This is a genomic window from Cesiribacter sp. SM1 (assembly GCF_020178975.1).
Taxonomy (GTDB): domain Bacteria; phylum Bacteroidota; class Bacteroidia; order Cytophagales; family Cyclobacteriaceae; genus Cesiribacter.
The window spans coordinates 1-197,682 of record NZ_JAHXBU010000042.1 but is presented as its reverse complement, the minus strand read 5'-3'; the positions used below and the strand labels follow the sequence as shown (position 1 = coordinate 197,682).

Annotated in this window: 148 protein-coding genes, 1 tRNA gene and 1 rRNA gene; 73 read left to right on the top strand and 77 right to left on the bottom strand. The window is 48.8% G+C overall.

The genetic code is table 11. The annotated features are described in order from the left end of the window. From KWJ01_RS07170 to KWJ01_RS07150, 5 genes are all read left to right on the top strand, one after another. On the top strand, positions 1-460 hold a 460-nt coding region (locus KWJ01_RS07170; RefSeq protein WP_304502767.1), incomplete at its 5' end, for a transketolase family protein. 438 nt (positions 461-898) lie between these two features. After that, entirely contained in the window at positions 899-3,793 is a 2,895-nt protein-coding gene (locus KWJ01_RS07165; protein ID WP_224995745.1) for a glycosyl hydrolase 115 family protein, read from the top strand. Between the two features lie 217 nt (positions 3,794-4,010). After that, complete coding sequence (locus KWJ01_RS07160; RefSeq protein ID WP_224995744.1) at positions 4,011-5,756, top strand: glycoside hydrolase family 43 protein; 1,746 nt, start codon at positions 4,011-4,013, stop codon at positions 5,754-5,756. A 160-nt stretch (positions 5,757-5,916) separates the two neighbouring features. Beyond that, entirely contained in the window at positions 5,917-7,845 is a 1,929-nt protein-coding gene (locus KWJ01_RS07155) for a sialate O-acetylesterase (protein ID WP_224995743.1), read from the top strand. Between the two features lie 347 nt (positions 7,846-8,192). Next, positions 8,193-10,514: a glycoside hydrolase N-terminal domain-containing protein gene (locus KWJ01_RS07150; protein ID WP_224995742.1), complete on the top strand. Its 2,322-nt coding sequence runs from the start codon at positions 8,193-8,195 to the stop codon at positions 10,512-10,514. A 247-nt stretch (positions 10,515-10,761) separates the two neighbouring features. Here KWJ01_RS07150 and xylE read toward each other — a convergent pair whose 3' ends face one another. The 5 genes from xylE to KWJ01_RS07125 form a co-directional block, all read right to left on the bottom strand. Next, positions 10,762-12,219: a D-xylose transporter XylE gene (xylE, locus tag KWJ01_RS07145; RefSeq protein ID WP_224995741.1), complete on the bottom strand. Its 1,458-nt coding sequence runs from the start codon at positions 12,217-12,219 to the stop codon at positions 10,762-10,764. Between the two features lie 34 nt (positions 12,220-12,253). Then, positions 12,254-13,585: a xylose isomerase gene (gene xylA, locus KWJ01_RS07140; RefSeq protein ID WP_224995740.1), complete on the bottom strand. Its 1,332-nt coding sequence runs from the start codon at positions 13,583-13,585 to the stop codon at positions 12,254-12,256. A 39-nt stretch (positions 13,586-13,624) separates the two neighbouring features. After that, the gene (locus KWJ01_RS07135) at positions 13,625-15,103 is read right to left on the bottom strand and encodes a xylulokinase (protein WP_224995739.1); all 1,479 of its coding nucleotides are present in this window, start codon (positions 15,101-15,103) and stop codon (positions 13,625-13,627) included. Positions 15,104-15,779: 676 nt separating this feature from the next. Next, a complete protein-coding gene (locus KWJ01_RS07130; RefSeq protein ID WP_224995738.1) occupies positions 15,780-16,358 on the bottom strand; it encodes a fasciclin domain-containing protein in 579 nt (192 codons plus the stop codon). Positions 16,359-16,444: 86 nt separating this feature from the next. Further along, positions 16,445-16,645, bottom strand: a complete 201-nt coding sequence (locus tag KWJ01_RS07125; protein ID WP_224995737.1) for a hypothetical protein — start codon at positions 16,643-16,645, stop codon at positions 16,445-16,447. Positions 16,646-17,000: 355 nt separating this feature from the next. Between KWJ01_RS07125 and KWJ01_RS07120 the strand changes: the two genes are divergently transcribed. From KWJ01_RS07120 to KWJ01_RS07080, 9 genes are all read left to right on the top strand, one after another. Continuing rightward, the gene (locus KWJ01_RS07120) at positions 17,001-17,831 is read left to right on the top strand and encodes an N-acetylmuramoyl-L-alanine amidase (protein ID WP_224995736.1); all 831 of its coding nucleotides are present in this window, start codon (positions 17,001-17,003) and stop codon (positions 17,829-17,831) included. A gap of 132 nt (positions 17,832-17,963) precedes the next feature. Further along, the gene (locus KWJ01_RS07115; protein ID WP_224995735.1) at positions 17,964-19,553 is read left to right on the top strand and encodes a D-arabinono-1,4-lactone oxidase; all 1,590 of its coding nucleotides are present in this window, start codon (positions 17,964-17,966) and stop codon (positions 19,551-19,553) included. Positions 19,554-19,896: 343 nt separating this feature from the next. Then, positions 19,897-20,322: a hypothetical protein gene (locus KWJ01_RS07110; protein ID WP_224995734.1), complete on the top strand. Its 426-nt coding sequence runs from the start codon at positions 19,897-19,899 to the stop codon at positions 20,320-20,322. A gap of 163 nt (positions 20,323-20,485) precedes the next feature. Next, positions 20,486-22,375: a tetratricopeptide repeat protein gene (locus KWJ01_RS07105; RefSeq protein WP_224995733.1), complete on the top strand. Its 1,890-nt coding sequence runs from the start codon at positions 20,486-20,488 to the stop codon at positions 22,373-22,375. Next, positions 22,372-23,001 carry a response regulator transcription factor gene (locus KWJ01_RS07100; protein ID WP_224995732.1) on the top strand — a complete coding sequence of 210 codons (630 nt, stop codon included), beginning with the start codon at positions 22,372-22,374 and terminating at the stop codon, positions 22,999-23,001. Before KWJ01_RS07105 ends, KWJ01_RS07100 begins: the two co-directional genes overlap by 4 nt. A gap of 900 nt (positions 23,002-23,901) precedes the next feature. Next, entirely contained in the window at positions 23,902-24,987 is a 1,086-nt protein-coding gene (locus KWJ01_RS07095) for a M12 family metallopeptidase (protein ID WP_224995731.1), read from the top strand. 34 nt (positions 24,988-25,021) lie between these two features. Further along, complete coding sequence (locus tag KWJ01_RS07090; RefSeq protein WP_224995730.1) at positions 25,022-25,582, top strand: hypothetical protein; 561 nt, start codon at positions 25,022-25,024, stop codon at positions 25,580-25,582. Between the two features lie 33 nt (positions 25,583-25,615). Beyond that, a complete protein-coding gene (locus KWJ01_RS07085; RefSeq protein ID WP_224995729.1) occupies positions 25,616-27,016 on the top strand; it encodes a P-loop NTPase fold protein in 1,401 nt (466 codons plus the stop codon). A gap of 4 nt (positions 27,017-27,020) precedes the next feature. Then, the gene (locus KWJ01_RS07080) at positions 27,021-27,818 is read left to right on the top strand and encodes a hypothetical protein (protein WP_224995728.1); all 798 of its coding nucleotides are present in this window, start codon (positions 27,021-27,023) and stop codon (positions 27,816-27,818) included. 207 nt (positions 27,819-28,025) lie between these two features. Here the strand turns inward: KWJ01_RS07080 and KWJ01_RS07075 are convergent, their stop codons facing one another. After that, positions 28,026-28,778, bottom strand: a complete 753-nt coding sequence (locus KWJ01_RS07075; RefSeq protein WP_224995727.1) for a hypothetical protein — start codon at positions 28,776-28,778, stop codon at positions 28,026-28,028. Between the two features lie 276 nt (positions 28,779-29,054). Between KWJ01_RS07075 and KWJ01_RS07070 the strand changes: the two genes are divergently transcribed. Beyond that, the gene (locus KWJ01_RS07070) at positions 29,055-30,347 is read left to right on the top strand and encodes a serine hydrolase (RefSeq protein ID WP_224995726.1); all 1,293 of its coding nucleotides are present in this window, start codon (positions 29,055-29,057) and stop codon (positions 30,345-30,347) included. A gap of 71 nt (positions 30,348-30,418) precedes the next feature. Here KWJ01_RS07070 and KWJ01_RS07065 read toward each other — a convergent pair whose 3' ends face one another. The 9 genes from KWJ01_RS07065 to KWJ01_RS07025 form a co-directional block, all read right to left on the bottom strand. Further along, on the bottom strand, positions 30,419-30,805 hold the full coding sequence (locus tag KWJ01_RS07065) for a rhodanese-like domain-containing protein (protein WP_224995725.1): 387 nt from the start codon (positions 30,803-30,805) through the stop codon (positions 30,419-30,421). 142 nt (positions 30,806-30,947) lie between these two features. After that, the gene (locus KWJ01_RS07060) at positions 30,948-33,302 is read right to left on the bottom strand and encodes a GMC family oxidoreductase N-terminal domain-containing protein (protein WP_224995724.1); all 2,355 of its coding nucleotides are present in this window, start codon (positions 33,300-33,302) and stop codon (positions 30,948-30,950) included. Next, complete coding sequence (locus tag KWJ01_RS07055) at positions 33,259-35,049, bottom strand: metallophosphoesterase (protein ID WP_224995723.1); 1,791 nt, start codon at positions 35,047-35,049, stop codon at positions 33,259-33,261. The genes KWJ01_RS07060 and KWJ01_RS07055 overlap by 44 nt, the downstream gene beginning before the upstream one ends. A 33-nt stretch (positions 35,050-35,082) precedes the next feature. After that, complete coding sequence (locus KWJ01_RS07050; protein ID WP_224995722.1) at positions 35,083-36,531, bottom strand: patatin-like phospholipase family protein; 1,449 nt, start codon at positions 36,529-36,531, stop codon at positions 35,083-35,085. Beyond that, positions 36,473-36,937: a DUF4345 family protein gene (locus KWJ01_RS07045; protein ID WP_224995721.1), complete on the bottom strand. Its 465-nt coding sequence runs from the start codon at positions 36,935-36,937 to the stop codon at positions 36,473-36,475. Before KWJ01_RS07045 ends, KWJ01_RS07050 begins: the two co-directional genes overlap by 59 nt. Further along, positions 36,934-37,308 (bottom strand): patatin, encoded by a 375-nt coding sequence (locus KWJ01_RS07040; RefSeq protein WP_224995720.1) that lies wholly within the window; start codon positions 37,306-37,308, stop codon positions 36,934-36,936. The genes KWJ01_RS07045 and KWJ01_RS07040 overlap by 4 nt, the downstream gene beginning before the upstream one ends. Then, positions 37,298-37,834 carry a DUF1772 domain-containing protein gene (locus tag KWJ01_RS07035; protein ID WP_224995719.1) on the bottom strand — a complete coding sequence of 179 codons (537 nt, stop codon included), beginning with the start codon at positions 37,832-37,834 and terminating at the stop codon, positions 37,298-37,300. The genes KWJ01_RS07040 and KWJ01_RS07035 overlap by 11 nt, the downstream gene beginning before the upstream one ends. Positions 37,835-37,850: 16 nt before the next feature. After that, positions 37,851-38,768, bottom strand: a complete 918-nt coding sequence (locus KWJ01_RS07030) for an acetoacetate decarboxylase family protein (protein ID WP_224995718.1) — start codon at positions 38,766-38,768, stop codon at positions 37,851-37,853. A gap of 11 nt (positions 38,769-38,779) precedes the next feature. Next, positions 38,780-39,835: a triacylglycerol lipase gene (locus tag KWJ01_RS07025; RefSeq protein WP_224995717.1), complete on the bottom strand. Its 1,056-nt coding sequence runs from the start codon at positions 39,833-39,835 to the stop codon at positions 38,780-38,782. 674 nt (positions 39,836-40,509) lie between these two features. Between KWJ01_RS07025 and KWJ01_RS07020 the strand changes: the two genes are divergently transcribed. Further along, on the top strand, positions 40,510-41,973 hold the full coding sequence (locus tag KWJ01_RS07020; protein ID WP_224995716.1) for a hypothetical protein: 1,464 nt from the start codon (positions 40,510-40,512) through the stop codon (positions 41,971-41,973). 129 nt (positions 41,974-42,102) lie between these two features. On the opposite strand, the gene KWJ01_RS07015 is transcribed toward KWJ01_RS07020, so the two are convergent. Beyond that, positions 42,103-42,399, bottom strand: a complete 297-nt coding sequence (locus tag KWJ01_RS07015; protein WP_224995715.1) for a hypothetical protein — start codon at positions 42,397-42,399, stop codon at positions 42,103-42,105. A 218-nt stretch (positions 42,400-42,617) separates the two neighbouring features. Here KWJ01_RS07015 and KWJ01_RS07010 point away from each other — a divergent pair, with 218 nt between their 5' ends. Beyond that, positions 42,618-43,760, top strand: a complete 1,143-nt coding sequence (locus KWJ01_RS07010) for a putative sensor domain DACNV-containing protein (protein ID WP_224995714.1) — start codon at positions 42,618-42,620, stop codon at positions 43,758-43,760. 42 nt (positions 43,761-43,802) lie between these two features. On the opposite strand, the gene KWJ01_RS07005 is transcribed toward KWJ01_RS07010, so the two are convergent. After that, positions 43,803-44,666: a sugar phosphate isomerase/epimerase gene (locus tag KWJ01_RS07005; RefSeq protein ID WP_224995713.1), complete on the bottom strand. Its 864-nt coding sequence runs from the start codon at positions 44,664-44,666 to the stop codon at positions 43,803-43,805. Positions 44,667-44,895: 229 nt separating this feature from the next. Then, entirely contained in the window at positions 44,896-45,291 is a 396-nt protein-coding gene (locus KWJ01_RS07000) for a hypothetical protein (RefSeq protein WP_224995712.1), read from the bottom strand. Positions 45,292-45,539: 248 nt separating this feature from the next. Between KWJ01_RS07000 and KWJ01_RS06995 the strand changes: the two genes are divergently transcribed. Together KWJ01_RS06995 and KWJ01_RS06990 are read left to right on the top strand one after the other, a co-directional pair. Further along, the gene (locus tag KWJ01_RS06995; RefSeq protein WP_224995711.1) at positions 45,540-46,172 is read left to right on the top strand and encodes a putative Ig domain-containing protein; all 633 of its coding nucleotides are present in this window, start codon (positions 45,540-45,542) and stop codon (positions 46,170-46,172) included. A 291-nt stretch (positions 46,173-46,463) separates the two neighbouring features. Next, positions 46,464-46,802 carry a cyclic-phosphate processing receiver domain-containing protein gene (locus KWJ01_RS06990; protein WP_224995710.1) on the top strand — a complete coding sequence of 113 codons (339 nt, stop codon included), beginning with the start codon at positions 46,464-46,466 and terminating at the stop codon, positions 46,800-46,802. 158 nt (positions 46,803-46,960) lie between these two features. On the opposite strand, the gene KWJ01_RS06985 is transcribed toward KWJ01_RS06990, so the two are convergent. From KWJ01_RS06985 to KWJ01_RS06975, 3 genes are all read right to left on the bottom strand, one after another. After that, the gene (locus tag KWJ01_RS06985; RefSeq protein WP_224995709.1) at positions 46,961-47,188 is read right to left on the bottom strand and encodes an ADP-ribosylglycohydrolase family protein; all 228 of its coding nucleotides are present in this window, start codon (positions 47,186-47,188) and stop codon (positions 46,961-46,963) included. A 32-nt stretch (positions 47,189-47,220) separates the two neighbouring features. Beyond that, a complete protein-coding gene (locus KWJ01_RS06980; protein WP_224995708.1) occupies positions 47,221-48,201 on the bottom strand; it encodes an HNH endonuclease in 981 nt (326 codons plus the stop codon). Between the two features lie 331 nt (positions 48,202-48,532). Beyond that, positions 48,533-48,606: transfer RNA gene (locus KWJ01_RS06975), tRNA-Ile, on the bottom strand. Positions 48,607-48,777: 171 nt separating this feature from the next. Between KWJ01_RS06975 and KWJ01_RS06970 the strand changes: the two genes are divergently transcribed. After that, positions 48,778-49,419 carry an HAD family phosphatase gene (locus tag KWJ01_RS06970; protein WP_224995707.1) on the top strand — a complete coding sequence of 214 codons (642 nt, stop codon included), beginning with the start codon at positions 48,778-48,780 and terminating at the stop codon, positions 49,417-49,419. After that, entirely contained in the window at positions 49,403-50,581 is a 1,179-nt protein-coding gene (locus tag KWJ01_RS06965) for a site-2 protease family protein (RefSeq protein WP_224995706.1), read from the top strand. The genes KWJ01_RS06970 and KWJ01_RS06965 overlap by 17 nt, the downstream gene beginning before the upstream one ends. A gap of 229 nt (positions 50,582-50,810) precedes the next feature. On the opposite strand, the gene KWJ01_RS06960 is transcribed toward KWJ01_RS06965, so the two are convergent. The 7 genes from KWJ01_RS06960 to KWJ01_RS06930 form a co-directional block, all read right to left on the bottom strand. After that, positions 50,811-51,113: a rhodanese-like domain-containing protein gene (locus tag KWJ01_RS06960; RefSeq protein WP_224995705.1), complete on the bottom strand. Its 303-nt coding sequence runs from the start codon at positions 51,111-51,113 to the stop codon at positions 50,811-50,813. A 245-nt stretch (positions 51,114-51,358) separates the two neighbouring features. Then, on the bottom strand, positions 51,359-53,260 hold the full coding sequence (locus KWJ01_RS06955; RefSeq protein WP_224995704.1) for a T9SS type A sorting domain-containing protein: 1,902 nt from the start codon (positions 53,258-53,260) through the stop codon (positions 51,359-51,361). 283 nt (positions 53,261-53,543) lie between these two features. Then, positions 53,544-54,347 (bottom strand): PASTA domain-containing protein, encoded by an 804-nt coding sequence (locus KWJ01_RS06950; protein WP_224995703.1) that lies wholly within the window; start codon positions 54,345-54,347, stop codon positions 53,544-53,546. Beyond that, a complete protein-coding gene (locus KWJ01_RS06945) occupies positions 54,344-57,040 on the bottom strand; it encodes a D-alanine--D-alanine ligase (protein WP_224995702.1) in 2,697 nt (898 codons plus the stop codon). Before KWJ01_RS06945 ends, KWJ01_RS06950 begins: the two co-directional genes overlap by 4 nt. A 135-nt stretch (positions 57,041-57,175) precedes the next feature. Then, positions 57,176-60,211, bottom strand: coding sequence for a T9SS-dependent choice-of-anchor J family protein (locus tag KWJ01_RS06940; RefSeq protein WP_224995701.1), 3,036 nt, complete (start codon positions 60,209-60,211; stop codon positions 57,176-57,178). Between the two features lie 187 nt (positions 60,212-60,398). Further along, positions 60,399-60,659 (bottom strand): NifU family protein, encoded by a 261-nt coding sequence (locus KWJ01_RS06935; protein WP_224995700.1) that lies wholly within the window; start codon positions 60,657-60,659, stop codon positions 60,399-60,401. A gap of 4 nt (positions 60,660-60,663) precedes the next feature. Continuing rightward, positions 60,664-61,755, bottom strand: coding sequence for an Mrp/NBP35 family ATP-binding protein (locus KWJ01_RS06930; RefSeq protein ID WP_224995699.1), 1,092 nt, complete (start codon positions 61,753-61,755; stop codon positions 60,664-60,666). 316 nt (positions 61,756-62,071) lie between these two features. Here KWJ01_RS06930 and priA point away from each other — a divergent pair, with 316 nt between their 5' ends. Both priA and KWJ01_RS06920 read left to right on the top strand, forming a co-directional pair. Continuing rightward, a complete protein-coding gene (gene priA / locus KWJ01_RS06925; protein ID WP_224995698.1) occupies positions 62,072-64,594 on the top strand; it encodes a primosomal protein N' in 2,523 nt (840 codons plus the stop codon). 221 nt (positions 64,595-64,815) lie between these two features. Then, positions 64,816-65,883, top strand: a complete 1,068-nt coding sequence (locus tag KWJ01_RS06920; protein WP_224995697.1) for an acyltransferase — start codon at positions 64,816-64,818, stop codon at positions 65,881-65,883. Between the two features lie 459 nt (positions 65,884-66,342). Here the strand turns inward: KWJ01_RS06920 and KWJ01_RS06915 are convergent, their stop codons facing one another. Further along, positions 66,343-66,909 (bottom strand): superoxide dismutase family protein, encoded by a 567-nt coding sequence (locus KWJ01_RS06915; protein WP_224995696.1) that lies wholly within the window; start codon positions 66,907-66,909, stop codon positions 66,343-66,345. Between the two features lie 213 nt (positions 66,910-67,122). On the opposite strand from KWJ01_RS06915, the gene KWJ01_RS06910 reads away from it, so the two are divergent. Continuing rightward, positions 67,123-67,896: a YgaP-like transmembrane domain gene (locus KWJ01_RS06910; protein ID WP_224995695.1), complete on the top strand. Its 774-nt coding sequence runs from the start codon at positions 67,123-67,125 to the stop codon at positions 67,894-67,896. 43 nt (positions 67,897-67,939) lie between these two features. Beyond that, a complete protein-coding gene (locus KWJ01_RS06905; protein WP_224995694.1) occupies positions 67,940-69,115 on the top strand; it encodes a zinc-dependent alcohol dehydrogenase in 1,176 nt (391 codons plus the stop codon). 33 nt (positions 69,116-69,148) lie between these two features. Here KWJ01_RS06905 and KWJ01_RS06900 read toward each other — a convergent pair whose 3' ends face one another. The 3 genes from KWJ01_RS06900 to KWJ01_RS06890 all read right to left on the bottom strand — a co-directional run bounded on the left by KWJ01_RS06900 (position 69,149) and on the right by KWJ01_RS06890 (position 72,392). Continuing rightward, on the bottom strand, positions 69,149-70,693 hold the full coding sequence (locus KWJ01_RS06900; RefSeq protein WP_224995693.1) for an ATP-binding protein: 1,545 nt from the start codon (positions 70,691-70,693) through the stop codon (positions 69,149-69,151). Positions 70,694-70,705: 12 nt separating this feature from the next. Beyond that, a complete protein-coding gene (locus KWJ01_RS06895; protein ID WP_224995692.1) occupies positions 70,706-71,860 on the bottom strand; it encodes an acyl-CoA dehydrogenase family protein in 1,155 nt (384 codons plus the stop codon). A gap of 160 nt (positions 71,861-72,020) precedes the next feature. Next, entirely contained in the window at positions 72,021-72,392 is a 372-nt protein-coding gene (locus tag KWJ01_RS06890; RefSeq protein ID WP_370634663.1) for a cupin domain-containing protein, read from the bottom strand. Positions 72,393-72,520: 128 nt separating this feature from the next. Here KWJ01_RS06890 and KWJ01_RS06885 point away from each other — a divergent pair, with 128 nt between their 5' ends. Further along, positions 72,521-73,006, top strand: coding sequence for a DinB family protein (locus tag KWJ01_RS06885; RefSeq protein ID WP_224995691.1), 486 nt, complete (start codon positions 72,521-72,523; stop codon positions 73,004-73,006). Here the strand turns inward: KWJ01_RS06885 and KWJ01_RS06880 are convergent. The 3 genes from KWJ01_RS06880 to KWJ01_RS06870 are packed head-to-tail and all read right to left on the bottom strand — an operon-like array spanning position 73,003 to position 76,852. Next, on the bottom strand, positions 73,003-73,197 hold the full coding sequence (locus tag KWJ01_RS06880; protein ID WP_224995690.1) for a YwbE family protein: 195 nt from the start codon (positions 73,195-73,197) through the stop codon (positions 73,003-73,005). The genes KWJ01_RS06885 and KWJ01_RS06880 overlap by 4 nt on opposite strands. A gap of 9 nt (positions 73,198-73,206) precedes the next feature. Continuing rightward, positions 73,207-74,487, bottom strand: a complete 1,281-nt coding sequence (locus KWJ01_RS06875; protein ID WP_224995689.1) for a DUF3999 family protein — start codon at positions 74,485-74,487, stop codon at positions 73,207-73,209. After that, a complete protein-coding gene (locus KWJ01_RS06870; protein WP_224995688.1) occupies positions 74,480-76,852 on the bottom strand; it encodes a DUF2339 domain-containing protein in 2,373 nt (790 codons plus the stop codon). Before KWJ01_RS06870 ends, KWJ01_RS06875 begins: the two co-directional genes overlap by 8 nt. 366 nt (positions 76,853-77,218) lie before the next feature. Between KWJ01_RS06870 and KWJ01_RS06865 the strand changes: the two genes are divergently transcribed. Then, complete coding sequence (locus KWJ01_RS06865; RefSeq protein WP_224995687.1) at positions 77,219-78,523, top strand: DEAD/DEAH box helicase; 1,305 nt, start codon at positions 77,219-77,221, stop codon at positions 78,521-78,523. Between the two features lie 142 nt (positions 78,524-78,665). Here the strand turns inward: KWJ01_RS06865 and KWJ01_RS06860 are convergent, their stop codons facing one another. The 3 genes from KWJ01_RS06860 to KWJ01_RS06850 form a co-directional block, all read right to left on the bottom strand. Next, positions 78,666-79,880 carry a lactonase family protein gene (locus tag KWJ01_RS06860; protein ID WP_224995686.1) on the bottom strand — a complete coding sequence of 405 codons (1,215 nt, stop codon included), beginning with the start codon at positions 79,878-79,880 and terminating at the stop codon, positions 78,666-78,668. Positions 79,881-80,024: 144 nt separating this feature from the next. Next, positions 80,025-80,948, bottom strand: a complete 924-nt coding sequence (locus tag KWJ01_RS06855) for a hypothetical protein (protein WP_224995685.1) — start codon at positions 80,946-80,948, stop codon at positions 80,025-80,027. 98 nt (positions 80,949-81,046) lie between these two features. After that, positions 81,047-81,526, bottom strand: coding sequence for a CYTH domain-containing protein (locus KWJ01_RS06850; protein WP_224995684.1), 480 nt, complete (start codon positions 81,524-81,526; stop codon positions 81,047-81,049). Between the two features lie 394 nt (positions 81,527-81,920). On the opposite strand from KWJ01_RS06850, the gene KWJ01_RS06845 reads away from it, so the two are divergent. Both KWJ01_RS06845 and KWJ01_RS06840 read left to right on the top strand, forming a co-directional pair. Further along, positions 81,921-88,271 carry a HAMP domain-containing protein gene (locus tag KWJ01_RS06845; RefSeq protein ID WP_224995683.1) on the top strand — a complete coding sequence of 2,117 codons (6,351 nt, stop codon included), beginning with the start codon at positions 81,921-81,923 and terminating at the stop codon, positions 88,269-88,271. A 12-nt stretch (positions 88,272-88,283) separates the two neighbouring features. Beyond that, the gene (locus KWJ01_RS06840) at positions 88,284-89,519 is read left to right on the top strand and encodes an ATP-binding protein (protein ID WP_224995682.1); all 1,236 of its coding nucleotides are present in this window, start codon (positions 88,284-88,286) and stop codon (positions 89,517-89,519) included. A gap of 122 nt (positions 89,520-89,641) precedes the next feature. Here the strand turns inward: KWJ01_RS06840 and surE are convergent, their stop codons facing one another. The 4 genes from surE to dnaG form a co-directional block, all read right to left on the bottom strand. After that, positions 89,642-90,415, bottom strand: a complete 774-nt coding sequence (gene surE / locus KWJ01_RS06835) for a 5'/3'-nucleotidase SurE (protein ID WP_224995681.1) — start codon at positions 90,413-90,415, stop codon at positions 89,642-89,644. A gap of 248 nt (positions 90,416-90,663) precedes the next feature. Next, positions 90,664-91,320 (bottom strand): hypothetical protein, encoded by a 657-nt coding sequence (locus KWJ01_RS06830; protein ID WP_224995680.1) that lies wholly within the window; start codon positions 91,318-91,320, stop codon positions 90,664-90,666. Between the two features lie 22 nt (positions 91,321-91,342). Continuing rightward, the gene (locus KWJ01_RS06825) at positions 91,343-92,563 is read right to left on the bottom strand and encodes a bifunctional 3,4-dihydroxy-2-butanone-4-phosphate synthase/GTP cyclohydrolase II (protein ID WP_304502766.1); all 1,221 of its coding nucleotides are present in this window, start codon (positions 92,561-92,563) and stop codon (positions 91,343-91,345) included. 300 nt (positions 92,564-92,863) lie between these two features. Beyond that, positions 92,864-94,777: a DNA primase gene (gene dnaG, locus KWJ01_RS06820; protein ID WP_224995679.1), complete on the bottom strand. Its 1,914-nt coding sequence runs from the start codon at positions 94,775-94,777 to the stop codon at positions 92,864-92,866. A 646-nt stretch (positions 94,778-95,423) separates the two neighbouring features. On the opposite strand from dnaG, the gene gltB reads away from it, so the two are divergent. From gltB to KWJ01_RS06805, 3 genes are all read left to right on the top strand, one after another. Further along, positions 95,424-99,917, top strand: a complete 4,494-nt coding sequence (gene gltB / locus KWJ01_RS06815) for a glutamate synthase large subunit (RefSeq protein WP_224995747.1) — start codon at positions 95,424-95,426, stop codon at positions 99,915-99,917. Next, a complete protein-coding gene (locus KWJ01_RS06810; RefSeq protein ID WP_224995678.1) occupies positions 99,917-101,332 on the top strand; it encodes a glutamate synthase subunit beta in 1,416 nt (471 codons plus the stop codon). Before gltB ends, KWJ01_RS06810 begins: the two co-directional genes overlap by 1 nt. 394 nt (positions 101,333-101,726) lie before the next feature. Beyond that, entirely contained in the window at positions 101,727-102,713 is a 987-nt protein-coding gene (locus tag KWJ01_RS06805; protein WP_224995677.1) for an acyl-ACP desaturase, read from the top strand. Between the two features lie 372 nt (positions 102,714-103,085). On the opposite strand, the gene KWJ01_RS06800 is transcribed toward KWJ01_RS06805, so the two are convergent. Together KWJ01_RS06800 and KWJ01_RS06795 are read right to left on the bottom strand one after the other, a co-directional pair. Then, the gene (locus KWJ01_RS06800; protein ID WP_224995676.1) at positions 103,086-103,808 is read right to left on the bottom strand and encodes a LytTR family DNA-binding domain-containing protein; all 723 of its coding nucleotides are present in this window, start codon (positions 103,806-103,808) and stop codon (positions 103,086-103,088) included. Further along, complete coding sequence (locus tag KWJ01_RS06795) at positions 103,798-104,925, bottom strand: sensor histidine kinase (RefSeq protein WP_224995675.1); 1,128 nt, start codon at positions 104,923-104,925, stop codon at positions 103,798-103,800. The genes KWJ01_RS06800 and KWJ01_RS06795 overlap by 11 nt, the downstream gene beginning before the upstream one ends. A 312-nt stretch (positions 104,926-105,237) precedes the next feature. On the opposite strand from KWJ01_RS06795, the gene KWJ01_RS06790 reads away from it, so the two are divergent. From KWJ01_RS06790 to KWJ01_RS06770, 5 genes are all read left to right on the top strand, one after another. Beyond that, positions 105,238-108,318: a SusC/RagA family TonB-linked outer membrane protein gene (locus KWJ01_RS06790; protein ID WP_224995674.1), complete on the top strand. Its 3,081-nt coding sequence runs from the start codon at positions 105,238-105,240 to the stop codon at positions 108,316-108,318. A gap of 19 nt (positions 108,319-108,337) precedes the next feature. After that, the gene (locus KWJ01_RS06785) at positions 108,338-109,966 is read left to right on the top strand and encodes a RagB/SusD family nutrient uptake outer membrane protein (protein ID WP_224995673.1); all 1,629 of its coding nucleotides are present in this window, start codon (positions 108,338-108,340) and stop codon (positions 109,964-109,966) included. A gap of 324 nt (positions 109,967-110,290) precedes the next feature. After that, positions 110,291-110,521 (top strand): hypothetical protein, encoded by a 231-nt coding sequence (locus tag KWJ01_RS06780; RefSeq protein WP_224995672.1) that lies wholly within the window; start codon positions 110,291-110,293, stop codon positions 110,519-110,521. Between the two features lie 51 nt (positions 110,522-110,572). Next, positions 110,573-112,645, top strand: coding sequence for a beta-N-acetylhexosaminidase (locus KWJ01_RS06775; RefSeq protein ID WP_224995671.1), 2,073 nt, complete (start codon positions 110,573-110,575; stop codon positions 112,643-112,645). A gap of 160 nt (positions 112,646-112,805) precedes the next feature. Next, a complete protein-coding gene (locus KWJ01_RS06770; protein WP_224995670.1) occupies positions 112,806-114,695 on the top strand; it encodes a sodium:solute symporter family protein in 1,890 nt (629 codons plus the stop codon). 144 nt (positions 114,696-114,839) lie between these two features. Here KWJ01_RS06770 and KWJ01_RS06765 read toward each other — a convergent pair whose 3' ends face one another. From KWJ01_RS06765 to KWJ01_RS06725, 9 genes are all read right to left on the bottom strand, one after another. Beyond that, entirely contained in the window at positions 114,840-115,643 is an 804-nt protein-coding gene (locus tag KWJ01_RS06765; protein ID WP_224995669.1) for a TerB family tellurite resistance protein, read from the bottom strand. Between the two features lie 536 nt (positions 115,644-116,179). After that, the gene (locus KWJ01_RS06760; protein ID WP_224995668.1) at positions 116,180-117,607 is read right to left on the bottom strand and encodes a sugar MFS transporter; all 1,428 of its coding nucleotides are present in this window, start codon (positions 117,605-117,607) and stop codon (positions 116,180-116,182) included. Positions 117,608-118,116: 509 nt separating this feature from the next. Further along, positions 118,117-118,566: a hypothetical protein gene (locus KWJ01_RS06755; RefSeq protein WP_224995667.1), complete on the bottom strand. Its 450-nt coding sequence runs from the start codon at positions 118,564-118,566 to the stop codon at positions 118,117-118,119. Between the two features lie 181 nt (positions 118,567-118,747). Beyond that, a complete protein-coding gene (locus tag KWJ01_RS06750) occupies positions 118,748-120,790 on the bottom strand; it encodes a thioredoxin domain-containing protein (protein WP_224995666.1) in 2,043 nt (680 codons plus the stop codon). Continuing rightward, on the bottom strand, positions 120,787-121,767 hold the full coding sequence (locus KWJ01_RS06745) for a GSCFA domain-containing protein (RefSeq protein ID WP_224995665.1): 981 nt from the start codon (positions 121,765-121,767) through the stop codon (positions 120,787-120,789). The genes KWJ01_RS06750 and KWJ01_RS06745 overlap by 4 nt, the downstream gene beginning before the upstream one ends. A gap of 235 nt (positions 121,768-122,002) precedes the next feature. Then, positions 122,003-122,446 carry a 50S ribosomal protein L9 gene (gene rplI / locus KWJ01_RS06740; protein WP_224995664.1) on the bottom strand — a complete coding sequence of 148 codons (444 nt, stop codon included), beginning with the start codon at positions 122,444-122,446 and terminating at the stop codon, positions 122,003-122,005. Between the two features lie 46 nt (positions 122,447-122,492). Continuing rightward, positions 122,493-122,744: a 30S ribosomal protein S18 gene (gene rpsR / locus KWJ01_RS06735; RefSeq protein WP_061991621.1), complete on the bottom strand. Its 252-nt coding sequence runs from the start codon at positions 122,742-122,744 to the stop codon at positions 122,493-122,495. Beyond that, positions 122,744-123,109: a 30S ribosomal protein S6 gene (gene rpsF / locus KWJ01_RS06730; RefSeq protein ID WP_224995746.1), complete on the bottom strand. Its 366-nt coding sequence runs from the start codon at positions 123,107-123,109 to the stop codon at positions 122,744-122,746. The genes rpsR and rpsF overlap by 1 nt, the downstream gene beginning before the upstream one ends. A gap of 115 nt (positions 123,110-123,224) precedes the next feature. Further along, positions 123,225-124,145: a chromosome segregation protein SMC gene (locus KWJ01_RS06725; protein ID WP_224995663.1), complete on the bottom strand. Its 921-nt coding sequence runs from the start codon at positions 124,143-124,145 to the stop codon at positions 123,225-123,227. A gap of 106 nt (positions 124,146-124,251) precedes the next feature. On the opposite strand from KWJ01_RS06725, the gene KWJ01_RS06720 reads away from it, so the two are divergent. After that, positions 124,252-124,836, top strand: coding sequence for a methyltransferase domain-containing protein (locus KWJ01_RS06720; RefSeq protein WP_224995662.1), 585 nt, complete (start codon positions 124,252-124,254; stop codon positions 124,834-124,836). 108 nt (positions 124,837-124,944) lie between these two features. Here the strand turns inward: KWJ01_RS06720 and KWJ01_RS06715 are convergent, their stop codons facing one another. Both KWJ01_RS06715 and apaG read right to left on the bottom strand, forming a co-directional pair. Continuing rightward, the gene (locus KWJ01_RS06715; protein ID WP_224995661.1) at positions 124,945-125,745 is read right to left on the bottom strand and encodes an O-methyltransferase; all 801 of its coding nucleotides are present in this window, start codon (positions 125,743-125,745) and stop codon (positions 124,945-124,947) included. Then, on the bottom strand, positions 125,745-126,131 hold the full coding sequence (gene apaG, locus KWJ01_RS06710; protein ID WP_061991625.1) for a Co2+/Mg2+ efflux protein ApaG: 387 nt from the start codon (positions 126,129-126,131) through the stop codon (positions 125,745-125,747). Before apaG ends, KWJ01_RS06715 begins: the two co-directional genes overlap by 1 nt. Positions 126,132-126,238: 107 nt before the next feature. On the opposite strand from apaG, the gene ung reads away from it, so the two are divergent. After that, positions 126,239-126,901, top strand: a complete 663-nt coding sequence (gene ung / locus KWJ01_RS06705) for a uracil-DNA glycosylase (protein ID WP_224995660.1) — start codon at positions 126,239-126,241, stop codon at positions 126,899-126,901. Positions 126,902-127,039: 138 nt separating this feature from the next. Here ung and lepB (KWJ01_RS06700) read toward each other — a convergent pair whose 3' ends face one another. The 7 genes from lepB (KWJ01_RS06700) to KWJ01_RS06670 all read right to left on the bottom strand — a co-directional run bounded on the left by lepB (KWJ01_RS06700) (position 127,040) and on the right by KWJ01_RS06670 (position 133,380). Continuing rightward, complete coding sequence (gene lepB / locus KWJ01_RS06700; RefSeq protein ID WP_224995659.1) at positions 127,040-128,152, bottom strand: signal peptidase I; 1,113 nt, start codon at positions 128,150-128,152, stop codon at positions 127,040-127,042. Between the two features lie 312 nt (positions 128,153-128,464). Next, complete coding sequence (lepB, locus tag KWJ01_RS06695) at positions 128,465-129,568, bottom strand: signal peptidase I (protein WP_224995658.1); 1,104 nt, start codon at positions 129,566-129,568, stop codon at positions 128,465-128,467. Between the two features lie 30 nt (positions 129,569-129,598). Then, positions 129,599-130,315, bottom strand: coding sequence for a 4-hydroxy-tetrahydrodipicolinate reductase (gene dapB / locus KWJ01_RS06690; RefSeq protein WP_224995657.1), 717 nt, complete (start codon positions 130,313-130,315; stop codon positions 129,599-129,601). Next, the gene (locus KWJ01_RS06685) at positions 130,312-130,941 is read right to left on the bottom strand and encodes a DUF5683 domain-containing protein (RefSeq protein WP_224995656.1); all 630 of its coding nucleotides are present in this window, start codon (positions 130,939-130,941) and stop codon (positions 130,312-130,314) included. Before KWJ01_RS06685 ends, dapB begins: the two co-directional genes overlap by 4 nt. Further along, positions 130,941-131,882, bottom strand: coding sequence for a ParB/RepB/Spo0J family partition protein (locus KWJ01_RS06680; RefSeq protein ID WP_224995655.1), 942 nt, complete (start codon positions 131,880-131,882; stop codon positions 130,941-130,943). The genes KWJ01_RS06685 and KWJ01_RS06680 overlap by 1 nt, the downstream gene beginning before the upstream one ends. A gap of 4 nt (positions 131,883-131,886) precedes the next feature. Continuing rightward, a complete protein-coding gene (locus KWJ01_RS06675; protein ID WP_224995654.1) occupies positions 131,887-132,684 on the bottom strand; it encodes a ParA family protein in 798 nt (265 codons plus the stop codon). Positions 132,685-132,699: 15 nt separating this feature from the next. After that, complete coding sequence (locus tag KWJ01_RS06670; RefSeq protein ID WP_224995653.1) at positions 132,700-133,380, bottom strand: metal-dependent hydrolase; 681 nt, start codon at positions 133,378-133,380, stop codon at positions 132,700-132,702. A 93-nt stretch (positions 133,381-133,473) separates the two neighbouring features. Here KWJ01_RS06670 and KWJ01_RS06665 point away from each other — a divergent pair, with 93 nt between their 5' ends. Continuing rightward, positions 133,474-135,159, top strand: a complete 1,686-nt coding sequence (locus KWJ01_RS06665; protein ID WP_224995652.1) for an ABC transporter substrate-binding protein — start codon at positions 133,474-133,476, stop codon at positions 135,157-135,159. A 176-nt stretch (positions 135,160-135,335) separates the two neighbouring features. Here the strand turns inward: KWJ01_RS06665 and KWJ01_RS27960 are convergent, their stop codons facing one another. Further along, complete coding sequence (locus KWJ01_RS27960) at positions 135,336-135,470, bottom strand: hypothetical protein (protein ID WP_255651038.1); 135 nt, start codon at positions 135,468-135,470, stop codon at positions 135,336-135,338. A gap of 23 nt (positions 135,471-135,493) precedes the next feature. Here KWJ01_RS27960 and KWJ01_RS06660 point away from each other — a divergent pair, with 23 nt between their 5' ends. Both KWJ01_RS06660 and KWJ01_RS06655 read left to right on the top strand, forming a co-directional pair. Further along, positions 135,494-137,287: an SLC13 family permease gene (locus KWJ01_RS06660; RefSeq protein WP_224995651.1), complete on the top strand. Its 1,794-nt coding sequence runs from the start codon at positions 135,494-135,496 to the stop codon at positions 137,285-137,287. Between the two features lie 98 nt (positions 137,288-137,385). Continuing rightward, the gene (locus tag KWJ01_RS06655) at positions 137,386-138,108 is read left to right on the top strand and encodes a trans-aconitate 2-methyltransferase (RefSeq protein WP_224995650.1); all 723 of its coding nucleotides are present in this window, start codon (positions 137,386-137,388) and stop codon (positions 138,106-138,108) included. A gap of 69 nt (positions 138,109-138,177) precedes the next feature. On the opposite strand, the gene KWJ01_RS06650 is transcribed toward KWJ01_RS06655, so the two are convergent. Next, positions 138,178-138,633 (bottom strand): 3-oxoacyl-ACP synthase, encoded by a 456-nt coding sequence (locus KWJ01_RS06650; RefSeq protein WP_224995649.1) that lies wholly within the window; start codon positions 138,631-138,633, stop codon positions 138,178-138,180. A gap of 128 nt (positions 138,634-138,761) precedes the next feature. Next, positions 138,762-139,439, bottom strand: coding sequence for a hypothetical protein (locus tag KWJ01_RS06645; protein ID WP_224995648.1), 678 nt, complete (start codon positions 139,437-139,439; stop codon positions 138,762-138,764). A 690-nt stretch (positions 139,440-140,129) separates the two neighbouring features. Here KWJ01_RS06645 and KWJ01_RS06640 point away from each other — a divergent pair. The 4 genes from KWJ01_RS06640 (at position 140,130) to KWJ01_RS06625 (ending at position 146,794) form a co-directional block, all read left to right on the top strand. After that, complete coding sequence (locus KWJ01_RS06640) at positions 140,130-141,764, top strand: amidase (protein WP_224995647.1); 1,635 nt, start codon at positions 140,130-140,132, stop codon at positions 141,762-141,764. 211 nt (positions 141,765-141,975) lie between these two features. After that, positions 141,976-143,442 carry an SDR family oxidoreductase gene (locus KWJ01_RS06635; RefSeq protein WP_224995646.1) on the top strand — a complete coding sequence of 489 codons (1,467 nt, stop codon included), beginning with the start codon at positions 141,976-141,978 and terminating at the stop codon, positions 143,440-143,442. Between the two features lie 446 nt (positions 143,443-143,888). Then, a complete protein-coding gene (locus KWJ01_RS06630; RefSeq protein ID WP_224995645.1) occupies positions 143,889-144,992 on the top strand; it encodes a hypothetical protein in 1,104 nt (367 codons plus the stop codon). Beyond that, a complete protein-coding gene (locus KWJ01_RS06625; protein WP_224995644.1) occupies positions 144,989-146,794 on the top strand; it encodes an IPT/TIG domain-containing protein in 1,806 nt (601 codons plus the stop codon). Before KWJ01_RS06630 ends, KWJ01_RS06625 begins: the two co-directional genes overlap by 4 nt. A gap of 27 nt (positions 146,795-146,821) precedes the next feature. On the opposite strand, the gene KWJ01_RS06620 is transcribed toward KWJ01_RS06625, so the two are convergent. Next, the gene (locus KWJ01_RS06620; protein WP_224995643.1) at positions 146,822-148,000 is read right to left on the bottom strand and encodes a serine hydrolase; all 1,179 of its coding nucleotides are present in this window, start codon (positions 147,998-148,000) and stop codon (positions 146,822-146,824) included. Between the two features lie 19 nt (positions 148,001-148,019). Further along, positions 148,020-148,631, bottom strand: coding sequence for a hypothetical protein (locus KWJ01_RS06615; protein ID WP_224995642.1), 612 nt, complete (start codon positions 148,629-148,631; stop codon positions 148,020-148,022). Positions 148,632-148,774: 143 nt separating this feature from the next. On the opposite strand from KWJ01_RS06615, the gene KWJ01_RS06610 reads away from it, so the two are divergent. The 11 genes from KWJ01_RS06610 to KWJ01_RS06560 all read left to right on the top strand — a co-directional run bounded on the left by KWJ01_RS06610 (position 148,775) and on the right by KWJ01_RS06560 (position 169,398). Further along, positions 148,775-149,704: a LytTR family DNA-binding domain-containing protein gene (locus tag KWJ01_RS06610; RefSeq protein WP_224995641.1), complete on the top strand. Its 930-nt coding sequence runs from the start codon at positions 148,775-148,777 to the stop codon at positions 149,702-149,704. A 21-nt stretch (positions 149,705-149,725) separates the two neighbouring features. Beyond that, positions 149,726-150,595, top strand: coding sequence for a LytTR family DNA-binding domain-containing protein (locus KWJ01_RS06605; protein ID WP_224995640.1), 870 nt, complete (start codon positions 149,726-149,728; stop codon positions 150,593-150,595). A 140-nt stretch (positions 150,596-150,735) separates the two neighbouring features. Next, entirely contained in the window at positions 150,736-153,756 is a 3,021-nt protein-coding gene (locus KWJ01_RS06600) for a triple tyrosine motif-containing protein (RefSeq protein ID WP_224995639.1), read from the top strand. A gap of 456 nt (positions 153,757-154,212) precedes the next feature. Then, positions 154,213-157,254, top strand: coding sequence for a TonB-dependent receptor (locus tag KWJ01_RS06595; RefSeq protein WP_224995638.1), 3,042 nt, complete (start codon positions 154,213-154,215; stop codon positions 157,252-157,254). A gap of 12 nt (positions 157,255-157,266) precedes the next feature. After that, entirely contained in the window at positions 157,267-158,658 is a 1,392-nt protein-coding gene (locus tag KWJ01_RS06590) for a RagB/SusD family nutrient uptake outer membrane protein (RefSeq protein ID WP_224995637.1), read from the top strand. Between the two features lie 10 nt (positions 158,659-158,668). Continuing rightward, the gene (locus KWJ01_RS06585; protein WP_224995636.1) at positions 158,669-159,187 is read left to right on the top strand and encodes a DUF5004 domain-containing protein; all 519 of its coding nucleotides are present in this window, start codon (positions 158,669-158,671) and stop codon (positions 159,185-159,187) included. A gap of 12 nt (positions 159,188-159,199) precedes the next feature. Further along, entirely contained in the window at positions 159,200-160,003 is an 804-nt protein-coding gene (locus KWJ01_RS06580; protein WP_224995635.1) for a hypothetical protein, read from the top strand. A gap of 3 nt (positions 160,004-160,006) precedes the next feature. After that, positions 160,007-161,608: a SusE domain-containing protein gene (locus KWJ01_RS06575; protein ID WP_224995634.1), complete on the top strand. Its 1,602-nt coding sequence runs from the start codon at positions 160,007-160,009 to the stop codon at positions 161,606-161,608. Between the two features lie 214 nt (positions 161,609-161,822). After that, on the top strand, positions 161,823-164,291 hold the full coding sequence (locus tag KWJ01_RS06570; RefSeq protein ID WP_224995633.1) for a TIM-barrel domain-containing protein: 2,469 nt from the start codon (positions 161,823-161,825) through the stop codon (positions 164,289-164,291). 225 nt (positions 164,292-164,516) lie between these two features. After that, the gene (locus KWJ01_RS06565) at positions 164,517-166,403 is read left to right on the top strand and encodes a glycoside hydrolase family 13 protein (protein ID WP_224995632.1); all 1,887 of its coding nucleotides are present in this window, start codon (positions 164,517-164,519) and stop codon (positions 166,401-166,403) included. 91 nt (positions 166,404-166,494) lie between these two features. Beyond that, positions 166,495-169,398: an alpha-amylase family glycosyl hydrolase gene (locus KWJ01_RS06560; RefSeq protein WP_224995631.1), complete on the top strand. Its 2,904-nt coding sequence runs from the start codon at positions 166,495-166,497 to the stop codon at positions 169,396-169,398. 188 nt (positions 169,399-169,586) lie between these two features. Here KWJ01_RS06560 and KWJ01_RS06555 read toward each other — a convergent pair whose 3' ends face one another. Then, complete coding sequence (locus tag KWJ01_RS06555; RefSeq protein ID WP_224995630.1) at positions 169,587-170,489, bottom strand: aldo/keto reductase family oxidoreductase; 903 nt, start codon at positions 170,487-170,489, stop codon at positions 169,587-169,589. Between the two features lie 141 nt (positions 170,490-170,630). Continuing rightward, the gene (gene nagA, locus KWJ01_RS06550; RefSeq protein WP_224995629.1) at positions 170,631-171,743 is read right to left on the bottom strand and encodes an N-acetylglucosamine-6-phosphate deacetylase; all 1,113 of its coding nucleotides are present in this window, start codon (positions 171,741-171,743) and stop codon (positions 170,631-170,633) included. 229 nt (positions 171,744-171,972) lie between these two features. On the opposite strand from nagA, the gene KWJ01_RS06545 reads away from it, so the two are divergent. Together KWJ01_RS06545 and KWJ01_RS06540 are read left to right on the top strand one after the other, a co-directional pair. After that, positions 171,973-172,725: an MBL fold metallo-hydrolase gene (locus tag KWJ01_RS06545; RefSeq protein WP_224995628.1), complete on the top strand. Its 753-nt coding sequence runs from the start codon at positions 171,973-171,975 to the stop codon at positions 172,723-172,725. 71 nt (positions 172,726-172,796) lie between these two features. Further along, entirely contained in the window at positions 172,797-173,606 is an 810-nt protein-coding gene (locus KWJ01_RS06540) for a polysaccharide deacetylase family protein (protein ID WP_224995627.1), read from the top strand. An 83-nt stretch (positions 173,607-173,689) separates the two neighbouring features. Here the strand turns inward: KWJ01_RS06540 and KWJ01_RS06535 are convergent, their stop codons facing one another. From KWJ01_RS06535 to tilS, 5 genes are all read right to left on the bottom strand, one after another. Then, on the bottom strand, positions 173,690-173,968 hold the full coding sequence (locus KWJ01_RS06535; RefSeq protein WP_224995626.1) for a YciI-like protein: 279 nt from the start codon (positions 173,966-173,968) through the stop codon (positions 173,690-173,692). Between the two features lie 42 nt (positions 173,969-174,010). Continuing rightward, positions 174,011-174,661, bottom strand: a complete 651-nt coding sequence (locus KWJ01_RS06530) for an outer membrane beta-barrel protein (protein WP_224995625.1) — start codon at positions 174,659-174,661, stop codon at positions 174,011-174,013. Positions 174,662-174,858: 197 nt separating this feature from the next. Next, positions 174,859-175,794: a malate dehydrogenase gene (gene mdh / locus KWJ01_RS06525; RefSeq protein ID WP_224995624.1), complete on the bottom strand. Its 936-nt coding sequence runs from the start codon at positions 175,792-175,794 to the stop codon at positions 174,859-174,861. Between the two features lie 285 nt (positions 175,795-176,079). After that, the gene (locus KWJ01_RS06520) at positions 176,080-176,607 is read right to left on the bottom strand and encodes a cyclic nucleotide-binding domain-containing protein (RefSeq protein WP_224995623.1); all 528 of its coding nucleotides are present in this window, start codon (positions 176,605-176,607) and stop codon (positions 176,080-176,082) included. Next, positions 176,604-177,947 carry a tRNA lysidine(34) synthetase TilS gene (tilS, locus tag KWJ01_RS06515; RefSeq protein ID WP_224995622.1) on the bottom strand — a complete coding sequence of 448 codons (1,344 nt, stop codon included), beginning with the start codon at positions 177,945-177,947 and terminating at the stop codon, positions 176,604-176,606. Before tilS ends, KWJ01_RS06520 begins: the two co-directional genes overlap by 4 nt. Before the next feature lie 159 nt (positions 177,948-178,106). On the opposite strand from tilS, the gene KWJ01_RS06510 reads away from it, so the two are divergent. The 10 genes from KWJ01_RS06510 to KWJ01_RS06465 all read left to right on the top strand — a co-directional run bounded on the left by KWJ01_RS06510 (position 178,107) and on the right by KWJ01_RS06465 (position 187,734). Further along, a complete protein-coding gene (locus tag KWJ01_RS06510) occupies positions 178,107-179,801 on the top strand; it encodes an OstA-like protein (RefSeq protein ID WP_224995621.1) in 1,695 nt (564 codons plus the stop codon). 46 nt (positions 179,802-179,847) lie between these two features. Then, positions 179,848-180,687: an outer membrane protein assembly factor BamD gene (locus KWJ01_RS06505; RefSeq protein ID WP_224995620.1), complete on the top strand. Its 840-nt coding sequence runs from the start codon at positions 179,848-179,850 to the stop codon at positions 180,685-180,687. Positions 180,688-180,691: 4 nt separating this feature from the next. Beyond that, positions 180,692-181,018: a DNA-directed RNA polymerase subunit omega gene (locus KWJ01_RS06500; protein WP_224995619.1), complete on the top strand. Its 327-nt coding sequence runs from the start codon at positions 180,692-180,694 to the stop codon at positions 181,016-181,018. A 9-nt stretch (positions 181,019-181,027) separates the two neighbouring features. Continuing rightward, the gene (gene coaBC, locus KWJ01_RS06495) at positions 181,028-182,242 is read left to right on the top strand and encodes a bifunctional phosphopantothenoylcysteine decarboxylase/phosphopantothenate--cysteine ligase CoaBC (protein WP_224995618.1); all 1,215 of its coding nucleotides are present in this window, start codon (positions 181,028-181,030) and stop codon (positions 182,240-182,242) included. Continuing rightward, positions 182,232-183,230: a DUF4835 family protein gene (locus KWJ01_RS06490; protein WP_224995617.1), complete on the top strand. Its 999-nt coding sequence runs from the start codon at positions 182,232-182,234 to the stop codon at positions 183,228-183,230. The genes coaBC and KWJ01_RS06490 overlap by 11 nt, the downstream gene beginning before the upstream one ends. A gap of 136 nt (positions 183,231-183,366) precedes the next feature. Beyond that, positions 183,367-183,615 carry a hypothetical protein gene (locus tag KWJ01_RS06485; protein ID WP_224995616.1) on the top strand — a complete coding sequence of 83 codons (249 nt, stop codon included), beginning with the start codon at positions 183,367-183,369 and terminating at the stop codon, positions 183,613-183,615. After that, positions 183,593-185,251 carry a DNA repair protein RecN gene (gene recN / locus KWJ01_RS06480; protein WP_224995615.1) on the top strand — a complete coding sequence of 553 codons (1,659 nt, stop codon included), beginning with the start codon at positions 183,593-183,595 and terminating at the stop codon, positions 185,249-185,251. Before KWJ01_RS06485 ends, recN begins: the two co-directional genes overlap by 23 nt. A 20-nt stretch (positions 185,252-185,271) precedes the next feature. Beyond that, entirely contained in the window at positions 185,272-186,114 is an 843-nt protein-coding gene (locus tag KWJ01_RS06475) for a polysaccharide lyase (protein ID WP_224995614.1), read from the top strand. 86 nt (positions 186,115-186,200) lie between these two features. Then, positions 186,201-186,791, top strand: a complete 591-nt coding sequence (locus KWJ01_RS06470) for a TetR/AcrR family transcriptional regulator (protein WP_224995613.1) — start codon at positions 186,201-186,203, stop codon at positions 186,789-186,791. A 49-nt stretch (positions 186,792-186,840) separates the two neighbouring features. After that, the gene (locus tag KWJ01_RS06465; RefSeq protein ID WP_224995612.1) at positions 186,841-187,734 is read left to right on the top strand and encodes an alpha/beta fold hydrolase; all 894 of its coding nucleotides are present in this window, start codon (positions 186,841-186,843) and stop codon (positions 187,732-187,734) included. Positions 187,735-187,818: 84 nt separating this feature from the next. Here the strand turns inward: KWJ01_RS06465 and KWJ01_RS06460 are convergent, their stop codons facing one another. Further along, positions 187,819-190,785 carry a DUF2723 domain-containing protein gene (locus KWJ01_RS06460; RefSeq protein ID WP_224995611.1) on the bottom strand — a complete coding sequence of 989 codons (2,967 nt, stop codon included), beginning with the start codon at positions 190,783-190,785 and terminating at the stop codon, positions 187,819-187,821. A gap of 166 nt (positions 190,786-190,951) precedes the next feature. Then, positions 190,952-191,452 carry a hypothetical protein gene (locus tag KWJ01_RS06455; protein WP_224995610.1) on the bottom strand — a complete coding sequence of 167 codons (501 nt, stop codon included), beginning with the start codon at positions 191,450-191,452 and terminating at the stop codon, positions 190,952-190,954. A gap of 282 nt (positions 191,453-191,734) precedes the next feature. On the opposite strand from KWJ01_RS06455, the gene KWJ01_RS06450 reads away from it, so the two are divergent. The 3 genes from KWJ01_RS06450 (at position 191,735) to KWJ01_RS06440 (ending at position 193,847) form a co-directional block, all read left to right on the top strand. Next, positions 191,735-192,322, top strand: coding sequence for a PepSY-associated TM helix domain-containing protein (locus tag KWJ01_RS06450; protein ID WP_224995609.1), 588 nt, complete (start codon positions 191,735-191,737; stop codon positions 192,320-192,322). A gap of 58 nt (positions 192,323-192,380) precedes the next feature. Then, positions 192,381-192,854, top strand: coding sequence for a hypothetical protein (locus tag KWJ01_RS06445; protein WP_224995608.1), 474 nt, complete (start codon positions 192,381-192,383; stop codon positions 192,852-192,854). A 126-nt stretch (positions 192,855-192,980) separates the two neighbouring features. Next, positions 192,981-193,847, top strand: a complete 867-nt coding sequence (locus KWJ01_RS06440; protein ID WP_224995607.1) for a RimK family alpha-L-glutamate ligase — start codon at positions 192,981-192,983, stop codon at positions 193,845-193,847. A gap of 98 nt (positions 193,848-193,945) precedes the next feature. On the opposite strand, the gene KWJ01_RS06435 is transcribed toward KWJ01_RS06440, so the two are convergent. Further along, a complete protein-coding gene (locus KWJ01_RS06435) occupies positions 193,946-195,991 on the bottom strand; it encodes a hypothetical protein (RefSeq protein ID WP_224995606.1) in 2,046 nt (681 codons plus the stop codon). A 1,486-nt stretch (positions 195,992-197,477) separates the two neighbouring features. Between KWJ01_RS06435 and KWJ01_RS06430 the strand changes: the two genes are divergently transcribed. After that, a 16S ribosomal RNA gene (locus KWJ01_RS06430) occupies positions 197,478-197,682 on the top strand; the annotation flags it as partial.

Genomic DNA, 197,682 nt, shown 5'->3' with positions numbered 1-197,682 from the left:
GCCCATCTTCACAGCCCCCGACCAGGAGTTTATCATCGGCAAAGCCTGGATGGTGAACGAAGGAGCAGACGTATCTATCTTTGCCACCGGTCACCTGGTGTGGGAGGCCATACAGGCAGGGGAGCAGCTGGCAGAGATGGGCATAGATGCAGAGATCATCAACATCCACACCATCAAGCCCCTGGATGTGGAGGCGGTGCTGAAATCAGCCCGTAAGACAGGCTGTGTGGTAACGGCAGAGGAGCACAACAGGCTGGGTGGCCTGGGCGACAGCATCGCACAGGTGCTGGTGGGGCATCACCCGGTGCCACAGGAGTATGTGGCGGTAAACGACAGCTTTGGCGAAAGCGGTACCCCAGAACAGCTCATGAAAAAGTATGGCCTGGATGCAGAGCACATCATCAAAGCCGTGAAAAAAGTAATGGAGCGGAAGAAAAAGCTTGAAGCGCAAACAGCCTGAAGAGCTGGGACAACTCCCTGAATTGACAGGCTCAGCGTTCTGAAGTTTACAGGAATGCTGTGAACACTATAATTTATGTGTTCACTGTCGGCAGAACCTGATCACAGGCTGGATTATGTCTGCAAGGGCACTAGCTGTAAACCGAGGAAAGAAACAAAAACTGACTATTATCTCAACTTAAACTTGTACTGTTTTAAAGAGCTATCTTATGATTCTTCAGCCAAGTCTGCCTGCATAGGAGTAACAGCTTGGAGAAAGTGTTGTAGGATAGCTTTTTATTAAAACAGCTGCATAATAAAGGGAAAAACTCCCCGCTGTTATGTATACACAAATACCGGCTGCCTTGCTCATGGCTGGCTGTTTACATCTAAAGTTATAGTGAACATACCCCCAAAAAAATCTTATCAGGCGTTACTGGATCAAATCAGCAGTGCATTTATGCTGTTCCCAGCAGCACGTTCAGCAGCTGCAATATGCCTGTTCTTTTTGTTGCTGATGGCGCAATCGGTTTCGGCCGTAGAAGATACACTATATGTATCCAGCCAGGAGCAGGCAGGAAGCTTTACCCTTGCTGCAGCAGGTAAAACGGCAGCCCTTTACATCAGTCCCGAAGACCACGCAGGCGTGATCCGTGCCCTTAGAGACCTGCAGTCAGATATCAACAGGGTTACAGGGGCACAGCCACAGCTTTATACCAACAATAAGCCTGGCAAAGCAAAGGAATTAGTGCTGGTAGGCACACTGGGCAAGAGTCCCCTGATCGATGGGCTGGTAAAAAACAAGAAACTGAATGTTGATGGCATAGCCGGTAAGTGGGAAACCTTTGTGGTGCAGGTAGTAGAAAAACCAATGAAGGGCGTTGACAGGGCCCTGGTGATTGCCGGTAGTGATAAGCGTGGTACTATTTTTGGCATCTACGATCTTTCTGCACAGATCGGTGTATCCCCCTGGCATTATTTTGCCGATGTGCCGGTAAAGCAACAGCAGAACTTATATGTATTGCCCGGCCGCCACACCGATGGCGAACCTAAGATTAAGTACCGTGGCATATTTATTAACGACGAAGCACCGGCACTGGCAGGCTGGGCACAGGAGCAGTTCGGGGGTTTTAACCATAAGTTTTATGTGCATGTGTTTGAGCTGATCCTGCGCATGAAGGGCAATTTTCTGTGGCCGGCCATGTGGGGCCGTGCCTTTTATGATGATGACCCTAAAAACCCTGTGCTGGCAGACGAATATGGCGTAGTGATCAGCACCTCACACCACGAGCCCATGATGCGCGCCCACGATGAATGGCGCCGCTATGGCTCCGGCCCCTGGAACTACAAAAACAACCCTGAAAAGCTACAGGAATTCTGGCGGGAGGGCATCAAACGCATGGGCACCAACGAAAGTATTGTAACCTTAGGCATGCGTGGCGATGGCGATGAAGCCATGTCGGAAGGTACCGAAATATCGTTGCTCGAGAAAATTGTAGATGATCAGCGTAAGATTATTTCCGAAGTGACCGGCAAAAAAGCCGAAGAAACGCCACAGGTATGGGCGCTTTACAAAGAGGTGCAGGACTACTACGACAAAGGCATGCGTGTACCCGATGATGTTACACTGCTGCTGGCCGACGACAACTGGGGCAACATCCGCAAACTGCCCAAAGCAGGCGAAAAGCAGCACAGCGGTGGCTATGGCATCTACTACCACTACGATTATGTAGGCGGACCGCGAAACTACAAGTGGATCAATACCAATCCCATTGCCCGGGTGTGGGAGCAGATGCACCTGGCCTATGAATATGGCGCCGACAGGCTCTGGCTGGTAAATGTGGGCGATATCAAACCTATGGAATTCCCAACAGAGTTTTTCCTGGACTATGCCTGGAACCCGGAAAAGTGGCCGGCAGAGCGCCTTCAGGAGTATACACAGCTGTGGGCAAAAGAGCAGTTTGGAGAAAAATATGCCACAGAAATAGCCGAACTCCTTACCCAGTATGCCAGGTTCAATGGCCGTCGCAAGCCGGAATTGCTTTCGGCAGATACGTACAGCCTTACCAGTTATCGCGAAGCAGAAAGGGTAGTTGAGGAATACAATGCCCTTGCAGCAAAAGCAGAAGCAATTAATGAAGCTTTGCCTGCAAAGTATAAAGATGCCTATTATCAACTGGTGTTATACCCGGTGGCTGCCAGTGCAAACATTAATGAGCTGTGGGTAACAGTGGGCAAAAACCGCCTCTATGCCAGGCAGGGCAGAGTGGCTGCCAATGATCTGGCTAAAAAAGCACAGGCCCTTTTTGATAAGGACAAAGCCCTGGCAGAGCATTACCACAAAGGCATTGCCGGGGGTAAATGGAACCATATGATGTCGCAGACGCACATCAGCTATACCTATTGGCAGCAGCCCGAAAAGGATGTACTGCCGGAGGTTAAAGAGGTAACACCTGCTGCAGGAGCAGAAATGGGGGTAATGGTAGAAGGTTCTGATGAGTGGTGGCCTGCAGCACAAACAGAGGCCGTACTGCCCGAAATTACACCTTTCAGCCAGCAGGCTCCTTACCTGGAAATCTTTAACCGTGGTCAAGAGCCCTTCCAGTACCAGGTACAGTCTGCTGCTCCCTGGCTAAAAGTAAGCGAGCCAGCAGGCACTGTCGATAAAGAGCAACGCCTCACATTGGATGTTGACTGGAACCAGGCGCCCAATGGCATACAGCGCGTGCCACTTACCATTACCGGGCCCAATGGCAGTAAAGTAGTGGTGCAGGCAGTGGTTCATAAACCAAACCTTACCGCCGATCAGGTGCAGGGTTTTGTGGAAAGCAATGGTTACGTATCGATGGAAGCCGAACACTTTAGCAGGGCTGTAGAGGCTGGTCCGGTTAAATGGAAGGTAATTCCAGACCTGGGTAAAACGCTTTCGGGTGTAACACCGGTACCCGTAACCGCACCAGACCAGACACCGGGCGGCAACAGTCCGCACCTTCAGTACAAGATGCACCTTTTCAATAGCGGTGAAATAAATGTGCGTGTATTAGTATCGCCAACCCTTAATTTCCACAATGACCAGGGGCTGCGCTTTGCCATCTCTATCGATGATGAAAGGCCACAGATCTTGAACCTCCACGCTGATCAGTCGGAGGGAGCCTGGAACAGGGATGTAGCCAATAACATCAAGGAGCTGGTCTCTAAGCATAACATCAAACAGGCTGGCGAGCACGTGCTGAAGTTTTGGATGGTAGACCCTGGTGTGGTACTTCAAAAGATTGTGGTTGAAACAAGGGAAGGAAAACCATCTTACCTGGGGCCGCCAGAAAGCTACAATAAGTCTGCAAAGATAGTTGAGTGATCTATCGAAAGGTAATTGCGCTTTGCAGGCTTCAGGACACTGAGCCTCTATTGAATAAGCTACAGCATATTTCGCCATCAGGCTCATACTTTGCCACAACCTTCAGCAAAAATGCAGGTGGTGGCCGCGTATGCTTTTCCAGTGAGTATCATTGTTACATCAATTTTGTAATTGTAATTTTTCATGTTTTCAGCATCTGCATCATTCAGATACATATATGGTTCTAAAGAATATTGTACTTAAAAAATCCATTCTATTGTTAACAGGTTTCCTGATCAGCCTGGGTGGGTTTGCACAAGAGTCCCGGACATTTCTAAATCCCATATTAGCGGGTTATTACCCCGACCCCAGCATTACAAGGGTAGGAGAGGATTATTACCTGATCCATTCTACCTTTGCTTATTTTCCGGGCGTACCTATTTTTCATAGCAAAGATCTGGTAAACTGGCGGCAGATTGGTCATGTGCTGGACAGAGCCGAGCAGCTGGATGTGGATGGTTTGGGCATCACCAGGGGAATTTTTGCCCCGGCCATATCGCACCATAAGGGTACCTTTTACATGATCACCACCCTGGTGGACAAGGGTGGTAATTTTGTAGTAACGGCAACAGATCCTGCAGGCCCCTGGAGTAATCCGGTGTGGCTATCCGATGTAAATGGCATCGATCCCTCTATTTTCTTTGATGATGATGACAGGGCATACATTGTGTACAACAGTGAGGCACCCGACAACAAGCCCTTATACGACGGGCACCGCACAATTCGCATGCTGGAGTTCGACTATAAGAATCTTAAAACTACAGGCCCGCAAACAATCCTGGTGAACGGTGGGGTAGATATCTCCAAAAAGCCGGTTTGGATAGAAGGACCGCATGTTTATAAAAAGGGGGATTACTATTACCTGATGGCTGCCGAAGGTGGCACCAGTGTAAACCATTCAGAGGTGATATTAAGAAGCAAAAATATACGGGGTGAATATGTTCCCTATGCAGAGAATCCAATCTTAACGCAGCGCCATTTATCTCCCGACCGCCCCTTTCCTGTTTCAGCTACCGGCCATGCCGACCTGGTGGAAACACAGAATGGTGAATGGTGGGCAGTTTTTCTGGCTACCCGGCCATACGACAAAGAAGATCACTACAACATTGGCCGCGAAACATTTCTGGCCCCGGTGCGCTGGGTAGGGGGCTGGCCAATCATTAATCCCGATTATGAGGAAGTCCAGTATGCTTATCCAATCCCTAAGCTGCCGGCAAGTGCTGCATCTGCAGTTCCCTTGAACGGCAACTTTACCTATCGTGATAATTTTGACACTGAGAGCTTACCACTCCACTGGTCATTTGCAAGAACCCCACGCACCCAATGGTATAGCCTGGCAGAACCTGCAGGTAGCCTAACAGTAGCCTTACGACCAGAAACGCTTTCCGGCACAAGAAATCCTTCTTTTGTGGCTCGCAGGCAGCAGCACTGGACAGGCAGCGCCAGCACTAAAATGCAGTTTAATCCTGCCGCGGCCAATGAGTTTGCAGGCATGGCGCTGTTCCAGGGCGAACAGAACTACTATGCCTTTGGTAAAACCCTGAATGCTGCCGGCGAGCCCGTAGTGCAGTTGTTAAAATCTATCAAAGCACCAGCAGCAGGCGGGGATGGTGCAACCGAAGTGGTTGCCGAGCAAAAGCTAAGCCCGCGTGAGCGTAACAAGCCCCTATTCCTGAAGTATGTTTTTGATAAAGGTACTCTCAGCTTTCACTATGCCACCAAAGAAGGCGACTGGAAACTCCTGCAGGAAGGTGTAGACGGTACATTCCTCAGTACACGCGTTGCCGGAGGTTTTGTAGGTACAACGGTAGGGCCTTATGCTACTTCACAGGCTAAGCCATCCAATGCAAAAGCCAGCTACGACTGGTTTGAGTACCAGGGGAATGATGCTGTGTATGAATCAAAGGAAATTTTATTTAAGTAGTCAAACCACCAGGAAACATCAAGGAGCCACCAGAGAAGGTGAAAGCTTGAAGGAGTGATCCTAACAAAGAAGCTTTCCTGCCATACAACAACAACAGACTCCGGGAGTGCTTTCTTTTAAGAAGCGGCTCCTCTTAAACATCAAAAACAGAAGGTGTAAAATGAAGTGTTTTACGAGTTATCTGATAGCAACTATTTTAACAGTAGTTGCTTTTATATCCATTCCCGCAAATGCAGCAGTAAAGCTACCCCGACTCATAGCTGATGGTATGGTACTACAGCGCGACGAGCCGCTTAACATCTGGGGTTGGGCAGATCCGGGAGAAAAGGTGAAGGTTGAATTTCTGGGAAAAACTGTTCGTACCAAAGCCGATAAAAAGGGCAACTGGAAAATAGCGTTGCCGGCAACTGCTGCCGGTGGTCCTTATACCATGAAAGTCAATGAAAAAGAAATCAGGGATATTCTCATTGGCGATGTATGGCTTAGTTCAGGACAATCCAACATGGAGTTCCCGGTGCGGCGGGCGCTGGATTTGTACAGGGCAGAAATTGAACAGGTTAACAATCCGAACATCCGTCAGTTCAGGTCCTCTTCGCGAAATGATTTTGAGAACCCGCAGACAGACTACAAAGACGGCTCCTGGCTTCCGGCTACTCCTGAAAACATCATGGACTTCTCGGCAGTAGCCTATTTCTTTGCCGCTGAGTTGTACCAGCAATATGGTGTTCCTATCGGAATCATCAGTACCGCCATAGGTGGTTCTCCTGCAGAATCCTGGCTAAGTGGAGCAAGTAACAGGAAATACCTCGATAGTTGGTTGGCCGCTCAGGCCAAAGTAGATTCCACTAGTGCGGCCAGAAAGGCGGCGGGTGTCGAGGAAAAACCCTACAACTGGACGCAAGAACTGAATAAGAAAGATCCGGGCGTTTCACGCTGGTCGAAAGCCGGGGTAGATGTTTCCGGCTGGCCGCAGATATCATTGCCAGGTTACTGGACAGAGCAGGGCGTGGATCTGAAAACTGGGTCGATATGGTTTTACAAAGAATTTAATATTGAAGATTCTTTGGCGGCTAAGAGTGCCATTCTTCGATTGGGCAGAATCATTGACAGCGATTCCGCTTTTGTGAACGGAACCTTTGTAGGAACAACCTCTTATCAGTATCCGCCCCGAATTTATACAATACCTGCTGGCCTGCTGAAACCCGGGAAGAATAAACTGATGGTACGGGTGATCAGCCAGGGTGGCAAGGGTGGCTTCGTGGTAGAAAAACCCTATGAAGTGCGTATAGGATCTCAAACTGTAGATTTAACCGGAGACTGGAATTATCATATAGGTGCTGATGTAGCGCCAGTTTATGGCAGTGGCGGCACCTTACCATGGAGACCCGGCGGTTTGTACAATGGTTTGATAAGCCCTGCTGCTAAGTATCCTGTCAAAGGGGTAATCTGGTACCAGGGAGAATCCAACACAGGGAGAGCTGGGGAATACAGGGAGCTTTTTCAGAGCCTGATCACCGACTGGCGCACCCAATTTGAGGATCCCGACATGCCTTTCTTGTATGTACAGCTGGCCAACCTGGGTACACCAAATAAGCAGCCGGTTGAAAGTGGCTGGGCTGCTTTGCGTGATGCACAGCGCAGGGTGCTTGCGTTACCCAATACCGGCATGGCAGTGGCCTATGACATCGGGGAGTGGAATGATATTCACCCCTTGAATAAGAAAGAAGTTGGACACCGCTTAGCCCTCGAGGCCAGGCGCGTTGCCCACGGTGATAGTGCTGTGGTAAGCGCCGGACCTTTGTATAATTCGATGGAGGTTAAAGACAACAGCATTGTCCTGACTTTTTCATCCGTCGGTTCTGGTTTGTTCACAAACGCGCTGCTGGAAGGGTTCCAGATCGCCGGCCCTGATGGTCGCTTTGTGTGGGCTGATGCAGTGGTGCTGTCAAAAAACAAAGTGAAAGTATGGAGCAAGGAGGTAACCAACCCAACAGTTGTGCGCTATGCCTGGGAAGATAATCCGGCCGGGGCAAACCTCAGAAACAAAGAGGGTTTACCCGCTACCCCTTTCACCACTAAGGAAGAGTAAGGTAGTGTATCTGATCTTATGCCCGAGGGGTACTACTAACATGGCTATTCATACAAGCCAGGATACAACCTTACTGCCGCCATTATTCATCCCTCAGATTTATCCATTTTATTTGTGTTAGCTGTAGGAGCACGAAAAGCAGTCTGATGAGCGGCCAATAGGGCCTGGGGAGGCCTCATTTACTTATGATACCCTAATTGAAACTGAATTGTACCCCTGAAAGCAGGTAAGGACCAGTATCTTTAAGGATACAAAACTGGAGCAATTGCTATGCCGGGCTCGAATGGGAAAGAGTGCCAGGGCCAGCTGTTTTACTCCTCATCCTTACAAACAAATTATCAGACAATATGATAAAGAAGGTTTACGAACCCTTGGCGGTACTCCTCATTATTCTATCAACATTGAGTCCCTCTCAGGCACAGCAGCCAAATCAAAAGCCAGGGGAACTCAGCTTATGGTATAACCAGCCTGCCTCAGAATGGAACGAAGCGCTGCCGGTGGGGAATGGTCGGCTGGGTGCCATGGTGTTTGGCAATGTAGCATCCGAGCGCCTGCAGCTGAATGAAGAATCTGTGTGGGTAGGCAAACCGGCAGATTTTGTAAATCCGAAAGCAAAAGCTTCATTGCCAGAGGTGAGGGCCTTGCTATTTGCAGGTAAATACGCCGAAGCGGTAAAACTTGCCCAGGACAATATGATGGGCGATAAGCAGGTGTGGAGCACCTACCAGACCCTGGGTGACCTCTACCTCCACTTTGACTCTCTGCACCAGCAGGCTAAAGACTACCGCAGGGCGCTGGATCTGGAAACAGCTGTGGCAACGGTACAATACCGGGCAGGAGGAGTAAATTTTAAGAGAGAAATATTTTCCAGTGCACCCGACCAGGTGCTGGTGGTGCGGCTTACCGCTGATAAAGCCGGGGCCATTTCTTTTGATGCTTCCCTGGATCGTCCGGGCGGCAAAGCACAGTTTACCTCTGTTGGTAATGAGCTGACAATGGGGGAACATGTAGGGAATGGCGTTGGTGTTATCATGAATGCACGCCTGCGTGTGCTCAACCAGGGCGGGAGTGTGCAGGTAGATGGATCAAAACTGAAGGTAAGCGGTGCTGATGCTGTAACGCTGCTGCTATCTGCCGCAACCAATTATGGAGGGGGGGAACCTGCCAAAATTTCCGGTACCCACATGGATGCTGCCGTATATAAAGCCTATGACTCTTTGAAAGACTCGCACCTGGCTGATTACCAGCAGTATTTTAAGCGTGTAGCCCTTGAACTTGGTAATACAGATGCTTCATATTTCCCCACAGACACCTGCCTGAAGGCCCTGCAAATGGGCAATACCGATCCGGATCTGGTGGAGCTTTACTACCAGTATGGCCGTTACCTGCTCATTAGCAGCTCGCGTCCCGGCAGCCTCCCCGCCAACCTGCAGGGCATCTGGGCCGATGGTCTTACCCCACCCTGGAGTGCCGACTACCACATCAACATCAACATACAGATGAACTACTGGCCGGCAGAGGTAACCAACCTTTCAGAAATGCACATGCCTTTTTTGCAGTTCCTGGATAAAATGAGACCCGATGCCCGCAAAACTGCCAGGGATATGTATGGCGTGAAGGGTACCGTAGCGCACTTCACCACCGACCCCTGGTTTTTTACAGAAACTTATGGCGAACCACGCTGGGCCATGTGGCCTATGGGCATGGCCTGGAGCGCGCAACACCTCTGGGAGCATTACCTGTTTACAGAAGACCGGCAGTACCTGAAGGAGCTGGGGTATCCGGTTATGAAAGAAGCTGCAGAATTTGCCGTTAACTGGCTGGTAGAGCATCCGGAAACAAAGCAGCTGGTATCCGGTCCCTCTATTTCTCCGGAAAACACCTTCAAGACCAAAGATGGCGAAGTAGCAACCATGGTCATGGGCCCTACCATGGACCATATGATCATCCGCGACCTCTTAAGCAATACCATCGAAGCCAGTAAACTGCTAAAGCAGGATGCCGGCTTCCGGCGGCAAATGGAAAAAGTACTCACCCGGCTGGCTCCTACACAGGTAGGCAGCGATGGCCGCATTATGGAGTGGACCGAGGAGTTTGAAGAGAATGAGCCGGGACACCGCCATATTTCACACCTTTTTGCCCTGCACCCCGGCAGGCAAATTACCAAGCAGCAAAATCCTGAACTGCTGGCTGCAGCCCGTAAAACCATTGACCACCGCCTGGCGCATGGCGGCGGACATACCGGTTGGAGCAGGGCCTGGATCATTAATTTCTTTGCCCGCCTGCAGGATGCAGAGGCCGCCTATGAAAACCTGCAGGAGCTCCTGCGCAAATCTACGCTGCCCAACCTCTTCGATACCCACCCGCCCTTCCAGATCGATGGCAACTTTGGCGCAACAGCCGGTATTACCGAAATGCTGCTGCAAAGCCATGCCGGCGAAGTAGAGCTGCTGCCGGCACTGCCTGCTGCCTGGCCTGTGGGGAGTGTTGAAGGCCTGGTAGCACGCGGTGGTTTCGAAGTAGACATTGAGTGGGAGGAAGGTAAGCTGAAACAGGTGAATATTTTATCCAGGTTGGGTAATCCGCTGCAGCTGCGTTACAAGGATAAAGTAATTAATCTGAATACCCAGAAAGGCCAAACCTATATGCTGAATGGAGCGTTGGAGTAAACATTTAAAATAAAGGCGGCATGCAGCATACCCAGGGTTAAAACCCTGGACTAATTGATCTTATTTATAGCTTCACTCTCTACAGGCAGAAATGAGGCAGTTCATTTACTTAGCCCCGGACTGGAGTCCGGGGTAAACCTGCAAAAGGAAAAACCCCGGGACCATAAGGCCCGGGGTTTTTAACCAATCATCAATCATCAAAAAATATTTATGCATATCAGCACGGCTTGGCGCTGCGCTGAAAAGTTTATGCTTTCACCCTTACCTTTGGACCTGTATTCGCATTAAGGGTTGTTTGGTCTGATTTGCTTCTCCAGAATTGCTCCAGTTCTTCCAGCGTTTTGCCTTTGGTTTCTGGTACCATTCTCCATACAAAAAGCAGGGACAGCACACTCATGGTGCCATAGAACCCATAGGTAAAGGCCGTGCTGTATTCCATCATAACCAGTGAGGTAGAGGAGATGAAATAGTTAGCAGCCCATTGAGCTGCCACTGCCACGGCTACTGCCTTGCCTCTGATCTTGTTGGGGAAGATTTCCGAAATCAATACCCAGCAAATAGGCCCCCACGACATCATGAAAGAAGCGGTGTAAACGATGATAAACACCAGGGTGCTGATACCAATGATTCCCATATAGGAAATGGCCGAAAGGGCAAACATACCAACAGCCATCCCCACAGAACCTACCATCAGCAGCGGTTTTCTACCCCATTTATCAACCGTCATAATAGCCACCACCGTGAAAATTACGTTAACCACGCCCATTACTACAGTTTGTAGCATGGAGGCATCTTTTCCGGCACCCATGCTTTCAAAAATCCGGGGGGCGTAGTAAAGGGCCACGTTGATTCCTACAAACTGCTGGAATACTGAAAGCAGAATACCAATGGTCACCACCACTTTACCATAAGAAAATAGCCTGGCAGAGTGCTGATCCAGAGTGCTTTTAATTTCAGACAGAATGGATCTGGCACGATCGGGGCCGTTAATTTTAGTAAGTACGTTGAGCGCTTCCACATCTTTGTTGATGAGCGTGAGGTAACGCGGTGTTTCAGGAACAAAGAAGAGGAGTACACCAAAGAGTCCGGCAGGAATGGCTTCAGACAGGAACATCCATCTCCAGCCGGTTTCATTGATCCACTCAACGGGTTTGCCGCTGGCAATACCCCAGTTAACGAAATACACCACCAGCATACCGAATATAATGGCAAACTGGTTCAAAGAAACCAGTCTGCCACGTATGTTGGCCGGAGCCAGCTCACCAATGTAAACAGGAACAACCGCTGAGGCCAGGCCTACACCAATACCACCAATAATGCGGTAAAAGTTGAACATATACAGCAGCCCCATGCTAGGGTTGCCCCTTTCGAAGAACAAAAACTCCGGAAAGCCCGACCCTAAAGCAGAAACAAAGAACAGAAAAGCAGCAAGGATCAGGGAGTTTTTACGGCCTATGCCCGATGCCAGAACGCCGGAGAGTACACCGCCAATAATACAGCCAATCAGGGCGCTGGAAATGGTTACGCCATGCACCCATGTACTGAGCCCGAGGCCCTCTATCAGATAGATTTGTACAGATCGCTCTGCACCGGAAATAACCGCCGTATCGTACCCGAAGAGTAAACCTCCCAGGGTGGCAATCAGGGTGATGCCAGCGATATAGGCAAGATTATAGCCCCCGCTTCCTTGTTGATTTTTTGTCATTGTTACATTTATAAGAGTTGGAAATCTTAAGCAGCTATATGTAGCGGTTGATCAGGTTCTCCAGGTATTCCTGGCGGCCGCTGATGGTTGCAGGCTCACCATTTTCAATGGCATAAGCACGCAGGTCTTCCAGCGAAAGCTTACCTTCTTCAAAAGCTTTGCCTTTGCCGCTGTCGAAAGAAGCATAGCGCTCCTTGCGGATCTTCTTGTATTCCGACTTCTGCAGGATGGCATCGGCAGTCAGCAGCGCCCTAGCAAAGATATCGGCACCACCTACGTGGGCGTAGAAGAGGTCTTTCGGATCGGTAGAGTTTCTTCTGATCTTGGCATCGAAGTTAATACCGCCGCCCTGCAGGCCACCGGCCTCAAGCATCACCAGCATGGCTTCTGTTAATTCATAAATGTCGTTGGGGAACTGGTCGGTATCCCAGCCGTTCTGGTAATCACCACGGTTGGCGTCTACAGAACCAAGTAAGCCATGATCGGCAGCTACCTGCAGCTCGTGCTGGAAGGTGTGGCCGGCAAGGGTGGCATGGTTAACCTCTATGTTCAGCTTGAAATCGTTCATCAGGTCGTACTGACGGAGGAAGCCAGCCACAGTTGCAGCATCGTAATCGTACTGGTGCTTGGTTGGCTCCATTGGCTTAGGCTCAATAAAGAAAGTGCCTTTAAAGCCCTGCTTACGCGCATAATCTTTTGCAGCATGCAGGAAACGGGCAAAATGCTCCTGCTCACGCTTCATGTCTGTGTTCAGCAGGGTCATGTAGCCTTCGCGGCCTCCCCAGAACACATAGTTCTCGCCACCAAGTGCAATGGTAGCATCCAGGGCAGCTTTTACCTGTGCAGCACCATGTGCCAGTACATGAAAGTCAGGGTTTGTAGAAGCACCGTTCATGTAGCGGGGGTGCGAGAACAGGTTGGCAGTACCCCACAGCAGTTTTACGCCGCTTTCGGCCTGCTTTTGTTTGGCATACTCTACCATGGTTTGCAGCCTTCTGTCATTCTCCTTAATGTCGTTGCCGTAGTCCACCACATCCACATCGTGGAAGCAGTAGTAGGGCATGTTCATTTTGGTGATGAATTCAAAAGCAGCATCCATTTTGTCTTTGGCGCGCTCTATCGGATCTTTCTTCTCATTCCAGGGGTGAACGTGCGTTGGCGCACCAAAGGGATCGCCGCCATCGCCAACAAATGAATGCCAGTAGGCAATTGCAAAGCGCAGGTGGTCTTTCATGCTTTTGCCTGCCACCATTTTATTTTCGTCGTACCAGCGGTAGGCAAGCGGGTTGTCTGACTGCGGGCCTTCGTATTGGATCTGTCCTACTCCTTTAAAGTATTCTTTATCTCCTAAAACTACTTTTGCCATAAAATTGAGATTGTATAGGTTGTTGTATTAGAAATTGGTTTAACTAAGATGCTTCTGTAAAAGGGCCTTCCATTCCTGGTAGGCCGGTTCGTAGGCTTCTGTGTTATCAGGCTCCACCAGCTGCAGGGGTTTGCTGTTGCTGAAGGCTTCCTGTTCAGAAGAAAATGCTTTAACGCCTATGCCAGCGCCCAGGGCAGCACCAACGCTGCCATCGTTCATGTAGAGCTCTACCGGCACATGGGTAGCATTTACAAATGCCTCCAGAAAGAGGTCACTTAAGAAAAGATTTGCCCTGCCTGCCCTGATAAGGGTGGGGTTCATGCCGTTTTCGCGCATAATATCCAGCCCGTAGCGGAAGGCAAAGGCAATGCCCTCCTGTACTCCCCGGAACATATGGCGCTGGGTATGCAGGTTCAGGTCGATGTTGTGGAAATGTGTGCCTACAATTTTGTTGTTGAGCATGCGCTCTGCGCCGTTGCCAAAAGGCAGTACGCGCAGGCCATCGCTGCCAATGTTCACCTGCCTGGCCTGCTGGTTCATTTCTGCATAGCTTATTTCAGAGGCAAAGAGGTTTTTAACCCAGCGGTTAAGAATACCGGTGCCGTTGATGCACAACAGCACGCCCACCCGCTTTTCTTCACCGGCATAGTTCACGTGGGCAAAGGTGTTTACACGCGACTGCGGATCATAAATAAGCTGATCGCTAACGCCATAGATCACGCCGGAGGTACCAGCAGTGGCCGCTACCTCTCCGGGCTTCAGTACATTCAGGGAGAGTGCATTGTTGGGCTGGTCGCCGGATTTGTAGGTTACAGGTATTCCTTCTTTCAGCCCCAGCAGATCAGCGATTGATTTTTGCAGCCTGCCATGATCTGAAAATACGGGTCTCACCTGGGGTATCAGTGATTTATCGAATCCATAGTAGCCCAGTACATCTTCAGAGAGTGCATCTTTCCTGAAATCCCAGAACACCCCTTCGGATAGGGCGGAAACGCTGGTGGTAACTTCCCCGGTAAGCTTCATGGCCACAAAATCGCCGGGGAGCATCACTTTATCGATTCGGCTGTAGAGCTCCGGCTCATTTTCCTTTACCCATGCCAGTTTCGAGGCAGTAAAATTGCCGGGAGAGTTCAGGAGGTGGGAGAGGCTTTTGTCTTCGCCAATAGATTTAAAGGCTTTATTGCCAATTTCTACCGCGCGGCTGTCGCACCAGATAATTGAGTTGCGCAGTACCTGCTGTTCTTTATCAACCACCACCAGGCCGTGCATCTGGTAAGCAATGCCAATGGCACCAATGTCTTTGGGGTTATACTTACCAGAGGCATGTGCCTTACGCACAGCTTCCTGCACATGCTGCCACCACATATCCGGCGATTGCTCTGCCCAGCCTGGCTTTGGTGAAAGAATGTCTGATTCTTTGTCGGGATACTGGGCAGATACCACTGCTTTCTGGGTCTGCTCGTCTACCACCGAAACTTTGATGGAAGAAGTACCTAAATCTATTCCTAGTAAGAGCATGAGCGTATATTATTGCAAACGTTTGCGATTTCCCGGATAAAAAGATCTACCACTGTGAATATCAACTAAATTAATGGCTTTTCTTACTGATGATGGCTGGCATAAGCTGAACTCCTGTTCATTGAACGCAGATAAATAAATGCTATCCGATGTATTAACCGGAACAGCTGAATATTTTCCGGAAAAGGAGTAAACATGAAAGCTCATAGCGTAAGGGCTATCTTTAAAATAGTTTCAGTTTACAAGTTAAGTCTTCTGTAAGCGTGTATCTACCACTTTTTCACAAAAAACATAAACTATTTTAATCTGCTCATATTGCGGTTATAGTATGGGTTCCGGAAAAGGAGGGGATAATATTTATAGTATAATATTCCCTACAATGTGGCGCAAATTAACACTCCAAATACAGGCCTTTTACCTCCGGAAGTTTAACGGGAGGCTTTGTTTTTATTACACCGCAGCGGGTTAAGCTTTTTCTTTGCGGGTGAGCCATTTTTTGGAGACCAGTTTGCTCTTTAATTGGCAGACCTGTTTTGTACCTGTAAAGATTCTTTGTGGGGTAGCAGGGAAGGAGATGCGAAAAAAGAAAGCCCGCCGGGAGGGCGGGCCAGTTATTTAATAGTTAAAGTACACTAACACTGTTTGTATAAAACTAAAGCAACATCAGGAAGATTGTTTACTGCGGAACGTCAACATTTTCAGGGATCAGCACCTGGTCTATGATATGGATTACGCCATTTCTGGCTGGTATGCTTTGCGTTACCACTCTTGCATTACCAATCATAATGTTGCCATTTTCAGTTCTTAGGTGCAGGTTGGGTCCACCCAACATATCTACTGTTCCGGCATCTTCAACTTCATCCGGGGTTAGCCTTCTGCTCATCATGTGGTGCCCGATTATTGTTTTCAATTCCTGGCTGTCGCCCATGTTTTGAAGTGCAGCAAGCCTTCCCTGGGGCAGGTTATTGAAAGCATCATTGGAGGGAGCAAAAACAGTAAAAGGGCCTACACCGTCAATTGTCTCTACCATGCCGGCACTTTCAATAAGGCTACCGAAGGTAGATAGCTCTTCTCTGCTGACAATCACATCTCTAAGGCTTCGTGTTTCATTATCCAACTCTTCTGTACCTATCTGCACCTGCTCAGTGTTAGTTGTTTCTGTTTCTGCCTCTGTGCGGTTCTCGGAGCCGCAGGCACCCAGGCCAAGGCAAATAGTGACTGCTAAAGCGGTGTTAAAAAAATAAGATTTTTTCATGGGCTATAATGCATGGTTAAAGCTACACAACTGATGATCAGTGAGATTTGTTGGCTTTTTTGTTTGGTACAGCTTGTATGTAGAGATCAAAAGAAGCTTTTTCCGTGGCGCTGATAGCATACACCCCATGTGTTGTAGCGGCCACTGCCAATGCTGATGTATTTGTATGTTTGCTCTGTGTTTATGCTGGCGTAGAGCGCCTGCCTGATGTTAGTACCCATGCATAGCTCGCAGAGCATTGTGTTATCGCGGGTGAGCATCAATTGCCTGCGGGGCTGCAGGGTCAATGGCTTTTAGCTGTGCCTTCAGGGGTGTTTGAGCTCCATTATACCTTACGGTTAGAAGGAGCAGCTGCACACTATTTTCATGCCATCGGGGCTTAAGTGCTTGTTTGGTATATGGCAGACAGATCAAGAATATGGAAATATATTTTATGTCAAATGCATGAATATCAGTCATTTGTTTTGTAGTATGCTGAAAAATTATATAAATTAAATTCAAAATATTATTGCTTGTATCTTACTTCTGCTGCCAAAATACTTCATCAGGGGTTAAGATAGTTTTCTGCCTGCACTCCTCCGGATAAACAGTAACTGTACTGAACATCAGCTGCGTTTTTTGTTAACCACATCCAGAGGGCCTATGCACTTTTCAGTTGATCAGCGTCATTTTTTACAGGGGCAGCCCGAGCCACTCCGTGACTACCTGGCTGTTAAAAATAATATCCCCTTTGCACAGGGTTTTCCGGATAGTATCGTGATCCACTACACCGCCGGCAGGAGTGCACAGTCGGCGGCGGAGTACCTGGCAAGGCCCGATATTCAGGCTTCAGCTCACCTTGTCATTGGCCGTGATGGTACAGTTTACCAGCTGGCACCCTTTAACATCATTACCTGGCATGCCGGCGAGAGCAATTATGGCGGCAGAAAAACATGGAATCAGTATGCCATTGGCATTGAACTGGATAATGCCGGGCCGCTGGAAAAGATTGGTTATGCTACCTATATGGCATGGTTTGGCGGCAAGTACCCCGATGATGAAGTACTGCATGCGGTTCACAGAAATGAAAGCAGACCACGCTACTGGCATGTGTTTACAGAAAAGCAAATAGAGGTTTGCCAGCAGGTATGCGAAACCCTCATTGCTGCTTATTCCATCAATAAGATCCTGGGGCATGAGGAAATTTCCTTTGGCCGTAAAATAGATCCGGGGCCTGCTTTCCCGCTCGATATGTTCAGGGAACGCCTGCTTACCCATAACCGGAAAGATGCCGAGCTTAATAAAGTGATTCCGCACAAGGGTACTGTAACTATTGACAAGCTTAACATCAGGCGGGGCGCAGGGATAAATTTCCCTCTGGTGGCAGATCCTCTGCAGGCCGGGCAGCAGGTACATATTGTAGATGAGGAAGGGGGCTGGTACAAAGTGCAGACAACCATAGAAGGCTGGGTAAACAGAGCTTTTATTAGCTAAGCTGCACTGTAACTGTGCCATACAGGCTGCTCGAAGATCCGCCAGGGTTTTAAGGCTGCGGATATCCTTTTGTTTTTAGACCGGCTCCTGCTGGTCTGGTATTTACCCTTATTTACTACCTATTGTGTTATCATGAAAGTTAAACACCGCAAAACCTGGAGCAACACCATTAACCGGTACCAGTGTCAGCCCTTCAAATACTTTGAGCCGGAAGATATTTACGACCTGCAGCAGATCGTAAGGGAAGCAGAACTGGAAGGGGTGCGGGTGCGGGCTGTGGGCTCCGGACATTCATTTTCAGATGTTGCCATGAGCAGTGGCTACCTAGTAAGTTTTAAACATCTCGATAAGTTGCTGGATATGGATGTAAATCTGTTGCGGGTAAAGGATCACTACCACAAGCTGGTGCATGTGGAAGGAGGACTTACCATAGAGAAGTTTAACAAACTAATGTGCAAAAAGAACCTTTGTGTGGTAAACATGGGGGGGATCGATAACCAGACGCTGGCAGGGGCTATTTCTACGGGAACACATGGCACAGGTATCGATTTGCCGGCTTTTCATGCTATGGTAAGGTCTGTTGTACTGGTAGCTGCCGGAGGGCATGTTTACCGGATTGAACCCGCCGATGGAATTACCAACCCCCATACCTATGCCGAGAAAGGCATAAAGCTGGTGCAGGATGATCATGTGTTTAACAGCGTACTGGTGAGCCTGGGCTGTATGGGAATTATCTATTCCTTTATACTGGAGCTGGATGAGCTTTATTACCTGCGTGAAGCTAAGTCGCTGATGTTATGGCGGGATCTGAAACCAATGCTGGCCGACAGGAGCCTGTTTGAAAAAGACGGAGGAGGTATGCAGCGCTACAGGGGAATTATGGTGCAGCTCAATCCTTACCCAAACAGGCATGGTGAGCACACATGTGTGGTGGTAAGGCATCAGTTGCTGAAGGGCCGCCCCCGCCGCAGCTTTAACGACCTAACCCGCAACCTTACCAGCAGCACCCTTGGCAATATGCCCTTCGTGTACCGTTTAACCGCCTTTGCTGCACGGCGCCTGCCTAAGCTTATGCCCTGGATCCTGGAGCGCTCCCTGCACTCACTTAAGGATAAAAGCTATGAAAATATTGGCTATAAGGTGCTTTACCAGGGGGTGGAGTACATTAAAATAAGAGCCTACGACTGCGAGTTTGCTTTTGACCTGGCAGACAACAGCTTTATAGAGGCGCTGGAAGAGGTAATGGAAAAGGCGCAGTACCTGGCCAGGAATAACAAGTTATACCAGACATCTCCGCTTGGGCTTAGATTTGTTAGAGCCTCCAGTGCCTATATGTCGCCCTGCCACAACAGAAATGTTTGCTATATAGACACTCCTTTTCTGGTAGGAACCATAGGTGGAGACCTGATCCTGGATACTTACCAGGACATTATGCTCCGGCATGAGGGCGTGCCGCACTGGGGCAAGATCAATAACCGCTTAAACGGGCGTCCCGACCTGATCGAAAAGCACTACCAAATGTTCCCGGAATGGCTTAAGGTGCAGGCAAGGTTTAACCCCGACGGCACTTTTGATAACAACTTTTCAGAGCGCCTGCGGCTGTCGGCCAGGGTGCAGCAGCTAACCCGTGAAAGCGAGAAAGAATTAGGCCGCAAACTGCAAGGCCACCCTGGCTTTAGTACGGGAGTTGGTGATGGAGAAAGAGAAACTGTACCTGTTTAAAAAAAATGCCTGTTAAATGCCTGTCTGGAAAAAAAAATATAGGTAAAAGCATTTGTGTCTAGTCTGTAATATATTGATAATGAATTTATAAGCAGTTGATTCGCGCTTGCATCCCTGAAAACCGGTAGTTGAAAATAGCTGTTAGCGGTGTTACGCATCCGCAGATCATTTCTGACCTTTGAATAAATCATGTGGGAAAACAGGATGATCGGAAAGCACAGTGATTACAGTGATGTTGGCAACAGCGCGATGTGAAATGCTTTGTATATTTAATACAACTATTATATATGCGTTTGTTGCTCGTCTTCAATCGCCTGTTTTAACACCCTAACCTAACAGTATCATGATTTCAGTATCAGAAAAAACCTCATTTGCCCGTAACCGGCAGCAGCTGAACAACCTGCCTCACGACAAGGCCAGAATCTTACTTACAGTAGATAAGGAAGAAAAAAAGCTATACTGCCTTATCCTGTCGAAAGAAAAGCTTGAGTTTAAATCATACACCGAATCTCTGACAGATAACGATGTTCACAAACTGGTGCTTACCTACACCAGCAAAGGCGCTGAAGGTAAAAGCAGCGACAGGAACCTCTGCACCTTTGACCTGGACCTGCAGGGAGATACCAGCAAACGAAAGCTGCTGGAGGTAGAACTGATCGTGGAGGACAGCAAGGCGGCACTGATGGAGCTGGCTGTTGCAAGCAACAGCCTGAATACAAATCCGCCACCGCCAAAAAGCAGTGTGTATTATGGTGATGCAGATGCTTGATAATAGCAGTAAAGACTGCTGTAAGGTAAAAATACTAAAAAGGGTATTTTCTCTATAAGGATAATTTCTCACTAAAGATGTAATATCCTCATTAATCTTAGGTAGTGGCATTGATATTGTTTAAAACAATATTTAATTTGTTATAAATTTCACCATGTTTATAATGAAAACTTTTTTAGCTGCCGCTACCTTCTTTCTTTTCCTTCAGCTTGCCGGCATGCAAGCTGCTGAAGGGCAGGCTGCTGAGCAAATATTGGAAGCACCGGCAGATAGTCTGAAGAGGCTTCTGGAGGAGGAAACGAACGACAGCATCCGGGCTGCCCTGCACAGAGAACTGGGGCTGGAATACAAACGGGCTTCAGAACCAGACTTGGCCATTGAACAGTACAAAAAATCGCTTGCCATATCTACCAGGCTCAAGGACTCTGAAAGTATGGCAAAGTGTTATAACAACCTGGGTTCGGTATACAACATCAAGGGTGAGTTTGACCTGGCATTGAACAGCTACCTGAACAGTTTGCGCCTCAATGAGGAGTTGGGTGATAAGGGCGGGCAAATGAAAAACCACATTAACCTGGGTAATTTTTTTGCAGGGCAGCGAAATTTTGAAAAAGCAGAAGGGCATTACAGCAGGGCCCTTGAGCTGGTAGATCCTGGCAGGGATCTGAATTATGAAGCGCTCCTGAACCTGAACCTGGGTGGCATCAATACAGATCCGCACAACAATAAGGCCGATCAGGACAAGGCCATCCTCTACTTTGAGAAGGCCAGAGTTGCATTTACAAAACTGGAGGATCCTGTGCGGCTGGCTGGCGTAGCCAATAACATTGGTGTGGTAAAAGAACAGCAGGGAAAATTCCGGGAAGCCTACGACAGTTATTACCAGGCACTGGAAATTCGCCGGCAAATACAGGATTTACCGGGTGTTGCCCAGTCTTATTTCAACCTGGGAAACATTAAGTACCTCCTTAGTGATTTTAACAAAGCGCTTGATTTTTATAAGCTTAGCCTGGCGGAGGCCAGAAAAATAAAAGCCAGAAACCAGGTGCAGGATGCCCTGCATGGAATATCGGCTACCTACGCCAGCATGAAGGAGCACCAGAAGGCATTTGAGTACAGGCTTGAGTATGAGCTGCTGAAAGACAGCCTGTACAACGAAGAAAAGAGCAGGCAGCTGGCAGAGCTGGAAACACAGTACGAAACAGAAAAAAAAGACAAGGAGCTGATTGTAAAGGAAGCTTCTATAAAACAGAAAACGGCGGAACGCAATACCTATATGATAACGCTTGCCATAACAGTAATACTTAGTATTGTAGTAATCGTGGTATACCACCAGCGGCAGCGCGCCATATCGCAGCTGGCACTTAAAAACGAAGAGCTGCATAAGCGCCGTATCTCCGAAATGCTAAAGGAGCAGGAGATCAAATCCATCAATGCCATGCTGGAGGGGCAGGACAGGGAGCGCAAGCGCATTGCAGAAGATCTGCACGATCGCCTGGGTAGTACACTATCTGCCGTAAAGCTGCACCTACATGCACTCGATGGCGGTATCAAGCAGGATGCACCGCTGCTGCTTTACCAAAGGGTAAATGGCCTGCTGGATAAAGCTGTAACCGAAGTGCGCGACATTGCCCACAACATGGTATCCGGTGTGCTTACCAAGTTTGGTCTGGTGGCAGCCCTGCAGGACCTGAAAGAAACCATTGAAGCCACTAACCAGGTAAGGGTAGAGATTATGGTCCATAATTTGGATGAAAGGCTGGAGGGCCATGTGGAAATACACCTGTACCGCATCATACAGGAGCTTGTTAGTAACATTCTAAAGCATGCTAAGGCCACCGAAATCATCATTCAGCTTAACAAGCACAACCACGAGCTGTTGCTGATGGTGGAAGATAATGGCGTAGGCTTTAATCCCGGTGCTGCCAGCCTTAAAAAGGGCATGGGATTAAGAAATATAGAATCCCGTGTATCCAGCCTGGGGGGCAGTTTAAGTATTGACTCGGGCAGGGGAGGGGGCACTACCACCACCATAGAAATTCCTGTAGCATGATCAACATCATGATAGCAGATGATCATAGAATGATCATAGACGGCCTAACCTCTATGCTGGCTACAGAAGCCGGAGTAAAGGTAACAGGTGAGGCCTCCAGCGGAAAAGAACTGCTGGAAAAAATGGAGCAAACGCCTGTAGATATTGTGCTTATGGATATTAACATGCCGGAGCTCGATGGCATTGAAGCAACCCGTAAGGTAAAAGCTAAGTACCCGGCGGTGAGAATCCTGGTGCTTAGCATGTACAACAACCCGGAGTTTATCCGTAGCCTGCTGGAAGCAGGAGCATCGGGCTATATCCTGAAGAATACAGGCAAGGATGAGCTTATGGAAGCCATCCGGCAGGTATATGCGGGCCAAAACTACTATGGTAAGGAAGTTACAAAGGTAATGATGGAGAGCCTGCGCGGGTCCTCCTCCAACAATAACTTCAGTCTTACCAACCGAGAAAAAGAAGTTCTGAAACTAATTGTGGAGGAGTGTACTACTTCCGAGATTGCGGAGCGGCTGTTTATCAGCACCCATACCGTAGAAACACACCGCAAAAACCTGCTTAGTAAACTTAACCTTAAGAATACGGCAGGCCTGGTAAAGTATGCCATTGAAAAAGGTTACTACCTGTAATTAAACTTTTAAGTTCTAAGACTATACTGCTGCTGCAGCTTTAAACTATACATTTCTTGGCACTATTGCCCCGCTACTGCATTTTTTACAAGCAGCGGGTGCATGCTAAAGCTATGTTTCATTTGCTGATTTTTTTGTTACAGCTCCGGCTTAAGCGCTGAAATACTTTGTGCTTTCCCTCTGTTCAGGGAGGAGCAGGCCTATTTTACAGCAGGCACGGATATTTTTTTATGCTAATGCTTTTGATCTCTGATAGCTCAACATGATAAAAGCCTCCTAAACACGGCAGAATCAGCACAATCTATTCTCCTGCTCTGGCATTGGCTGTAGGGCTATCAGAATAAAAAATAAATGATGTGTCCAAAAAGGGTGGAGAGTTTCTCTCCTCCTTTTTTTCTCGCAGCAGCTTAGCCATAAAGCAAAAAAACAGAATTCCTTTGCCGGTTTTCTTGATGATTAGTGAAGGTGACTGCAGAAACACTCCACCAGTGTAACAGTAGTATGCCTGTGCATAAGCAGGTAGTTGTAAGCTGCTGTTATTCAGTATTGTGTGGTAATAAATTGTTGCTTTCCCTCCACAAATTATAAGCGCTTTTACTTTTTTATCTTCCAGCTATTTTCTAAATTAAGCTTATAAAATGATATTTTTCCTGTGAAAAAATCAAATACCACAGACTTGCTTATTAATAGACTTACCGGTATTTCCATTTTTTTCCAGTAGCAGGTATTCCGTATTTATGCCATAGCGCATAAGTTTTTTACAAGCCTTCGTTTTAGCTTTTCCTCTCCGGCTTTCGCCAGGATCTCCAGCCTCCTCATCTGCCCCCTAAACCATTCTGGCAGGATGGGGAAACGCTATTCTGCCAGCTAGCTACAATCACCTCAAACATCCCTGTATTTATGGAAACCGACTTTATCACAACGGAAACTCCTACCATCAAGACCGCAGGCAGGTCATTTTGCTCCATGCCTGCTACAAAAGAGCGTGAACTCGATCCTGCCATCCCATTCGAAAGGGCCAGTCTTATCCGCTTAAACAACGATAAATGGGTTAACGGAACGGTAATACACTACTTCTTTTTTAAAACCCCGCCCCTTGCCGGTAGTGAAAGGGAGATGGAAGTGGTGCGGGAGGCATTCCGGATCTGGAAAGGACTCGGCATCGGACTTCAGTTTGAGGAAGTATTCGATATGTCGGAGGCAGAGGTACGCATAGGGTTTATGAAAGGAAATGGTTCCTGGTCTTACGTAGGTACACAGGTGTTGAACATAGGCCAGGGCGACCGAACCATGAACTTTGGCTGGGATATTACCCGTGAGGGTGAAATAAGTACAGCATTGCATGAAATAGGCCACACCCTGGGTTTTCCACATGAGCATCAGAATCCTAATGCAGGCATTGAGTGGGATGAAGAAAAAGTATATAGTTTACTGGCAGGCCCACCCAATAACTGGGACAGGCAAAAGACCTATCACAACATCATCAGGAAGCTTAACCCGAGTGATGTACAAGGTTCAGCCTGGGATCCGGATTCGGTAATGCATTACCCCTTTGGTCCTGGTCTTATACTTAAACCGGCTGCTTATCATCAAACAGGCGTAAATCCCTCCGGACAAATATCAGAAAAGGACAAGGATACGGTACTTAAATTTTATCCGCCCCTGATCAGGGAAGATGGTTATAAGCTTTTGGAGCCATTCAAGAGCATCCCGCTTTCGCTTAAGCCAACAGAACAGGCAAACCTGCGCATCAGGCCAACTGAAACCCGCACCTACAACATCAGAACTTTTGGCGAATCTGATGTGGTGGCTGTACTCTTTGAAAAAAGAGCCAAGCGCCTACGGTACCTCACTGCAGACGACGACAGTGGCGAAGACCGTAACGCAGCCATCCAGGTAAAACTATTTAAAGGCGTAACCTATGTGTTGCGCATCAGAGTGTACTATGCCAGCAAAGTGGGCAATACCGCGGTAATGCTGTGGTAAGTGTACAAAGACCAATCACCAACAAGGCCTGAATATGGCGGATAAAGCATCGATACCGGGTATAAAAAAAGGGGCGGGTTTTTTTGAAGCCTATAGCCCCGATGTTAAGACTGAAAGGGAATCACCCGCTGCCAGCTTGCAAAAACGCTATGCCTTACTGGGCAGAAGCCTGCAGCTAACCATGGGGGTGGGTGTTTTCCTCTTCAGCTGGTCTCTGGCTGTTCTGCTATTCTCTCCATATCCCAAACCTGACACTCCTCCTGATGATGAACTAACTGTTTTTACAGATAGCCTTAAGGTTGATACGACTGCTGTAACGGCCACAATGGAACAGTCTGCCGAAAAAGAACAGAAGGGGAGCCAAGCTACTGATCCGGGCGCAGGGGCACAGAACAACATTAAGCTGGAACAGCCTGGGAATCAGGGTGGAGCTGGAGAAAAAATACCCAGTAGCACTGCTGATCCTGCGAAAAGCCAGGAGCAACAGTACGAGCAGATATATCGGCCGGAAGATCCTTACCAAAACAAGGACATTGACAATCAGCAACAGCAACAGCAGCAACAAGCTGATAGATATAAAGGCAAAAAGGGCTGATTATTTATACCATCGAAACAATCAGAGAGAACCATGGAATTGCTCGAACTGCTTTTGAATACCAGCCCCGTATACCTGCTTTCGGGAATATTTTTGTGGACGCTGCTGGTGATCGGGCTGATTATAGCACGTAAAGCCATCAAGCAACAATACCTGCAAACACTGGGGGAGCCAACCCCCGACACTGCCAACCCGCCAGACCTGCTGGGCGTTTTTGATCAGCCCAGTGAGCACGATCTTTTAGGTTTTAGTGCTGTATCGAAGGCCATTGCCGGCCTGTTGCGCAACAAAGCCACCCAGGCTCCTTACAGCATTGTTTTATCCGGTGGTTGGGGCGTAGGCAAAAGCTCTGTGATGGCCCAGGTGCGCCGTGAAATTATGCAAAATGGAAAGCGGATGCACTGGCTCTGGTTTAATGTCTGGCACTTTCAAAATGGCCAGCACCTGCTCTCCTGTTTTCTTGGTTCCATCCTGGCACGTTGCGAAGAAAAGTCCAACGCACTTTTTCATTTCAAACTATTGTGGCGGAGGTTTTTAAAGCAAGGCTTTTGGAGTGGACTCAAAACTACTTTTAGTATTTTTCTCCTCCTGCCCCTGGGTCTTTACCTGATCTATTCGCTCCTGCACATCCAGCCCCTGAAGCCTCTGGCTCGTTCTATAGATTCAGGTATCACTTTCATCTCCGAAAAAGTAGATCTCAACAGCGGTATCGTATCGCTCTTCACGGCTCCTTTTCGTTTGCTGAATAAATCTCCGGAGCTGATCAAAACAGCCTATCTAGGACAACCTAAAGGTATAAGTACACCATCTGAAACTGTAGAAACCGTGGGAAAACCAGAGGCTGCCCTCTGGACTACCTTGCTTGCCTGGGGAGGTACGCTGCTAGCCTTCCGTAAAGAGCTTTTCTCGAAGGAAAGCATACTTACCAATCTTGTGCCAATGGAGCAGTTTAAGCTGGAGGCAGCAAGCTCCGATCCTGGTTTTCGCAGCAAGTATCAGCAGGAGTTCAGGGAGGTGATGCGTGCCGCCCCGGCAGGTAGCAGCTTTGTCGTTTTTATAGATGATGTTGACCGCATTGCCGGCGAGCGGGTACTGGAGCTACTGGAAAGCATCAATTTTATATCCGATACCGCAGGGCAGGTAGATGCCGGTAGTCCAAATGCCGTTAAGTTCTTTTTTATTATAGGGATGAATGTGCCGGAAGTAGTACGTACACTGTCCCAAGTGCTAAATCCGGAAGGAAAGCTTAACGACATTGAAGCACATAAGAAAGCAGCCGATTACCTGGCGAAGCTGGTCGATATGGTTGTACCCATGCCCGATTTGCAGCACTGCTCAAAAGAGCAGCTCTCTAACCTACTGTTTGGTGCTGCTCCAGGTGGGGCACCTGAAAGCCAGATTTTTGGTCTTGATCTAAGCCGTTTTAAACCCTGACAAGATGAGTCTGCGAACAATTGCCGGTGCACTGATTGGGTTATTTCTGGTTTTGTTGCTTTATGCAAAACTGGCAGATTTGGCTGGCGGCGTAGAGGCGCCTGGCAAAGGCACTGGTAGTGAAAAAACCTCCACCGAACTGGCGGATAGTGCAGGAAAAGCTGCTGAGGCCGGTGCCGACCTGCCGGGTAAAGAAGTGGCAGAAGCGGGTGCAGGCTTACCCCCTGAATCACCTTCTGTATGGGATATGATACCGGCATGGCTCCTGGTAAGCCTGGGTATGTTGCTGGTAGGTGGGGGCGGCTACTACGGCATGCAGGAGGTAAACCAAAAAATAGAGGAACGTGGTAGTATCGATAAAGATCCAAAGTTCCTGGAAGACATGCTGCGGGGCTATGCAGATATTATTTCGGAGATGCTGGTTACGCCACGCCAGATCAAGCGTTTCTCCAGTAAAATAAGGCTGCAGCACAACCTTATGCAAAATATTGCCCTGGAGCAAAAGACCCGGCCGGGAGGGGGAGGTTTCCAGTTCAATCAGCAGGAGCAGCTACTTTCGTTTATGTACCTCCTGATAATTGAACAGGACCGGGAAACAGTCCAGCAATTGGTTTATTGTACCAAAGAAGAGTTTGCCGGCAGGCTAAAAGACATTGCCCTTCATAAATTCGACTATAAAAGATTTTTGAACCAGGACAGAAGTACTGAAGCCAATGGGGCATTGTCCCTGTTTTTAGCTGCCCAACAGGATGAAGCACTTATAAAACAGCTCTGCCGCCTTAACCTGGGCTCCCTGGTTTAGCATCCAAGACCTCAAAAATGGTGCTGCCTAATCAGCAAAGGCAGAGATACAGCTTAGCGCTGTAGTAACTTCTTGCACTGTAATATATGCTTATATTATTGATCCAGGATTCCTGCCTTCACAATACAGCCCCCTACCAGAGCAGGACTGTATTGTGATGCAATACTTATATTTTGAAAAGACTGGCTAACAGGCATGAAGGAGCAATCAGGCAGGTAAGTTGTTGTTGCTGGGGGTGGACTGGTCGCTATTGGTAAAGAGCGATATTTTTTCCGGCACGCCAGCCAGGGCTTCCAGCGCCAGGGCATTGCTGCCCTCATCACCGGTAGCAAGTGCAGTCATTTTTCTGAAACTCATTGGCGCTTCTGAAGACTGCACCAGCGGAATCACATTCAGCGATGACTCTATAAAATCGTTTGTTCTTTTGAATGAATCACCGATGTGGTAAGGAGGCTTGATGTCTCTAAGAAATATACCTTCCTGGGTGTAGAGAATATCATCTTTGCTACCCTCCAGCACCTTACCTACAATGGCGGCAACAGGCGATAGCAGCGATAGAATAACGGATGCGGTAGGATTTACCAGGGCACTCACGGCAGTGACAATGCTTTTGATTTCAGCACCCGCGGCCACCTCCCTAAGTAATTTTCCCAGGTTACGGTTATCGTTGTCACTCTCAATGAACAATACAGCACAGTACACAAAAGCGCCTGGTTGTGCCGGACCATACACGAGCCTGCCGGAGCCTGCAAAATCTACCCGCTCCCAGGATTTTACCGGGTGTTCCATTTTGAGCATGTTCACATACACAGCAGGACTTTTATTATCCTGGCCTTTTTCATCTATGGCAATGGTGGCAATGTTTATTTCATTCCAGCGGTCCAGCCCGTCTGCAGACTTTCGCATCCTGAAATAAGGGATGGTGATGGCGATCTGATCTTTCTTATTGTTGAAATCCATGGTAAAAAATTAGGGTTTTTGTGGGAAAGTGATGTTAGCAGGCCCCTTGAAGAATATAATTGTATGCACTACAACAAGCAGTATGAGCAACAAACGGAGGGAGAAACATTGGTTTGCCTGCAAGAGTGCAATAGAAATAAAGGATGCTGCTTATCACTGGAGTTCAACTTAAGGTAGTATCTTTTAGGGTGCAGATCAAGCAAAAAACCTGAAATAAGTGTTGCAGGTGCCCTTTGTTTTTACATATTTGGCGTGTTATTCATTATTCTTTCAAACATGCGAAATCTGCTTTCCATTCTATTCCTGTCGCTTGCCCTTATGGCAGGTGCACAGACCAAATCCAGCAAAAAATCACCACCACTGGCAGAGGCTGCCCCGGCTAAAGCAGGTATGTCGGCCGAGCGGCTGGCCCGGATAGACGAGATGTTGCAAAGTGCCGTAGCAGAAGAAAAAATACCGGGTGCGGTGGCCCTGGTTGCCCGCAATGGTAAAATAGTGTACTACAAAGCGTTTGGAACTGCCGATCAGCAAAGCAACAGGCCCCTGAAGCGGGATGATATTTTCAGAATTGCCTCTCAGACCAAAGCCATTACCTCTACCGCCGTGATGATGCTTTGGGAGGAAGGAAAGTTTCAGCTGGATGATCCCATCTCCAAATACATACCTGAATTCAAGAACCCCCAGGTGCTGAAATCTTTTCGCTACAGCGATACCACCTATACCACCAAACCAGCCGATAAGGAAATTACCATACGCCACCTGCTTACCCATACCTCCGGCCTGGGCTATGGCATGATTGATAGCGATGAGCGCTTCAAAATGATGTATCAGAAAGCAGGCGTTACCGACCTGTTTACCACTGAACCCATTAGCATCGGGGAGAGTGTGAAAAAACTGGCTGCATTGCCACTGCACCACAATCCTGGCGAAAAATTTACCTACAGCGAGGGCCTGGATGTATTGGGCTATTTTGTGGAAGTGGTATCCGGAATGCCTTATGACCAGTTTCTTAGAACCCGCCTGTTTGAGCCGCTGGGTATGCAGGATACCTGGTTTTACCTGCCCCAGGATAAAGCGAACCGCCTGGTGGCTGTTCAGCATCAGCAGGATGGCGAGTGGCAGCCCTATACTGCCTCATTCTACGACACGAATTATCCAGTTGCAGGAGCCAGAAAGTTCTTTTCAGGCGGAGCTGGTTTATCCAGTACGGCCAAAGACTATGCTACTTTTCTGCAAATGTACCTTAATGGAGGGGAGCTTAATGGCGTACGTATCTTAAGCCGGCCAACGGTGCAGGTAATTATGGGCAACCAGATTGGCGACATCTGGGGCGAGGACGGAGACTCCTACCATGGCCTTGCCTTTAGTGTGCTCACGAGCAATGGCCAGGATAAGGGCGGAAGTGGCAGCACCGGCACCTTTAGCTGGGGTGGCTATTTTAATACTCAGTATTTTGCCGATCCACAGGAGAACATGATTGGCATCATCCTGAAGCAAACACAGGGACCTGTTTCAGACGATACCGGCTGGAAATTTAAACAACTGGTTGGCCAGTCAATTGATGATTAACTGTCAGGCTAAACCAGCAAACCTGTTTTAAGTCAATACAAAAGAAAAGCCCGGGCAGCCGGGCTTTTCTTTTAGCTTTGTTGCACTACCGGTCCCGATTTTTCTTTCCAGGCATTGAAGCCTCCCATGAGGTGGGCCACATTCTGCAGGCCCATCTGCTGTGCCCGCTGTGCCGCCAGTGCTGAGCGTCCGCCACTTTTGCAGTAAAAAACAAACTCCTTGTCTGCTGTAAATTCCTGTTTGTGATAGGGACTTTGCGGATCGAGGTAAAACTCCAGCATGCCTCTGGAGGCATGAAGCGACCCGGGTATTTTGCCATCATTTTTAAGCTCGGGTTCGTCCCGTACATCTACAAACTGTACATTTGGCTTACCTACCATGGCTTTGGCGGCTTCTACATCATAGCCTCTAACCTCCTGATTGGCGTTGGCTACTAATTCTTTAAGCGTAACATTCATGTTCCTGTAATAGCATGTATTGATTTTTGGTGTAATTAAGATCAATGGGCAATCAACCTATAGCAGTTGACATTAGCTGTTGCTATCATGCAAAGGCTGTGCTGAAATGAACAGCACCGGAGGCGGCTATACTGCTGCGTGGTTACCATTCCAGTACAAACTTTTCAAATACATTTTTCCCGAAAAACGTCCCGAAGTTTTTCAGTGCTTTTGCGGCTTCCAGCTTATTGGCAGCATGCAGGGCTTTCATGGTGGTGATCTGTTTGGCAAAGTCTTCTGGTAAAATGTTGAGTACGCCTTTGCCAACAACCTGTCCGCTATTGTCTTCTCCTTCGTAAACAGTAATGTAGAGGGTAGAGGTATCTGACCACACATCGAAGCCCTTATTATCAATGATTTCTTTATACCCCTCAAAGAAGTACTGCCTGCTATCTATGGTGTGCAGGCGCATGCTGTAGTTCATGTTGAGTGTATTAGCCTGTAGCTTACTGGGTACAAAAAGGTTGAACCGGCCCCTGCTGATGGTAAGTGCACTATCGGAGAGCGCCGGCGCGTTAACAGTTCCAGCCATTTTAGCAGGGTGCTGCTCCGACTCCAGCAAACCTTCCAGGTTATCAGAAATGATGGTAAGGGTAAATTCAAAAGGTGAATTATTTAGCTTGCCTATCCTGGCGGCCTCTGCATAATCTCCTGTTGCTCCGGCAGCAAAGTAACCCCTCATGGTTTCGGTAAACTGTATGCCGATTGGTTTAACTACCTCCGGCCTGGGTGCCACTGCAGGGAAATCATACGAAATGTGCAGGCCCCGTTCTTTGGCAATCAGCTCGCAGGAGCGTTCTGCCAGGGCAGAGATGGTGAGCAGGGGGTTAACGCCCACCGAACGCGGTATGATGGCCCCATCTATTACATACAGCCCTTTGTGCAGGCTTTTTCCCTTATCCGATGCCCAGACCTGCCCTACATGGTTTACCACTCCGTTTTCTGCAGAATCAGACATAATGCAGCCACCCAATGGATGCACCGTTACCAGGTCAAAGTTCATGGCCTTGTTCCAGGAGGGGTTGGTTACAAAGGTTCCGCCAAGGGCTTTGGTTGCCTCTTTCAGCTTAATGTTCACCCTTTTGAACACCTCCTGCCTGCCCACGCTGGGCCAGTCAACCCTTATGCGGTCCTGCTCCAGGCGCATGCTGCCGTTGCCATCGTCGTGCGACATCACCAGGTAGGTGAGCGTGTTGTTTAAGGCACCCTGGTAGGCACCCTGGATCAGGGACCTGATTTTCCTGAATTTTTCAGTGATGAAATCTTTCAGTCCTTTATCGGTATCCCTGCCCAGCAGCCTGGCAACCGATACAAACATACCAGGCAGCACGCCCGACAGGGCACCGGGAATTACCCCTTCTTCTATCACAAAACCATCTGCCAGCGCTTCTTTGTCGCGGGCATCGATAATACTGCCAATGCAGGGCCCCACTGCTTTTACGCTGCCATTGGGCTTGTGCTTGCCCCAACCTATGCCGTTTACAGGCTGATCGTTATTAAAAGCAAAACCCAGCACATCGCCATTGCCCGTAAACCTTTTGCCCAGCATGGGGGAGAGGGAGAGTCCTTTTTCGCGCGATTTCAGTAAAATTTCCGTACTGCCCAGGCTGCCGGCTGCCAGGATAACCATGCCTGCTTTAACAAACAGAAAAGGAGCACTAAACTTTTCCCGGCCGGCATCCTGCAGCTGGTAATGCACCGTCCACTGATCTCCAGCTTTCTGCAGGTACTGAACGGCCACCTTTGTATAGATCTCTGCCCCATGATTTTTGGCATCGGGCAGGTAGTTCATAAGGGTAGTGTTTTTTGCTGCATAGTTGCAGCCCGTTACGCAGTCGCCGCAGAGATCACACTTATGCTGCTGCACACCTACATGGTTAATGCCACCCTCAAAATTTACATTGATGGGTACATAAGAAAACCTTTCCTTCAGGGCCTTGGCGGCCAGCTTCATCGACTCTGTTTTGGCCAAAATCGGATAACCGTTTTTGCCCTCCGGATAGCACTCCGGCCTTAGCATTTCGCGGGCCCGCTGCACGCCCCGTGCTACAGAGGCCATATCTTCGCGAATTTCTGTGGGCCAGCTCGTATCCATGAATACCCTTTCGTCTGCTTCTATGCACACATTGGCATTTACCAGTGAGGTGCCCCCCAAACCGCAACCTACAAATACATTGATATCTTTATTTACATGAAACTCATATAAGCCTGTTTTTGAGCCTATATGCTTTCCCGGCATGTTGAACTGCATTTCACGGGCGGCCTCTTTCTGGCTGTAAGGGTATTCGCCCGGCTGAATTTCTCTGCCCCTCTCCAGCAGGCATACTGTAAGGCCGGCACGGGCCATGCGTGAGGCTGCAATGCTGCCACCATAGCCAGAGCCGATCACGACTACATCGTAAAAAGGCTTTATGTCAGCGATCGGTGATGACAGGTAAGCCTGGGCTTTCTTTTTCATGTTTGTTGGCTTTTATGGTGATTACCTTATCTACTAGCTTTGTTGTGAGTAGCCTATCGGGTACGTAGTGCTTGCCCTCTTTCTTCCAGCGGGCTGTTTTTTTCAGGCCAATCGGGTAAATCGAAAGCGCCTCACGGCTGATGTGCATGCGCAGGAAATTTTTATAGCCCCTCCACTTAATGGCAGAAAAAGCTTCGTTGTCGTGGATGCGGAAAAGTAGATTTGTGATAAGCAGGTACAGCCCCATTACCAGGCAGCCAAGCAAACCACCGCTCACAAAAATGAGTACCGTGAGCAGAGATATAGTGCCCAAATGGTTAATATCCATTGCCCCGATAGGGCCTAACCAGTAGGATAGGAGCCAGAACAGCCCAAAACCTACCAGGATGTGCACAAGCCCGTGCAGGGTACCCAGCAGCCAGAGGTAGTTCTTTTTGCTGGCGTTGGTATCCGTAAACTTTGTAACCCCAAAAATGACGGCAGCAATCACAAAAACCAGCAGGGGGTTCATCAGCAGGATATTGAGGATATCAGTAGTAAACTGTTTTAGATTATCCAGCTGTGGCTCATAAAGGCTGATTTTCTGAAAAAAGGTTAGCCCACTTTTGGTGGCTTCCTGTAATTCCCAGGCAAAGAGCACATAGAAGGCCCCCATAAAAAACGCAAACTGCGGGTTAAACAGCGGGAAGGCCAGGTTCCAGAAAGCCAGCTTCCTGGACCTATCTTTCTCCGGAAATGTTTTCTGGAGAAAGTAGTTGCCTTCCCGCAGGTTTAGTTCATCCTTAAGGTTGTGGGTAGGGTGCATAAATGCACCACCGCCACCTGATGTGATCTTGTGCGATGCCTGGCCGTGCGAGATCAGCTCGTAACGTGCATAATGATGAAGATCACCAGCAATGGTAACGGCAAGCTCCATCTCTTTATCGATGATATAGCGCTGTTCAAAAAACTTCAGGTTTTCGTAGCTCTTGTCTTTTTTGCGGGTGGTAAAAGTCCAGCTGGGCTCGGCCGTGCACAGGATCACTTTATCACCCTTTTTCATCTTTTTGGCGATGCTGTCGAAATACTGCAGCTGCGGGTAATCTATGTCGGCAGAGAGCTGTATATCGATACCCCACAACCACCAGTTATGGGGCAGTTTGATGGCAAAATAGCTGCGGCACTGCCTGCTTAGCCAGTTGCCAATGGTTCGGCCCTGGCAGAAGATCTTGATGAAATTGGACAGGCCATCGTACCAGTCGTGGTTGCCCGGTACAGCATAGAGGTGGTGTTCTTTCTCCTCCTTTCCATTTCCACTGGCCGGCGGGCATGTCTGATTCCGGCAGGCGGCATCAAAGGGGCCTCTTAGGCGATTTTCATAATCCTCTCGGGTGGCAACAGGATACACCTGGTCTCCACCCAGCACCAGTATATCACCCTTGAAAGTCTCTATGCCGTCAACAGTTAGCTGCTCTGCCGATAGCAGGTTAGCCATGGTAAAGGTGGAATGAAACCCATCGCCGGTATCAGACATATAATCAATCCAGATTTCCTCCTTATCGCTATAATCGTAATCGTTACATTCGGAAAGGGCGGCTTGTATTTCCCTTTTATCAGAATAAGCACCAAACACCGACGATACCACTGTTTTTACAGCCGTACCCAGCAGCTGGCGGGCATCGTACCAGCCCACCATGGGTCTAGGTTCAAATTTTAACGCCTCGCTTTCTTTCCTTTTCCTGGCTTTATATTCATGCTGCTCTTCCATAGTGCAGGGGGTTAGGGTGATAAAAGTTTGTTTCTATACAAAAAAATAGCTCTTAAGCTTTTGCTTTGCCTTTCGTTTTTCTATCCAGCTGCGGGTATTGTAAAAGCTGAAACTCTTTTGCAGATAGCGCCAGTCGGTTGCCGTAGTCGTAAAACAGGAGCTGGCAACAAGCTCGCCGGCTGCACTGCTTCCCTTATGCAGTGCAATCTCTACTGCTCTGGAAGCAGTAGAGGTGGTATGTAGCGGCCAGCTGCCCTGCATAAAATAATCTTCTCCTGAAATGCCAATCCTGAAGCTGAACCTGCCACTTTTGGTACCCTCTGCAGCGCCAGGCCCCACCACAAGCCTGCCCTGGTAGCCGTAATAGGTAAGATCTGCTGTAGTAAAGCTTAAGCTGGCTACCAGGCGGTAAGGATGGTGCGCTTCAACAAAGTGCTCTACATCATGAATGCTGAAGGAGAGGTGCAGGAGCGCTTCTCTATCCTGCAATTGCCCCATGAGTCTGGCCCGGCAGGAGAAGGCCACGCCTGGTTCCTGCATTTTTGTTGATTGTGGAGAAGGTGGAGCAGGATATTGGCTGGCATTGATGCAATATTCTTTTGCATCGGCATAGCCCATTTCTATGAGGGTGGTGGTGTTGATGCGGTTAAAATACAGGTCATTATCCAGGGGTAGGGGATATTCAGGCTTGATGATGTGCACCTTTACTTCCTGCTTCTGTCCATATGGTGAGTCGCCCTTTTCAATTCTGCTGTTGAGCTCGTTGATGTAATCAAATTCAGCAAAAAGAGCGCCGTTTGCACTCATTTCAATCATGTGCACGTACTGCCTGAAGGAGCCGCCCTGGTACTGGTGCTGGTTGCCAATGGCCCACACCAGCCATATTTCTTCCGCTCCTCTTTTAACCGCCTCCAACAGGTTGGCATCTTTTATCCACACTGCATCTATGTACCAGTCGGCCCCGATCTTTAGAGCAGGCATCAGCATGGGGAGCGAAACACCGGCAATAAGGTGCTGCAACTGTACGTGGGGATGGGGTATGGCCTCGTTTGTTTTCCAGGAGTAATTGCAAACATTAAAAGTGCCGGCCAGCCTTTCTTCCTGTCTGATCCTGTTAACACTAATGCCTAAATGCGGAAATACTTTCCTGGCAATACCATCTGCATCGCCAAAGGCCGGCAGTTGCAGGGGGCTTAGGTACTTCCGGAGGGGGAGGTAGGAAATAAAGTCTTTTATGCGCACAGTGCTCCAGTTATTGCACATTTCTGCAGTGGAGAGTCCGGAGAGCAGCATGGCCAGGTTAAAAATTCCACCTGAGGTAGCATCGGCATGGGTAAACTGCAGGCCTTCTTCTTCCAGTGCTTTCAGCACCCCGGCCTGGTAAGCCAGCCGCATACCGCCGCCAGCCAGTACCAGCGATCTTTTAATACCGCTGTAGCCTGCCGGTACTCTGAATGGTAAGGGGCTGTTGCTTTGCTCCATTGTGCTTGATTTCCTTCTGTGTATAGATAAAAATAAGGATCACACCCACCAGTTCCCAGCCGGCAAACAGGTAAAAAATGCCATGGGGGGAGCCATCGGCAAAAAGCGATACAGTTCTGGCAAGTACCCCCAGAAACATCACGGATAGAAAGAGCCTGTTGTATTTTGGCTCGGAGAAAATTTCCCGGGTAAAGGCGATGGCAAACCAGCCAAAACCAAACTCAATCAGCCTTAAAAACCGGTACTGACTTAACATACTGGCAGTAGTTTTGGAATTTAGCTGTGTTGTGTCAAGCTCAAAGAGCATTTGCTGATCCAGCTGCGCACCAACAAAGGCACCCCAGATGCCGGCTACCAGCATAAGCCCCACATAGGTGTAGAAGAAGAAGTAAGCCAGAAATTTCACTGTTTCTCCTTTTGTAATTTCTTCCAGTAGACCAGAATGATGATCCCTGACAGCAGATCGAATGCGGCAACACTTAGGGCAAGTGCGGAAAAAATGTTGCCATATACCCCCAGGCCAATGGCAGCGGCAGCGCCAAACTTTTGCATGCCACACCAGAACATCGCGAAGGCAGCATGTTGCCCGCTCTTTAGTGCCTGCAGCAACAGGGCACTAAACAGGCACATGAACATGCCAATGATGGCAAAGAAATGTGCACTGGTGCTGCTCACCTTTGCTCCAACGAGTGCTAAAATTTCCGGGGCAGCCACTACTTGCCCCAGCCCTGTGGCAAGGGTTATAATGGCAATGGCTATGATGCCTCTATAGAGCAAGCTTTGGGTTTCTGTGCCTTGCAGAAACTGCCCTGTGAGTTGTGGTACTTTGTACATATTTAATAAAGAAGAAAGCCATCATGCAGAGCCACTGAAAGGTCCAGAGGCAAACCCTTACTACGTTCAGATTCATCCACTTATCCAGCACCTCTCGGAGCACCACTGCATCTCTAATGCCGGCACTCATTTGTTCGTTATAAGGAATGATGAAGATTAACGTTAGCGCTGTTGCCAACACCACCCCCAGCAGCACCCCGATAGGAAACCACCTGAGATAACTCCTCCATTCTGCTACAATCATCACCAGGGCGCAGGCAATCATTAGCCCGGTCATGTAGGTGAAGAAATTGGTGGCAGCCGTTACCTGCGGTACAAACTGCATGTAGTAGTTATCAGGCGTTAACTCCGGGGCAATCGGGAAAGAAAACAGGACTAACGACCAGCCTGTGCCAAGGTATACCGAGGTACACAGGAACAGCAGCGAATGGTTAATCCCCAGTATGAATTTTTTTCTGTCTATGGACATACCTGAAAGGTTTTAGTTACACACCAGCGGGTGCAGGTTTTTTCTCCGGATCTCTGTTTGGCTCATCCCTTTCTCTGTTTGGGTTTTCCAGCCATTCTTCGCCATAGCCCAGGTGAAATACACTTTCCAGTCCCTCGGGATTTTCCTTCGGCAGGCTGGGGTAGCTAAGGAACCAGCTTTCGAAGTAGTCATCCAGAACACCGGTGGTTTTGGGCAGATAGGCTGTAAAAATGGGCTGTTCCCCTATTTCCAGACTTTTGAGTGGGGCAGCCCGGGGGTGATCGCCAAAAGTGAGTCGGGCAGCTCCTTTCCTGTACAGGCTAAAGCCTGCTTTTCCTTTAAAATAGATGTAGGATTTCATCAGCATGCCCCTGAACTGGCAGTAGTTAGCGGCACCCAAATTTATGGGCAGGAATACTTTTGATGGGCGGCTAACATCCAGCCGCATTACCATCTGCCCATCCTTATCGTACTGGGCGCTGAGCAGCTCGGGCCCTTCCAGAAAATCTAGATTTGCCTGGTGCTTTGGCATGCCCCAGATGCCTTTACCGCCCTTTACAGAAATTTCGGTGCTTACCGGCAGGTCAAGGATATACTGGCCGGTTTTATAGGTGTTCATGAGCATGGCCGGAACAAGCCTTGGTGCAGGCTTTGGACCATGGGTACAGGCAAGGGCAATGCTGTATTCAATGTATTTGCCGATATCAGTAATTCGGTAATCAACTACCGTTACAACAAAAACTGCTTTGCCATCCAGCAAACGCATGGGGTGCAGCTCATTGCCCGGAAACAAGGCTTTTGCCCTTTCGTAGCTGGCAGGAAAAGCGGCCATGATTACGGCAGCATCGTCAGAATTGATGGGTAGCCTGTAGGGGATGCCATCTACCCGGGCGTACCTGCCTGCCTGTCGCTTTAGTCTTTTAGGAATTGCCATAGTTTTAAAAATTAGTTGAGGCTCAGTGCCTGAGCCATGAGGGGGAATACATCCCTGAATGCATTTCTTCCAATAAAAATATCCAGGTGACTATAGCCGGGTACCAGCTGTAATCCATGGTAGTTTGGCCTGATCCTGTCGAAATACTCAAAGCTCTTCTGCTGGCTCAGGGGCAGAAAGCACAGGTTCTTTTCACCGGCAAAAAAGGTGATCCTGGCATCGGTCTGTGGTTGGTGCTCGAGCAGCGATGCCGGGAAAAAATCATTATCTCCTGCCGATCTTAAATGCCCCTCTTTTACCGATAGGGCAATCTGCCTGTAAAAGCTCATGGGCACGTGGGCAAACTCATGGCTGATCCATTCGTGTGTTTCTTCATTTAAATTCTCATGCCGCCAGAGTGCCGGAAATCCGCTGCCATAGGTAAAGCTCACCTGTTTACACACCCCGTTACTGCATTCGTGGTGGGTAAGCCTTACCAGCGTATTGATCATGATGGCAGCAAAGCCTCTGGGTTGCACGCCCCATTGCGGGTTTAGGTAGGGTGTCATCATTTTCACCACCGGTACCAGGTAGCCCAGCTTAAACCTGGAAAAATCCGGTACCACCGGATGCAGGGAAACAGCATTGGAAATAATGTTGTAAACCTGCGGCACCAGCCCCATTACCACCGACATCATAAAGCTGGTAGATCCCTGGCAATGAATAATGGCTTTGATCCGGGGCTGCCCGGTTTCTTCTACTACCTTTTTTACAGCAAAGGGATGATCATAAAGGGCAGCCTGGTCTAGCGTCCACTGGTTTGGAGGTAAATCGATGCTGGACCGCCAGTTCTCCAGCCATACATCATAACCCTCTTCCAGCAGGTAGTCAACAATATTCTTTTTTACAGGCGCTAAAAATATGCTTGCACTAACCCCTGCACCATGTACCAGCAAAACAGGCCCTTTTTTTGGTGCTGTGCTCCCCTTTACATGAATCAGGTTACAGCCAAAACCATCGCCCGCAACAAAAGGAACTGTTGTAAATACCAGGCCTTCGCCCGTATATTTTTTAAGGGTTTGCACCATGGCAGGGGCAGTTGAGAGTAAAAAATCACGCCTGAAGATTCAACCATATCTTGGGCAGCGAAGAGGGTACTAAGCCCAATCGTGCTCCAGATCCTGCTGTATCCCTTTGAATTAAATTATTCTTTCCGGGCTGAATGGTAGCAGGGATGTGCTGGAATTTGCCGTTAACTATGCGTGAGATACATCGGGCATGCGCCGGGAGGCGGTGCCGGATATTCCGGAATCGGTACCACTGCCGCTTAACAGAAAAAATTGCGCGGAGGGGTGGTAAGTGGGTGATATTTAGCTTGTTGGAAATTAAGGTATAATATTTTAAAATTCCAATATTATTTAAAATATTTTGAATATAAGCCTTTTGCTTACATTCCCGGAGGGGCTCCTGATGCCGGCATTCAATGCATTATCAGCCAGATGGGAATACCGCTGGTTATCTGGCAGCCCAGGGCACCGCCTTAAGTATGGTCACCCCCATGAATTTTAACTGCAAAGGGCAGTCCGGTACATCTGCATGTACTGATTATATCCAGTGCTTATGTGGTACTAGCTGCATCTTTCCTAAAAGGGGGCAAGTGCAACAAAACCATGCAGGTGCTACGCTGTTATACAAATACTTTAGTAACAGGCAGTAGTACTGCCAATTTTTGAAACAGATTTTTTAACCAAACTCTAATCCTATGCAAAACGATAGAGATTATCAGAACAGAAACAGGGGAGATTATAACCGGAACAGGAACAACGACTACCTTGGCTACAACCAGAGACCTGGTTATGACTCCGGCCGCTTCGACAGCGACAGGAACAATCGCTTTGGCGGTGACAGGGACCGTGACAGAGACTATGGTCGCAGCAGCGGTTATGACCGCAACCGTGATTACGGCCGCAGCAGCTATGACCGTAGTAGCAGCTATGACCGCAACAGCGGATATGGTAGTAACCGCGGAGGTAGTGAATCCGGCCGCTATGCCGACTACAGCATGGACAGAGCGGGTGGAGGAATGAACCTTGGGGGCGGCTCAACCTATAACCGCGACAGAAACTATGGAGGGTACTCCAGTGAAAGTAAGTTTGGCTCTGACCGTAACCGTAACCAGGATCGTGATCGTGACAGTGGCGGAAGCGGCATCAATTATGGCATGAGGGGCATGGGTGGCTACGGCGGTAGCAATGATTTTAGCAGTGGCAGCTATGGCGGCAGCAGCCTGGGTGGTTCCAGGGATATAGGCGGCGGCTATGACAGATCCGGAGGTTATAGTGGCAGTGGCATAAGCAGCAGCTATGGCAGCTCTGATGATTCCCGCAGCTTTGGCGGCGGCTACGACCGCGACAGAGACTTTGGCAGTGGCGGGGGTATCACCAACATGGGTGGCGACTATGACCGCGACAGAAGCCGCAGCAGGGGAGGATCCAGCTATGGCGAAGGAAACTCCGACCGTAACCGCGATTACCTGGGCAGCTACAACAACCAGGGCGGTAGCAGGTACGACAGGGGCAGCACCTACGGCAGTGGTGAGTCTTCTTATGGAGGAAGCACTAACAGAGGCAGTAGTAATTATGGCGGCGGCTCCAGCTACGGCGGCGGCTCCAGCTACGGTGGTGGTTCCGGCTATGGAAGTGGCAGTAACGACTCCGGCTCTTCATATAGAGGAGGTACGAATGTAGGGAGCGGCTCCTCCATGGGAGGCGGCTCCTCTTACGGAAGCGGCGCTGGCGCTGGGGGTGGCTCTACTTATGGCGGCGCCACACCAAACTATGGTAATTTTAACCGGGGGGATGGTCATGGCAGCCGGGAGGAAGGCCATTACGGCTTCAATACCAACTCCAGCCAGTGGGGTGGCCGCTACGGCAGCAGTCAGGATAACGACCGTAACCGCGGCAGCCACTATGGTTCCTCTGGTTACCAGAGAGACTGGAACCGCGACAGAGATCAGAATTATAGCAGTAGCTATGGACAGCACCGTGGCCATCATGATACCAATACCGGCAACCGTGAGTACGACCGCGGCAATTATGGTGCTACCGATTATGTGCGCAACAGGGGCCAGCATCAGGATCATGATGATGATAACTCGCGCGGTTTACTGGATAAAGTAACCGAACGGGTAAGCTCCTGGTTTGGCGGAAATGACAACGACCGATAAAGGTCCAAAACTTCCAGATCGCCTGAACGATAGCAGGCTTTATACAAAACAGCCCCGGAAATATTTTCGGGGCTGTTTTCATTCCCAGCATAGGGAATCATGAGCGCTTAAACTGCTAAGCGCAGCGGACTAGGAGTTTTCCTTTTGCTTATTGCTGCGCTCCTGGTTTTGCTGTTCGCGGCTGCCAAAACGGTCTGCAATTTCCTTTGCAGAGCTTTGCGGCGTGGTTTGCTGACTGCGGCCGCTCATCTCATTTTTCTGGTTTTCCAGGTCTATGTCGATGTTCCGCCCTTTTCTGTCCTTATCAGAATCAGGATTGCCGGCGGCTTCTTTCGTGCGGCTGGCAGGGTTTATATCAGGCCTGTTGCGGTCTGCCGGATACGTATTATTGTCTTTATCCCTGCTATAATTATTATCGTTGTTCATAATCTTCTTTGTTTAAATTGTACATACTGTTTCCGGTATAGTTTACGCACCTTTCATTAAGGGGTTGTATGGATCAGGTTCGTCAAGCTATTCAGCTCCGGCTTGTTTTCTTTCAGCTAAAGTATTTATATTGAACAGGGTAATGAAAACGGTCCATTATACATTTTTTGTCCGGTAGCAATGTTATTCAGCCAGCTGTTTGAAAAATATCTAAAGCAATGCAAGTGAGATCGACCTATCAGGCAGCACAGCTGGTCGCTGAAAATGTAGAAGCACATTTTGTTCGTCAGCATGCTGCGGCCCGGGAGCTGGGCGAACAGATCAGTGTCCCGCTGCCGTCTGCAGCAGTTATCCAGCAGCTGCTAGACGTATGCTTCTGGGCCAGCCTGCGCCGGGAAGAAGGCCATGCGCCAAAAATTTCACTTGCATACCTCTCGCCGGAGCAGGCTGTACAGCCCCTCTTGCTCAGGCACCGCCTGCCCTTTACACCCAACGTGCTCATCAAAGCATCGCCAGGTGTGGAGCGTGCCGGCATACACCTGGGTGTGTGGCAGGAGAAGGGGCAGCTCTATATCTGGGGCACCACCCGCAATGTTCCAAGCCTTTGCCTTGTGCTCGATGTTTCGGCGCCTGGTTTGCTGGTGATCAAGCACCGCCGGATCGACGGCTTCGGTAAATTTAAAAATGTAGCCATTTTACAGGGCGACCAGATTAAGATCGTGGATGAAGAGGTGCGCAGCACACCCGACTGTCCTTCCTTGCTTAACAGGCTGCTGGGTGGACCAAACGCCCTGCACTGGTACGATTCGCTGCATGTGCTGGTGCAGCTGGCGGTTTCCATGCGCGCACATGGCCGAGGGGGTATCCTGCTCATTGTTCCGCATGGTACAGAGCAGTGGCGTGAATCTATCGTACACCCGCTTACTTATTCACTTGATCCACCCTTTTCGGCGCTTTCCGACCTTGTAAAGCAACCTGCCTATGCCAAGGAAGAGGCCCGCTGGCAGATAGACTTCCGGCGGGAGGTGGATGCCATCGGAGGGCTTACCGCAATAGACGGAGCCACCCTTATGAGCGATCAGTACCACCTGCTTGCCTTTGGTGCTAAAATAATGCGGGCACATGGCAGGGAGAGCATAGAGAAGCTATATAGCACAGAACCTATTGTTGGCGTGCAGGCCTCCATCGATCATCCCTCCAAAAGCGGAGGCACCAGGCACCTTTCGGCAGCCCAGTTTGTACACGACCAGCGCGACTGCCTGGCCCTGGTTGCCTCGCAGGACGGCCGCTTCACCATCTTCTCCTGGTCTCCCTGCGAGCAATGCGTGCAGGCTCACCGCATCGATAGCTTACTGCTGTAGTTATATATAGATCACTTAGGGAACAAAATAGGCTGTTACCTGCTATTCTTTCAGACTTTTCAGATAGGCAATAGTCTGGGGTACCTGGGTACGGATGCTGCTGCTTTCATCTTCAATGAAATAATGCTTGATGCCGGCCTTTTTAGCAGCTTTCAAAACAGCAGGAATGTCAATCTGTCCCGTGCCAACTGCCACATCATTTTCAGTAGAGGTGGAGCCAGTATGGTCACCTTTAACACCTTTCTTCAGGTCTTTTATATGCATCAGCTTCCATCGGTCTCCATACTTGTTAAGCAAAGCCACCGGATCAGCCCCTCCATGAAATGCCCACAGCACATCCAGTTCAAAGGATACCCATTCAGGATTCGTATTTTGAACGATATAGTCGAACAGGGTGCCATTATTATAGGGCCTGAACTCATAACCATGAATATGGTAGCAAAAAGTAAGGCCATTTTCCTTTAGCTTTTTACCGATGGTGTTAAAATCTTCAGCTGCTTTTTTAGCATTTTCAAATTTAAAGTCGTGCCTGTCATGCGGAATCCAGGCTACCATAACATAAGAAGCTCCCAGTATTTTAGCTGTTCTGATAATCTCATCCGGGTTTTCCAGCAACTCTTTGTAGCCTGCTCCTATGGAGGGAATGGTCAGCTTGCGTGCATCGGCCATCTTCCTGAATTCTTCTGGCGTGGTGCCTTTTGGGTTGCTGCCTTCGAGCTCTGTAATACCTAATGCCTGAATGGTATCCAGCGTGGCGGCAACACCATTGGGAAAGCTGTTCCGGTATGTATAAGTCTGCACGCCAAAAGGAAAGGTGTATAGGGGCTTTTCTGATTGGGCAAAAAGACTGGCCTTATGTGCCAGGGCTAGGGTGATGAATAACAAAAGGCACAGTACTTTTTTCATTTCATAAGAGTTTTAGCTTATGCTTTTACTACCTGAGTCTTCAGGAAATGAAATGTACCAATTTATGATCTTATTTTAACGTATTTTAGGCATTAACTTAGGATGGGCCTGTTAATCATTGCAAAGTTAATTTTCTCACATTTAGCTTAAGTGGCATGTCTATTTAGGTACAGCCTTCCATCCGTATCTTAAGATACTTTTGTAGCCATGAGCAGCCTGATACATTAGACTAATCTGTTAGCAACCACTTTTTTGCAGCTTCCAGGCTGGTAAAATTTTTTGTTTCAACCTGCTGGTCTGGAACGGCAGAAAGTATGCTTCTGGCAGAGGCACCTGCAAATATATCCATAGCCATGATCACTGCCTGCTTTTTATAGAAACCAGTCGATACAGCTTTGGGTACCCATACACTTTTAGCCCACTCCCGGTCTTTCGAATCAAGTATATTCATGAGCCTGATATCAGATATCCAGTTTGAGATGTTATGCTGTACGGCTATTTCCAATGCTTTTTCCAGACCCTCTCGATAGACAGGGCTGGGAATATACCCCTTCCAGGTTAAAGTTATTGCTGTAGCATTGTTTACCAATTCAATAACTAAAAAATCATTCTGAAACTGGAGCATACACATACAGCAGGAGGTAAATTCAGCTGGTTAAATGGCGAATTAAATCAGAATACACTAAAAGTGCAATTAGAATCCTGAAGAGCCTTTCTTTGTTCGTGTTACTGTGGGGTTTCAGTAAAGAAAGATGCTCCCTAATTTTTTTAGAACGTTTTCAGTTTCTGGTTCTCTTGCTTTGTACTGGGGCTCCTGGCTGCAGTTTACAGATTGGAGGATAAACCCCTTGGGGCTATTAGCGAAACCATGCTGTGCAGCCTGCTAATCTGGTTTTTGTACAAATTCAGCCTAACAAATGCTACAACCAGAGTGATAAGCAATCGGGTTGTTCCATTGACCTGGTACGCAACCCCTTACCACCGGCCCGGGCAGGTTCGGTATATACTTACCAGCCAAGCGCTACGGATGAGGACCTGCCCGCCAATACGCTTACGTTTACAGCCGAGCGTTTGCCTGTCTGGCTCAGTTTTGATCCGGTAACACATACCCTTAGCGGAACACCTTCAGCAGAAGAAACAGGCGTTTTTGAAGTACGGCTGAAGCTAAGTGATGGACAGGCTGAGGCAGAACAAGCCTTTGAACTACTGGTAGAGGGCCCTACCGGCTTACACCCGGAGGGGAGGCTTACAGAAGAAACTGTAAGGCTTGCGCCCAATCCAACAAAAGGAGTGATTGCCATACAATATCCTCAGCAGGTCAAGGGCAGTATCTTCCAGGCAGTCCTGCTATCTCTGGAGGGCCAAAAGCTTGTGAGCCTTCGCGGTACCCTTCCGGAGGTAAACGAGGCAGTCAGCAGCTATCTGCTGCAGGCCGGGGAGCGGATGTATGTGCTTCAGCTTTCATTAGGAAAGGAAACGCTTCACCTTAAAATTGTAAAGCAGTAGGCCTGCCGGGGTAGTAAAGCAACATCCAAATACAGGCAGCACCGATGCAAGTCTACATGTGCTGTCGCTGCTCATTCATGCAAGACTTCCTGGTTGATGTACTGGTCAATGCGAATGTTAAAGCTCAATGTAGTGCCAGAACGCTTGAGGCTTGCCCATAAAGAGGATTATTTGCCAGGCAAAGATGCGCTCATTGGCGAATCAGGAAATTAAAAAGTAAAGTATTTAATTTACAACAGCCCAGGTAATGAGCTGCAGGCTTGGGTGCCTGTTTTATCCTTGAGGAACGATATGAAGAAGCTGTTTTTAGACGATATCAGAACCGTAGACATGGTTTATGATCCGAGCATGGTTGCTGAATTTGATGTGGTGAGGTCCTATGCGGAGTTTATTAACTATCTCCAGGAAAATGGCCTACCTGATTTTGTCAGTTTTGACAATGACCTGGGATTAGATGAACGGGGAGAAGTAGCCCCTGATGGTTATGCGGCTGCTAAATGGCTGGTATACGAATCCGGACTGGATATGACAAACTTTACCTTCAAGGTTCATTCAGCTAACCCTGTTGCTGCTGAGCAGATAAGAGGTCTTTTAACGAATTACATCCGCCATCTAAGAGAAAATCAGTAGTCTGTTGCCTACTTCAACAGTAAAAAGCCTAAAGAAGAATATTCATGAGCCGATTAATTTATTTATTCGGCTCATTTTATGTTTGTATGTGAGCCGAATAGCGCTAATATTCGGCTCATGCGTTACAATTGGCGACAACCGGATTGGCCAGTATCCGCCTATACAGTGGAAGGGGTAGAGGATCGGCTCTTTACCTTTGCCACCAGCGCCACCAGCGTAGTGCGTATCAGCGAACCGTTGCCATTGCTCCAATCATCAAAGCCTCCGGCAAGATCAGGTTGTATTCCATGTGTGAGTCTATGAATGGCTTGGAAGGTAGCAATACCAATGAAGAACACCCTGCCATGAGGAGTCCAATACCCTTCTCCCCAGTGTAATAGACTCATGGCAACAGCCTCCAGTTTCAGGAGATATAGTGTTAATTTATGAATGTATTAATTCTATGGTGCTCTAAATTCTCCTGTGATGGATGCCAGGCTGTATTATTAGGTAATAGCACCTGTTTTCCCTCAAACTGTCTTATATTATATGGAGAAGAAAAGGGTTCAATAAAATGTTTTGATAGCACGAGCTGGTAATCCTCATCAAGTGTAATCAGCCCCCGGTCAAAGGCCCGGTGCAGGTTAGGGCAGAGGGCAATGCCATTGGTTGCTGTATCGTCATGGCTGATGCTCCAGGGCTTGATATGGCAGCCATCAATCATAGAGATATTTTGGGTGGCTTCCACACGTAGACCAGATATTGCACAAGTGTGGCTGTAAATGTTGGCAATGACCTTTTTGAAAGTCCCGTCCCGGACAAATGTTTCTTCCTCCAGTTCTTCCTTACTTAGCTGCTTTTGTAGAGATATGAGTCTTGCCTGGTAGGCTGTGGCAGGTTCATGTAAAATTTCCTCTTCAAGCTGGTGTAAGTAAGTCTTTATGGGCATGAGCAGTTTATCCGATGCAGCGGGAAAATAAGTGTGCAGTAGGATCATGCGCAGCAGTTCCCTGCTTTCATCTTCCTGCAGAAGCTGGTACAGGTCCTGATCAAATTCTGCCCAGGCAATGGCAGCCTGTAAGCTGCTAAAGCTCCTGATGGAGTGGGATTTTGTGATTGCTAGGTGATGCCCTGGCTTTACGATCAGGTGCCAGAAACCTTCTGACTGCATATGATAGAAGGGGAGCGCAAAGTTGGGTGTATGGGGTGTCGTGACCAGTAGACTCCAGAAGTCTTTGAAGGTGCTAATCAATTCAGGGGTTATATAAATCTTATTATTGGCTATTTGCCCGCTGCTGATTTGATGGAGAATGCTTAATAATAAAATAGGTTTATGAGGTGCCCCACCAAACTTATGGTCCCTTTTAAGCTTAGAAAATCGCTTGTTATAGTGGGAGAGGAGCTTGAGTTGCTGGGACATATAAATTCATTTGCGTCCGCTTGAATATATAAAGATGTGGGTCACTTAATAAGAGGGAGTATTCTCTATAACAGATAGATGTTGCCTTGTTATTGAACAACTGTAGTTAAACTCACTCAACTATCTTCATAAACTCCTACTTCTGTAGTGTTGAAAAGAAAATAATAGCCTAGAATTCAACAGATATTAGAAGCGAAATATTCCCCCTGCACAGAATTACAGATAGATGGCTAATAAGCTGTTGCAGCAATCCTAAAGGGGAATAGTATACATGTAAAAAGGACTTACAAGTTTTTACACTCGTAAGTCCTTGATAACTTGATAATGAGGGTGGGCCCAGCAGGGCACGATCCTGCGACCCCCTGATTATGAGTCAGGTGCTCTAACCAGCTGAGCTATAGGCCCAATATGTTGCTGCTTTGCTTCTGAATTTACAGTGCTTCCACAGCTTTCCCAAACATTTTGCTAACCTTCGGTGTCCCTCTTGTAGCAACTCAAGAACCTGGTCCGTCCTTGAAATTGGGAGTGCAATTTTACATATTTGCAGACAATTTTACAACACTATTCGATTAAGTTTTGATTTCTTCCAGCATACAAAATATTATTTTCGACCTGGGCGGCGTGGTGATCCACCTCGACATGCCCCGGACTTTTGCCGCTTTTGCCCAATTAGGCGCAATTACCCCCGAGCAGGCCAACCAGCTGGTGCATAAAGATCCGCTGTTTCTCTCCTACGAAAGGGGTGCCGTTACCCCACAGGAATTTCTAAACGGGCTGCGCCACCTCCTGGGAAAACCCCTGTCTGATGAGGTGCTGACGGAAGCATGGAACGCCATGCTGCTCGATTTCCCACCCGAAAACATTGAGCTGCTCCGCAGCCTCAAAAAGAGTGGAAAGTACAGGCTGTTTATGCTGTCGAACACCAATATCATCCATATCGAGGAGGTACACCGCCGCCTGGAAGCAGCCTGCGGCGAAAAAGACTTCTCCCGCTTTTTCGATAAGGTGTACTACTCACAAAATATTGGCGCCCGCAAACCCGATCCCGAGGCTTACCAGGTGATCCTGGATGAATGGAACCTGAAGCCCGAGGAAACACTGTTCATCGACGATAACCAGGGGAACCTTCTGGGGGCAGAGCAGTTGGGTATAAAAACCCTGCATTTTCAGCAGAACAGTTCGTTACCAGCAATATTCAACAATGGATCAGGAAAATAAGCGAAAGCGATTATTTCTTCATATTAGCCTCTTTGTAATTACCCTTATCACCACCACCCTGGCCGGTGCCGAGTGGCGCTATATGTTTCGTGTTTTTGGTGTAGGTGAGGAGGGAGGAGAGGCTTACCTGTTCTGGAGGGGGATCAGCTGGTCTGAATTCAGGACCGGTTTTGCTTTTAGCCTGCCTTTCCTGGCTTTTTTAACCGTACATGAATTTGGCCATTATTTTACTGCGAAAGCCCATAAGGTCCGGGTGTCGCTGCCTTATTTTATTCCCTTCTGGTTTGGGAGCATCCTGCCGGCGATTGGTACCATGGGGGCGGTGATCCGTATTAAACAGTATATCCAGAGCCGGAAGGTTCACTTCGATATTGGTATTGCCGGTCCGCTGGCTGGCTTTGTGATTGCCCTGGGCGTGCTGGCCTGGGGATTTACCCACCTGCCGCCGCAGGAATATATTCTGCAGGTGCACCCGGAGTACAAGGAGCTGGGACCCAACTGGCAGGAGGAGGCCAATAAGCTAAGCCTGGAAACAGAAGGTTCTTTCTACCTGGGTAAAAGTTTAATCTACAGGATCTTTGAGGAGTATATGGCCACCGATCCGGAACGCCTGCCAAGCGCTTTTGAGATCATCCACTATCCCTGGCTCTTTGCCGGTTTCCTTGGCTTGTTCTTCACTGCCCTGAACCTGCTGCCTATCGGACAGCTGGATGGCGGCCACATCCTCTACGGACTGCTGGGCTATACCTGGCACCGACGCATTGCCACAGCCCTCTTTGTGGCGCTGGTCTTCTGGGCAGGCCTGGGTATTCCAACACCTGATCCTGATGAAGGGGCAGGAGGGCTTATACTGCGGCTGGGTGTTTACGGACTTTTCCTGTACTACCTCTTTGGCCGGCTGGATATGCCTGCCAGCCATCGCCTGACCCTGGCACTAAGCATACTGCTCGCACAGCTGATGGTGGGCTACCTGGTGCCCGGTGCCCATGGCTATTTGGGCTGGATGCTGTATGCCTTCCTGATCGGACGTTTCATTGGTGTTTACCACCCTATCACCCCCGAAGACAGGCCCCTGAGCACCGGCCGCAAAGTGCTGGGCTGGCTGGTCCTGCTGATCTTTGTGCTGTGCTTCAGCCCCGAGCCGTTTGTGTTTGTGGAGTGAAGGATGTGGGAGTGATTTGGTGATTTGACGGTCCGCCGCTGCGGTGAGGGAGTGAGTTACTTCAGGAATCTGGCATTGCTACTAAAGAAAGGACTGATTCCCAGCTCAAGGAAGCAACTGAAATACTACCTATTACAGCTAAAGCCAGAAAAAACATCAGGAAGTAGCCTGGTTACATCGGCAATGGATTACCCCATACTCACTCACTCATACTTCACTCCCTCACAAACTAATCAAGCGCTCCCCAGGCCAGTATGCCGCCTTCAAGGTTGCGTACATTGGTATAGCCCTGCTGTTTTAGAAACTTCTGGGCGGTTGCGCTGCGTTTGCCCGAGCGGCAGTGTACAATGATCTCATCGTCTTTGCCGGCCTTCAATTCATTAAGACGGTGAGGTAAAGTGCCCAGGGGGATAAGCTGGCCGTTGATGTTGCCCTCGGTCTGGTATTCTGCTTCTTCGCGTACATCCAGGATGTAAGGCTTTTCACCATTATCCATACGCTCTTTCAATTCTTCTGCGGTAATGTCTGCCATTGGTATTATCAAGTTAAAAAGTCAGTTTAGATGCAAAGTATCAAGTAATCTGCTTAAAAGACAAAAGTTTAAAAAAGAAAAGCCGCTCCCAGCCCATAATATACCACCCCAACAGCTCCACATCTCAAAAGAACCACCCCTTACCGCAGCGGCGAATTGTTAAAATACTGCAGCATCGGATACAGGCAAATCACTCCCTCACCGCAGCAGCGGACCGTCAAATTACCAAATCACTCCCTCCCTAACTACCTCACCACCACAACACGCTTCGACTGTACACCGTTTTTATACACCAGCTGCAGCAGGTAGAGCCCGGGCTCCAGCTGGCCCAGGCGTAGTTCTGTGCCTGGCGTAGCGGCTTGCTGCAGGATCAGGCGGCCCTGGTAATCGTACAGGCGCAGGCGCTGGGCCTGCGATTCGATCCGGAGCCTGTCCTGAGTAGGGTTGGGGTAAATACTCACTGGTGGAAATATTTTTTCCTTTACCCCCAGGGTAAGCGGATCTACCTTTCCAAAGTGGGGGCGCAGCATCAGGCTGCCCTGTAGTGAAGTGGTTGCACCCCATTCGATGCCATCAATACTCTGGTACAGCTGTGAGGTGCTTTCGGTATTGAGATCAAAGCCAACGGCTACCGGATTGGTAGTTACCTGCTCAAAGCCTATGAAGAACTGACCTGCCCTTAATACCTGCGGGTTTGCAAGGGGGTAGGTTACAAACCCATTTACGCCCGCATCGCGTTGTACGCTTACATTCTGGGTGTAGCGTAAGGTGTCGGCCTCTCCATTGATACCAGCCAGGTAGGTCCAGATTTTCAGATCCAGGTTGCTGCCGTTGGCAGAGGTGTTGAAAGAAGGAGCATAGAAGGAAACGCTGCTGAGGGTATCTCCTTCTTCGAGTGTAAATCCATAGGCCAGGCGTTGCCCGCGGCCGTTGAGGCTCACGCTGATTTCAGCAGAGCCGTCGTCGTAAGCAAAGTAATCTTTAACAGGGTTGCTGATCTCCAGGTAATCGTTGCGGTGAAAGAATTCCAGCGGCTCTTCGGAGCGAAGCAGCAGGCGGGTCACCAGGGTGAAGGAATCTCTTTCAGCCAGGGGGGCCAGGTCTGCAGGCGTTAGTCCGCTGGCATCTTCGGTAAAATAGGTCTGCCCTCTCAGCAGGGAGCCCTGGTTAGAGATGAGCAGCCTGTCGCTTTCCAGGACCTTTACAGTTTCGTTATCAGCGGTATGTACACTAAGGTCGTAGGTGAGTACTTCGTCGACACCAGGTTGCCAGAGGCTGTGGACCACAAACAGGTTTTCGGCCTTCAAATAAGCGGCAGGGTTAGCGAACAGCTGTTCTTTGGGTATGGCAGTATAGGGGCTGAAAAGGGAGGTAAAGGCCGAGCTGATGGCACGGTCTTCGTAGTAGCCTGCACCATTGCGACCGCTGTTGAGGTACACCCAGTCGATGTGCCACTGGTCGAACTGTCCATTCTGGCGGCTAAACGACTGGAACTTAAAGGTAAAGCCCGGGTGAAAAAAGTTTACCCCGCGCTGAGTACCTATTTGCTGCAGGTTAATGAGTTCCTGCTGAAACACTGTCGGATCTGTATCGGGATTGCCGCCCTGGCTCCACACCTGATGCCAGACAGTATCGCTGTCGAGAAAGTAGAGGCGCAGGGAATCGAGCTGATCGGGCCGCTCGCCCAGGCCCTGCAGCTGCCAGTAAAAACTAAATAGAACGCTGCTTTTTTCAGCATCCGTAAGGGCATCCAGTCTGATAGGGGCTGACTGAAGGCTGTCGGTACGGCCCACGGTATTGGTGGTGGCATAAGGAGTACCATTGGCATCAACACCATCAAAAGTAACTACTCCCCAGCTGGGCGGGTTAATGGCCTCGCCATAGCTGATGGTGCTGGTGGTGTTGAAGGGCCACAGTACCGAATCAGGACGTTGCCCTCTGTAGCTAAAGTCATCCCAGAAGGGCAGGAGGAGGCTATCGCCGGGAGCAGCAAGTGTACTGATCGGGCCAGGCTGTGTAGTCCGGCTATAAGCATGGTTCTCTACCTTCGTAGTGCCCCTGGTAGCGGCAGGATGTGGTAAGACCTGCAACTGTGCATAGCTGCTGCCAGCAAGGAGTAAGAGGAGGAAGGTAAGATATGTTTTCATCTGTTTTTTGAGCCCTGCAAAATTAACGATTCCACAATAACTGTGGACGGGAATTTGAGCATTAGTTATATCCCTGGCTGCTACACAAGATTGGAAAACCTCCATAGCAGCATCCCATTGTTCAATAACGTTTAGATACAGCCGGAAATTGAGCAAACATTGATGGAAAAGCAAAAGATGAATGTAATATTCTCCTTTAAACAAAAATCCCCCGCCCATCCGGAGAAAGGCGAGGGATCATAAATCTACAATCAAGATTTCAATACACTCGAATCATTTTACATTATAACCCACTGTCTTCGCTGCCGGGGGTGGGGAGACCGGGATCTACCTGTCCCGGGCCGAATTTAACGATCCAGAGGTCTACCGTTTCGCCAATTTGTACTTTGGCACCAGCGGGTGGTATTTGCCTTAGCACCGTATTGGGGGCTTTATCCGGGGCTGCTTCGTAGGTAATTTCACCTACCTGCAGGCCGGAACCAATAATGTTGAACTGTGCTGTTTCCAGGTCCATGCCCATCAGGTTATCAATGGTAAAGGAGCTGTTGCCCTTGCCATCGCCAACTACCAGGTCTATTTTGGAGCCTTTGGCTATATAGGAGCCTTCTTCAATTGGGCGCCCCCTGTGCAGCTGCTTCAGCACAGCATTGGCAGCCAGGTTGGGCTCATAGGTAATCTCTCCCAGCTCCAGGCCAAAGCTTTGCAGCACCAGCTGGGCATTTTTTACCGATCCATCCACCAGGTTAGGCATGCGTACCTTGGGCGGATTTTTGGCATTAAGGGAGATAAACACCTTGCGGTTTTCCTTTACCTGGGCGCCGGGCAGGGGGTACTGCTTCATCACCGTCAGGGGCGGAAACTCGGTGCTGAAGGTAGAGTCATTTACCTCGTAGCGCAGCCGGTGCTGATTCATAAAATCATTCAGCTCGGCATAGGAGCGGCCCTGGATGTTGGGCACAGTGATGCTATCGCCGTGCTGGGTCTGGTTGGGCAGGTAAATGTTGAAAAAGAGGAATAGCAGAATAAACCCTACCACCAGAATGATGGCCAGGTGAATCAATACATGTTTAAAAGAAGTCACTTTCATACTGTAGCCTTGTAGCGCTGTCGCTCGATCCCGTAGGTTAATATTGCGTCAATAAATTCATATGGCTTATAGCCGTTCAGGGCACTCTGGTGGAAGATACAGGTGGCCGGTGTCATGCCGGGCAGGGAGTTGATCTCGATGATCACAGTTTCCACCCGTCCGTCTTCGAACACCCGCACAAAAGCATCGATGCGCGCATAACCTTCTATGTTGGCAATACGGGCTACCTTTTCCAGCTGTTTGCGCACCTCGGCAGAAATACGCTTGTTTTCTTCCGGTGTACGTGCATAGCGGGCCGGGGTGATGTTCTGGCCTTCACCTGCCAAAAACTTCTCCTCCAGCGAAAGTACCTCGCCACCCGCCAAAGATTCAGAAGGTTCGAAGACCTCATACTCGGTTTCTCCCTTTTCGTTGCGGATGGTGAGCATGCCCCCGGTTACCTCCAGGAAGTGCTTTGCACCGGCTTTGCCAATGAATTCTTCCACCAAAAATACCTCTTTCTGCGGAAATTCCTCGTTGGCTTTAAGCTTAAGGGTTTTCATGGGCAGGGCCAGCAGCTCTGGTACATCCCGGAAAATCATTTCGCCAAAGGCTTCCAGCTCTTCACGGGTCTTGATCTTTTTCACCGCAGAGCTGCAGCCATCGTCAGAGGGCTTGGCAATCAGTGGAAGGCCTAACTCCTGAATCACTGCATCCAGCACCGCTGCACGCTGGGTATTCCACTCCTGGCGGCTTACCAGGCGGTGTTTGGCTACCAGGATGCCATGCTCGCGCAGGCGCTTGTTGGTGTCGAATTTGTTGATGGTGAGCTGTGAGCTTTCGATGCCGCTGCCGTTGTAGGGCAGGCCAACACGCTCCAGCTGCGCCTGCAGGGCTCCATCTTCGCCTGGGCGGCCGTGCAGGGCAATGAATACCGCATCTACTGTTTTTGCCAGCTCCTCGTAGTTCAGGGGCTGAAAGCGCATCAGGTTCTGGTCTACGTATTGCGATACCAGCGGCCTGGCCTCCTCAATGATCTGTTTCAGGAGCGGGTGGTGCTCGCCACGCAGGTAGGCCTCAATCTTTTCTTTGATATCGTCGGCATTGTCTTTGAGCATGATGTTCACCGGCAGCTGGTACAGCTTGTGCTCTTCGTTGCTGCCTGTCAGGAACACGGGCACAGGCTGGTATTTCACTGATGACGCTAACTTTTCAAAAATATTGCGTCCGCTTTCTACCGATATGTGCCGTTCGGAAGAATAGCCACCCATGATCACCGCCACGCGTACCTTCTCTGATTTTTGCTGCTGCAGCTGCCGGAGCTCGGCATCAAAGGCATTGAGCATATCGCGCAGCTCTTTGTTGCGCTTGCCGGTTTTAATGCGTTCTACCAGCGAGGTGCGGATAATGTACGTTAGGAACTGCGAGGGGTTCAGGCCGATTTCTGCAGCCTGGTGGAAGAAGAACGACGACGGCAACATGCCTGAGGTAGTGTTGGGGTCGTTTAGGAAAATGGTGCCTTCTTCGGTAATAAAGCCGTCGATACGGGCATATACATTAGCGTGCAGCACCTCAAACAGGTGGCAGCACTCCTGGCGTATCTGTTGAATCTGCTCCAGCGGCAGGTCTATCGGGGTAATCTTGCGGCTTACGCCCGGCAGGTACTTGGCCCGGTAATCGAATACATCGGTGCCTTTGATGATTTGCGTGGGAGGCAGGGCCATGGGCTGTCCCTTTTCGTTCTGCACCACAATGCAGCTAAACTCCTTGCCCTTGATGAATGACTCCAGCAGCACGGTTTCTTCGCTGTTAAGCGGTGTAAGCACAGTGCAGGAGGCTTGTTTTGCCTGCTCATCGAGGTACTGCAGCAGCTCGCTGGGGTGGTGAATGAGTTCCTGCGCCTCGCCGGCATACACCGGCATGCCTATGCCCTCGCGGATATCGGTGAGTACGGCCAGGAACATGATTTTTTCGTCGAGCGATTTTTGCTGCCAGGCCTGCAGGTCTACCTCCTGTAAAAAGAGACTTTTATTTACGGCAGCGGTAAAGCCCTCAAGGCTGTTGTCGCGCAAAATAGATACGCCAATGCTCGAGCCCTGGTTAGGAGCTTTGAATACGATTGGCAGCCCAACGGCTTCTTTGGCGGCCCGGAAGAAAGAGGATTTGTCGGCTGTCTGCAGCCACTCCTGCCGGTTAATCTCCCAGCGCTTGGGGCAGGGGAAACCGGCATCTTCCATCAGTTTTTTCTGAATGATTTTGTTGATGCCTATGGCAGAGGGCAGAATGCCGCAGCCGGAGTAGGGAATGTCGTACCACTCCAGCAGACCCTGCAGGTTGCCATCTTCGCCATAAGGGCCATGGAGGGCCAGGAAGGCAAAATCGAACAGCTCGCGAAACTGGTGCGGCTCTACTTTGCGGCCTACCTCGGAGATCAGCTCCTGCAGTGCCTCCGGAGAAAGCTTGCCCAGCGACTCAATGTATACCTGGAAAGGCAGCTCTGAGTGCGGCAGGTGCTTGGCCGGCGGGTAAAAATCGCGGATGGTACCTTTGTACACATACTGCCAGTCGAGCAGAATAAAATGCCCGAGGCTGTCTACAAAGATGGGTACGGGTTCAAAGAGCGCTTTATTAAGATTATCGTATACGGTACGGCCGCCGGCGAAGGAAATTTCACGTTCGCGCGACTGGCCTCCAAAGAAAATACCAATTTTCATGCTTTGCTATATCGTTGCCTGTCTGTCTAACATTTGCTTGTGGGAGGGGAGTTCTCTGGCGCACCAATCAATTTTCAGCTGCAGCAAGCGGGCATTCACTGCCTGACACTGCAAAAGGTACAATTCAATATGCGCTTAGCGGGTCAGTACCAGCTTGCGGCTGGTATTGAGGCTGGCACTCCGGATACGAAGATAATAAATGCCAGCGGGTAAGTCGGGTACCTGTAAGGTATAAATTTGATTTAACGTATTTGGAAAGTTCTTTCTGCTGATAAATGATCCGTTGGTGTTGAATAATTCCACTACCACTGCTTCGCCCTGGGGGTTTTCCATGTTGAAGAACAGGTTAAACTCTCCGCGGGCGGGGTTGGGGTAAAGCGATACACTGTTGCGCTCGGGCAGGGGGGCAGGTGTAGGCTGATCAGATAAAAAGAATTCAATTTCATCAACAAAAACGGCCGCTCCGTTTTGGCCTGTTGCAACAAATGCAACTCGCACATCCGATTGTCCCACCAGCTCCTGCAGGCTAATGAAGTCTTTGCGCCAGCTGGAAGCCTCCCCGGGTACTTCAGGGGCCTGCTGCATTTCAGGATTCAGTTCGCTGTAATCTTTTTCCCACAGGCTGATGGGCCAGGTAAGGCCGTTATCCATGGAAGCAAGGATCTGCAGCGATACGTTTCCATTGCCTCCTGCATAATACCAGAACTGCATACCCGCAGCACTGGTGTTGCTGATGTCCAGCCGGGGGCTTGCCAGCCATTTTTCGCGTAAGCGCGGGTTGCCGGCATAATCGGCAATGGCGGCATAATTCAGGCTTTCTTCCGGTGCATAAGGCCCTGTAACATCTATATTTTCCCAGCCGGTGAAATCGGGCTGCGGACTCACGGAGGTCCAGCTAAAGTCTGTGAAGGTGGCGGTACTAAAGCTTTCCCTTACCGGCAGCAGGCTGGAGGAGGGATTAATGGCAAACTGCCTCTTGAGTAGGTTGTCGCTCATTGCCCCGTCGGTCTGCTCATTGGGAGAATGAACCAGCAGCTCCAGCAGGTGAGTACCCTGCTCCAGGAGGGGCAAAACACCCAGCTGAACTGTGGTTTTTTGTTGTGGCTCCAGTACTATGTCTTTTATCAGTACCTCTCTTAGGGGCGTACCATCGAGGGTTAGCTGCAGCACATAGGAGGTAATGGTTTCTATGCCCTGGTTTTTGATTTCAGCCCTGATGGGGCTTGAGCTGTTGCCAAATACAGGAGTGGGTTGTATAACGCCGGTAAGGGCAATATTCAGGGGTGCAGCTATAACATTGGTTATGCTGAGGTTGTCCAGATAAATGTTATTCCCATAGTCATTGGTGCCGGCAAACAGCACCTGCACGTTTTCAATGCCAGCATAGGCAGAAAGATCCAGGTCTATGGTCCGCCAGTCGGCTTCACTGGCGGGAGCAAAGGGGGTGTTTGTGGCAGTTGCGGTTGCCAGCTCTTCGCCGGAGGCCTCAAAGATAAGCTCGGCCGTTTGCAGGTTGGTGCGGCAATCGGTGGTAACATACACCCTTAAGCCATCGTTGCTGCTGTTCTGGTAACGGGCATGCGAAACATCAAAGCTCAGGTAGGCCCTTTCCTCCTGGCTTAGGTCCAGGATTGGGGAGGCTAATATATCCTGCTGGCCAATGGCCTCATATTCGTAGAAGTTCAGGTGCGCAGCTGTATTGCCTGAGGTACTACCATCGGGTGCATCGGCCAGCTGCCAGGTAAAGCCAAAGTCAGGGTTAACAACGGTAAAAGGGCTAAGGCCACTCTCAAACTGCTGCAACAGGGGAAGGCTTGTTTTTAAGGGCACCACTATTTCGGCCAGGGCCGTATTGTTGGTGGTTTTATTATCCTGTCCGGCGTTTGTTTGTGTAATGGTGGCTGATATTTGCTGTTGCCCGGCTGCGGGAATCTGCAGTTCATCAAGCTCCATGTCTATGCTTTCCAGGTAAGCTAGGTCTGTTTTAAGGGTGTAAGTTTTTACCACCTCCTGCCCTATTTTCAGTTCTATCTTTACCTCTGTAACCTGGGTGTTGCCGTAGTTGCGTACCTGCAGCGAAGGTTTGTAGCTGCCGTTGCAATACTGAATAGGGGTAAGCTGCAGCTCCCTGATGCCGGCATCATTGGCAACAGTGGTAGGCTCCAGCTTTCCGGGAGAGCTGTTAAGATCTTTGCGGCGCGGGCTGTTTTGCAGTACCACATGCAGGCGCTCTTTCTGGCCATGGGTAAAGAGCGACATACAGCCGTCGTCGGTATAATCCATGTAATTCTGGAACATGGCAAGACCGCCGGTGCAGGTACTTAAAACAGATTCGGAGGGGCAGCCCTGATGGTCTTTATCTACCAGCGGGGTGTCTGTTACAAAATCATCCTTGCTGCAGTTGCCATCTCCCCAAATGTGGCGCAGGCCAAAATAATGGCCTATTTCGTGGGTGGCCGTGCGGCCTTTGCTGGAGCTGATTGCCCTGTAGCCGGTGCCCAGGTAGCGGTAATCGATAACCACTCCGTCGGTTTCGTCGGCAACATCACTGAAGTTAAGCCCTGATAAACGATCGGACTGCGGAAACTGTGCCCAGCCGATTACAGGACTGGAGAGCTCTGCCGAATACAGGTTCAGGTATTTATGAGAGGGCCAGTGGCTTAGGCTTTTGAGGTTTATGTCACGGGCCTGTGTCCAGTTGGTTTCAGTTGAGGCAACCCTGATGATCCCAGTGGTAGGCAGGCCTTCAGGATCCTGCTTTGCCAGCACAAATTCTATTTCTGTATCTGCTGCAAGGGCTTTAAATTCGTCCGGCAGCTGATTGATGGCGGTGGTGTTCTTTGCCCTGAAATCATCGTTGAGGATTTTGAGCTGCGAGAGCACCTGTTCGTCGGGAATGTTAGTGCCTGTGCCCACCGCTTCGCCCCGGTGTATTATGTGCACTACCACCGGAATCACAAACCTGGCTTCGGCATCGAGGCCTGCAGGCTGTATTCGCTGATCACTTAGCTTCTTTTTATGCTGAATCCACTTTTCAAATTCAGCCTCATCGTCAAACAGGACAGGCTCCTGCTCCAGTAGCTGCTTTTGGTAAGGCACGGTGGCACACTTCTCCTGTGCCTGCAGCAGGAGTGGAAACAATAAGAGTCCGATACCTAGCAAAACTTTCATTCTGGAATGAGGCAGAAGCTGATGTACCTCCGCAGTATTAACCAAATACTGTTTTTTTGGTTACAGGTCTTTTTTTTGTTATACAACGGCATGCCAGCGGGAATACATACCTGTAGCATGCTGATTTTTAAATATAAAAAAAAATCCCCCGGAATTTTCTCCGGGGGCAAAATTTTCCGTGAACGCTTTAGTTGGCGCTGGCTGAGGTAAGGTTAACAGCTTCCACGCCTTTCACCTGTGGTACTTCACGGCGTATGGCTTCTTCAATACCGGCTCTGAAGGTCATGGCCGACATGGGGCATGATCCGCATGCGCCCAGCAGTTCCAGGCGAACCACATGTTCGGGTGTGATTTCGAGCACTTTTACATTGCCGCCGTCGGCCTCCAGGTAGGGCCTGATCCCCCCTAAAGCGAGCTCTACTGCATCGTATAATTGATCTAGCTCCATAATGCTATTGTAGTTGTACTACCTTGGTTTGTTCTGTGTTTGCGTTGCGTATGGCCACCTGGCGTGCAAGTGTTTCGGCTATTACCTGGAATGCTTCTGCGGAGGCATCGTGCTTGAGCACAGATGGATAACCGCTGTCGCCACTTTCGCGGATGCTCTGCACCAGGGGTACCTGTCCCAGCAGGGGTACACCATACTTATCGGCCAGCTGCTGCCCGCCTTCCTTACCAAAAATATAGTATTTATGGTCGGGCAGTTCGGCAGGAGTAAAATACGCCATATTCTCCACGATACCCAATACCGGCACATTTATTTGTGGCTGCCTGAACATGGCCACCGCTTTGCGGGCATCGGCAACGGCAACTTTCTGTGGGGTGGTTACCACCACAGCACCGGTTACAGGCACAGTTTGTACCAGGCTAAGGTGTATGTCGGAGGTGCCTGGGGGTAAATCGATAAGCAGGTAATCCAGCTCACCCCAGCGTGCATCGGCCAGGAACTGGCGCAACGCCTGGCTGGCCATAGGCCCGCGCCACACCACGGCATGATCTGCCGGGGTTAGTAAGCCAATGGAGATCAGCTTTACCCCATACTGTTCAATGGGTATGATATAGGTTTTGCCTTGTTCCTGCTCCATGCCGGGCTGCTCATGCTCGCAATTGAACATGATGTGCTGCGAGGGGCCGAAGATGTCTGCATCTACCAGGCCTACCTTGGCACCGCTTTTTGCCAGCGCCACGGCCAGGTTAGCTGTTACGGTAGATTTGCCAACGCCACCTTTACCGGAGGCAACGGCAATAATGTTTTTCACCTGCGGCAGCAGGGGAGCATTGGAACGGGTACTGGTAACCCGTGAGCTCATGTGTATATCCAGGTCGAGGTCAGTGCCAAATGCACCTTCCAGTGCCTTTACGCACTCCATGCGTATAAATTCTTTCAGCGGACAAGCCGGTGTGGTCAGAACCACTACAAAGCTGATGGTTTTCTGGTGTACCTGCAGCTTTTCAATCATACCCAGGGTAACCAGGTCCTGCTTAAGGTCGGGGTCCTGAACGGTACTTAAGGCGGCTAATACTTGTTCTTTGGTAATGCTCATGCTTGCTTTAGTCTTGTTGCGGCTTACTCAGGGTAACTGCAACACTACTGCAACAAACTTTACTGCAAAATAGTGCTGGCCGCGGGGCAAAGATAGGCGTTAATGTGCGAATTGAATAATGTACAAATGAAAGGTCTTACACTATTTGCCCAAATTTACTGTTCTGGTACTTTTCTGATTTGCAGCCCCTGTAGCATTCATTCAGACATCGCGCTGCTAGAGAACTGCAGCCCCAATTAGTATATTAGGGCATCAACACATTTAAGAATTAGCACATTAACCTCTATCTTTACCCATTGTAGAAAGAGCCATCAACGTGCAGCAACTGGAATTTAATATCTCTGAAGGTGGGGGTGAGCGGCAAACGCTTTTTTGCGATGTACTGCTGCCGGTGCCCGTACCAAAACTCTTTACTTACCGAGTGCCCTTTGACCTGAACGATACCCTGCAGCCGGGTTGCCGGGTGGTGGTGCAGTTTGGCAAAAAGAAAATATTAACGGGCATAGTGGCCGAATTGCACGACCGCATTCCTGAAGCTTATGATGCCCGCCTGCTGCTGGAGCAGCTCGATGAGCAGCCGGTGGTGCAGCCGCTGCAGCTGAAGCTTTTTCAGTGGATGGCCGATTACTATATGTGCACCCCCGGCGAGGTGCTGAATGTAGCACTGCCCAGCGGCCTGAAGCTCAGCAGCCAGTCGCAGGTGCAGCTGCACCCCGATTTTAGCTACCTTACCTCTGAACATACTTTTAACGAAAAGGAAAAGCTGCTGCTGGATACCCTGCAGCAAAAGCAAAGTCTTTCTTATGCCGATGTAGAGGCCCTGCTGGGGCAGAAATCGCTCTACCAGCTGTTTAAAAACCTGCTTTCGAAAGAAGCCATTCTGCTCTTTGAGCAGGTGCAGGAAAAATATAAGCCAAAAACAGTACGTAAAGTGCGGCTGCAGGAGGGGCTGGTGCAGGACCATGCCAGCCTGGAGGCCTTGTTCAAGGCGCTGGAGAGCCACCCAAAGCAGTCGGATGTGCTCTTAAAGTACCTGCGCGAGGTGCCGGTGCTGCAAAATCCCGGGCGAAATGCGGCAGGACTCATGAAATCTGAGCTGGTAGATGCTCAGATCTCGCCCTCATCGGTACGTACCCTGGTTAAAAACGGGGTGCTGGAGGAGTTTGAGGAAACCGTGCCCCGCTTCTGGATACCGGAGGGAGACAGCAGCATCGATATACGCCTGACGGAAGATCAGCAAAAGGCACGCCAGCAGATCCTGGAGCATTTTGAAACAAAGGACACCGTACTGCTGCACGGCATTACCGGTTCGGGAAAAACAGAGCTCTACATTTCGCTGATCCGTGAGGCACTTGATAATGGCGTGCAGGTGCTCTACCTGCTGCCCGAGATTGCCCTGACCACCCAGATAGTAGGCCGCCTGAAGAAAATTTTTGGCGGACAGATGGGGGTGTACCACAGCCGCTTTTCTGATAATGAAAGGGTAGAGGTATGGCAGGGGGTACTGAACGGCAGCTTTCCGCTGGTGGTAGGTGTGCGGTCTTCTATCTTTTTGCCCTTCCACAACCTGGGCCTGATCATTGTAGATGAGGAGCACGAAACCTCCTATAAGCAGTACGATCCTGCACCACGTTACCATGCCCGCGACACAGCCCTGGTGCTGGCAAAGATGCACGGCGGCAAAACACTGCTGGGATCTGCCACACCTTCTGTAGAAAGCTACTACCAGGCAGAAAATGATAAGTACGGGCTGGTGGAGCTCACCAAACGCTTTGCCGATGCGCAGCTGCCGGCCATAGAGCTGGCCGATACACGCGTGGCGCAAAAGCACAAAACCATGAAGGCCATGTTTACCCAGCAACTGGTTGAGGCCCTGAAGGCTGTGGTGGAGCGCAGAGAGCAGGCCATCGTTTTCCAGAACAGGCGGGGTTATGCGCCTTACATTAACTGCGAAGAGTGCAGCTGGATACCCAAATGTGTAAACTGCGCCGTGAGCCTTACCTACCATATGCAGGCAAACGAGCTTCGCTGCCACTACTGCGGGCTAAAGGAATATGTACCTACCGCCTGCCCGGCCTGTGGTTCGCACAAGATCAAAACGGTAGGCTACGGTACCGAAAAGCTGGAGGAAAGCCTGCGACTGCTGGTGCCCGAGGCTACCGTAGAGCGCATGGACCTGGATACCACCCGCCGCAAAAACAGCTTCCAGACCCTCTTCGACAGCTTTGGCGAAGGTAAGATAGATATACTGGTGGGTACCCAGATGGTGAGCAAGGGGCTTGATTTTGAGGGGGTAACGCTGGTGGGTATTTTTGATGCCGACCGCATGCTGCATTATCCTGATTTCCGCTCCCATGAACGTACCTACCAGCTGGTAACCCAGGTAGCAGGCAGGGCTGGGCGCAGCAGCAAGCCGGGTAAAGTGATCATCCAGACCTCCAACCTGGAGCAGCCCATCCTGGAGCGCATCATCCAATCCGACTATGGAGGGGTGTACCGCAACGAGATCAGGGAGCGGCGGGAGTATTTTTACCCGCCCTTCAGCCGCCTGATCAGGCTGGTGGTGCGCCACAGCGAAAAAGAGATTGCCGAAGCTGCTGCCAAAGACCTTACTGAACGCCTGCAGCACCAGCTGACAAAGCAGCGGGTGCTGGGGCCGGAAGAGCCGCTGGTGGGCCGCATACGGGGCTTATACCTCATGCACATTACCATTAAGCTGGAGCGGCAGGGCATCGATGTGCAGGGGGTAAAGCAGTTTATCCTGGAGCAAAGCCAGCAGCTGATGAGTGAAAAGGAATATAAAAAAGTAGAGGTTGTACCGGATGTTGATCCCTATTAGCCAGTTTTCATTTGTGCGTTACTGTTACGCCAATTCTAACAGCGGGGTGTTGATGTTGTCTGCTTCTGCCCTAAATTTTAAACGGATGTGCCAGCACAGGCGTGACCTGTGCTTTAACGCTTGATATTAAGATACCTGGCAGGGCGCATTTACCGCTGGAGGGAATTTTTGCGTTAGTCTATAGGAGCCCCTACATCATTAGAAAAATTTTTTCTGGCAGCATGAAAGAAAACAAGCGGCTGTATGCCCTGGATTACCTGCGCGGACTTGCGGCCCTGGGTATTATGATCTATCACTACCTTAGCTGGGAGTATGGTACTTTCGAGGCTGATACCTTCCTGGGCAGAATAGGTATTTATGGCGTTGCTGTTTTCTATGTTCTTAGCGGACTCACGCTTTACCATGTGTACTTCCATAAAATGAAGCTCAACTTTGGCAGCTTCAGCGATTTCTACATAAAGCGTATTTTCAGGATTTTTCCGCTGCTCTGGCTGGTGATGCTCATTACCATTTACCTAGCAGAGCATAAACCCGATGGCTACCGGATCTTTCTCAATTTTACAGGCCTCTTTGGTGTACTGGGCTGGGAAAAGTACATAGGTGTAGGCGTGTGGTCAATAGGCAATGAGCTGGTGTTCTACCTGTTTTTTGCAGTTTTTATTGTGCTAAGCAAAAAGCAGAAGGGCTTGTTTTATATCCTAAGTGCTGCTATCCTGCTGCTCCACTTCTATTTTGCCTTCTACATGCTTCAGGAAGAGGCAACGCTAAGCAGGCAATGGGCCACATATGTAAACCCGCTGAACCAGGTATTTCTTTTTCTTGCCGGCTACCTGATCGGCTGGTGGTGGGAGGGGCGGGAAGTATCGCTTTACCTTTCCTTTACACTCCTGGTGCTGGCGGTTACAGCTTTTATTTTTTATCCTGTTGAGGGTGACCAGATCATGCTGGTGACCAATGCCAACAGACTGGTATTTACAGGTATCTGCCTGCTGTTGTGCTTCGCCATTTATAAGACTAATTTCACGCTGCCGCAATTCCTGCACAGGAAGCTGCGGATGCTGGGCGAAGCCAGCTATTCTGTTTACCTGCTGCATCCTATTGTGCTGCATTATGTAAAGCTTGGTTATGCAGCATTGGGAGCACAGTATATGGCTTTCTCTTTGCCCGCCCAGCTGTATACCTCAGCCTTGCTCACCCTGTTAATCAGTTACCAGGTGTACATCAGGTTCGAGAAACTGTTTATGCGCGCAGGTAAATCTGCCGCCGATATTTACCGCCCGGCTGTTTAAGGTATTGATAGATGCTATCTGATCGTAAGGTGGGCTAAGGATGAAAGCTGCTGATATTCTACCTCTTATCATCTTCTACAGCTAAATACAAGCCCTCATTCCCCTGAAGAGGGAGATCTGTTTGCTTTTAAGGTGAAATCACCATTCTTGTTTTTAGCTGACAGATCCCCGCATGCGCGGGGATGACGATCAAGGAGCAACTGACGCTGATGCTAATCTTTAACCCACGTTAATAGTAACAGTGCATCCAGCTCCGGATGATGTAAGCTGTTAGCAGCAAGATAGCGGTAGCATTTAACCCTGAATTTGATGTTAGCTGCAGGTATTCAGATAGTGTGGAATCCGGAAGGGATGAAATGATCACTGCAATCAAAACCAACAAAGCGTCGGAATCCCGAAGGGTTGATATATTTATTTTCCAGGCTTACTCAATTGCTACAATCATCCACTGCCGAGTACCTAATGACTGCTGCCAATGGCGCCACAGGCAATTTTCGGGTTGTTGTGGGGGTGGTTCTGATGGTTGGGATCGCACTCCAGATCAAAATCTTCGGGCTGTTCGTGCAGCATAATCATTTTACCTGTGATGTCGAGGGGAGATCCGTCACCAATAGCCCATAAATTGGTGCGAAGGGTGAGGGTACCGGTGCCATCTTCTTCAATTTCTATATTGCCTACATCGCCCAGGTAGGGCCTGCCCCAGTTGCCATCCAGGTTTGGTACCTGGCAATAGGAGTCGCTGCTGCCACCATTCCAGTGCATGCCGGGGTTTTCGCAGCTGCCTTCGTGCAGGTGAATGGCATGGGAGCCTCCTGCAGCTAAGCCTGCAACCTCCAGCTCCAGGGTAACTACACCATCCTGCTGTGTAAAATAAGCATCGCCCAGCTTTGCGGGAGTTGTGCTGCTGCCACTAAGGCTGTAAATAGGAGCATGGGCTTCTATTGCTTTTGGCGCTGGTTGCTCTTCCTTTTTACAGCCAACCAGCAGGAGAATTCCCGCAAATAGAACAGAAAAAGCAGTTTTCATAGTTGAAAAGAGTAAAAATTGATGACTTTAGCCTGCAGGCTTCTAAGTTAGAGGGCTTTGATCTGCTGAACAAAGAAATGAACGGCAATTCTGTGCGCACTCTACTTATAAACTAACGGTTCATGTTTATTAACAGATAGTGTTGTAACTGCCGGTATCCCATAACAAGCCGGGACGATCTCTGTTGAAATTATTGAACTAAACAGTAAATACATGACTGAAATAAAGGCAAACAAACTATCAGATTTTACAAAAGACGATCTGCACCTGGAGCCTGAAATTACAGGCAGTAGCCATATTAACGTAGGTACCACCGAGCGTATTGTTTCTGTGGCAGCCGGTGCCGCACTGCTCTACCTGGGCTTCAAAAAATTCAGCATCACCAATGTTTTATTAGGTATAACTGGCGCCTCTTTTGTGCATAGGGGCCTTACAGGGCATTGCGGTGTTAATGATATGATTGGCCGTAACACCGCCAGCAGGGAGGGCGTACCAGTGGTTGTTAAAAAATCGGTAACCATTGGCAAGCCCAGAGAAGAAGTATACAGCTACTGGCGTAAGCTCGAGAACCTCCCCAACTTTATGAAGCATATAACGCATGTAGAACCGCTGGATGCCGGGGGCAAGCGCTACCACTGGCAAATGGAAGTGCCCAAGCTGGGCAACAAGTTCGACTGGGAGGCGGAGATTGTAGAGGAAACAGCCAATGAGCGTATTCTTTACCGTACCTACAATGGCTCTGATGTGAGCCAGTCGGGTGAAATTACCTTTAGGGATGCGCCTGGGGGAAGAGGCACCGAGCTGCATGCGACCATCAAGTACTATGCGCCAGAGGGTTATGTTGGCGGCGGTGTGGCAAAAATGCTGAACCCGGCCATTGAAAGTGTGGTGCACGAAGATATGCGCCGCTTCAAGCACCTGATGGAAACCGGTGAAATACCCACCATTGAAGGGCAACCTTCCGGCAGGGAAAACAAAAACTATTGATTTTTTCAGAGTTCTATTTTTATAACATTTTAATTTTTTTCTGATGAAGGCACTGTGTTACGTTGGTACTAATAAATTGAACACTGAGCGGGTAAAAGACCCGGAAATACTAAATCCCGGAGATGCCATCATAAAGGTAAGTTTATCGTCGGTTTGCGGCTCTGATCTGCACCTGCTGGATGGCTACGTACCTTCCATGAGGGAAGGCGATATCATCGGCCATGAGTTTATGGGCGAAGTGGTAGAGGTTGGACCAGGTGTGAAAAAGCTGAAAAAAGGCGACCGGGTAGTGGTTTGCTCCATATTAGGCTGTGGTGACTGCTGGTTTTGCCAGCACGATGAATACTCCCTCTGCGATAATTCAAACCCACATGAGGAGATACTGGAGAAGGCCTATGGCCATGCCACAGCCGGTATCTTTGGCTATTCCCATGCCTTTGGCGGCTATGCCGGCAGCCATGCCGAATACATCAGGGTACCCTATGCCGATAAAGGCTGCTTTAAGGTGCCCGAAGGGCTGACGGATGATCAGGCCCTGTTTTGTTCCGATGCATTTCCCACCGGTTATATGGCCGCCGATATGGCCAATATCAAGCCTGGCGATGTAGTGGCGGTTTGGGGTTGTGGCGGTGTAGGCCTGATGGCCATCCAGAGTGCCTATTTATTAGGTGCAGAGCGTGTAATAGCCATAGACCGACTGCCGGAGCGCCTGAACATGGCTAAAAATATGGCCAAAGCCGAGGTGCTGAATTATGCTGAGGTTGATGTTCAGGTGGCCCTGAAAGAAATGACCGGGGGCCGCGGACCCGACAGTTGCATCGATGCTGTAGGCATGGAAGCACACAGCTACGGCGCCGACTATTATTACGACAGAGCCAAACAGGCCGTACGATTACAGACCGATCGTCCAACCGTATTGCGGGAAACCATTATGGCCTGCCGCAAAGGGGGTAATGTTTCTATTGTAGGGGTATATGGCGGGCTTATTGATAAGTTCCCGATGGGGGCGGCCATGAACAAAGCCCTGACCATGCGAATGGGACAGATGCACGGGCAGCGCTATATTCCCAAGCTGCTGGAGCATGTGCAGAAGGGAGATGTGGATCCTACTTATATGCTTACCCATAAATGGTCGCTCGAAGACGGGCACGAAGGTTACCAGATGTTCAAGAAGAAAAAGGATAATTGTGTACGGGTGGTATTTGCACCCTCGATCTAGCAGGAGCGGAGCAGATGCTCCGCTTTTTCTTTTCTAACGCTGCTCTTTCAGGTATACCCTGAAGGTGCTGCCAAAGCCTTCTTCGCTTTCTACCTCTATTCGGCTGTCGGTGCTCTCTACTATTCTCTTGATGATGAATAAGCCTATTCCGCTGCCTTCTACGTGTGTGTGCAGTCGCTTGAACATCGAGAAGATATTATCTTTTTTATCGGCAGGAATGCCCAGTCCATTATCCTCAACACTTAACATTGTGTAATCACCACTCCGCTCTACCTTTATTTTTATGAGTGGCTTACGGTTGGGAGCACCGTATTTAAGGGCGTTTGTAAGCAGGTTGTAAATAATGCTGCGAAACTTGCTTTTAGGAAAACTAAGGCTAAGTTTGGGCGGGCAGTCGAGCTGAATGGTGGCGCCGGCGCTTTCTATCATCTTGTGGATGAGGGTTTGAACTTCACCAATTACCTCAAACGCATTGGTCTGGATATCCTCATCCGTATGTTTTTTATGAATCTGGGCTACTTCAGCAAGATCTTTGATTGTTGCCAGGAATCGGTCAATGGAAACATCAACCATGGCAAACAGGTGCTGGAGTGCAGGGTCTGTAGTGTCTGACTTTTTTCTGATGAGCGTAATCAGGCCTTCGATGTTTGCAATGGGGGCCTTCAAATCATGCGAAGCCGTATAGACAAAAGCATCCAGGTCATTTACTGCCCTACTTAGCTGATGGTTTATTTTCTGAAGTTCCACTAGCTGGTGTTCTACCTTCTGCTGAGCCAGCACCTTATCTGTAATGTCGGTGATGAGCCCCAGGCGGTAGGGAACCCTGTTCTTGATGGTGATCTGTGCAAAGCTGATTTCCAGCACCTGTGTCTGGTGGCTGTTACGTTCTATGGTAAGCTGCTCGGTACTACTCTGGTCCTGCCCGAATAGCTTCGCCAGTTGTTTCTGCTGCGCTGCACCAAAAAGGCTGCTGAAGGGGGCGCCAATCAGTTGTTTCTCCGTATTATCCAACACCCTGGTGGCATAGCGGTTAACAGCAAGGATCAGTCCTTTTTCTGTCATAAGTACGGCCCCAATGGGTGCCTCCTGCAGAAATTTATCAAGGTACTCCGATTTTATATCTTCGTAAATATGAGCATTTGGCTGCTGCAGGGCCGGGGCTGTTTTGAGGCGCACGTAATTACGCCTTTGCTGTGTTTTTAGAATTGCATTTTGAGTAGCACTTGCAAGCCCAGTGCCAATCTCGCTTGCCAGGCTCTGTACATTATTGCCAATAAATGGAGTAAAGAGCAGGGCCTGCTTGATCTTAGAAAAGCTTTTGCTGTCGTTTACAATAATCACAGACAGGTAGCTGTCTATGGCATGGGCCATCTGGGCCAGTTTAATTGGGTTGTCAACCTCTTCGCCTATCAGGTACACATCTGCAGCCCTTGCCTGCTGTGCCAGCTCCTCGCGTGCTGTGTTTTCGCATATTTCTATGAATTCACCTGTTTCAGCCTCTTGCGTGGTATCTGCCAGTCCATGACGTAGTGCTTCGATACTCGATGCAGTTAAACCAGTATATGCTATTCTCGCCATTCTTTATAAAGATCAATCAGATAGTATGGGCTGGTCGAGCAGGGCTCTGCCCAGCCAGGTGTAGAGCAGGTCAGTAGTGGGAGACATGATGTGGGCTGCCCTTGCATCGCGCAGCAGCACATTAAAGCGGCTGTTTTCTCGGTAGGCAATACCTCCCGAAAGGGTCATGGCTTCGTTTACAGCCTCTACGGCACAATGGGCCACTTCGGCCTTCGCAGAAAGGATGGCAGGAAGTGCATTGAAGTTTTCAGTGTCGCCTTCCTGTGCGGCATAGTAGATCAGCCTGCGTGTTCGTTCAATCTTAGCCCATAAAGATCCCAGCTTGTGCTGTAGCACGTGTACCTGGCTTAAACCGGCACCGCTGTGGGCATAACTTCTGCGTTGCAGATGTTCGCGGGCCTCGTTAAAGGCAGCCTGCGCAATACCAAGGTAGGTGCCGGCCATGGCTGTTAAAAAGTACGGCGCCACCACGTTAAAGATATACCAAAGCTGATCTCCCTGTTTGCCAAGCAGATGCCTGGCAGAGACTTTGGCTGACTGAATATCCAGTCCCCGGGAGGAATTCCCGCGCATGCCCATGCCCTGCCAGTCTGGGCCCCATACCAAGCCCTCTGTTTCCCTGTCTACCACAATGCAGGAGAACAGATTCGGGTCAGCATCCGGGTCTACAGCTACTGTGGATATAACGTAAGAATCGGCCTGGTTGCCATTGGTGATAAAGGATTTCTTTCCCTTAATACTGAATTCATTTTCAGAAAGGGGCAGAAGCTGCGTTTGGGGGTAGTAAAAATGAGCGCCGGTGCCTGGTTCACTTAGCGCCAGGGTAGTGAGGTGCTCTCCACGCGAAATTGGCACCAGGTAATTTTCTTTCTGCCAGTGGGTTGCTTTGGCAGCTATAACAGCAGTGCCAACGCAGTGCATACCAAAGCATAGGCTGGTAGAAGCACAGGCTTCGCCGAGTGTTTCGGCTACACGTGCCAGCGCATAAAGCCCATGCCCCTGGCCCCCTGTTTCTTTAGGAGCAACGAGTCCTCCCAAACCGGCATTCAACAGTGCCTGAATACTTTTTTTCGGCCATACGGCTTCCTTATCTACCAAAGCCGATTCTACAGAAAGTACTTCAGTAGCCAGGTGCCTGGCCTTTTTCAGTATTTCATCTAATTGCATGAGGATTGATTACGTAAACAGGAGCTGATAATAGCTGTATATATAATATGAAAAATTGTGCAGACCAAGGAATGTTTAAAATAGGGGGTCCTAGTGCCTGAAAATATTCAACAAGCAGGCCTGATGCACAGCAGGCTTGGTTGTTGATCAATGATAAGGTCTAAAGCCTTTCCAGCGTTGTTCTGGTAAGCTCTGATGCATCTAATGTTCCTGTATTGATGGTGGTAGCAGGCTCAAACAGAAGTACATGCGCTTCCTGATCTGCTACCGGACGGTGCTCGGTGCCCCTGGGTACAATCATGAAATCACCTTTGTTCAGGACCACTGTTTTATCCCGGAGCTCCATGCGGAAGGATCCCTCCACCACAAGAAAAAATTCATCTTCGTGCTCATGCTGATGCCATACAAAGGCTCCTTTAAACTTAGCCAGCTTTACCTGCTGCCCATTGAGTTCACCCGCAATACGGGGATTCCAGTAGTCTGAAAATTGAGCAAACTTTTCCGTTAGGGTAACTTTATCCAGGTTCATCATATTTTTGAATGGGGTGTGAGTTCACTAAATTAGTATTAATCTGTATTGATAGCTACGGAAATCGGATAAGAGGATTTTTACTTTCGGGCATGGAGTAGCTGATTTTTTCTTAAGCTTATCTTGAAGGTATGTGCACAAACCTGATTAACGAATTAAAGGAAGTTTTTGAGGGCGAACCCTGGTATGGGGTTTCTGTACTCGGTAGTCTGCAGGCTGTGCCTGTTGAGGTGCTGAATTATAAACCCTATGCGGCCGGACATTCCATTGCTGTGCTGCTGAAGCATATGCTGGCCTGGCGGGTATTTGTGCTGGAAAAGCTGAAGGAGAATAGTGCGTACAGTATAGAAATTAACTCTTCTGCAGATTGGGATAATGATTTTATCATCAGGAATGAGAATGAATGGCAGCAGTTGGTAAAAGCTTTGAAAGCTTCGCAGCGGGAGCTTATTGCCCTCTTGCAGGAAAGGGAGGAGGCGTGGCTAGCACAGCAGGTGCCGGGAAAGAACTACAACTACCGGCATTTACTGAATGGCATGCTGTACCACGATATTTACCACCTGGGGCAGATCAGGCTAAGCTGGAAAATGGCTGAAGCAGAGGTCCGCAGGGGCTAACCCAGGATCTCCTTCACACGGCCAACCTGACCATCCATCAGCCTTACTTTAATGCCATGATGGTGGGTGGGAGAGTTGGTGAGCAGATCTTTTACAACGCCTTCGGTAAGTTTGCCGCTGCGCTGATCCTGCTTCAGTACTATTTTTACCCGTAGCCCGGGTTTTACATCAGCTCTTCGGGTGCCGTCCATGGTGGGTATTTAAGCGTTTTGGGATTGATTTTCGGTTCTTAGCATTTTAATGGCAAACCAGCCCATAATGCCGATCAGTAACAGCATAATGCTCCAGAGCCACAGTTTGTTAACAAAAAGGCTGCTGGTGGCCGGTAAATTTTTAGCCAGCGCATCTTCAGGGCCAAGTGCCACAGGCTCCGGCAATAGAGGTATCCTGTCAGGGAAAAGAGCTATATCATAGCGGGGCGCAGAGGCCTCCGGGTTTCCATACACCAGGTAATACTGGTCAGAAACGGCTGCAGTGCTGCTATCAGCGCTGATATTGCCTGTATCCAGGCGGGTGATCAGTAGGTAGCGAGGCCCCTGCAGCTGTACGCTTCTTATGTTGAGGGGCAGGTTGCTGCCATTGTGGATAAGCAGCCGCAGCTTTCTGGCAATGGTGTTATTGAAGGTAAACAGCGAATCTTCCAGCGAGCTAAGCGTGCCGGTAAAGAGGGTGCGATAGTGGTAGCGCCATCCATTCTCGATCTTACTGCTGTCAATGGCATATTGCAGGCTGATGGGCCTGTAATAATCAAAAGTATCTGCTACCTGTATGAGCATTTGCGAGAGAGGCAGGGGCTGAGGCAGCTCCAGCAGGATCTCCGTTTGCTTTTCTTTCCTGTTTTCCTGGGCTTTGTATAAGCTCAAAGTGTAGTTCCGGTACTCGCCGCTGCCTGCTTCCTTTAGCAGCAGGGTAAGAGGCATTAGCTCAGGTTTTTTATCGCTGCTGATCTGCAGGCGCAGGTATTTATAGCGGATGGTGGGGAAGCGCAGGGTGGTAAAACTGTAGTCTGTGTAGGCATTTTCTACTGACAGGATGCGGTAGTTATCCAAAACGGTAAACCACTCGCCCTGGCTGTGGCTGCCCTCCAGCTTTACCCGCCAGTCGAAATTGGGGTTGCCAAACTGGAGCTGTATTTCGTTCAGGGCCTTTTCTTCGGGCAGCTCCATTGTATAAAAGTAATTTCCGGCTTTGCTGGTCTGGTTAAGCAACTGAAAAGGTAGCTGGCGTACCACTGTTTTGGAAGCCGTATTTTGCAGCAGGTAGGGCATCTCAAGTGTATCTCCGCCGGCTGCAATGCCCCGTACCCTTAGGTCGGAGAGATCGGGGTTTAGCTTACTGAAGATATCGTCAGGCAGGGGAACACTGTGCCAGCTGCTGCTAACCCCTTCCAGCTTACGCTGATACTGGTATCCCTGCCATTGCGCAAAGCAAAAGGTACTGCACATAAGCAGGAGCAGGAGCAGGGGGGTGGACTTATTCATGGCTGGCATCGGCAATTAGGTGCTTGTACTTATTATAAAGGAACGAAATAATCAGCAGTAAAATACCCAGCGAAACCAGAACGATGGTTTTGGCAATGGTATCCAGGTGCGCAATATCGTAGAAAAACAGCTTGAGCAGGGTAATACCAAACAGGAGAAAGGCACCGATCCGCAGGTGTTTCTTCTTTTTACCAATTCCAATGCCAATAATAATCAGTGAATAAATGCCCCACAGAATGCTTAGCCCCAGTTCATGTGCATTGCTGTAGCCACCCAAGCTTATCCAGTGCACCAGCTCGTTGCTGGCAAGCCATAAAATAGAGCCGTACAAGAGAAAATCGTAGGCTATTTTAATGTTTAGCTGCAAAAAGTCCTGCTTTTTAAGCTTATAGCAGGCCCACAGCAGCAGGGCTAGCAACGAAAAGCATAGGTAGCGGACCAGGAGGTTACCCAGGCCCTGGCTGTAATATTCTGCTGCGGAAGCATCCTGCCATTGTAGGCGCAGGGTACTGAGGGCATTGAGCCCCTGTGTCAGAAAACCAATTACTACAAGTCCTGCCAGGGCCAGTGTGAGCCAGCCCAACTCCCTGTTGCGCAATTTCAGGATATTGAAAAAGGCCAGACCACACACAAACAGGATGGAGTAGTTGAGCACCCAAACATCCTTAAACTGCAGCAGGCTGATGTTGTATAGCCAGATAGGGGGCTCTGTTTCTGTCTCGGGAATGCTGATGTGTGAGGCCTCGTACAGCTGGGTCCAGTAAGCAGCAATTTCCAGCTCAAAGGCATAGTAGGCACCAATCAGCAGTAGCAAGCCAAGGGTGTAGCTAAACATGCGCTGCATTAAACTTCTGTCTGCTGTTGTGCCGATGGTTTTATAGTCAAACCAGGCCATAAAGGCAAAAGCAGCAACAAACAGCAGGGAGGTCAGAAAATATGGATTCAGCAGGGGCGTATAGCCATCAGCGATACCTGTGGCATAGCCCATGGGGTAGTAAAGGGACCAGTCGTGCAGCAAGCTGGCAAAGGCCAGTAGTATGAGCGGATAGGAGAGGCGTTCGTATATTTTCACGCCCCTGCCACGGCCAATCCAGAACAGCAGGGCAGCCTCGCCGGTCCAGAGCAGTGTAACCCAGTTGCCCTCCAGCTGCACCGGCACCGCAATGGTAATAAACACCAGCACCAGCCCTGCCAGCAGATAAAATAAGTTTCTGTCGGCCAGTGCCCTGCGGTAAACAATGGCGCAGACCATAAAATGTACCAGGGCATTCAGTAGGGTAAACAAGCCCAGGTACTGATCGGCAACAGGATGTCCATCCAGGATGGCGTAACCAACACCAAAGAATATAAAGGAGTTAAAAAGCAGCAGCACCACATCGGCCTGTCCGTAAATCTCTTTCCGGGTAAGCTTGTATAGCAGGAAGGTGAGATAGAAAATTGAGAAAAAGAGGGCGGCAAAGCCAAGCCCTATGGCAAAATGCTTTTCTACACGATAATCCAGGCTGAACCAGGCCAGGAAAATAAGCCAGCTGATGCCAAAGGCAAGGTAGTACAGGGGTTTCCAGTAGCGTTTATAAGCAATAATAAGAATACCTGTGTTGATGATGGCCATATAGCTGAAGAGTATATGTACCCTGCCGGAGCCATCGCTGAGGAGAAAAGGAACGGCATAAGCACCTACCAGGCCAATGTGCGCAATTACCTGCATATTATAATGCAGGGCTGCTACAACCGTAAATGCGGTAAACAGCAGCATAAGTCCAAATGTCAGCGCCTGTGGAAATAGGCCGTAGAAGCTGAAGGCAGCAAGGGTAATAAAGTACAGAATGGCCATGGACCCGCTAAGAAGCACAGCGCTGAAGTTCGGGTAGTTTTTCTTCAGGTATATGGCAAAGCTAATAAGGGCGAGGCCAGCGCCATAGCCCATGATGATGCGCGTAAGCGGACTGATCAGCTCATTGTCGATGGCATATTTAGCGCCAACTGCCACACCAAAAATAATGATGATGATGCCTATTTTATTGATCAGGTTTTCGCCGATAAACTTCTCCAGGTCTGATTTGGCCTTGGGTGCTGCTCCGGAGGGTGCCCCTTGATCCAGCGTGGAAGTATCTGCCGGGGCATGGGCTGCTTTACTGCTGTAGATGGGCTGGGCAGGTGGCAATTTTTCGCCATGCTCACCTCTGGTTACAGGGCTTTGCTGCGGCGCTGGAGCCCTTCCGGGCAGTTGCAGGTCACTGGCTGCTGAGGTGGCGGAGAGCACCTGCAGGCGGAGCTTTTCTACCTCCTGCTGAAGCTGTTCCTGCTTCAGGAGCAGTGCTTCCAATTGTTGCAGTAGTTTCTTATTATCTTCAGGATGTTGCATAGGACCTAAATTTTAACCAACCCTCACCATCAACGCTCAACAGGGCTATTTCTGCTGTACAGCCTTTCTCCCGGCTAGCTTATGGCTGGTATTTTAGTGCAATGGTTAGAGCAAGATAAGCATATTTTAGCGCTGTTCCCTAATGTTATGTTCTCCGGGTGCAGTATAAGCCGGAGAGATGTGTAAGAATGGAACAGCTTATACCAAAACATTGCCAGGATGCATCTCTTAATCTATTGAAGACAGCTGTGGAAAAAGGAGTATCTTAAAAGCACCGCCTCATATAATTTACAGCAAGCGTATGAGGTGCCAGAACAATTGTGCACATTAGCAGATTAGCACATCAAAGCATTAACACATTAACCAATGATCTCACAAGCGCTGCAGAACCTTAACATAAAAAAACTGAACGAAATGCAGCAGGCTTCACTGGAGGCTGCGGGGCAGGCGGAGTCGCTGATCCTGCTGTCGCCGACAGGTTCAGGTAAAACACTGGGATTTTTACTGCCCCTTCTGCAGCAGCTGGACCCGCAGCAGGAAGGGGTGCAGGCGCTGGTGCTGGCGCCCTCGCGCGAGCTTGCCCTGCAGATAGAAGGGGTGTTCAGGCAAATGGGTACACCCTATAAGGTTAACTGCTGCTATGGCGGACACTCCATCAGAATTGAGCAAAATAACCTGCAGCAGCCGCCGGCAGTGCTGGTAGGTACTCCCGGCAGAATTGCCGACCACCTCCGGCGCGAAAGCTTTAAGCCTGCCACCATCCGCAGCCTGGTACTCGATGAGTTTGACAAAGCCCTGGAATTAGGTTTTGAGCAGGAGATGGCTTTTATCCTGGGTCAGCTGACGGGGCTGAAAAAGCGCATCTTAACCTCTGCCACCAACATGGAGGAGGTGCCCCATTTTACCGGCATCAGGGCACCAAAGATCCTTAATTACCTAAGTGATGCTCCTTCTGAAAGGCTTAGCCTGAAAGCAGTAAGGGCGACAAGTACAGATAAGCTGGAGGCTCTTTTTGTACTTATCTGCACCCTGGAAGCCAAACCTGCCCTGGTTTTCTGTAATCACCGTGATGCCGTTGAGCGCATCAGCAAGCTGCTGGGGCTAAAGGGCATTGCCCATGGCACCTTTCATGGAGGTATGGAGCAGGAGGAGCGGGAGCGCGAGCTGATCAAATTCAGGAATGGCAGCCACCGCCTGCTGATCTGCACCGACCTGGGCTCCCGGGGACTGGATATACCCGACATTGAATATGTAGTTCACTACCAGCTGCCACCAGATGATAAGGCCTTTGTGCACCGCAACGGCCGCACCGCCCGCATGACGGCCACTGGTACTGCCTACCTGGTTCTGGCAGAAGAAGAGTCCCTGCCCGATTACCTGGAAGAGGAGCCCGAATATGAATCTTTACCAGAGGCTGCTTCACTGCCCCGCAAATCAGAATGGTCAACCCTTTACATTGGCGCCGGTAAAAAGGATAAGGTGAACAAGATTGATGTGGTAGGCCTCCTGCTCCAGAAAGGCGGACTCCAGAAAGAAGAACTGGGCAGGATAGAAGTACTGGACCATGCAGCCTATGCTGCTGTTAAGCGCAGCAAGATGGACTCGGTACTGAAAAAGCTGCGCAATGAAAAGATCAAGAATAAGAGGGTGAAGTTTGATCTTTCGAAGTAGGAGTGGTGCCCCGCCTCACCTAACCCTCACCTTGGAGGAGAGGGCCAAGCGGCCGGTAGAAATGAGAAAATTGCTACTATATAATATAATGGCGTTCAATTCCCTTCTCCTAAAAAGGAGAAGGGTTAGGGATGAGGTGTTATCAATCTACAAACTTGAGGCAAACAGGTGTAGGTATTTCGGTGTTGATGCCGGTTTCCTGCAGCAGGCCTGTATTCTCATCGATGCGGAAGGTTACCACATTGCCGCTGTCCTGGTTAGCCACCAGCAGGAATTCGCCGTTGGGGTGTATCACAAAGTTGCGGGGGGTAAGACCAAAAGTAGGCTGATGCCCCATCAGTTTCAGTACGCCGCTTGTTTGGTTAATTTCGAACATGGCAATGTTGTTCATATCGCCACGGTTAGAGGCATAGAGATACTGGCCGGAGGGGTGGATGTGAATATCAGCACTGCCAGCCTGCCCGCTAATGCCCCCCGGGATGGTAGATATAGTCTGGAAACTTTCCAGGGCCCCCGATACAGAATCGACCTTGAAGGCAGTGATGGTGCCGCTCAGCTCATTTACCACGTAAGCAAAATCATTGATGGGATGAAACGTTAGGTGGCGTGGGCCGGAGCCTGGCTCAAGGGTAGCCGCTTCACCGGCAGGGATCAACTTTTCACCAAGGGCATCCAGGGTGTAGGTGTATATTTTATCAGTCCCCAGGTCTACGGCATAGATGAACTTTTCATTTGGGCCGGGTACAATCATGTGGGCATGTGGTGCTTCCTGGCGAGGTGTTGGGCCTTTGCCGCTGTGTTGAATAACAGTAGTAGCCTCCTGCAGCTCACCATTGGCTTCAATGGGTAAAAGGGCAATACCGCCGCCATAGTTTGCAACCATGGCAAAGCCGCCGGTTTGGTCAATGCTAACGTAGCAGGGGTAATCACCTTCTGATGAAACTGCGTTGATGGCACCCAGCCGTCCGGAGCTTCTGTCGAGACGAAAGGCCTGTACCGTACCAGCTTCATTTTCACTCTCGCCTCCGGTTTCGCTTACGGCATAAACCCAGTCGCTGGAGGGGTGTATCGTTAGGTAAGAGGGATTTACAATGGGAGGAGAGGTGCTCACCTGGGTGAGATTACCTGTTTCCAGATCAAATTCATAAACATAAATGCCATCGGCCTTGCCATCTACGTGGCCCTCTTTTCTGGTGTAGGTACCTACCACCAGGAGTTGTTTTGTTTCTTGCTGATCCACTGCTTGCGGGGCTTGTGTTTCTACGGTTTCGGTATTGGATGCACTGCTGCACGCTGATACTACTACCGATAAAGCCAGTAAAAGTTGTAGCGGCCTGGCCATCGAAAATGTATTCATGATTTCTGTTCTGGGTTGGTTTTATAAAAACTAAGGTAAAGGATTGGTTCTGCTTGAAAGCAAGGGGTTTGTTCTAATGACGAATGTAAAGGATAAAGAAAGAATGCGAAAGTTTTTTTCCAGCCTTTGTCGCTTTTTAGACTTTCAGAGTTTGGTGTGGATGCTCGTGTTTAGCCTTAACTCAAGCATCAGCGAACTTCCTTTATCATTATCTGCCACTGCCAGGATCTCCAGATAATCGTCTCCGCTTTCAAGCACATCAATGGATTCAAGTTTTTCCAGCAGTGGGTTTCCGCTGCTGTCGGTGATGATCCAGAAGTCTGTTACGGGACTTCCCGCTTGTTCCATGCTTAATACGCCTACCAGGCTGCCCAGCACTTCGCCATCATCGATCCAGTTTTCAGTATCTTCCACGCTGGCCGTAAAGAGTATGAGGCTGGTGCCCGGAATGGAGCAGGCTCCTGAAAAGCGTGCCTGTTTGCCGCCAATTTCCGGTAGCTGGTGTTGGTGTACCTCTATATTCAGGGGGGTAGGTGGAGCCGGATTGTTGATATAAGCAAACAGGCTGTTCCAGTCTATGATAATGATGCTGTTGGTGCCCCTGTTAAACAGCCAAAGGTCCTTGCCTGCCATTACGGCACCTTCCAGATTAAGATTGTCCCTGCTGATGCCTTCCTTCCGGTAAATAGCATCGTAGAGGCGGGTGAGCGAGTACCTCTTGGGATTGTGGAGATTGTTGAGGGGCAGCACCAGCAACGAATCCCGCTCCGGAGATTTAGAGCCGGAGCCAAAAACCAGCAGCGACGGCTCCTGCCCCCAGGTGGCATGGGTCATACTTTCAAAATCTGGTTTGCCGCTTTTGGGGATTCGAGCATTGCCAGCCCACTCCTGCAGCATCAGGTACTGGTTGGTTACCTGGTATTGCTGGTTAAGCACAAAGAGGTGGGGCGAGTCATCACCCACCAGGTAAATCTTGTCGCCGGAAACGGCCAGTCCGGAGCCAGAAGGTACGCTATCCAGCAAAATGGTTCTTTCAACTATTAAGGTACTCGTTTTCTGCTTTTGCATACACTGAACGTTCATCAACAGTAAAGCTGTAAAAAGTAGAGTCTGTTGAATGGTGTAAATCAGTTTAGAACTAGCTTTGTACTGCATCGATTTTTGCTTCAGTCCTCATTTTTCCAGTTGCAATAGGGGTTGTTTACCAGCTGGCTGTTAAGGTAGCGTTTATCCAGGGTTACTTCCTCGCCAATCCAGGCAGGTTTCTCAAAAGCTTCCGCTTCTGTTAAGAGCTCCAGCTCTGCCACCAGCAAGCCGGCATTGTTGCCCATGAATTCATCTACCTCCCACAGTTTGCCCTGGTGGCGTACAAAATGCCTCGTTTTCTCAATAATATCGGAGCAGAAATTATCGATCAGGGCATGTGCCTCTTCCTGGGGAATCTCCCACTCAAACTCAGATCGAGTGATCCCTTTGGGCCTCCCTTTAATGGTAAGGTAGCCTTTATTGCCTGCTGTACGTACCCTGATGGTTTTATCCGGATCGGTAGAGAGGTAAGCCTGACGCATCGGGCTGCTGCTATCAGGTGTTACCTGCAGCCACAGATCCTTTATTACCAAAAATTTCCTTTCTATTTCTACACCCATTTTCAAAAATTAAGTAACCCTGTATCTATAAATGCGTATAAAATGTTTTCCAAATAAGTACTCTTGTGTCATTACATTAAAAAAATGTGCTGATCTGGTCCGGTTTAGCAGGCAGCCAACCTACGCAATATCTTTGGTAGCTGCAAAAACGGAACTTCAGAAAAAGTAAAGCCAATGCAATGTAACTGATACCAGATTATTGCCTCAAAACAACGCATTACGGTAACACATGTTTGTGAAAAAAAACGCTACTGCTTATATTGCTTCTGCCCGGCATCAGGCGCACTGGCTACTTTTTATAAATGTAAATGCTGTTTTTTTTGAAGTGTTTTACCTGTTGCAGTACCATTCACTTTTTGATTATCCACGCTATCCTATACAGTAAACCTGCCCCATGAAATTTGAATCTGCAAAATCAGAAATTCAGGACAGTGTAATAAGCGATTCTCAGCTTTACAACACATTATTAAAAGTCCGCAATGGCGATTTCTCTGTGCGTTTTCCTTCGGACCAGGTAGGCCTGCCTGGTAAGTTCTGGGATACCCTTAACGAGATTATAGAACTTAACGAAATGCTGGTGAATGAAATTACCGACACCGGCAAAGTAATTGGTAAGGAAGGCAGGATATCTAAAAGAATGGAGCTGCAGGGGGCTAAGGGCTCCTGGAATACCTGTGTAAAATCGGTAAACGAAATGATTACCGACCTTACCCAGCCTACTGTGCAGATAGCAGAGGTGATTTCTGCTATAGGTAAGGGTAATCTATCGCGCGAAATGCCGCTGCAGGTAGATGGCCATAAGCTGAAAGGTGAGTTTTTACGCATTGCCAAAGAGGTGAATGACATGGTGAAACAGCTCAACCTCTTTACCATGGAAGTAACCCGTGTGGCACTGGAGGTAGGCAAGGAGGGTAAACTTGGCGGGCAGGCAAAAGTAAAAGGAGTAGGCGGTACCTGGAAAGACCTTACCGATTCGGTAAACCAGATGGCCTCCAACCTCACCAACCAGGTGCGGAGTATTGCCGATGTAACCACAGCGGTAGCGAAAGGCGACCTTTCCAAGAAAATTACGGTAGACGTGAAAGGAGAGATCCTGGAGCTGAAAAACACCATCAATACCATGGTGGACCAGCTCAACTCCTTTGGTAGTGAAGTAACCCGCGTGGCACGTGAGGTAGGTACGGAGGGTAAGCTGGGCGGACAGGCCAATGTACCCGGCGTTGACGGTACCTGGAAAGACTTAACAGACTCGGTAAACCAGATGGCCTCCAACCTTACCGGCCAGATGCGTAACATTGCCGAGGTAACCACCGCGGTAGCACAGGGTGACCTGAGTAAAAAGATTACGGTAGAAGCCCAGGGCGAGATCCGCGAGCTGAAGGAAACCATCAACACCATGGTGGACCAGCTGAATGCCTTCGGTAGTGAGGTAACCCGTGTGGCCCTTGAGGTAGGTTCTGAAGGTAAACTCGGAGGCCAGGCCAACGTGCCGGGCGTAGGTGGTACCTGGAAAGACCTTACCGATTCTGTGAACCAGATGGCCTCCAACCTTACCGGCCAGGTGCGGAATATAGCCGAAGTAACCACGGCTGTGGCACGAGGCGACCTTTCCAAGAAAATTACAGTAGATGTAAAAGGCGAGCTCCGGGAGCTGAAGATTACCATCAATACCATGGTGGACCAGCTCAATGCCTTCGGTAGCGAGGTAACCAGGGTGGCCCGGGAGGTAGGTACCGAAGGTAAGCTGGGTGGACAGGCAAACGTACCCGGCGTAGGCGGTACCTGGAAAGACCTTACAGATTCAGTAAATAAAATGGCCTCGAACTTAACAGGCCAGATGCGTAACATCGCTAACGTAACCACAGCGGTAGCGAAAGGCGACCTCTCCAAGAAGATTACGGTTGAAGCCCAGGGTGAGATCCGTGAACTGAAAGATACCATCAACACCATGGTGGACCAGCTCAACGCTTTCGGTGGCGAGGTAACCAGGGTAGCGCGCGAGGTAGGAACTGAAGGAAAGCTGGGTGTGCAGGCCCACGTACCAGGGGTAGGCGGTACCTGGAAAGACTTAACAGACTCGGTAAACCAGATGGCAAGTAACCTGACCGAGCAGATGCGTAACATTGCCGAGGTAACCACGGCGGTGGCGCAGGGCGACCTCTCCAAGAAAATTACCGTAGAGGTGCAGGGCGAGATTATGGAGCTGAAGGAAACCATCAACACCATGGTGGACCAGCTGAATGCCTTTGGTAGCGAGGTTACCCGTGTGGCCCGGGAGGTAGGTTCCGAAGGTAAGCTGGGTGGCCAGGCGAACGTGCCCGGTGTAGATGGTTCCTGGAAAGACCTTACCGACTCGGTGAATAAAATGGCTAACAACCTTACCGGACAGGTACGGAATATTGCCGAGGTAACAACAGCGGTGGCCCAGGGAGACTTAAGTAAAAAGATTACGGTAGAAGCCCAGGGCGAGATCCGCGAGCTGAAGGAAACCATCAACACCATGGTGGACCAGCTCAATGCCTTCGCATCAGAAGTAACCAGGGTGGCACTAGAGGTAGGTTCTGAAGGTAAGCTGGGCGGCCAGGCCAACGTGCCGGGCGTTGGTGGTACCTGGAAAGACCTTACCTATTCAGTAAACAAAATGGCCTCGAACTTAACAGGCCAGGTGCGTAACATTGCCGAGGTAACCACGGCGGTAGCAAACGGTGACCTTTCCCGCAAAATTACGGTAGATGTTAAAGGCGAGCTGCAGGAGCTGAAGATCACCATCAACACCATGGTGGACCAGCTGCGCTCCTTTGCATCGGAAGTAACCCGTGTGGCACGCGAGGTAGGTACAGAAGGTAAGCTGGGTGGCCAGGCCAACGTACCGGGTGTAGGCGGTACCTGGAAAGACTTAACAGACTCGGTAAACCAGATGGCCTCCAACCTTACCGGCCAGGTGCGGGATATTGCCGAGGTAGCGGTAGCGGTGGCAAATGGGGACATGAGCCGGAAGATCACCACCGACGTACGCGGAGAAATGCTTCAGCTGAAAGAAACGCTGAATACCATGGTGGACCAGCTGCGGGCCTTTGCCTCAGAGGTAACCAGGGTAGCAAGGGAAGTAGGTACCGATGGTAAGCTGGGCGGACAGGCCTTTGTGCCAGGTGTGGCTGGTATATGGAAAGACCTGACAGACTCCGTAAACCAGATGACGGGTAACCTTACCTCGCAGGTACGTAACATTGCCGAGGTAACAAAAGCGGTGGCGAGTGGTGACCTTTCCAAAACTGTGACCATCGACGTGAAAGGGGAGATCCTCGACCTGAAAAACACCATCAATACCATGGTGGAGCAGCTTAACTCCTTTGCTTACGAGGTAACCAGGGTGGCACGCGAGGTAGGTACCGAGGGTATTCTGGGTGGCCAGGCACAGGTAAAAGGTGTGGCCGGTACCTGGAAGGACCTAACCGACTCGGTAAACCAGATGGCGAACAACCTTACCGATCAGGTACGAGGTATTGCACGCATTGTAACTGCAGTTGCCAATGGAGACCTTAAACGAAAACTAACACTCGATGCCAAAGGCGAAATTGCTTCGCTGGCCGATACCATAAACGAGCTAACCGATACCCTTGCCACCTTTGCCGACCAGGTTACTACTGTGGCGCGCGAGGTAGGTGCCGAAGGTAAACTGGGTGGACAGGCCTCTGTGCCGGGTGCCCTGGGTATCTGGAAAAACCTGACTGATAACGTAAACCAGCTGGCAGATAACCTCACCACACAGGTACGTTCCATTGCTGATGTGGCCTCTGCCGTGGCAAAAGGTGACCTTACCCGAACCATTAATGTGGAGGCAAAAGGTGAGCTGGAAGCGCTGAAGGATACCATCAACCAGATGACCTACATCCTTCGGGAAACCACCCTCCGTAACCAGGAGCAGGACTGGCTGAAATCGAACCTTGCCAAATTCAACCAGATGCTGCAGGGCCAGAAAGACCTCTCGGCCCTCTCGCAGGTAATCCTGTCCGAGCTGGCCAGGGTAGTATCTGCCCAGCATGGTGTGTTCTATATCCTGGAAAATGCTAATGAAATGCATAAGCCAAGGCTCAAGCTCATCAGTGGTTATGGTGTACGCAGCAGCAGTTCTATCGAATACTGCAACCTGGGCGAAAGCCTGGTAGGGCAGTGTGCGGCCGAGCGCGAGCGCATCCTGCTTACCAATGTGCCTGTTGATTATATCAAAATCAACTCTGGTCTGGGTGAGGCCAACCCGCTAAGTGTTATTGTGCTGCCCATCCTGTTCGAAGACCAGGTTAAAGGCGTGCTGGAGCTGGCATCCTTCCAGACCTTCAGCCAAACGCACTTGTACTTCCTGGAGCAGCTTACCGAATCTATTGGTATTGTACTGAACAACATTACCTCCAATACCCGTACAGAAATACTGCTGGAGCAGTCGCAGACCCTGGCGGCCGAGCTAAAAATTCAGCAGGAAGAGCTTCGCAGAACCAACGAAGAGCTGGAGGAAAAAGCTCACCTGCTAGCCAAGCAGAAGGAGGAGCTGGAGCAGAAGAACAACGAGGTGGAGATTGCCCGTAAGTCGCTCGAGGAGCAGGCAGCCCAGCTCATGATCACCTCCAAGTACAAATCTGAATTCCTGGCCAATATGTCGCACGAGCTGCGAACACCGCTTAACAGCTTGCTCATTCTTTCGCAGCAGCTCTCCGAGAACGTAGATGGCAACCTTTCCGACAAGCAGGTACAGTATTCCAAAACCATCAACTCCTGTGGTAACGACCTGGTAAACCTTATTAACGACATCCTGGATCTTTCCAAAATCGAGTCCGGGGTGGTTACGGTTGATAACGCACCGGTTAGCTTTACTGAAATAGTAGATTTCGTGGAGCTTACCTTCCGGCACATGGCCGATTATAAGAAGATCAGGTTTAACATCAAGCAGGACCTGAACCTGCCGGAATATATTGAAACAGACTCCCAGCGTCTGAAACAGATTCTGAAAAACCTGCTCTCCAATTCCTTTAAGTTTACGGAGAAGGGCAGTGTTTCTTTAAGTGTATTTGTGGCAGAGAAGAACAAGCGATTCAACAGTCCTGTACTGAACAAGGCTTCTATGGTCATTGGCTTTGAAATCAAGGATACCGGCATTGGGATTTCCAAAGAAAAGCAGATGATCATTTTTGAGGCCTTTCAGCAGGCCGAAGGATCTACAAGCCGTAAGTTTGGAGGCACAGGTCTGGGACTTTCCATTAGCAAAGGTTTAACTACGCTGCTGGGCGGTACCATGGAGCTGGATAGCGACCTGGGTGAGGGCAGTACCTTTACCCTGTACCTGCCGCTCAATTACGATGCTATTGATACCGTGCACGAAGAGGTAACTGCTGAGCCTAACAAAGCTGCAGTCAATATGCTGGAAAAGAGCTACCCGCAGGAAAAGCTTCCTGTGCAGGAGAAAACTGCACTGAAAGAGCTAGAAATGCACCCCCTCCAGGCCATTAGCAAAGTGGAAATTGCAAAACCCTATGAGTGGGAAGACGACAGGGCCATTATCAAAACCAGGGATAAGGTAATTCTGGTTGTGATGGAAAATGCCCCACTGGTGGAGCTGGTGCGGGAAAAAGCCAAAGCGAATGGCTATAAATTTATCATCACTAATAAAGGAGGGCTGGTCTTTGAAATGATTAACCAGTATAAGCCGGTAGCCATTATACTGGATATTAACCTTGCCGACATTGATGGCTGGAAGGTGCTGGACCGTCTGAAAAATGACCTTATCACCCGCAGTATACCTGTGAGTGTTACTTCTGTAAATGCCAACGACAGATCACTGGCCTACAAACTTGGTGCTTATAATGTGGTGGGCAAAGGCATAACGGCATCGGGTGTTAATGCGCTGATGGAGAAGATCAACGACTTTAACCGCAAAAAGGTGCGTGAGGTACTGGTGATAGAAGATGTGCATGATGAGTATACCAGGATTGCAGATATTCTGGAGGGCGATGACCTGCAGATCACCCAGGCTGCCACCGGCGATGAGGCCATCAGGCTGATCAAGCAAAAAAGTTTTGATGCCATTGTGCTTGATTTACTGCTGCCAGATACCACAGGACTCGAGCTGGTGGGCAGGCTGGAAACAGAAGTAAAACTTGTAGATACGCCGCTGATTGTATATTCTGCAAAAGATTTATCAAAAGAGGAAATTGCCAAGTTCAAGCAGGTATCCAGGGGAACCATCCTGAAAACGGCAACCTCCATTGGCAAGCTGCTTGACCTGGTAAGCTTTTTCCTGCACCGCAACTTTATGACCATCCCTGTTGAAAAGCAGAAGATCATTAAAGATGCGCACCCTTCTTCAAGCATCATGAAGGGCAAAAAAGCACTGATTGTAGATGATGATGTACGTAATATCTTTGCCCTGGTAAGTGCGCTGGAAGAATATGGCCTGGAAATGATTACTGCCGACAGTGGTCGTAAAGCCATTGATATTCTGCAGCAGCCCAACGATGTTGATATTGTGCTGATGGACATCATGATGCCGGAAATGGATGGTTTTGAAACCATACAGATTATCCGGAATGATATAAAGAATACATCGATACCGATCATCGCTGTTACGGCCAAGGCAATGAAGGGCGATCGGGAGAAATGTCTGGAAGCGGGTGCTTCTGATTATATTACCAAACCATTGGACATGACACAGCTGGTTTCGCTGATGCGCATCTGGCTGCATGAATGTGCTTACTAATTTTAACCTTTAGTGACCCCACTGATGGAAAATGCTTCCGATATAAAAATTCTGCTGGTTGACGACCGGGATGAAAACCTGCTGGCGCTGGAGACTATTCTCATCAATGAGAGCTACCAGATTGTAAAGGCCAATTCCGGTCGGCAGGCCCTGCAGTGCCTGCTGGATGATCATGATTTTTACCTCATCATTATGGATGTGGTAATGCCCGGCATGGATGGCTTTGAAACAGCAGAGCTCATCTATGGCAGGGAAAAGCTCAAAAACATCCCCATCATCTTTTTAACGGCTATGGATATTGAAGAAAATATCTATAAGGGCTATAAATCGGGTGCCGTTGATTACATCAGGAAACCGGTGGTGCCTGAGCTGTTAAGGGCAAAAGTTGGAGCGTTTATAGACCTTAGCCTTAAGAACAAGCGCCTGATTGCCCAGGAAGAAACCCTGCGTGCCATTAACCAGGAGCTTGAGCGGGAGGTAATGGAACGGAAGCTATCAGAGAAAAAGGTAAAAGCCCTCAACAAGGACCTGCAGGATAAACTGGCCGAACTGCAGTCACTGGATGCCTTTGCTTATTCGGTATCGCACGACCTGATGTCGCCCCTGAACAACATCAATGGCTTAACGAACCTGCTCATCAGGCAGCATGGCCAAAATCTGAATGAAAGCGGGCAGAAGATGCTCCACATGGTGCTGGAGAGTACTCAGAAAATGTCGAAGCTGGTGAAAAACCTGCTGCTGTTTTCACGCCAGGCCAATGCAGAGCTGAAGAAAGCAGAGCTGGACATGAATGCCATGGTGCAGGCGGTGCTGCAGGAGATCTCTGCTTACAAACCGCTGGAAAAGTTTCAGATAGTTGTACAGGATCTGCCAAAGGCTAATTGTGATGAGAACATGATCCGGCAGGTGTGGATCAATTTTATCTCCAATGCCATTAAATATTCACAAAAGAGTGCATCGCCCAGAATAGATGTTGGCGCACTGCGCAACAACGGCTCTGCCATTTATTATGTAAAAGACAACGGCGCCGGTTTCGATATGAAAGATTACGATAAACTGTTTGGTGCCTTTCAGCGACTGCATACCGAGAAAGAATTTGAGGGCACCGGCATTGGCCTAAATATTGTTAAGCGTATTGTGGAACGGCATGGCGGCAAAGTATGGGCAGAATCCAGCCAGGGCATGGGCGCCACCTTTTTCTTTACCCTCGATAAAACCTATCCCGAAACGGTGCTGAAAGTGGTATAGCATTGCAAAACAGTATGTTATGTAATGCATAGTATTGAATATTAAAGCTACAGCCTGTGAGTAGTAATGAGAAAATTCCTCTGCTGTCTACAGGCTGTAACTTTTTCAAAATTGTCGTAAGCTCATAAATTCCAGCCTTCGTTTATCTCGCTGATGGCGTGGTGGGCAGTCATATCGAATTGAACGGGCACCAGGGAGGCCCAGTTATTGGCAATGGCCCACTCATCATTATCTTCGCCCTTATCAAAATTCACAAAGTTGCCCGCCAGCCAGAAGTATCGCCTGCCGTTGGGGTCGAAGCGTTCATCGAATTGCTCCTGCCACTTTGCTCGGGCCTGCCGGCACACTTTAACACCTTTGATAGGCTCGTTTTGCTTGGCTGGCAGGTTTACATTCAGGGCTACTCCTTTGGGAATACCATGCTCAAGGGCTTGCTTAGCCACCTTCAACACAATTTCATGGGTGTGGCTGAAATCTGCTTCGGGATCATAATCACAAAGCGAAAAGCCTATGGCCGGCATGCCTTCTATGGCTGCCTCTATGGCTGCCGACATAGTACCACTATACAGCACGCTGATAGAAGTGTTGCTGCCATGGTTAATGCCACTCACCACCAGGTCAGGCCATTTATCTTTCAGTACATGGTACTTGGCAATTTTAATGCAGTCTGCAGGAGTGCCCGAGCATTTATAGGCATCTACGCCTTCAAACACATCGGTTTTGTAAAGTCTTAAGGTATTGCCAATGGTAATGGCATGGCCCATGCCCGATTGGGGTCCGTCAGGGGCAACTACTACCACATCGCCCAGCTCTTTCATAAGCATTACCAGGTTACGGATACCAGGCGCTGTAATGCCATCGTCGTTAGATATAAGTATTAGCGGTCTTTTTTCCATTTATGTTTCTTTTGCAAAGGCCCAAATATCGGCCTGGCAAAGGAGCATTACAAGAGGCTGGTAGGAGTAAAAGCTGGCAGAGGCAGAAAAGGCCTCTTAACTGAAAAATAATTGGAGCAACCCTACTGGTGAAGGTAAATCTGCAGTGGAACGATACCGAATATCAGAACCACATGCAGAAATAATATTAATTAATGATAAGTGCACACAGGTGCATTGCTCATAGAACTGATTAAAAGCCTGGGCGATTATTCGGGCTGCAGCGATTGTTCTTTGGAGCTAGCAGGTAATGCGTTGTAGTAAGCAGTGATTCTCACCAGGTCGCGCATCTGGTCGTAGCGCAGGTGATGCTGTTTCATATAATTACGCACCTCTCTGTGCTTGGCACTCATAAAGGAGAGCAGTCGGCCCAGCCGTGGTCTGTAGAGGTGTACAATGCCGTCATCACCCAGGAAGTAATATTCGTAGTATGGATCGTTTTTCTTTTTACCCGAAGCTTCATCTTCCCTGGTGGGATTGGTAACGATATGCTCCATATAGGGGCGGCATAGCAGGGTAAGCTTTCCTTCATAAAGTACCTCAAAAAGGCGGGAGGTAAAGAAAGAGTTTCTCTGCTCGTAGGGCAGGGCGTAGAAGCGCCTTTTGCTACGCCGCGGATGCTCCTGGAATTCGAAGGCTAAAACTTTTTTTCCGCTGTAAGTATGTACCCTCTCGTCGGGCAGCTTTATCTGTACGGCGTCGTTTTCAATGTCATAGCGTATATCACCTTTCAGGGTGTCGCCAGAGATTCCTACAAGCTGCCCCGGATACCAGGTGCGGGACCATTGTTGTGCAGATACGCTAAAAGAGTAAGTAGTAAGAAAAAGTATAGTTAAAAAAGTGCTTGTTTTTAAAAAATTGTTCATGGAACGTTCTTGAATATCAGGTTTATTTTTCCTTCAAAATCGTGTGTCCCATTTTATCACGTTTGGTGCGCAGGTAATGCTCATTATGTTCATTAGGCGCAATTTCAATGGGTACACTATCTACTATTTCCAGTCCGTAACCTATCAATCCAGCTCGTTTCTTCGGGTTATTGGAGATCAGCCTTATTTTGCCGATACCAAGTTCCCTTAAGATTTGTGCGCCCACGCCGTAGTCGCGGTGATCCATCTGAAAACCAAGCTGTAGGTTGGCCTGTACCGTGTCGTAACCTTCCTCCTGTAGTTTATATGCTTTAAGTTTGTTGAGTAATCCAATTCCGCGTCCTTCCTGGTTCATGTACAGCACTACGCCCTTACCTGCCTTATCCACCATTTGCATGGCTGCATGTAACTGCGGTCCACAATCGCAACGGCAAGATCCGAAGATATCGCCCGTTACGCACGAACTATGCACCCGCACCAGCACTGGTTCCTCTGCGTTCCATTCTCCCTTAATCAGGGCCAGATGCATTTCGTTTGTGTTTGTCTGGCGAAAGGCTACCATCCTGAAATCGCCCCAGTTGGTGGGCATGTTCACTTCTATTTCACGGCTTACCAGGCTTTCGTTTTTAAGCCTGTAAGCAATCAGATCTTTGATAGATACCAGCTTTAAGCCAAAGTGGTCTGCAACCTTGCGCAGGTCCAGCAAACGGGCCATGCTGCCATCTTCGTTCATGATCTCCACCAGCACACCTGCAGGCTTAAAACCAGCCAGACGCGCCAGGTCAATGGCTGCTTCGGTATGGCCTGCCCTGCGAAGTACACCACCCCGCTTCGCTTTCAGGGGAAAAATATGACCTGGTTTTCCCAGTTCTTCGGGTTTGGTCTCCGGATTAACCAGGGCCCGAATTGTTTTTGCCCTGTCACTGGCCGAAATTCCCGTACTTGTACCGTGGCCGATCAGGTCTACCGATACTGTAAAAGGAGTTTCGAAGGTGGCTGTATTCTTACCAACCATCAGCTCAAGGCCCAGTTCTTCGCATCGGTCTTCGATGAGCGATGCACAGATCAGGCCCCGGCCATGCTTTGCCATGAAATTAATGATCTCCGGCGTCACACACTCCGCCGCGCAGATAAAATCCCCTTCATTTTCGCGATCTTCATCGTCTACCACTATGATAACTTCACCTTTGCGAATAGCTTCAATGGCTTCTTCTATGGTGTCTAGCAGTCGTTCCTCGTTCATGGGCGGCATTGTTCTTAGTTGATTGAAAAGCAAAGGTGCCCCTATTGCTAAATAAGGCACAAAGGTAGCAGTAAATACCTAATCTAAGAACAAGAACATAAATTATCGTGTTGCCGTTCGCTAACGTCCCTGCCGGGGACATACCCTGCACATTTTATAATGGTGCTCCTCTGAAGCATGGTGGTAGATTGATTTTGCCTCAACATCCCTTAGCATGTAAACTACAGCCGGATGTACAATTTGGTACGGTTTTAATCTGCAGAGGTTGAAGCTTTTAAATTTTTTTTTCAACAAATGCTTCTATCCTGCAATAACATTCCCTAAAAGGCCAGCAAGCTCCATTTCAGCTTTTTTCAATTCCTGGTGCACCAGCAGTATCTGGTCTACTTCTTCGGGGGTACCGGCCGTATGCAGCTGTTGCTGATTTTCGCGGATAAGGGTGCGCACCAGCCGGAATTTAAGCCGCAGTATATTTTGCAGGGCTGCCTTCTCCAGGTGGTCGGTTTCCTGGGTGGTGTAAATGTTGTGGCGCTCCTGCCAGGCTTCGCTGAGTTCATAGCGGCTGATGCTAAGATCGGCAACCACCTCTTTTACAGCCGTGCTGCCGTGCTGCAGCAGGTACTGCTCATTAATTACCTGGCCCGACTCCAGCTGCCGCCGGTAGAGGTCCAGTATTTCGCGGTACACGGGCGTCTGGAAGTCAATTTCAGCCACCTCCTGCAGCAGGTACCGGTGCAGTGGCAGATTTTCACCAACCTGGTGAAAACCATAGCGCAATAGGAGGCGCACACTTTCTTTCTCCTGCAACGAGAGGCTTTCTTCGCTGGTGGTGGCTTTTTGCGGTTCTGCCGGGGCTGCCTGGGGCAGGGGAGGCGCATAGTCCGGGGCTTCGGGAGCATCCTGTCCTTTCTTGCGGCGCAGCAGCTTTTGCAGCTCTGCCATCAGCACGGCCTCATCAATATTCAGCAAGTTGCTGCACTCCCGCAGGTAAACCGATTGTGCCACCGGGTCGGAGAGCAGGGCAATGCTGCCCATGATGTCGCGGGCTACTTCGGTACGTCGCAGGGGGTCGGTACCAGCCTCTTTGAGTAGTAATTTAGTTTTGAAGACCACAAAATCGGTGGCCTCTTCTTTCAGGTAACTGGCAAAAGCTGTTGCGCCTACCTTACGGCTGTAGCTGTCGGGATCTTCACCTTCAGGAAAAACCACTACTTTGGCCAAAAGCCCTCCCTCCAGGATCATATCGATACCGCGCAGAGAGGCTTTCATACCGGCAGGGTCGCCATCATAAAGTACGGTAATGTGCTTGCTGTAACGACTGATGAGGCGTATCTGCTCTGTGGTTAGAGAGGTGCCGCTGGAGGCAACTACGTTTTCAATGCCACAGAGGTGGAGCGAAATAACATCGGTGTAGCCCTCTACCAGGTAGCAGTTGTCGTGCTGGCGTATTAATTTTTTAGCCAGGTGCATGCCGTACAGCACATTGCTCTTGTGGTAAACGGGTGTTTCCGGGGAGTTAATGTACTTGGGCTGCTTTTTATCTGTTATGAGTTGCCGGGCACCAAAGGCAATGGGTTTACCGGAGGGGTGGTGGATGGGAAAGATCACCCTGCCCCTGAAGCGGTCGTAAGTTTTGTCATCCTTGCGGATAATGAGCCCTGCCTTCTCCAGCAAATCTGTGCTGTAGCCTTTATTTGTGGCAGCCTTCAGCAGGCCATCCCAGGCATCAATGCTGTAGCCCAGTTCAAATTTCTTGATAATAGCATCGGGAAAGCCCCTTTCCTTCAGGTAGCTGTAACCAATGCTTTTGCCTTCGGGGTGCTCCTTTAACAGTTGCTGAAAGTAGTCGGCTGCAAACTTTAATATAATGTAGAGGCTCTCTTTTTCCTGGTGCTCCTGCAGTTCTTCCGGCTCAGGCTCTTCTTCAGGCAATTCTATACCATACTTCTGGGCCAGCTGCTTTACGGCATCTGTAAAGCTGAGGCTGTCTACCTCCATTACAAAGTTGATGGCATCGCCGGCTTTGCCACAGCCGAAGCACTTATAAATACCTTTATCGGGCGCAACAGAAAAGGAAGGCGACTTTTCATCATGAAATGGACAGCAGGCCCATAAGTTCCGGCCTTTCCGCTTCAGCGTAACATAATCTCCAACCACTTCTTCAATATCGAGCCGCTGCTGTAACTCTGCTATTATATCCTGCCCAATGCGCATATCCGGGTAAATGTATTAGGTACAAGGTACAAAGATATTGATATACTTGGCGTGGGCGCAAAGGAGAAATTAGTTGCCTGATAATGTGATCTTGCCGGAATCGGGGAAAATTTTGCCGGCAGATGAACCAGAAGTACAAAATATTGCTTGTTTAACCGGAAAGGCAATATTTCTTTTGTACCTGCGCTATCTAAGCATACAGTCTTGTGAGGTATTATAAATTACTGAGCGCATTCGCTGCAATCGGTAACTTATTCAATAATCTATACTGTTTATTGATAGATTGTTAATGACTGTTGATGAACTTTGAGAAATAAGGATAGAAATCTTGTTTTAGTAAATTATTTCTCAAGAAATGGTGTTGCACAGCATGAAACAACCATAGATTTAAAGCGTTGAACAGCCCCTTACCCAGGCAAAAGCAGCTGATGCTGGAAATTCTCCTGCTAAATAACAGGAAATTATTAAAATCAGTAAGTTACCAGTGCAAACGTTTTAATTCGTAAATAAAGCCATTTTTCGGTATAAAAATCTGTTACATCTGATTTGTTCAAAATAATATTTCTTTATTTTTTGAAAAATTGGTTGTAAGTTAATGAATCTATTGCCGCCTGATATTATATTTAAAGCTCATTTTGGAACAATGATGCAAGAACTGAAAGGACTCTACACACCTGAACTGGAACACGATTCCTGTGGGGTGGGTTGTGTTGTAAACTTAAACAGCGATAAAACCCATGCCGTGGTGCGTGATGCGCTAACCATGCTTAAAAACATGGAGCATCGTGGTGCTACAGGCAGTGACCCCAATACGGGTGATGGTGCAGGCATTTTGGTGCAGCTGCCACACAATTTTTTTATTGAAGCGTTACAGAAAGCTTCTGTTACCCTGCCCGAAGCAGGTAGCTATGGCGTTGGCATGGTTTTCTTCCCGAAAAATGCCGAGCTGCGTGAAAGGTGCCGTCGAATTTTAAATATGTGCATTGGTAAGCTTGGTTTTGAACTGCTTGCTTACCGCCTTGTACCGGTTGATGACCAGGTGCCCGGACATGAGGCAAGGGCCGTAGAACCACATATTGAACAGGTTTTTGTAAGACCTGCTGATAAAAAGCTGGTGGGTGACGAACTAGAGCGTAAGCTCTATGTATTACGCAAGCTTTCCACTCAGGAGGTTTCCAGATCACTCTACGCAGAGGCAGATTCTTATTATATAGCAAGCTTCTCAAGCAGAACCATCATATACAAAGGTCAGCTGAAAACCGATCAGCTGGAGGCCTATTACGACGACCTCCGCAACCCGGCTTTTACATCTGCCCTGGCTGTTGTGCACTCCCGCTTTTCTACCAACACTTTCCCTAAGTGGCGGCTTGCACAGCCATTCCGTTTTATTGCCCACAATGGCGAGATCAATACCATCAGGGGTAACCTGAATAAAATGAAATCCAAGGAAGCCAGCCTGAAATCGCCGCTCTTCAGCGACGAGGAGCTGCAGTGGCTGCTTCCGATTACCCTGCCCGATAACTCCGACTCTGCCAACCTCGACTCGATGGTAGAGTTGCTGACCCTTGCCGGCAGGCCACTTACGCACGTAATGATGATGATGGTGCCGGAGGCCTGGCAGGATAACCGCCAGATGGACCCGGTGCGTAAAGCATTCTATAAATACCATGCAGCCCTGATGGAGCCCTGGGATGGACCTGCAGCCCTGTTCTTTACCGATGGTAAGCAGGTAGGTGCCACCCTCGACCGCAATGGCCTGCGCCCGGTGCGTTACTGCATTACCGATCAGGGACAGCTCATTATGGCTTCTGAAACAGGTGCCCTTACCGTAGATCCGGCCACCGTGGTGAAGCGGGGCCGCCTGCAGCCGGGTAAAATGCTGCTGGCCGACCTTACCGAAGGCCGCATTATTGAAGATGAGGAAATAAAAGAGCGTGTATGCAGCGATAAGCCTTACTTCGAGTGGATCAAGCAGCAGCGTCTGAAGCTGCGCCTGCGGCCCGATCCGCAGGTACCCCTGGAGCCCGTGCAGCCTGCAGCCCTGCGGCAGAAGCAGAAAGCATTTGGCTATACCGAAGAAGACCTGAAGATGATCATAAAGCCTATGGCTGCAACAGGCAAAGAGCCAGTGGGCAGTATGGGCGCCGATGCTCCGCTTGCCGTGCTCTCGAAGCAAAGCCAGCATGTATCTAACTATTTCAAGCAGTACTTTGCCCAGGTAAGTAACCCGCCGATCGACTCTATCCGCGAGCGCCTGGTAATGTCCCTGTTCACCCGCCTTGGCGGATCACTGAACATCCTGGACGAAACACCTGAGCATACCCGCCAGATACACCTTTCGCAGCCTGTACTAAGCCACGAAGACTTTTACAAGCTGCTGCACCTGGAAAAAGAAGGCTATCCGCACCACTACCTGGATGCAACCTTTGAAGCTGGCGTGGAAGGTGGTTTGCTGAAGGCCCTGAACCGTATCTGTGCCGAAGCAGTAGCAGCCGTCAACAAGGGTGCCAAGATCATGATCATCTCTAACCGCCAGGTTGGCGAAGACAGGGTAGCCATACCCTCGCTGCTGGCTATTGGAGCCGTACACCATCACCTGATCGAAAAGCGCATCAGAACCAATACAGGTCTGGTGGTTGAGGCAGGCGATGCCTGGGAAACCCATCATTTTGCTACCATCATTGGCTATGGCGCCAGTGCTGTATATCCTTACCTGGTGTACGATACCATTACTTTGCTCCATGAACAGGGTAAACTGGGCAGCGAACTGCCGGTATCGCGCCACCTGACAAAATACATAGAGGCTATTGGCAATGGTTTGCTGAAGATCATGTCAAAAATGGGTATCAGCACCCTGCAGTCTTACCAGAGCGCCCAGATCTTTGAGTGCGTTGGTTTTGGCGAAGAGGTAATGGAGAAATGTTTCCGGGGCACCATCAGCCGCCTTGGCGGTCTTGGTTTCGAGGAGCTGGAGAAAGAGTGTCTGATCAGGCATGCAGCAGCTTTCAAATCTGAAGATGATCTGCTGGCGATGGGTGGTTTTTATGCCTGGCGCAGAAACAGTGAAGCGCACCTGCTGCAACCGCAGGTTATTCACTACCTGCAGAAATCTACCAGCCTTAACGACTACAATCTTTATAGAGAATATTCTAAAACAGTAAGGGCACAGCAACTGGATGCAGCAGTTACCCTGCGCAGCCTGCTGGAGTTCCGTGAGCAGCAGCCGGTGCCGCTGGATGAGGTGGAGCCTGTAGAGAATATCCTGAAGCGCTTTGCAACAGGAGCCATGTCTTTCGGGTCTATCTCGCATGAGGCGCACAGTACCCTGGCCATAGCCATGAACCGCATTGGCGGAAAGAGCAACAGCGGTGAGGGTGGGGAAGACGAGAACCGTTACCTGCCACGCCCTAACGGCGATTCAGAGCGCTCTGCCATTAAGCAGGTAGCCTCCGGCCGTTTTGGTGTAACCAGCCATTACCTGGCCAATGCCGATGAGCTGCAGATTAAAGTAGCACAGGGTGCCAAGCCTGGCGAAGGCGGACAGCTGCCCGGCCATAAAGTGGATGGATGGATTGCCCGCGTGCGTCACTCCACCCCGGGTGTTGGCCTTATTTCGCCGCCACCGCACCACGATATTTACTCGATCGAAGACCTGAAACAGCTGATCTTTGACCTGAAGAATGCTAACCCAACAGCCCGCATCAATGTGAAGCTGGTGGCAGAAGCTGGCGTAGGTACCATTGCAGCTGGTGTGGCAAAGGCCAAGGCAGATGCCATTCTGATATCAGGTGCCGATGGTGGTACCGGGGCAAGCCCGCTTAGCTCTATTCGCCATGCAGGTTTACCCTGGGAAATGGGCCTTGCAGAAGCGCACCAGACCCTGCTGAAAAATAAACTGCGCAGCCGCGTGGTGCTGCAAACAGATGGTAAGCTCATGACGGGCTACGACATTGCGGTTGCTACCCTGCTGGGTGCCGAAGAGTGGGGGGTAAGTACAGCTGCACTCATTGTAGAAGGCTGTATTATGATGCGCAAGTGCCACCTGAATACCTGTCCGGTTGGTATTGCCACCCAAAACCCTGAGCTGCGCAAGCTCTTTACGGGTAATCCCGATCACCTGGTGAACTTCTTCACCTTTATGGCACAGGAGCTGCGCGAAATTATGGCACAGCTGGGCTTCCGTACCATCAACGAAATGGTAGGCCAGTCGCACGTGCTCAAGGCACGCCAGCTGGACCACTGGAAGCTTCAGAAGCTAAACCTGTTCCCGATGCTGTTCCAGGAGCCTGTTCGCGATGGTCTGGGTGCTTACCAGCAGCTTGTACAGGATCATGAGATCGAAGCGGTATTGGACCGCCAGCTGATCCGTGACTTCCGCCGGGGTAAAACCGATATGCTGGAGTACCCGATCATTAACATTGACCGTTCCGTAGGCGCCATGCTTTCTTTTGAGATTTCCAAAACCTACGGTAAGGAAGGATTGAAAGAAGAGAGCTTCAATGCTACTTTCAATGGTTCTGCCGGTCAGAGCTTTGGTGCCTTCCTGGCGCCGGGTATCAGCTTCCGCCTGGTGGGTGAAACCAACGACTATATGGGCAAAGGCCTTTCCGGCGGCAGGCTTATCCTGCAGCCTTTCCGCGAAAGCCGCTATGCTGCCCATGAGCACATTATTTGCGGTAACGTGGCCCTCTACGGTGCTACCTCCGGCAGTGTGTACATCAATGGCATGGCCGGCGAGCGCTTCTGCGTGCGTAACTCGGGTGCAGAGGCAGTGGTAGAAGGTATTGGCGACCACGGCTGCGAATACATGACCGGCGGTAAAGTGCTGGTACTGGGCAGTGTGGGCAAAAACTTTGCTGCAGGTATGAGTGGTGGCATGGCCTATGTGTACGATCCGGAGAACCGCTTTAACGAGCTGTGTAACCTGGATATGGTAGGCATAGAGCAGCCGGAGTGTGATGACCTGGCCTGGATTGAACAGAAGCTGCAGGAGCACTTCAATTATACAGGAAGTTTTGTAGCAAAAGAATTGCTGCAGGCCTGGGCAGAGCATCAGCGCCATTTCCGTAAGGTAATGCCACACGACCTGAAGCAGGTGCTTCAAACAAAAGATTCTCAAGCGTTAAAAATTGTTGCCTGATGGGAAAAGCAGATGGTTTCCTACTATATGACCGGGAGCTGCCACTGGTACGCGACCCGAAGGAAAGAATAAAAGATTCAAAAGAGATATACCAGGATTTTCCTGAAGATAAAACACAGGAGCAGGCAGCCCGCTGTATGGACTGCGGCGTTCCTTTCTGTCACCAGGGTTGCCCGCTGGGCAACCTGATTCCGGACTTTAACGATGCCGTGTATGAGGGTGAGTGGGAGCGTGCGGCCAAGGTGCTTTTCAGTACGAACAATTTCCCGGAATTTACCGGTCGTATCTGCCCGGCTCCCTGCGAGTCGAGCTGTGTGTTGTCTATTAACAAGCCTGCGGTTACGATTGAGCATATTGAAAAATCAATTGCCGAGAAAGCCTTTGAACTGGGTCTTGTAAAACCACAGCCACCAAAAAGCAGATCTGGTTTTGCCGTGGCAGTAGTAGGTTCAGGCCCTGCAGGTCTGGCTGCTGCAGCACAGCTTAACCAGGCTGGCCACAGGGTAGTGGTGTTCGAACGCGATGATAAGGCCGGTGGCCTGCTGCGGTACGGCATCCCTGATTTCAAGCTTGAAAAATACACCATAGACCGCCGCCTTGCCATTATGGAAGAGGAGGGCGTGGAGTTTCGCTATGGCATTGAAATAGGCAAAGATGTTAGCCTGGAGCAGCTCAATGCAGATTACGATGCTGTGTTGCTCTGCATTGGTTCTACAAAGCCAAGGGCCCTTTCAATTCCCGGTACCGAGTTTAAGGGGGTTCATTTTGCCATGGAGTACCTTGCGCTTCAAAATCGTAAGGTTGCCGGCGAAAGTATTCCTGCAGACGTTGATATCGATGCCCGCGACAAGCATGTGCTGGTGATTGGCGGCGGCGATACCGGCTCCGACTGTGTGGGCACTGCCAACCGGCAGTTTGCTAAATCTATCACACAGCTGCAGTACCGCCCAATGCCATCGCTGGAGCGCAGCCTGGATAACCCATGGCCTGAGTGGCCCATGACGTACTCCTCGTCAAGCTCGCATGAGGAGGGCTGTGAACGCAGCTGGGGCTGGCTAACGAAAGAGTTTATTGCCGACGAAAGTGGCAAGGTTACCGGCCTGAAGGTGGTGGAACTGGAGTGGAAAAGCCCTAAGGAATACAGCATTAAGGCTGAAAGCGAAAAAATACTGCCCTGCGATCTTGCCTTTATTGCCATTGGTTATGAGCGCCCTGCGCATGATGCTTTCATGTCGGATTATACATTTGAACTTGACAAGCGCGGCAACTTTGCCCTGAATGACTGGCAGACTAACATTGATGGTATATTCTCTGCGGGCGATGCCTTCAGGGGACAGTCACTGGTGGTATGGGCCATTGCCGATGGACGTAATGCCGCTGCTGCTATAGATAAATACCTGCTTAGCCAGGAATAGAGACTCTCAATTACAACCTAAACCAACCAACAAAAAGCCTGTAGCTAATAGTTACGGGCTTTTTTATTGCTTTGCACTATAGGCCGGATATTTCAGCTGTTCAAGCTTTCGTTCCTCCAGACTGGCCAGGTCTTTTGTAGTAAAAATGGCAGCCAAACGTGTATGTTGGAGTACCTTCAGCAGCAAACGGCAGGCAGTGATCTCCCTATAGCAAGAAAGTTAGCCTGTTGATAGCGCTTGTTGTTTTTAATTTCGTACATTCATAAGTTAAGGCTAAGCAGGTGAGCGATTACCGGAGTACTTTGCTTGCGTTTGGAACAGAAAAAACAGCTGTCAAAACCTTATTCTGAGTCTTAAGTTTCTTAAGCAGGATCTAATTGTATTTTTAACACGAATGATAAAACTAGCCTATAGCAGATTAGAGGTGATGCGACACCTGGAGGGTTTTGTGGAGGAGGGAATTGAAAAGTTTCTTAAGTCAGTTGAAAAGAGCTGGCAACCAGCAGATTTATTGCCTGATTCTACCCAGCATGATTTCTTCGACAAAGTAAAGCAGCTGCAGGAGAGTGCCAGGGAGCTGCCTTATGATTTTTGGGCAGTACTCATTGGTGACACTGTTACTGAGGAGGCTCTGCCTACTTACGAAGCCTGGCTGATGTCCATTGAAGGTATTCAGCAGGAAAAAGAAAGCTCCTGGAAGGAGTGGGTGAGAAAGTGGTCGGCAGAAGAGAACCGGCATGGAGACTTGCTGAACCGTTATCTTTATCTATCGGGCAGGGTAAACATGCGGGAGGTGGAGGTTTCTACCCAGTACCTGATTGCCGATGGTTTTGATCTGCAGACAGCAGGCGATCCTTACCGCAGTTTTATTTACACCAGCTTTCAGGAGCTGGCCACCAATATGTCGCATGGCAGGGTAGCAGCCCTGGCCAAGCAAGCAGATAATGCCGAACTGGCAAGAATCTGCGCCATCATTGCCGGGGATGAGATGCGCCACGCCCGTGCTTATCAGTCTTTTGTAAAGAAGATTTTTGAGGTAGACCCTAATGAAATGATGCTGGCCTTTGCAGATATGATGAAGAAGAAAATTGTGATGCCGGCTCATTTACTGCGGGAAACAGGCGGACAGATAGGCAGTACGTTTGAGCATTTCTCGAATGCTGCCCAGCGGCTGGGGGTATACACCACCCATGATTACATTCAGATTCTCTCAAAGCTGATAAAAGGATGGGAGATAGAGCACCTGGGGGATTTGAACGACAAAGGAGAGAAGGCAAGGGATTACCTGATGGCCCTGCCCGATCGCCTGAAACGCATTGCCGACAGAATGAAACTACCCGAACTTGACTACGAGTTCAGCTGGATAGGAAAGCGTTATTAAAATTTCAATTTGATAAAAAAAGAGGGACATCTGCAGGCTTAAAACCCAGGGATGTCCCTTTTTATTTCTATTCAGGGATAGTGCGCTTCTCGCTACCTTATAACCTCTGCTTTTCTTCCCGCAGCAGCATATTTTCACGCCTTAGCGCTTCTAAGAGCCAAAAATTGCCTCTGAAAGTAAGCTTCTTTTCATGTTTTATTACTTTTTTGGTGCTATGTAGCCTCTCTTTTACAGGTAAGTGTTGATGACTGCTGGGTTAAATTACAGCAGCTGGCACAGGGTTTCCCCTTAGGCTGCGGCCTATATTCAGGCCCTTACACAGGCTTTGGATTAGCCTGCTTTTTTATAGCCTTTAGTCTGCACCTGTGGGTATCAACCTACACTTTCTTTTTTCAGTATTGTATTTTTTACCTCTTTCTGAAAAATTCTGCCAATGGGCAGTGCCTTGGGTCCTACATATAGCTTAGTGCCGGAAACAGAGCTGATCTTCTCAAATGAAACGGTAAAGGAGCGATGGATCCGCAAAAACTTATCGGCAGGTAGTTGGCTGGTAAACTGGCTTAAGTTCTGGTGCACGATCAGGTCTTCATAGATGGTTTTGATCCTGATGTAGTCCTTCAGGCTTTCGATGTACAGAATGTCGGCATGCTGCACCTTTACGTTCTTTTTATCGGCCCTCACAAAAATAAAGTTATCAGCTTCGGCCTGTAGCGCTGCTGTAAGTGGCTTGTCGTGCTGTTGCAGCAGGTTGGTTGCTTTGTCAATAGCTTTCATAAAGCGGGGAAAGGCAATGGGTTTTACCAGGTAATCCATCACATCAAGCTCAAAGCTTTCTACTGCATACTCCCTATAGGCGGTGGTAACAATTACTGCAGGAGGGTGGTCGAGGTTCCTGATAAAATCAATGCCGCTAAGTCCGGGCAGGTTAATATCCAGAAACAGCAGCTGCGCCGGGTTCGACTTCAGGTAGTTGAAGGCATCAATGGCACTCTCGAAGGTGCCGGCCACCTCAAAGGCGTCAAACTTGCTAAGATGTGTTTTGATAACATTGATGGCCAGGGGCTCATCATCAATGATCAGACAACTAAACTTCATCGAGCTTTACTTTTAGTGAAACAGTGAAGGATTCTGCGGATTCCTGGATCTCCAGATCAAAGTTGTGATCGTAGATCAGCTCTAACCTGCGACGGGTATTCTGTATGCCAATGCCGGAGCCTTTGTGAAAAATTCCGGTTTTACTTCCTGCACCGGGCTCACGGTTGCGCAGGTTCCAGATGGTAAAAAACAGGTGTTCCTCCTTAACCGCCAGCCTGATGCGCAGGGGAATGCAGCCATTGCGCAATTGGATGCCATGCTTAAAGCTGTTTTCGATGAAGGGAATAAGAATAAGCGGAGGTACATATTTGTCCTCGAGCACGCCCTCTACCTCAAAAGCCACATCAAGTTTATCGCCGTAACGCAGGGTTTCCAGGTCTATGTAATTCTGAATATGCTTTACTTCCTCCAGGAGTTCGATGCGGGACTTGTTACCATTGTAAATTACATGACTCATCAGCTCCGATAGCTTCAGTACGGTATCTGGTGCCCGGTCAGATTTATCGAGCGTGAGCGAGTACAAATTGTTAAGGGTGTTGAAGAAAAAGTGGGGCTGTACCTGCGAGCGCAGAAACGAAAGCTCGGTTTCATGGTTTTGCCGCTCCAACTCTCGGTTTATCTTTTGGGTTTCTACCCAATCGAAACCAAGCTTAATGGCCGTAGTGAGGCCTACCACATATATTTCACCAATAAACACCGCCAGCACGTAATTAAGATTAAATAGCGACTCCTGCTTCACAGTAGATTCCCGCCAGATATCGGTGGTAACAAACTCATAGGTAAGCACAATGCGCAGGAGCGAAAGGGCCAGCACCGCCGTAAACAGGATGAGGATGTACATGGACAGGTTGGTTCGCAGAAAGCGGGGCAGCAAAAAGTAGAGGTTAAAATACACCAGCAGGATGTGGATGGGAAACTCTACCAGGTTCGATTTAAGGGAGTACACATAATCATCAAAGTAGCTTCCCCAGCGCATAATGTTCAGCAGAAAATATAAGGCCCAGAAAGTGATGTGGTAGAAGAGGGGCTTCTTCAGGAGCGTTCCCGGCTGCCATTTGCCAGCCCCTGTTCCAATGGTGGCTTCTGGACTGAGTGATATGTTAGCTGGCTTAACCATAGGCGATTTCCATGAATATAATAAATAAAATCAAGATGTAAGAATACAGTTAGTACTTAAGATTTTAAAAGCACCTCCTGTAGCCGATTGCCTGCATAAAACCACCGAGCCAGAATAGGATAGGTAACCAAACCATTGCTTTATTAGCATTTCAGTGTAATTCAACCGTTTGCATGAAGTGAGATGGGCTCTTGGTAACGTCTCGCTTCGCCGTTTAGCTACAAAATTTTGCTGTTCAGCTAAAATGCAGTATTAAATTTTATTGATGTAAGAATTTAAAGCAATTTGATTTAGTAAATCAATCACCAACCTATGGAAAAGTTTTTACATACCTTCTTGCTGGCCTTGCTGATTGGGCTGGTGGCCCTGCCAGAAGCCACCGCTCAGATTGCAGTACGGGGTAAAGTGTTAGACAACAAAACCGGGCAGCCGCTGCCTGGTGTTACCGTTCTGGTAAAAGGTACCAACAATGGAACCATTACTGATGTAGATGGCAATTTTTCCCTGGCTGTGCCCGATGCTGCTTCGGTACTCGTTTTTTCCTTTGTAGGGTATAATGTAGAGGAGGTGCCGGTAGGCAGCAACACCAGTCTGAGTATTAGCCTGGTAGAAAGTGTAGACCAGCTGGAAGAGCTGGTGGTTACAGCCCTGGGTATAGAGAAAGACACCCGCGGGCTTACCTATACCACCCAAAGGGTAGGAGGAGAGGAGCTGAGCAGGGCTAAAGACCCAAACCTGATGAACGCTCTCTCCGGTAAAATTGCCGGCGTAACCATAAACAGAAGTGCTGCCGGTGTAGGAGGCTCTGTAAAAGTGAACATACGCGGCAACAGGTCAGCGCTTGGCAGTAACCAGCCGCTCTACGTGATCGATGGTGTTCCCCTGCTCAACAGCAGCCCCTCGCAACCTCTGAATGCCTTTGGTGGCGACCGTAACACGGCTGGTCGCGATGGTGGTGATGGTATTGCCAACCTTAATCCCGATGATATTGAGAGTATCAATGTGCTGAAGGGAGCTTCGGCCTCAGCACTCTACGGCAGCCAGGCAGCCAATGGTGTAATTGTGATCACGACCAAACGTGGCAAAATGGGGGCATCAAGAATAGACTTTTCCTCCAACCTTACCATGGAGCAGCCCATCCTGCTGCAGGAGTTTCAGAACCAGTACGGGCAGCCGCTCAATGACAATGGCACCCGTAATACCACCTCGCCCTACAGCTGGGGACCAGCCCTAAGCGGCAATGAACCTACGGTAGATGTACAGGATTTTTTCAGAACCGGCAGCTCCTTCATCAACTCACTTGCATTTACGGGGGGTACGGAAAATGCCCAGACTTACTTTTCCTATGCCAATACCTATTCAGAAGGCATTGTGCCCACCAGTGATTTTAAACGACATAACTTTACCCTGCGCCAGTCTACCCAGCTGTTCGACAGTAGACTAAAGATTGATGCTAACATTAACTACCTTACCCAAAAAGCCCATAACCGGCCTACCAGCGGATTTTATTTTAACCCGCTAACGGGCCTCTACCTTTTTCCGCGTGGTGTAGATTTTCAGCAGTACGAAGATAATTTTGAGGTAGAAAACCCGGAAAGAAGACTGATGGGCCAGAACTGGGCTTTTCTGGAACCAACACAGCAAAATCCTTACTGGATCCTGAACAGGAATGCCAACGACGACAACCGCAGCAGGATAATTGGTTCTGCCACGCTCAAGTATACCATATTGCCCTGGATGAATGTGCAGGGAAGGATAAGCGTTGACCGCATTTCAGATCTCTACACCCATAAAATCTACGCCACCTCAGTCATTACCCCTGAAAACGGGCGCTACATCCGCGAGGAGCAGGTGCAGCAACAGTTTTACAGCGACCTGCTCCTGAATGTAAACCAGCAGTTTAGGGACCTGTCACTTGCTGCCACCCTGGGCGGTAGTATTAACGACAGCCGTAGCCAGGGCGAAACTTTCGACTCCTACAACGCAGACCTGCATTTTGCAAATGTATTTACCTTAGCCAACCTGAAGCCAGGCAGCACTATTACAGAAATAAACAACAGAAGGCAGCTACAGGCCCTTTTTGCATCGGTACAATTGGGTTATAAGGATATGGTATACCTCGACCTGACCGGCCGTAACGACTGGGCATCAACACTTGCCTTTACACCAAACGGTTCTTATTTCTATCCATCCATAGGCACCACCTTTATTGTAGATGAAATGCTTACCCTGCCAGCCGCTGTTTCTCTGGCCAAACTAAGAGCTTCTTATGCCAGTGTAGGCAACGATGCTCCCCTCTATTTTACCAACCCGCTGCATTATATCAGCCCTGGCGGAAACATAGATTTCAACACAGAAGCACCCTTTACTGACCTAAAACCAGAAATCTCCTCCTCTCTTGAATTTGGCGGAGACCTGGGGTTGTTCAACAACAGGCTGGAGCTTAACCTTACCTACTACAAAACTAACACCCGCGACCAGGTTCTGCGAATAAGGGCCAGTGCCGGCACCCTGTACTCCTACCGTTATATCAATGCCGGCGATATTCAAAATAAAGGAATAGAGGCTATGCTCAACTATGCTGTAATCAAGGGCGATGGATTAAACTGGTCAGCCGGCCTTAACTTCTGGAGAAATAAAAACGAAGTGCTGGAGCTGAGCGATGAGCTTGAGGATAATATGGTTATCCTTACCGAACAGGGTAGTACCAGCTACTCCAATGCACTGAATGTAGGAGGTGCATTTGGAGATATCTATGGTTTTGTACTCGACAGGGCCGACAACGGCAGCCTCTTTGTTGCCGAAGATGGCACACCTTTGAAGAAGACAAATGAAGACGGAGAACTGGTGCTGGAGCGCCTGGGTAATCCTAACCCAAAATGGCAGCTGGGCTTTACCAATAATCTCTCGTATAAGGGCCTGAATCTTAGTTTTTTGATTGATGCGCGTGTTGGCGGCGAGGTTGTGTCTCTTACCCAGGCAGTAATGGATGAGTACGGTGTATCGCAGGCTACGGCAGAAGCCCGTAACGCCGGTGGGGTAGCGGTACCAGCCATTGTAAAAGAAACCGGTGAGCCCTTTGCCGGCAACATACCAGCCGAAAGGTACTACGGAGGCATTGCCGGCCGTGATGGCGTGAGCGCAGAATATGTGTACAGCGCTACCAATGTGCGGCTGCGCGAGTTATCCCTAGGCTACCAGTTCCCTGCCACGCTGGGCTTCGTGAAAAACCTGCAGCTGTCATTTGTAGCCAGAAACCTGTTCTTCCTTTACAACGAAGCACCCTATGATCCGGAAATTTCCATGTCGACTGGCAATAACCTGCAGGGGGTAGATATTTTTAGCCTGCCTACTACCAGGAGCTACGGACTTAACCTGAAAGTTAGTTTCTAATCTTTTTCCTTATACTGATATGAAGAGCTACAACCATATAAGAAGGGGCATAAGCCAAAGTCTTAGCTGTACAAGCCTGCTGGCTGCCCTGCTGCTGTACTCCTGTACCGATCGTTTTGAGGAGTTTAATACCGATCCTACCGGGCTTACTGACGAAGATCTGAAGATAGATTATCAGAACGTGGGAGGCTTTTTCCCGCAAATGCAGCACTCTATTTACTACAACTTCAATAACACCACCTGGGAGTACCAGGTGTACCAAAACCTGAATGCCGATGTGTTTTCAGGCTATATGTCGCCCCCCACACCCTTTGCCAATAATACCAACAACACCACCTATGCACTGGTAGATGGCTGGAATGGCTTTACCTACAACCTGCCTTATACAGGCGTACTGGCACCGTTCATGAATGTAAAGAGAAGGGCAGATGAAGACCCCGGGGCCTCGCACTTTTATGCAGTGGGCGTAATTCATAAAGTTGCTTCCATGCACCGGCTCACCGATACCTTTGGACCCATTGTATACACCCAGGCCGGGCAGGGAGGTGCAAGCGCACGCTACGACAGCCAGCAGCAGGTATACGAAGCTATGTTTGATGAGCTGGAAGAGGCAGTTACCATCCTTACTGATTATGTAGCTGAAAACCCCGGACTAAAGCCCTTTGCGCGCTTTGATAACATCTATGCCGGAGACTACAGCAAGTGGATCAAATATGCCAACTCGCTGCGCTTGCGCCTGGCCATGCGCATCTCCAAAGTAGCTCCCGATAAAGCACAGGCAGAAGCCGAAGCAGCCGTGAATAACCAGTTTGGGGTATTTACTGCCAGTGATGATGCAGCCTTTGTACAGGATCCGGGCGTTCAGCACCCTCTCTACACCATAGCCAATGGCTGGGGCGATATTCGCATGAGCGCAGAAATGGAGTCTATCCTCAAAGGTTATAACGACCCCCGGCTAAAAATTTACTTTGCACCTGCAACAAAAAGCGGTGTTGCAGGAGAGTATAAGGGCATCAGAAGTGGAATCGTAATCAACGCTAAAGATGATTATGTAGGCTTTTCCAGCATCAATGCCGATTACATTGGCCTGAACTCACCGCTGCAGCTTATGACAACGGCAGAGGTTTACTTTCTAAGAGCAGAAGGTGCCTTGCGCGGCTGGCAGATGGGTGGCAGCGCACAGGAGCTGTATGAAAAAGGCATCAGTGCCTCTTTTGAACAGGTAGGAGCAAGCGGTTATGATGGTTACATCGCAGACGCAACCTCTGTTGCAGTTCCCTATACAGACCCTGTGAATGCAGCTAATAACGTTCCTGCCGGTTCTCCCTGGTTATCTGATATCACCATCCAGTGGGTTGAAGCTGCACCATTTGAAGAAAAGCTGGAGCGTATCATTACCCAAAAATGGATAGCCATGTTTCCGGAAGGGCAGGAGGCCTGGTCGGAATTTCGCAGAACAGGCTATCCCACACAGTTTCCGGTGGTGGAGAACAGGAGCGGGGGTACCATCAATACCAATGAATTCATCAAGCGCCTGGCTTTTCCTTCTTCAGAATCGCAAAACAACGCTGCTGCTTACCAGGAGGCCGTTCAGCTCCTGGGAGGGCCAGATACCGGCGGTACTCCGCTCTGGTGGGATGTTGATTAAAGTGCAGGGGTATGGATGCTGCACCACTTAAAATTGGTTCAGCAGCATCCATGCTTCTGTAAAACAGATAGCATAGCAGAAGTGCCAGGTTAAACCATATTACCCACAAAGCAGTGGTAGCCAGTGAAGAAACCAAACGCATAAAAATATATACTGATAGCTTTCAAAAATCAGGAAATGGCCCCAGGGGGAGGAAGATATGCAGATAATCGTAAATTTACTGGAAGACTTAAAGCCGCTCCAGGTCTATGCTGCAGGCGATTTATCAGATCCGTATGGCAAACACCGGGTGTGCCTGCAGCCGATAGTAGAATTAGGCCGGGTTTGGCTATACAGGGGGCATGGCAGGAGTTGGAGGTAAATGATATTGATATGGCAGTGCCACTTAGCCAGGAGGAGTTGCTGCGCGAGCGCAAGGCAATCTTCCAACATCAGCCACAGAAAGATAAGGCACTTTTTCGGGCTGCCGATCCGCGTGAGTTCTGGTTACGTGCGGATGACATTAACAAAGCCACAGCAAAGTGGTACGACTGGCTGGGCCTGGCAGAATACTAAGCCATTGAAGAATTTAAACGCTATTATTTATAGAATTACAGCAGTGTATATATGAAATTGAAAGGGATAGCACTAACAGCAGGAATATTAATTAGCCTGAACCTGGGCATTGCGGCACAACAGCAGCCCCAGACATTATCATTGATGCCGTACCCGGCACAAGTGGACCAGCAGCAGGGTGGTTTCAGGCTTGCTCCTGATTTCACAGTAGCCACAAGTGGAGCTGCAGACGAGCGTTTGTATGGCGGGGCCACCCGCTTTTTAAGAAGGCTTGATGGGCGCACTGGTTTATTTTTTACACAGGAGCATGTAACAGCCAGCTCAAAACAGGGGCAGCAGGGTTTGCTGATCAAAACCAGCAGGCCTGGCGAGGTTAAGCTTGATGAAGATGAATCCTACCGACTGAAGGTAGATAACAAAGGTATATTGCTGGAAGCAGAAACAGATATTGGGGCCCTGCGGGGGCTGGAAACCCTGCTGCAGCTGGTGTTGGCCGATGAACAGGGGTATTACATTCCTGCCATTGAAATCCAGGATAGCCCGCGCTTTCCCTGGCGTGGTTTAATGATTGATGTAGCGCGGCACTTTCAGCCCATGGAGGTAATCAAAAGGAACCTGGATGGCATGGCGGCCGTGAAAATGAATGTACTGCACCTGCACCTTACCGATGACCAGGGCTTTCGGGTAGAGAGCAAAGTTTACCCGCAGTTTCATGAAAAAGCCTCCGAGGGGGAATACTTTACTCAGGAGCAAATAAAGGAAATTATACGCTATGCCGATGCCCGTGGCATACGGGTGGTACCTGAGTTTGATGTTCCCGGCCATGCTACCAGCTGGGTAGTGGCTTTCCCGGAGCTGGCCAGTGCACCAGGGCCTTACACCCTGGAGAACAATTCCGGGGTTTTTGATCCTACGCTTGACCCTACCAACGAAAAGACCTATGAAGTGCTGCAGGGGTTCTTTGCAGAAATGGCTGCTTTGTTTCCAGACCCTTACTTTCACATTGGGGGCGATGAAAATGAGGGCAAGCAGTGGGATGCCAATGCAAAAATTCAGGCCTTTATGAAAAAGAATAAGCTGGCCGATAACCATGAACTGCAGACCTATTTCAACAACAGGATCATCAGTTTTCTGGAGAAGAAGGGAAAAAAAGTAATTGGCTGGGATGAGATCCTGCAGCCTAACCTGTCCAAAAGTTCAGTGATCCAGTCCTGGAGAGGGGCAGAGGGACTTGCACAAGCTGCCAAACAGGGTTACACCACCATTCTCTCCAACGGCTACTATATCGACCTCTTGCACAGGGCTTCAGACCATTACCTGAACGATCCGCTGCCTGCAGGAAATACCCTTACGGCAGAAGAAAGAAAGCGGGTGCTGGGAGGCGAGGCACCTATCTGGAGCGAACTAGTAACACCTACCACCATCGATTCACGCATCTGGCCCCGTACAGCAGCCATTGCAGAGCGCCTCTGGTCACCGCGGGAGGTAAATGATGTGGAAGACATGTACCGCAGGCTGGACTACATCAGCTTCAGGCTGGAAGAGCTGGGGCTGCAGCACAAGCGTAATCAGCAGGTGCTCCTGCGCAACCTTAGCAACGGTAAGCCAATAGAGCCACTCCAGACGCTTGTTGATGTAGTAGAGCCCATGAAAGGCTATACCCGTAATCCGGGAGGAAATACTTATAAAACCTACTCTCCCTACACCCTCTTTGCCGATGCGGCCACTGCAGATGCGCCGGCAGCCCGGAGGTTTAACACACTTGTTGAAGATTACATCCAAACAAAAGACGGTGCTGCCAGAAAAGAGATTATCCAGTGGCTTGAAAAATGGCAGGAGAATCATGCCCTGATGGAGCCGCTTATTGTACAATCACCTGTGCTAAAATCAATTGAGGGACTTTCTGCAAACCTTAGCAACATAGCAATCCTGGGCCTGCAGGCAATGAATAGCAGTAAGGGTACGATGGCTGGTAAAAAAGCAGCTGATCATGCTTCTGATACCAAACAGGCCATGGAACAACTGGAAAAAGCCAGGGAGCAGGGTGGCCGGACAGAGCTGCAGATTGTAGATGCCATTGAAAAACTGGTGATGCAGGACAGCTCCAGCCCGGTAGGCGGTTAAATCTGTAGCATCAGCGCCTGTGAGTTTGTTGTAGAACTAAAATTATCCCCATTAGGGGCTGGGCGTGCTTTGCACATTCCCAGCCCTGTAGTGGCGGTGTAGTCGCTTATGTTCTACAGGTTTTACATTCCGGAAAAACTCTACTTAAAATCAGTACCACATGATACTGCACAGCATAGATTGGATAATCATTGGCCTGTTTTTATTCGGCTCTCTGGTTATTGGAATTGTTGTAGCCAAAAAAGCTAGCGGCAGTGTATCAGAGTTTTTTCTGTCGGGCAGGGATCAGCCCTGGTGGTTGCTTGGAGTTTCGATGGTGGCTACTACTTTTTCAGCAGATACGCCTAACCTCATTACCGATATTGTACGGCAAAACGGAGTATCCGGTAACTGGGAGTGGTGGGCATTTTTGCTCACGGGCATGCTTACAGTTTTTGTATACTCCAAGCTGTGGCGGAGATCGGAGGTATTGACTGATCTTGAGTTTTATGAGCTGCGCTACAGTGGCCGAACAGCTGCTTTCCTGAGAGGCTTCAGGGCAGTTTACCTGGGTGTATTCTTTAACACTATGATCATGGCTGCCGTATGTCTGGCAGCTATAAAAATAGGAGGTATACTGCTGAACCTTAGTCCTGTTGAGGTGCTCCTGATTGCCTCTGTGGTAACAGTGATATATAGCTCTCTGGGTGGTTTAACGGGAGTACTGATCACCGATTTTTTCCAGTTCATTATGGCCATGGCTGGTTCTGTATGGGCTGCTTATATCATTGTAAACCTGCCCCAGGTAGGTGGTCTGCAGCAATTGGTAGCACATCCCCAGGTAGTACCTAAGCTGGACCTGCTGCCTGACTTTACAAACCTGGAGACGCTGGTGCCTCTTTTTATCATACCCCTGGCCGTGCAATGGTGGAGTGTGTGGTATCCCGGAGCAGAGCCGGGTGGGGGAGGTTATATTGCCCAGCGCATGCTTTCTGCCAAAAATGAACAGCATGCCATAGGCGCCACTCTTTTTTTTAACATTGCCCACTATGCCTTGCGGCCCTGGCCCTGGATACTTATTGCCCTGGCTTCTGTTATTGTTTTCCCCACCATGGAGTCTATTCAGCAGGCTTTTCCACACATGAATCCTTCCATTGTGCGGCACGACCTTGCCTACCCGGCTATGCTCACCTACCTGCCGCATGGCCTGCTGGGGCTGGTGGTTGCTTCCCTTATTGCGGCTTTTATGAGCACCATCTCCACCCACCTTAACTGGGGTTCTTCTTACGTGGTGAACGATTTTTACAGGCGCTTCCTGAATCCGGAAGCCAGTGAAAAGCAGCTGGTGCGGGTAGGGCAACTGACAACCGCAGTACTGATGATGGTTTCTGCCAGCATAGCCCTATACCTCGAAAATGCCATGCAGGCGTTTCGAATTTTGCTTACCATAGGTGCTGGCACGGGTCTTATTTTCATCCTGCGCTGGTTCTGGTGGCGCATCAATGCTTATACAGAGCTCTCTGGCATGGCTGCTTCTTTTGTGCTGGCCATTTACTTTGAGCTGATTCACAGTCGCCTGGGCTTTGCGACGATCTCCAGCCCCTACCGGATTTTACTTAGCGTGGGCATTACCACCTGCATCTGGCTGCTGGTTACCTATCTGACCCGCCCCACAGACATGCAGGTGCTGCGCAATTTTTACAGCAAAGTAAGGCCTGGAGGCCGGGGCTGGCAGTATGTAATCAAAAAAGCAACAGAAGAGCATCAGCCTATTTATACCCAAATGCCGCGTACGAACCTTAGTATGGAAATTTTAAGTATGTTTGTTGGTACCCTTACGGTGTACAGCTTGCTGTTTGCTACCGGCTACTGGATCTATGGGTATTATGTAACTGCTACCTGTCTGGCTGCCGGAGCACTGGTAGGAACAGTTATATTATTGAGCATCTGGAGCTCTCGCATCAGCAAACCCATCACCAGAAAGCAGCAGGTGCAGCTACCAGAAGATAGACCCGGAGGGCTCAAGGATAGGAGAGCACCTGCCCATATAGAAGAAGGAAAACTGAAATAATCAGGGGGCAGTACTTCAATGTTAACAAAGATCGATTAGTCACTCACAAGGCATTTCATGAATCCCTAGGAGTACTGACTCAATCCAGCTATCATCTCTTAAACAGGGTGGATTTTCCCATCTGCGCAAAGTGGAAACAGCTGTTTACCAGCCACGCCTGCGGCTACCAAACAGGCCGCCCAGTATTGATCCGAGCCCACCTGTTCCCATGCTTCTGTAGCCTCGCCTGCCGTTGAGGCCCCCCAGGATTGATAACATAGAGCCAAGGCCACCACTGCGGTACATGCCGCCCCCCATCATACCACCACCCATCAAGCCGCCCCCCAGTAAACCTCCTAATAAACCACCACCCATGCCCATGCCGCCCATCATGCCTCTTCTACGGTAGCCGCCTCTTAACATGCTGGCGATGGCCAGTGGCGCCACAACCCCCAGAATGCCCTGTACCATTTGTGGAGAGATCCCTGCGTTCTTGAACATATCTGTAAATCCGTTCTTGTTCAGGAAAGATTGTGAGGTGGGGTCTTCTCCTTTTTGCTGGGCATCACTGGCTTTGTTGACAAACTTATCCAGGATGCTGTATTGGTCCTGTCGTATATCCAGGTATTTAGCAATATCCTCAATTTTCCTTTGTTCATCGGGCGTGTACTGACCATCAGCCTTGGCAAAGCTGATGATATCGGTAACAAAGGAAAAGCGCAGGGGACTTCTTTTGATCTCATCAAGGCATTTCTGCAGGTTAATTACCGATGGATTTTTGGCTATATAAGTAATCTCCTGCTGAATGTTTTCAGGGAGTTCTGCAGCTTCGGCCAGTAATTGAAGATACTCTATCTCTTCGGCAGAAGCATCACCATCGGCAGATGCCAGGGTTGCCAGGGCGCCAAAATAGGCTGCTTTTTCGTCGTTGCTGTATTCTTTCAGTAAAGGGGCTTGTGCTTGTTCCATGGGTTTATTTTCTCTTAGAGAAGATTTAACCATAAACCTGCCAGTATGTTATGCAGTGATGTTGAAAAGAGGAGCTATCTGTTGTGTGGTGCCCCGGGGGCGTAACCCGGAGCAGAACAGGAGAAGCAGCTGTCTAAAACAGGATCTCTTCAGAAGATCTGTCAACTTCCTCTGTTTGATCTTCCCGGGTGGTCAACTCAATATCGTGCAGAATACGTTCATCATCTTTGCACACATTGTGCCAGGCAACCATAATAAACCAGGCACAGGGCCCAGAAAACCTGTTCTAGAAACCTTCCGATCTACTGCATTGCCTGCATAGTTGTGTTATTAATGCAATTCCATACTACGCCTGCAAACAAAACTCCACCGGTTAGTGCATGCCACAGCTGCCGTTGCTGAGGCTAAAAGCTTGAAAATATAGGCATTGTTCTGTCGGAATGGCATAAAGGTGCCTCGGCAGCAAGCTTAATTTAACAGGCAGGCAAAAAAATAGCCCCTGATGGGGCTATTCATTATCTGGTTAAAAGGCATGCTTACCTGGCTGCTGCAGGGGCTACCTGCTTAGGCTTGTAACCAACAAAACCATAGTAGGCAATGTAGAGGTAGCAAACCAGTGGAATCAGGAATGAGTACTGAAGGCTTCCGGTGCTATCAGCTACAATACCTTGCAGGGGAGGAATAAGTGCACCACCCACAATGGCCATTACCAGCAAAGAAGAACCCTGGCTGGTGAATTTACCTAAACCTGCAATAGCAAGGGTAAAGATGGTTGGGAACATAATGGAGTTAAACAGACCAATGGCAATAATTGACCACATGGCCACTGCACCTTCGGTGAAAATTACCACCAGCAGGAGCGCCATTACGGCTGTAGCAAACAAACCTAAAGTGCGGCTTGGTATGTAGCTGCCCAACAGCAGTACCACTATGTTCAGTACAATCAGGCCTAATACAATCAGGGCGATGTCCATGCCATAGGTTGCGTAAACAGCACCAAAGGCTATGGCAGTGATCAGGGCGATGATGGCAAACCTGTTGGCTGCATTTTTAAACTGTGCCAGGGCTACGGCACCAAAGAAACGGCCTACCATGGCACCACCCCAGTAAAGGGCCAGAAAGCCGCTGGCTTCTTTTTCTTCCAGACCTGCAATGTGTGGCAGGTTTAAGAAGTTAATGAAAGCACTGCCTACTGCAACTTCACCACCTACATAGGCAAAAATACAAACCATACCCAATACCAGGTGACTGTATTTCAGGGCGCCGCTGCCCGCTACAATTTCGTCGCTGTGGATTTTGGGCAGGCGGAATAATTTAAACAGCAGGGCGATCAGCAAAAGCGTACCAGCCAGGGCCAGGTAAGGCATTTTAACTGAATCTGCACCATCTGTTGTAGCAGTGTTTACACCTTCAAAGATTAACCATCCGCCAATGATAGGGGCAATGGTGGTGCCCAGAGAATTGAGCGCCTGGGTCATGTTCAGGCGGCTGGAGGCACTTTCTGCAGGACCCAGAATGGCTACATAAGGGTTGGCAGCAATTTGCAGGATGGTAATGCCTGAGGCCAGGATAAAGAGCGCACCCAGGAAGAAGCCATAGCTGTGAAGGCTGGCAGCCGGATAAAACAGCGAGCAGCCAACTGCAGCCACCACCAGGCCTATGATGATACCGTTTTTGTAACCGATCTTCATGATAGGGTCGCCCTGGTTCATGGAAACGATGAAGTAGGCGAGCGACACAAAGAAGTATGCGCCAAAGAAAGCAAACTGCACAAGCATGGCCTGTGCAAAGGTCAGGTCAAATATTCCTTTCAGATAAGGAATAAGAATATCATTCATGCAGGTAATAAAGCCCCACATGAAGAACAGGATGGTTACTACAATTAGCGGACCTGTGTAGTTTTTACCAGACTGCTGACCGGCAGCAGCTGGTGCCGTTTTGGTACTTGTTGTAATGCCTGCCATAGGGAAGGTATTGTTTTAGGTTTGATTGGTTGGTAAAAATTTGATAAAAATCAGTAGTATCTACAGACAAAATTCTGTTTAAGGAATTAGCGCTCACATGCCCTATAAGCCTTTTTTGGCTGTAAATACTAATCAACAAGGTAGTAAATTTATTTATTTTGCGCGTCTTGAGAGCCTAAACTTTCACTTATTTATTGTATGTGCGGCTGCCGTAAATGATTGGTTAGCGGAAGGGCCACCCGGGGCTTTTTTGCCCGTGGTACCGGGCGGTGAGCGATGTTAGGAGGGATAGGTATGTTCGTCGGAAAAATCAGGCCCCACCGCTTAGGCTAATTGCCTGTGGCAGTGGGGCCAGCTAGTGCAATGCTGTTAAATTGTGCAGGAGATTTATTTGCACGAATCAAAGGATCACTTCTATTGCTGGTATTGAGCGCAGGTTAAATGAAAATTATTGCAGCTCTGGCTCATGGCTGCCAAGCCGCAGGAGTTGTAGTATTATAAGCTTTCTGCTAGTGCTTCCTGCCTTTTCCATTGCCCTTGTTGCCCTTTCCCGAATTGTGGCCGGATGCCTTCGCCTTGGGTGGCGCGCCATTGCCGCCCTTATTTTTTACCTTGTACTTTACCTTATGATCGGAGTTGTGATTATGGGGATTATCCGCTGTGAAATCCAGCTCAACCTGGATAGCACTTGCCAGGTTGATACGCCCAAAGAGGCTTGGCAGGCTAATGGCTGTGAGCCAGTTACCTCCTTTTAAATAAATGTATACCCCTTTTTGCATATCAAAATAGAAGTTGTGCTGGGGAAAGTAAATATGGCGGGTCTTGGCCCGGTAACCATGTGCAGGTGCCCAGGGCGGAGGTCCGTTCTTTCCTTTTCCCTGTGCAAGACTATCTGCCGGTAAACTAAAGCAAAGGAGCAGCATGGCAACTATCCCGAATAGAAAAGTTCTTATGTTCATGTAAGGCGGCTATATGTTAGGTTGCTGTTGTGGTGCCAGGGCAGATCCGTGTATTCTCAGCCAGCACATGCACCAAAGCACCAATGTAAGAGTAGATTGTTCCGGTAAAAAAACGAAACAGGCTTTAGCCTTTCTCCTGTAAGGTTTCAAAACAATTGCGGCCGGTAATTTGTAGCAGCCTTTATGCCAGAATTACAGCTTCACGGATCTGCTGAACGGCTTCTGCAACCTCTTCTACCGGCTTTTGGCAGGCACGGTTGTAGCAGACATACAGTTGTGTTTCATCTTCTTTTGGCTGGCGGTACTGGAGCAAGGGCAGCTTGCTTTCGCGGGCAGTAGCCGCTACCACTTTGTTGGGCAGGTAGTGCTGGTGTAGCTCCAGGGCTTTTTCGCGGTAAGAGGGTCCTACAATGGCAACCTCGGCAGTAGGGTAGGCAATCTGCAGGTAGAGGCCCAGCCAATGTGTTAGGTACTGGGGCTCTGTAAGCAGCAGGCGCTCCATGGCTGAGACCATCCCTGCAGCTTTTTCGGTATATTCCTCTTTTTCCAGCAGCAGGCCCAGCTGGTACAGGTTGTGAGCCATCTGGCTGTTGGAGGAGGGAATTACATTATCGAACAGCTCTTTTTTACGGGCTATCAGGGCTTCACTGCTTTTACCGGTATAGAAGAACAGGCCTTCTTCGGTATCCCAGAAATCCTGCAGGCAGTATGCAGTAAGATTATCGGCCAGCCGGAGCCAGTGTTCTTCAAAGCTTACGCCATAAAGGTGCAGAAAACCACCTATCACAAAGGCATAGTCATCTAAAAATGCAGGCGATGGTGCTGTGCCAGCTTTATGGTTACGCCTAAGCCTGTTGCCCTGCAGCAGGTTTTTTTCTATGAAGGCTGCATTTTGCTGTGCCAGTTCCAGGAAATTGGGTTCACCAAAAGCAGCATAGGCATCGCAGAGGCCTGTGAGCATCAGTCCGTTCCAGGCAGCCAAAATTTTATCATCGAGGCCCGGCCTTATGCGTCTGCTGCGGGCCTCCAGCAGTTGCTGGCGAGCATCCTCTAACAGCTGCTTCAGGTCGTCGGGGTCCAGCTCATACTTTCTGGCAAATTCCTGGGAGGATTCGCGACGGAAAAGGATGTTAGCCCCTTCCCAGTTTCCTTCTTCAGAGGCATTGTAATAATCTGCCAGCAACTCTGCTTCTTCCTTTCCAAGCACTTCTTCCAGCTCTTCTATGGTCCATAGGTAAAATTTGCCTTCCTCGCCTTCGCTGTCGGCATCGAGGGCTGAATAGAAGCCGCCCTGCGGGCTAAGCATTTCACGCCCGGCCCAGGCAATGGTCTGGTAAACCACCTCTTTGAATAACTCATCTTTGGTGGCCGTGTAGGCGCTGGCATACAGGCTGATAAGCTGACCATTATCATATAGCATTTTTTCGAAGTGGGGTACAAACCACTCGGCATCTACCGAATAACGGGCAAAGCCACCACCAACCTGGTCGTATATGCCTCCCCAGGCCATTTCACGCAGGGTTAAAAGGGCCTGTTCTAGTGCCGGTTCGTCTCCTGCAGCCGCCCAGTACCTAAGCAGAAACTGCCAGTGGCTGGGCATGGGAAACTTCGGTGCAGGATTTAGACCGCCCCTGCCTTTATCGAACTTCTTGGCAAAGCTGTTAAACAGGTGCTCCAGCTTTAGCCTGGTAATGTGCAACTCATGCTGCTCCAGGCCAAAACGTTCCACATCGGAGTAGGAGAGGGTGTCGGTAAATTTCTCCGACGATTCCTCCAGTGCCTTCCGGTTCTCTTTCCAGGCTTTTTCTATGTTTTGAAGCAGCTGTACCCAGTGCTCCCTGGGAAAGTAGGTGCCGCCATAGAATGGTTTTTGATCTGGCGTAAGAAAAACGTTCAGGGGCCAGCCTCCCTGTATGCCCATGGCCTGCACCGCATCCATGTAGATCTGGTCAATATCGGGGCGCTCCTCCCTGTCGAGCTTGATACATACAAAGCCCCTGTTCATTACCTCGGCCACGGCTTCTTCTTCAAAGCTTTCGTGTTCCATTACATGGCACCAGTGGCAGGCAGAGTAGCCAATGGAGAGAAGGATAGGCTTTTCTTCCTCCTTTGCCTTTTGCAGGGCTTCCTCTCCCCAGGGATACCAGTCAACCGGGTTGTGCTGATGCTGCAGGAGATAGGGGCTGCTGCTCTGGCTTAAACGATTGGTATGTGTTGGGGTCATGGCTGGAGTTGCTCCTGGAGCTTTTTGATTTCGTTACCTACATCTACCCGGCCGGATAGTGCCTGCAGCTTTTGCAGTGTTTTTTGTAAGAACTGCCGGTGGGCTAAAGATGTTGGGTTAAACGGCCTGTGCCGGAGCGACTGCTTCAGGGGCTCCCATTCTTTCAGAAATGCCCGGGCCTCCTCATCCAGCAGGGTAGCTGTAAACTTTTCCCAGACATACTGCTCTGCAGCGGGGGTAGGGTGCAGCAGGTCTGGGTTATAAAAACGGTAGTCCCGCAGGTCGTCCATCAGCAGTTCATAGCTGGGGAAGTAATATACCTCCTGTGGGTATTTTTCCTGCAGCTGATGGCATACCACCCGCAACATGGCCTTACTCACAGAGTTTAGTTCAAGGGTGTCTTTCAGGTGTCGTACAGGGCTTACCGTAAGCACTAGTCTGAGCGAAGGGTTAAACTCTTTCAGCTGCTGCCAGAGCTGCTCCAAGGCCTGCAGGCTTTCTTCTGCAGGAACCAGCCGCTTGTTGAAGAGCCTCTGGGGCTGCTTATGGCAGTTGGCTACAGTCAGGTCTGCCTCTGCCAGCTCATACACAAAAGAGGTGCCTAGTGTAAGCACTAGCGCCTGCCCCTGCTGCAGGTAGTGCTTTACTTCCCTGAACAGGCTTTTCAGCTGTTGCTGTAGCACTTCCCGGCTGGGCGCATTGAGGGAGGAGTGCAGCAGGTAGTTGAGCCAGCGCTCCTGGTATAGCAGGTAAGTGGTTTCGGAGGGCTGCCGGTCTTCTACTGCCATCTGCAGCAGCTGCACCAGTGGAAGCGGATGAAAGAGGGTACCAAAAGGGTTTACCAGTACCCTGAACTTAGATTCCTGCAGGCGCTCCCCGATTACTGCAGCAAAGCAGGAGCCTACACTTAGGATAGGCTTTTGAAGCCCGAGCTTGAAGGGTGAGGCGCCAGGCTGAAGTTCGGTTCTGAATTCCATGGTTCTAAATACGAAGATATGGGGTCAATTGAAAATTTAGAGGTTTTTGTTGATTGATTTTTGATGCTGTTGAGCGTGTGTGCAGCCTGGAAAATCAGCAGGATTCCTGTTTTTTGGGAGCCTGGAGGCCCTGCAGAGCACTCACCTGCCAGGAGACGGGCGGGAAGGGGAGCTGGAAAGGCACAAAAAAAGGCGCCCCAGAGGAGCGCCTTTACGTATATGATAACAGATTAACTTATTCGGCAATAACCTCGAAGTTAATTGTTTTCTTCACTTCTTTGTGCAGGTCAATTTCTGCAGTGTACTCACCAAGGCTTTTTACTTCGCCATTGATAGAGATTTGCTTGCGGTCTACATCGTGACCTTTTGCTTTCAGGGCTTCGGCAATTTGGGTAGTAGTTACTGCACCAAAGATTTTGCCGCTTTCGCCAGCTTTAGCAGGGATGGTAAGCTTAGCATCACCAATAGCGTTAGCCAGGGTTTCAGCATCAGTCTTGATTTTTTCAGCTTTGTGAGCTACCTGCTTGATGGTTTCGTCGCGCTGCTTTACTGCACTGGTGGTTGCCATTACAGCATAACCTTCAGGAATCAGGTAATTGCGCGCATAGCCAGGCTTAACGTTCACAAGATCATTGCGATAGCCCAGGCCTTTGATATCTTTTTTAAGAATGATTTCCATTGCTTTACTGATTGTTAGTTTAAGGCGTTAGCCACAAACAACTTTTTTATTTAAGCGAATCTGTTACGTAAGGCATCAGCGCCAGGTGACGGGCACGCTTAACAGCTGTAGCAACTTTTTTCTGGAACTTCTCGCTGGTACCAGTGATACGGCTTGGCAGCAGTTTGCCTTGCTCGTTAACAAACTTGGTCAGGAAGTTAGCATCTTTGTAGTCGATGTATTTGATGCCATGGCGCTTAAAACGGCAATATTTCTTGCGGTTTTCGTTACGCTGTATTGGTTCGTTTTGAAGTGTCATTACGCTTGTGCCTCCTTAGGTTCTTTTTTGTTGAAATCGCCTTTTCTTCTTCTTTCGTTGAATTCAACGCCGTGCTTATCAAGAGCAACGGTCAGGAAACGCAGGATAGCCTCGTCGCGGCGATACTCTGTTTCCAGGGTGCTAACTACTGTAGTAGGAGCATTGAATTGGAAAAGAACATAAAAACCAGTGTTTTTGTGCTGGATCGGATACGCCAGCTTGCGTAGTCCCCACTGCTCTTCGTTCACAATTTCGGCACCATTATCAGTAAGTACCGCTCTGAACTTGTCGACAGCATCCTTTACCTGAGTCTCAGATAAAACGGGATTTAAGATGAATACCGTCTCGTACTGTTTGTACATGATAGATGAAAATTTAATGAGGTGCAAAATTAAAGAATATTTTGCATACTTCAATGGATGTCAATAAAAAAGCTCCGCATGGCGCGGAGCTTTCCATTAATTTCTTATGTGTTCCTGGTTACTTTACGCGGAATTTCTCCTGTCCGATCATAAAGCCATCTGCATAAAGCTCTACATTGTACACACCTTCTTCAAACTCGCTGCCTTTGTCGTACATATAGGTCAGCTGCTGGCGGGTGTTGTCGAACAGTATGTTCTGCTGTGCAGTGTAGAACTCCTCGCGGCCATCGATCATCATGGTACCAGAGCCTGTGGCTACATCGAACAGCACGTTTCCGTTCGGGTCGATCACTCTAAGCAGAATATCCTTGCTTTCAATAGGAGCAACAGGGTTGTCGGCCAGGTTGAAAGTAACCTTCAGCTTGTCGATCTGTCCGTCGCGGAACTCACCTTCACGCTCTTTGCCACGTTTGTTCACAGCAGCCACTTTAATGTTTTCTGCTTTCAGGCGGGAGGCAATGGCAACTTTTTTGCTAAGCTCCTGGCGGTTCTGGTTAATGGTTCGAACTGAGTCAGAAAGCTGGTTTTGTGTAGTCTTAAGGTTAGTATTTTCTGCGTAAAGCGAATCACTAAGTGTTCTAAGGCGGGTAATTTCCACATCCTTTTCACGTAGCAGGGTTTCGTAACCCTTCACTTTTGCATTTACCTCGTTAAGGCGGCGACGGGCAATTTCGCCAGAGCGCTGCAGTTGCTGCTTTTCAGCTTCCAGTTCAGCTTTGGCTTTTTCGAGCTCCTCTACATTACCGCCAAGTTTCTCAATTTCAGCGATACGTGCATCAAGCTCGGTTGTCATGTCGTTGAGCCTTCTGTAAGTGTCAGCCAGCTCAGTATCTTTGCTTGCTATTTCTGCCCGCATTTCTTCTTTTTCGCGGTAGTCCATGTAATAAACTACTCCATTTATAATAAGGAGCAGCGCGATAATGGCAATAATAAGCGTTTTGGTGTTTTTACCTGAGCTTTTACCTGTGTTCTCGGCCATACGTATTTAGGTATTAATTTGCTTAAGAATGAGAAATCGAAAGATTTATTGTTTTGTTCCTCAATAAATATTCCTAATCACAAATATCTTAAAAAAATTCGCTTCCATGTCAGATTTTAATGAAAAATACTGGACTGACCGTTACCTTACTGGACAAACCCAGTGGGATGCCGGAAACATCACCACTCCATTAAAAGAATATTTTGATAAACTGCAGGAGCGTGACCTGAAAATACTGATTCCCGGTGGAGGAAATGGCTATGAAGCTGAGTACCTGCACAAAGCTGGTTTTTCAGAAGTCTACCTGCTGGATATATCACCACTACCGCTGCAGCAGTTTAAAATACGCAATCCACATTTCCCGGAGGCTCATTTATTGCTGCAGGATTTTTTTAAGCTCGATGATCAGTTTGACCTGCTGGTGGAGCAAACTTTTTTCTGCGCCCTGCACCCATCGCAGCGCACTGCCTATGCAAAAAAGGCGCATGAGTTATTGAAACCAGGCGGTCACCTGCTGGGCTTGCTCTTTGATGCTCCCTTAAATGAAGATTTTCCTCCATTTGGCGGCAGCAGGGAAGAATACCTGGAGTATTTTGAGCCCCTCTTCACCATCCAGAAGTTTGAGCCCAGCTACAACTCTATAAAACCCCGCGCCGGTCGTGAGTTATGGATTGACCTGGTAAAGCCTTAAGGAGTAAAACAGTTGGTAAAAGCTTGAAGATAGAAGTTAGTAGAAGCTGGAGGCTACTACAGGGGCTTGAGTGCAGCGGCAGATGGTTCATGCATTTTATTATAAAAGCTAGTACTCCACCACATAATGCTGGCGTTGCAGGCCTGGTCTGAAAAAGAGAAGGCCAGCTTCGTAGAGGTCTATGCTAAGGCTTACCCGCGGGTGCTGACAAAGGGTTAACCAGGCCTGCTGCATATCTGCAGACCAGTGGATGTCATCAACCACCACTACAGAATCATCATGCAGGTGGGGGAGTATCCACTCAAAGTACCGCAGGGTGGCACTGTAGGTATGGTTTGCATCAAGGTAAGCCAGGTCAACGCTGCTTAGCTGTTGTTCCAGCAGCAGGGGCAGCTGCTCATCTATGTTGCCGGTGTGCAGGGATATGTTGCGGAGGTTTAGTTCCTGAAAATGAGAAGCAGCAAGGGCAGCGGTATTGGGGCAGCCCTCCAGGGTATGGATCCTGCCACTGGGGGAGGCTATGGCCAGGTAAAGGGTGTTGATGCCCAGGGAGGTGCCCAGCTCCAGGATGTTTCTGGCTTTGATGTGCCGAACCAGCCGGTAAAGCAGGCTGCTGAAGCGGACAGGCGTAAGGCTGTGCCGGGCAATGCTGGACACAGGCCGTATGTTGCTCCTGCTGATGCTGGAACCTGCACCCAGTTCATGCATTTCCAGGCGTTCAGGTGAAGCCAGCAGGCGTTGCCGCAGGTTTTCAATTTCCGGAACTCTTTTTACAGGCGGTTTTACTACCTGCTGGTAGAGCTGGTAAACAAAGGGAGCCTGCAACGAGTGTTCGTTTACCGCATGGAGCCAGTATTGCAGCCATGCCCGTGCCTGAAACCACTTTTGCTGCCACTGTGTCTGTAGCATTAATTTAATTTGAAGGGTGCCACCATGGTAAATTCGGGTATTTTAACCCTGAACTTTTTACCATCTATGATACGCTCCATCAGGTAGGTGCCGTACATTTTGCCCATACCAGATTTAAGATTGCAGCCGGAGACATACTGGTGGCTCTGACCTGCTTCTAAAACAGGCTGCTGACCAACCACACCTTCACCTTCTACCTCGCGTACTATGTTGTTGGCATCGTGTATATACCAATGTCTGCGAAGAAGCTGAACTGTATGCTGACTATTATTTTCTATAACAATACGGTAGGTAAAAACATAGTGCATTTGCCCGGGGCTTGAATATTCAGGCTGATAGGCGGTTTCTACACATACCTTTACACCTTGGGTAACTTCCGAAACCATTCTTGCGCTTTTTGCTTAATCTGATTAAATATACGAAGAAATTAACTATATAGACGAGCTAAATTCTAAATAGAAACGCTTCAACTTAAAATACAATTAACTGCCGCATGGATGTTAAAATTGCCCCCTCCTGGAAAGAAAAATTATATAATGAGTTTGAGAAGCCTTATTTTCAGTCCCTTACGGAGTTTGTGAGAGACGAATATCGGGAGCATAAGGTTTTTCCGCCACCGAGCCTCATCTTTAATGCCTTTGCGCACTGTGCTTTCGATGAGGTAAAGGTAGTTATCCTGGGGCAGGATCCGTATCATAATCCCGGACAGGCAAACGGGCTGGCTTTTTCGGTAGCTGATGGTGTTACCCCACCACCTTCGCTGCAAAATATCTATAAGGAGATCAGTGATGAATTAGGCATCCCTGTGCCATCCAGTGGTAACCTGGAGCGATGGGCAGATCAGGGTGTACTGCTCCTGAATGCTACCCTCACGGTGAGGGCTCATAAGCCGGGCAGTCATCAGAAAAAGGGCTGGGAAGAATTTACAGATGCCGTAATAAAGCTCTTATCAGACGAAAAGAAAGAACTGGTATTTATGCTCTGGGGTGCTTATGCCCAGAAGAAAGGATCGGTAATTGATGAAACCAAGCACCTGGTGCTGAAATCTGCACACCCCTCACCATTTGCTGCTAACCGGGGTTTCTTTGGCAACAACCACTTTAAAAAGGCAAACGAATACCTGCAGCAGCACGGCAAAGAGCCAATTGCATGGTAGCACAGGGCTATGCGTATATGGCAGAAGGTATTTGCTGCGCGTACAGGGTTACAATGAATATGATGGTATATGGAAGGGGAGCTTCTGCTTCAGGAGATCCCCTGCCATATACCATTTACAAGCTATCCGGCAGTAGTCTTAATCCACTCCTTTAAAAATTCTTTCCCAGCGGATTTTGCTGAAGAAGCTTTCGTTCGGGTCAATCGACATCCAGGTAAAGAGGGCTTTGCCTACAATGTGATCATGCGGAACAAATCCCCAGTAACGGGAGTCCAGGGAGTTGTGGCGGTTATCACCCATCATAAAGTAATAGTCCTGCTGAAAGGTGTAACTGTCTACCGGCTGACCTTCTATAACTACCTTACCATCTGCCAGCACTACATCATCGGGATCATGTCCGTCGTAGTATTTGATGGTGTTGAAGTATTTGGCGATATTTTCTTCTGTTAGAGGAATGGTCATTCCCTCGGCAGGAATCACCAGTGGGCCAAAATTGTCCAGATTCCAGGCAAATTTGTCGTAACCAGCGGGCATTATCTCCTGGCCTTTTTCACCTTCAGGAAAAACCACCTTTTCTACTGATTCTACGAAAGGAAGTGCCTTAATTTCATTGGCAGTATGTTCAGGCAGGCTTACCATCAGGGCATTGCCATACATTTGTGCATCGTACAGTTCGTACTGCCGGATAAAACGCTCACTTGGCTGGCCCTTTAGCTGTATGGTGTGCATAAACTGCATCTGCTCGGGGTTTTCCATGGGCTTGCCATTTACAATTACCTGCTGATCTACAATGCGCAGGGTATCGCCGGCAACTGCCACCGCACGTTTTACATAGTTGCTGCGCATATCTACGGGATGCTCAAGCTCACCGGGAAAATTGAAGACCACCACATCGCCCTGCTCTACATCACTGATGGCAGGCAGCCTGAACTGCGGCAGCTGTATGAGCGTGGAATAGGCAGGTATATTAGTACCCCAGATGGTTTGATGAGACAGCGGAACCTGCAAAGGTGTTATGGGCGTAGCTGCACCATAATGCGATTTGCTTACAAAAAGAAAGTCACCAATCAGCAGGCTTCTTTCCATGGAGCCTGTAGGGATGGTAAAAGGAGTAAAAACGAGCCACCGGATAAGTGTGGCTGCAACCACTGCAAAAACAATGGCATCTAGCCATTCCCGGGTGGGAGACTTTGCTTTCTTAGGAGCAGCTTTTTTATTTTTACCTTTCTCTTCTTCAGCCTTTGTGATCATAAGTTCTGTGAGGTTATTCCAATAAGGTGCATCCACAAAGATAACAACAGCTTGTTCATCAGCCTTACCATTCAAATAATAGTATCAGGGGTGTGCATAAGAACTAAACCATTAACGGAGAAAAGGTTTGCATGGGAGAGGCTCATTTGTTTTTGATTAAAGGGCAATGAGATTGCTAAATGCTTTTTTGCTCCACACCTGGCAGGTTTCAAAAAACCTGCCAGGTGTGCAATCAATTTTATTACTTGTGTCTTAAAAAAAGAGCAGCTACCAGAAGGGAGCTGCTCTTGAATACACATTGTTTCTTCAATTTTAGTTAATGCCCTGGAACAGGCGTTCCCAGCGTATTTTGCTTAGGAAGCTTTCATTGGCATCTAGCGACATCCAGATGAAGAGCGCTTTTCCCACTACGTGGTCTTGCGGTACAAAGCCCCAGTAGCGCGAATCGAGGGAGTCGTGGCGATTATCGCCCATCATAAAGTAATAGTCCTGCTTAAAGGTATAGCTATCAACAGCCTGTCCTTCTATGATTAGTTTACCATCTGCCAGCTGAACGTCTTCGTCATCATAGCCTTCGTAGTACTTGATGGTGTTGTAGTATTTGGCAATGTTTTCTTCTGTTAGTGAGATGGTCATGTCTTCGGCAGGTACTACCAGCGGGCCAAAATTATCGATGTTCCAGGCAAATTTGTCATAACCTACAGGCATTACCTCCGGTCCTTTTTCACCTTCGGGAAAGCGCACAGGCTCAACACTTTTCACAAATGGCAGCTGGCGGATTTCTGCTGCAGTAGCCTCGGTCAGGCTGGTGAGCAGCCCTTCTCCGTAATACTGCATGTCATAAAGCTTATATTTTCTGACAAAGCGTTCGTTCGGCTGTCCCTCCAGCTGCAGGATGTATTTATGCTGCATCTGGCCCGGATTTTCGCTTGCCTGACCATTTACGATTACCTGTTGATTCTGGATACGCAGCGTATCGCCATGAATGGCTACACAGCGCTTGATGTAATTGCTGCGCAGATCGAGGGGATGCTGCAGCTCTCCCGGGTAATTGAATACCACTACATCGCCACGTTCTACATCGCTGAAGCCAGGCAGTCGGAACTGTGGCAGCTGAATCCAGTCAACATAGGAGGCCATGTCGGTGCCCCAGATCTTCTGGTGGGTGAGGGGTACCTGCAGCGGTGTTTTAGGTGTGCGAGCCCCGTAATGCATTTTGCTTACAAACAGGAAGTCGCCTACCAGTAAGCTGCGTTCCATAGAGCCTGTAGGAATGGTGTAGGCCTCCAGAAACAACCAGCGGATTAAGGTGGCTGCAATTACGGCAAAGGCGATGGCATCCAGCCACTCCCTGGTTTTGGATTTAGGCTTTTTAGGAGCCTTTTTTTTTGGAGCTTCTTTAACTTTAGTTGTCATGTCAGGCGTAATGCAACGGCTTAAGGCCGTTTACAAAGATAGAAAATCATCCATGCCAAATACACCCTTACGGCCGGGCAGCCACTCGGCTACCTGCAGGGCGCCTGCGGCAAAACCCTGGCGGCTGTGGGCTACATGGCTCAGTTCCAGCAAATCGTTGCCCGATTGCCAGCGTATGGTGTGGGTACCAGGCACTTCATCTTCCCGTATGGATATGATGGGTAACGTTTCAGGATCGTTCTTTAATTCATTTTCCCACCTTTTTTTTCGCTTCAGCTCCTTCAGAATGCCTTCTGCCAGTGTAATGGCGGTGCCACTGGGTGCATCTTTTTTGTGCACATGGTGTATTTCTTCCATCTGCACATCGTACTGGGGGGCAGCATCCATGAGCTTTGCCAGGTAGTTACTGGCTTTCAGGAACAGGTTAACCCCAATGCTGAAATTAGAGGCCCAGAAAAAGGCGCCGCCCAGCTGGTTACAATAGTTTTCGGCTCTCAGCTTCTGGCTCATCCAGCCGGTGGTACCGCAAACCACAGGCACTCCTGCACGCAGGCAATGCATAACATTGGTATAGGCAGCATCGGGATGAGTAAACTCAATGGCTACATCGGTGCTCTCTGGTGTTATGGTTTCCAGTTCGTGGGGGTTGGCATCGCTAATGCGGTGGCTGATGGTATGGCCACGGTCCATGGCCAGTGCCTCAATGGCCTGACCCATTTTTCCGTAACCAATAAGGGCTATTCTCATGGAAATGTATAGGTTATTCTTAGTCCGGGTGCCAGTGTGCCGGCAGGGCTGGGAACCAGGGTAGGGCGTACCCGCATGCTTAGTTCCTCATCCAGGCTAAAAGTCTGTAGCTGGGCATCAACGTAGGCTTCAACGATCTGTAAGCCGTAGTAAGCACCACTTAGTATAATCAGGTAATCGCGCTGGCGCCTGTAAAAGTCTACGGCACGTTCGTAGCGTTCCCTGTCTGCGGTAGCTTGTGCAGAGCCATCTGCCTCATAAATAAGCTGTCGCAGCATTTTGCGGCTTTCGCTGTAGCGCAGATTGTAAAAGTTAACCCCATAAATAAACCCGGCAGCACCGGCATATACCAGCGGTACCTTCCAGAGGGCACCATTGTAGGTCTGGCCAAGGCCGGGCAGTATGGCAGACAGAAAAGCCGACTTCCTGGGGTCGGGCAGGCTTGCAGCTTCTTCTGCTGTTACATCAATCTGCTCAAACTGCTGTTCTTCTACCTCTACAGGTGGAGGAACGGGCCTAAGAGTATCCTGTGGGGTTGCAGGTGTTTGCTGAGCAAATGCCACGGGCACCCCCCCGAGGAAGAGTGCTACAACAAAGGTTGCTATGGCGATAAACCTTGCCTGCATCAGAGGTTCAGAATTTCCAGTATGCGGTTAAGGTCCTCGAGCGAAACAAACGGAATTTTGATTTCTCCTTTATCGCCGGTATCGGTTTTTACATTTACACGTGTACCAAAGTGTGTAGACAGCTTACTTTGCAGCTGGCGGTACTCGCGCTCTTTTTCAGGACTTACAGCAGCTTTTTTATCTTCTTTTTCTGGTGCGGTGCCGGTAAGGTCGCGTACCATCTTCTCTACCTGACGTACAGAAAGGCCTTCTTTTACCGTGCGGTTGTATATCCAGAGTTGCTTGGCCGGGTCTTCTACATTGATGATAGCGCGGGCATGGCCCATGCTGATGAGGTTGTCGCGCAGGCCGGCCTGGATATCGGGCGGCAGGCGCAGCAGGCGCAGGTAGTTATTTACGGTAGTGCGCTTTTTACCAACGCGGTCGCCCAGCTCTTCCTGCTTAAGGCTGCACTCGCTGATGAGGCGCTGGTAGCTTAGGGCAATCTCAAGTGCATTCAGGTTTTCACGCTGAATGTTCTCGATCAGGGCCATTTCCAGCATCTGCTGGTCGTCGGCAGTGCGGATGTAGGCAGGCACACGATCAAGCCCGGCCAGTTTGGAGGCCTGAAAGCGCCGCTCACCTGAAATAAGCTGGTACTGGTTTTCGCTTAGCTTGCGTACGGTAATAGGCTGAATGATGCCCTGTACCCGTATGCTTTCGGCCAGCTCCTCCAGCGCCTCCTGATCGAACCTGGTTCGGGGCTGGAAGGGGTTGGTCTCGATCTGGCTAAGCGGAATATCATTAATATTGCCGGTGCTGCTGCCGGAGGTATTACCGGTAGCCCTGCGTAGTGCATTTTCTGCAGAACGCGGTGAATCTGCCAGTAAAGCTCCCAGGCCGCGGCCCAATGCCTTTTTCTGCGGGACTTTGCCCCCTTTTTTATCGTCTTCTTGGTTCATTCTATTATCCTTCGGCAGCTACCGGGTTAGGGGTAAGCAATCCGTTGTTCTCCAGTATTTCGCGTGCCAGGTTCAGGTAACTAACGGCTCCCTTGCTTTCCGCATCGTGGATCAGGGCCGGAACGCCAAAGGAGGGAGCTTCGCTAAGCTTGATGTTGCGTGGTATGAGTGTTTTGAAAACCATTTTCTGGAAGTGCTGCTGCACATCTTCCACCACCATATTGCTTAGGCGCAGGCGTACATCATACATTGTTAAAAGGATGCCCTCAATCTCCAGCTCCGGGTTTAGGCGCTCCTGAATAATTTTAATAGTGTTGAGCAATTTGCCCAGACCCTCAAGGGCAAAGTATTCGCACTGCACCGGTATAATTACCGAGTTGGCCGCTGTTAGGGCATTCACTGTAATAAGACCCAGCGATGGTGAACAGTCTATGATAATGAAATCATAAACCGGCGAGAGCTGCTCCAATACTTTGCGCATTTTCTCTTCGCGGTTGTCAAGGTTCACCATTTCAACTTCGGCACCTACCAGGTCAATGTGGGAGGGGATCAGGTGCAGGTACTGGATATCAGTTTCCAGGATAACTTCCTGGTAGTTGATGTCTTCTACCATGCATTCGTAAATGCTGTTTTCTACCTCCTTTGGATCAATGCCCAGGCCAGAAGTAGAGTTTGCCTGGGGGTCTGCATCCACCACCAGCGTTTTAAATTCCAGGGCTGCCAGTGAAGCTGCCAGGTTTATGGCTGTGGTGGTCTTTCCAACGCCGCCTTTTTGGTTGGCTATGGCAATTATTTTGCTCATGCTATTGGTATAGGATCAAATGGTTATAGTTTCGCCAATTTCGAACAATTTTAGCTCTTTTCCTGCCTTGGCTGCAACCTCATGTACGTCGTTCTGCTCAATCTTAATGTAAGGAAAGGTATCGTAATGCATACCGAAGATCTTTTTAGTGCCAACAAAGTCGGCAGCTTTCAGTGCATCCTTAATACCCATTGTAAAGTTATCGCCAATAGGCATAAAGGCAAAGTCTATTTTAAATTCCTCAGCAATCAGTTTCATATCCAGCGTAAGGGCCGTATCGCCGGCATAGTAAAAAGTTTTACCCTCGCTCTGAACCACAAACCCTGAAGGATTGCCTGCATAACTACCGTCGGGGAAGCTGCTGCTGTGGATGGCGCTAACCATTTTAACGCTGCCCCAGCTCCATTCCATACTTCCGCCCATGTTCATGGGGTGATAATTCTCCACGCCCTTTTTATTGAACCAGGTACAGATCTCAAAATTGGACACAAGAAAGGCCTTGCTGTTTTGGTAAATACGTTCCACATCAGCTATGTGATCCTGGTGCCCGTGGCTTAGGAGTATGAAATCGGGTTTTAATGTATCAACATCAACGCTTTTGGCTAAAACGTTTGGTGTAATAAAGGGGTCGAAAAGTACTTTTTTGCCACCGGTTTCTACTAAAAAGCATGAGTGACCGTAGTAAGTTATTTGCATTTTTTGGGCTTGTTTAGGTTTAAAAATAGGCCAAACTTTACCGCCGGATTATTTACAAAGATAGAAGTTTCCACTAATATATCCTTAACCCTTATGCTAAGACAATTTGGTAAGTATTTGTTGGCTGCAGCAGTGCTGTTGGGTGGTTGTACGGCGGCAGATACGTCCCTGGAGCAGGAGAACATGAAGGTGTTCCGCTACAACCAAGCCGAAGGCCTCAGCTCACTTGATCCTGCATTTGCCCGAAACCAGGCAAACGTATGGGCAGCCACTAACCTGTACAACGGCCTTTTCAGACTAAATGAAGATATGTATCCCGAGAAAGACCTGGCCGAAGCCTGGGATGTATCGGAAGATGGTACCGTATATACATTTACGATTCGAAGAGGTGTTTATTTTCACGACAGCGAAGTATTTGAAGGAGGCAAAGGCCGTGAGGTAAAAGCCCAGGACTTTGTTTACTCTTTTAAACGTATTCTTGATCCTGCCACTGCCAGCACCGGTGCCTGGATTTTCTCCGATAAGGTTAAGCGTAATGCTGCCGGTACCGGTTACGACGAAAACTGGATAGAAGCAGTAGAGGATTACAAGCTGGTGCTGCGCCTGGAGAAACCTTTTGCGCCCCTCATGGAAATCTTTACCATGCCTTATACTTATGTTGTACCGAAAGAAGCGGTAGACAAGTGGGGTAAAGATTTCAGAAAGCATGCCGTGGGTACAGGTCCTTTTAAGCTGAAGACCTGGGACGAAGGCAACAGCCTGGTGATGTTGAAAAACACCAACTATTTCAAGAAGGATGATGTAGGCAAGCAACTGCCCTACCTGGATGCCGTTATGGTTTCCTTTATTCAGGACCGTAACCAGGAGCTGCTAAGCTTTCAGCAGGGCAAGCTTGATTTTATGTCGGGACTGCAGGCAAACAGTGTAGACCTGGTGCTGGATAAGAACGGTGAAGTGCGCAACGAGCTGAAAGGCCGCTTTGTGGTACAGAAAGTACCTTACCTGAATACCGAGTATATTGGTTTCCAGCTGGATAAAGCTGCTTATAAAGAAGCCAACCACCCGGTGCTTGACAAGCGTTTCCGCCAGGCCATGAGCTATGCCATTAACCGCGAAGAGCTTATCAAGTATGTATACAACAACCTGGGCACGCCGGGTACTGCCGGTATTATTCCGCCAGCCATCAAGTATTTCAAGGAAAACAGCACAAAAGGATATGACTATCAGCCTGCAAAAGCCGAGGCCCTGCTGAAAGAAGCTGGTTACCCCGGAGGTAAAGGTCTTCCTGCCATCAAGCTGTACACCACTGTACAGTCTAAGGCAATGGTAGAGTACCTGCAGAAGCAGTGGGCAGCGGTTGGTATACCTGTTGAAATTGAAATTAACATGACGCCAACGCACCAGGAACTGATCGATAATTCAAAAGTTAACTTCTTCCGCGGTTCGTGGCTTGCAGATTACCCTGATGCAGAGAACTACCTGGCCCTGTTCCACAGCCAGCACTTCTCACCATCTGGCCCTAACAAGACTCACTTTGTAAACCCGACCTACGACAGCCTTTATATTAAGTCACGTTTTGAGTCTGAAGGCTTTATGCGCCTGGACCTGTACCACAAAATGGACGAGATTATTATGCAGGAAGCACCTGTGATTGTTCTCTTCTACGATGAGGTACTGCGCCTGACGCAGAATAATGTGACTGGTCTGGAGCCAAATGCCATGAACATCCTGGACCTGGAAAGGGCAGATTTCATGCAGGGTGGCGTACTGGCCAACTAATCTTAATCTTCATCATATACGCGAAAAGCTGATCTCCCTGTGAGGTCAGCTTTTTTTTGTTCAATCTGGCCAGGTAACTTAAGGGGGCGCTGGTGCTAAAAAATATTTCCTCTTGAATACTCTACTAAATATATAGAGTTTATATAATTTTCGGAAAATTAAAGCCTATGCGCTTCTTACTGCTGATTTTTACTGCTATCGTTATTTCTGCCCTTGCCTTTGGGCAGCAGGGTGCTGTTGAGCAGCTGGTACTGTGGAGAGGTTATTGTCAGAAGGTACAGCTTACTGCCATACGTTTCAGCATCGCTCATCACTTTTCTCTTCTTTCAAGATCATGAATCCGGAAGCTTACATTACACTGGGAATTACGCTGATAGCCGTTATTCTTTTTGCTACAGAAAAGCTGTCCATCGACCTGGTGGCACTCCTGATCATCGTGGCACTGGTATTCAGTGGCGTCATCAGCCCGGAAGAAGGGGTGGCGGGCTTTAGCAACCCTGCCACCATTACCGTTGCCTTTATGTTTGTGCTTAGTGCCGCACTTATGAAAACCGGTGCCCTGCAGGTGCTGGCTTACCATTTGTCAGCCACCTTCAAAAAGAATTATATCCTGGGCATTTCCATGATGATGCTGATGGTGGCGGCTATCTCTGCCTTTATCAACAATACACCGGTTGTGGCTGTGTTCATCCCGGTTATGATCCAGATTGGCCATGCTTCCGGCATAAGCCCCTCTAAGCTACTGATACCCGTATCGTTTGCTTCTATCTTTGGCGGTACCTGTACACTCATAGGCACCTCAACAAACATAGTGGTGAGTGGTGTGGCCGAAAAGGCTGGGTTGCCGGGTTTTTCTATGTTTTTACTGGCACCTGCAGGCCTGGTATTTCTGGCAGTGGGCATTGTTTACATGGTGTTTTTTGGCATAAAACTGTTGCCCGCCCGCAACCAGGAGGCCGACCTGAACAAGAAGTTCGAAATGCACGATTACCTCACCGAAATAGAGTTGCTCCCGGGTGGGGTATCGGTAGGTAAGCAAATTATGCATTCCGACCTGGTGCAGGAACTGGAGATGGATATTATTGAGGTGCGCCGTAACGGACACCGCTTTACGCTGCCCCCCGGTGATTTTGTCCTGGAGGCAGCCGACACCCTAAAAGTGCGCTGCAATGTAGAAAAAATCAAGTCCCTGAAAGACCGGGTAAACATTATGGTAGCTTCCCCGCTCAAGATTGGCGATGATGATCTGCGGGGCAAGCAGTCGAGCCTGGTGGAGCTGGTGATCACGGCCAACTCCGAGTTTGAGGGGAAAACACTGCGGCAGCTCGATTTCAGGCGCCGGTTCCGGGCCATACCTCTTGCCATCAGACATAGGGAGGAGGTGGTGCATGAACATTTATATGATGCGCCCCTGCGCTCGGGAGATGTGGTGCTGGCAGAGGTAAAAAACCACTATGTAAAAGAGCTGAAACGGCAGGAAAAAGGGCAGGATAGTCCGTTTATACTACTTAGTGAAGATGCTGTACTGGATTTTAACAGCAGAACCTTTTTTACCGTGCTGGCAGTTATTTTTGGTATTGTTGCCCTGGCTACAGCAGAGCTGGTACCCATTATGATGGGGGCTCTTGCGGGTACAGTGCTGCTGGTGCTGCTGCGCTGCCTGAACATGAAGGAGCTCTACGAGGCCATTAACTGGAACGTGATTTTTCTGCTGGCAGGCGCGTTAAGCCTGGGGACTGCAATGAAAAACAGCGGGCTTGATCAGCATATAGCTGCAGGACTTGTAGGTGTGCTTGGCGGCTGGGGGCCCATTGCCATCATATCAGGCCTTTACCTGTTTACGTCATTGCTCACCGAAGTAATGTCTAACAATGCCACGGCTGCCTTGCTGGCACCTATTGCCATTGCCACAGCGGCGAGCCTGGGTGTTAGCCCATTACCCTTCCTGATGGCTGTTACCTTTGCTGCTTCTGCATCGTTTATGACCCCGATTGGCTACCAGACCAATGCCATGGTGTACAGTGCCGGGCAGTACAGGTTTAAGGATTTTCTGAAGGTAGGCTTTCCGCTCAACATCCTGTTCTGGCTTATTGCTTCTGTTATTATTCCTTTAATATATAAGCTCTAATGCTTTTAGAGGAAGGTAATTTATAAATTGTAGCGGGTAAATACTTTGTTACTTTTGGGGATAAATCCTGCATAAAAACCATTTAAAACACTACCTCCATGAAAGCCAGCAACCAGTTAAAATCTACAACCGAAGAAATAAGGGAGCGTTTCGATGCAGATGTTGAGCGCTTTTCCAATCTGGAAACAGGTCAGCAGTCTACTGTGGATGCACCTTTGAGCCTGGAGCTGATTGCTGCTGCAGCCAGAGCTGCAAACCCGCATGCCACCAAACTGCTGGATGTTGGCTGTGGTGCTGGTAACTATACTATAAAAATGCTGGGGAAAATTCCGGGGCTATCCTGCACCCTGGTAGATTTAAGCATGCCCATGCTGCAGAAGGCAGAGGAGCGGGTTATCCCTGCCACCAGCGGTAATGTTAAAATCATACAGGCAGATGTCAGGGAGCTGGAGCTGCCGGAAAATGAGTATGATATTATAGTAGCTGGCGCCGTATTGCATCATTTGCGTGATGATGCAGAGTGGGAAGAGGTATTCGGTAAGCTGTACATAAGTTTACGGCAGGGAGGGAGCCTATGGATATCAGATCTGATCGAGCATGGGTCAGGCCCTGTGAGCCTACTGTTCTGGCAGAAATATGGAGAGTACCTGGAGCAGTCCGGAGGGGCGGAATACCGCGAAAAAGTGCTGGCCTACATAGAAAAAGAAGATAGCCCAAGGCCCCTGATGTACCAGCTGGAATTATTGAAAAAAGCAGGCTTTCGGCAGATAGAAGTACTGCACAAGCACCTCTGCTTTGCTGCATTCGGAGGTATAAAATAGCATGTACGTGATCAGGTGTTAAAGGCGTTTGTAGGATGCGCTGTGTTAGGAAGTGTGGAGCAAAAAGCGTTAGCAGAGCTCCAGAATCCGGATTTTTTTGTTGTTGAAAACTGCTGTTTCGTTCTGTTGCAGTCCTATAAGGCTGGTAGCGAGCGGTGTAAGCGGGGAAATGGCCATGTATTCCTGCCCTTCCCACACCAGTTTACCCAGGCTTACAGCAATAAAAAAATAGCCGGTGTCGGTCCGTAAAAGGCTTCCAGGCTGTACCTGCTCATGCTGGCGGCTTACATCAAGCTTATCGAGGGCCTGCTTAAGCTTCAGTGCTTCTGCCAGCAGGCGGGCATGCTGATCCCGCTCCAGCTGCATCATGGCGCGGCCTGTTTCATATTTATCGCCAGCACTGCTTTTGCCTTCGTTGTTAGCGGCTGCCTGGGCGGCATCCATTGCTTCTTTGGCCGTGGCAATCCTTTGGTTTACCTGTTGCAGGCATAGATCGTGTAATGCTGTTTTTAGGGTAGGCTGCATAAATGTTTGCTTACTGCTCAAAAATTCGATTGCTTAAATGCATAGTAGTATAAACATAAAAAAAGAGCCGGCAATAAATGCCGGCTCCTGTTTATTTTAATCTGCCAGGAAAAACCTGCTTTACAGAATTATAAATTATTGGTTGTTCCAGTGGTAGCCGTAGCATTATTTCCTGCCATAGCCTGAATTGCTTCGCTGGATTCATTGAAAAACTCCTTCACTGCATCTTTCTGATTCAGCGTCTGGGTATTAACATCAATCGATTCAGCAGCACTTTTTACTTCCTCTACTTCATCACTTGCATCCGGGAAGCTGTTCTGCTGTATTGAAGCCATCAGGTTACTTGCTTTTGTAAAGGTATCCTTAATGGTGTTGGCATGCTGGAGCGAGGTTGGATCCTGCTGGATTTTGTCAGCAGCCTGTTCCATATCTTGTTTTTTCTGCTGAATGTCGGCATTGCCGGCGCCATGCTCATCTGCAAGTGCTACCAGTGCAGCCTTAAGTTTTTGAATACCCTGGCTTGTGTACTCATGATCGAGACCCATATCAGGGCTTTGTTCATCTTGTTCTGCGAAAGTAATGTATTCGCTTACAGGTGCAGCCATCTGGTTGTTGGCCACACGCTCTTCTTCAATAACAGTTCTGTCTTCAACAACAGGTTGTTCTACAGCAGCCACTTCTCTTTCGGGCTCCTCACTGTCAAATAATTCTGCTACTGCCCAGATAAGGCCAATCAAAAGAAGGGCACCTATGATCCAGGGCCATATCGGTTTGTTATCTTTTTTTTCTACTCTAATCTCTGCCATGGTTTAAAAAATTTTTGGTTATAAAATCTAGTTAGTCAATAGTAGCTAGTACGAAAGCGAGGCAGATAGGTTTAATTAGCAGAATGATAGCACATTGCATATAGAAGAGAAAAGAACAAGCCATTGCCTGTATCTCCGTGCAGGTTCTGCTGCAGAAAAGAGCCCTTAGCAATGTGTTTTGCAGGAGATCTTTGCGGGGTAGCGTCAGCCCGATCCTGTTGCTGGTATTAAATAAGTATCAACTGTCTGGTGTTCCGGCAGGCCTTCTTAAAAAAATACAGTAGCGGCTTATCCTGGTAGAGGTAGAAGGAACAGAATGGAATCTGCTACACACGCTGCTGCTAGGATTTTATTTAACCATAGTGTATGTTAGGGCCACATAAAGCTATCTTAAAAGGATAGCTTCATTCCTCCCATGACGATAAGAAAAGAAAATCAGTGTTTTAACATTCAAAGCCGTTAAAACTATAAATAGAAGGGCACCAGGTAAAAGAAAAGTCGGGGCTTAGATCCCTTAGCAGGAGGCATAGCTGTGCAGGTTCAGGATGACGAAGCTAATGGAACTGTATAGTACTGAAGTAAATTTTAGTACTGAAGTGAATAAAATATCCTGCATTTACCACCCTCTTTTCCGAAAAAATTGAATACATAAATTTATAATAGATAGACCATCGCTGCGCACAAGCATTTATGAAATCAGAAATCAGCACAATTTTGAAACTCGTTACCTACAGGCAAATAGTGGGTAAATTATTATTGCTCCTGCTCATGCAAGCCGCTTTACTCACATCCTGCCAGCCACAGCCAGGTGAATCACAGGCCACGGCGGTAGAAAATTTCAGCCTGCTGGAGCTAAGCATTCCTGAAATTCAGCAGGGTTATAAAGACGGACGCTTTACAGCTAAAGAACTGGTGCAGGCTTACCTGGATAGAATTGAGGCGATTGATGACAGCGGACCTACGCTTAACTCTATTATCCAGGTAAATCCGGATGCCATACAAATTGCAGAGGAGCTGGACAGGGAAAGACAAGAAGGAAAAAGCAGGGGGCCGCTGCACGGTATTCCGGTGGTGCTTAAAGACAACATCGATACCCACGATAAGATGGCCACCACGGCGGGCTCCAGGGCATTGCAGAATTCTTACCCTTTACAGGATAGCTATGTTGCTGCTAAATTAAGGGAAGCAGGGGCCATTATTTTAGGTAAAGCCAATTTAAGTGAATGGGCAAACTTTAGAGGTGAGTTATCCAGCAGTGGCTGGAGTGGGGTAGAGGGTCAGACCAAAAATCCTTATGTACTTAGCCGCAACCCCTGCGGATCAAGTTCTGGTTCGGCAGTGGCGGTATCCGCTAATCTGACAGTACTGGCCATTGGTACCGAAACGAATGGTTCCATAGTTTGCCCTTCTCATGCCAATGGCATTGTAGGAATAAAACCAACCGTTGGGCTGGTAAGCCGCTCAGGTGTTATTCCCATCTCCTTTACCCAGGATACCCCGGGGCCAATGGCACGCAGCGTACGCGATGCAGCAATTGGTTTGGGAGCCCTCGTAGGGGTGGATGCTGCAGATGAAAAGACCATTGGCAGCGAGGGTAAATTCCATACGGATTATACCCAGTTTCTGAAGGAAGATGGCCTGAAAGGCAAGCGGATTGGTTTTTTCAAGGCCCCGCTGGAGAATAACTACAAGGTAGATTCGCTCATGTACAAGGCAGTTGCCCTGCTAAAGAGCAAGGGAGCAGAAATCATCGAGATAGATCAAATATCTGCAGCAGGTGTGGGGAGTGCATCTTTCGAGATCATGCTCTATGAGTATAAAGACGGACTAAATAAGTATTTTCAATCCCTGGGACCCGATGCTCCAATCAAAAGTGTGGAAGACCTGATTGCTTTTAACCGGGCTGATACCCTGGAGCTAAAATACTACAACCAGCGCTACCTGGAGATGGCTCAGGAAAAAGGCGACCTCAATTCAAAAGAATATACAGAGGCACTGGCGAAGCTAATGAAGGGCAGCCGGGAAGAGGGAATAGATAAAGTTATGAACGAGCACCAGCTGGATGCCATCATTGCTCCTACAGGAAGCCCAGCCTGGCATTCCGACCTGGTGAACGGCGATAGTTTTCAGCTGGGCAGTTCGTCTCCGGCTGCGCAGGCAGGTTACCCAAATATTACGGTACCCATGGGCTATGTAGATGCCTTACCTGTTGGTATATCTTTCTTTGGCAGGGCCTGGAGTGAGCCAGTACTTTTAGAAATTGCCTATGCCTATGAAATGGCAACAAAGCATCGCAAAGTGCCCCAATTTATCCCCCATCAGTAGTCCTGCAGCAGAGAACAGAGCATAGTTGCAGGCATAAAAACTGTATTGAAAGCCCCAGGTCGGGGCTTTTTTATTGTCTTGCCAACAAAGCGGACATACTGCAAAACCACAGCAGGGCATCCTTATGCAGCCCTGTAGTATTATAAAAATTACTGTTTTTCAAAAGCTAAACCCGCACAATGCTGTTATAGCTCTTGACCGGGAGTAACAAATGAAGATACTATTAACGGGTGCAAGTGGGTATATAGGCAAAAGGCTGCTGCCAGTGCTGATAGGGCAGGGGCACGAAGTGGTTTGCTGTATAAGAGACAAGGAGCGTTTTCCTACTGACGGTGTTTACAGGCATCCCAACATCTCTGTTTTTGAGGCAGACTTTCTGGAAGATGTCCCTTTTTCAGATGCTATCAGAGATATAGTTGCTGCCTATTACCTCATCCATTCAATGAGTGCAAATATCAGCGACTTTGAAGCTCTGGAGGCTGTTGCTGCAGGGAACTTCATTAGGCTGGTGGAGCAAACAGAAGTAAAGCAGATCATATACCTTAGTGGAATTACCAACGAAGAAAAGCTCTCCAGGCACCTGGCCTCCAGGAAAAAAGTAGAGCTTATCCTGAACAGGAGCGGCATTCCCTTTACCTGTATCAAAGCAGGCATTATCGTAGGCTCGGGCAGTGCCTCTTTTGAAATTATCCGCGATCTGGTGGAGAAGCTACCGATCATGATCACCCCAAAATGGCTAAACACCAGGAGCCAGCCCATAGCCATCAGAAATGTGCTGGAGTACCTCACAGGGGTATTGCTGCGGGAGGAGACATTTAACAACTCCTATGACATTGGCGGACCCGATGTTTTGTCTTACAAAGAAATGCTGCTGCAGTTTGCAGAGGTGCGCGGGCTTAAAAGAGTAATTATTACGGTACCCGTTATGACACCACGGCTGTCTTCATACTGGCTCTATTTTGTTACTTCTACCTCCTATAAATTGGCCATCAACCTGGTGAACAGCATGAAGGTAGAGGTGGTGGCAAAAGAAAACAGACTGGAGAAGATGCTGAATGTCCGGCCAATCCACTATAAAGAAGCCGTGCGGCTGGCGTTTCAAAAAATGGAACAGAACAATGTAGTTTCGAGCTGGAAAGACTCCCTGGTTTCAAGTTCTTTCGATAATGATTTGCTGGAGCATATCCACGTGCCCTGTGATGGCTGTTTTACCGACAAAAGGGAGAAGAAGATCGATAGGGACCTGGATGGAGTGCTTGATAACATCTGGTCAATTGGCGGAAAGCGGGGCTGGTATTATGGAGACTGGCTGTGGAACATCAGAGGTTTTATGGATAAAATGGTGGGTGGCGTTGGCCTGCGGCGGGGCAGAACCAATGAGCATATCATCAATACAGGAGATACCCTTGATTTCTGGCGGGTGCTGGCGGCCGATAAACAAAACAGGCGTTTGCTCCTCTATGCGGAAATGAAGTTACCAGGTGAAGCATGGCTTGAGTTTAAGGTGGTGGAAAAAGGAGAGGAACAATACCTGCAGCAAACGGCCACATTCCGCCCCAAAGGATTACTGGGCCGTTTGTACTGGTATTCTGTGCTTCCTTTTCATTTCTTCATCTTCGAAGGAATGGCAGAGAACCTGGTGCACTACAGAGCGGGCGTTGGTGGTGCTGGGCTGTAGCATCCGAAAAGCTTCTGCCAGATTTTTACCTGCTAATTCTCAAACTGTAAACACCTTGTCTCTGGTTTGTTTTTAGCCTATGCTATAGCTTAAAGGTTAGCGATATGCACATCAGAGCAGTAATCGCTGCTTAAGTCGAGGAAGTACTGTACTCCAGGACTCATTTCTTACAGTCCTACACCTGACCGAAACAATACTGATGGCTGCCTGCTGTTGCCTTTCCAGCATAAAATATATACCTTAAGCCTCCATAAATTGCGCCCCAGGTGCAGGCTCATGCGGTGTGCTTCTGAGAGGTTCTTATGAATCGGCTAACTAATGATAAACCAGCCTTTACTGCTTTCTCTGGTGAAGAACAGCAGATTTTCAAGCGCTATATCCATTTGCTATCTATTGAGAAAATTGTGCCTGTTTCGAGCCAGGCAAAGCCCTGATCTATTGGTCTGATGAAACAAATTTTATTACTATCCGGCATTTTATGCCTGCTGCTTTGTAACAGTTATGCCCAGACCAATGGGTACATTGTGAAGGGAGATACTGCATATATACAGGGCAGGGTATCTGTTAACTACAGTGATCCTGCAGAGATAATTTTTTCTCTTAACAAAGAACATACAGAAACCTACACAGCCGATCAGCTCTCCGAATTTGGTTTCATGGATGGCAGAAAATTTCTGTCCAGAAAAGTTACCATTGATGGTGAGCAAAAATATGTTTTCCTTGAGCTGATAGAAGAGGGAGAAGCAGATCTTCTTTTGCTAACAGGCGGAGGTAACAGGTTTTATATAGAAGATAAGGATAGTGTGTTGCATAGCCTGGAAAAGGATGCTTACCATGCAGTGTTACAGCGGTACACAGCTGAATGCAGCAAATGGGCGCAACAGCATAAGTTAGTAAAGTACCGCAGGCAAGCCCTTTATGATTTTGTGCACCGCTACAATTCAAAAAAATGCCGGCAGCTGCCTTTCTCCAGTTTTGGTCCTGTTGCCAGGTATTCAAAATCCGGTATGTCGGTTAATGATGATGCCTTTGCGCCGAAACGATTCGGGAAGTACAAGATGATGTCTGAAGACCTGCAGTTCGGCTTTTTTATGGAAACTCCTGTGTGGTCGGTAAATAACACGGGTTTTATGACTGAAATCCTGTATGGCAGATCAGCTTATATGAAAGAACTAATGTCGGCCAGCGTAAACCAGGATATTAGCATAGAGATGGCGTACCTGAGCCTGCATGCAGCTCCCAAGTATACTTTTCATATTAATAAACACAGGCTCTATGGTTTTTTGGGCGGCAACCTCACCTATATGCTTGAGTCAAGCAGTGCTGTGTTCCAGGCAGACATTGCAGGTGATGTGATCAGACTGGAAAGTTATCCCTCACATATAAAATTGCCTGAATATAATGTTGCAGTAAATTATGGCGCCGGCTTCCAGTTCTTTATCAGGTATGATCACTACATAGCGCTGGAGATTGGTAGCGCCAGGTTCCTGAACAATGAAAAAGGAGTAAGCTTAACCAACAACCTGCTAAGCATTAAAGCCAACCTATGACCTCTGCGAACCCCATCCATATATTCAGCCTCCTGATTATCCTCTGTTTGTTCAGTGGCTGCGCTAAAGACAAAGACTTTCCGATCAAGAAAAGCTACCCGCTTATCAGAACAGAAGCACCTGTTAGTACCGATGGTAAGGCAGTAATGCTGTCTGCCAAACTGCTGTCAGAAGGAAATCAGCAGATTACCGATTATGGCTTTATCTGGGAGGGGAACGGAATAACTTTTCAGTATAGCCTCTTTAACAGCAAATCACTGCAGGAATTTGAACTGCTGGTAGATAGTGACCTTGAGAAAGGTGTGGAATACAGCTGCAGAGCCTTTGTTAAAACCACTGAAGTGTTGGTTTTGGGCAATAGTCTAAACTTTAGTAGCGAGGGAACTGAAAAGCCTGTAATCCTTGACTTTTTTCCCAAATCCGGCGGTACCGGCGACACCATTACAGTTATCGGTAAGCATTTTTCAATCAACAGAAACCGAAACAAAGCACTGTTGGGCAACGATTCTGCCTATATCATAAGTGCTGATTTTGATACGGTTAAGGTAATGGTGCCTGTTTCTATCACTAAGTCCGGTGGTGTTAAGATCACCATCGGAAGTGGCAGTACAATGGTTGTGAGCAGAGATGAGTTTATAATAGACGGACACCGGGTAACCAGCATCAGTCCCCGCAGAGGCATTATAGGCGAAACAGAACTTACCATATACGGAACAGGTTTCGATCCACGAATCACCCATAATAAAGTAATGATAGGCGGGCAACATGCATTTGTACTGGAAGCTGAGCCAACGCAACTGCGCATCAGGTTGCCTTACGATCTTCAGGTTGGTAATTTGCCGGTATCTGTAACTGTCAGAAACCAGGAATACACCCATGCAGAGACTGTTGAAATTATATCCAGGTGGCGTAAGTTAAATCCCTTTCCCGGGCAGGTACGGGTAGCAGGTTATTTTACTATCATAAATGGTATGGGCTACCACATTGGGGGTGCTGACCTGTATTGCTGTAATAACACTTTTGCCGATGTGTGGCAGTATAATTTTGATACTGACAGCTGGAAACAGCTGAATGATTTCCCGGGCCGGGGCAGGGACGATGCCATGGGCTTCTACCTGGGAGGAAAGCTTTACTACGGCACAGGTTCGCAACAAAGGTATGTAGACATCTGGGAGTATACGCCCGAGCTGGATCAGTGGAAGCAGCTGTCAGATTTTCCGGGTGCTCCAAGAAAAGGCTCCGCTGCTTTTACTTCCGGTAACTACGGCTATCTGATTTCCGGAAGTACCTCGGTCTCGCACAGCAACGAAATATGGCGGTACATGCCTTTAACAGATACATGGGAAATCGTAGGACGTACAACAATTTTCCGCATGTTCGATAGTCGTGATACTCATTTTACATATAATGGTGAAGGTTATATTATACCATTTAATTTTTCTGCAACTGCACCTGTTAAGCTGTATAAGTTTAACCCATGGGTAAAAGACTACTTTGAAGCGGTAACAACCGTGCCTTTTGACATATCCAGCAATTCGCAGCCAGCAATAAGTTTTGTACTGAATGATGTGTTGTACATTGGAGGAGCCACTTACGGCAGCGCTGCGGAGCCTAAAGTGTGGACCTACCACTTTAAAACAGGGGAATGGAAAAGGATTGAAAATTTCAGGGGAGGCATTACTACTATGAAGAAATCCTTCTCTTACAAGAATAAGGGGTATGTTGGATTTATGGTGAATGAAACAGAAGGTTTCAGGGAATTCAGCCCGGATATATGGGTGTATGATCCGGAAATACAATAAGGGTTTATATGAGATAAAATAAGTGGTTTATCGCTTAGCCTGTAGCGCCAGGTAATCACCTATCTCATTTTTCATTTCGTGGTACAGCATAAGGGTTTTTCCGCCAATTAAGGTACCATCTGTATTGCTGGCAATGAATATTGTGGCATCCTGTTCTTCGAAATACAGCAGCAGGGAAGCTCCCCCGAATACTGCCCCGGAATGGCCATACTGGGGTAATTCCTGGTATCTGTAAATATCAATGCCAAGCCCATAGTCATTGAAGGTGGCAGTTTTCATCTCATTGAAAGAATCCGTGGATATAAGCTGCTCCTTTACCAGTGCATCCATAAAGTAAACGAAATCAAGCGCTGAGGCTACCAGGCCACCGTCACCCAGTTCGCTGTAGATCTCCATTTTTGTGGGGAGGGTAACATTTTGCAATCTGCCATCGCCGTAGCGGTCAAGGTAATAGTTGGGCATGGGGAGGCCCTCCAGGTATTCGGGCTGAATTTTGTAATAAGTCCGTTCCAGGTTTAGGGGCAGAAAAATATGATCCCGCATCCAGGCTGCTTCTTCCTGCCCGCTTACATGCGCGATCATGAGCGACAGGAGCATGTAATTGTTATTGGAATAAGAAAAAGCAGTGCCTGGCTCAAATAGTAAAGGCTTATTGCAGGCATAGGAGAGGGCATCGCTGGCCGTCCAGCCCCGGGAAAGATTGTTGAACCACTGTAGCCTGAAGTGGGGGTTATCGATATAATCCGGAATACCCGAGCTGTGGTTCAGTAGCATACGCACTGTAATTCTGTCTGCGTTGCTGATGCCGGCAGTAACAGAAGGGGGGAGGTACTGGGTAATTGGATCGTCAAGCCGGAGCCTGCCCTGTTCCTGAAGCATCATAATGGCTGTTGCGGTATAAATTTTAGTAATGCTACCGCCGGCATGTACAAAACCAGGGCTGAGTTTAGTGCCGTTTTCTATTTTGGCAAAACCGCTGCTGCCTTCCCACACTCCTTCATCATCTTTAATGGCAACCACTGCAGCAGGTAAACCTTTGGCAGTATATTTATCCAGGATGGCCTGCAGATCACCGGCCCTGCTGTGATCTGCTTTGAAAGGCTGTGGAGTGGGTGGGGATAACAGCGCTTCTTCAAAAGTTTTATTGGTGCAGCTGGCCATGCAGCAAATCATCAGCAGCAGTATGAATGTATGTTGGGTTTTCATGTTCTGAATTTTTGTGTTGTTAAAATCTGATGCGTGTGCCGGTAGAAAGCTGTGAGTAGGGCAGTAGGGGAAATGCACTGTTGTATTGAATAAAAGCGGCAGCCTCGTAGCTGATGTAAGGTGTAAACACCCTGCCATTGGCTTGCCTGATGCGGTAGCCCATACTTAACGACACCGGGAGCAGCCAGTGTCCCTGGCGCTGATGGCTGCTTTTATTCCAGGAACCGTTCTCCAGCGCATAGTAGGGGTTAGCAGGGTTCGATATTGCCAGCGCACGCCCAATGCCTATGGCAATACCCGGCTCCAGTACATTGAAGAGCAGCGGCCGGTAAGCCAGCTGTGTATGGATGTAGAAGAACTGCTCATGCTCCCGATGATGCTGAAAGCCCAGGCTAAAGCTTTGCAGCAGACTTTGTGACTTGTTGTAGGCACAGTCGATTCCAATTGCACCACCCACATTTTTAAAGCTGCTGCCAAAGTTTTTAAAGGGCAGCCCATAAGACTGAAAGGTGATTTTGGCAGAATAAATAAAGCGTGAAGATGTGCCCTCCTGGGCGCTGGCAGCATGAGCTACCAAGCAATGCAGGCATATCATAGCCAGTAAGGTAGGGGTTTGAATGAGCTGTTTCATGTAAAATTCTTTTCTGCAATATTATGGCTTTGAGCAAGGCAAAATGCGGCTGTTAAGGCCTGTGGCAGCCTGTGGCCCTGAACGGACAGAAAATTAGGTTGAGCGGACAGCTGGTATTTGCCAGCGGTTAGTTAAATTTATCTATGAATAAGCATATTCGGCTGATGTTGCAACCTGCGCTTCTGATAGAACACCCCTCTGAGGCCACACAACAGGCTGGGCCTTATCCCGACAGGTGGATTAAGCTGCTGTGCATACCCCTGTGGGCTGTATTTTTCAGGCATATTGCTGAACCTGCCCGGCTGGCAGATCTGCTGATGAGCCCGCAGTACTATATAGATATTCTGTTCATACTCCTAGCTGCTGTTTTTTTGTGGCAGCTTAACCTCTCTATTGTCCGGTGGGCAGACCAGCGGTATTCCTGGGCAGCAAACACCACCCGCAGGCTGCTTGTGCAGGGTGGGCTGGCTTACGGCATTACTGCAGCCCTTATTGTGCTGCTTTCACTGTTGTACCATGGTTTTATGCAGCTGGAGCCACATGGGTTTAACGCCAGCTATCTGTTTCTGTCAGAGCTGCCGGTGAACCTCCTTTTTGTAACGATCATCCACATGATTTACACCGGTTTGTGGATGATCCGATACCATAAGCAAAGCGTGGCAACCCTAAACCGTGAAATAGAAAGGCTGGAGATGCAGGCTTTGGATACAAAGGAGGCAGAGTCAGAAGATGCATTTAAGCAGACGCTGCTGGTGAACCAGGGTAGGGGGCTGGTGCCCCTGGCTACAGCACAGATTGCATGTATTTTTACTGCAAATGAAGCAAGTTTTGCAAGAACCCTGGAGGGAAAGGCTTTTACGGTAGATGGCACGCTGGAGCAACTGGAAGAGCAGCTTTCGCCCCGGGAGTTTTTCCGCATCAGCCGCCAGTTTATTGTTCAAAGAGGGGCCATCAGGCGGGTGGAGGGAGAAAGTTCCGGCAGGTTGCTGCTGCACCTGCCCCCGGGAAACCCGGCAACAGTAACCGTAAGCCGCCGCAGGGCACAGCTCTTCCGGCAGTGGATGGAAGCCTGATACCTAGTTTAGTTTTGTACAATGCAGGCAATTATATACCCCGACCGGAAGCTCATGTTAGCAGGCATACCCCTCTGGGGTTTCCTGTTGCGCCATATCGGGGAGCCTGTTGGGCTTTGTACGCTTTTGTATGATGCACAGTACTACCTTGACCTTGGCTATGCAATAGTGGTGGCAGGGGTGGTGTGGCAGCTAAACCGGCTGCTGATTTTGCAGATAGACCGGCAGTACTCCTGGGCCAGCCATCCCCTGCAGCGATTTTTTGTGCAGGGCCCGCTGGCATATGCCCTTGGCTTTCTGTTTATGCTGCTAAGCAGTATTGTTTACAACCAGCTGGTTATTAAGCGCCCGGCAGGCTTTGATATCAACAATGTACTTTCTGCCGATTTACCGGGCATACTGCTCTTTGTTACTATACTCAATCTTATTTATACAGGTATGTGGATGGTGCAGTACCATAAGCATACCATTACCTTTCTGCAGCAAAAACTGGCGTATATAAAACAGGCGCAGGCAATACAGGCAGTGGAGGAGAAGCACAAGCCCGAAGCGCATAAGAAACTACTGCTGGTACAGCAGGGCAGTGCCTTTGTGCCGCTCGCGGCAACGCAACTTGCTTACTTGTTTAAAACTGGCGAAGGTATTATTGTACGATCCCATGATGGTGATACGTTTACCATAGATGGAACACTTGAACAGCTGGCAGGGCAACTTCCTGTGCAGGATTTCTTTCGCATCAGCCGCCAGTTTATTGTACAGAAGGGGGCTGTAAAGCGGGTGGAGGGAGAGAGCTCCGGTAGGTTACTGCTCTACCTGCAACCCCGGCACAGCAGCCAGGTAACCGTAAGTCGCCGCAGGGCGGGCGATTTCAGGCAATGGATGGAGGCTTAGGGTTGGCTGCTCCCCGTGGCAGCATGTATAAAACCGAAAAAACTATTAAATTTGAGATGGAGGAAAGACCTGCCTGCATTGCTAAAGCGATATTTAATAAATTCTGATTACTCCTTTCTGTAAAGTCCTCTGGTGTTAATATGAAGAGTCTAAGGCCTGTTAATGCACTGAAAGTAGGTTTGCCTGCGGTGGACAAGATTTGGACAGAGCGCTTCTGCAAATATACCGGCAGCTATTTTTTGCTGTGGGTAGCGATTTTTGTTCTGCTTGTATCTACACCCCTTGCTGTTCGTGCGCAGGAATCAACACTATCTTCTGATCAGTACAGGTACTACGACATCAATAAAATTCACTCCAACGAGGTAATCAAGGGCATTACCAAAGACGAAAAAGGCTTTGTATGGCTGGCAACCGACCAGGGGGTTTTACGCTTCGATGGCAACGAAACAGTACTGTTCTTCAAGGAGCTTCCCAGTCCCTACACCAAAAAATTTCTGAAAAGGAAAAACGGGCAGCTGCTGGTGCTTACTGATTATGGCATCAGGGAAATTATACACAACCAGGATACTACCTACTTCAGGCCATTGGAGGTTAAGGGAACGCCCCTGGCCGAGTCTCTTAACTATCCCAAATCAGTTTATGAAGATAAGGAAGGCAACATATGGATTGGAGAAGCAAATGCGGTTGTTAAAATCTCTGATGCCGGGTTCAAAAGATATTTTCTGGGGGCAAAATACCAGTCTATTAACTACCACCGATCCTTTTCGTTTGCAGAAGATGCTTTTGGCCACATTTGGGTAGCCCCCTACAACGGCAGGTTGCTGGCTTATAACAAAGCCGAAGATAAGCTGGAAGATGCAGGTGTTGAAGATTACCCTCTTACCGAAGTAACATCCATCGTTAGCCTGCGCGGCGATCATTTACTGATCAGTGGTAAAGAGGGCATTCTGCAGCTTAAGATCGACAGTGGAAAGAATATCCTGGAAAATGAGGGGATTGGAGGGCCTACTAACATTTCTACGTCCATACTTGTAGGTAATGTGCTCTATGCAGGCACCTGGGGAAATGGCCTTTATGTTACCAATACCGCTGAACCTGCTTACGAATTCAGGAAGCTAAACGCTCTTTCCTTCAGGGATGTGCTCGATTTTCATCACGATCCGGAGCATGACGAAATCTGGATTACCGGCAGTGAAAACATTGGTTTGCTAAAACCCACCGTGGTTAAGCCTCTGCAGGCTGTGGGAGATTCGCGTGTAGAATCTTTTACCTTCGACAGCACGGGCACCCTGTACTACTCAACCGGCGAACAGCTCCTGAAACTGGCCCCCGCACCAGGAGCAGAGGTAAGTGCGCTGCGTGCTGCAAATTCTACCTACTTCGATCGTATTGTGGCAGATGGTGATAAGCTGTGGATTGGTGATGCATTAGGCAGAATATCCTATTACGAGCTTAATGCTAATTATCTGCAGCTGGTGCGTGATAGTATATCGGGGCCAACCGTAACTTATATACTCAAAGACCGGGAGGACAATAAGTGGTTTACCGGGTTAAATGAGCTGGTAAAGGTTGATGCCCGTGGAGAGGTAGCTGTTTATGAGGAAGTGACAAATTCTGTGGTCATGGGCCAGTCTGCCAAGGGGCAGCTGCTTTGCGGCGGACAGGGGAGGGAAGGGTTCCTGTACCGCTACGAGCCCCGGGTAGATGTATTTGTGCCGCTGGAGGTGAAGTTCGATTTTGCTGCTACAGATAGAATCATAGTGAACGATATGGCCTTCGATAGCCTGGGAAATGCCTGGTTGGCTACAAGTGAAGGCTTGGTGCGTACAACAGAAAAAGAAGGAGCTGTTACTGCCGAACGAATTTCCCTGAAAGGTTTCGACATAAACGAGCCGCTTACTTCTATTGCTATTGTTGGTGAGCAGGTGTGGCTGGCATATCCTAATGCACTGGCTTTTTATCAAAACGGGCAGGTTGTGCTCTACACCCGTGAAAACGGGCTGCCCTCCAGGGTGTTAAAGGAAAGGTGTTTCAGGCTGCACAATAACAAGCTTTACGTAGCCACTGCAAAAGGACTTGCCCAGATTGATATTATGCATCCGATTTACCGCACAACGCCGCAGCCCCAGATAAAGGGAGTGCTGGTGAATGGGGATAAGGTTGCGTTATCGGCCAGCAGCCGGTTTACGTTTCCGCATGAGGCCAGAATGCAGTTTGACTTTGTAAGCCTTACTTACCCCGGTAATAATGTATTGTACCAGACCAGGCTAAAGGGAGCAGAAAAAAACTGGTCGGAGCCTACCCCCAACAGTTCCATATCAATCTTTGGTTTTTCAGAAGGTACCTATACGCTGCAGGTAAGGGCACGCGATATGGGCTATCTGTGGAGCGAACCTATGGAATTTACTTTTGTGGTAGCAGCACCCTGGTATAAATCGTGGTGGGCCCTGTTGCTTTTTATACTGGCAGGGGTGGTGCTGATCATGGCAGCCGTTAAGGTGTATCATTTCCACCTGATCAACCAGAAACGAAAGCTGCAAAAGATCATAGAGGAGCGTACACGCGAGATTAACCTGCAGAAGAACGAGATCATTGAGCAGAAAAATAAGCTGATCAGGCAGAAGGAAGAGCTTATTGAAAAGAATGACGCCGTTTATAAATCCCAGAAAGCCTTATCGGAAGCCGATCTTAAGTTCATGCACCTGAAAGAAAAGCAGCTGCAGGACCAGATTGAGTATCGAAACAAACAGATCACCACGCACACCCTCAACATCATTCAGAAAAATGAAATGATGCAGGAGCTCAGGAATCAGCTGGAGAAAAGTATCAAAGCCTCTAACGGCACGCCCCAAAACGAGCTCAGGAAAATGCTCAAGCTTATCGATGAGAGCTACCGCCTGGACAAAGACTGGGAAGATTTCAAGCTGTATTTTGAGCAGATCCATACCGGCTTTTACGCCAAGCTTAAGATCAACTATCCCGACCTCACCAACCAGGAGCTCCGTCATTGTGCCCTCATCAGGTTAAACCTGAGCAATGCCGAATGTGCCTCTCTGTTGGGTATTTCGCCCGCCAGCATTAAGGTTACCCGCACTCGGCTGCGTAAAAAGCTTGGCCTTGAAAATCACCAGAGCCTTACCGACCTGGTAATGGGTATCTAAACCGGTACTTAACAAACCACCCCCTAAATTTTAACAGGTTAACAAAGAGTTAACCTTGCTTTATAGCCCCAGAATCGAGGGATATCGGCTGTAAGAAAAACAGGCTTTTTTACCCCTTTAGATTTTTCTTTGTTAACCATTTGTTAACCTTTTGAATGCCCCTGATTCTTGTGAAATGGCTGTTTTGAGCTGTTTCAAGGGATTGTGTTAACCGGTAATCCATACACTTTTTCACTTCTCCTGTATACTTCTTGTACCCCCTTTTTTCTTGGAGGAGTCTTGCAGAGCTCATACATTTCATTCGATTGCACTAGCAGCTCAACCGATTGCAAGAACATGAATAAATTCCCTGATATATGACAGTTGACTTAAAACCAATCACGCTCAACTAGCACTTACAACCCTTCAGCTTTGGGAAGAGTGCAAAACTTTTACTTACACTAACCAATTCATCACATGAACAAAATTTTTACAAGAAAAGCCTTGCTCCTATGGCTGTTCGTCATGTTTGGTGCCCTCTCTGCCTGGGCCCAGGGGCGCACCATATCGGGTACAGTATCCTCTTTTACGGAAAACGACCCCTTACCCGGTGTAGCCATTCGCGTAAAGGGCACCTCTACAGGTACTGTTACAGATCTGGATGGTCGTTACCAGCTGGAGGTACCTTCTAACAATGCAGTGCTGGTGTTTTCTTTCGTAGGTTACAACACACAGGAAGAAACCGTAGGCAACCGTTCTACCATTGATGTGAAGCTGGCAGAAGATATTGAAACTTTAGGCGAAGTGGTGGTAGTGGGTTATGGTGTACAGGAAAAAAGAGAGGTTACCGGTTCAATTGCCAGAGTAGATGGAGGCAAAATTGCCGAAATGCCTACCCCCAGTTTCGAAGCAGCCCTGCAGGGCAGAGCGGCTGGTGTGCAGGTAATCCAGGGCAGTGGTCTGGCTGGCAGTGGCTCGGTTATTAAAGTTAGGGGCACCAGTGCCATCAGTGCCAGCGGCGATCCGCTGTATGTGGTAGATGGTGTACCGATTATTCAGGATAACTTTTTAGGCAGTAACAGGGGTGGAATGAACCAGAACCCCCTGGCAACGATCAATCCTGAAGATATCGAGTCGGTAGAGATTCTGAAAGATGCCGGTGCTGCCGCCATTTATGGATCCAGGGGTGCAAATGGAGTTATTCTGGTAACTACCAAAAGAGGCAAGTCTAAGAACGGTACTTTCAATTTCAGTACTGATCATGGTTTCTCTGCTCCGGCAATCAAACAGGATTTCCTGAACACGGCAGAGCTGATTCAGCTTCGGCAGGAAGCATGGGAGAATGATGGCAATATCGGCCCGGTGTGGCTGCCTAATCTTACAGGTCCCGAGTCTACCAGCGAGGAAAGAGCAGCGGCAATTGAAAAAGCGCTGCAAACCAATACCGACTGGTGGGATGAAACAACCAGAACTGGTTACCTGCAGGAGTACAACCTTTCCTATTCTAAGGCAAATGATTACTTAAGCTCATTTATTTCCGGTTCCTACAGCGATAATCAAAGCTTTTTGAAAGGCAACAGCTATGAGCGCCTTAGCGGACGTGTAAACCTGGATGCAAAGCTGGCCAAAAACTTCAAAGCAACACTCTCATCTTCAATCAGCAGGGGTATTAACAACAGGGTAGATGCTGCCTGGAGTGGGGGGCTGGGACAGGCCATGTCCACATCGCTACCTTATTACCCTGTTTACAATGATGATGGTACTTTCTATACCGTCAATAATCCTGTTAGAACCAGGGAACTGCTTGACTGGAGAGTAAGAGATTTACGAACCATCAACAACCTGACCTTTACCTATACGCCTGTTAAAAACCTGAACATCAGGGCTGTGGGTGGTTATGATTACCTGGATAGCAATGATGATACCTTTAGCCCCTCGGAGTTAAATGGCACAGAAAACAATACGGCTAACAGGTACAAAGTATGGACGGAGAACTATACTGTATCACTACAGGCCGATTATCTGCTGGAACTTGAAAACAGCAAGCTTACTTTATTAGCCGGTACAGAATACCAGGATAAGACCAACAACTTCAGGGATTACGCAATTGTAGGAATTGAAAATCCAATCTATGACGATGAGGGAGTAAACCTGAACCTGAACAGGCAGGATGTGGATATCACCAGGTTCTTCAGCTATTTTGGCCGTGCTACCTACACCATCAAAGATCGCTATGTATTACAGGGAATTGGCCGGGTAGATGCCTCCTCTACCTTTGGACCCGAAAATCAGTACGGCTTCTTCCCATCGCTGTCGGCTGCCTGGATCTTGTCAGAAGAGGGCTTTATGCAAAATGTTGAGCAGATCAGCATGTTAAAGCTGAGAGGCAGCTATGGACTTATTGGTACACCTCCGGGTGCCACCAACCAATACCGGGGTACTTATATTGTAGAGGGTAACAATCCTTATTATGGCAATGATGTAATCTACCCTGAAAGACTGCCTAACCCGGGCTTAAAGTGGCAAACCACTTATAACACCGACCTGGGCCTTGAGTTTGGCTTGTTTGGTAACCGCGTTACAGGTGAACTTGCCTACTACAACCGCTTAACCCAGGATGTGCTGATAAACCGTGCCAACCCGCCTTCTACAGGCTTTGGTTCATACTGGGATAACGTGGGAGAAATTAGGAATACAGGTATAGAGTTTGATTTCTCTTCTAAAAACCTGGTAGGTGATTTCACCTGGACAACCAACTTCAACATTGCACATAACAACAACGAAGTGCTTGACCTAGGCGACCTTACCCCGGATGCTGCAGGTGGCGGAACCAACGATACCCGTGTGGCAGTAGGCTATCCGGTAGGTGCTAACTACCTGGTACGCTTTGCAGGTGTTGATCCTGCAGATGGTTTGCCCATCTGGCTTGATGCGGAAGGCTATCAGACCAAGGAGTTTTCTCTTGATCACAGGGTAATTGTAGGCGATGTGCTGCCAGATTTTACCGGCGGTATCACCAACTCCTTTACTTATGCCGGGTTTGACCTGAGCTTCCTGTTCACCTTTACCAAAGGTGGTAATATTTACGATGGCTCTGCCAAACGTCAGCTGGGTAAAGTAACAGACTGGAACATGCGCAGCGAGATAGCTGACCGCTGGACCGGACCAGGCGACACGGATGCAAAATTTCCACGCCTGACCCTGGAAAACTATCCGGGCTTACCCGATGAGTGGCAGTATAACTCTACCCTCTTTCTGCACGATGCTTCCTATCTGCGTTTGCGCAACCTTAGTGTAGGGTACAACCTGCCAGCTTCAGTGGCTTCTAAAATTCGCGCCTCCACAGCCCGGATATCGCTTAGTGCCATGAACCTGCTCACCTTCACCAAATACCCTGGTGATCCTGAGATTGCCCGTGACTTTGAAAACCTGCAGGATAGGAACATGAGCCCCAACGTTACCTACCTGACAACTCCGCAGCAGCGCTCCATTACCCTGGGTGTTAATGTATCATTCTAAATAAGCATATCCATGAATAATAAAGTATATAAACTCCTTCTTGGAATGGCTTTACTGGTAGCCACTTCAGCATGTGAGCCAGACCTGACCGTACCACTGGTGGGTGAAATAACTGATGAGGAAGCACTTTCAGATCCTGCAGCCCTGCGCAAAACGGTAAACAGCATTTACCAGTTGCTGGGCAACGACAGAACCTATGGTGGCAGATTCCAGATAGCGAATGACCTTTTAGGCGAAGATATTGATGGCTCAACGCTCACTGGTGACTATGGTTCAATTTATACCAGAACTACCACCATCTTTGGTGATGTAAAAAATCAGCTCTACAGTGAACCCTATATTGCTATTTACAGGGCCAATGCAGTGCTGGAGAACCTCGAGATTGTAGAAAATCAGCAGGACAGAGCTGTATTGGAAGGTGAAGCTAAGTTTCTTAGAGCCATTGCTCACTTTGCCTTAGTTCGCTTGTTTGCGCAGCCCTATGTGTTTGGCGAAGAAAATTCACAGCCTGGCATCCCAATCCGCACCTCTACAGAATCATCTGCAGCGGTACGGGCAACCGTGGGCGAAGTGTACGAGCAAATTACCAGTGATCTGGAAGATGCAGCTGAATTGTTGCCATCAGCAAACGGACCTTTTGCTACAGAATGGGCTGCCAAGGGCTTCCTGGCTAAAGTTTATTTTCAAATGAACGACTTTGAAAAAGCTTATGCCAACGCCAATGATGTAATCGAGAACAGCCCTTTTACATTCAATTCCAGCAGTGATGAGTATAGCATAAGATTTTCTGATGAAGAAGAATCTTCAGAAATCGTGATGGCAATTTATTCTGATGATCGCAACACAGGCATCGGTGCTGAATTCCGGAACCAGTATAGGTCTGATGTTAGAATATCAAACCTAAGGGTGTCGCCCAGCCTGTACACACTGGCTACTATCAATGATTCAGATGCAAGAAGTGCCTGGTACGATAATGAGACTTACCCTGGCAATATTGTACTGACCAAGTATAATAAAGATTTCTTCAATGTACCCCTGGTGCACATTACTGAGCTGAAGCTGATCCGGGCAGAAGCTGCTGCGGAGCTGAACCAGAACCTGGATGTGGCCATTGCTGATGTGAATGATATCATCAACAGGGCTTATGGAGAGAACAGCAGTCGCCTGTTGCCAGCTAACGCTGCTGCCGCAGTAATCAAACAACGCGTGCGTGAAGAAAGAAGGCTGGAACTGGTAGGCGAAGGCGACAGGGGGCAGGAACTGAAACGCAGAGGTGCACTGGGGGAGAACATAATTGTACGTGGTGCTCCATACGATTGTCCGGGTGCAATTCTCCAGTTCCCGCAGGGTGAAATTGCCAATAGCCCTGGTTTTGTGAAAAATGTTGAAAGTGGCTGTAATTAAATTTAATCACATGAAATTAACGATAAATACCTTCCTGGGCATGGGCCTGATGCTGTTGGCCTTTGCCTGTTCTCCAGACGAGCCGGGACCGATTGGCGAGCCTGCGAATAAAGTAGAGCAAATCAATGGAACCTGGGAAATTACCAGGGTAATTCAGGTAGACATACCTGCTGAGCAAAAAGGATTTCCTTCAATAGCCAGAACCAAAGACATTACCGATGCCCTGCCTGGTATGTCTTACTCAGGCGCCACTTTTACTTTCGATGCAAACGGCACAACACCCGCTTCATTTGAAATTGATAAGAAAAACTCGCCCCTGCAGTTGCCTGCCTCAGGTACCTGGGCTTTCAACGATCCGGAGTATCCATCGGCCGTTGTGCTTACCTCCAATGGTACTGAGCAGGTGCTGGAGATTGCTTCTTTTGCGGAGGTTGAAGCCGGCGGAATTGTTTTCGAACTGGTACGATCTGCCCCAGAACGAGGACCCTATGTGCGCTATGAGTACTATTTAAACCGGGTGTCGGAGTAAACAGAAACTAAAATGAAAAAACTATTATATATCCTGCTTCCCCTAACGTTCCTGGGAACTTCAGCTTTTGCTCAAGCTGAAGCTACGGCAACTGTTTCGCCTGCTAATTTTACTGCTGTGGATGAAATCACCATAACAGTTGATGTAAGCACAGATGAAGACCTGAAAAATTACACCGGGGATGCATATTTGTGGCTTTGGATTCCCGAAGGTCCGGACGCACCTTCAAATATAAGTCCGGCAAACACTAATCCTGAGGCCACTGCCCAGGCAAAATTTACCAGGGTGGAAGGTCAGGAAGATGTGTATACCATTACACTTGTGCCTGCTACTTTTTTTGGTCTGCCGCCTGCACAGATTACTAAAATTGGGATAATTCTCAAGGGCAATGACTGGAGCCAGGGGCAAACTAAAAACTTTATTTATGATGTGGATCCCCTGGAATTTGTAGACCAGGTTAACCGCACTTTCCCCGACAGATTTGTTTCCGAAGATGTTGTTACCATTTTCTTCAACCAGACACTGGCTCAGGCAGGTCCTATCCAGGACATTGAGGCAGTATACATGAGTATAGTAGCCAGCGGTGTTGATGCTAACGGCACAGAAGTGACTGACATTCCGTTGAAGGCGCAGTTTGCAGGTCCGCTGCAGATGAAGCACGAAGTGGCGCAGATTTATTCTGTGTCGGTGCTGCCTGCTGCTTATTTTGAGGTACCGGCAGGTGTAACCCTTACCACGCTTAGCTATAGCTTCCACAACCAGGATGCCAGCATCTCTACCCCAACTTTCACCAGTGAATTCATAACCCAGGAGTAACCCATGAAAGCAATAACACTACATAAAACACTGGCTTTGTTTTTTGCGGCAACCCTAATGGTTGCCTGCGAAGATGACGCTTATGAATTTGAGCCTAAGGGTGAAGCATTAACTACAGCCGGCCTGGTATCTCCAGCAAATGGTTCTTCGCTGGTGCTTAATTCAGGTACACCAGAAGAAACAGTAACAATTAGCTGGAATGCGGCAAGGAGTGGCCTTGGCTCTACTCCAACCTATACCTTTATTGCTGCAGAAAGAACAGCTGGTTCATTGGAAAACCCGGAAATAGAGATTCAGGCCAATAATGAGGGGAAAGCAACCAGCCTTACCTTAACCCAGCAACAGCTTGATGCAGCGCTGGCCGAAGCTGGCTATGCAGCAGGGGAGATGGCCGAGCTGATGTGGAGTATTCGTTCCAGCATTCCCACTAACACTTCTATTGCTAATCCATACGAGATCGATATTCAGCGCTTTGGTGTAGGTATTGGGAGCATTAACCTGCTTTCTCCCCAAAGCTGGTCAGAGCTGACACTGTCATCTGCACGCGCAAACGAAACAATTACCATCAATTGGGAAGCCGCAGAGGTGGTGAATGGCGATGAAGTCACCTATGAATGGCAGGCAGTAACGCGTGGCGAAAGCTTTGATGAGCCTTTGATTGTATTGCCCTCAGATGACTACGGAACGGCTAACCAGCTTACCGTAACCCAGCAGCAGCTGGATGATCTGCTGGCAGAAAAAGGCTATGACGATAGTGAGAAAGCCGATCTTGAGTGGCGTATTAAAGCAACTGCCGATGGGTTTGTCAGCTATTCTGCAAAATCATTCAAGCTGTCGGTTACCCGTATGGGCGGGATTCTCTACAGGGTCTATCTTTCACAGCCTGTTCCTGAAGGCTACAATGTGTATGTTGCTGGAGCGCTTGGTTATTTTACCGGCACCGACTGGCAGGAGCCAGGTTCTAACCCTGCCCTGATGCTTGAGAAAGAAAGCGACCTGGTTTACACCATCACATTGCCTTTCCCGGCAGAAGACAGAACCATAGCCCACAAATTTGCCATTGCCCCTGTAGGAGGAAGCAGCTGGAGCCATGGTGAACAGCATGTAGACCCGGCAACAGGCAATTGTAACAATGCTGATAACCGTTCATTACAGTATACTGAGGGATTGGAGGCTGCCTACGCACTGATTGGGAAGTGGGAGAATATGAATGCACTTGAATGCCCCGAGTACATCACCTTTACGGTTACGGTGCCTGAAACAACACCTGCAGACAAGGATGTGTACCTTGCCGGTAACTTCGATCAGGTAAGGCCCGAGCTTGGCCCCTGGAACCAGCCTGGTACTGATCCTGTGCTTAAAATGAATAAAGTAGGTGATTTTACTTACTCACTTACCATTCCTGTTGCAACAGTAAGTGGTAACACTTTTCCTTATAAGTACTTCCTGGCAACTGCCGCTGCACCAAACTGGGGAAATGGCGAGCAGAAGTTCAATGCAGCCAATGATGGATGCGAAGGCAGGGACAACAGGTCCGCAACATTCGATCAGAGCAAAGTAATCAATGATGTAGTAACAGTTTGGGAAGGTTACTGTCCTTACTAAACCATTGGTATTGGCATGTTCATGCCTGCCAGTATATTAAAAGATGATTCAGCAGCAGGGGGAGCATTCATTCAGGCTCCTCCTGTAAATGCTGAAATGAACATGAACCTGTCTGTCAATCCTCACTTAGTACAGCAAATGCCTCTGTGGCAGTTGTGGCTAAGGTGAGCTGTTGAGCCTAAAACAAAAAAAGCTTATTAGATAATCATCTAAAATGATAAGATCATTAAAATATTATAGTGTGTTAGCCCTTAGCGTCTGTCTTAGCCTGCCGGCATGGGCGCAGCAGGAGAATCCTGTAAAAAAGGTGGGAAACATCAGTGATGTACAGATCAGTGATCAGAAAGTACTCCTCTCCACAGATAATGGCATCAATGCAGAAATAACTGCCTACAGTCCGTCCGTCATCAGGGTTCGGATGTCGGAGCAACCCCTAGCCGAAGATTTCTCCTATGCAGTGGTGGCTGCACCACAACAAATAAAGGTAAACATAACCCAAAACGACCAGCAGCTTAGCATCCAGACAGATTCACTCCAGGCCAGGGTGCAGAAAAATCCCTTCTCCATAGCTTTTTACACCCCAGATGGCAGGCTAATCAACCAGGATGAGCAGGGACTCACCACCTCCTGGATTGGTGAAGAAGTTACCACCTACAAAAAAATGCAGGAAGGAGAGCGGTTTATTGGCCTGGGTGAAAAAACCGGTGGTCTCGACAGAAGAGGCAATGCCTACACCAACTGGAATACCGATGCCTTTGGGTACAGCACCGGCCAGGATCCGCTCTACACCACCATTCCATTCTTCATTGGCATCCACAGCGGCCTGAACTATGGTATCTTCCTGGACAATACCTACAGGAGCAACTTTAACTTTGGTGCCAGCAATAACCGCTTTTCTTCTTTTGGGGCAGAAGGTGGCGAAATGGACTACTACTTTATTTACCATACCAAATTAGCTGATATCATCACCTCCTACACAGCCTTAACAGGCCGTATGCCAATGCCTCCGCTCTGGAGCCTGGGCTATCAGCAAAACCGCTATTCTTACTATCCCGAAACTGAGGTAATGCGCATTGCACAAACCCTGCGGGAAAAAAAGATACCGGCCGATGGCATTACCCTCGACATCCACTATATGGATGCTTATAAGCTGTTCACCTGGAACACTGAACGGTTCCCTGACCCGCTGCAGATGAACAAAAAGCTGGAGGATATGGGCTTTAAAACTACCATTATCGTAGACCCCGGCATAAAAGTAGAAGAGGGGTATGCTGCCTATGAAAGTGGCCTGAAGGAAGACATCTTCCTGAAATACCCTGACGGGCAAAACTACGCCGGCCAGGTATGGCCGGGCTGGACGCATTTCCCTGATTTTACCAGCGAAAAAGGCCGTGCCTGGTGGCGGGAACAGGTAAAACTGTTTGCTGACCAGGGCATAGACGGTATCTGGAACGACATGAATGAAATAGCCACCTGGGGACAAACCATGCCCGGCAATGTGCTGTTCGATTACGACGGTCACCTTACTACCCACAAGGAAGGCCGTAATGTTTATGGCCTGCAGATGACCCGCGCAAGCTACAATGGCGCCCGCGAGGCCATGAACAAGCGCCCCTTCCTGCTCACCCGTGCCGGTTATGCAGGTATGCAGCGCTATACTGCCAAATGGACGGGTGATAACCGCTCCGAAGACAGCCATATGCTCCTGGGCATACGTCTGCTCAATAGCCTTGGTGTGAGCGGTGTTTCCTTCACGGGTATGGACATAGGCGGCTTTACCGGTAACCCTTCTGTTGGCCTCTACGCCCGCTGGATTCAGTTAGGTGCCTTTACGCCTTATTTCCGCAATCACACGGGCGTAAATACTAAATCATCTGAGCCATGGGCCTACGGCGAAGAGGTAACCGAAATTGCCCGCAACTTTATCAACCTGCGCTACAGGCTGCTGCCTTACCTGTATTCTTCATTTTATGAGTCTACGCAAACCGGTCAGCCCGTAATGCGTACCCTGGCCATTGATTATACCCACGAGCCCCTGGTTTACAGCTCCGATTACCAGAACCAGTACTTCTTTGGCGAAGCCTTTATGGTGGCACCATTCGAGAGCACTACCAGCTTTGGTAAGATCTACTTTCCTAAAGGCAAATGGTACGAATTATTTACAGGTACAGTTGAGCAGGGCGGACAGGAAAAAATACTCCAGCTGTCTTACAACCGCCTGCCTGTGTATGTAAAGGAAAGCAGCATCATACCCATGCAGTCGCTGATACAGTCAACTGCTGAAATGCCAACAGATACCCTTATCATTCATGTGTACCAGGGCAGTGTGGCAAACCAGTTTGTATACTACGAAGACGACGGCGAGTCATTCGACCATGAAAAGGGCGAATTCTATAAAAGGGTAATCAGCTACGATCCGCGCAAAAAAGCGATCAGTTTTGGCGAGGCAGAGGGTTCCTTCAAGTCGAAATTTAACCACATTAAACTGGTGCTGCATGGCTTTGGAGATGGCGGCAGGTGGCGGCTGAACGGCAAATCAGCAAGCCCCAAAAGTAGTTTTGTATCTTTCATAGATCCGATATCGCGCTTCGATCCACAGGGTGTGTCAAATCCGATAGAAGGATATAATGTTAAAAGTATCGTGATCAGGAATGAGAACGGCAGGTTCTCCCTGACCTATTGATCTTTGAGTTGGTGAGGTTTAGAGCATCCGGTGTTTTGTGGTTGGTTTTACATAGTCCGGATGCTCTTCCTTTTCAATTTATGTTGCACTGGCAGAGGCAGTCTGCTACAATTCTTTCTGTCTCAAACTCAATAAAAAAAGCATTTGCTGTTTTGCGCTTCTGGATTACCAGGCAAATACAGCATTCGGGTAATCAAAGAACTCGGGAGCGAAATATTAATGAACATGAAACACGGTATTATACTTTTTTGCCTGGTCCTGAAGGGGATCATCCTGAGTGGATTGTCAGGCGCAGGACAGCTTTACGCACAGGTGCCGCAGCTGGAGAGGGTTGAGCCCGGCTTCTGGTGGGTGGGCATGAAAAACCCGAAACTGCAGCTTATTGTACATGGCGACAAAATCGCCTCCAGGGAAGTAAGCTTAAATTATCCGGGTGTTAAGCTGGCACAGGTACATAAGGTTGAAAACCCAAACTACCTCTTCCTGGACCTGGAGATAGCCCCTGATGCAGCGGCAGGCACTTTTCCTATCACTTTTACGCAAAAGGGCAAAAAGAAGCTTAGCTACCAGTACGAGCTGAAATCCCGTAATAACTCCCGGGAGCGCATCACTGGAGTAACCAACGAAGATTTTGTTTACCTGATCATGCCAGACCGCTTTGCCAATGGTGATAAAACCAACGATGTAGTGAAGGGGATGCAGGAAACCACACTCAGCCGCGATTCTATGTACTACCGCCATGGCGGCGACATACAGGGCATCATCAATAAGCTTGATTATTTAGAAGAACTGGGTGTTACCGCCCTCTGGCTAAACCCGGTGCTGGAAAATGATCAGCCTAGAACATCCTACCATGGCTATGCAAACACAGAGAACTATAAAATAGACCGGCGCTTTGGCTCAAATGAATTGTACCGCCAGCTTGGCAATGAGCTTCAGAAGCGCGATATGAAGCTGATCAAAGACCTGGTGCACAACCACATTGGCAGCCAGCACTGGATCATAAAGGACCTACCCTCCAAAGACTGGGTGCACCAGTGGCCCGAGTATACTAAAACCAGTTACAAAGACCAGGTGCTGTTTGATCCTTATGCTTCTGAGGCAGACAAAAAACAAATGATGGATGGCTGGTTCGACAGCCACATGCCTGATGTAGACCAGGATAACCCCTTCGTTCGGAATTACATTACCCAAAGCCATATCTGGTGGATAGAATATGCCGGTCTGGATGGTTTCAGGCTTGATACTTATGCTTATAACAATCCCGAATATATGGCAGAATGGGGCAGGGCCATTAAAGAGGAGTATCCGCAGTTTACCTTCTTTGGCGAAACCTGGGTGCATGGTGTTCCCAACCAGGTATACTTTACCCAGGGAAAAACGGTAAACCAGCCGCTGGATACAGAGCTTCAGGGTGTAACTGATTTTCAGGCTTTGTGGGGCATTAATGAGGCGCTCAATGGAGAGTGGGGCTGGACCAATGGAGTGAACAAGCTGTACAATACCCTTGCAGGCGACTACCAGTACCAGGATGCAACCCGCAATGTGGTATTTCTGGATAATCACGACATAAGCCGCTTTTATTCTGTAGTTGGCGAAGACTTTAACAAATTCAAATCAGGCATTGCCTGGCTCCTCACCACCCGCGGTATTCCACAGTTGTACTACGGAACAGAAATACTGATGAAGAACCATGCCGACCCCGATGGTAAAGTGCGTGAAGATTTTAAAGGCGGTTGGGAAGGCGACAAGGAAAATAAGTTTACGGCAGCAGGGCGAACCGAACAGGAAAACGAGGCTTTCAACTATGTGAAAAAACTTGCCAATTATCGCAAGCAAAACCAGGTACTGCAAACAGGCAAGCTTATGCAGTATGTACCCGAGGATGCTGTTTACGTTTACTTCCGCTACAACGAAGAGCAAACGGTAATGGTGGTAATGAACACAGCAGCCGAAGCGCGTAAAGTAAACACCAGCCGCTTTAGCGAAAGAATGGCAGGCTTTGGCAAAGCACATAACATTGTAACCGACGAAGTACTGAATACCAGCGATACCCTTACAGTACCTGCAAAAACCACCCTGGTGCTGGAGCTTAAAAAGCAGGCGGATTGAGGGTGTTATGCGCCGCTCGCTTGGGCCCTGGTTCTGCAAGATAAAAGTTGATCACTGCCAGCAATTTCTATTACCCTCACCAACTACTCATATGATAAAACCTATACACAATTTTTTAAGCCTGCTGATCCTTATCATCACTGCTACTGCAGGTTTTGCACAGCAGATAGTAAGCATCGAACCTGCCGGTGCAGGCGCTGATGATGAAATCAAAATCATCTTCAATGCTTGGGCTGGAGGAGGGGAGTTAGCAGGTGCAGCAAAAGTATACATGCACTCCGGGGTAGTTACTGATGGTCCTACAGGCACTGCCTGGACTAATGTAAAGGGCAACTGGGGAGCCGATGACGGCATTGGAGAAATGACCAGGGTTGAAGGAGCCCAGGATCTATGGGAAATTACCCTTTCGCCCACAGCCAGAAGTTACTATGGGGTAGCCGAAGGCACTAATATCTACCGTCTTGCCATGGTATTCCGCAATGCCGCCGGCGACAAAAAAGCTACTATCGCAGCAGGTGACTACCCGTGGGGAGCTGTTGCCGGCAATGGCGACTTTTTCGTCAACATTGCAAGCGGACCTTATGTACTCATAAGCCAGCCACAAACTGCAGAAATTTACCTGCAGGAGGGAGAGTCCTTGCAGATACAGGCAGAGGCTTCTGCTGCTGTTTCTTCTATTACCTTATACATCAGGGAGGAGGGCGCTTTTGTACAGAAGCAGCAGCTAAGCAGCGGTAAAACCATCACCTACAGTTATGTTCCCACACAAGCTGGGGCGCTCACCATTAAAGTAGTGGCGGTGATCAATGGGGTAGAAGTGGAAAACAGCAAAACAATCCAGGTATACCTGTACCCACAGCCAGTTACTGCAGCACTGCCCGCTGGGGTAATCAAGGGGATTAACTATCACGAAGATGATCCTTCCAAAGTAACCCTTGTGCTGGAGGCTCCGGGAAAAGATTTTGCCTATGTGGTAGGCGACTTTACCAACTGGCTACCAGTTTCAGAATACCTGATGAAGCAAACGCCGGGTGGAGAAATGTTCTGGCTGGAAGTAACAGGACTAAACCCGGGAGAGGAGTATGTTTTTCAGTACTGGGTAGAAGGCAACACTAAAATAGGAGATCCCTATGCCGATAAAGTGGCCGACCCCTGGAACGACCAGTACATCAGTGCCTCCACCTATCCAAACCTGCCCCGGTACAACAAAACAGATTATGGGGTAGCCTCTGTGCTGCAAACTGCACAGGAAGCGCATGAATGGGCAGCATCTGAAGCTAACTGGACAAAGCCCGAGCCTAAGGATCTGGTGGTGTATGAAGTACTACTGCGCGATTTTCTGGAAACGCACAATTACAGGGATTTAACAGACACCCTTTCTTACCTGAAGCGCCTGGGGGTGAATGCCATTCAGCTGATGCCCGTTATGGAGTTTGAGGGCAACATCAGCTGGGGATACAACCCTATGTACCACTTTGCTCCAGATAAGTACTACGGCACTAAAAAAGAGCTGAAACAATTTATAGAAGCAGCGCATCAGCAGGGTATGGCTGTTATTCTGGATATGGTGCTCAACCATGCCTTTGGCCAGAGCCCCCTGGTGAAAATGTACTGGGACGAATCCAACAGCACTGTGTCGGCAGCTTCGCCCTGGTTTAACCCACAGGCCACACACCCATTCAACGTAGGCTTCGATTTTAACCACGAAAGCCCCTACACCCAAAGCTTTGTAGACAGTGTAAATCTTTACTGGCTGGAGGAGTACCATTTTGATGGTTTCCGTTTCGACCTATCCAAAGGCTTTACCCAAACCAATAATCCCGACAATGTTGGTGCATGGTCGGCCTATGACGCCTCCAGGATAGCCATACTAAAACGTATGGCCGATGAGATCTGGGAGCATACCGGAGATGCCTACATCATACTGGAACATTTTGCCGATAACCAGGAGGAAAAAGAGCTGGCCGAATACCGGGCTGCAGAAGGCAAAGGCATGATGGTCTGGGGAAACCTAAACCACGCCTACAACCAGAACACCATGGGTTATGCCGCTGAATCAGACATCAGGTGGGTGTACCACGGCACCCGTAACTGGTCTGTGCCGCATGTGGTAGGGTATATGGAGAGCCATGATGAGGAGCGCCTGATGTATAAGAACCTGGCGTATGGCAATGCTGCAGGGAACTACAGCGTAAAGGATGAAGCAACAGCCCTGAACAGGCAAAAGGCGGTCGGTTTAATGTTTTACACCATACCCGGACCCAAAATGATCTGGCAGTTTGGAGAACTGGGCTATGACATCAGCATTAACCGCTGCGAAGATGGCACCATTAGCGATAACTGCAGGCTATCGCCAAAACCGGCCTATTGGGAGTACCTGGATAGCCCGGAGCACAAAAGCCTCTTCGACCATACTGCAGACCTGCTGCGCTTACGCAACGAGTATTCAGTATTCACCAATGGCACGGCCAGTTTTCAGGATGAAGGCCTGATCAAAAAGTTAAGCCTTAAAAATGCTGCTAACACTAACGCACCGGCCAGTGCCGATGAAATGAATGTGTTCATCGTGACTAACTTCGATGTTACTTCCCGTAACGTAACAGCTGTATTCCCACATGCCGGCACCTGGTACGATTATTATGCCGGGGGCAAAGCAGTAGAGGCAGGTACAGCGGGTTTGCCCCTGCAAATAGATGCCGGGATGTATAAAATGTATACCGATTACCCGATAGGGTCGGGAGCAGTAACCGGGCTGCCCAATGGGTTAGCCATAGGACTTCGGCTTTATCCCAACCCGGCCACAGAACTTATTACGCTGGAAACGGGCGGTAAACAGCTGCAGCAGTTTAGCATCAGCAACATGCAGGGGATAAGCATCAGCCCACGGAAGGCATCAGGCAATCAATGGAATATCAGCAGCCTGCCCACAGGGTTTTATGTAGCCAGGGTGGTGGTTGCCGGGAGATCATACTACCTGAAATTTGTAAAGCAATAGTTCAAAGAATGATTCATCCCTGATTTTTTAAGTAGGGTTAAAAAGTAAAAGCGGCCTTTGGAGAACTCCTATGGCCGCTTTTATTTATAAACTTAGCTTCTCAACATCCGGGATGAATGATGTGCTTCAGTTCTTGATCTTTAGAGTAATCTGTCACATCATGTACGTTAGGCCACTTCGGGACTTATCTAAGCTACCTCATGGCCCATGGCAGCTTCCAGTATCTGGAACCACTGTTCCCGGCTTAGCTCAACCGATAGTGCATCTACAGCCCTTTTAAGGTGTTCTTTTTTACCGGTTCCTACAATTGGAATAGGTTTGCTGGGGTGCTTGAGGATCCAAGCAATGGCCAGCTTATCAATGCCGTCAACTCCGGTTTCCCTGGCTATGGCTTCCAGCTTAAGCTTCAGGCGTACGCCCCGCTCATCCTGTGGTTGCAGCAGGTTACCCCCAGCCAGTGGCGACCAGGCCATTGGCCGGATCCGCTCTTTCAGGAAAAAATCCATATTCCCATTATCGAAATGCTCTAGTCGATAAGGAGAAAGCTCTATCTGGTTGGTGGTTAGTTTGCCGCCAACATAGGAGTTCAGCATCTGGTACTGCATGGGTGTAAAATTTGATACACCAAAATGGCGCACCTTTCCCGCACTTTCCAGCTCCTCAAAGGCACGGGCTGTTTCGGAAGGGTCCATCAGGGGGTCAGGCCGGTGTATCAGCAGCAGGTCAACATACTCGGTCTGCAGGTTCCGCAACGATTGCTCTACACTCTGCATAATATGTGTGTAGCTGGTATCGTAGTGCTTTACTTTTCGCTCCGGAAACTTTTGCGAGCGCAGCATAATGCCGCATTTGGTTACCAGCTGCATTTGCTCCCGCAGCCGGGGCTGGTTTTTCAGAACATTACCAAATTCAGCCTCACAGCCATAGTCGCCATAAATGTCTGCATGGTCAAAGGTGGTAATACCCATAGAAAGGGCCTCTTCTATATAAGCCTGCACTTCACTGGCCGGTACACACCAGTCAATGAGCCGCCATAGGCCCAGTACCAGGGGAGACATTTGCAGGTTTTGTGATAGCTTGGTTGATTGCATGGTATAATAATATGTACTTTGAAAAATTGACTCCGCCGACTGATCTGGAACAAAAAGCTCAATTTACTGCAGCCGTAGGGTAAATGGCAACAAAATGGGCTGTAGAAGTAAAATTTCTAAAAAGAAGGGGTTTTATTCGGGCTAAATCTTCTGCACCAGGTTTAGGGCATCGTCCAATACATTAAGTTTTGAAGAATTGCCCACCGCAATTCTGCCGATACGCTGCTCTAACCCCAGGAGCCTGGCCGGTATTTCGGTAGCCATTCTGATGGCCACAGGAAGGGAAATACCTACAGATTTAACAAGGTTCTGCAGGGCATCGTGCAGGGTAATGGATGAGCCCGCCAGATTGCCCCCGGCAGTGTAAAACTGGCCCCTCTTTTTGTGTATGCTGGTGCCCTCAAAGCTAATCTCATCCTGCTCCAGGCCTATAAAGGAAGCATCAGAGATCAGAAACAGCTTTTCTTTTTTCAGCTCATAAGCCATTTTTACAGCGCTATAATGGGAGTGAACCCCATCTACGATAATGCCTGCATACACAGGTGAACTTAGGGCCGCTCCGGTAAGCCCGGGCTCCCGGTGCTGAAATGAAGACATGGCATTGTAAAGATGCGTAACACAGCTTCCTCCCATTGCAAAAAAAGCCTGGGCCTGTTCATAGGTGGCGTTGCTGTGGCCTGCAGAAACCACAAAATCCTGTTCCAGCAGTTTTAGTAGCTGCTCCCTGCTAAATATTTCCGGGGCAATGGTCACTATCTTCAGTACCCCGGCGCCCCGGCTAATAATAGCATCCAGCTCTGTATTAACAGGTTTTCGAATGTTTTTGGGATTGTGGCCACCGTGCTTGCCGGGGTTCAGGAAAGGACCTTCCAGGTGAAGCCCCAGGATTCCCGGATGTTGATGCATGGCCTCTGCTACTACCTCAAGTGCCTTTAAAATATTGGCACTCTCGCTGCTGATGAGGGTTGGCAACAGGTAGCGGGTGCCCTTTTCTTCATGGGCCTGCAAAATTTGCGCCAATGCCTCCACACTGATGTTGTTGTTGAAGAATACCTGCTTTCCTCCATTTACCTGCAGGTCAACAAAGCCTGGTGTAATTAAGTGGTGCTCCAGGTCCAGTGCCTTTATGTTTTCATTTACCGGTATTGCTTTGCCCACAGCAAGAATTGTTTTTTCATCAATAAGTATTTCCTGATCTTCAAGAAGTATATCAGTTTGGTAAAATTTGCAGTTCTTAAGGAGGGTAAGATTCATTGTTTCGGGATAGCTTAATGAATTAAGGCTTTATTTAAGTATCTGAAATGATCTCTTAGGATAAAATGCTCCCTGTTATCAAAAAAGCTCCAGTACAGGGTAAAGGCTGGAACTGCTTTATATTGTTTACTTTGCTGCTGGGCTTCCACTAAATTGAAGGTACAAGGATGGGGATACCACAACCATAACCTATTGCTCCAGATCTGGTTTATCTACATTATTTAAATATATGAAAAGGCTACTGATATTTATTTTACTGTTATTCAGTGTACCCGTTTTAGCGCAGCAGGATGTAATACCTGCAAAAAAGTCTGCCGTAACGGTTAGTCCGGTAATGCATGGCAGCCTGGTGCTGCAGTGGAACGGCCGAACCATTTACGTAGATCCTTACAACGGTGCAGATAAGTTTGCTGATTTTCCCGCTCCCGACCTGGTGCTGATCACCGATATCCATGGCGACCACCTCCATAAGGAAACCCTCAAGGCGCTGGATCTATCCAATGCAGAGCTCGTTGCCCCGCAGGCGGTAATGGATGAGCTGGGAAATGAGATTAACTTCAAAAAGAAGCACACTCTGGCCAATGATGAGGAAATGAAATGGAGGTCCATCAGCATCAAGGCAATGCCCATGTACAACCTGCCAGAGAATGAAGAGGCACGGCATGTAAAAGGCCGGGGCAATGGTTATATTCTTACTATGGGCAAGCAGCGCTTTTACCTGGCAGGTGATACTGAAGCAATTCCGGAAATGCGGCAACTGGAAAATATAGATGTGGCCTTTATACCTATGAACCTACCCTTTACCATGGATGTGCAGCAGGCAGCAGATGGTGTACTCGATTTTAAGCCACGGATTGTGTACCCTTACCATTTTCGTGGCGCAGAGGGCAAGTTAAGTGATGTAGAGCAGTTCAAGGCGCTTGTAAACATGAAAGACCCCTCCATTGATGTACGCCTGCGCGACTGGTATCCTGAAAAATAGTGCAGCACTATTGAAGTCTTATCGCATTAGCTTATATTCATAGCGTACATAATGCTTAGCGCTGTTTCTGCATGAATAAAATACTTACAAAAAGCAGCTTACTACTGTTGCTGTGCCTGTTCTGTGCCGCTGCTTATGCCCAGGACTGGAATAAGAAAAAATGTGCCGTGGTGCTTACCTACGATGATGCCCTGAATGTGCACCTGGATAATGTAGTACCAGCTTTAGATTCTCTGCAGTTAAAAGGAACCTTTTATCTGACTGCCGCAGCGGCACCCTTTGCAAAAAGACTGGAGGAATGGAAAAAAGTGGCAGCGAACAAGCATGAACTGGCCAACCACACCCTGTTCCATCCCTGCAACGGTAGCCTGCCCGGCAGGGGTTTTGTCACGGCAGATTATGATCTGTCAACCTATTCCCTGCGCCGTATCAGGGATGAAATACGCATGACCAATACAGCACTGGAGGCCCTTGACGGTAAAAAAGAGCGCACCTTTGCATATCCCTGCGGTGATATGACTGTTGGCGATACTTCTTATGTTGATGCCATCAGGGTCGATTTTGTTGCCGCCCGAGGCGTGCAGAGCGTACTGGTACCAAAAGGCAATGCCGATCTCTACAATGTTGGCAGTTATATGATCAACGGGCAGACAGGTGATGAACTGATTGCACTGGTAAAAAAAGCTATGCAAAGCAGGAGCATGGTGGTGTTTCTTTTTCATGGTGTAGGAGGGGAGCACGGACTGAATGTTTCCCTGGAGGCGCACAGCAAACTACTGCATTTCCTGAAGGAGCATGAAAAAGAAATCTGGACCACCACTTTCCTGGATGCTGTCCAGCACATCAAAGCATCAAACAAGGCTGATAAAGCTAACCAGTGATAAACTACTACTAAAAAAAGTGGCCTTTGGAGTTTTTAAGCTCCAAAGGCCACTTTTTTTACTCTCCTGATGAAACCAGCAGTCTATTCTCCACCCACCACAACGCTCCAGGGGCGAATAGACCATTCCTTGATCAGCCCGTTTTTTACATAAGGATCATTGAGGGCAAATTGCTCCGCTACAGCTGGACTATCTCCCCTGAATACCAGTACTGCACCATCTGCAGGCTCTGCCAGTGCGCCTGCCATTACCATGTCGCCGTTTTCATAAGCACTTTTTGCAAGGGCTAAATGCTCGTTACGGTAAGGTGCACGTTTTTCAACATAATTCTCAACGGTTTTGTAGAAAAGGATGAAGTACATAAGCTTGTAAATATTTAATCATTCATACGACACAGTGCCTTACTAGATACGCTTTACCAGCGTAAGGGAAAGGTCTACACCGGTAGCGTTCAGCCTGTTCATGTTTGCCGGTGCTGGCCAGGCAGAATTAGCCGTAGGCTCATACTCAAAGTAAATGTTCCTGTACCTGAAGCCGGGATCCATGCTGAAAGTATCTGTAAATTTGAGCCTTAATTTTGCCTCTACCTGGTAGCCTAAAGCATTGGTATAGGTCCACTCACCCATATCATGGCTGTTCTCGGTGAGCTTTAGCTTTCCAGGGAAGTTGTAGTTTAGCCCTGCCCCCAGTATGATACCATTTAAAACACCATCTGAAGTTTTGAAAAGCTTGTTAAGGCCGGCAGTAAAATAGCCGCGTCCAAAGGAGGCAGAGGTTTTGTTCGATGTGCCGTTTACACTTTCGTATTGCAGCGCAAGGTTTTTTTGAAAACCGAGTGTGGCATACGCATCTAAGCGCTTGATCAGTTCGTAGCCAAGGCCAGCTTCCAATCCCATGCCGCCGCCGGGGCTGTAAACTACCTGGTCTCCACTGTAATCAAGACTTTCGTACTGGGCGCCAAAGCCCACATTAACCCGGCCAATAAACTTAAGATTTTGTGCCATGGCCGGCATTGCAAGTGCTGCCAGCAGGCATAGCGTGAGGAGGTGTTTCATGAACATGCTTTATTAACTGTTAAAATTGAAATAGTAAAATCTGGCAGAAGGGTAATGTTACATGGCAAATCTACTACAGCTACCAGAAAGATATCCTGATGGAGGGTAATAATTTTCAGCCAGGAGTCTTGTAAAAGCAGCTCATAAAAAAGCCACTACCCATAGGAGTAGTGGCTTCAGTTAAATTTATTTTAAGCCTATTTGTTGTTCATACGGTCGAGAACATCCATTACTTCGCGTACGTGTTTGTTGCTGGTTTGCATGAGCTCCATTTCCTGGTCGTTCAGTTTAAGCTCAATTACTTTCTCTACACCGTTTTTACCAAGCACCACCGGTACACCCAGGTAGGTGCCGTCGATGCCGTACTCACCCTCAAGCTTGATGCAAACAGGGTAAATGTGGCGCTGGTCGCGTACGATAGACTCAACCATCTGGGCTGCAGCTGAGCCTGGAGCATACCAGGCAGAAGTACCCATAAGCTTCACCAGCTCACCACCACCAAACTTGGTGCGTTCAATGATGGCATCCAGACGATCCTGGGCAATCAGCTCCGTAACCGGTATACCCGATACGGTGGTATAGCGGGGTAGTGGCACCATGGTATCGCCGTGTCCGCCAAGCAGCATGGCCTGAATATCTTTAGGAGAAACATTAAGTTCTTCGGCAAGGAATGCACGATAGCGGGCAGTATCCAGAATACCGGCCATACCCATTACCTTGGTACGAGGCAGTTTTGCCGTAATGTGGGCCTGGTAGGTCATTACATCAAGTGGGTTTGATACCACAATGATAATGGCTTCAGGAGAGTGTTTCACCACGTTTTCGGTAACCGAGCGTACAATGCCAGCATTGGTTTCGATAAGGTCATCACGCGTCATGCCAGGTTTGCGTGGCAGACCCGATGTGATCACCACTACATCAGAACCAGCAGTTTTGCTGTAGTCGTTTGAGGAGCCGGTGGTACGGGTGTCGTACAGATTAATGGGGGCTTTTTGCCAGATATCGAGTGCTTTGCCTTCACTCAATCCTTCTTTGATGTCAATAAGAACAACTTCATTGACAACTTCGCGATAGGCCAGTACATCAGCACAGGTTGCGCCAACATTACCGGCACCTACTACGGTTACTTTCATGATAAAAAATTTTTCGTCTAGAATCGGGTTAAAAGAACTTTCGCCCCCAAGATACGGCAAAAATCAACGCATTGCCAATTTAATGTGCTAATCCGATCATGTGCTAATGTGCTAATTTTGGGTCTTCAGGCGTACACAAGCTTTCTGGTAGTAAGAAGTCTGTAGCTATTTAAGAATGCCTTTAAAGATTCATTTTAAGGTGTTAGCATCTCAGTTTTAGCTTCTGCGGATGTTATTTTAATCCAACCTTCAGGCAGCACATCAAATGATTAGCAATCAACAAATCTATCTATCCGGATGCAGGTAGGCCTGGCCCAGATCGAAGAAGCCAAAGGTGGAGCGGTAGGCGTTGAAAAGATTCATGGTGTAGCCGTTGTAGAGCTCTGCCAGGGAGTTAAGCATTTCAGCTTTGATGTTGGGGTGGTTCTCGAAAATATCCAGGATGTTCACCTGAGGGATCACAAAGATCTCTGCTCGTTCGCTTACAACTATTGAGCTGTAAATGCGACGGGTGTTTTCCAGCAGAGAGTTGTCGCCAAAGGCATGGCCTTTTTCCAGGATTGAGAGTACCTCCATTTTTTCGCCCAGGTCTATGTTAAGCGATACGCTGCCATTGCGGATAACGTACAGGGCCTGGCTGGGGTCATTACGAAAAAATACAACCTCATCCTGGTTATAGGAGCGCAGGAACATATAGGGAGTGAAAAGTGCCAGCTCGTCATAGGTGAGCCGCTCAAACAGCTTTACCTGTGCAAGAAAAGTGAAGAGTGCATTTTCCTGATCTGTGTAAGACTTCTTGAAGGGATTGATCATGGCTTAACCAGCCTAATTTCGAAAACTTCCTGAGTTTGTGGCGTAATTTTGAAGCGATCATCTGGTCTGTAACCGGCAACCCATACAATATCAGCACCGGAAACGACTAACTGCACTTCTTCTTTCAAGTTTACAGGAATTTTGTGGTCGATCATAAAATCGCTTAGCTTTTTTTTGCCCTTCATGCCCAGGGGTCTGAACCAGTCTCCGGTTTGTGGCGGGCGCAGCTGTAGCGGAAATTGCAGCTTATGGAAATCAAGGGCAGCAACAGCCGGATCGGGATCAATGACATAACCCTTTGCCGTAATTCTTCTGGTCTGCAATATATTGCTGCCGGCGCTTACCTGGCTGTCGGTAGGTACAAGTACAGTAGTGGGAGCAGGGTCCGGGCTGTTAACGGGGCTGATGATGAGCTGCTGCCTGTCGATGCCCAGCCGGTGTGTTGCGGTAGAAAATCTCTTGCCCGAGCTGGTGCCCAGCGGGTTCTGCCAGGTTTGCAGAATGTTTCCGGCCTCCTGCCAGCTGCCTCCGAAAGGAGTAAGCAGCTCTCCCAGCAGGTACTGTGGTTCTGTTTCCTGTAACAGGCGGGGCAGGTTCAGGTAAAAATGTCCCTCACGCTCCTCCAGCAGCAGGGGCCTTAAATTATTAACTAATTGCAGAAGCAGCCCTTCTGCAGCGCGCAGGCGCTGGGCAGTTTCCTGCATGGCCCATTCTACGCGCGGGTTAAGCTCTTTTAGCACAGGCATTACCTGTTGCCTTATTTTGTTGCGCCTGTATTTAAGAGAGTTGTTGCTGCTGTCTTCCCGCCAGCTAATGCCATGTTGCTGTGCATAGGCGGCAAGGTCACGCCGGGTGGCAAACAGGAGCGGCCGAACTATTTTACCCCGTTTTGCGCTAATGCCATGAAGGCCGGCTATGCCGGTGCCACGGCTTAGGTTCAGCAGCAGGGTTTCGGCCTGGTCGCTCATGTGGTGGGCTGTGGCTACCCAGTCAAAATTAAGCTGCTGGCATAGCTCATCGAACCACTGGTAGCGCAAGTCGCGGGCAGCCATTTGTATAGATACCCCTGCAGACTGCGCAGTTTCTGCAGCATTCAGGCGGGTGGTATAAAAAGATACATCCAGCTGTTGTGCCAGACTTTCAACAAATCGGGCATCTTCTTCAGATTCTGCTCCGCGTAAACCAAAGTTTACATGGGCAATGGCAAAGGAGTAAGGAGACTGGCTGAACAGGTGTGCCATTACCACAGAATCGAGACCGCCGCTTACGGCAAGCAGTATTTTGTGGTTAAGCGCGAAGAGTGCTTGCTCTTTTATGTAAGTCAAAAAAAAATTCTGCATAAGGAGAAGCCCCCTTTTTACGTTACCTTTGTAACAAAGGTAGAAACCGCCATTTATAAAAATCACCATAAGGTAGAGAATTTTATAGTGGTGGCGCTGGCTGTGTTGATAAATTAACCCTTTCGAGAGAAAAGAATGCAAACCAAGCGGCATATTCTAATGCCAAAAAACATTTGCCTGATCCTGCTGCCCCTCTTGCTCCTGCTGGGGATGTCAGATGCCTTCGCACAACAACGCCTGCGCTTTACTGCCGATAAAATTAACGGACGCCGCGTAGGAGGGGAGCGTATCAACTACCTTATTGGCAATGTGGTGATACGCCAGGCAGAAACTACGATCTATGCCGATTCTGCTTCGGTACAAAGAGCAGAAAATAAGGCAGAAGCCTTTGGCCGTATCAGGGTTACGGAAGGCGACTCAATCGATATTACCTCCAAACAACTGGTGTACGATGGCAACACAGGTACTGCACACCTCTACAGGGATGTGGTATACCGCGATGGCAGAGCTACCCTGTACACCGATAATCTTGAATTCAATAAGTTCACAGGAATCTCCTCCTATTATGGCGGCGGACGCCTGGTAGACGAAAGTAATACCCTTACCAGCCGCCAGGGTTCATATGATAAGCAAAATCAGCAGGCTTCCTTTTTTGGCAAAGTAGTGCTAACCTCTCCGGATGCTACGGCTACTACCGATACGCTCTATTATAACACCCTTACAGGGCAGGCCAGGTTTGTGGGGCCTTATAGAATTGTGAGGAGCGACGGAACCATAGTGGAGGGCACAGAAGAATTTATTTACAACACCCGCTCGGAAAATGCCGCTGTGGTTCAGGGCTTTATCGAAAACCAGGATTATATCATTACTGGCAACCGCCTGCGCTACAACAAGCAGAAGCAACTGTTTACTGCTGAAGGAAAGGTGAAAATGACTGCCAAAAACAGGCAGATCATTATAACCGGCGAAGAGGCCTATTACGATAAAGCCACCGGTGTTACGCAGGTCTGGGGAAACCCGGTGATGAAGCGCCCGGTACAAAACGATACCCTGTATCTTTCTGCCGATACCATGCGGTCCATTGAAAGCCAGGTAGCAGCAGAAAAACGCCTGCTGGCCTGGAACCGGGTGAAAATATTCAAGGAAGACCTGCAGGGGCTTGCCGATTCGCTGGCCTATCGGCTGGCCGATTCTGTTCTGTACTTTTACCGTGATCCGGTGCTTTGGAACGTGCAGAACCAGCTAACAGGCGATACCATCAGCATGGAAATCCACAATAATCAGGTAGACCGCATGCGCCTGCTGCAGAATGGTTTTGTGATCTCTAAAGATACTGCAATCAACCATTACAACCAGGTAAAGGGCAGGCTAATAACCGCCTTCTTTGGTAAGGAAGAGCTAGAACAGGTAGCCGTTAATGGCAATGCCGAGAGTATTTATTTTGTGCTTGATGAAAAAGCTGCCAATGTTATGATGGGCATGAACCGCCTTACCAGCAGCAGCATGCTTATTAGTTTTGGCAACAGAACTGTGCAGCAAATCCGCTTTTACCAGCAGCCTGATGCTATTTTTGTTCCCCCGCATGAGTTGCAGGAACCCCAGACACGCCTGCAGGGTTTTGTTTGGAGAGAGGAACAAAGGCCCAGCAAAGAAGATGTGCTCTTCAGGAAAGCAGCAGCTACACCACCAGCACCTGCCGGGGCAGGTGCCCCGGCCAGCAGTGGTGCAGGAGTAGCCACCCCGGCATCTAAGCCGGCTGCCGGCAACAGTGCGGTTCCTGTAGTAAAACCAGCTGCTCCAGCAGCAACAAGCGAAAGAAAAGTCGCTCCTCCCTTAAAAAAAGAAGATCAGTAGATCTATTCATTGTCATTGTAACGGATTAAACTATATTTGCAGGCTTATGCGCCCAAACCTATTTAAAATAATCATATTCGGGTTTTTGCTGATCCTTGTAATGGGGTCATGCAGCAGCCGGGGATTCAACAAGCTGCAGCGTAGCGAGGACCCAATGGTTAAGTATGAGGCAGCACTCAAGTATTTCGAGGAGAAGAAGTATGCCCGTACTGCTATTCTGCTCGAAGACATACTCCCTCTTCTTACCGGTAGGCCCGAAGGCGAAAAAGCACAGTTTATCTATGCCTATTCACACTTTCACCAGAAGTTGTACATAGAGAGTGCTTACTACTTTAATGAGTTCTACAATGTGTACGGACGTAGTCCACAGGCAGAAGAAGCCCTCTTCATGCATGGCTACTCGCTGTACCTGCAGTCACCAAACCGTAACCTGGATCAAACCAGCACCCTGGAAGCGGTTACTGCCCTTCAGAACTTTATTAACCAGCACCCTCAGAGTGAGTACAGGGATAAAGCCACCCAGATTCTGGACGAACTCCAGTTTAAGCTGGCTAACAAAGCATTCGAAAATGCCAAACTTTTCTACGATATAGGCCGTTACAAGTCTGCCCTGGTTGTGCTGGAAACATTTGCCGATGATTTTCCGGATTCACAGCATAACGAAGAGGCAGCTTACCTGAGAATTCAGGCTGCTTATGAGCTGGCCCGTAACAGCCTTCAGTCTAAACAGCCCGAGCGGTACAGGCAGGTAGTGGATGTTTATCTTAGCTTTGTAGACAGATATCCCGAAAGCAGGTTTGTAAATGATGCAGAGAAGCTCTACATCAGCAGCCAGTCTGAAATAGAAAAATTAAGTTCAAGAAGTACAGCAAATAATAACCTATAATCATATGACGACTAAAGCATCTCTGGTAACACGCGACCTTGATAAATTAGCAGCACCAACTGGTAATGTTTACGCTTCAGTAGCGGTTATCTCCAAGCGTGCCCGTCAGCTGTCTACCCAAATGAAAGAGGAGCTTAGCTCCAAACTCGCAGAATTTGCTTCTACAGTTGATAACCTTGAAGAAGTGTTTGAAAACCGTGAGCAGATCGAGATATCTAAGTACTACGAGCGCATGCCCAAGCCAAGCGTTGTAGCTACTGAAGAATTCATGAACGACGAGCTGGTTTTCCGTAAAATAGAAGACCAGGAAAATCAGATCGACAAACTATAAATACCCTGCATGCTACACGGCAAAAAGATTTTGCTGGGGGTGTGTGGAAGTATAGCAGCATATAAAGCAGCCCACTTAACGCGGCTGCTGGTAAAAGCAGGAGCAGAGGTGCAGGTTATCATGACGCCCTCTGCTTTGCCTTTTATAGGCCCCCTAACCCTGGCAACCCTCTCCAAACGGCCTGTGCTGCATCAATACGCAAACACCGATACCGGCGAGTGGCACAACCATGTAGCCCTTGGGCTTTGGGCCGATGCCATGCTGGTGGCACCTGCCAGTGCCAATACCCTGGCAAAATTTGCCGGCGGCCTTTGCGATAACCTGCTAACAGCCGTGTATCTTTCGGCGCGTTGTCCGGTTTTTCTGGCTCCGGCCATGGACCTGGATATGTACCGGCACCCCTCCGCCAGGGCCAACCTGCAGCGACTGCAAAGCTGGGGGAACCACCTCATTGAACCAGAAAGTGGCGAGCTGGCCAGTGGACTGCACGGGCAGGGGCGCCTGGCCGAGCCCGAAAATATTGTAGCGCTCCTTGCGCAGCAGCTAAGCCGGCAATCAGGTATCAAAGAGCGGCTGCTGGGAAAAAAAGTGCTTATTACCGCCGGCCCTACCTACGAGGGCATCGATCCTGTTCGCTTTATCGGTAACCACAGTACAGGCCGCATGGGCTATGCCCTGGCCGAAGCTGCCGCAGCAGAAGGTGCCAGGGTGGTACTGGTGAGCGGCCCTACCCAGTTGCAGGTGCAACACCCCTCTATTCAGCGTATTAACGTACAATCGGCACAGCAAATGTTTGAAGCCTGCCATGCACACTATAGCAGCCAGGATGTCGTTATCTTTGCGGCAGCCGTGGCCGATTATAAACCAGTGGTGCAGGAGGAACAGAAAATCAAAAAGAAGGGTGAAAGCCTGGTGCTGGAGCTCCGCAAAACCGTTGATATTGCCGCTACCCTTGGAAAGGAAAAGGAGGGGCAGTTCCTGGTTGGTTTTGCCCTGGAGACCGAGCATGAGCAGGAGCATGCCAGGCAGAAGTTAAAAAATAAAAACCTGGACCTGATTGTACTCAACAGCCTGCGTGAAGAAGGCGCGGGATTTGGACATGCCACCAATAAAATCACTATTTTTAGTAAAGATGGCAGCCACAATGCCTACCCCTTAAAGCAGAAAGAGGCCGTGGCGGCAGATATACTGGAAGAGATTATTAGTAAACTAGATGTTGCTTAAACCAATCAATAGCATTGTAAATCATTTGCTGCAGGCTGTAAGCGCTGTAGTTTCAGTGCACATACAGATGCTGGCAAAAAAAATGCTGGTGTTAACCAGCCTCTTGCTGGCCCTTTTGGTAATAACTGAGGCACAGGCACAGGAGCTGAACTGCACTGTGCAGGTGAACGATGCCCAGATTGATGTGGCTGATAAGCGCGTGTTCCGGGAAATGGAAAGAGCTTTTACGGCTTTTATGAACAACACCACCTGGACCGACCAAAACTATGATTTTAACGAAAAGATTGATTGTAATATGCAGATTACGATCAATACCATGCCCAGTGTTGGTACCTATACCGGCACCTTGGTAATCAGGGCGGTAAGGCCGGTGTTTAATACCAGCTACACTAGCTCAATCTTTACCTTTGTTGACCGTGATTTCAACTTCAGTTATGTTGAGGCCCAACCCCTTGATTTCAATATAAACGCATTCAACAACAACATTACTTCCATGCTTGCTTTTTACGCCTATATGGTAGTAGGCATGGATAATGATTCGTTCGAACCCCTGGGGGGAAACTTTGCCTTTCAGCAGGCACGTACCATTGCGCAAATTGCCCAGCAGCAGGGGGGCATTCCCGGTTGGGATCCGGCAGCAGGCGGGAATGCAAGCCGTAACAGGGGAGCCCTTATTGAGGGGGTGTTTAACACCCGCCTGCAAACCCTGCGCGACCTGATGTACAATTACCACCGCTTGGGCATGGATACCTTTACTGCCGATGCAGAGGCCAGCAGAAAGATTATCCTGGAAAACATTGGTGCCCTCAAGCAGGTGCGCGATTATAACCCATCTTCCATACTGCTGATTACCTTCTTCGATTCAAAGGCTATTGAGCTGGCCAATATGTTTCAGCAGGGATCACCCCAGGTGAAACAACAGGCCTATAATCTGCTCACCACGCTCGATCCCTCCAATACCGAAAAATACCGGGCTATTTTACAATAGCGGGTGTGCGCTAAATTTTTTAGCAAAAAGTAAATTTGTTGGGGGTCAAGACCTACTGCCTTAGCTAAACATTTAGTAATTTTAGCTGCTTTTAGGGCAGAATGCTTTCTGCTGAAAGCAGTGTTCCCGCTTTGGTATGGCAAAAAAACAACAACGCATCAGGAGCCGTGATCTGGAAAGCTCTGCAAGCCAGTGGCTTGGGCGAACTTTCTCGGTAGTACTGCTGCAAGGTGCTGTTTTTGAGGTCTCTGCCAGGGCACTCGATAAAGGTTTGCTAAAGTGCAGGGATGCAGCAGGCCTGGAACACAATTTCCCGATTTCCGATATAAAAGAAATAATACTGAATTTTCCGGTAGCTGAGCATGCTCAAACATCTGCTGATTAAAAACTACGCCCTCATTCGTGAGCTGGAGATGCACCCATCGGCTCACCTTAACATCATTACCGGCGAAACCGGTGCTGGTAAATCTATTATGCTGGGTGCCGTGGGCATGCTGCTGGGGAACCGGGCAGATACCCGCGTGCTCTACGACGAAGAAAATAAATGCATTGTTGAAGGTACTTTCGATATCAGCGAGTACACCAGCCTTAAAGCGCTCTTTGCAGACGAAGAGCTGGAGTATGATAATGAAACTGTAATCCGCCGGGAGATTAGTCCCAGTGGTAAAAGCAGGGCCTTCATCAACGATACACCAGTTACACTGGAGGTGGTGCGCCGCATTGGCGACTACCTTATGGATGTGCACTCCCAGCACGATACCCTGCAGCTGGGCACCAATGCCTACCAGCTCAACATCATAGATGCTTTTGCCCAGACTGCTGCCGAGCTGGAGCGCTACCAGCAGGAGTACAGGCGCATGCGCAAACTTCAGCAGGCGCTCGACAGGCTTACCGAAGAGGCCGCCAACATGCGCAAGGAAGCCGACTACAACAGCTACCTGCTGAATGAACTACAGGAGGCCCGGCTCGATGGGTTAAACCAGCAGGAGCTGGAGGAAGAGCTGGAGAAGCTGGAGCATGCCGAAGAAATAAAAGTAAAACTTGCAGGCGTGCTGCAGGCGCTGGAATACAGCGACGAGCTGGCCCTGAACCCGCAACTGCACAGTGTGCTGGCAGAGCTAAAGGCTGTAGGCAAATATGCCGAAAGCTATCGCCAGCTTGCCCAGCGCCTGGAGAGTGTGGTGATTGAGCTCAAAGATATCACCCGCGAGGTAGAAGCCGAAGAAGGTGCCGTAGAGCTGGACCAGGAGCGCATTGTAGCGCTGCAGGATCGTTTAAGCAACCTCTATAAGCTGCAGCAAAAGCATGGCGTGCAAACAGCAGAAGAGCTGGTGCAGCTGCGTGACGAACTGGCCGGCAAGGTAAACCGTGCCGAAGGCCTCGACGAAGAAATTGCAGCTACCCAAAAAGAACTACAGGAAGCCCGCAGCAGGGTAGAAGGTGCCGGCAAGGCGTTGGGAGAAAAGCGCAAAGGCGTTTTTAAGAAAATGGTTGTTCAGATCGAAGAACTGCTTGGTGGCCTTGGTATGCCCGAGGCACGCCTGCAGATAGAACATAAGCCCATAGCACCTGGTCCGGTTGGTATGGATGAGGTAAACCTGCTCTTTACGGCCAATAAAGGGATGAAGCCCCAGCCACTGAAGAATGTGGCTTCCGGTGGTGAGTTCAGCCGCCTGATGTTTTGCGTAAAATACGTGCTTGCCGATAAAACAGCCCTGCCAACCATTGTGTTTGATGAGATTGATACCGGTATCAGCGGTGAAATAGCCCTGAAGATGGTGCGCATGATGCAGCAAATGGCGCAGGGACACCAGGTAATTTCCATCAGCCACCTGCCGCAGATTGCTGCAAAAGGCGATGCTCATTATTTTGTGTACAAAGACAACACTACCTCAAAAACCTTCAGCCGCATTAAAAAGCTAACGGAAGAGGAACGTGTTCAGGAAATTGCCAAAATGATAGGCGGCGCCACCCCATCTCCTGTAGCCTACGAAAGTGCAAGGGAGCTGATGATGAGCTAGTTTTAATTTTGTATACTATTATGAAAGCAACTGCCAGGCAAACTTTTATTACAGGAGCTGCTGTGGCAGTTGCTTTTGCATTTAGTTTAGTGTCTACTGTTGGAACAGGCTTTGAAGAGCAGCCGGCAGGAACTGCTTATGAAAAGCAGGCCTGGGAACAGGATGGTTTTAACGTTGCCTGGACCCAGACGCTGGAGAAAAATTCAGCAGTAGATGACCAGCAGGCATATGCAGGTAAAAACTCCCTGAAAGTAACGTATCCTAAAGGCACCTTTGGTCCGGGGCAGAATGGAGGCCAGGCCAAGCTGATGCTATCTCCACAAAAGGAATATTATGCTTCCTACAGGCTGCGCTTCAGCGAAAATTTTAGCTGGGGAGGCAAGCATGAAGGTGGTAAACTCCCAGGCCTGGCAGGTGGCGATAACTGCAGCGGCGGACAAAGCTGTGATGGTACCAATGGCTTTTCTGCACGCTTTATGTGGAGAACAGGGGGCAAGGCCGTGTTGTACCTCTATCACATGGATAAACCCCACCAGTGGGGCGAAGATATTGACCTTAGGCATGTTAACGGCAAGGAAGTAGTGTTTCCGAAAGGCGAGTGGGTGCAGCTGACAGAGCGTGTAAAACTAAATACCATCACCAGCGGAAAGGCAAATGCCGATGGAGAAGTGCAGGTGTGGTTTAATGGGGAAGAGGTGCTGGATAAAAGGGGCATCCGCTTTGTGAGCAATGGGGATGGGGTGGATAACTTCTATTTTTCAACCTTCCATGGCGGCAATTCTTCAGCATGGGCACCGCAAGAAACATGCTGGATCTGGTACGATGATTTGAAAGTTTCTGTGAACAGCTCAGAGGTACGCTAAGTATTTTCATTTTCCCGGTTTTAGCGCACAGCAATATATTACCCACACAATATTTGACTTTTAGATACCGATCGGTATCTTTGTGTATGCGTAATCCGGAAGTAACCAGGGACACTATTTTGCAGGAGGCGGGGGCTCTTTTCAATACCCATGGGTATAAAGCTACCTCTATCAGCCATATTACCGACGCAACTGGTTTTACCAAGGGCGCAATTTACAGGCACTTCAGGAGCAAGGAAGAACTGGAAAAAGAAACACTGCACTACCTTTCTTCTGTAATGTTCGGGAAGGTTGGTGCTGTGATCAGGGCACAGCCAACGGCTGGCGCTAAGCTTAGGGCCTTGATAGGTTTTTTTGAATCTTATGTCAATAATCCGCCACTGAAGGGGGGCTGTCCGCTGCTAAATGTAGCGATTGAGGCCGATGATGCGCACCCGCCCCTGCGGGAAGAAGCAAACAGGATACTTAGCACCCTGAAAAATTCACTGGTACACATTCTGACCAGGGGCATAGAATTTAAACAGATCAGGGAGGATGTTGATAAGGAGTTTTATGCCACCATCTTTATTGCCTCACTGGAAGGTGCTATTATGATGAGCAAGCTAAGGGGCAATAATGAAGATATGAAAAAGGTGATCCGTCACCTCGAACAACAGATTTCAGCCATAGAACTTTAAAAATTTTTTTAGCCTTAAGATACCGATTGGTATCTATCTTGATAACACTATGAAACAGACAATCACGAAACTGATAGGCGGTTACCTGAATACCGTAGCCAGGGTAGCACCAAAAACAGCAGGCCGTCATGGTTTTAATGTTTTCTGCTATCCATACAGAGCACCTATCAAACCATTTCATAAAGAATTTCTGGATTCTGCCGATAAATTCAGTTTCAAGTACAGCAATACCCTTATTCAGGGCTACCGCTGGGGACAGGGGCCTAAAAAGGTACTCTTCCTGCATGGCTGGCAGAGCCATAGCTTCCGCTGGAAAAATTATATTCAGGCGCTGCCTAAAGATGAATACACCATTTATGCCATAGATGCACCAGGCCATGGCCTTTCCCGGGGTAAATTCCTGACGGTAACCTTGTACAGTGCAGTTATCCAACAGCTTATTACCTCTTTAGGTGGGGTAGAAGCTGTGGTGAGCCATTCCATCGGTGCATTTTCTGCCATGCACGCACTATACGCTAATCCGGCTTTGCCGGTAGGTAAACTGGTAGTAATGGCCTCTCCCGGAGATGCCATGAGCTTTATTGATTTCTACAGGAATGCACTACAACTCTCTGAAGCCACAACCCTCTTAACACTCAATCATTTCGAAACAGTGATTGGAAAGCCTGTTCAGTATTTTACTGCCACCCGGTTTGCAGAGAAACTTACCCTGCCCGGCCTGATCATCCACGACAGGGAAGACAAAGAAGCGCCCTATGAAGCTGGTGTGGCCATACATAAAGCATGGAAAGGCTCTAAACTAATTACCACAGAAGGCCTTGCGCATAACCTGAAATCTCCTGATGTGGTAGCAATGGTTAAAAATTACCTGATGGATTCAGAGGTTCCGGCTGAAAGCGAGCGAAAAGGCAAAACCGCTAAAGAATCAAAACTGCTGCAATAGTAATACAGATGTTGCAGAGATATAACCTGGCAGGTCACTGTAAGGCCTTTCAGGTTTTGCCAAAAGGCTGGTTGTGGACTGGTGCTATAATAGCTGTTTCGCGTGGTTGTAGTGCCTGCTGAACAGCGCCTCATATTCTTTTGCTTTTTGTTCCACACCCATAGCTGCCATGTTCCGGGCCAGCTGGTTCAGGATCAGCAGGTTCTTTTGCTGCTCCTGCTGATCTGCTATATCTTCTTTCGCCAGGTACTCCAGCATTTCGTCGGCGCGCCCAGCCAGGGTATCTGTTATATGGTGAGCTTCTTTCTCCAGCCCAAGCTCCAGGAGCAAAGCTGCTGTATAAACCGATGAGAAGTCATATGGCACAGATTTGTCTGGCATCACCTCCAGGCTCCTAAGCAATACGTTTTCTGCCTCGTCGGCTTTTCCCTCTTCCAGCAGCGCTCCGGCAAGGGTATTAAAGCTGGCACGGTGGTTCTGTAGCAGGCGAAGATACTCTTCAGACAGATATACATCAGGATTATTCACTTCCCTGAAAGTGAACTTCTCCATCAGGTTGGCATACATTGCAGGCGTGTTCACCATCTCGCGCTGTGGGTCAGCATTCTGGAGGGGCAGCAGGCGATAGGCGGTACCCTCATGTACTACCCAGTTACTAAGGTCAAGCCCAATGCTCTGCAGGGAGGTGTTATTGAAGTAAATAGGGCGCTCCCACTGGTTGGTGCTGATGAGGTCCAGGATAAAAAGATCTGCTTTGTACAGTGCATTGTTTTTGATTTTGAAGACCATTTTATCGACCAGCATATCTTCTTTACCCGCTGGAATGATTCCTTTAGCCAGTACTTCTTCCTTATTGATGGTTTGTCCGATGGTTTTGCCGGGAATGGTGTTGAACACCTCCGACTGATGTTTTAGCTGGATGGCGGGGTGATTTTGCTGCACCAGCTTTAGGTACTGATCTAATGGCAGCGGTCCTTTTACGCTTTTATTCTCTACATGATAGATAATATCATTCAGGCCGCCCTCCTGGTAGTTCTCCTGGCTGAGGGTTAGGGGGAGGGGTGCAGAACTGTTCTTTTTCTGGGTCAGCTGGTTAATGAACCAGCCGGCATTCAGGTAGGGGAGCACCACCACCCGCACATCTGTGCGGAAGCCTTCCACCTCCTGAAGGTACCAAAGGGGGTAGGTATCATTATCGCCACCGGTAAACAGTATGGCATTGGGCGCACAGGAGGTAAGCATATTACGGGCCGAGTCTACGGAAAAATACCTGTTGGAGCGGTCGTGGTCATCCCAGCCTTCTGTTGCCATAAGCGCAGGCACCAGCATGCAAACAGATACCACCAGGGCTGGAATAAGCTGCGGTTGCAGCCTGTTGACTTTCATTAGGGCATGCCCCAGGGCATATACACCAAAACCAATCCAGATGGCAAAGGCATAGAAAGAACCTACATAAATATAATCGCGCTCCCGGGGCTCTACGGGTGGCGAATTCAAATAGAGAACCAATGCAGCACCCATGCCAATGAATAGCATTGCCAGCAGGGCAAAGCCTTTGCGGTCTTGCCTGTATTGGTAAAAAGCCCCGGTGAGGCCCAGTAGCAGTGGAAGCATCAAAAAATTATTGCGGGCTTTATTGCTTTCAAGCGCATGCGGTAAATCACCTTTAAATGCATCCAGCGGCGAGAGCCAGCCCGCATCACGACCATCGCCTGCACGACCGGCAAAATTCCAAAGAAAGTAGCGCCAGTACATATGCCCCAGCTGATAGTTGAACATAAAGCGGAGGTTATCGCCAAACCCTGGTTTTTCGTGGGGTTGTAGCCCCAGCTGCTGGCGATAAAGTTGCTGGTGCTGGGTTTGTACACTGTATATCCTGGGCAGCAGGGTTTTGTCTGCATCTGCAAACTTATACTCTGTTTTGTAATGAGCTACTTCATATCTGTGGGGGCCCTTGCGATATACAGGGGCACCTTTATCGAAACCTGCGATCTCTGCATCAAAATAGTTGCCCCACAGGAGGGGCCTGTCGCCATACTGCTCTCTTTTCAGGTAATAGATAAATGAAAGAATGTTGTCGGGATTGTTCTGATCGATTGGAGGATTGTAGCTTGAGCGGATCAGCACCAGTGTGTAGCTGGCATAGCCAATCAGGATAAATGTAAGGCAGAGTAGAGCTGTGTTAAGCAATGCTTTACCCTTTAGTTGTGAATAAATCACACCTGCAGCCAATGCAGCGAGTATTAATGCAATGAAAGTAATAATGCCACTGCCAAAGGGGAGGCCCAGCGAATTAACAAAGTAGATTTCAAAGCCTGCTGCCAGGGAGGGCAGGCCCGGGATTATACCTGAAGTAATAGCACCAACAAGCAGGAAACCCAGCAGAATGGCAGCCACAGCACCTTTGTAGGTAGTTTGCCGGTACTTCTTAAAGTACCAGATGAGGGCCATGGCTGGTATGCACAGCAGGTTCAGGAGATGTGCACCAATGGAAAGACCCACCAGGTAGGCGATCAGGATGAGCCATTTGTTCTCCAGCTGCTTATCCTTTATCAGCTCCCATTTTAAAGCAGCCCAAAAGACGATAGCCATAAAAAAGGAGGATAGTGCATAGACTTCCGCCTCTTCGGCAGAAAACCAGAAACTGTCAGAAAAAGCGTAAGCAAGGGCACCAACAATACCACTGCCAATCATCAGTCCTGCTTGCAGACAGGTTTCTTCACCGGGTTTTATCCTGCCCCCTTTACGCACAAGTAAAACAATGCTCCAGTATAGGAACAGGATGGTGAAACTACTGCTAAGCACACTTACCCCATTTACCCATACAGCAACCGATTCGGCATCCGGGGCCAGAAGAGAAAACATGCGCCCCAGCAGTAAGAACAGGGGAGCACCGGGAGGGTGGGGAACCTCCAGTTTATAGGCGGCTGCAATAAATTCACCACAGTCCCAGAAGCTGGCAGTGGGTTCAACAGTTAAGGAGTAAACCAGGGTGGTGAACAGAAAAAGAGCCCAGCCCGTGAAGTTATTCAGGCGGTAAAAATTATGCATAGTTTTTGGTTTAGCCGCTGGAGAAGAAGCTCTTAAAAGATGCAACTCCTGTACACGAAAGTACGGAGGCTAAACCAAAACAAGTGTTAACTAATGTTAAAGAAGGTTAAACCCTGCTAAAACGGGGGGTGCATCAAGGAAATGCAATAGATTTCCCGAATTGCTCTTAGTCCCAATCCCAGTCGCTTTCTTCACTTTCATGATTTTCCCGGAACTCATCCCAAAGCCCGCCGCCGGGGGTAAACACATATTTGGCATACAGGCCAGGTGCAAATCGTGACTCGCCTCTGGTAAAGCGGGCACGCATATCGATACCTAAGTAAACATTGGCCCATACAGAAGTCTGCAGCCCAAGCTTCACGGCTTCGTCTTTTCTGAACTCCAGATAAGGGCCAGCAGCCATACCGGCATATACAACACCTGCCTGAGCTTCGGAATAGAGTCTCCAGGCACCTCTTTCATAGTCAAAGCCCAGGTCTACGCCATAGGGTACACCAAATGCATTCCAGTAAGCAACTTCAAAGCCATAGCTCATTTGTGTTTTTCCACCGCCACCAAAATTCAGGTGAAACATAGGGCCGGCAGAAATCACGTGCTGAGCCTGCAGAGAACTGCCCGTTGCCATCAGGCAAAGGAGCAGGGATAAGGTTATAAAAAGCTTTTTCATGCTGAAAGAGAAATTAGCGCATCAAATGTAGCTTTTATTAAGATCTAAAATACAAGCTGTATGATAATCGGTTAAAATATATTGGATGAGGTACTTCTGAAGCTAAGTCTGCAAAATAATCATCATATAAGCTTCAATAGCAGAGGGCTGTTTTTTCAGATGAGCGTGCATACGTCCGGCCATGTTACCAGCCTTATATTAGAATAGTACCTGTTTAGTAAAAGCTGCTTATCTTTGTGGGCCGTTTTGTTAAGTAACCATGAGCATTCCATCACTACAGGCTTGAAAGCAGTAACAGAAAATATAGCGAAGCAAACAAGATTTTACCGGAACCTCCATAAATGGGTGGCCATTCCTTTGTTGCTTTTTATGTTGCTGATTGGTGTTACCGGCTTGCTGCTGGGCTGGAAAAAGCAGACCAGCCTTCTGCCACCAACGCAAAATACAACGGCCTCTGCTGCAACGGGCTGGATTAGCCTTGACAGCATCCAGCATATTGCCCTTAACTATTCATCGGTTGCGCTGGGAAAATCTTCTGAAATAGATCGTATTGATGTTCGTCCTGCTAAAGGGGTGGCCAAGGTAAGGTTTGCAGACCATTTTACGGAGCTGCAGATAGATGGTAAAACGGGCACAATCCTCTCTGTTAGCCACCGCACCTCTGACCTGATAGAGATGATCCATGATGGCTCCATTGTTGAATACCTGGTTGGTACAGGTACCGATGGGGTAAAGCTACTGTACACTACACTTGTTTCAATTGGTTTAATACTGTTGTCGATCAGTGGCTTTTGGCTCTGGTATAATCCCAAACGCATACGAAAGGCTAAAACATCGGCAAAGGTGCAAACTGCCAGAACACTGCATTAGCCGCAGCAGATACTATTTCTGCTGTTCTGCAGTTCTTAGATAAAATCGTAATTAACTGATGAAGAATATATCGCTGTTGTTCCTTTTGTGTATTGTTTCACTAAGCGCTTTTGCACAACTGGGAAAAACCAAAGCAGAGCTTATTGCCCAATACGGGCAGGAAAAGATAATGAAAGAGTCTGAAGGCCGGCCAGGGTATACGGGAGTTCTGTTCATGGTAGATTCCAGTACATTCCTGCAGGCAACCTTTAAAGCTGATGTAGCTGTAATGCTTAGTTATATGCATACCGACAGGCTCATTGATGAGCAGCAGTACCAGGCCTATATAAGTGAGAACTTGCCGGGATTCAACGCAAAGCAAAGCTGCGCACTGGGCAATAAAACGTACCTGCTGGATGCCTCTAAGAGCTACCTGGTTGTGGAAAACCACCAGGAGAATACTGAATCATTTCCCATCAGGGGGCTTATTATGGTAACAGATCCCGCTATTATCAGTAGTATGTCGGGCAAAATCAAAGAATATTGCCAGTAACGTAAAAGATAGCAGCCCTGGCTTTCCGGCAATGATAATTTTTCTAGTTTTGAAATATTGAGTCACATCTGTACTCGGGTATAAATTTTTGTGTAAACCGAACCCATTTAGAAAGAAGCACCAGCCATGAGGATTGCGTATGTCTGCTACAACAGCGAAGGGAAATATCCCATCATAGAAGAAGAAAATACCCTGTTATTAAAGTACCTGCAGCAAAAGGGGCTTGATATTCATAAAGTGATCTGGAGCGACCCTGCTGTTGACTGGCAGCAGTATGATCTGGCAGTGCTGAAGGCTCCCTGGGATTACTTTGATAAATTTCCGCAGTTTAAGCAGTGGCTGCACAAACTGGAGCAGCTGCAGGTAAAACTTTTAAACCCCGTGCCTGTGGTACGCTGGAATAGCGATAAGCACTACCTGCACGATATTGAAGAGGCGGGCCTGCCCATCATACCATCTGTATTTATAGAAAAGGGTGAGGAGCCCAACCTAGCAGCATATTTTGAAACCTTTAATACAGATACGCTGATCATCAAACCTGCGGTAAGTGGTGGTGCCAAAAACACTATTCTGCTTACCCGCGATACGTTGGAAGCTATCTCTCCCGGTATCCGGAAGCTGCTGGAGGAAGAATCCTTTTTGGTGCAGCCTTTTATCAGGGAGATTCAAACAGAAGGGGAGTGGTCGTTACTGTTCTTTGGCGGGCAGTACAGCCATACGATTCTTAAAACCGCCGCCACCGGCGATTTTAGGGTACAGCATATCCACGGAGGCAGCGTACACCCAATGGAGGCCCCTGAAGCATTACGTGAGCTGGCACAGCAGTATATCAATAAGTTTGCCAATGATTGTCTTTACGCCCGAGTAGACGGGGTAATGATAGAGGGCCGCTTTGCCCTGATGGAGCTGGAACTGATAGAACCCTACCTATACCTCTTTACTCACCAGCAAGGCTATGAAAACTATTATAAAGCGCTGGTGGAGCTGATGTAGGCGCTACTGCAGTAGAAATACTAACTATAAAACAAGAAGCTGGCCCAAAGGGTGCCAGCTTCTTGTTAATATACTCATATCAATGATTAGTGCCCGTTTTAACGATCGCGGCCATAGTCATCGCCCATGTTACGGTCACTTCCACGGTTGCTGTCTCCATTGCGGTAGTTGCCGTTTTCGCCGCCCCGGTTTCTGTCACTGTCATATCTGCCTCCTCTGTTGTTGCCGAAGTCCTGGTTAAAACCACCTCTGTCGTTATTGTCTCTATCCCAGCGGCCACCCTGGTTGCCGTAGCTATCGGAGTAGTTACGATCACGGTCATAATTGCCATAGTTACCACCGCCCCCAAAGTTGTTGTTTCTGTCATTATCAAATCTACCGCCTCTGTCGGTAGGACCGTCCCAGTTTCTGTTACGGTCATTGTCATTTCTCATATTAGTGTTATCACCATTACCGGAATTTCTGTCGCGGAAGGAGTTGCCATAGTTGAAGGAGCCGAAGTCCTGGTTGCTCTGGTACCCACCGCCCATGTTCCTGTTTCTGTCCTGGTTGCCACCACCATAGTTTATGTTGCCACCCTGGTTGCTGCCGCCGTCGAAACCAGAGCCGCCACCCCTGTTATCACGGCCTCCATTGCCAAAACCACCCTGTCCGCCACGTCCGTAGTCTGAGTTTCCCCAATCCTGGTTACGGTCGCCCCGATTCATGTTGTCTCCGCCATAGTTGCCGCCAGTGCTGGCACGGAAGTTATTGCGCTCATTGTTGTAGCCGCCGCCATAATCCTGTCTTCCGCTATCACCGTAGTTGTCTCTGTTTCTGAAGTCCCTGCCCTGGTTGTAATCTTCCCTGTTACTGTTCTGCATATCTCTATCGTTCCTTATGCTACCATAGTCCTGGTCAGAAGACTGGTTCTGGTTTCCGGAATCGCCCTGCCTGTCCCAGTTACGCTGGTTATAAGATCCGCCCATATTGTAAGCACCCCAAGCCTGGGAATTGCTTTGCTCCCCATGCATGTGCCGGTTCTGGCTTGCCCAGTTAGCGCCCTGCCCCTGGTTCCAGTGAGGGTTGTTACCCCAGTTCTGGTTATCCTGCCTGCCCTGGTGTTGATCATGGTTGCCAGAGTTCCGGTTTTGATCTTCTCTGTGCTGGCCCTGGCTGCCCCAGTGCTGATTACCGTCCTGTTGTTGCTGATTGCGGTTATCTGACTGCCTGTCATCTCCGCCCTGGCGGCTGCTTTGGTCTCTATAGCTTTTATTTTCGCCCCATAAGCCTCCGCGGCCCTGTTCATACTGGTTAGTGCTGCGGCCATAGTTGTTGCCCATAGCGTAAGACTCTCCGCGTCCATAGTTCCCGCTATCCCAGTTGGCCCCTGAACTGCCCTGTCCGCTGAACTCCCGTTCATTTTTACCAAAGCCAAAATCAGTGCCCTGGTTCCTTGACCCGCCCTGGTTTCCAAAATGACCTCTATCCTGGTTTTGATTGCGTTGGCCAAAATCGCTTCCCTCGCCCCGGAGGCTTCCCTGGCCGGCACTGTTCCCTTCGGTCCAGTCTTTATCTGTTCTGTAATCTCTGTTTGCTCCGGAGTTTCTGTCAGAAGTATTATTACTATTGCCCAGGTCCTGATTTCTGCTCATGTCCCAATTGCCTCCCTGGCTGCCATAGTACTGTCCCTGTGCAATCTGTATCGGGCTGTAGGCAGAAGAGTAAGGCGTCTGGCCAGCTCCGGCGCTGTAGCTTCCGGCATTTCCAGAACTTCCGCCGGACTCCCCATCATACCCCTTACCCTTACTGGAATCTTCTCTTGTTACCAGGCTTGAGCTGCTGCCCCTGTTTGGGTGTGAGTGGCCTACATTCCCCGAGCTGCTTTCAGTGTTTTGTCCAGGGTTGTCTCCTGCGCCTATTTTTCCGGTAGTGCCAGAACCCTGCTCAGTATTGCCCCTGGCCCTTTCGGTAGATAGTTTAGAGGCTTCCTGGGTTGTTCTCTGTTCAGAGCTGCTATTGGTGTTACTGCTCACAGATCCCGAAATATCAGATGAAGACTTGCCTGTTGTGTTTCCGGTTTTATTTGTGTCGTTTCCGGATGTAGTATTTGACTTGTTTTGGTCTTTATCAGATTGTGATTTATTCTGGTCATTAGTAGCCATAAAAATTAAATTTTAGTTTATGAAAAATCAGTTTGTCTAGAAGCTGCCTAAGCTCTCTTCAAAGAATTACTATTATTGGCCTCTTTGGTTTTCGCTGTATCAGCAAATCTTGTTTTCATGCTTACCCGTTATCAGCAAAGGTTATTTTCTGGTTCTGTTGTTTACACTTCATACATCTGGCCTTGCTCAATCAATACATAGCATGCTGATCCAGGAGAAAAACGCTGCCCGAGCACAGCCGGTTAGATGCTTCTCGGAAGCTGTGCCTTAACTGATGCTATTGGATTGGCAACAGCGCAGGTAGCAATGGTTGGGAGAATTGAGAAACAAGCAGAAACCACTCCTGCTTGTTGTGTGAGATACCAGTATAACAGCTTTGGTACGGCATGGTTTTCAATTAATTATTGAAACCATTGCAGCCTGGCAGCAGGCTTTTATGTGGGAGGAACTAAACAAAGATACAGTAGTGTTTATCCTTAGCTGTTTTGAAGCAGGGACATCTATTTATTGTATTGAAATCTTGTGACTGTTTCTGCCTGTAAGGAACTTCAGGAAAGGGTTTTAGTGTTAATTTTAAGTTGCCTGGGATAAAGCTTGGAAAACTGAACAGCCAAAAAACTTCTGAAAAGGGTTTTAATGTTGTAAATTGCTGCCAGATTCAAAAGCAAGAGTAACAGCTGGCTTTACAGTTCAGGATAATCAGGAACTTTCGGTACGATGTATGATGCTGTATTCCAGTGCGATGAAAGGTGTCAAAAAAAGATTTAAAAGTTTTTGATATTTTTCTTTTCAGATTGAAACAAAAAGGACTAGTTTTGTCCTTCTAAACAAGCAGCTGGAAAGAACGATTTCCGGTATGTTATTTGAGAGATAAATAATCGCAAGATCAGCATAATTTTCTTTAAGTATTTAGAAGAAAATTATTCCAAGAGGGAACTAAGAAGTTGTCATGCTGGTTTTGGATAAGCCTGCGGGAAATAAGCCAAAGGCCCTACCACTGGAGAAGTAAGACTAGATCTTCCACATCCACAAGAATCAGATCAGATTCAATAATAAAAGGAAAAGATTCTTTAAAAAACAGCAAGCATCAGGAACTAAAGCGCAAGCGAAAGGGGTTAATGATCTTGCGGCCATAAGCAATCTTGCTTATGCTAGGTAGCCGAGACAAGAAGAGTTAAGGCAGAAAGAGATAGAAACATAGCTACTATAATAGATAGTAACTACAGGAGAGGAAGCCTATTGAGTTGAGAAGACTCAAGAGAGGGAATCTGAAAAGTTCTTTGAATAGATGTTTTGACAGCAAACCGCTTAGTGAAGACTTTGGTCTTATTTACTGATGAGAATCAGCAGTAGGAACAAACTTCGTTAAGACACTTTGAGAGTTTCGGGATGCAAATGACACATTGTGTTCTTTTATTTGATCATACAGTTTACTGATAGGTCAGGTACAGAATGCACATCAGTTTAACTGATGTAAAGCACATATACAATGGAGAGTTTGATCCTGGCTCAGGATGAACGCTAGCGGCGGGCCTAATACATGCAAGTCGAGCGGCAAGTTTCCTTCGGGAGACCTAGAGCGGCGCACGGGTGCGTAACGCGTATGCAACTTACCCTATACTGGGGGATAGCCCGGGGAAACCCGGATTAATACCCCATGGCATCATTGAATCGCATGAGGATATGATTAA

Bases quoted from the DNA above. Each gene is read 5' to 3' on its own strand.
- KWJ01_RS07165 (WP_224995745.1), top strand. From the start codon at position 899: ATGCTGTTCCCAGCAGCACGTTCAGCAGCTGCAATATGCCTGTTCTTT.
- KWJ01_RS07160 (WP_224995744.1), top strand. From the start codon at position 4,011: ATGGTTCTAAAGAATATTGTACTTAAAAAATCCATTCTATTGTTAACA.
- KWJ01_RS07155 (WP_224995743.1), top strand. From the start codon at position 5,917: ATGAAGTGTTTTACGAGTTATCTGATAGCAACTATTTTAACAGTAGTT.
- KWJ01_RS07150 (WP_224995742.1), top strand. From the start codon at position 8,193: ATGATAAAGAAGGTTTACGAACCCTTGGCGGTACTCCTCATTATTCTA.
- xylE (WP_224995741.1), bottom strand. From the start codon at position 12,219: ATGACAAAAAATCAACAAGGAAGCGGGGGCTATAATCTTGCCTATATC.
- xylA (WP_224995740.1), bottom strand. From the start codon at position 13,585: ATGGCAAAAGTAGTTTTAGGAGATAAAGAATACTTTAAAGGAGTAGGA.
- KWJ01_RS07135 (WP_224995739.1), bottom strand. From the start codon at position 15,103: ATGCTCTTACTAGGAATAGATTTAGGTACTTCTTCCATCAAAGTTTCG.
- KWJ01_RS07130 (WP_224995738.1), bottom strand. From the start codon at position 16,358: ATGAAAAAATCTTATTTTTTTAACACCGCTTTAGCAGTCACTATTTGC.
- KWJ01_RS07120 (WP_224995736.1), top strand. From the start codon at position 17,001: ATGCACTTTTCAGTTGATCAGCGTCATTTTTTACAGGGGCAGCCCGAG.
- KWJ01_RS07115 (WP_224995735.1), top strand. From the start codon at position 17,964: ATGAAAGTTAAACACCGCAAAACCTGGAGCAACACCATTAACCGGTAC.
- KWJ01_RS07110 (WP_224995734.1), top strand. From the start codon at position 19,897: ATGATTTCAGTATCAGAAAAAACCTCATTTGCCCGTAACCGGCAGCAG.
- KWJ01_RS07105 (WP_224995733.1), top strand. From the start codon at position 20,486: ATGAAAACTTTTTTAGCTGCCGCTACCTTCTTTCTTTTCCTTCAGCTT.
- KWJ01_RS07100 (WP_224995732.1), top strand. From the start codon at position 22,372: ATGATCAACATCATGATAGCAGATGATCATAGAATGATCATAGACGGC.
- KWJ01_RS07095 (WP_224995731.1), top strand. From the start codon at position 23,902: ATGGAAACCGACTTTATCACAACGGAAACTCCTACCATCAAGACCGCA.
- KWJ01_RS07090 (WP_224995730.1), top strand. From the start codon at position 25,022: ATGGCGGATAAAGCATCGATACCGGGTATAAAAAAAGGGGCGGGTTTT.
- KWJ01_RS07085 (WP_224995729.1), top strand. From the start codon at position 25,616: ATGGAATTGCTCGAACTGCTTTTGAATACCAGCCCCGTATACCTGCTT.
- KWJ01_RS07080 (WP_224995728.1), top strand. From the start codon at position 27,021: ATGAGTCTGCGAACAATTGCCGGTGCACTGATTGGGTTATTTCTGGTT.
- KWJ01_RS07075 (WP_224995727.1), bottom strand. From the start codon at position 28,778: ATGGATTTCAACAATAAGAAAGATCAGATCGCCATCACCATCCCTTAT.
- KWJ01_RS07070 (WP_224995726.1), top strand. From the start codon at position 29,055: ATGCGAAATCTGCTTTCCATTCTATTCCTGTCGCTTGCCCTTATGGCA.
- KWJ01_RS07065 (WP_224995725.1), bottom strand. From the start codon at position 30,805: ATGAATGTTACGCTTAAAGAATTAGTAGCCAACGCCAATCAGGAGGTT.
- KWJ01_RS07060 (WP_224995724.1), bottom strand. From the start codon at position 33,302: ATGAAAAAGAAAGCCCAGGCTTACCTGTCATCACCGATCGCTGACATA.
- KWJ01_RS07055 (WP_224995723.1), bottom strand. From the start codon at position 35,049: ATGGAAGAGCAGCATGAATATAAAGCCAGGAAAAGGAAAGAAAGCGAG.
- KWJ01_RS07050 (WP_224995722.1), bottom strand. From the start codon at position 36,531: ATGGAGCAAAGCAACAGCCCCTTACCATTCAGAGTACCGGCAGGCTAC.
- KWJ01_RS07035 (WP_224995719.1), bottom strand. From the start codon at position 37,834: ATGTCCATAGACAGAAAAAAATTCATACTGGGGATTAACCATTCGCTG.
- KWJ01_RS07030 (WP_224995718.1), bottom strand. From the start codon at position 38,768: ATGGCAATTCCTAAAAGACTAAAGCGACAGGCAGGCAGGTACGCCCGG.
- KWJ01_RS07025 (WP_224995717.1), bottom strand. From the start codon at position 39,835: ATGGTGCAAACCCTTAAAAAATATACGGGCGAAGGCCTGGTATTTACA.
- KWJ01_RS07020 (WP_224995716.1), top strand. From the start codon at position 40,510: ATGCAAAACGATAGAGATTATCAGAACAGAAACAGGGGAGATTATAAC.
- KWJ01_RS07015 (WP_224995715.1), bottom strand. From the start codon at position 42,399: ATGAACAACGATAATAATTATAGCAGGGATAAAGACAATAATACGTAT.
- KWJ01_RS07010 (WP_224995714.1), top strand. From the start codon at position 42,618: ATGCAAGTGAGATCGACCTATCAGGCAGCACAGCTGGTCGCTGAAAAT.
- KWJ01_RS07005 (WP_224995713.1), bottom strand. From the start codon at position 44,666: ATGAAAAAAGTACTGTGCCTTTTGTTATTCATCACCCTAGCCCTGGCA.
- KWJ01_RS07000 (WP_224995712.1), bottom strand. From the start codon at position 45,291: ATGCTCCAGTTTCAGAATGATTTTTTAGTTATTGAATTGGTAAACAAT.
- KWJ01_RS06990 (WP_224995710.1), top strand. From the start codon at position 46,464: ATGAAGAAGCTGTTTTTAGACGATATCAGAACCGTAGACATGGTTTAT.
- KWJ01_RS06985 (WP_224995709.1), bottom strand. From the start codon at position 47,188: ATGAGTCTATTACACTGGGGAGAAGGGTATTGGACTCCTCATGGCAGG.
- KWJ01_RS06980 (WP_224995708.1), bottom strand. From the start codon at position 48,201: ATGTCCCAGCAACTCAAGCTCCTCTCCCACTATAACAAGCGATTTTCT.
- KWJ01_RS06965 (WP_224995706.1), top strand. From the start codon at position 49,403: ATGGATCAGGAAAATAAGCGAAAGCGATTATTTCTTCATATTAGCCTC.
- KWJ01_RS06960 (WP_224995705.1), bottom strand. From the start codon at position 51,113: ATGGCAGACATTACCGCAGAAGAATTGAAAGAGCGTATGGATAATGGT.
- KWJ01_RS06955 (WP_224995704.1), bottom strand. From the start codon at position 53,260: ATGAAAACATATCTTACCTTCCTCCTCTTACTCCTTGCTGGCAGCAGC.
- KWJ01_RS06950 (WP_224995703.1), bottom strand. From the start codon at position 54,347: ATGAAAGTGACTTCTTTTAAACATGTATTGATTCACCTGGCCATCATT.
- KWJ01_RS06945 (WP_224995702.1), bottom strand. From the start codon at position 57,040: ATGAAAATTGGTATTTTCTTTGGAGGCCAGTCGCGCGAACGTGAAATT.
- KWJ01_RS06940 (WP_224995701.1), bottom strand. From the start codon at position 60,211: ATGAAAGTTTTGCTAGGTATCGGACTCTTATTGTTTCCACTCCTGCTG.
- KWJ01_RS06935 (WP_224995700.1), bottom strand. From the start codon at position 60,659: ATGGAGCTAGATCAATTATACGATGCAGTAGAGCTCGCTTTAGGGGGG.
- KWJ01_RS06930 (WP_224995699.1), bottom strand. From the start codon at position 61,755: ATGAGCATTACCAAAGAACAAGTATTAGCCGCCTTAAGTACCGTTCAG.
- KWJ01_RS06920 (WP_224995697.1), top strand. From the start codon at position 64,816: ATGAAAGAAAACAAGCGGCTGTATGCCCTGGATTACCTGCGCGGACTT.
- KWJ01_RS06915 (WP_224995696.1), bottom strand. From the start codon at position 66,909: ATGAAAACTGCTTTTTCTGTTCTATTTGCGGGAATTCTCCTGCTGGTT.
- KWJ01_RS06910 (WP_224995695.1), top strand. From the start codon at position 67,123: ATGACTGAAATAAAGGCAAACAAACTATCAGATTTTACAAAAGACGAT.
- KWJ01_RS06905 (WP_224995694.1), top strand. From the start codon at position 67,940: ATGAAGGCACTGTGTTACGTTGGTACTAATAAATTGAACACTGAGCGG.
- KWJ01_RS06900 (WP_224995693.1), bottom strand. From the start codon at position 70,693: ATGGCGAGAATAGCATATACTGGTTTAACTGCATCGAGTATCGAAGCA.
- KWJ01_RS06895 (WP_224995692.1), bottom strand. From the start codon at position 71,860: ATGCAATTAGATGAAATACTGAAAAAGGCCAGGCACCTGGCTACTGAA.
- KWJ01_RS06890 (WP_370634663.1), bottom strand. From the start codon at position 72,392: ATGATGAACCTGGATAAAGTTACCCTAACGGAAAAGTTTGCTCAATTT.
- KWJ01_RS06885 (WP_224995691.1), top strand. From the start codon at position 72,521: ATGTGCACAAACCTGATTAACGAATTAAAGGAAGTTTTTGAGGGCGAA.
- KWJ01_RS06880 (WP_224995690.1), bottom strand. From the start codon at position 73,197: ATGGACGGCACCCGAAGAGCTGATGTAAAACCCGGGCTACGGGTAAAA.
- KWJ01_RS06875 (WP_224995689.1), bottom strand. From the start codon at position 74,487: ATGAATAAGTCCACCCCCCTGCTCCTGCTCCTGCTTATGTGCAGTACC.
- KWJ01_RS06870 (WP_224995688.1), bottom strand. From the start codon at position 76,852: ATGCAACATCCTGAAGATAATAAGAAACTACTGCAACAATTGGAAGCA.
- KWJ01_RS06865 (WP_224995687.1), top strand. From the start codon at position 77,219: ATGATCTCACAAGCGCTGCAGAACCTTAACATAAAAAAACTGAACGAA.
- KWJ01_RS06860 (WP_224995686.1), bottom strand. From the start codon at position 79,880: ATGAATACATTTTCGATGGCCAGGCCGCTACAACTTTTACTGGCTTTA.
- KWJ01_RS06855 (WP_224995685.1), bottom strand. From the start codon at position 80,948: ATGCAAAAGCAGAAAACGAGTACCTTAATAGTTGAAAGAACCATTTTG.
- KWJ01_RS06850 (WP_224995684.1), bottom strand. From the start codon at position 81,526: ATGGGTGTAGAAATAGAAAGGAAATTTTTGGTAATAAAGGATCTGTGG.
- KWJ01_RS06845 (WP_224995683.1), top strand. From the start codon at position 81,921: ATGAAATTTGAATCTGCAAAATCAGAAATTCAGGACAGTGTAATAAGC.
- surE (WP_224995681.1), bottom strand. From the start codon at position 90,415: ATGGAAAAAAGACCGCTAATACTTATATCTAACGACGATGGCATTACA.
- KWJ01_RS06830 (WP_224995680.1), bottom strand. From the start codon at position 91,320: ATGAACAATTTTTTAAAAACAAGCACTTTTTTAACTATACTTTTTCTT.
- KWJ01_RS06825 (WP_304502766.1), bottom strand. From the start codon at position 92,563: ATGAACGAGGAACGACTGCTAGACACCATAGAAGAAGCCATTGAAGCT.
- dnaG (WP_224995679.1), bottom strand. From the start codon at position 94,777: ATGCGCATTGGGCAGGATATAATAGCAGAGTTACAGCAGCGGCTCGAT.
- gltB (WP_224995747.1), top strand. From the start codon at position 95,424: ATGCAAGAACTGAAAGGACTCTACACACCTGAACTGGAACACGATTCC.
- KWJ01_RS06810 (WP_224995678.1), top strand. From the start codon at position 99,917: ATGGGAAAAGCAGATGGTTTCCTACTATATGACCGGGAGCTGCCACTG.
- KWJ01_RS06805 (WP_224995677.1), top strand. From the start codon at position 101,727: ATGATAAAACTAGCCTATAGCAGATTAGAGGTGATGCGACACCTGGAG.
- KWJ01_RS06800 (WP_224995676.1), bottom strand. From the start codon at position 103,808: ATGAAGTTTAGTTGTCTGATCATTGATGATGAGCCCCTGGCCATCAAT.
- KWJ01_RS06795 (WP_224995675.1), bottom strand. From the start codon at position 104,925: ATGGTTAAGCCAGCTAACATATCACTCAGTCCAGAAGCCACCATTGGA.
- KWJ01_RS06790 (WP_224995674.1), top strand. From the start codon at position 105,238: ATGGAAAAGTTTTTACATACCTTCTTGCTGGCCTTGCTGATTGGGCTG.
- KWJ01_RS06785 (WP_224995673.1), top strand. From the start codon at position 108,338: ATGAAGAGCTACAACCATATAAGAAGGGGCATAAGCCAAAGTCTTAGC.
- KWJ01_RS06775 (WP_224995671.1), top strand. From the start codon at position 110,573: ATGAAATTGAAAGGGATAGCACTAACAGCAGGAATATTAATTAGCCTG.
- KWJ01_RS06770 (WP_224995670.1), top strand. From the start codon at position 112,806: ATGATACTGCACAGCATAGATTGGATAATCATTGGCCTGTTTTTATTC.
- KWJ01_RS06765 (WP_224995669.1), bottom strand. From the start codon at position 115,643: ATGGAACAAGCACAAGCCCCTTTACTGAAAGAATACAGCAACGACGAA.
- KWJ01_RS06760 (WP_224995668.1), bottom strand. From the start codon at position 117,607: ATGGCAGGCATTACAACAAGTACCAAAACGGCACCAGCTGCTGCCGGT.
- KWJ01_RS06755 (WP_224995667.1), bottom strand. From the start codon at position 118,566: ATGAACATAAGAACTTTTCTATTCGGGATAGTTGCCATGCTGCTCCTT.
- KWJ01_RS06750 (WP_224995666.1), bottom strand. From the start codon at position 120,790: ATGACCCCAACACATACCAATCGTTTAAGCCAGAGCAGCAGCCCCTAT.
- KWJ01_RS06745 (WP_224995665.1), bottom strand. From the start codon at position 121,767: ATGGAATTCAGAACCGAACTTCAGCCTGGCGCCTCACCCTTCAAGCTC.
- rplI (WP_224995664.1), bottom strand. From the start codon at position 122,446: ATGGAAATCATTCTTAAAAAAGATATCAAAGGCCTGGGCTATCGCAAT.
- rpsR (WP_061991621.1), bottom strand. From the start codon at position 122,744: ATGACACTTCAAAACGAACCAATACAGCGTAACGAAAACCGCAAGAAA.
- KWJ01_RS06725 (WP_224995663.1), bottom strand. From the start codon at position 124,145: ATGGCCGAGAACACAGGTAAAAGCTCAGGTAAAAACACCAAAACGCTT.
- KWJ01_RS06720 (WP_224995662.1), top strand. From the start codon at position 124,252: ATGTCAGATTTTAATGAAAAATACTGGACTGACCGTTACCTTACTGGA.
- KWJ01_RS06715 (WP_224995661.1), bottom strand. From the start codon at position 125,745: ATGCTACAGACACAGTGGCAGCAAAAGTGGTTTCAGGCACGGGCATGG.
- apaG (WP_061991625.1), bottom strand. From the start codon at position 126,131: ATGGTTTCGGAAGTTACCCAAGGTGTAAAGGTATGTGTAGAAACCGCC.
- ung (WP_224995660.1), top strand. From the start codon at position 126,239: ATGGATGTTAAAATTGCCCCCTCCTGGAAAGAAAAATTATATAATGAG.
- lepB (WP_224995659.1), bottom strand. From the start codon at position 128,152: ATGATCACAAAGGCTGAAGAAGAGAAAGGTAAAAATAAAAAAGCTGCT.
- lepB (WP_224995658.1), bottom strand. From the start codon at position 129,568: ATGACAACTAAAGTTAAAGAAGCTCCAAAAAAAAAGGCTCCTAAAAAG.
- dapB (WP_224995657.1), bottom strand. From the start codon at position 130,315: ATGAGAATAGCCCTTATTGGTTACGGAAAAATGGGTCAGGCCATTGAG.
- KWJ01_RS06685 (WP_224995656.1), bottom strand. From the start codon at position 130,941: ATGCAGGCAAGGTTTATCGCCATAGCAACCTTTGTTGTAGCACTCTTC.
- KWJ01_RS06680 (WP_224995655.1), bottom strand. From the start codon at position 131,882: ATGAACCAAGAAGACGATAAAAAAGGGGGCAAAGTCCCGCAGAAAAAG.
- KWJ01_RS06675 (WP_224995654.1), bottom strand. From the start codon at position 132,684: ATGAGCAAAATAATTGCCATAGCCAACCAAAAAGGCGGCGTTGGAAAG.
- KWJ01_RS06670 (WP_224995653.1), bottom strand. From the start codon at position 133,380: ATGCAAATAACTTACTACGGTCACTCATGCTTTTTAGTAGAAACCGGT.
- KWJ01_RS06665 (WP_224995652.1), top strand. From the start codon at position 133,474: ATGCTAAGACAATTTGGTAAGTATTTGTTGGCTGCAGCAGTGCTGTTG.
- KWJ01_RS27960 (WP_255651038.1), bottom strand. From the start codon at position 135,470: ATGAGCGATGCTGAAACGTATGGCAGTAAGCTGTACCTTCTGACAATA.
- KWJ01_RS06660 (WP_224995651.1), top strand. From the start codon at position 135,494: ATGAATCCGGAAGCTTACATTACACTGGGAATTACGCTGATAGCCGTT.
- KWJ01_RS06655 (WP_224995650.1), top strand. From the start codon at position 137,386: ATGAAAGCCAGCAACCAGTTAAAATCTACAACCGAAGAAATAAGGGAG.
- KWJ01_RS06650 (WP_224995649.1), bottom strand. From the start codon at position 138,633: ATGCAGCCTACCCTAAAAACAGCATTACACGATCTATGCCTGCAACAG.
- KWJ01_RS06645 (WP_224995648.1), bottom strand. From the start codon at position 139,439: ATGGCAGAGATTAGAGTAGAAAAAAAAGATAACAAACCGATATGGCCC.
- KWJ01_RS06640 (WP_224995647.1), top strand. From the start codon at position 140,130: ATGAAATCAGAAATCAGCACAATTTTGAAACTCGTTACCTACAGGCAA.
- KWJ01_RS06635 (WP_224995646.1), top strand. From the start codon at position 141,976: ATGAAGATACTATTAACGGGTGCAAGTGGGTATATAGGCAAAAGGCTG.
- KWJ01_RS06630 (WP_224995645.1), top strand. From the start codon at position 143,889: ATGAAACAAATTTTATTACTATCCGGCATTTTATGCCTGCTGCTTTGT.
- KWJ01_RS06625 (WP_224995644.1), top strand. From the start codon at position 144,989: ATGACCTCTGCGAACCCCATCCATATATTCAGCCTCCTGATTATCCTC.
- KWJ01_RS06620 (WP_224995643.1), bottom strand. From the start codon at position 148,000: ATGAAAACCCAACATACATTCATACTGCTGCTGATGATTTGCTGCATG.
- KWJ01_RS06615 (WP_224995642.1), bottom strand. From the start codon at position 148,631: ATGAAACAGCTCATTCAAACCCCTACCTTACTGGCTATGATATGCCTG.
- KWJ01_RS06610 (WP_224995641.1), top strand. From the start codon at position 148,775: ATGAATAAGCATATTCGGCTGATGTTGCAACCTGCGCTTCTGATAGAA.
- KWJ01_RS06605 (WP_224995640.1), top strand. From the start codon at position 149,726: ATGCAGGCAATTATATACCCCGACCGGAAGCTCATGTTAGCAGGCATA.
- KWJ01_RS06600 (WP_224995639.1), top strand. From the start codon at position 150,736: ATGAAGAGTCTAAGGCCTGTTAATGCACTGAAAGTAGGTTTGCCTGCG.
- KWJ01_RS06595 (WP_224995638.1), top strand. From the start codon at position 154,213: ATGAACAAAATTTTTACAAGAAAAGCCTTGCTCCTATGGCTGTTCGTC.
- KWJ01_RS06590 (WP_224995637.1), top strand. From the start codon at position 157,267: ATGAATAATAAAGTATATAAACTCCTTCTTGGAATGGCTTTACTGGTA.
- KWJ01_RS06585 (WP_224995636.1), top strand. From the start codon at position 158,669: ATGAAATTAACGATAAATACCTTCCTGGGCATGGGCCTGATGCTGTTG.
- KWJ01_RS06580 (WP_224995635.1), top strand. From the start codon at position 159,200: ATGAAAAAACTATTATATATCCTGCTTCCCCTAACGTTCCTGGGAACT.
- KWJ01_RS06575 (WP_224995634.1), top strand. From the start codon at position 160,007: ATGAAAGCAATAACACTACATAAAACACTGGCTTTGTTTTTTGCGGCA.
- KWJ01_RS06570 (WP_224995633.1), top strand. From the start codon at position 161,823: ATGATAAGATCATTAAAATATTATAGTGTGTTAGCCCTTAGCGTCTGT.
- KWJ01_RS06565 (WP_224995632.1), top strand. From the start codon at position 164,517: ATGAAACACGGTATTATACTTTTTTGCCTGGTCCTGAAGGGGATCATC.
- KWJ01_RS06560 (WP_224995631.1), top strand. From the start codon at position 166,495: ATGATAAAACCTATACACAATTTTTTAAGCCTGCTGATCCTTATCATC.
- KWJ01_RS06555 (WP_224995630.1), bottom strand. From the start codon at position 170,489: ATGCAATCAACCAAGCTATCACAAAACCTGCAAATGTCTCCCCTGGTA.
- nagA (WP_224995629.1), bottom strand. From the start codon at position 171,743: ATGAATCTTACCCTCCTTAAGAACTGCAAATTTTACCAAACTGATATA.
- KWJ01_RS06545 (WP_224995628.1), top strand. From the start codon at position 171,973: ATGAAAAGGCTACTGATATTTATTTTACTGTTATTCAGTGTACCCGTT.
- KWJ01_RS06540 (WP_224995627.1), top strand. From the start codon at position 172,797: ATGAATAAAATACTTACAAAAAGCAGCTTACTACTGTTGCTGTGCCTG.
- KWJ01_RS06535 (WP_224995626.1), bottom strand. From the start codon at position 173,968: ATGTACTTCATCCTTTTCTACAAAACCGTTGAGAATTATGTTGAAAAA.
- KWJ01_RS06530 (WP_224995625.1), bottom strand. From the start codon at position 174,661: ATGAAACACCTCCTCACGCTATGCCTGCTGGCAGCACTTGCAATGCCG.
- mdh (WP_224995624.1), bottom strand. From the start codon at position 175,794: ATGAAAGTAACCGTAGTAGGTGCCGGTAATGTTGGCGCAACCTGTGCT.
- KWJ01_RS06520 (WP_224995623.1), bottom strand. From the start codon at position 176,607: ATGATCAATCCCTTCAAGAAGTCTTACACAGATCAGGAAAATGCACTC.
- tilS (WP_224995622.1), bottom strand. From the start codon at position 177,947: ATGCAGAATTTTTTTTTGACTTACATAAAAGAGCAAGCACTCTTCGCG.
- KWJ01_RS06510 (WP_224995621.1), top strand. From the start codon at position 178,107: ATGCCAAAAAACATTTGCCTGATCCTGCTGCCCCTCTTGCTCCTGCTG.
- KWJ01_RS06505 (WP_224995620.1), top strand. From the start codon at position 179,848: ATGCGCCCAAACCTATTTAAAATAATCATATTCGGGTTTTTGCTGATC.
- KWJ01_RS06500 (WP_224995619.1), top strand. From the start codon at position 180,692: ATGACGACTAAAGCATCTCTGGTAACACGCGACCTTGATAAATTAGCA.
- coaBC (WP_224995618.1), top strand. From the start codon at position 181,028: ATGCTACACGGCAAAAAGATTTTGCTGGGGGTGTGTGGAAGTATAGCA.
- KWJ01_RS06490 (WP_224995617.1), top strand. From the start codon at position 182,232: ATGTTGCTTAAACCAATCAATAGCATTGTAAATCATTTGCTGCAGGCT.
- KWJ01_RS06485 (WP_224995616.1), top strand. From the start codon at position 183,367: ATGGCAAAAAAACAACAACGCATCAGGAGCCGTGATCTGGAAAGCTCT.
- recN (WP_224995615.1), top strand. From the start codon at position 183,593: ATGCTCAAACATCTGCTGATTAAAAACTACGCCCTCATTCGTGAGCTG.
- KWJ01_RS06475 (WP_224995614.1), top strand. From the start codon at position 185,272: ATGAAAGCAACTGCCAGGCAAACTTTTATTACAGGAGCTGCTGTGGCA.
- KWJ01_RS06470 (WP_224995613.1), top strand. From the start codon at position 186,201: ATGCGTAATCCGGAAGTAACCAGGGACACTATTTTGCAGGAGGCGGGG.
- KWJ01_RS06465 (WP_224995612.1), top strand. From the start codon at position 186,841: ATGAAACAGACAATCACGAAACTGATAGGCGGTTACCTGAATACCGTA.
- KWJ01_RS06460 (WP_224995611.1), bottom strand. From the start codon at position 190,785: ATGCATAATTTTTACCGCCTGAATAACTTCACGGGCTGGGCTCTTTTT.
- KWJ01_RS06455 (WP_224995610.1), bottom strand. From the start codon at position 191,452: ATGAAAAAGCTTTTTATAACCTTATCCCTGCTCCTTTGCCTGATGGCA.
- KWJ01_RS06445 (WP_224995608.1), top strand. From the start codon at position 192,381: ATGAAGAATATATCGCTGTTGTTCCTTTTGTGTATTGTTTCACTAAGC.
- KWJ01_RS06440 (WP_224995607.1), top strand. From the start codon at position 192,981: ATGAGGATTGCGTATGTCTGCTACAACAGCGAAGGGAAATATCCCATC.
- KWJ01_RS06435 (WP_224995606.1), bottom strand. From the start codon at position 195,991: ATGGCTACTAATGACCAGAATAAATCACAATCTGATAAAGACCAAAAC.